The organism is Paenibacillus azoreducens (assembly GCF_021654775.1).
Classification (GTDB): Bacteria; Bacillota; Bacilli; order Paenibacillales; family Paenibacillaceae; genus Paenibacillus_AQ; species Paenibacillus_AQ azoreducens.
Window position 1 is genome coordinate 288,357 of record NZ_AP025343.1, and the last position, 230,686, is coordinate 519,042.

Sequence of the window (230,686 nt, forward strand, 5' to 3'; positions counted from 1 at the left end):
ATTTATGTCATTCTGAGTATCGTGCTGGTGCCATTCGTGGTTATGAAATTGAATTACATGTTCCAGATGAGCCTGGTGTTCGGCATTCTTATGTTTATGGTTACAACCTCCCTGATTTCCGATTTTTCATCGGTTATGCTGGATATTCGGGACCGTAATATTTTATTCTCAAGACCGATTCATCGCAAAACGATCAATATGGCGAAGCTGCTGCATGTGATCATATATTTGCTGCTGTTAACGGGGGCATTAACGGTAATTCCGCTCGTGGTCTCATTGTTTCGGCAAGGGGTTTTGTTTTTTCTGTTATTTTTGGTAGAGATCATTCTGATGGACATCTTTATCGTCGCATTGACGGCGGCGCTGTATTGGCTGGTGTTGCGGTTTTTCGACGGGGAGAAGCTGAAGGATATTATCAACTATGTACAGATCGCGCTTACGATCGCCATCACAGTAGGTTACCAGTTTATCTCCAGGTTGTTTCAATTAGCGGATTTGGACATCGGTTTTACGGCGAAATGGTGGCAGATCTTTATTTTTCCAACCTGGTTTGCGTCTCCGTTTGAATGGCTGATGGGCGGAAGCGGAAATACGTACGTGGTTATCTTCTCTATCTTGTCCTTTTTAGGGCCACTTTTGGCTTTATGGATCTATTTCCTGCTGATGCCTTCCTTCGAACGTAATTTGCAAAAGCTGGCTTCCCATCAGGCCCGGGGCAAAACCGGCCGGTTTCGGCTTCAGGATAAGCTGGCTGCCATTTTGTGCCGCGAAAACACGGAGAAGTTGTTCTTCCGTTTTGGCTGGGACATGATGGGGCGCGAACGTGATTTTAAACTGAAAGTGTATCCACAGCTCGGGTTTTCAATCATTTTCCCGTTTATCTTCATGTTTAATATGCTGGGTTCAAAAGGCGGGTTCGCGGAGATGCGGACAGGCAATGGCTTCTTATTTCTCTATTTTTGCGCATTGATGATTCCGACCATGATCATGATGCTCAAGTTTTCCGGCAACCATAAAGGGGCATGGATTTATCAAACCGTTCCGCTGAAGGATGCGGCTCCGGTCTATAAGGGCACGCTTAAGGCGATGTTGGCCAGGTTGTTTGCTCCGATATTTGTTTTGCAGAGCATTATTTTCACGGTTATTTTCGGTGTGCGGATCATCCCCGGCTTGATCGCAATTCTGCTCAGCGTTTTGCTGTACACGGTTTTGAGCTTTATGGTTTTGGAGAAAGGACTGCCGTTTTCGCAGCCTTTTCAGAATACGCAATCCGGCAACGGATTTGTTATTTTGGGATTGATGCTGCTGCTTGGAGTGTTTGCGGGAGCCCATTTCGGCTTTACATTATTGCCTTACGGAGAGTACCTATGGATGCTGCTGTTGCTCGTCCTCAACTTCTTCGGATGGGAGCTGGCTTTCCGTTAAATATATGTACCACCGAGGCATCCTCGGCTATAAGTGTAAAACAAAGAATCCCTTTTTACAGGGGTTCTTTGTTTTCTGATATAGGTTTGGAATCTCTCCCCCCATACAGGGAAGCTAAACGGGAGGCGGTCTGGCTCCATGTAAAACGCTCAAGAACGATGCTGCGGCCGGCCTTGCCCAATGCGCTTCGAAGCACGCTGTTTTTGCCTAACCGGACAAGATATTCGGCAAAGGATTCAGGGCGATGGTAACGGTCAACCAGATAACCGCTTTCGCCATGCTTTACGATCTCAGGTATCCCTCCGGTTTTCGAGGCAATAACGGGCAATCCAGAGGCCATGGCTTCCACATTGACAAGGCCAAAAGCTTCATGTCTTTGAGAAGGACACACAAAGCAATCCGCCAATTGGTACAGGCGGTGTATTTCCGCATGGCTGACTTTTCCGGCCCAAATCACGGAAACTCCCAGCTTTGCCGCCTGTTTTCGCAGCTGCTTCATATAAGCGGGGTTTCCCTTTCCGGCGATAACCAGTTTCACGGGCAATTGTCTGCTGGCCAGCTGTACGGCTTTCAGAAGAACGTGGACTCCTTTTTGGGGAATGATACGCCCTATGAAAAGGACGGTAAAGGTAAAATCCCCTTTCATTCGGTACTTTAATTTGGCTTGAGTCCGTTCGGCATCGCTTGGAGGATGAAAGCGCCCAGTATCCACCCCTAGCTCTACCGTGCGGATTTTTTGCGACACAGCGGGGAAACGGCTTGAGATCTTTTGGTTCAGGGAGCTGCTGTTAGCGATAATGAGATCGGCATGTTTGATACTGGATGCAACATGGCTCGTTTGCGGGACAAAAGTGAGCGAATGGAGAAACAGAGTGACCTTCGTCTTCGGAGTAACAGCCTTTCGGATCACAGCCATGTAGTGAGGACGGTTGTCCACTTGAATACAATCGAATATTTTTCCGCGAAGATAGCGGAGAACGGACGCCAAATATATTTTGGGGCTTCCCGCACGAACCCGAACGATTTCGACGCCCCCTTCTTTGCTTTCCGCAGGCAGTCCAGCCGCAGCCCTGCTCACCACGGTCACGCTGTGCCGTTTTGCAAGCAGTCTTGCGATGGAGAGGATGCAAATTTCGACCGAGCCGTTACCGGGAACGGGAAATTGTTCAGGCGCAACGATTAACAGGTTCAAGTCTCTCTTCCTCCTGTCTGGCAGATAGCCGCCGAATAAGGCCATACATAATTTGTATGCAGACTGGTTAACGTGAGTACGCTCTTTTGTCCGGTATAGTTTACCTAATATGTCTTGGAAGGGAGCAAGGGCCTGTGCAAAGGCAAAGGCAGCAGCATAATCTATATTATAAAAATATTTATTTTTGCCTTATCTATGCCTATGCCTATGAGAACGTTTGACAGGAGAGATCAAGAGATGATCGCGAAAAAAAAGCAGCGTAGAACCTTGATGAGCAAGTGGACAAAAACGAAATTGTTGGAGAAGCACCATGACGTTAAATCAGTCATACCGGACACGAGAAAGTTCAGTAAACCGGCTTTGAAGTCCATGCTGGATCACTATGAAATGGTTTATGTCAAACCGGATGTGGGGACTTTTGGAAAAGGCGTGACCCGGGTGGAGAAGCTGGATGGCAAGGGGTATTCCTATCAGCTGGGAACGAAAGAAAAAATGAATAAAGACTTTAATTCGCTGTATGAATCCCTTCACCGGTTAACGGGAAAAAAAATGTACCTTATCCAAAAAGGAATCCATCTCGTCAAATACAACCGCCGTTATTTTGATGTCCGCGTTATGGTTCAGCTCAGCCCGAAAGGAAACTGGGAAACGACTGGGGTGATCGGCCGCGTGGCGCATCCGGGGAAAATCGTGACGAATTACCATAGCGGAGGCAAACCGATGGATATTAAGCGTCTGCTTGGAGCGCATATGTCCTCGGACCGTGCCCTGAAAACGATGGGGGTGCTGAAAAAATTGGGTGTGAAGGTTGCACGCCATATGCATGCCCAATATCCCGGATTCAGGCAAATCGGGCTTGACATTGGGTTTGACAAAACGTGGACGCCTTGGATACTGGAGGTCAATACCAATCCGGATCCGTATATTTTCAACCAGCTATCCGATAAGAGCATGTACCGCAAAGTCATGAGATATAGACGGGCATATCTTTAGGTTTGGGATATAGGTTTAAAAACACCTCGGCAAGGGGTGTTTTTTAGCAGTATAGAATTTATAAGTTTTTTTGGGGGTCCCCGCAAAGTATTTGGAATAAGCATCGAAGTATAGGCTCCACTTTGTGGGGTTATTTTACGTATCAGATAGTATAAACTTCAAGAAAAAGCATCCTGGGACCGCACAGAAGGACATCCTTAAAACACGGTCTGTTCACCTATGGAATTTCACTGATAATTATGTTGAAAAGTACAAATGTCGATCATTATAGACTTTCACCCGGCGATCATATGATTTATAGTCGATTGCCTATATTTCTCACTTTGATTATGGTCCGAAGAAGTAGTACATTAATATATGAAATCATAAGGAGGTTTCTGAATTAATGTTCTATGAAGACAATGAGAATTTAACCATCATGACCTACACCTTGAATAGTGGCATTAAAGGAACTGTACCTTTATCGAATAAGCAAATTCAGGAATGGATCGAGTGCTATCGTACCGATGCAAAGTTCATCACAGCTATTGGCAAAGAGTTTTTTGGCCTCAATCCAGAGCTGGTTGCGGATTTCAAAGTGCATAACCGTTTCTCTAATTACGCCGAAGTGCTTAAGCCTGTGGGCAACCCTCCTGCCGAAGCAAACACCGATCAGCTGTCCAAGGCGTATGAAGAGAACCGCGTGTACTTTAAAGTCGACTGCAAATGCGGGACGACCTACACGACCTTTTCCCAATACTACACGACGAAATGGTATTGTTCCAAATGCAACGAGATCGTGTTTTTGGACAAGAAGAAGGGCAAAGTGCCTACGGAAAAAGGCGACGCCTGGTACATGACCAACAAGTATTATGTATCCAGGGACTAACAGGGATTTGCAAAAAGCATCAATTACAGGATGAAGATATAAAGGATCAGCAGAACTTGCTATTAGTGCGTGTTCAAAAAGGTCGGTTTTCAGCACAGATCAAAAACGGACTTTTTGAATGACCTCTATTAAGGGACTGATTTCGGCCGGGCTCCGGTTGGAAACAGTCCTTTTTATTTGGCGTATGCTGATATCGGCCGTCTCGGCGCTTTTTTGCTTATGTTCATTAAATACCGTTCACAAGAAGCGGATCGCAGCAAGCAGGCAATAGACGCCGGATACGGCCGAATGAATTGGATATGTATGTAAATTCATATGACCTGATTAAAGGGATGCCTAAAATTTTAATATTTTGTGACATAATTCACATTAGCTCATTTTCGGGCTTGAGAATGTGACATTTATCACATTGAAGCCTTCTTTTGTCTGCCAGAATACATGAAGGAAAGGATTTTGCAAAGGTTCAAGGATATAAAAACTTGTGTTAGCGAATCCGAAGTTAAGGGGTTTGGCAGAATAATTTTGAGAAAGAGGGAAGAGAAATGGATGTAGTTATGCTGTCTCGGATCCAATTCGCAGCGACAACGATTTTTCACTTTTTCTTCGTGCCGTTGTCCATTGGTCTTGCATTCCTGATTGCAATCATGGAAACGATGTACGTCGTTAAGGGCAAGGAAGAGTATAAAAACATGGCGAAGTTCTGGGGCAAGCTGTTCCTCATCAACTTTGCGATCGGCGTCGTAACCGGTATTCTTCAGGAATTCCAGTTCGGCATGAACTGGTCGGCATATTCGCGTTTTGTCGGCGACGTATTTGGAGCGCCGCTGGCGGTCGAGGCGCTGCTGGCGTTTTTCCTGGAATCGACATTTCTCGGTCTGTGGATTTTCGGATGGGAACGTCTTTCGAAAAAGGTTCACTTGCTTTGTATCTGGTTGGTCTCCATCGGAACGGTCTTTTCCGCGTTCTGGATTTTGGTGGCGAACTCCTTCATGCAGCGGCCTGTCGGTTTTACGATGAACAACGGCCGGGCCGAAATGAACGACTTTTTGGCGCTGATCACCAACGGTCAGTTGCTGCTTGAATTCCCGCATACGATTTTGGCGGCATTTATGACAGGCGCGTTCCTGGTTACAGGCGTGAGTGCGTATAAGCTGCTGAAAAAGCAAGATGTTCAATTCTTCAAAAAATCATTTATCATCGCGATTATCATCGGCATGGTGTCCTCGATTGGCGTTGCGCTCGTCGGTCACCAGCAGGCACAATATTTGGTGAAAACACAGCCTATGAAAATGGCTGCGACCGAAGCGCTGTGGGAAAACAGTGGCGATCCCGCAGCTTGGACGGTAACGGCATTCATCGACACCAAAAACCAAAAAAATACCGGGGAGTTCCAGATCCCTTATATGCTCAGCTTCCTTTCGTACAGTAAATTTTCCGGCGAAGTAAAAGGCATGAAAGAACTCCAAGCTCAATATGAACAAGAATACGGCCCCGGTAACTATATTCCGCCGGTTCGTACGACTTTCTGGAGCTTCCGGGTCATGGTAGCCAGCGGCTCCCTACTGATTCTGTTCAGCTTGTACGGTGTATATCTTGCAGCACGCAAAAAGCTGGAGAACCGCAACAAATGGTTTATGCGGCTGATGGTGTTTTCAATTGCACTGCCGGAGATCGCGAATGCTTCGGGCTGGATCATGACGGAAATCGGACGCCAACCATGGACGGTATTCGGACTGATGACAACAGCGGACGGAGTTTCGCCTAGCGTCACCGCAGGCCAAGTGTTGTTCTCGATTATCGCTTTTGTGAGCATTTATGCTATTCTGGCGGTAGTTATGGTTTATCTGTTCATCCGCGTGATCAAAAAAGGTCCGTTTGAGGTTGTGAAGGAAGAAGTATCTAGTGATCCATTTGATAAGGAGGGATACCGTCATGCTATCTCTTAATGAGCTTTGGTTTGTGCTCGTTGCCGTTTTGTTTGTCGGATTTTTCTTCCTGGAAGGATTCGATTTCGGCGTCGGGATGTCTACGGGTATCTTGGCGAAAACCGATATGGAGCGCCGGGTGCTGATTAACTCCATCGGTCCTTTCTGGGACGGAAACGAAGTTTGGCTGCTGACGGCCGGCGGCGCGATGTTCGCCGCTTTCCCGAACTGGTACGCGACGTTGTTCAGCGGTTTCTATACCCCGCTTGTTCTGCTGCTGCTTGCCTTGATCGGCCGAGGTGTTGCCTTTGAATATCGCGGCAAAGTCGAAAAAGAGGCCTGGAGAAAGACATGGGATGTCGTCATTTTCATCGGCAGTTTGATTCCGCCGCTTCTGCTCGGCGTTGTGTTTGCCGATTTGATTAAAGGTTTGCCGATTGACCAAGCGATGGAAATGAAAGCTTCGTTCTTCGGCGATATCGTGAATTTTTACTCCGTAGTGGGCGGCTTGACGATGGTTGTGCTTTGCCTCGTGCATGGACTTCTGTTTACCACGCTGCGGGTAACGGGCGACCTTCAGGAACGCGCTCGCCGGATGGCACGCATGCTGATGGTGCCGCTGGCCGTACTGGTTGTGGCTTTCTTCGTTCTGACTTATTTCAATACTGAAATTTTCAACGTTCGCGGCGGTATTTTGACAGCTGTCATAGCGCTGCTGGTTATCGCATTTGCTCTGGCAGCCGTATTTTCCGGCAAGAAAAGAGACGGCTGGGCGTTTGGTATGACGGGTGCGGTGATCGTATTGACCATTGCTTCGTTTTTCATCGGATTGTTCCCGAACGTGATGATCAGTTCCATCGACACCGCGTTCAACCTGACGGTAACCAACGCGGCTTCCGGTCATTACTCGCTGAAGGTCATGACGATCGTGGCTTTATCCCTGCTGCCTTTCGTGCTCGGCTATCAAATTTGGAGTTACTTTGTGTTCCATAAACGTGTTCATGAGAAGGGACATTTGGAATATTAATGGATCGGAATTTACTCGGCTACAAAGGGATAAAGCCAATACTTGCCTTCATACTGCTGTTAACGCTTGTGCAGAGCGTATCGATCATCCTGCTGGCAAGATGGCTGGCGGAGGTTCTCTCCGCCCTCTTTGCCGGTGAATCGCTACATTCGCAATACCCTAAAATCATGATGTTTCTCGGCGCGTTTCTGACCCGGCACATCATAAACTTTATTCAGCAAAAAATCAGCTATGCTTTCGCTGAACGGACCGGAGCCAGCCTGCGGCAACAGGTGATGGATAAGCTTTTCCAATTGGGCCCGCGGTTCGCGAAGCAGGAAGGAACGGGAAATCTGGTTACGCTGGTGCTGGAGGGCGCGTCGAAGTTCCGGAACTATCTGGACTTGATCGTGCCGCGGATGGCGGGAATGTCGATCATTCCATGGGTCATCCTGGTTTATGTTTTCATGCAGGATATTACATCAGGGATCATCTTGATCCTGACGATGCCGATCCTGATTGCGTTTTTGATTCTCGTCGGGCTGGCTGCCCGCAAGCATACAGAGAAGCAGCTGGACACGTACCGCACGCTGTCGAACCATTTTGTGGATTCGCTGCGCGGGCTGGAGACGCTCAAGCTGCTGGGACAGAGCCGCTCGCATAGCGATACGATCGCCCGGGTGAGCGACCGTTACAGATCAGCGACCATGCGCACTTTGCGCGTGGCCTTTCTGTCTTCTTTTGCCTTGGATTTCTTTACGACGCTGTCGGTGGCTGTTGTGGCTGTAGGTTTGGGTCTGCGGCTGATAGGCGGCAATTTGGATCTGCTCACCGGGCTGACGGTCCTGATTTTGGCTCCGGAATACTTTTTGCCGGTACGTATGGTTGGTGCGGATTTCCACGCCACCTTGGATGGGAAAGAAGCTGGGGCTGCCATGCAGCTTATTATTGATGAGCCCTTGAATCAGGAAGGCGAAGAGTCCGCCGGTCAGGATAAGAAAGAACTGAACTGGACAAAGGACAGCCGAATAAGCCTGTCCCAGGTAGGTGTGCGGCATCAGGAGGATGGTCCGCATTCATTGCGCGAAGTGTCGCTTGATATTTGTGGTACGGGGAAAATCGGAATTATCGGCGCCAGCGGCGCCGGCAAATCCACTTTGATCGATGTGCTTGGCGGATTTTTGAAGCCGACCGAAGGGCATTTCTCCTTGGATGGATTGCAAATGGGTTCGCTTGCGACAGATAAGTGGAGAAAACTGACGACGTATATTCCGCAGCATCCTTATGTTTTTAGCAGCACGCTGGCTGATAATATCCGCTTCTACGTACCGGATGCGGAGGATGCGGACGTGGAACGTGCGGTGGCTGCAGCCGGGCTGTCGGAGCTGGTGCAGAACCTGCCCCTTGGCATCCGGGAAATGATCGGGAACGGCGGCCGCCAGCTGAGCGGCGGACAAGAGCAGCGAGTGGCGCTGGCCCGGGCGTTCTTAAGCGACCGTCCTGTTATTTTACTGGATGAGCCGACGGCGCATCTGGACATTGAAACGGAATATGAGCTGAAGCAGACGATGCTGCCGCTGTTTGAGAACAAGCTGGTGCTTTTGGCGACGCACCGTTTGCACTGGATGCCGGAGATGGATCTGATTATCGTGCTGGAGCACGGACGGGTCGCGGAAACCGGCACACATGAGGAACTGCTTGCCCGTAAGGGAGCCTATTATGAGCTGATTCGATCGCAACTGGAGGGAGTAGAGTGAGGGAAGAGAGCTGGCTTCGTCCTTATGTCCGGACGTACTGGGGACGTTTTCTGATCATCATTGCGCTGGGCTGCCTGACGCTCCTGACCGCATCGATGCTCATGTTCACTTCGGGTTTTCTGATTTCCAAGGCGGCGCTGCGGCCGGAAAATATTCTGATGGTGTATGTGCCGATCGTGCTGGTGCGCACCTTCGGTATCAGCCGGGCGGTCGTGCATTACGTGGAGCGGCTGGTCAGCCACGATGCCGTGCTGCGGATCGTGTCGCTTATGCGCACGCGACTGTATCGGATCTTAGAGCCGCAGGCTTTGTTCATATCCTCCCGGTTCCGTACCGGAGATATGCTTGGCGTGCTGTCGGATGATATTCAATATTTGCAGGATGTTTACCTGAGAACAGTATTCCCGAGCATCGTGGCGCTGGTGATGTACATCGCTTCGATCGCTGCCTTGGGCTGGTTTGATGTCCGGTTTGCGCTGTTTATGGCTTTGTATATTTTCATTCTCGTTGCCGTACTGCCATGGGTGTCGCTGCTGATCACCAAGGCCAAAAGCCGCCTGGCGAAGCAGCAGCGCAGCAACCTTTACACCAAACTCACCGACGCAGTGCTAGGCATGAGCGATTGGGTCATCAGCGGCAGGCAATCCGCTTTTCTTGCCGCTTATGAAGCGGAAGAGAGGGAGGCGGCCCGCGTGAACAGCCAGCTCAAAAGCTGGGCGCGCTGGCGGCAGCTGATCGGGCAGACGGTTGTAGGCCTCAGCGTCGTGTCGATGGTTGTTTGGGCGGCCCGTGAATATGCCGGCGGGCATATTGCGCCAACGCTCATAGCGGCATTTGCTTTAGTGATGTTTCCGCTGATGGATGCATTTATGCCGGTTTCGGACGCAATCGAAAAGATACCGAATTACCAGAGTTCGCTGCAGCGGCTCTCGGAAATCGGCCGAATCCCCGGAGACGGGAATTCCCATGGCACGGCTGGTCAGACTGGAATGAAGGAGGATTCTTACGTTTCGGCTGAAGATGTCAGGCGTTTGGCTGGATCGGACGTCCACCTTACAGTACAGAACGTCAGCTACCGTTATGATGATGCTTCTCCGTGGTCATTGGAAAATGTATCGCTTGATCTGCCGCAGGGTAAACGGATCGCCATCATTGGGCGCAGCGGCGCAGGCAAATCGACGCTGCTGAAGCTGATCGAAGGGGCGCTGGCTCCCTCGAAAGGGACCGTCTCCCTGAACGGAACGGAGGCATATGCCATTGGCGAACAGATGCCGCAGGTCGTGTCCGTGCTGAACCAAAGCCCGCATCTGTTCGATACGACGGTAGAGAACAATATCCGCCTGGGTGACCGCAGCGCGGAGGATGAAGACGTTCGGCGGGCGGCCGCCCAGGTGAAGCTGGACCGGCTGATTGCATCGCTTCCGCTTGGCTACAAAACGCCGATGCATGAGACAGGGCAGCGTTTCTCCGGCGGGGAACGCCAGCGGATTGCTTTGGCGCGGGTGCTGCTTCAGAATAATCCTGTGGTCATCCTGGATGAGCCGACCGTCGGACTTGATCCGCGTACGGAAAACGATCTGATCGCAACCATACTGGAAACCATGAAGGGCAAATCCCTGGTTTGGGTCACGCATCATTTGGTTGGCGCCGAGCAGATGGATGAGATCATTTTTATGGAGAACGGACGTGTCGAAATGAGAGGCTCTCACGCGGAGCTGTTGGCCACATCGGAGCGGTACCGTAATTTATACCGGCTCGATCGCCCCGAGGCATTTATGGCGAAGTAGAGTATTGGAGCAGGGCTGTATCGCTTGATAGCGGTATGGCTCTGTTTTTTTGGATTTTATGCTGTATTGCGGCCACATAAAGAATGTACTTTGCATGGCCTGTCGTACAGTGAACGGTTGGAAGCTTCTTCGTATCGGATTGAGCATGCATGGAATGGACGCGTCTGAATTCGTCCGAATGAGTCTGAATGAGTCTTAATGCGCCTGAATGCGCCTAACGAAACTGAGGAGCGTTATATTCACGAAAAGAGTGTTTTTTCAAATCTAACGAAACTCCAAAGCGTTATTTGGCGAAAATCCAGCTTCTTTACCGTCTATTTTAATCAATAACGTTTCCCGGTTTCGTTAGAGCATTTAGATGCGCTATTTTGACTAAATAACGATTGTGAGTTTCGTTAGAGTAATTTAGAAGCGCTGTCTACGATTGTGGGTTCCGTAAGCAATTGCAGAATGCTTGGTCCCGATGAGGTTTGGCGTAACTCGTGATCAAATTCGCTACATCGAAGCCAAGGCGCTTCTCAAGCTCCGTCATCCAGCTGAACTGCCAACATCTAGGGCGCCACACCGCGCGCTGGAAGCCGCATGCGATACAGAATTGTTATAAATGAATAAAATGATCTATTTTGCATCATCCTATATATAGGTGAATTGGTAAGCTGAAGGGGGTGCGCAAGCAATCATGGAAAACAACAATTCCCAGGAAGCAAGCAAATATGAGGTGCAAAGAACGGAACTGAACAAGATGCCGGTGCCGGACAAGCAAAGAGAGGAATTCGCGAAGGAAATGGTAAATGACGCCAAGGAGGCGTTCGGCCAGCAGCAGTCCGAGGATAAAGAGTAGTACGGTTCATTGGAGCACTTTCGTAAATTACATTTGGATGAAGGAGGGTGTATCTCCGTAGTCAAAAATGGAGGCACCCTTTTTGCTGATAAGACAAATACACGTAACGGATTCCAAAATAGACTGTATCTATTTGTTTCCAGTTGTGATATAATAAAGTTATTGGAATAGTGACCTAACGAATTCACATAACGTAGAGGGTTATTCTATTTTTAATAACCTTGTCCATTATGTGATTTTTTATTTTCAAATAGATGTCATGTAAAATTAAGAAAAAGGTGGGAATCCAGTTGGAAACAGGAACAGTAAAATGGTTTAACTCAGAAAAAGGCTTCGGTTTTATCGAAGTTGAAGGCGGTAGCGACGTATTCGTACACTTCAGCGCAATCGTTGGAGACGGCTACAAATCTTTGGACGAAGGCCAACGCGTAGAATTCAACATCGTGCAAGGCAACCGCGGACCACAAGCTGAAAACGTAGTAAAGCTCTAATATAGAGGCTGACGCCCCAAACAAACTTTGTTTGGGGCGTTTTTGCATCTGCCGATTGCATAATTCGTAGTAATTCAATATACTCTTATACATAGTAATTCGATGCATAGATAAACTAGGTAATAAAAATGTTTCTAGGTTAGTAAAAAACTTCTGAAGGAGAACATTATGGCGGTCAATAAGGAGTTATTAAAAGGAAGTACGGCTATTTTGCTGCTTACGGTACTGAATAGAAAAGAAATGTATGGCTACGAATTGATCAAGGAAATCGAGCGGAGTTCGGAAGGTGTATTTTTGATGAAGGAAGGCACGTTATATCCCATTTTACATACGCTGGAGGCTGAAGGTTGGCTGGATGCTTACTGGAGTACGTATGATGGGAGAAAGCGCAAGTACTACCGGATAACCGATCAGGGTAGAAACCAGCTTCGGGAGAAAAAGGAAGAGTGGATACAATTCCGAACAGCGGTGGACCGCGTTATTGGGGAGGGGATGTCATGAGTCGGCCTGAAGAAAACGGGGCTGTAGCGATTTTTTTGAATCAGGTATGCAGTCATGTTCGAGCCAAGGAATTGCATCCCGAAATACGCGAAGAGCTATCCTCCCATATTGTTGAGCAGATGGAAATGCTGCAGGAGAATGGGATGAGCGTGGAAGCCGCCGCTGCCGAAGCAATCTGTCAGATGGGGGACCCTGCTCTTATCGGCAGGAATTTTCATCAGGCACATAAGCCGGTCATGGAATGGAAATTGGTTGTTATTTTGGCGTTGATGGCGTTGATCGGCATTTTTGGGGTGTTTACCGCCCAGGAATCGGGGATGTATCCTCAGTTTGGTACTTCGCTCATCGAAAGGAAAGTGTTGTTTACTCTTCTTGGTCTTGCCTTCTTGGTTGGATTCTATTTTGTGGATTATTGTAAATTACAGAAATATTCTGGCGTATTGTTTTTCGGTGCCCTCGTGCTTATGGCATACGCGTATTTTGCGGAAATAGACATAAATGGAAGAAGAGTGTTTCTCGTTTTTGGTCCATTTAGTATTAATGCAATGGCCGCATCGCTCCCGGTGCTTCTCTTTGCTTTGGCAGGAATGAAACCGGCAAAAGAGTGGCGAGGAGGCTGGGAATACCTTATCCAACTCGTATACCGGGGTATATTACCTATTATGCTTTTTGTTCAGTCATCTTCCTGGTTTTATGGCCTTATCTATCTGATTGGCTTTTTGCTGCTGACATGGGTCACCAAGAAGAATACACCACAATTTCTCGTACTGATCCTACCGCTGCTGTCTCTCTACATACTTGTGCTTACCCGGGTTGGACAATTGCAGCATCGGCTGCAAGCTTTCCTTTATCCGACCAGTGATGACAGCTACCAAATCATCCAAACCAAAGCGGCGATTGTCTCCGCAGGATGGTTTGGGCATGGATTTGCGGCACAGCTTGATACGCTTCCCTATGTTTACAGTGATTCGCTATTCCCGTATCTGATTTATTGTTTTGGCTGGGGCTCTGGAATACTTATCACCGGGCTTGTAATCTGTTTTATCATTCGTTTTTGGAAAATGAATGTTCTCATTCAGGATGTGTATGCGAAGAGAATCATGCTTGGATGGATGGCAGTATATGCCATCAGGATGTTATGGCCGATCCTTATGGCCTTTGGTATTGTTCCTATAGTCGGGGAGGTATTGCCATTCATCGGATACAGCGGGATGATGCAGGTTGTTGACTTTGCCGCTGCCGGGCTGCTGCTGTCTTTATTCAGACGGAAGAATATGATTCCTGGAGAAATTGAAAATCCATCCCTACATCCAAATTAAGCTGGGCGACTTAACTATTTTCTATAATGACAATGATCCAGTGCAGACGAAACAGCTGTTTGAACAACTGCAAAAACAAACAGGGGAATAGGGGGAAACCATCGTGAACATACATCATATTTCGATTCAAGGCGCCGGAGAGTGGAATGAAGATGCCGTTATTTTGCGTTCGGACGGGGGATTCTATGGTGTAATTGACGGGGCGACTTCGCTTGTTCCTTTTCGGAGTGTCCATGGAGAAACAGGCGGAAGGTTGGCATCACAGATCATTAAGGATTATTTCAAACAGATTCCAGGCGATGATCGGCGGGATTTGGAGACCTTGGCGAAAGAAGCCAACAAGCGGCTGGGAGAAGCCATGCGGGCGGAAGGCATTCGGATGGATCGCAAAAGCGAGCTGTGGACGGCTGCCATGGCGGTAGTCCGAGTCAAGGAGCATCATATCGAATACGTGCAGGCCGGCGACTGCATGATCATGGCATTGTACCAAGATGGTTCCATACGGACGATCACACGCGATCATGTCGCTCATATCGGCGAAGAGTCGATGGCGGTCTGGAAAAAAGGAATCGATTCCGGAATTCGCAGCAAAGAGGCGCTGCGGGGGATGGTGCTACCTCACTTGCTGGAAAACAGGGAGAAGATGAACACCAGAGGCGGATATTCCGTATTGAATGGTTTGCCGGATGCGGATCGATACCTGGAGTACGGAAAAATCAACCGGATACGGCTTTCGGGTCTGCTGCTGGTGACGGATGGGCTTTTTTATCCGGAGGCATGGCCGCAGCCAGAAGCGGAGAACGACAACCTAAGGCCGGATGAGGAGCTCCTGCGCCGCGTCGCTTCGGAAGGACTAGAGCGTTATGCCAAGCGGCTGCTGGCTTTGGAAGAGGACGATCCCGAGTGCATCCGCTACCCTCGCTTGAAAATGTCGGATGATAAAACAGGCATTTGGATCACGTTCTAGCGCGTCGTTTTGTTAAAGATGTCCTACTAACTAAAGGAAGGGTCTGCGATTTTGCGGTTTTAACCGATAAGAGCAGATCCATTCTTTTTTTTTGGCGTCAGATCGGAGAGAACAAAAAAGATGGAAAGAATAGGCCTGTTCCGAAATTTTCCGCACCGATATAATAAAGACAAAAAAGAATCGGAATCTGCGGAGGAAATTATGGAGCGAGAAACATACCGGATAGCACAGGAAGCCGACCGCTTTGTCGGAAGGGTGGAGGAACGGTCGCAGTTATCGAAGTGGCTTCAGGATGAAACGGCAAGGAGCCGGATATTTTCGATCACCGGCATGGGAGGGATCGGAAAATCCTCCTTAATGTCACAGCTGTCCCGGCTCGGCAAAAATGCGGGTTGTGTATGCCTGTGGTTGGATGGCCGGTCATTTACGCCTACGCCGGCGTCCTTTTTGGAGAGTTTATCGGCTGCCGCCTCACTGGAACAGCTGGAGCAAGCCGAACCGGGTTCGCTGCGCATTTTGACGAAAGCCGGACCGCTGAAGCGGGTTATGCTGTTCATAGATAATTTCGAGGAGCTGTCCCTGCTTGAGGGCTGGCTGCTGGATGCGTTTTTGCCCAAGCTGTCTTCCGCAGGCGTCGCGGTTCTGCTTGCTTCGCGGCCGCGCCTGCCTATAACATGGATTACCCATCCAGTATGGGGGCTCAGAATGACGGAGTTTCGGCTGGCGCATTTTACGAATCAAGAAATGGTCGACTATATCCAATCCTTCGGGACTTTCCCGGACGAAACGGTTGGACGGCTGGCGAGGTTGAGCGATGGCCATCCGCTGGCTTTGGCTTTGTCCGTCGAAACGGCCATCAAAGACAAGGCTTGCGGGCCGGACAAACAGATTATTTCGCAGTCCATCAGCGCCCGCGTGCTTCGCGAACTGGCCTCGGAGAAGCTGCAGCCGATGGTGGATGTTCTAACGGTCCTACCCGAAGCCAATCAGGAGATGCTGTCCCGTTTGACCGGCAGGACGGTCACTACGCAGCAGTTTCGCGAGCTGGCCGGACTATCCTTCGTTCGTTCCGGAACTGGGGGGCTGGCGCTGCATGACGTTGCCAGAATGCATCTGCTGAAGGACTTCCGGCAGCGGGAACCGAAGCGGCTTCTTGAGCTGCAGTGCTCCTCGGCACAGCTGCTGTATGGGAAGTTCCAGCGTGCGGACCGCAAGCAGCGCCGCGGAATCGCGTCGCAAATGCTGATGCTGAGCAAGGAGCTCCTATCTCCCCACAGAGGGTATGCGGATTTTTCGGGCGATTCGATCCCTCCTCTTGAGCAGCCTAACGCTGCGGACCTGCCCAATCTGCACCAGATGCTGGAAGAATGGTGCGTTTACAGCGTCGATCCTCATATGAACCGGTCCTACCATGATTTTCTGGATGAGCTTGCCGACCGCTTTCCCGAAAGCATCGCGATTGTACGCGATAGCCAAGGACGGCCCGCCGGCATGTTTATCATTGTACTGGTCTATTATGAAACGGGTTTGCTCCTTCAGCGTTATTTTCCGAATGAATTGTCGGAATGCTTCACGGAAGAGGAATGGAAATGCGAGCCTGACAAGGCAGATACATACTTCCCGGTATTGACCGCCGCTACGAATTCGATGTCGGGTTATTCGAAGGAAGAGATCATCGGGCTCTTAATGCTGGATCATTTGTCCCTGCTTGGGGATGGAAGCCGGGCCATTCTCGTTGCTACCAACGATGTCCTAAAGCAGCAGCTGCGCGGTATCGGTTTCCGCATCCGGCCGACGGCCACCCGAAATTGCGACGTATCATGGGCGGAAGCCCATATATTGGAACTCGACCTCCGCGAGGGGAATTTTGGAGATTGGGTGCTTTCGTTTTTTAAAGGAAGCGGGGAGATGGAGAGCGTTATGATGGATGTCTTCCACGCGTTGAGCCCAGGCGATCAAGAACGGCAATTAAGAAAAATACTTCTGTCGCTGCATGATCCGGTGGAACTGGAGAAATATGCGGGTGCATTTCCTGGCGTGGGCAGCGGCATCGATTTACAGCGGTTCATGCTCCGGTTAATGAAAATATCCGGGGAAGCCGGGCTGACGGAAGAATACGGTTCCCTTTTATACGCCGCTTATTGGCAGCACGCCGGTAATTCGGATGCCGCAGCGTTGGAGTGCAGCATGAGCAGGGCGACCTTCTATCGCTATCTGAAAAAAGCGATTGCCAATTTTGCCCGGGTGCTGGCGGCACAGCTTCAAAATAGCGCCATGGAACCTGAACATTAGGATATCTTGAGAGTACAGGAAAAATGAGACTGATTTGAGACGGGAACGGAAGAAGATCATGCTAAAATGAATGAGTCGATGCTGATCTTCATGATTACATATTCGATGCCTGGAAGTTAGACTTGCTCGGGGTGCCTAATGATGGAAGCAAAAGGGGGACCGAAAAAGTTTTTTTATTGGTGCGTATTTTGGTGATTGACAACGCATTTTGATTGGTTTATATTGATCGACAGTTCCTATATACTAACTTTTGGTAGATCCATGGACAGGGATTAAGATTACGCACATCTGCAATAACGACAATTTTATATTTTGGCACACTAATCGAAAGGTTAGCTCGCAAAGCCTTGGAGTCTAACAGTCTTTATGACTTATGATCGTCCGGTTGCAATTAATATCGTTAATGCAGCCGGGCTTTTTTGTGTTCCGGGGAACTTAAACCAAAAAATCAAGGAGGAAGAGATGAAGCGGGGTTTAAAACTTGTAGTATCATGGCTGTTCATATTGACGGTGTTCACAGGATTCATTCCAGGCAATCTATTCTTAAGCCGGGTATCCGCAGCATCAAACGAGCTTATCTGGCCGAATCCCGGAGCAGTCAATCTGACCAAGACGGCCGATCCTGCAGGGAAAGGTCAATGGAATATCACGTTGACTGTTGAAGGAAAGAACATTAAAACGACCTCGGATGTCGTGCTGGTCATCGACCGGTCCGGAAGTATGGACAAATCGGGCCGGATGACCAATGCCAAGTCAGCGGCGAACAAGTTTATCGATAATCTGCTGATCAAAGATTCGACGACGAGAATCGCAGTCGTGACTTTCGATAAGACGGCGAGTGAAAAATCCTCCTTTGTTGAATTCGGACAGAAGGACAGGTTAAAGAACGTAATCAAAGAAATCACTGTCAGCGGAGAAGGCACCAACATTCAGGCGGGATTGAATAAAGCACGCATGATGCTGGCGGGAAGCCAGGCGCAAAATAAGGTTATCGTGTTATTAAGCGACGGCGCGCCGACTTACAGTTACAAGGCGTCGCATGCAGCGGCCTTTGGCTGGCCGGACAAAAAGTTTGACTTTACCTTGTACGATTTCGATTATAATGACAATCAGATTCTCGGTAACGGCAAGGATTACAAACTGGATGAAGGATTTTTTGGAATAGGCCGCCAGGTATATACCGTTAACGGCAAAAACGTAACAAACAATGGTATTGCATCCTTATCGGAAGCCAAACTTGCCTGGGACGGGGGCATAGGCATTTACTCGATCGGTCTTGAAGTCGGAAAAGACGCCGACGCCAAATACGTGCTGAACAGCGCCCAGAACAAAGGTTATTATTCATCCAGCAGCGCGGATTTGAGCAAGGTATTCTCCGAGCTGTCAGGTCAGATTTCCTACGCTGCCCAGAAAGCTGTCGTCACCGATCCCATGGGCGAGATGTTCAACAAGGTCGGCGAACCGAAGGTTTCGCAAGGAACCATTGCTTGGGACGACAAAACGGAAACCTTCACATGGAACGTCGGCAGCATTATGGAGGGTTCTCCGGCTACTTTGACCTACAAGGTCGAAATGGATCCGAAGAAACATCCTGATCCGGATACGTTGTATCCGACCAATGGAACCACAACCATAAACTATACTGACATTAATAAGGATAATGTTACGAAGAACTTCGAAGTACCGAAGGTGAACTTTGGTAAAGGGTCCATTACCATAAAAGGCTATCGAGTGAATGCAGATGGTCAGCCGGTCAATGCCGAAGGCGTGGTTGTCGAAAAAGCCGAGCTTGCGCAGCAATTGTACAATCAGCCGTTCAAGCAGGACGGGAAGGAATCGCTGGATATCAATAAAACGTATTCCGTGGCGGCTCCTAACGTCGAAGGTTATCAGCTCGAAGTAGGCGACAATCCTACCAAAGTGAACTTGACTATAGATAAACCGACCCCAACGGTCTGGTTCGGGTTCATGGAGGCTGCCGAGCAGCATGTAGCGGTCAAGTATTTAGAAAAAGGAACGAATAAAGTACTGGCTGAACCGTCGGAAGCAAAGGGCATTAAGGGACAGCAAATTCTGCTTGAAGCGAAGAAAATCAATGGGTTTACCGCCGAAAAGGAAAGCGACAAGTATACCTTTACGGGCAAAGAAGGCCAGGAGTATGCATTCTACTATACTGCCGACAAGCAAACGGTGACCGTCAAATACCTGGAGAAGAGTACCGGGAAGCCGCTTAAAGATCCTGTCACTGTAGATGGCTTTACAGGCAAGGCCGTCATGATCGATGCTCCTGCCATTTCGGGTTACGCGCCTGAGGAGTCAAGCATAAACTACACGTTTATCGCAAAAGATGGCCAGGAATTGATCATCTATTATCAAGCCGTCGGGCAGCAGGTAAGGGTGCAGCATTTGCTGGAAGGCACAGAGAAAGAATTGGCTGAGCCAACGATCCAAAAAGGCCATGCCGGCGATAAAGTAAATGTGGCGCTGCCGCTTCCGGGTTACACTCCGGTCAAGGATACCGGGACGTATACGTTCACAGCGGATGAAAAGCAGACCCATACCGTGTACTACACGGCAGATAAACAAACGGTATCCATCCGTTATGTGGACCAAGCCACAAATGAAGAAATTCAGGATCGAGCGACCAAGGAAGGCGTGACGGGTCAAGTCATAACGCTGATTGCTCCTCCGATTGCAGGTTATACGCCAGTAGAAGCCGAGGGCAAGTACACGTTCACTGCAGAACAAGAAGGCCAACAGTATACATTCTACTACACAGCTGAAAAGCCGGGAGAGGAAATCCGGACGATTAACGTCAGATACCTGGAAGAGGGAACGAATCAGGAACTTCAAGAACCTACGACCCGTCAAGGCGAGGTAGGCAAAAAAATCCTGCTTGAAGCTCCGCACTTCGAAGGTTATGTCACTGATCAATACGTCGTCGAATATCCGGTAACGTCTGAAGAGAAACAGGAATACATCTTCTATTACAAGAAAGAAGCCCCTGAAGCTGAGCAGCGAACGGTACAAATTCATCATGTTGATCAAGAAACGGAGCAGCCCATTGCAGATCCAACGCCGCTTACCGGCAAGGTAGGCGAAAAACTACAGTGGCAGGCTGAGCCGATTACTGTTGCGGATGAAGTATATACGCCGGTGGAATTTAACCATGAATATCTCATTACAGAAGCCCCGGAACAGGAATACACCGTTTACTACAAAAAGGGCAAGGATGAGACGATTCAGCAGCTTCTGGTCAAATTTCTGGATAAAGTAACGAATGCGGAATTGGGACAAAAGACGTATTCAGGAAGAGCGGAAGATGCAATCACGATCAAGCCGGACCCGATCACTGTCGGCGGGGCAGTATACAAACCGGAGCAAGCGGAGTACTCCTACCGATTTACGGGAGAGCCGCATCAGGAACTGATCATTTATTTCATCAAAGACGAGATTCCGGTTGAGAAGGATCAAGAAGTAACCGTGAAGTACCTTGAACAGGGAACAGGAGCCGTATTGGCAGCTCCGACCGTTGAGAAAGGCAAGGCCGGCAGCACCGTTACCTTAAAGGCTGCTTCTATATCCGGTTATACGCCTGTAAAGTCTTCCACCGTATATCAGTTTGAGAATAAAGCAGGTCAGGAGTTTATTTTCTACTATACAAAAAATAGTCCGGTAACGCCGCCTACCGATCCGACCCCAAGTACCCCTGGTTCTTCCTCGGGTAATTCGGGAAGCGTAACGCCGCTGCCTCCGGCACCGCCGGTTGTTAAGCCATCACCTCCAGCGCCGCCAGCCGTTACGCCGCTGCCTCCGGCACCTCCGAAGCTTGAGACGGCAACCCATTACAACTATATCAATGGGTATCCCGACGGTATGATCAAACCGGAGAACAACATCAGCCGCGAAGAAGTGGCAGCCATTTTCTACCGGTTGATGGATGATGCAACGCGCAGTGACTATTTGAAGAGCACCAGCTCCTATAAAGATGTTGAAGCTTCGCGTTGGTCCAGCAAAAACATTGCTACCATGGAAAACGCGAAAGTTATTACCGGCTATCCGGATGGAACCTTTAAACCGGGCCGCCCTATCACCAGAGCGGAGTTTGCGGCAATCGCTTCGAGATTTGACGATCTGGATGAGCAGAAGAACACGTTGTTCTCTGATATCAAGGGCCACTGGGCTGAGAAGTACATTGTTTCCGCAGCCAACAAAGGCTGGATCAAAGGTTACCCTGAGGGACAGTTTAAACCGGATCAGTACATTACGCGTGCGGAAGCCATGGCTTTCATCAACAGCGTATTAAATCGTAAAGTCAAGGTTGAGGGTATTCATAAGGATGCGAAGACATGGCCGGATAATACGCCGAATAAATGGTATTACACCGATGTGCTCGAAGCGACCAACTACCATGAATACAGCAGAAACAACGATCAAACGGAAGCTTGGCAGCAAGTGAAGCCGGATCGGGTGTATCCTTAAACCAATACAAGCAGAAAGCCCCCTCACCTGAGGGGGCTTTCTGTTATTTATTCGGCATTATTAAAAAGCTTGTCCACATATTGATAAGTCAACGGCGCGTTTGCCTTCAATTCGCCGCGTGTCGTGTCGTTGTATACATACATGCTGGCGGCTTCGGCAAAATACTCTTCAGGATAGGTTGAAAAGTAGCCATCGTTGCCATATTCAACACTGGCTTCTTTATCGAAGATACTTTTAAATTCAGGGCTCGCGCTTGCATTCCCGAAAACGAACCGATCTACCGCATGCATGGTTTCATGGATTTCGAGATTAAATGAATTGTGGTTGTCGCCTTTTTTACTGTAACCGATCCGGACAACGACGTTTTTTTCGCTGACGCCGGGCACATCATCCCAGGTCAACCCCGTTCCTTCCCAGCCTCTTGGGGTCTTCCCTTTCAAGTAGCTGAGCTCAGGCACGTTCGTAATCTTATCGTTAGTCAAAATGACTTTGACCCCTTTATCATACAAAGTTTTAAGGATTGGCGCAGGAATTCTCTCCAGACGGCCCATCATGGCCTTGGCTTCCTTCGCGTTATAATTGCCTGACGGCAGGACAACTAACTGATTGATGACCGGATCTTGTGCATGAACCTCAGATTTAGGAAACACGCCAACCAGTGCAAAAATAATAAGTACGGCAAGTATTTGTTTTGTCCACTTCATCCCGAACATTCCTCCAAAGCCTGCGATCCGAAAAGAAGGTCAGGCTTCAATATTGGCAGCTGGCTAGCATGGCGACAATAGATCGCGGTAGCTCCTATAGCTTTGCGCCCCCATTTTTCAATGAGTTTGCCTTTGTCAACCGGAATTGACATATGTAATTTGCCGGGCATTCATAAAGCGCCAAAAAACCCTTCTCACCGAAATAAGAAGGGGTAAATAACAATGAATAACATTGCATCTTATATCGGTAACTGGCTGGCATGGCGAATGCTCGCGTTAGCCCCTGTAGTTTTGCGTCCCCATTTTTCAATGGGTTTGCCTTTATCATTTTTTAGGGTGCGAATAAATCTATAATCTACCATTATATTAAATCCGCCTGATTTAATAGTCAAGAAAAAGTATAATGCGTAAGAACTAGGATTAATGATGGGATTAGCTCCTTTTTCCTAGGTTTTGCATGGCGAAATCTGACGAAGCGTCGATAAAACAGGCATTTGGAACGCGTTTGATACTGGAATACGAACGGAACAAAGTATCGAAGATAAAAAAGAGGCCTCGGAGGAGGTCTCTTTTTACGTAAGATGAATAGCGGATTCAAGGGTTTCGGTTGATGCTCGCAAGCTCTTGAAACTCTTCGGGATTTTGCAGCGGACGGGAAATTTCATTTATGGGAGCAATCGTGATAGCGTCAGCGTATGCTTTGGCGGTCAAGTTCTTCCATTCTATGAATATATCGCAGCAGTTGTTCCTTTTGAGCCTCAAGCTCTTGAATATGGACGGCTGCTTTTTGCAGGAAGGACTCCATTTGTTGAGATAATTTCTCCGCAGAAGCTCCCTTCCAATCATGAAGGCGGTTATAAATGGATTTGATTTGCTGCTCCTGAGTCTGCAGCTTTTGGCGCAGCAGCTGGCATTGCTGTACCGCCCTTTTAAGATCTTCCAATTCTAAAGAGATTTTGCTCATATTTTGTGCCCCCTGTTTTGTCCTAGGCAATCTATTTCTGTTTATTTTAGGATTGATCCGCGATGATAAAGTCCTTTGCCTTGCGGTCGATATAGTTGGCAATTTCGGTAATCGATTCCTGATACCAACGATTGATCCCGGACAGTTTTGCGGAAGCATTTTCTGCGATTGGCCTTAAAGAACGGCTCTCGCTAGTACGTATGTTGGTTTCGAATAATTGAATCAGCCTTCGGGTTTCGCTCGCAAACGCCTGTAGTCCGGATTTCATTTGACTCGCTGCCTTTTGAAGTTCCTCCGGTGTTAGCTGAATCTGTTTGCCGGATTTATTTCCAATATAGGTATTTGCGGCGCCTGCTCCAAGTATTGTCCCGAATATGCCCATTTGAGGTCCGTATTTTTCTATAAACTCCGTCAACGTTTCATTCAGTTTTTCCCGTGCTGCCAGCATTTCTTCGTAAGCCTGCACTCGCGGCAGCCCTTGAACCTCATTACCGTCCATTGTAAACAGCTTATTGGCGATATTGCCGGTTTTTTCATCGAAGGTAAAGTAATCAAGGCTATGATTTCCTTCTCCCAAGAATGAATTATATAATTTTTGCAGTATCCCTTGCTGACCCATGGGAAGCGTGATCGGAACGAATTGAATGGGTGTCCACTTGGGCCCGAGCAGAAACTGGGAAAAAGCGTTATCCCTTTTGATAGGCATCGAAAAGGGAATCTCGAGCTTCAACTCGGTCTTATTGGCGTCCGTGTAATTGGAATTAATATGATAGGTTTCGCCCACATGCCGATCGGAGCTGCTGATTCCAGACCCAACGCTATCCTTTGGATTAACATAGGCGATATTGGTCTTGCGGAATTCCCCGCTTTTCGATTTGTCCTGCAAATCATCGGGCAGTAAATGAACGATATTGGGCGCATTAAAACTTACCGAATTCAGGCCGTTCATCACGGCAACATATTCGGCTTCAGCCCCGCCCAGCGAATGGCCGGTTGTTGATATTTCCGCAGTGGGATACTCTTTTTTAACTGCATCATAAAGATTTTGCGCTTGGGTAAATTGATTGTTCTGGTATCTTGCCTCGGCATTGTAAAAAGACATCTGGTGCTGAATAGGCAATTTTGCAATTTCGTCCTTGTTTTTTACAAAAAATTCGTGAGTTGCCTCTATGTTCTTTTTCCTGCCGATCATGACATCGCTAAAATCGGTTTCATAGTCCATTAGTTTACTCCAAAACGGACGATCCGGGGGTTCAGTGCCTCTATACCCGATAATGATCTGATTGGTTTTCTCGTTATAGAAGACATTGGCATCAAAACCGGAACCATCGGTGTCATGGAGTAAGGCTCCTTTGGGCTCGATGATTTTCCAGTCGGGAATATCCTCATTTTGATAAGTATCAACTGAGATATCTCTCTTATATACTTGTCCAGATACAACCCAATAGGTTTTGTCATTAATATATGTCAAAATAGCTCTCCCCTTGTCCATAATTAATGGTACTATTATAATATAACAAAAAAGAAAAAAATGGGAAGGATGAGAACAAGTTGCAAAAAATTATAGGATTTCTTCTCGTCATCGTCCTGTTTTCCATGCTATTAGGAGGATGTATGTCACGGACTGAAAAAAATGAGATGGTTGATACGGCTACCGACCTAGCGAAAGAATATATAAAAAAATACTATAATGCTGAATTTGTTGTTAGGGATTACGAAATCACAGATCGTTCTGTACATTCAGTACTTGATCTTTATGGTTATGTAGAAGGACATGAAGATGAAACCATTGTGGTTGAATACAACTACAAGAAAAAGGAGATTACAAGCGCTACAGGCCCGAAATGGTTTATCCAATCTCGAAATCCTAAGAAAACAGGGAACTAGCATATACAATTGGGGGGAGAAGAAATGAAATAATGAAAATATCATTTAGATTTGTAGTCATGTCTTTTATACTTCTAATTAATTTAGTTCTAGAAGGTTGTTCAGGGATGTCAAAAGCTGAGAAGAAGGAGCTTGTACAAACGGCTGCGTCAGCAGGAGAACAATTTATTAAGAAGCACTATAACGCTGAATTCATTTTGAAGGACTATGAAATTATTGATCCTTCCGTTCAATCGACTGTCTATCTTTACGGGTATGTGAAAGGCCATGAAAAAGATGAAATTACCGTTGTGTACAGTTATCATACACATGAAGTAAGGACCGTAATTGGACCTGACTGGTTTATTGATAGTGAAATTAAAATAAAGTAATTATATTCCTTTTTATACACTTGGAGTATTATTAGTTATTATATATCATTAAGAGGCGGCCCGTGAAGTTGTTTTGGAGCTTGTTCTGGGGATGTGCTAAATTGAAAAGATTATTTGGATTTTGTTTGGTCATCTTAACAGTATGTATAAGTCTAGGAAGTTGCATGCCCCATGCAGAAAAGAAAGAGATGGTGGAAACAGCCACAAGGCTTGGGCAGGAGTATATCAAAAAACATTATAATGCGGATTTTGTAGTTAAGGACTATCAATTCATAGATCCATACATAGATTCAACGGTTTATCTTCATGGGTATATTAAAGGCTATGAAGATATTGATATTTCGGTGGCATATAATTATAAAAGAAAAGAAATTAACGATGTATCTGGCCCTGACTGGTTTATTGACAGCAGAAAGCCATAAAGATTTCCCCCAAGAAAACAGGGAATGAATAAACCACATGAGAGATTTCGGTCTCCATGTGTTTTTTTGCTCTCTATAACTCCCTCTCTTTATCTTTTCTTTAACTTTCCTTTACCAAGTTTTATTTTTCGTTCCAATTTGTTTAAAGTCTGCTCCCTATAATGAAAACATCTTGATGCTGGTCCGGGCCAAACGCTAAGGATCGGCACAAACGAACTGGGGAGATAAATCTATGCAAAATATACAGAAAAAATCGGTTGCAGTGTTGTTCGGAGGCTGCTCAACGGAATATGGGGTTTCGCTGCAATCGGCAGCTTCGGTAATAGATCATTTGGACAGGGATAAATACGATTTGGTTCTTATCGGAATTACGCGACAGGGCGTTTGGTTCAGGTATGGCGGCAGCACGGAAGATATCCGTAAAGACCGCTGGCAGGTTCATCCGAGCTGCATACCTGCATGGATATCGCCGAGCCGGGATGCGGCGGGAATCGTGGAGCTGGTCGGCACGGAATACCGCGTGACGCCGGTGGACGTCGTGTTTCCGGTGCTGCATGGCAAAAACGGCGAAGACGGCACGGTGCAAGGGCTGCTGGAGCTGGCTGGAATCCCTTTTGTCGGCTGCGATACGTTGTCCTCGGCGGTATGTATGGACAAGGGGGTTGCAAGCTGTCTTGTGCGGGCGGCCGGGATTGATACAGCCGAATCCATAACCATATATGCCGGTGACGATTTGCATACCTCGGCTGAAGAAGCCGAACGGCTTGGATTTCCGCTTTACGTCAAGCCGGTCCGTTCCGGCTCATCCTTTGGCATTACGAAGGCATACGACAAATTCGAACTCATGGAAGGCATCCGGCTGGCATTCGCACATGATCAAAAAGTGATCATCGAGCAGAATATCTCCGGATTCGAGATCGGTTGCGCTGTATTGGGCCAGGGGGAGCCGCTGGTGGCGAAAATCGACGAAATCGAGCTGCAGGGCGAATTTTTTGATTATGACGAAAAATATTCCCTCGCTTCTTCGAAAATCCATCTGCCCGCAAGAATTTCCGAAGAGACGGCGGTAAAGGCCAAAGAAAAGGCCAAGCTGATATACCGCATTTTGGGATGTACCGGCTTGGCCCGCGTGGATATGTTCGTCAGCGAAGACGGGCGTATTATCTTTAACGAAGTGAACACCATGCCGGGTTTTACGGCCGCCAGCCGTTACCCGAATATGATGAACGCCAGCCATATTTCATATCCGGAACTCATGGACCGTCTGATCCAGCTGGCTTTGGCAAAGGAGGAGAATCAATGATTACGACCGCCAAAAACGTGATCCGCATCCAGCCGCACATGATCCATCGCGGGACGCTGATACTTGTCAATTCGGAGCATCCGCTCAAGCAGCCCATTCATTCAAGGAACTTGGCTCCGGTCGAGAATATAAGGCATGCCAGCACAAAAGAACAAAATATGCGCCTTGAACGGACATGCTTGCAGCAGCTCGAGTCTTTGCTTATGGCCTGCCGGGGCAAAGAGCAAATCGGCATCGTCAGCGGCTATCGCACGCGCCTGGAGCAGAAGCGCATTTATGACCAGTCTTATGAGGAAAACGGTCCGATTTTTACGGCGAGTTATGTCGCTCGTCCGGGCGAAAGCGAACATCAGACGGGACTGGCGGTGGATGTCGGCGAGCTGAAAGAAGGCGTGGATTATCTTTGTCCGTCCCTCCCTGATCATGGCGTTTATGCGGCTTTCCGCCGGATGGCGGCGGAATATGGCTTTATTCAGCGGTACCGGGAGGGAAAAGAGCATTTGACCCATATCGCCTGCGAGCCTTGGCATTTTCGGTACGTCGGTGTACCACATGCCATCATCATGGAGCAGTACGGCCTTTGCCTTGAAGAGTATATCGAATACATGCAGCAGTTCACGCAGAATGGGGCGCATCTGTTCAAAAAACATAAAAATGATTTGGTCGAAATGTATTTCATAGAGATGGGCAAGGAAGAGAAGGAAGTCGCCATCGACATGAAGCCGGGCTCTAGGGTGGAAGTTTCGGGCAATAACGTGAATGGATGCATCGTGACGATCTTTCATGATCAAGGGCAGGCGAACCGATGATGCTGATACTTATGCTGCTATTGGCGCTGCTGCTGTGTCCGGCTTTGCTGCTTCTGCCCGCGGCCGGAACGCATAACGGAAGGACGGAATCTTACCGTTCTTTCAAGAGATTGATAGTACGGGCTTTTAGCCGGCCTTCCAAGTTGGTTATGCTTTATTCCGGAACTCATTCACTTCCAGCGGGTGTGATCGCACCTTTTCGTTCGACCTACAAAAAGTTCCCGCTTGCTCTAATGTATCCTTCGGACCAAAAAAAGACATCCGCGCCGCAGCAGGCTCGGGCTTGGGCTGAAATCAATCTGGAGCGTTTACGCCATAATATGGAGGAGTTGAATTGGCTTTTGCCTTCCGGAACCGGCATTATGGCCGTCCTCAAAGCAGACGCATACGGGCACGGGGATGTAGAAGTTGCGAAGGAGCTGAACCGGGCGGGGATCAACCATTTTGCCGTCGCGGAAATCGGCGAGGGGATCAGGCTGCGGAAAAGCGGGATTCGCGGCGAGATCTTGATTTTGGGATATACCGCCCCCGAGCTTGCACCCAAACTTGCCCGATATCGGTTGACCCAGACAATCCTAAGCAGGGAATACGGCGAGGCGTTGGAGTCCTATGGAGTTACACTGAACGTTCATGTCAAAATCGATACAGGCATGAACCGTTTGGGAACGCCTTATCGGGATATGGAGGACATTTTGGCTTGCTATCGTTTTCCGCATTTGCAGGTTACGGGGACATTCAGCCATTTGTCGATGTCCGATGGCTTGGCACCTGCAGAGACAGGGTTTACCAAGGAACAGCTTAAGAGATTTGACCATGTCGTTCAGCAATTGAAGGCAGCCGGCTTGCATCCGGGACAGGTCCATATTCAAAGCAGCTATGGCATTCTGAATTATCCTGAGCTCAAATACGACTTAGTCCGGCCTGGGATCGCATTATACGGACTGCTCAGTCATGAAGGGGATGAAGTAAGAAGCGCCGCTGATTTACGTCCGGTTCTTTCGCTGAAGGCGACGGTCACCCAAGTGAAAGAAGTAGAAGCATGTCATCCAGTCGGATACGGGCATCGTTATATGCCTGCCCGCAATATCCGGATCGCGACCGTATCCATCGGTTATGCGGACGGCATTCCAAGATCCCTCGCCGATCATGGCGGTTATGTACTGATCCGCGGCCGGCGCGCAAACATCATCGGCAGCATCTGCATGGACCAGTTAACGGTCGATGTGACTTCCATCGGCGGCGTCCGGCAGGGGGACACGGTTACGCTGATCGGACAAGACGGCGCGAAAACGATCACGGCCAGCCAGATGGCCGAGCGCTGCGGTACGGTGACCAACGAGATTTTAAGCCGGTTGGGCAGCCGGGTGGAACGGATATATAGATATGAATGAAATGAACTGTTTTTGCTTAAATTTAGGGTTCAATAGGAAAATAAAAACGGATCTTTCCCTGTGGCATGCGACTTTGGGAAAGGTCCGTTTTGTTTGTAAGTCACTTGCGGCCTTCGTGGCAGGTATACTGTTATATAGGCGCGTCATTGATAACTGTAAACCGGAAATGAATGTTATGTTAGAGGTTTTGCTGAACTAAAGACAGAAGTAATTAACAATGACTTAAATACCAGGGGTCATCTCATTTTAATTTCTGAAAGAAAAGGCCAGTGAAGTAGGCGACCTAAGAAAGGAGTGGGCTTGATTTTTAAGATCGGTACATTTTCTAAATTAAGCGGGGTTTCTGTCAAAACATTACGTTATTACGATCAACGGGGATTGTTGCAACCGGACACGATCGATAAATTTTCCGGCTATCGATATTATTCAGCGGAACAACTGCTCATCATACAACGAATCATCGATTTAAAGAACCGGGGTTTTACTCTGGAAGAGATTAAGTCATTATTGGCTGAAGATGTATCGCCGGCGGATGTAAAAAAATCTTTGACTGCCAAACAACTGGAACTCCAGCAATTCATTAAGGAAGCACAAAGCCAGTTGAAGGAGATCAATTCGGGGTTGGAGCGTATTAAAGATTTAGACGACCAATCATCGACAGTCCCAACTGCAATTCGAAATGTAAAATCCCAGCTTGTCGCATCAATTCGTGATATCATCCCGCGCTCACACTTATGTCTCATATTGGATGAAATTAAACAATATGTACGCGAACATCATGAGGATGAAAATCGCTCTTTAAACGTTCAATGGCATAACAACGACTTCGAAGACGATTTGATTGATGTAGAGGTCGCTTTACCCATTACAAAGAAAATCCCGGGCAGTGACAGAGTGAACATCCACTTTTGGCCGGAATTAATACAAGCTGCCTCGTTGGTCCATTGGTGTGATCCATATCATTCTTCCTGTTCGGCTTTAGCTGAGCTTGCGACCTGGATATCGTCAAACGGATATCGACCAAGCGAAGCGGAGCCGATCCGGGAGATTTATTTGACAGCAGATCAAGATCTGTATGGAAAGCTCCGGAGGGCTGAATTGCTCATCCCGATTGAAAATAGTTAAAAAGCTGCGTCTTTCATTGTTCCGTACGAAAGGAATGATGAAAGGCTTTTTTTTGAGCACATGTTGACTCTCCCGTATGGTGGAGGGTGTAGAATGTCATTAATCAAACAATAAGGAGTGGTAAAAATGAAACGTTTGGAAGGAAAAGTCGCATTAGTAACTGGAGGAAGTCGAGGCATTGGCAGGGGAATCGCACTGCGGCTGGCAGAAGAAGGGGCTTTGGTTGCGGTCCATTACGGCAATCGTTTTGATGCAGCGGAGGAAGTGGTTAGCACCATTGAAGCAAACGGGGGGCAAGCATTTGCTGTAGGCGCAAATCTGAACTCCGCTCTAGGTGTTGAAGAATTGATTCAATCGTCAGACGAGCAGCTTGTAGGGCGAACAGGCAGTCATCGTTTTGATATTTTGGTCAACAATGCTGGGATCGGCACTTCAAAAAAACTTGAAGAAACGACAGAAGAATCTTTTGACGAGATATTTGCCGTTAATGTCAAAGCTCCATTTTTTCTCGTACAGAAATCGTTGTCCCGTCTGCGTGATGAAGGGCGGATTATTAATATATCCTCAGGAGTGACTCGTATTGCTATGCCGGAATTGATGGCTTACAACCTTACCAAAGGAGCAATCAACACGTTCACACTTCATCTTGCAAAGCTGCTTGGTCCACGAGGGATTACAGCAAATGCGGTTCTTCCCGGTATCGTCGACACAGATGTTAACGCTTCATGGTTGTATACTCCCCAAGGACAACAGCATGCAACGGAAATATCTGCATTGGGGCGAGTTGGGGAACCTTCAGATATTGCTGACATCGTTGCGTTCCTCGCATCTTTCGACGGGCGATGGGTTACGGGGCAAATGATCGATGCTACGGGCGGATCCCATTTATGATCTATCTTTTGTCTGGAGTCCATAAGGAATCCTGCATAAGTTTCATACCCCAAGCAGCAAGTTTTATGTTTAGTCGGCAATGACGAGGTTCGTCCCCGTTTTTTTGAATTTGGACAGGAAGCCGCGGTCCACATGCACATCCGTCACAATCGTGTCGATCCGCTCCATGGGCGCGATGGCAACCGTAACGTCTTTGCCGAATTTGGTGCTGTCGGCCGCGACGATGACCTCTTGGGACAACTCGATCATTTTTTTGCGCGTGACGGCTTCCTCCAGATTATAATCCGAAATACCTCTTTCGATCGTGATGCCGCTGCAGCAGATAAAGGCTTTCCGGACGTTCAGCTCGTGAAAATTAAAAATATAATCGAAGGCTACGACCGATTGCTCCTCTTTTCTGATTTTCCCCCCGATGATGATTAACTCGATTTCGCTATTCATGAGCTCTAGGATAACTGGAACGGAACCCGTTATCACTGTGAGCTGTTTTTTATGTTTGATGTATTTGGCAATCTGGTAGGTTGTTGATCCGCTGTCAATATAGATGCAGTCGCCATCCTGGATGAACTCGCTGCATTTGCGGGCGATCTGCTCTTTTTCTTCCAAATGGTTGACCATCCGATCCTCCATCGAGGATTCGCCGAACCGGTCCGCCAGCTTGATGCCGCCGTATATTTTTTCGATTTTCCCCTGACCGGCGAGCAGATGGATATCTCTGCGGAGCGTGTCGACGGAAATATCCAGCTCTTTGGCAAGCTCGTTCATTTTGAGTACCTTTTTGACGGTTAACAGATCAAGCATTTTCTTTTGTCTCTCCAGTGGCAGCATCTCTCTCACCCACTAAATACGAATTTTTTCTAAACCAAAGCAACTTCAGTGTATCGGGTAGCTCCCAAGGATTCAATAGATTTTACAAAGATCGGCATGTTCAGTCATTAAACACAGGAAAAATTTAGTCAAAAGTTATGAATAAGTTATGAAGAAGTTATGCAATATTTACGCAAAATTTACATAGTCGGACATTCCGGATGACATACGGTTTTTATACTGGGGGTGTGTTTAAGGAGGTGGGCGGCTTGCTGAAGCTGCAGAATATTAGCAAACAATTTGACGGCAAAACGGTTCTTGACGACATCAGCTTTGAGATCGGCTCAGGGGAAATCATGTCGCTCCTTGGTCCAAGCGGAAGCGGGAAAACGACGCTGCTTCATTTGATTCTTGGCTTGACCGGAGCGGACCAGGGAAGCATTGTTTTCGGCGATGAGAACCTGACCCGTGTTCCGATGAAAAAGCGCGGCTTCAACATCGTGTTTCAGGATTACGCCCTGTTTCCGAATCTAAATGCTTATGACAACATCGTTTATGGCTTACGCAACCAAAAGGGCGCGGCAAGCGACAAAGAGGTCCAGGAATATATCGATTTTCTGGAACTAACCCCGCATCTGAACAAAAGAATCGGCGAGCTGTCCGGCGGGCAAAAGCAGAGAGTAGCGCTTGCGAGAACGCTGGTGACGAAACCGAAAATTCTTTTGCTCGATGAACCGCTAAGCGCGCTGGACGGAGTGATCAAGGAGTCCATTAAACAGCGGATTCAATCGATCGCAAGAGAATTCAAGCTGACAACCATTATTGTGACGCATGATCCCGAGGAGGCTTTAACGCTGTCTGACCAAATATTGATCATCAACCAAGGCAAAATCGCTCAATTCGGCTCGCCGCAAGAGATCATCAACCAGCCGGAAAACGAGTTTGTGGAGCAGTTTATTATCAAACAACTACAGATCAAACGGCAGAACATTTATAACTTGTTTGGTGAGATGTATGCATAGGATCAAACCTGAAATGCGTGTGGTCTTTATCCTGCTTCTGCTGCTGTTTGCCGGTTTCCTGTTCCTGCCGCTTATCGTTTTGTTTATTCGTTCTTTTGAGACCGATCAAGGCTTTTCGTTTTCAAACTATGCAGCCGTTTGGAAAGAGCAGGACATCATCGGAGCGGCTTGGAACAGCGTCAAAGTATCGGCTGCCGCGGCTGTCATCGCAACGGTGCTTGGATTTATCTTAGCTTACTCCATTCATTGCACCAAAATATATCGCCCCATCAAGGGTGTTCTGAAAACCGCCATCATCATGCCCATGCTGCTGCCTACGATCACATACGGTTTCGCCATCATGTATTCGTTTGGCAACCAAGGCCTGATCACGAAGTTATTCGGACGGAATCTGTTTGAAATATACGGCTTTAACGGCCTGCTGACGGGTTATGTCATCTATACGCTGCCGCCGGCATTTCTGCTGATCCATAACGCTTTCGGCTATATCGACAAAAAATTCATCATCGTCTCCAGGCTTATGGGCGACGGAACGGCGAGAAGCTTTACCAATACGATTTTGCGGCCGTTAGCGGGAGCGCTGGGCGGGGCGTTCGTTCTTTCTTTTATCCTGAGTTTTACGGATTTCGGCATTCCTGCTTCAGTGGGCGGAACTTATCCGGTCATTGCCGCGCAGCTGTACCAGGTTATGCTCGGCTCCATTCCGGATTTCAATCAGGGAGCGGTTATCGCCGTGCTGATGCTGGTTCCGGCGGTGTTCGGGATTTGGCTGCTGCATTACTTGGAAAAGCTTAATTTCCATTATGACAAAATAACGGGCATTGAATTGCCGGAACATCGCATCCGGGATGCAGCGTTTGGAATCATTTCCTTCGCGATTGTTCTGGGGCTGCTGTCCATCTTTGCGGTCATGTTTATTGCTCCTTTTCTGAACAGCTTTCCTTATGATCTTCGTTTTACGTTCAAGCATATCAGCGACGTGTTTACATCCGGCGATCTGACGGGAGTGTATAAAAATTCGCTTTGGGTTGCGTTATTAACTTCCCTGTTCGGGACGCTCATCGCCTATGGTTCAGCGCTGCTGAATGTACGCACGAAGCTTAAGGCGCGGGGGACAACCGATATCGTATCGATGATCACCAATACGGTGCCGGGGATGGTGCTTGGGATATCGTACCTGCTCCTGTTTAATGACAGCAGCCTGAAGGGCACGTTTGCCATCATTGTGTTGTGTAATATCGTGCATCTGTTTACGACGCCATACCTGATGGCCAAAAACTCCTTGTCCAAAATGAATCCATCCTGGGAAACAACGGGAGAGCTGCTTGGAGACAGTTGGTTCAAGACGGTGTACCGTGTTGTTTTGCCGAATTCTGTGTCAACGGTGCTTGAAATGTTCAGCTACTACTTCATCAATTCGATGGTGACGATCAGCGGAATCATCTTTCTGGTCTCGGCCCAAACGTCGGTCGTGGCCAGCAAAATCAAGGAACTGCAGCATTTCGCCAAGTTTAACGAGATTTTCGTGCTGTCGCTGCTGATCTTCTGCACCAATTTGGTGGTGAAGGCGGCATGCGATTGGATGCAGAGAAGAAGGGCGGTGCGTTGAAGGGTGGTTGTGAGAGCACATCAAGGTTGAATTTTGCTAGAAGGCGTTGCGGAAGTCTCTGGCCCTTGGCCGAACAAATTAGTGTCGCAATGGGCCAATGCAGTTGGAGGGGATACAGAAGCGGTGAAGAAGCGGTACTTGTTCGCGAAAGACTGTCTAAGGAAAGTGAGTATCAATAGATACAAGTTTTTGCCCGAGATATTCGTAAGTAACGGAGAGACAATAGCATTCTCGTCTTAGTTCTTGATTCAAAATTGATTATCGGCAATGGGCAAAAGTAGCGGAGGGGACGGAATCGATCTGAAGAAGCGGCAGCGTTCGCCTTTGTCTTTGGATTTCAACAATTTAAATTTCAATAAAAGAAATCCAAAGACAACAGCGATCGGAAGAACGATCCGTAACCGCAGCGGTCTCATTGCACAGAAGTTATGGTCTCATTGCACAGAAGTTATGGTCTCATTGCACAGAAGTAATGGTCTCATTGCACAGAAGTAATGGTCTCATTGCACAGAAGTAATGGTCTCACTGCACAGAAGTAATGGTCTCACTGCACAGAAGTAATGGTCTCATTACACAGAAGTTATGGTCAATTGCACAGAAGTAATGGTCTCACTGCACAGAAGTTATGGTCTCATTGCACCAAAGCAACGCTTCTACTTACAAACGATCTCGCACCAAGCAAAATATGATTACGTAGCAATTCCGTTAGGGTATCTGCACTCAAACCAACAAAAAAATCCATTAAAGCGAGGGATTCACGCCATGTCCAAAACAATGAAAAGCCTGCTGCTTACGCTGCTGGCTATCAGCCTGATCCTCACCATGGCCGGCTGCGGCAGCGGCAAAGCCGAGGAAGCGAAGAAAGTAGTCATTTACACGAACGCGGACGAAGAAGCGGTTGCCTCCATGGAAACCGCGCTGAAAAATGCAGGCTATGACGGCAAATACGTGCTGCAATCATTCGGCACTTCGGAGCTCGGCGGCAAGCTGATGGCAGAGGGCGGCAAAATCGAAGCGGATCTAATCACCATGAGCTCCTATTTCATTGAAAGCTCGCAAAGCCAGCACTCCATGTACAAAAACCTTTCATTTACAACCGATGCCTTGGAGAAATACCCGCCGTACTACACGCCGATTTTGGCCAACACCGGCTCCATTTTCGTGAATATCGAAGTGCTGAAGCAAAAAGGGCTGCCGATGCCGACATCCATCAAGGACCTGACCAAACCGGAGTTTAAAGGCATGGTTTCGATCCCGAACATTATGGATTCCTCCACGGCTTGGCTGCTTATTCAGGCAATTATTAGCCAATACGGCCAAGACGACGGCAAAACGATTCTGCATGATCTGATCGCAAACGTCGGTCCGCATCTGGAAAGCTCCGGCTCGGGTCCAATCAAGAAGGTTCAAGCGGGAGAAGTCGCGGCAGGTTTCGGCTTGCGCCATCAGGCGGTTAAAGCCAAAGCATCCGGCGCGCCGATCGATTATGTGGACCCAACCGAGGGGAACTTCTCGCTGACGGAATCCGTGGCTGTCGTAGACAAGAAAAACGCTACAACGGATCTGGCAATGAAAATGGCCGAAACGATTATCAAAGATGCACGCAAAGACCTGATTGCCAACTATCCAGTGGCCTTGTATAAAGGCGAAACCGTGGAAGATATCAACAAGCCGGCGAAATCCATGAAATTTGCGCAGCCATTGACTGTTGAACTGCTGAAGGAACATCAGGAATTTTTCAAAAACGCTCAAAAGTAGATCACAAGCAAGCAAATCATTTTAGTTCGCAGAATCAAAAGAACACCATAAACGGCCCGCTTTCTGAGCTGCAACGATAGATCTATTTCTGCAAAGCTCAAATCCATCAAACAAGGGAGTAAGGCAAAATGAACTCATACAAGCTGTTAACCCCAGGACCACTGACCACGACCAGCGCAGTCAAGAAAGAGATGCTTTCTGACCGCTGCACATGGGATGATGATTATAAATCGATCACGCAAAAAATCAGATCGCAGCTGTTGGCATTCGCTGGGGCTGATCCGCAGGAATATACGGCCGTGCTGATGCAGGGCAGCGGAACATTTGCGGTGGAGTCGGTGATGACCTCGGCCGTTTCGGACGAAGATAAGCTGCTGATTGTTACCAATGGTGCGTACGGCGAACGGATCGTTCAGATGGCGGATTATATCGGACTGAACTATATTGAGTATCGTGTGAGCTATGATGAGCAGCCGGAAGAAACCGAGCTTAGAGCCTTGCTGGCGGCAGACGGGGACATAACGCATATTGCCATGGTTCACTGCGAGACGACTACAGGAATTTTGAATCCCATTGATATGGTTGCCGGCCTGTCCAGGGAATACGAAAAAACGCTGATCATCGATGCCATGAGCAGTTTTGGCGGCATCGAGATCGATGTGGCGGGGCTTGGAATCGATTATTTGATCAGCAGCGCGAATAAATGCATTCAAGGTGTACCCGGATTCGGATTTGTCATTGCCAAGCTGAAAAAACTGAAAGCCTGCCAGGGCGTCGCGCGCAGCTTATCGCTGGATTTGTACGACCAATGGAAGGGGATGGACAAGGACGGCAAATGGCGGTTTACATCTCCGACGCATGTCGTGGCAGCATTCTCCAAAGCGATCGACGAGCTGATCGAGGAAGGCGGGGTATCCGCACGTCATGAGCGTTACAGCCAAAATAACCGTCTGCTCCGGCACAGGCTCGCGGATATTGGCATTCAGGCCTATGTTTCGGAAGAGAAGCAGTCGCCGATTATCACGACCTTTTTGTACCCGGATGACCGCTTTAACTTCGGCGAATTTTACACTTATGTCAAGCAGCGGGGATACGTCATTTATCCTGGCAAACTCACGGACGTCGACACTTTCCGAATCGGAAATATCGGTGAGATTTATCAGGAAGACATCGAGCAATTATGCGATATCATCAGCGATTACATGGGAGGAATGAGACAATGAACCAAATCGAAGGCGTTATTTTGGATTGGGCCGGAACGGCGGTAGACTTTGGATGTTTTGCGCCAGTGAACGTATTTGTGGATATTTTCAAGCATGCCGGCATCGAGGTCACGATGGAAGAAGCCAGAGGCCCGATGGGGATGCTGAAAATCGATCATATCCGTGCCATGCTGTCCTTGCCGAGAGTGTCCTCATTATGGGAAGAGAAGTACGGAAGAGCTTTTAACGAGGAAGACGTGAAGAAGCTGTATGCCGAATTTGAGCCGGCGCTTATGGCCTCTTTATCCGAATATACGAACCCGATTCCGGGCGTGATCGACACGGTGGAAGTGCTGCGGTCCAAAGGTCTGAAAATTGGCTCCACGACGGGTTATACCCGTTCTATGATGGAGGTTGTCATTTCGGGCGCCAAAGCCAAAGGCTATGGGCCGGATCATGTCGTAACGCCGGATGACACGGACTCCTACGGAAGACCGTACCCTTACATGATTTACCGCAACATGGAACAGCTCAAGCTGTCTGCCGCATGGAAGGTCGTTAAGGTGGGGGACACCACTTCGGATATCAAAGAAGGCGTACAGGCTGGCGTATGGTCTGTCGGCGTAGCCGTCGGCAGCTCCGAAATGGGACTGAACGAGGAAGAATACCAAGCCCTGTCCAAGTCAGAAAAAGAAGCGGCTATTGCTAAAACAAAACAGGTATTTATGCAGCATGGGGCCGATTTTACGATCGAAACGATGACCGAACTCCCGTCGCTTATTGAACGTATTAATAGGCTGTTGGCTGAAGGCAGAAGACCCGGCTGCGTAAAATAATGGGCCTTGCGCTGACCTGTCCAAGTTATCTCAAAACTCACCGGAATAAAAGGAAAATCCACAACCGCGGTTGTGGATTTTTGCGTCTTGCGCTTACTTCTGCTTCGATTTCGTATATAACCCCATATATCTTCCCAGGTTATATTTCTTTGGTTTCATATCAAGCGTGGCGTATAGCTTTTCCATCGCCTGATCCAATTCTTCCTTGTTCCAATACACAAACGGGCTTTTCCAATCTCCTTCCACAGTTAGGAGGTTGGTTGCGTCAGGCTTCATTTTGTTGAAGTTCAGCAGCCATCGCTTTAATCTTTTTTCGGGAATATCCGTTTTGACGTTATCGCCGACGATATCCAGGATATTACCCCATTGGCCGATCCCATTCAATGAGGTAAGTTTGTCCAGCATCTGGTTCAAGACCTCCTGCTGCCGCTTGTTGCGGTCAAAGTCCGACGAAGGGGATGATCCGTCATTCGATTTGCGGTACCGGACAAAATCCAGCGTTTTTTGGCCGTCAAGATGCTGAAAACCTTTGTTCAGATCGATATGCGTGCCGTCTGCGGTATCGATATAGTGCATCTCCATATCTACGTTCACGTCAACTCCGCCGACCGCGTCTATGGCTTGCCGGAAACCGTCAAAGTTGATCAATACCATATAGTCGATTGGAATATGGAACAGGTCGCTGAAAAATTTCTTCGTTTCGGTCATCGCTGTAGCTCTGTCTTGAATGTAGTTGTGAGCGTAAAAATAATTCGCTTTATGGCTCGACCCGCCAGGCGGCGTAATTTTCAGGTCGCGCGGAATGGATAACAGGCTGGCCGATTTGGTTGCGGGGTTCAGCGTTACGAGCATCATGACATCCGTATTCATCGTTCCGCCGCTGCCATCGCGGTTATCGGTCCCGGCAAGCAGAAACGTCATCGGTTTCATATCGTCTTCGGTGACGTCTTCAGGTTCGGCCTCCGGTACCGTTTCAGCCGCTTCTCGCTGCTGCGGGGAATAGTATTCGGAAGCTGCAATTTTATGTACGGCTGACATGGCTTTATGGTGTAAAAATCCTGCATAGGATCCGGCGATCAATATAAATAGTCCTAAAATACTGGCTAAGCTAACTGTTATTTTACGGTAGATAGACCACTTTTTCTTTTTCTTGGAACGGGACATAAAAACCTCCAATTTCCTGTTGATTGATTCTGCCTTGGATATCGCAAAAATACAATACGAGTTATTCGACTAGCAGCGCTCTTAGAACGTCTACCCGGTCACCGCTTTTTTTTGCGATTTCCCAATAGCACCGTTCTATTCACTCCTTTTCAAAAAAATAGACTATCTTATGTATACTATAAAATAGTATTTCTATCAAATTTCGACTCAGATCCTTTAAGTGCGTGTTCAAAAAGGCTGGTTTTCAGCACCAAAGGATAAGCTTTCGATGTGTGTTTTTTTGAACAACCTCTTTAAAAATCGGAAAAATGAACCTTTTCTCTTTTGGAGTTGTTAACTACATATAGTAGAGCACAAGAAAGGTGGAGAGCCTGCTTGACGGACAGGGAGTTTTTTGAACGGTACAACAAAGACGTGTACAGGACCTGTTACTATATGCTGCGCAATGCGTCGGATGCCGAGGATGTGTGCCAGGAAGTTTTTATGAAGGCGCTCAACTCCGGGTGGCAGCAGGTAGAGTATCTCAAGACATGGCTGATGCGCATTACCGTCAATCATTGTTTGAACCATCTACGGGCGAGCAAGACGAGACGAATGAAAGAGGCAATGCTCACTTTATTCCAGCGCGATAAGGCGTCACCGTCTTCGTTAACCCTTGTAGAGCAGCAGGAGACGAAAGATGAGTGGAAGCGTCGTATAGACCGGCTGCCGGATAAAATCAAAGTTGTCGTCATGCTTCGATTCACCAATGATTTGCCCTTGGCGGATATCGCCGAGGTGCTGGATATCCCGCTTGGCACGGTGAAGTCCCGTCTGAATAGAGGGCTAAAACTGATGAAGACCATGATGCACGAGCTCGATGAGGAAGAACTTCCGCAAGGGCAGACAGCCAAAAAGCAAACAATCAGAGGAAAGGATGGTGCGGAATATGAGCAAGCAGGCACGCGAGGAGAAGGTTCTTGCACAGCAACTGGGCGGTGAAGGCAGCCACACCTACCCGGACTTTGATGCGATGTGGCTTAGAATAGAGGCTGACAGAGAACAGGAACAAGCACCTATAGCGGTTGAACGGACGAAGCGCACTGGATTTTTGCATGGACGCCGCCTAGCTTTTTTGTCGTCGATTGCTTTTGTTATTATTGCGACCCCAGTGCTCGCATCGATGTCCGGAAGGTGGGATTTTACATCTCGGCCGGGATTGGAAGCGGCACTTCATCAAGGTTTTGGACAAACCCTCAACAAGAGCGTCACCGAAAACGGCGTCACCTTTACGGTTGATTCCGCGATGTCCGATGACAATGGCACCACGCTGCTGTACAGTTTTGATCCAAAAGACAAACAGGCGCGGAAGTGGGGATTTTCCGAAGTGGAGCTGCGCGGGGCGGACGGTGAGAAAATAGCGCAAGTCGAGGGCGGCCGGGCGATGAAGATGAACTGGGACAAAGGATATTACTCGCATACCTGGGATTCGGAAAATAAACAATATAACGGTTTTTTCGAAACGCCTTGGACATTTTCCAGCCTGAAAACGGATGTGCAATTTATTGTGCGGGGGCTGCAGGAGTACCGTGACAAGCGTGTCCCGCTTAACCTGGACCTTTCGCGAAACGGCATCCATACCTTCCCGATTAAAAAAGACGGGATCGACGCCTTGAACATTGAGGTGGTGGATCAGGGAGCGGAGGGGGTCCTGATCAAATCATCTCTTCGGTATATGAATAAGCAAGCGGTGGATATAGCCTCGCCGCGAATCCAGGTAATGAAAGACGGTAAACTGATGAAATCGGAGAGCCTGGTTAGAGTTTGGCCGGATGCGGATGGAGTTTATGAATCGAGGGATGATTATCGTTGGAAGGACATCAACCAGAAAGGCATCACTTTCGAGTTGGATTACCTTGTGGAGGGGCAAAAAATAGACGGCGAGTGGAATGTCGGCACTTTAAACCTGAATAAAGAGAAAGCCCTGAATGCTTCGGCTACGCGGGAACTGAATATTCCTTTTGAAACGTCGTTTGGAACTTCCACGATTCGCAAGCTGATTATTAGGCCGACAGGTATCCGGATAGAAGTCGAGACCCCGAACGCGTATGATGACCCAATCTACAAAAATACCTTTTTGTCCATCAACGGCCGGAAGCTTAAAGGATATATGGGATTAGGGGACGGCAATAAACTTAAACCTTACACGAAGACGAAGACGTTTCTGTTTGATGTTCCGCCGGATCTTCGCATTACTCCTGATACGCCGATGGAACTGATGCTGCAAAATGAGTATGAGTCGAAGTCGGATTATGCGCAGCCGGTTATGCTGAAGAATATATCTGGTGAAAAACAAACTGTCATCACCGACATTGAAGGTTATCCCGTTAAGTGGACGTATTACAAGGCAAACGGAAAACTCTATGTAGAAACGGACAGCATGGATGAACAATTCGTAGGCGTTGATCAAACATATTATGAACAGGAGGGTGAACAAATCCTCTCCAGTATTATTTATTTTAATGGAAGCACTCCAACCAACAAGCTTAATGTCTTCTCAAATTTTGAAGGAACCGAGCTTGAACTGTATATTAAAATTTATCATGTTTGGCACCCAGACCGAAATCTTACATTAAAACTGCAGTAACTTGGCAAGCTGGCTTCGATCCTGTATCGGAGTCAGCTTGTTTGCCGTTTTACCCACATTCAAACGAATAAATGTTGCCAATGATCTGCCGGTCATTCAAGCAGCCATCCTCTAAGCCAATTGTTGCGAAAGTGCATCCTTTTCAGGCCTTTTATAGCGTGAAATGCAAAATTGTTGCGAAAGTACATCTATTTGACCATGGATCATCTGTTTATGCCTAAAAGCCCGGGAAAAGATGCACTTTTGCAAGCTTTCTAGCCATAGTTGCCTGGGACGTTAAAATAGATGCGCTTTTGCAACTTTACAGATGGAACAGCCAGTTATTTTTGTGTGTAAGATTTTGCTAAATCCAAAAAGCGAATTCAAGAATCCATTTCATAATGCCACTGTGCAAACACCCGTAATTGTTCATTATGAAATTGACTCCATTTGCAAATTCCTTGATATGGAAGGGGAGCCAGGGGAAAAGATGCAGAATTGCATTTTTTAAAATCAGTATTTTTGCAAAAAACCAAATTAGTGAACCAAATTTTTCCGAGCTGTGTTTATATCATAGAAGCCGGCAGGGGAGAAGTTCTAATGATGGTTGCCGGCCTGGTCCTATGACCTTTTAATAAAACATGCGCAAGGGTAAAGAGAGGAGAAATATCCATGAAAAAAGCAATGAAAGCGGCGGTTGTCGCAGCAGGAATCGCGATGCTGTTTGGATCAGTGAATATGACGGAAGCAGCCCAAAGCAAGGCGGCCAATAAATCGACACAGGCGGCGGCAAAGACTTCGGCTGCTGATAAAAAGGCTTTTGAAGCCGCCAAAGCGGAACTTTCCAAGAAACTCGCACCGGGAGATTTATATATCCTGTACGTACGGGATAAGGCGCTGAATGGCGGCGAAGAGTTTATGAATTACATGAACATGTTCCAGTTCAAAACATATGAGGATTATCTGAACCAAGCAGCCAAACTAACAGGACCAACGCTAACGAAGCCGGAAGGCCTGCCGGATGGATATAAATTTGTGAAAGGAAACATCCAACCTCCACTTATAAAGTATCGCACGCAGTATCAAAAAGAAGTCAAAGCTGAGGCTGCAGCCAAAGGAAAAGGCGTTTATTATAAAAAGTTCGATTGGAAGGAGGTGGGTGAAATCAACCTGGAATTTGCAAACGGAAAAGACAATTTGCAAATGCAGATATCCTACTCTTTGACCAAAGATAAGAGCAACGGTGGATATAGTTACCGCACTGCGGATGAATTCGATGCCGAGACAGCCAAGAAGCATCCCGAATGGGTTAGAAATATGTTGAGTTGGTCAGATGGGGATCATGTCTATAACATCACAACCAATCCGGGTAACCCGCTTTCTAAAGAGGAATTGATCAAACTCGCAGAAACAGCGGTAAAGAATTAAAAATGACTTAGACTTGGTTTGCCGCGAGGAGCAAGCAAGAGGTTAGCGAACCAAGATTACACAGCGGTGTATAGCAAGGGCATGCAGGGGAGAGGCTGGCCGGATTCAATTATGAGTCCGGCTGGCTTTTTTTGATTCTATATAAGTTGAATTAAAGAAAATGAAAAGGGAAAGGCAAGAGGGGGAAAGATTTACGGAGAAGCGGAGCGTTCGCCTAAAAGCTTTCCAAAGGAAAGCTAACATCGTAAGCATATGCTTTGTGAGCGGATTTCTACCTAAGATAGGTTCCAATCATAGAAATCTGGGAGCAACAGCGATCGAAAGAACATTTCACCCGGCTGCCTCCTTCCGTTCATAATCATTGGTTCAACTTATATAGAATAAATAAGCTTTAAGCGAAGCTTAACCAATTCTATAATCGCAAGAAAAACATTCGCAAAACGTGGTCTGTCTTCTTAGAAAGTATGTCGATAGCCTTGCACTCCCATCGGTCTGTTTCCTTCCTTGGTCTGTTTCCAGGACATACTGATGAAGCGATAACGGAATCTGCGCATCCAGCTCACTTATAGGAGTTTCAAAATTTATTGATATTTTTCTGGAATTGCCCAAAAAGAGTGAACCTATTTTTCCCGGGTTGTGTTTATATCATAGAAGCTGGCACAAAGGGATCCCAAATGATAAGCCTAGGCTTCACACATCACTTAAGGATAAGAAAAGAGAGGAGAAATATACACATGAAATTCCCAATTAAGGCGGCGGTTGTCGCAAGTAGTATCGCGATGCTGTTAGGCACCGCAAATATGACGGAGGCAGCTACAGTCAATAATTCCGCACAGGCGGTCACAGCGAAAGCTCCGGCTGCTGATCAGAAGGCTGTTGAAGCAGCAAAGAAAGAACTCAGCCAAAAACTGCAGCAAAAAAATACGGGAGATATGTACCTCTTGTACGTAGCAGATAAAAACCTCAATGGCGGCTCTGAATTCTTGTATTACCTGGATATGTTCCAATCCACAAACTATGAGGATTACCTGAACCAGGCAGCCAAACTGCAAGGTCCTGTGCTTCAAAAGCCGGAAGCTCTGCCTGAAGGATATAAATTTGTAAAAGGAAACATTCAGCCTCCGATTGCCAAGAATCTTGCGGAGTATCAAAAAGAAGTGAAAGCTGAAGCTGAAGCCCAAGGGAAAGGCGTTTATTACAAAAAGTTAGACTGGAAGGAAATGGGCGAAATCAATCTGGAGTTTGCAAACGGAAAAGACAATTTGCAAATGCAAGTATCCCACAAGATTAACAAGGATAAGGCGAGCGGCGAATACCGGTACCACACAGCGGACGAGTTTGATGCCGAGACAGCCAAGAAGCATCCTGAATGGGTTAGAAATATACTGAGTTGGTCAGATGAGGATCATGTATATAACATCACAACCAATCCGGGTAACCCGCTCACCAAAGAGGACTTGATCAAGTTTGCAGAGACGGCTGTCAAGAAGTAAGAAGGATTGATTAAGCCTTATCTGCGATGATCAGATGTAGAAAGCCGACGATGCGAGGATAATGCAGACATACTTAGCAAGGGTTCTAAAGAAGCCGGTCAGATCAAATCATGGATCTGGCTGGCTTTTTTCGTGTGAGCTGATCCCGAGTACAGTTGGCAGTGTTGTTCTCTTGAACAAAATGGAAACTAAAACCCATACAGCGTTTGTGAAATCACCCATATTTCTGTTGAAATATACAGCGTAACTTTTTTACGGATTTTGACCGCGAGGAACGATGGCTGAACGAGATGGCACGGGCAGGATACGTGTTAGTGGGCAAAACATTTGCTTATGAGTTCGCAGAAGTTCAGCCGCAGGAAGCCAATTACCGTATGGACTATCGGAACTTCAAAACCGCTCAGGATTTTGAGGATTACCGGACGCTGTTTGAGGATAGCGGCTGGAAACATATTGCCGGGACGAAAAGATCGGGTTATCAATATTTCAAGCAGATCAGTGGGCAGGCCGATGGGGATATTTTTTCGGACGCCGATTCCAAAGCGGGGCGGTACAGGCGGATTGCCGATATGTGGTCTAGTCTCGCATGCTGCTACATTCCGTTGTTTATGGTTTTTATACTTAACGGAACGGTGAATATGACGGCTGTTATGAATCCTAAAGTGCTTTATTACACGCCGGGATTGTGGGAGAGAAGCGGGGTGGATTTTTGGAAAGCGTTCCTCTTCGAAACGCCTTTTGCCTTGCTCAGAGGGTTCAGCTGGATGGTTATTCCGCTCATGATTTTGGTTTACTTCGTTTTCTGGGCCAAAGCGAAAAGACATTACTTAGAAACAAAACAGAACCACTAGGGCGTTTTTTGCCTAAGGATTTTGCAAAGTCGAAGAAGCGACTTCCAAAAGTCAATGTAACTGTTCAAGTGCACGTATTTAATCATTATGAGATTGACTCAATTAAGTATTATATAGATCGAAACGGTTTAAAACGACGACTGCAAAACTCTAACGGACACAGTGGCCGCTATTGAGGGTAATTTCGAGCATTTTGATTTTTAACGGACACAGATGCAGCTATTTCGCGAAAAAAACCTATTATCAGTTGTTTTGGAGCAATTAAGCGCTGTGGTGACCGTTACGTTTTAAAAGCCGTCATATTTAGCGAATTAACCTCCGTGGCGTCCGTTAGAAATCGCGCACAGCTCTCAACGTGTGGTGTGGCGCTGCATGACGGAAGTTTACCACGTTTCATTCCCTGCCTTATTCAGCTTGTTCAAATTACCCGAGGATTTTGCAAAAATCCTGACTCAAAACCATTTTCGGGAACGTCAATATCCCCCTTCAGCAGACAGGTCTAATCATAAAATTGCGGCTGCGGGGGCCTTTTTGTGCAATGCGAAGCTATTTGATAAAAAAGAAACATGTCGAGAACGCGAGTATCCATATCAGCGGCAGATTCGCCGTGACATAGGCCCATTTAAAGGAGAAGCGGTTGTAAAACAGCCAGCAAAGATATGACAGAAGCGGACCCAGCGGATAACTAATCAGGATCAGCGTATAAGCATATACGAGCAAATTTTTGGATGCGGCGGGATCGTCAAATGAAAAGGCGACGATGATGAGCATAAAAGGATACAGCAGCAGGGTCAGGCCATAGAGAATGTTTAAAATAAGCAAAATCGTAAACGCGGTTGGGTTTTTCAATAAGAGTCCTCCCCCGGCCGATAACAGTTCAAATCAATTCTACATGCTATTATAGGGTCATTTCCCAAAAATACCAATAGGATGATACAGGACTTTTTTTTGATTGACTAGAAAGCGTTTTCATAATAATATGGTGACAGTTTCAGTCTAAGAAATGCAAAGGGGGAATACTCTTATTTATGCAAACGTTTGCTCAAATCTGAAAAACATCATTTTTATTCATTAAGGAGGTTCAGTATGAAATTCCTGAGTAGAAAACGAATTCGGGCATATTCCTTGCTCACAGCCATGTTCATGGCGGTGCAGCTTATCGTCGGTTCGTTCAGCCCGATATTTGCGGATGCCGCCAAAACGGCACCAAAGGGTACGTATGCGGATCGAGGAAAAATTCATTTTCAGCTGCCTCGTTCCCAAATTCATGTCACGGCTGCCGGCTCATCGGCAGGGTGGAATGATACCGTGCAATTATCCGATGCGGACAATGATGGTACATACACGGCGGATATTTCCGCATTAAATGCCGGGGAGGAGTATGCCTACGCCATTGCGGTCAATGGCATGCAGCAAAGCGGTCCGCCCCTGACGGCGTCCGCCGATGATCAAGGAAGCTTGCATCTTTCTTATTCACCCAAGTTTGCGGTGACAGGCCTTTTCAATGCTTCTGCCAAGCCGGATCAATATCCGCTTGTGCTGGAAGAGGATACTTACAAATACACAACGGAGACGCTCCCAGGCGGGGAGTATCAATATTCATTTATCGCTTCTGCGGAAGGAACGGGAGGTATCCGTTTTCCCGATCCGGCTCAATTACCTGCTGACGGCCCGGACAGCATGATTGCGGTTGCAGCTGCAGCACCGGCTGAACCTGCGCAGAAACCGGCAGCCAAAGCGGCTGCTTCCGGGCTTGAGCCCGACACGCTTGCCGATCAGCCCGGGGGTTCGTCCAAATGGGTGATTGCAGGCAGCTTCCAGGGCTGGGATAACGGCTCCGAAAAGACAAGAATGAAGCATCTGACAGGGGACTTTTATCAATATTCCACGGTTTTGGATGCAGGCCATCACGAATTTAAAATCGTAAAAAGCGGCACCTGGGACGGATTTTCAAATGGCGGCAACAATTTTGGATTCGATCTGGATGCTCCGGCAAAAGTGAATTTTTACGTCAACGAGAAGCTTGGTCAAGCGCGCATCAATTTGCCGAACGTGCAGGGCTTGCCGCAGTATCAGCCCAAGCTGACCGCGGCCGAATGGCCAAGGCTGGTAGGCAATATTCAAAAGCTGTTTGGCGAAAAAGAGTGGGCCCCCGGAGAAGCGAAGCAAATGTTTGTCGACACCCGCTTTGACGGCTCCGTATATGAGCTGCAGCGCTCGGTGCCTGCAGGTAAATATGAGATGAAGGTTGTTCTGGGGAACGACTGGGAAGGAACCCGAAATTACGGGAATGAGGACGGGGAAAACTTTAAGTTGAATGTTCTTGATCCGTCAGACGTTATTTTCTCCATCGATTTAAGTCAGGCGAAACCGGTGTTGACCACCAATTACAAACCGGCGGATGCCGCCTATGACGGGAAGATCAACAAAAGCAAGCTTTATTTCGATTCGCGCCAGATCACCTATAAAAAACCTTTCGGCGCCATCAAGGAACAGATGGAGGATCTCACGCTGCGTATCGCCGCAGAGGCAGGCGACGTACAGGCTGCGCGTGTGGAATTAACGAGCCCCGAGGGGATGGCTTCCGCCTATAACATGCATGTGGCGACTTCTTTTGGCGGCTTGGACTATTGGGAGACCACGATCCCGAAAACGGCTTTTCAAGGCATCGGCGTATGGAATTACAAGTTTATTCTCATCGATGGGTTAACCAAGGTGGAATACGGCGATGACAACAACCGCGGCGGGGTAGGCACAACGGCTGATGACGGGGTGCTTCCATATGAGCTGACCGTGTACAAACAGGATTTTGCGACTCCGGACTGGATGAAAAACGCTGTCGTGTACCAGATCTTCCCGGACCGTTTCCTTGACGGCAATCCGGCCAACAACCGGGCCAAAATCGTTGATGGTTACCGCGGAGGCGCCATGCCGGGGGAAAAGATGACGGCGAAAAACGGGCATAAGCTTCAATTTTTCGATGGCGGCGTTGACAATGATCCCGTACCGGAGGATGTGGCAGGAACATGGAGCGACGTTCCGGAAAATCCGGACCGCGTGCTCCCGCAAAACAAGCCCTATTTCCCGGATGCCAAATCGGACGGTATTTGGACGAACGAATTTTACGGCGGCGATATCCAGGGGGGGGGCAAGAAGCTGGACTATTTAAAATCGCTGGGCGTTACCGTCATTTATTTCAATCCGGTTGCTTGGGCGGCCTCCAATCATAAATATGACGCAACCGACTACAAGCATCTGGACCCGATGTTCGGCGAGCCGGTATACAACAAACCGGGCGATCCGGCTTCCGGCTTGGATTACGAAAAGACACGGGTTTCTTCTGACCGCGTATTCGTCGAATTCGCCAAGCAGGCCCGTGCCAAAGGCATCCGCCTGATCGTGGACGGCGTGTTCAACCATGTCGGCGACGACTCCATTTATTTCGACCGGTACGAGAAGTACCCGGAAATCGGCGCATATGAATTCTGGTCGAAGGTATACGACAAAATGAATGCGGATTCAAGCCTGACGCAGGCGAAGGCGGAGCAGCAGGTAATCGATTCTTTTACATCCCAAATTAATCCTGCGACGGGCAAGCACTACGCATATCCGGAAGATTTTGACTTTACAAAATGGTTTAAGATATCGAATGAAAAGGTTGATGGACATTACAAATATGAAGGCTGGTGGGGATTCGACTCGCTTCCTGTCATCGATGCTCCGGAACCGGCTGCGGGCGACGCAGAAGGCCTGCCCGGCAACCATGAATGGAATGTTCAAGGGTACCGGGATCAAGTGATCGGCCATGACCTGACAGGTTTGTCCGATGATCAGGCCTCGAAGCGGATGCAGGAGGCGAATTCCCAACGTTGGGAATGGCTTGGCGCCCGCGGCTGGCGGCTGGATGTCGCTCCTGACGTGTCCGCGGGAACCTGGCAGAAGTTCCGGAAAGCGGTCAAATCAACGGCGGGACGGCTGGATGCCAACGGCGAAACGATTGACGACCCGATCATATTGGGCGAAGAGTGGGGCGTGGCTACGAAGTTTCTGCTTGGCGACCAATTCGATTCGGTGATGAACTATCGCTTTCGCAGCGCAATGCAAACGTTTGTCCTAAATGGAAACGCCAATCAGTTTCATGAAGCGCTTGAATCGATCCGCGAGGATTATCCGAAGGAAGCTTGGGAGGTCATGCTGAATTTGGTGGATTCGCATGATACGATCCGCTCGGTGACCAAATATGATCGGCCTTCCTGGGAAGAAGAGCATCTGCAGATCGCACCGCGCCCATCCGACCGCGCGCTCAGCATGCAGGCGCTGACAGCTATTTTCCAGATGGGATATCCGGGAGCGCCTACCATCTACTATGGGGATGAGGTTGGTCTGGAGGGAACGAAGGATCCGGATTCCCGCCGCACCTTCCCGTGGGAACGGGTAAACGAGACGGGAGGCAAATATACAGGGGCCGGGAAATATGCGGATCTGTTTGCGACTTACCAAAAGGCGGCTGAAATCCGAAATGATCATGAGGTATTCCGTACAGGGGACTTGAAAGTGGCCTACGATAAAGGCGACGTAATCGCATACGCCCGTAAAACCGATACTCAAGCAGGTCTTGTGATTGTGAATCGCGGCAGCAGCGACGCTAACGTCAGCCTTGATACCGCAGGTTTCCTGCCTGCCAATATCCGTCTGCAGGATCAATTGGGGAGCGGAGCTGCGGTTCAGTTCAAAGACGGAAAAGCGAGTCTTACAATCAAAGCAATGAGCGGTATGATGATGACCTCGGATTCAGGCCTCAAGGTCGTACCGAAAGTCGACGGTTTGCGGGCGTTAGGAAACAATGGTTCCGTCACGCTAACGTGGAATGCCGTTCCGGGAGCAACCGTCTATCACATCTACCGTGCGCCAATTGAAGGCGGGACGCTGGAGCAAGCGGGAACGGCCAATGAGCCGACGTGGACGGACTCGAACGTGCAAAACGGAACGAAATATTATTACGCCGTTACAGCCGTCATCGATGAAGGTGAAAGCAGCTTAAGCGACTATGTGTCCGCAACGCCTTTTTATCCGGTGAAGTCGGTCACCATTACGCAGCCATCAACGCCTGTGATTTTGGGGGCCGGGCATACCACTTCGCAAATTCAAGCCGCCATCGAGATTCCGGGCTTATCCGACAACCAGGCTTACGCCGGCAAAGATATGCCAGGGGTGACCGCCAAGCTGGCATATTATAAAGAAGGCGCAAGCAAGGACGATGCCGCCGAAGTGAAGCTGCGTTATCTGGAAGATACGCCGGACGGCAGGAAAGTGTACTGGGCGGTGTTTGAACCGACGGAAGCCGGAAGTTATGATTACTTCGCCAAGGTGTCCACCGACAACGGACAGACATATGCGGATTCGTCGACAGCTTCTGTGGCAGTTACCGTTGATCCGGAGAATACGGTCCAATTGGAACCCCCGGTCCTGGCTCCGATCAACACGGAATCGAGCCGCGCCCAGCTGGATTGGACTCATTCAGGGGCAGAGGTGTACAAATTCGAGATCTACCGCAAACAGGATGGCAGAGATTTCAAAAAAATTGCCGTTGTTGATGCCTCGGCCAAGTCATACACGGATTTCACGGTGACCAACGATACAACGTACACTTACCGGGTGGCCGCCATTGACAAGTTTTATAATCGGGCGGCATCCAATGAGCAGATCGTTACGCCGAAGCTCGTCATGGTCGACGTGAAGCTTCGTTTGCATCTGCCGGGTTACACGCCGGTACAGGACGATATTTACATTGCCGGAACGATCAATGGCTGGAACCAGGCCGGCGGCAAGCTGAACGTGCCGAGCGGGGCGACGACCCGGGATGTTGTGGAATACAGCTTTAAAATGATGGCCGGAAAACAGGTTGAATACAAATATACGCGGGGAACCTGGGATACGGAAGCGCTCACTTCCCATTCCCGCATGGCGGATGATCCATCCGACATGAGCAATTACGCGTATTCATCCGAAAATACGAACATGAAGCTGACCATCCAAAACCAGGGCGGCAACCGGATGACTATCGATGATTATGTCCTGCGCTGGGCGGATATGCCGATGATCGTGATGCTCCCGAGAACCTCTTACGGTGAAGCGATCGCATACGAAACGACCGATGACCGGTTTACCTTAAAAGCCAATGTCCCATATGGTTCCAGCGTCACCATCAACGGACAGCCGATTCCGGCGGGCGCGATGGACGCCAAAGGGAACGTGGAGGTGAAGGACATTCCTTTATCAAGGAGGGGTGTAAACCGCTTCTCTGTGCATACTGAGCCAAGTGCCGAAACGCTGAATTTGCCTTGGTATGAGGATAAGGGACGTGCCGCCAAGGCGACCAAGACGATCGAAATGATGATTACCCGCAAGGGAAGCCAAGGGCCTGTACGCGTTACCGGTGTCACGCTAACTCCTGGCCGTCTGAACTTGACCGCAGGCGGGGCTGCCGGAACATTGACCGCACAAGTGCTGCCGAATGATGCGGATGACAAAGCCGTGGCTTATGCATCGAGCGACGAATCCGTCGCCAAGGTGAATGCAAGCGGCAGCGTAACGCCGTTGAAAGCAGGTACCGCTACGATTACCGTGACGACCCATGAGGGCGGCTATCAGGCGAAAAGCACCGTCGTCGTCACGGCGTCTAACGGAGGTACAGGCAGCGGCGGACAAGAAAGCAGCGGCGGCAGTACGGGCGGAGGAAGCGGCAGTTCGCCCGGGAATACAGGCGGCGGCAAGCCCAACCCGAACCACGGTTCAAACGGCGTGAATGCGAAGACAGCCGTCTTTACCGCCGAGCAGATCAAAGCAGCCGTGAACAGCCAGGATGGCAGCCGTGCCGTGGTAGATGCGGGGGGCGCCGACCGCGTGCTGCTTCCGGTTCAAACGGGAAGCTTGCTGCCAGGCAAGGCGCTGCAGGTGAAGCGTGGAGCGGATACGTTCACCATTCCGGCAGCGGTTTTGGAGCAGCTCAAAGCTTCCGAAGGAACCCCGGCATCCGGCATGCAAATCTCCCTGCAGCTAATCGCAGCGGACGGGGCGTCGCTGCAGCAGCTGTTAGCGCAAGCAGGCGGGAAGATGCATGCACGGCTTGCAAAAGCATCCGAATACTATGATCTGAAGTTGTCTTTGATCGATGGTAACGGAAAAACGGTAAACGAGCTGAAAACGTTCAACCCGGCTTTGCAGTTGAGCGTGAAGGTGGGAGCCCAGGCAAACCGGAACAAAATAGCCTTTTGCCGACTGGCAGATGATGGTGCTATCACATGGATCGGGGGTACATGGAATGCCGAAGGGATGATGACGGCCGACATTTCGCAGCCTGGGAAATATGCAGCCCTGGAATTTACTAAGTCTTTTTCCGATTTGCCCGCAAACCATTGGGCTGCAGATGCGGTTTCATACCTTTCCATGCGCAATATCGTTACCGGAACGACCGCTGATCTGTTTGAGCCGAAGCGCAGCGTGACCCGGTCCGAATTTGCCGCCTTCGCCGCCCGTGCTTTGGGACTGACGGCGAAGCAGCCTGCCAAATTTGCAGACGTGCCTAAGGATGCGTGGTATGCGGCGCCCATTGCGGCCGCGCATGAAGCTGGAATCGTGCAGGGGCGTTCCGAAGCCGTTTTTGAACCTGACTCGCCGATTACCCGCGAGGAAATGGCCGTCATGCTCATCAGAGCGTATGAGGTCAAGCGCCAAGAGCTTTTCGAGTCTGCCGGCGCAGACGGAATATTTGAAGATGCGGATCAGATCAGCGCATGGGCGCGGGATGCCGTTCAAACGGCTGCCAAGCTGGGGCTGCTGACGGGGAACGAAAATCATCGGTTTGTTCCGAAAGGCCAAGCAACCCGCGCGGAAAGCGCTCAGGCGATTTACAGACTGTTAACGGAGCAATAGGAAAGCGAAAGGCAAAAGGATGGCCCTTATACATTCGGGGGCCATCTTTTTTCAAGATATAAGAAAGTATAAACTTCGGAGATCTCGCATCCTTATATCGCAAGAAAAATTACCGCTAAACGCGGTCTGTCTTCTATGAGAGTACGTCGATAGACGTTTTTCTTATAGGGGGAATGATTCTGGCTTATGATAGACTTATTCTATCCACAGCGAGGTATAGATGAACGAAACATAAATCATGATCGGAAAGCTAAGGCCCGCAAGCAAGGATACATAAAACCACGGAGATTTGAATACGGCCGTCAAGCTCCCAAACAAATCCCTTCTTTGTACTTTAATGACTTGCTGAAGCCTGACTTGATTCGTGAAACTGATCAATAATTTCATGGCTTGATCCGTCTGCAATGCAGACAGTTCGTCCCACAACTCGGCATGTTTCTTTTGAAGCAGGTCCGGCTCTTTCCCGCTGCTTATGTTTTTTTCCTCCATTAGCTCATCACCTCGTATTGAAACGCTTTTTATTTATATAACATGGTTTATTGCCTAAAGTTACGATAAAATCCCTCAATTTTCAGAAAGTACCCCAAGTAAAGATTTTGGTGTGAAAAACTGTTGATGTAACAATTGCGCAGACTTTTCCATCTAAGAGATTAGAGGGCCCTCAGAAGGAGTGATTCGTAATCGTGATGGATGAAACGGATATTCGAAAAGCGCAGCAAGGGGATCGTGAGGCGTTTATCCGGTTGTTCCGGCAGCTTGAACCCGAAATGTACGGTCTGTCCAAGTCGATTCTAAAGCAGGATGCGGATTGTGCGGACGCCATACAGGAAGCTACGCTCAAAGCGTTCAAATCCATAGCCGGATTAAAGCAGCCGCAATATTTCAAGACCTGGGTGCTGCGGATCGTGATCAATGAATGCAACCAAATACTCCGAAACCGGAAACGTATGGTCATTATGGCCGATGTGCCCGAGCCGGATCAGCTTTCCTGTTCTGCCGGCGACGACATCGGAAGCGATATAAGGGAAATGGTGAGCCGTTTGGATGATAAGCTGCGGATCGTAACGGAGTTGTTTTACTTTCATGATCTGTCTGTAAAGCAAATTGCGCAGGTGCTGGATATTTCGGAAACGGCCGTACGGACAAGGCTGCATCGGGCCAGAAACCGATTAATGAAGTCGTATGCCAACTCGCAGGAGGGAGATCTCAACTATGGATCGATTTGAATTGGAACAGAAACTGAAAAAATGGAATAAAGAACATCCCGTAATCGTGCCTCGGATCGTGCGGGACCGTCAGGAGGCCGTGTATGCCTCGCTCGGGAGTATAGGCGCTGAACCGGAACAAAATATGAGGCGAGGACAAAAAAGTAACCGCAGGCCTTTACGCCGGGCCTGGATTGCGGGATCGGTGGCGGCAGCGGTACTTGGGTTCATAGGTAGCGGTTTTATTTCGCCGGTAATGGCGGAGTCTTTGCGGGAAATTCCGCTAGTCGGCAGCTTATATCAATTTACCGATGATTTAGGATTTAAGACCGCTGAAAAACGCGGACTGACATCCATCGTAGGCGCACAGCAAACACATGATGGAATACGTCTCAGCATTCCTGGCGTTGTTTATGACGGGACCCGTCTTTCTTTCGAGCTGAAACGGGATGGCGAAGGATTGCAGAGCGGATTATCGGGATTTTCTCGGGATGGTAAGGTTTATATAGGAGAGGAAAAAGGGGTCCTGCAAGGCGTTGATATCTCGGTAAACGGTCAGTCTTTGATTCAGAAAGAAGGGAAAAGCTCTTACCACGTGATGTCCATGCAGCAAGAAGATCCGGATACCGTGTTGTATACAATCACCGACGGAACCTTTTTGGATGAAAACGCGCCGGTGCTGCCCGAGCAGTTTGACATGCATGCACAATTTTCGCTGGAAGGCGTGAATTCGCCGTATAAGCTGGATATTCCCGTCCGCAAAAGCAAAGAGAATCCGCGAGTTCTAACCCCTAATCTGAATAAACAGGCGGATGGAATCGACATCGCTTTGAAAAAGGCACAGCTGACGTCGCTTTCGACGCGGCTGCAGTTCATCATAAAAGGAACGGGCGAGGATCAGCAGCTGTTAAGTTATGATATCGTGGACGATAAGGGTAAAAATCTGGACCTCATCATGGGAACGTCGGAAAGCAGGGACGGAAATACGATAGTGGATTATGTGGTCGACCCGGCCGATACAGATGCGTCTTCCATTATTATCAAGCCTTATTTCCCGGTCTTTAAGAACGAAGCCGCCAAGACAGGGGAATTCCGGACCGACAAGGAAGGAAATACGGTCAAACGATACGTTGCCGATTTGGAGATGACGTGTCCTATCAACCGTTAACGTATACTTTGATGGATTCTATAGCTTTAATGCATGTTGTAAATTTTCTAAACTTCTAAGCAATATAATCATGGAGTGCTCCGCCTTTGGCGGGTGCGCTCCATTTTGCGTTTTTGGGACCGGGCCTTTGTTATTGGACGTAAAAACAGGTATAAACAGGAAAGTACATAAGTTTGAAACTTTTTGCCTTCCCTCTCTGTCTAAAGGGCACAAAAGCAAGCAAAGCTTGTAACAAAGTTTGGATCTTGCAATCCATGGGGGTGAACCAACTGAATCAGTCAGCAGCAAAATTAACCGAACAGCAATTCAGTGAGCGGATGGAGATCTGCAAAGAAAAGCTTTATCGCTTCGCATATTGTTACGTGAAAAACGAACAGGAAGCTTTGGAGATTGTCTCCGAAGCGGCATACAAAGCTTATCTTTCTTTCGAGAAATTAAAGAATCCGGAATATTTTGAAACCTGGGTGAGCCGGATCGTGATCAATTGCGCGATGGACCATATCAAAAGAAAACAAAAATACACGTATATGGAAGACAGCGCAATCGAATATGCCTCCAAAGAAGATTCGGTGTCACTGGAGGAAAAAATGGATCTTTACGAGGCGCTGGATCGGCTAATGCCGGAAGACAAATCTTTTATTATATTGAAATATTTCGAGGACCAGCGGTTTAAGGATATGGCGGAGGTGCTGTCTTTACCGGAGAACACCGTCAAAACCAGGCTCTACCGGATTCTGGACAAACTGAAAAAACATTTAATCAAAGAAGAGGTGGACGCCCAATGACAGGCAAAGAACGTTATGAACATATCGAGATTCCCGACCGTCTTTCGGGAGTGATTCAGGAGGCCGTACAACGGGGGCGGATTCAAAAACGAAAAATGAAATGGCTTCGCGGCTCGTCCACCCTTGTTGCTGCTTGTGCAGCGGTTATGATTACCGTGAACGTGCCGAGCGTTGCCATGGCTTTATCCGATGTGCCGGTGATCGGGTCGATTGTTAAAGTGCTGCAGGTTGGCAGCGGAGGCGAACGGACCGACGGCGTATCCGTCACGACGACGGTTCAGGAAAATACGCTGAACATCCATTTCACCATCGATGGGGAGCAAACGGAGAGTGCGCCGGCTTATACGGTTGATCATAAGGAAGCGCCAAACCGCCTGATCTTTACCTTTAACGGCGTCCGGAATTTGGATGTTGATAAGCTGAAGAAGGACATCGCTTCACTCTCGAACGTAAAGGATATCTATAACAACGTTATTTTGGATGATTCCGCGGTTCAATTTGTCGTCGAGCTCAAAGACAACATCGATTATTCCGTATCGGAATACCAACAGCCGGGGTATATCCAGTTGAAGCTGTTTGGCGCCGCGAAAAAAGACAAGGCGCATGAGGTCTTCTTCGTTCGCAGCCAGGAGATGGAGCTTGGCGAATCGCTTGCGATCATCGACGAACAGTATGCCGGGGACGGCAGCAGCGTCATTAAAACGAAAAACGGCAAGTACATCGTGGCTATGGGAGGGTTTGCTTCCCGCAGCGAGGCGGAGGAACTGCTTCATAAATTATCCGCCAGAGAGGATTACAGCGAGCCGCTTCAGGTTGACAGTTGGATGAGCAATGAAAATCCGGAGTGAGATTTTGTGCGAGGTGGCCGCTGCGGTTACGGATCGTTCTTCCAACCGCTAACGCTTCGTAAGAATCGATTCCGTCCCCTTCGCTTCTCTCGCTTATATTTAAGGGTTCCGCGCCGTGTGAACGGTTGCGGAACCCTTTTTTGGCAGTATAGAATTTATAAGTTTTTTTGGGGGTCCCCGCAAAGTATTTGGAATAAGCATCGAAGCATAGGCTCCACTTTGTGGGGTTATTTTAATTTGTTTACTTGCTGCTCATCTTTTTATGATAAGCTTCGGTCATTTCATCCGCTACCTTCTGCAGATTCGGATCATTGCGCAGCTGCTCGATCAATTTGTCATAGTTTTCGATGGTATCTTTGCCGATGATCACTTTGGTGCGCATGTCGCTTACTTTCTTTTGGATTTCCGGGTAGTATTTGTTATAAGCTTCCGAGTACAGTTCTCTGCCCGGCTCAGGGGTTTTGATCTTTTTGCGTTCGTTTACGATATCGACGTTGCGGTTATATACATCATCCGGCATGCCGACCGCGCCGATTGCCATATCATCGCTGATGAGGTGGATCAGGTTGTTCATGTTGCCATCGCCCAGATGGTCTTTTTCGCTTTGAGGAGTCGGAATTTTGCGGCCGTTCTCGACCTTGTAGTGCACGCCTTCAAGACCGTAGGTAGCCAGTTCATTGCCTTCTTTGCCGTAGGCATAATCAAAAAACTCCAGAATTTTCTTCACTTTAGCTTCAGGGACTTTTTTAGGAATCAGATAAACTCCATAATACGGCGCGCCCGATGGCGTGTATTTTTCACCCTGGGCATTTTCCAGATAGGTAATCGGCATGTAATCGGCTGTCGGAACAACCTCGCGGATCTTTTCCCCCGTCACCCAGGCATGGTTCATGGATTGAGAAGTGCCCCCTGCGCTACCTCCCCGGATCAGATCGACCGTTTGCGAATATTTCATGATGGCAAAATCTTTCGGGAATAGTCCTGCGTCATAAGCTTTTTTAATCCAAAGCACGGCATCGCGGGATTCGTCTTGGGTGATAACGGGGACAAGTTTGTCGTCTTTGAGCTTCCACTGGCCCTGAGTGCCGTTGAATACACCATACACGAAGCCCATAGTATCGGGATTGGCCGCGTATGGAATCTCATCCGCCTGTCCATTGCCGTTCGGGTCTTTTTCTTTAAATGCCTTCAGCACATCGAATAACTGATCCATCGTGGTCGGTGTTTGCAGCCCCAGTTTGTCCATCCAGTCTTTGCGCAGAATCGGAAAAGCTCCGCCGCCATAACTCGGGTAATACCGCGGGATGACATAGTTTTTGCCATTGACTTTGGATACGGACCACATTTCGGCAAGATTCGGTGCGGTAAGGTTCGGATAATCTTTGAGATATGGTGTCAAATCCCAGAAAACGCCCTGCTCTATCATCTTTTGCAGCTGCGGATTCAGCAAAGTCTCGACAAACGTGACCTCCGGCAGATCGCCTGAAGCCAGCATAACGTTGATCTTTTCGTCCGACGTGGACGGGGACAGCCAAGTAATATCCAGTTTGGTGTTGGTCCGCTTCTCGAATTCTTTCCAGATCACGTTCGTATTGTCGATAAATTCGGTGGCATAATTCAGCGTCTGCATTTGAATTTTTGTCGGTTCGGACGAGTCTGAAGCCGCGCCTTTCGAACCGCCGCCGCAGGCAGTAAGCAGCACGCTTGCGCCCAGAACGACCAGCATCGATTTCATCAGCATGGATTTTTTTGTCTGAATCATTTTCGGATAACCTCCTTTTTATTTAAAAAACGGGCTCGACATTATAATTAGTTTTTGAGCCCTATATATCTTCATTCCTTCACAGAACCGACCATGGCGCCTGTCGCAAAATGTTTCTGGAGGAACGGATATACGAGCATGATGGGAATGGTGGCAATCACGACCGCAGCCATTTTCAAGGTTTCCGTCGGCAGCTGCCGGTTCATTTGCATGGATACGCTTTGCGTGCCGCCGCCCATGGTGGTCGGATCAACGAGCATGTTTTGCAAAAGCACCTGAAGCGGCCACTTCGACTGTTGGTTGATAAACATAATGCCGCTGAAATAGGTGTTCCAGTAGCCTACCGCGAAGAACAGGCCAAAGGCAACGATTGCCGGCAGCGATAACGGAATAATTATCCGCCAAAACACGCTGATTTCGGTGCAACCGTCGATGCGTGCGGCTTCGTCCAAACTGTCAGGAATGCTGTCGAAAAAGCCTTTCATAAGCAGCACATACCATCCGCTCGTCAGTGAGGGCAAAATCAAGGACCATATGCTGTCGATCAGGCCCAGGTTGCGGACGACCATGTATAAGGGCACCAGACCTGGCGTAAAAAGAAAGGTCAGTAGTATCATAAACATCATCGATTTGCGGAACCTGAGACGGCGGCAGGAAATTGCATATGACAATCCTCCCGTCACAAGTAAACTTAAGGCAGTTCCGACCGTTGCCAGAAATACGCTGACCGACAAGGAATTCACGAACGACCCGGTGCCCAGCAAATATTTATAGGCATCCAGCGACCAGTGATGCGGCCATAAAATCAAATCCCTGGTGTAATATTCGGTCGAATCGGTGAATGAAAGCACGATGGTGTAATAAATCGGAAAGACCATTGCCAAGCTGAGCAAAATGAGAAGCCCGAGGTTAGCGACGTTGAATAAGCGGTCCTTCCAGGACGTATTGAGCTGCATGATCATCCGGGTGACTCTCCTTTCCGTGTAGTGCTTCTTAGTACAGGCTTTCCTCTCCAAATCGCTTAGCGGCTTTATTGGCGCTGACGACCAGAATGACGCCCACGATGGATTTGAATAAGCCGATGGCAGTGCTGTAGCTGAATTCGCCTTGCCTGATTCCAACGCGGTAGACGTAGGTGTCAAAGACTTCGGCTACCTCGGTCACGGCGGCGTTCATCATCAGGTACACTTGTTCAAAACCTGTATCCATAATGGTGCCGAGGCGGAGAATGAACAGGATGATAATAACGTTTCGCATCGCCGGCAGCGTGATATGCCACATCCTCCGAAAACGTCCGGCCCCGTCGATCAAGGCCGCCTCGTACTGCTGGGGATCGACGCCCGCAATGGCCGCAAGGAAAATAATCGTACCCCAGCCGACTTCCTTCCAAATGGACTGCACCGTCAGGAGGCCCCAAAAGAGCTTCGGATTGGATAAAATATCAATCGTATCTTTATTCATCGCGGTCAGCAGCTTATTAAACAAACCTTCCGATTGGGAAAACATCAGGTAAGTGAGCCCGTAAATCAGCACCCAGGACAAAAAATGAGGGATATAAATCAAGGACTGTACCGTACGCTTCGCGATCTGATTGCGGACCTCGTTCATCATAAGCGCGAGGATGATCGGCGCCGGAAAAAAGAAAATCAGGTTCAATATGCTGATGCCCATTGTATTGCGCAGCAGCATCCAGAAATCCGGATTCGAGAAAAAACGGGTGAAATGTTCAAATCCGACCCACGGGCTGCCGGTGATTCCCAAATAAGGAGAGTAGTCCTGAAATCCGATGATCAAGTTAGTGATCGGAATATATTTGAAAATAACGAAAAATAAAATGCCTGGCAGAGCGAGTAAATACAGGTACCTATCCCGTTTTAAATCCGGCCATAACGGCCGCTTGGGATGTTGCGACTTAGCCTTTGACCCCGATCTTGACATCTGCTTGCCTCCCTTTCTTTGACTGAGAAGTTAACGCCTAAACAAAATGTAAGGGCTTACAAAATTTTCGGCAATTTGATTTTATTTCACTCGCTCACAGATGCTTTCATACCAGCTGTTAGAAGCATTTTTCGAACTTTCATTTCAGGAGATTGCACTTTTTTGACAGAGGGGGTTTAAAGAAGAAAAAGCCGATAAATCACTATTTTCCCCGTTTGGAAGCCTTTCCATTTGGGCTCTGTTTCGCTATGATGTATGGTAAAACATCACTTGCGGTCGTCAGTATTTTCCGAACAGATAAAATCAAGGAGTGAGGGGTCTTGGTGAGTCAAGGATGGACGAGGAAGTTGGCTTCAAAAGGCATCATGTATTGGAAAACCATTGCGATTGCCATATTGCTCACATGCGTCCCCATTACCATTGTGAGCTTCATTAACTGGCATGTTGGTAATCAATATTTGATCAGGCAGCATCAACAGAACAACGAGGAACTCGTAAACGATACCGCGAGGCAGATCGACGAGCAGTTTTCCCAGCTTGTCCAGTATGCGGTGCACATGATCTCCAACCCCATACTTAAGCCATCGCTTGCCGATATGAATTTCGTGGATCAATTTGAAAAGACGCAGGAATTAAGCGATACGCTGTATTTTATCGAAAACGGAGATCCCTTGATCGATCAGGCCTATCTATACGTGGCGAAGCAGAACAAAATCATGCAGCCTATGCTTGGTTTGCGCACGCTGGATCTTCCTGCCGACACGATCGCCTGGAAAAACATCATGCAGTCCGAACAGAACATCTTTTGGACCAATCAGCTGCCAAGGCCCTTTCATAAAGGGGGATCAACCCATGCCATCGTGATGAAATTGCCCTTTAACAGCAGGCAGTCTTACGGTGCGCTTGTTCTGTACGTCAACCCCGATAAGATTCAACTGAACGCGGGTTCCGAGCAGATTGCGTTTGTGCTTGACGGGGAAGATACGCTGGTCGGGCAGTCCGATGCAAGCAAGCAACATCCCGAAGTTCTTTCGAACATCCAGGAGATGTTGAGTGCCACCAAACGTTCGTACGATACCCAGTCGCATTTTCAGCTGCCGATAAAAGATGATAATCTGCTGGTCAGTACTATATCTTTTGAGAAAATGGGCGGGATATGGACCTTCGTTTCGGGCACGCCTTCTTCCGCGATTACGGCCCCAACCGGCCCCTATAAGCATGTCGTCATCATTTACTGGATCGGCTCCTTGTGTCTGGCGCTTGCTTTGAGCTGGTTTGCTTCCAACCGGATGTATAAACCGATCCGCAGGATCGTCGATTTATTCCGAGAGGGCAAAGCGGAAACGACGCCGGAAAATAATGAGCTCAAATACATTGAGGAGAAATGGAGATTACATCGGTCAGTTAACGAAACGCTGCAAAGCAATCTCAACCAATCCATTCCCAAGGTGCGGGAAGCGCTGATCAATCAATTTGTGCTCGGGCAGGCCGCCCATTTGTCGGAAACGGAAATCGTCGAGAAACTGCAAACATTGCAGTTGGATCTGTCGGGGCAGCATTTTTTCGTTATGGTATGCCGGCTTCATTCTCTCGGCAAGAAACGGGGCCAGCTGACGGCCAAAGATATTCAGCTATTAACCTATGCGGCCGTCAATTTGCTGCAGGAAATGGCTGAGCGGACCGCTTCGTATGTGCATATCGTTGATTTTATGGATGGCTCTTTTGCCGTCATCGCGTTTATGCCTTCAACCTTGCCTGCAGAAGAACGGAAGCGGCCGTTGATGCAATTAAGCGCTGAAATGCTGGATACGCTGCGGAAGGTGCTGAATATGCCGGCGACCATCGTGGTGAATGGCCCGACGGAAGCTTGGACGGATGTTCCCTACTTGCTTGAGCAGGCGAGACGGGCGCTAAGTTACCGCAGTTTCACGTCGGACAGTCAGCTGCTCGACGCTGATGTGGTGCTTGAACAGGCTAATTTGAAGGTGGAATTTCCGTTTGAGCTGGAACAGGAGTTTACGCATACGCTAAACCTCGGGCTTGAAGAAGAAGCAATGGAGATTTTGATCCGATTCGTTGAGGCGCTGCAAAACGACGGTGCGCCGGAATGGGTTGTCCATCAAGGGTTAACACGCCTGAGAAATAACTTATTCCGCTCCATGATCCAGTCCAATCATAATCCTTACGCGATATACGACGGGATGAAATTGCAGGAAGAACTGGAGGAGCTCCGTGATGCCAATGCCTGCATTGAGTGGTTCCATGCCAAAATCATCAAGCCTTACATGGATGCGCTGAACCGGAGCTATCATCAATCGATGAAACATCTCGTGGATCAAATCATTGTGGCGATGAACGAGAACTACATGAGCGATTTGTCGCTTGAAACCTTCGCCATGGAAGCGGGAGTCAGCGTGTCGCAGTTAAGCAAGGCATTCCGGCAGATGACCGGCATCAACTACATCGATTATTTGACCTCGATCAAAATGAGCCATTGCAAAAAGCTGCTTGTAACCACCGATATGAAGATCAGCGATATTGCGAAGGCGGTTGGCTACCAGCCTCCTTATTTCAACCGGATGTTTAAGAAACTGGAGGGCATGACCCCCGGTCAGTATCGGGAGCAGTTTAATCCCGTCCATGTGAATAAAAAGCAGGCTTAATTTGCCATAGTGATCAGGAGGTAATGTATGCGAGTCGGAATTATAGGCGGAGGATTTGGACTGAGTGTTCAAGCCCCGCTTATCAATACCCATCCTAAAATGCAGGTAACTGCCGTCAGTACAATGATGCGTCATCAACTTCCCGAAGCCCTGCTGCACTGGGATGATTCTCCTGCGCATTATATAAACTGGACCGAGATGCTGGATCAAGAGAATATTGAGCTTGTCTTTGTCAGTTCCATGCCAGTCTATCATTATGAAATGGTGAAGTATGCGATTAAAAAAGGAATCCATGTGGTATGCGAAAAACCTTTTACAATGAACTGCCGCGAGTCCGAAGAGCTGATGCAGCTTGCCCAAAAGCATCAAGTGAAGGTGATCGTTGATTTTGAATGGAGGTATTTGCCCGTCAGGCAAAAAGTAAAAAACCTGATTGCTGATGGCGGGATCGGGGAGCTTCTTCATTTCGAATATCATATTTCAAGCCCGCAGTATCAACGCCTGAGGTCATCCCGAAGAGGGTGGATGGGGGAGAAACGTAAATTCGGAGGAATGTTAGGCGCATTAGGAACCCATATGATTGATTGTCTGCGATGGTTAGGACATGATGAAATGGAGTTGGTCCAAGGGATGGTTCATACGCATGTTCCCGAAGGAGCAGGGGAGCGCAGAGATGCGGATGATGCTTTTTTTATTCATGGAAAAATGAAAAGCGGATTCACGTTTTCCATTCAATTGTTGTCAGGGATCAACCATGGATTTGGTTCGGAGTTGAAGATATTCGGGAGCTCGGGGACTGTCACTTTAACCGATGATGAACGGTTATGCTTTGGGAAAGCGAATGAACAACTGACCGGAATTGAAGTGGAGAAACCAGAAGTGCCGCTGCATTTAACGAACGAAGCAGGGGCATATTATCCCGCATTCTATCCATTTCTGGATAAGGTGTACGAATATATTGTTTATGATCGGATGGATAGCGACCTGCCGACCGTTCTTGACGGTCATGAGAATCAACGAGCTATCGATAAGATTTTAGAAGTCATTACATAAGAGGCATAAAAACAGGCCCCCGACGGATAAATTTCGCTCGGGGGCCTTGCTTTTATGCCGATCTTCGGCTCGCCGCATTCATGCAGCCGTCGTTTAAAGATCGGACCAATCCCGGTCGCCCGACAGGAATTTTTCCGTCAGGATCGACAGGAGCTGGATGCCGACCTCGTTTTCTCCGCCTTCGGGGATGATCAGGTCGGCGTATTTTTTGGAGGGTTCAATAAATGCCTCATGCATCGGTTTGACCGTGCTCAGGTACTGCTGGTGAACCGATTGGATGGAACGGCCGCGCTCTTCGATATCGCGCACGACCCGGCGCAGAATGCGGACATCGGGATCCGTGTCGACGAACACTTTGATATCCAGCATTTCGCGCAGCTTTTCGTCGGAGAGGACATGCAGTCCTTCGATGATAATGATGTTGTTGGGTTTCAGCTCGATCGATTCCGCCTTGGAACGGGCGTGAACCGTGAAGTCATATACCGGAGCATAGGCTGTATTTCCTGCCCGCAGCTCTGCGATATGCTCAATCAACAGTTCATTATCGAAGGCGAAGGGGTGATCGTAATTGATCAGAGCCCGTTCTTCCATCGTAAGTTCGCTATGATCTTTATAGTAATTGTCCTGGGATATAAAAGTAACTTTGCCCTTACCAAGACGGTCAATTACGGAGCGGGCTACAGTCGTTTTGCCGGAGCCTGTCCCACCGGCGATACCAATAATGAGCATGGTTTGTATATAAACCTCCCTGATCGATTTACCACATACAATTTCAGTATTTTAGCATAGCCTCCGTTTTTTTTCACTATGGATTCGCACATGTCGATCCGGCAGTTAATTCCTGCTTACGTTTTTTCTTTCCTGACCAGATGTGGGGAACGAAGAAGCTGTTCCGCAAATTTGTTGAAAGCGCTGGTGCGGAACAGGTCGCGCCGGTATATGAAACTGACAACGGAATAACGGAATCTTTCCGGGACACGGAAGCAGCGGATTTTTCCGGCCTCCTCCCAAGTTTTTACGGAGGCATGCGTCAGCAGCGATACGCCGAGTCCGGCCGATACGCCGCCAAGAATCGCTTCCAGCGTGCCGAACTCCATGACGTTCAGCGGCTCCTGATGTTCTTCATGCAGCCACTGCTCAAGCTTTTGACGGTGGGAGCAGCCTTTGCCGAAGAAGAGTTGGGGTTTGGAAAGCGCTCCTTCGAGCGAGATTTCGTTCGGCTCCGCGATGAGCACGAGCTCTTCTTCGAAGGAAAGTAGCACCTCAAGGTCCGGATGATCCACCGACCCGCCGACAAAAGCGGCGTCCAGCTCGTAATCAAGCACATTTTGGATAAGCTCGCTGGTTTGGGCCGTATGCAGGGACAGCTTCACTTCGGGATAATTCCGGTGATATTCCAGCATGATGCCTGGCAAATAAACCGCAGCGTTCGTTTCCAACGAACCGATGCGGAGCGGGCCGCTTGGCGTCTCGGAATTGCGGGTGGATTTCACCGCTTCCTCCAGCAGATGCACGATTTTGTCCGCATATATCAGCAAGTTTTGCCCGGCGGGCGTTAGCAACACGCCGCGGCTCTGCCGGTACAAAAGCGGCGCATTCAATTCGGCTTCCAGCTGCCGGATGCGGGCCGTCACATTGGACTGCACATATCCGAGACGGGAGGCGGCTTTTGTGATGCTGCCTTCCTGCGCCACAGCCCGGAATATTTTCAAATCACCGCTTTCCATATGCAACGTTCCTTTCCTTCTGAAATCATGGCATCAATTTAAATGATGAGTAACATCTATTCTAATCATTTTACATGATACTATAACGAGCATAAACTGTACATATTCCCAGTATGAAAGAGGGTGGAATGAACGGATGTGCTCATCCCGTATCGTTCTGTTAACTTTGTTTACGATGCTGGTATCCGATCTGAATTATAAAACTGAATGAAAAAGGTGAATAACGTGAACATGACCAAATTAACAGCTCTATTTTTCCTCATCATGTTTGTTATCGGTACGGATACATTTTTGATTTCTCCGCTCATCCCTACTCTTCAGAGTTTGTTTCATATCCCGACCGAATACTCCGGTTGGATGGTAGGGGCCTACGCTCTTGGTTATGCCATTTTTGCGCTGATTGCCGGACCGCTTTCCGATGGATGGGACCGCAAAAAAGTAATGTTTTTCGGCATGGTTAGCTTCTCGGTTTCAACCGCTTTATGCGGCTTTGCCACAGGTTTTTGGTCGATGTTTTTATTCCGCTTTTTAGCCGGAGTCAGCGCGGCATTCACAGCGCCTCAAGTTTGGGCCTCCATCCCGGCTCTGTTCCCTGCCCCAAAGATCGCCAAAGTTTCAGGAATCGTAATGGCGGGTTTGGCTGCTTCCCAAGCGTTCGGCATACCCATTGGAAGCCTGCTTGCTTCAACTCATTGGTCTTATCCTTTTTTTACAATCGGTGCATGTTCGTTTTTGGTGGCGATATTCATCTTCTATGCTTTGCCCGAAATGAAACCGAATAAAGACCCAGGATTAAAGGTTCCATTATTTAGAAGATATGTCCCGCTATTGACAAGCGGGATGGCGAGAGGAGCTTTTCTGGCTCACTTCTTATTTCAATGCGGATTCTTTGCAGCCTTTTCTTTCATTGGAAAGTGGGTGACGGACCGCTTTCACCTTTCAATTGACCAGGCGGGGTACGTGATGTTTTTTCTTGGTCTTGGGAATATCGTTGGGAGCGTTAGCGGCGCTTTTGTGATTAAAAAGTTGAACCGTTTCAATACGTTGGTTGCGGGCTTTCTTGTATCTATCGCATGTTTTATCTTTTTGCCTCACCTGCCATCCATTGCGGCTTTCGAAGGTGTTTACTTTTTTATATTCGTTAACATGGGAATCTCATTTCCGCTGATTTTGGGAATGTTGAATTCGTTAAATCCGACGATCCGCGGTACCATCTCAAGTTTGGCCAATTCAATCATGTACGGTGCGACAACGCTTGGCTCTTGGTTTGCAGGCTTCATTTATGCGAATTTTAACGGTTTTTCCGCCGTAGCAATATTTGCGGCTATTTGCTTTGCCGGTTCGTTGTTATCTTTTATACTCAGCGGTATTTTGACTAGTCACGCGAAAACTCAAAAGGAAGTTGCGTCATAAATAATATAGAATGTTCAGCCTTATCCATCATTAACCGCACCGCTTTCTCCTAACTTGCTTCGCTGCTTGTGCGGTTGTTCTTTTGCTGGCCGGGTCCATCTTTGAGATAATGGAAGAATGACAAGGTTGAAAGGATGGATTGGGATGCAAAATAAAGTGGTTTTTCTGACAACCGACAGCTTGGGCAACGGGGAAAGAGAGCTTGGTCAGCAAATTTTGGAGACCTTTTTCACTTTGCTGAAGCAGCGCGAGCAGCTGCCTGCGGCCATTTTTTGCGCCAACCGGGGCGTCCTCGCCCTGACGAACGAGTCGCTGGTTTCCATGCATTTGAAGGAGCTCGCGGATCAGGGCGTGCCGGTGCTGGCCTGCGCGACATGCGCAGACTATTATGGCGTCCGGGATCAGCTTGAAGCAGGGGAGATATCCAGCATGGGCCACTTCATGGAATTAGCCGCAAAATATGAGGTGATGACGCTGGCTTAATACCTTGGACTGGTTAAGGCCTGCTAAAGGTTCTGCATCTTATACGGTGCAGGCCTTTTTTTGCGTATTAATCATAGGCACGAATGTATAACTGTTGCATAAGAACAAGAGACGTCGCCGTTTTGTGGCAAAACCCCGTCAACACCATTTTTCGGCCCATTCCTCCACTGCCCGCAGCGCTCTGCCAAGCTCCGTTCCTTTGCGGGTCAAGGAATATTCGATGCGAACCGGCCTGTCGGCAATCACATTCCGCACTACAATGCCGTTGTCCTCCAGTTCCTTCATTCTTTCATTCAACACGCGTTTGCTTAGATCGGGAATATAAGCATGGATTTCGCTAAACCGCTTAGGTTCCTCCATCAGCGTATGAACAATCAGGTTAACCCACTTTTTGCCTGTAATTTGGTACGCCAATTCCACCTTCTCACATAATAAGCTGCCCCGTTTTTCATCGTTCATGATTGCTCACTCCTTCATCCCTTGGTTACAAAATATAAACTGGTTACTCCATATGTAAAATTATTCACAATCAGCCTTTCTCTCTGACAATTATAACTCTAAAATCACAGAAAGCGCTACCACTAATTGAAAAAAGTCGTAGTTCATAATTTGGACAAAAAATGTTTGACAGGTTGTAAAAATGGGTTTAATATGAGCCGTGTTAAGTTAACGGGTTATTTAAAGTAACCAAATGCGCATAAATAGCTCTCTGATGCTTATGCAATATGGTGGAATGGAGGATGTAATATGGAGAATATGTCATTTATTTTGTATGGCGGAACCGGAGATTTGGCCAAAAGAAAAATCTATCCCGCTTTGTTTAATTTGTATATAGATCACAAAATGCCTGAATCGTTTTCGATTATCGCGATGGGCAGAAAAGAACAGTCGCATGCCGACTTTCAACAGATTGTAGCGAACTCGCTGCAAACTTTTTCGAGAAGAAAGGTAAATGATCCGGCTGCGGTCAATGGTTTTCTGGAATCGATCCGTTACTGCTCTCTCAACGTGAATCATCCGGAAGATTATCATAAGCTGCGGGGGATGGTGGAATCCCGGGAGAAAGAACTTAATATTTCGGGAAACCGCATTTTTTATCTCTCGGTAGCGCCTGAATTTTTTGAAACCATTGCTTCTAACCTCAAGGACAGCGGCCTGACTGCAACAACCGGCTGGAAACGGCTGATTATCGAAAAACCGTTTGGACGCGACCTTGAGTCAGCACGCCATCTGAACCGGGAGCTCAGCAAAGTGTTTGACGAAGAAGAAATTTACCGGATCGACCACTACCTTGGCAAACCGATGGTGCAAAATCTTGAAATCCTCGAATCATCCAATCCGATCCTCAAGGCGCTGTGGTCCAACCACCATATCGCCAATGTGCAAATCACCGCAAGCGAAACGGTCGGGGTTGAAGAAAGAGCCGGATATTACGACAATTCCGGAGCTATCCGCGATATGGTACAGAACCATATGCTTCAACTGCTCATGATGATTAGTATGCGGCTTCCGCGCAAAAGCGATGCAACCGAAGTCCGCATGAAGAAAAGAAACGTCATGGAATCGCTGCGTCCCCTGGATAAAGAAACCATCGCAAGTAACGTCATTCGCGGGCAATACACGGAGGGCGAAATCCAAGGAAAACCTGTTCCGGGTTATACCGTGGAGCCTGGCGTTCCGGCCAATTCCAAAAATGATACATTCATCGCGCTCCGTCTTTGGATCGACAATTACTTCTGGAGCGACGTTCCGTTCTATATCCGTACAGGCAAAAGAATGAAGGAAAAATCTACGCGCATCGTCATTGAATTCAAAGAGCCTTTAAAAGGACAAACTACCACTAATGATCCTAATCTGCTCGTCATCGAAATCAATCCGAACGAAGGCATTTTCATTCAATTGAACAAAAAAGACCCAATGAACAATGAAAAACTGGAACCGATGCGGGTCAACTGCTTCTCGAGTGGGGAGGAACTGCCGGAAGCATACGAAAACTTGATTTTTGATGCGATCCGCGGCGACTCGACGTTTTTTGCCCATTGGGATGAGGTGGAGCTTTCCTGGGAATATGTGCAGCCGATCTTGGATGCATTCGAGCAGGATTCGATTCCTCTGTCTTATTATCCGGCTGGATCCAACGGTCCGGAAGCTTCGGACAAGCTAGTTCAGGCGGATGGATTCAAATGGTGGCTGGATAAACCTGATCATGCGGGACAAGCTGAACAAAAAGAAGAAGCGGTTCCGGCTCAGGTGTAACAGGACAAGCAACCTTACTGTAAAGTTTAAACATTAGGAACATAGAGAAAAAAACATGGGCGTGGAGGGAATAATCATATGCAAGTAGGATTAATCGGACTAGGAAAAATGGGATTGAATTTGGGTCAAAATCTGATGGATCATAAACATGAGGTCGTGGCTTTCGACCTGAACACCGCCGCGGTGGAAGACATGAAAAGCAAAGGAGCCAAAGGCGCTGCAACCTTGAAAGAGCTGGTCGCTTCCTTGGAAACTCCAAGAATCGTGTGGATCATGGTTCCGCATGCAGTCGTGGATTCGGTCATCGATGAGCTGGCACCGCTTCTGTCCCAAGGGGATATCGTCATCGAAGCAGGAAATTCCCATTATAAAGAATCGATCGCCAGATACAACCGGCTGAAGGAAATCGGCGTAAGCTTCCTTGATGTGGGCACCTCCGGCGGCATGGAAGGCGCACGTAACGGCGCATGCTACATGATCGGCGGGGATGAAGAAGCCTGGAACATCGTAGAGCCAATCTTCAAAGATACTGCGGTAGAAAATGGTTACTTGTATGCAGGCAAAGCCGGCAGCGGCCACTTCCTCAAGATGGTTCATAATGGCGTCGAATACGGAATGATGGCGGCTATTGGCGAAGGATTTGAAGTGTTGGAGAAAAGCGAATATGATTATGATTATGAGAAGGTTGCGCGCGTATGGAATAACGGCTCCGTTATTCGTTCGTGGCTGATGGAGCTGACCGAGCAGGCATTCTCCAAAGATGCGAAGCTTGACGGCATCAAAGGCGTTATGCAATCTTCCGGCGAAGGCAAATGGACCGTGGAAACCGCTTTGGATCTGCAAACGGCAACTCCGGTTATTGCATTGTCCCTGCTGATGCGCTACCGTTCCCTGGAGAACGATACGTTTACCGGCAAGGTGGTAGCCGCGCTTCGCAATGAATTCGGCGGTCATGCCGTAGTCAAAAACTAATGAATACCGCGATGATTTTGCCAAATCTTTAAAATTTTAAAAAACGGAGGTAGAGAATCATGAAATTTTTTATCGATACTGCGAATCTTGAGGACATCAAAAAGGCATACAAAATCGGCGTGCTTTCCGGCGTTACCACCAACCCGTCCCTTGTTGCCAAAGAAGGCGTGAAATTCGAAGACCGTATTGCCGAAATTTTGCAGGCTGTTCCTGAAGTCGAATCGGTATCCGCCGAAGTTACTCCGGATGCGTTGACGGCGGCAGAAATGATCGCGCAAGCGGAAGAACTGATCAAGATCAACGGTGGCGACAAAAATATCACGATTAAACTTCCGATGACGCTTGACGGTCTGGAAGCATGCCGCTACCTCACCAAAAAAGGCGTCAAAACTAACGTAACCCTTATTTTCACCGTGAACCAGGCGCTTCTGGCCGCGCGTGCCGGTGCTACGTATGTTTCTCCGTTCCTGGGACGTTTGGATGATATTTCGGAAGACGGCGTTCTGCTGGTAACCAAAATTGCCGAGTTGTTCCGTATTCATAAACTGGAATCGCAAATCATTGCCGCTTCGGTCCGCCATCCGGATCATGTGACCCGCGTAGCCATGGCCGGGGCCCATATCGCGACGGTTCCATTCAGCGTTATTGCGCAGCTCGTTAAACATCCTTTGACCGATCAAGGGATCGAAAAATTCGCGGCAGACTGGAAAAACGCAACCAAATAGTTTCCCCTCCATTTATATATCGAAAGGCTTCTCTCAGTTGTTCTGAGGGGGGCCTTTTTAGTTGTCGCGGAAAGGGCTTCGACTCTGCTGTAAAAATGGGACATGCCAGTGGCTTAAAGGCAGTTTAGTTTTAAGAATTTTTTCCCTTTCTTGGAAGCCGCAAAAAGTGTATGATATTCCGTACATGATTCAACTACAAAATTAAAAATTTGGAGGAAACATGGAGAAACTTCCAAATGAAATCATGCATGTTTTGGAGCAGCACATAACCTCGGCAGATCAAGTGTTGACCTGGATGCTGTGCGACCGCTCTTTGGATGAGGGTTTTACAGATACGTACATAGTGCTCACCTATGAGGATGTACTAATCATGACAAGCGATCTGGCAGTTCATGAAAAGACGTACAGCGGGTATATCGCAAAGGCTAAAACGAAAGGGCTTTCAAATGCTGCTCCTGTAGAGTGGTGTATGGAGAAGATCCCGATCAAGGATATGGAGTCCCTGACGATCGTGAATCTGGTTGGCTCCGGTCTAGTCGTCATCAGGGCGCCGGAAGAACGGGCCATCGCGGCGTTTACGAATGGGGGCATGAAGCAGGCGGCGAAGCTGGCAGGTATTTTTAATAAGTTGAAAAACAATGAAGCGTTTGAAGAAGATGAGCTGAATGACAGCCATGAACGCGCCGCTTGCCCGAAGTGCGGGATGATGTATCCGGAAGAAGGGAGGATGGTTTGTCCCAAGTGCATGAAGAAACATGCCGTTTTCGGCAGGCTTCTGTCTTTTGCGGGCAAATACAAGGTTTCTATATTTTGGATCGTGCTGTTTATGCTGCTGAACTCGGCCGCAAGCCTTGTGATTCCTTATTTGCAGGGGACGCTGCTATTTGATCAGGCGTTAGGCGGTGAAGGCGCGTTTGCGGGAAGGATCGGGCTCGTCATTATGTTGATGATCGTATTCCGGACGCTGGCGCTTTTGTTTGGGGTGATCTATGGAGTCATCAACGCGAAAATGGCCGCAAACATCGCTTTCGATCTGAAAGCCAGCGTATTTCAAGCGATGCAGCGTCTGTCCTTGAGTTTTTTTGAGAAAAAGCAAACCGGACAGCTGATGACGCGGGTCAATAACGATGCGGTCGAACTGCAGTATTTCTTTGTCGACGGCATTTCTTATTTCGTGGTGAACGCCATGAATATTATCGGAATTGTCGCGGTTCTGCTTATTATGGATTGGCGGTTGACGATTCTGTGCCTGCTACCGCTTCCGCTCGTATTTTTCCTGGTGCGCAAGGTGTTCCCGAAATTATGGCGTCTGTCCATCCGGAGGCATAAAAGGATTAGCGCCATGAATGCCATCATCAGCGATACGATCCGCGGGACGCGAGTGGTAAAGGCTTTTGGGAAGGAACAGATGGAAAATGACCGCTTCCAGAGGGCCAGCGTCGCTTTTTCCGATGCGGAACAATCATTCAACAAAATGGGCGCGACTGTATTTCCCATCCTCAATATATTGACCCAGACCGGCGGCATTTTGATTTGGGCTTTTGGCGGCTGGAAGGTCATGCAGGGGGATTTCACCTTCGGTAAAGTGATGACTTTCATCAATTACATGCTTCTGCTGTATGGCCCGATCCAGTTTATGAACAACATTTCGAACTGGTGGTCTTATTGCATGTCCGCAGCCCAGCGGATTTTTGAAATTCATGATGCGGTGCCTGATGTGGTCGATAAGCCGGATGCCGTTCAGATTACGGATATTCGGGGCGAAATCGAGATCGATAAAGTGACTTTTGGTTATGAACCCAACAAAACGATCTTAAAAGAAGTATCGCTGCATGCCAGACCAGGTCAAATGATCGGCGTCGTCGGCCATTCGGGAGCGGGCAAATCGACCCTGGTTAATCTGATTCCAAGGCTGTACGACGTAAACGAAGGGGAAATCCGGATCGATGGGCTCCAGGTCAAGGATTTGGCTTCGCCTTCCTTGCGCAAACATATCGGAATCGTCTCCCAGGATGTGTATGTCATGTCCGGAAGCATTGCCGAAAATATCGCCTATGCCGATCCCGATTGTACCCTCGCCGATTTGGTTCATGCGGCCAAGGTCGCAGGTGCGCATGATTTTATCGAAAAGCTTCCCGATGGGTATGACACCATCGTTGGCACTGGCGGCCATAACCTGTCCGGAGGCGAGAAGCAGAGACTAAGCATTGCGAGGGCGATCCTGCATAATCCGAAAATATTGATTCTGGATGAAGCCACCGCGTCGCTGGATACGAAGACAGAGCTGCAAATCCAGGAGGCGCTTGACACCCTGACCCGGGGAAGGACGACGATTGCGATTGCGCATCGCCTGTCCACATTAAGAAATGCCGATTACCTGATCGTGCTGGAACAAGGGAGAATCGTGGAAGAAGGGTCGCATGATGAGCTGATGGAAAAGGAAGGAGCTTATCATAGTCTGGTAAGGAAGCATGATGAAGCGCTGAAGATGAAAGAGGCGATTATAGCATGAACAATCATGAAACAAGCGTTGCCACAGGTTCGCGGGATGGCGGCGACAGCGCCGGTTTGGCTGAAGCGGCCCGTATCCGGTATCTTTCCCCTGCTGATGCGATTTTTACCCGGACGAAAGGCCATATGCTGAACGTTAGAATCGGGGATGAAGAATATCCGGGAGTGTACATCCATTGCTCTTTTCCCCACACCAACAACCGTATTTATTTATCGGTTCGAACCGTAGACAATGAGGAGATCGGCATGATCCGTTCCCTGGACGATTTCCCGGCGGAGTCGCAGCAGCTTTTGGAGGAAGAAGTCCGGCTGCGGTATTTCGCCCCGGAAATTACGAAGGTGCTGTTGGTTAAAGAGGAATTTGGTTACTTCTATTGGGAAGCGGAAACCACATCCGGGCTTTGCCGGTTTACGGTCCGGGGAGGCGCGGGGAATGTGAAGCTCATGAACGCAAGCAGGCTGCTGATCGTAGACGTCGACGGCAACCGTTTTGTCATTCCCTGCCTGGACCGTTTAAGCGACAAGGAATACAAGATGGTTGAAGTATGTATGTAGACTTGCATCACGGCATCTGCCGAGGGGATGGAGGTATTCATGAATCTTAACTTTACATTGCCCGAACATGATCTCCCTGCAGCCAAGCAGGCTGTCGGAGAGCTGATCCGCTACTGTGTTCCGGCAGATCTTTCGCTTGGCGGGAAGCGGGTGGAGCGCTATTTCGTCATTGGCGAGCGGAAATGGGCCTTGGTGGAGAAAGGGGCTGTAATCGAAAGCCGATACATTGCGGACGCCGGGGAGTACAAGGTCGTTCCGCTGATCGGCAGCGCCGTACTCGAAGGGGAGGAAGGCGGGGCCAAATTTATTCTGACCAGAATGTCCTTGAGGCATGCTGCAAGGTATGGATATATCGCGCAGATCCTGAATGATATATCAAGGCAGCGGAAAATCCGGATCTATAACGATGAAGAAGAACCGGTTTGCGCAAGCTGCGGCGGTCTGCTCGTTCACGGTACCAGGGTGTGTCCGAATTGCATGAATAAAGCGGCTGCTTTTAAGCGGCTGTTGTCGGTTTCCCGTGCCCATGCCAAAACCTTTGCCGCAGGTCTGGCAGTCATTCTGGCGGCGGCCGCGGTTTCCATGCTCGGTCCTTACTTGCAGAAGCTGCTTGTGAATTCTTCCCTGCAGCCGCCGGCTGGACTTGAACCCGATATGCAGGTGTTTATTTGGGCCATTGCAGGTTTGCTGCTGGTGTTGATAGGCGGGGAAGGGCTCGGCATTTTGAAAGGCAGAATCATGGCCAAAGCAAGCTCGGAGATTGCGGCGGACCTGCGCAAGCTGGTATACGAGCGGATCCAAGGTTTGTCGCTTGGTTTCTTGACGTCGCAGCGGGCCGGGGACATCATGAACCGGATCACATCGGACACGGACCGCATCCGGAATCTGCTGCAGGAGTTGTTCACGACGGCGGTATATCAGCTGATCATTTTGGTATCCGCAAGCGTGCTGCTTTTTGCGGCAGATTGGCGGCTGGCGTTTGTCGTTCTGCTGCCGGCTCCGCTTGTTGCCTGTCTGCAGAGATACGTATGGAAGGGTGTCGTGTGGAAGCTGGTTCAGAAGCAGATAAGAATCTATGACAAGGCTAATTCCTACCTGCATGATGTGCTGAGCGGCATCCGTGTTGTCAAAGCTTTTGGCAAGGAGGAGCGGGAGGTCCGGCGGTTCAGGCAGTATAACAGCGAGTTCGCGGCCGCGACGTATCGGACTGAGAAAATGTTCAGCATGCTGTTTCCTATTTCCAACTATCTGATCCAGTTGGGGCAATACTTGGTGCTTCTCATCGGCTGCTACATGATAATCGGCCAGCAGATGACTCTGGGTGAACTGGTCCAATTCACCGGGTACGCTTCGATGATCTACGGGCCGATCGCCTGGCTGATGTTTATGCCGAGATGGGTGGCTGACGCGGTAATTTCCATCGACCGGATATTCTCGGTCATCGACGAGCAGCCGGAGGTTATGGATGCGGATGGCTCCGTCAAGCATTCCATAGAAGGAAGGATTACCTTCCGCGATGTGATCTTTGGATATAAGTCTTACGAGCCTGTGCTCAAACAAATCAACTTTGAAATCAAGCCGGGAGAAATGATCGGTTTAGTCGGCCACTCGGGAGCCGGCAAATCGACGCTGATTAATCTAGTCTCCCGTTTTTATGACGTGAACGAAGGGGAGATTTTGATCGATGGGGTAGACATCCGCCGGATCGAACAGGCTCATTTGCGCTCCCAAATCGGTGTTGTGCTGCAGGAAACCTTTCTGTTCGGCGGAACGATTCTGGATAATATCCGCTATTCCAAACCGGATGCTGCCTATGAGGAAGTGCTTGAGGCGGCGAGAATCGCTAATGCGCATGATTTTATTCTCCGGCTGCCGGACGGATACGATACAAGGCTTGATGAGAACGGAAGCAATCTATCCGGGGGTGAGCGGCAGCGGATCGCGATTGCCCGGGCTGTGCTGAACGATCCGCGGATTTTGATTCTGGATGAGGCGACTGCTTCGCTGGATATCGATACGGAGACGGCGATTCAGGAAGCGTTACGCCGGGTGACACGGAACCGGACGACCTTGGCGATTGCGCACAGGCTCTCGACGCTGCGGCATGCCGACAGGCTGATCGTTCTCGACAAAGGGGAGATCGCCGAAATAGGCACCCATGCCGAGCTGATTGAGAAAAAAGGGATCTATTACAATCTGATTACGGCTCAGCGCGAGATGGCGAAGCCGAAAACGGAGGAGCCCGCAGGATCTGCCGTATAGTATGATGGAACGTTTTCGTAAATACGCCGCAAATCCGGAAAATTAGGCCTTGAAGGAAATTCTGCATAGAGTAAACTGGGAGTCATAAGAATATGGAGGGAGGAGATTTTGTAATGACGCAAACATTTGAAACCCGCATCGTCCATTCATTGGTAAAGGTATTTCCTGACGAAGAACTGCAGGGGGCAGGACCGGCGAAGGGGTCGGCGCTGCTCAATGAAGTATTTTCCTATCAAGTCGCTTATCGTGCGCAGCAGCTGACGCCGGTGGTCAAGGTGAAAATTGAGTCGGAGCTGGAGGAATGGATGACCGTCCGCAGCATCGGACTGGTTCCTTCCGAATTGCCGAACCATTACAACCACGACGAGAATGTACTGCGTACTGCTCCAGGCTTATATCCCGATCCTTTGTTACCGCTTACAGATGATGCTGTGCGCGGATTTCCCGGACAATGGCGTTCGTTATGGATTACGGTGAACCCGCAAAATCAGGTGAAACCGGGGCTTTATCCGATTGTGGTCCGTTTCGAAACGGAGTCGGGCGAGAAGCTGGCGGAGGAACGTTACGAACTGGAAATCATCGGCGCGCAGCTGCCGCCGCAGCAGCTTTTGCATACAGAGTGGTTCCATACGGATTGTATAGCAACACAGTATCAAATGGAAGTGTTCAGCGAACGACATTGGGAGCTGCTTGAACAATACATACAAACGGCTGCCGATCATGGCGTAAATATGCTGCTGACGCCCATATTTACGCCGCCGCTGGATACCGAGGTTGGCGGTGAACGGCCGACCGTACAGCTGGTGGACGTGGAGGTGACGGGGCAAGACGAGTACAACTTTGGCTTTGATCGTCTGAAGCGTTGGGTGGACTTATGCCACAAATGCGGTATCGAGTACTTTGAGTTTTCGCATTTGTTTACACAGTGGGGCGCGAAACATGCGCCAAAGATTGTGGCTAAGGTTGATGGTGGGCTGCAGCGTATTTTCGGCTGGGAGACGGATGCTTCCGGCGAAGCGTATCATGCGTTTTTGACACAATTCCTGCCGCAGCTGGTGGCCTGGATCCGGGAGAATGGAATCGAAGATCGTAGTTATTTCCACATATCCGACGAGCCGACGCTGGAGCATCTCGAATCTTATGCCAGCGCCCAGCGGATGGTGAAGGATTTGCTGGCGGGCTTCCCGGTGATCGACGCGCTATCGGATTTTGATTTCTATGAAAAAGGTTTGGTGCAAACGCCGATCCCGGCAAACAACCATATCGAGCCTTTTCTGGAAAACGGAGTTACTCCGCTTTGGACATATTACTGCACCTCCCAATTCCAAAAAGTATCCAATCGGTTTTTCTGCATGCCGTCCGCACGCAACCGGATCCTTGGATATCAGCTGTATAAATATGATGCGGCCGGATTTTTGCATTGGGGATATAACTTCTGGTATACGCAGTACTCCAAACGGGTCATCGATCCTTTCCGCGTAACGGATGCGGGTGGTGCCTTCCCATCAGGCGATCCGTTTCTGGTTTATCCGGGTGACCAAGGGCCGATAGAATCCATCCGTATGGAAGTGCTGCGGGAAGCGCTGCAGGATCTGCGGGCACTCCGTTTGCTTGAGGAATGGATTGGCCGGGATGCGGTGCTTGCGGCGCTGGACGATGGATTGGACGAGGCGATCACGTTCAGCAGCTATCCGAAAGATGCGGATTGGCTTCTGTCCAAGCGGGATTGGATAAACGGCAGGATTAAGGAGCATGTCGGCAAAAGCGCAGTTTCATCCTAGGTTTTCAAATATAGATGTTTGCATTCAAAAGCTTCATTCAAGGCGGGTTCGAGTCGGTTTCAATGGTCCGGCTGTCTTGGATGAAGTTTTTTTGTGTTTGATGAAGGGTTTTGCTTTTCAGTGAAATTAATTTGGCGCGTGGAAATCTGAACCATTCCCTTATGCAAAACCGTATTACTCTGTATATCCGACAAAAGGAGGGTTATTTTTTATGAAAAAAAGATTGCTGTGGGTGCTGGCTGCCGCGCTCGTGCTGACGCCGGTATTACCTGCAGGGGCGAGTGCCGCGGAGGCTAACAAGAAACCGGTTGCAAGTCAGGCCGGGCAAAAGATCGATTTAGACCAAATCGCTAAGGAAAAGGCTGCTTTACTTACGCAAAAATACGGTACGACCAGCGTTCAATACGCATTGATCGACAATGGCAAAGTGGTGGTATCAGGGCAAACGGGGAAAAATGATGCGCAAGGCAAAATTCCCCTCACCAAAGAAACGATGTACGGCATCGGATCGACAAGCAAAATGTTTACGACTGCGGCTGTGATGAAATTGGTGGAGGAAGGGAAAATAGATCTGGACGATCCTGTAGTCAAGTACATACCTGACTTTAAGATGAAGGATGAACGTTACAAGCAAATCACCGTACGGATGCTGCTGAACCATTCCTCCGGTCTGCAGGGATCAAGCCTGGGGAATTCTTTTTTGTTTAACGACAGCGATTCGTACGCCCATGACAACCTGCTGAAACATTTGGAGACCCAAAGTCTAAAAGCAGACCCGGGTGCCTTCTCCGTTTATTGCAATGACGGATTTACACTGGCCGAGATTCTTGTGGAAAGGGTGAGTGGGCTTGATTTTACCGCATTGATTCATCAGTATTTTACCAAGCCGCTAAATATGGATCATACCAAAACATCGCAGGAAACGTTCGATCCGGGCAAAATGGCGGGGCTTTATACGCCGACTTATCCGGGGCAGCTTCCGAATCTGACGGCCAACCTCATCGGCACGAGCGGCATCTATTCGACGGCCGAAGACATGGTGCGGCTATCGCAAGTATTTACCGGGCAAAAACAGGGCATCCTGGCGGATTCATCGCTGCGGGCGATGGAGCAGGAGGAATACAAAAAGGGCTTGTGGCCGAAGGATGCCGATAACTCCGGCGATTTTGGCCTTGGCTGGGACAGCGTGAAATTATTCCCCTTTAACCAATATGGAATGAAGGCCCTGGCCAAAGGCGGAGATATAATATATTATCATTCCTCCTTGGTAGTGCTGCCTGAGCAAAACATGGCTGCGGCCGTACTTTCCTCCGGCGGCTCCAGTATGACCAACCAGATGCTTGCCAGCGAGTTGCTGTTGCAGGCGCTGAAGAAAAAGGGCGCAATTCAGGAATTCAAACCGGAAAAATCGTTTGGCAAACCTGTCAAAGCAAAAATGCCAGACGAAATGAAGAAGTATGCAGGGTATTATGGCGCCTTCGGCCAACAAATGAAAATAGCGGTTCAAGATGGCGTGCTTACGGCGACGGTACCTTTGGTTCCTGGATATCCGGGGCAGAAATTCGTTTATACGCAGGACGGAACCTTTATGAATGAAGAAGGTACATCGAAGATCAGCTTTGTGACTGAGAAGAACGGACGCACTTATTTGTGGGAAAGGGATTATGTAAGTATCCCGGGCTTGGGACAGCTGGCTATGTCTAATTATGCGTCAGAAAAGCTGGATGATCAGCCTGTATCCAAAGAGACAGCCGATGCTTGGACGAAACGGAACGGAAAGGCATTTTATACGGTCAGTGAAAAATACAGTTCTGCGGCCTATTATATGAATACAATTGCGATGAAAATTGCCCTTAACAAGGATTTGCCGGGTTATTTATTGGATAAAGCTTTGACAGGGCCGGATACGGCTGCTGCCCTCTATCAGATTCCTGCTAATGGAGGCCGGGATACCGGGGAATTACATTTTTATATGAAGGATGGCATAGAATACTGTGAAATTGGCGGATATGTGTTAATTAGCGAAGACGGCGTGAAACCTATGCACATCGGCAAAGACGCAGTTGTAACGGTGGGTGAAAACGGGGAGGCCAAATGGTACAGCGTACCTGCAGCTGCCGCCGGCAAGACGATGAAAGTGACTATGCCCGCGAAGGCTTCATTTGCTGTTTATGATGAAGAAGGCAACTGCGTGAATTATTCAATCATAAGCGGCAGCAATGAGTGCGTACTCCCTAAAAACGGCAAAATTGCGTTTGTCGGTGACGCAGGCTCGACATTCCAAATCACAGTGAAACAGACAAAGTAAACTAGCGGAATCCCACCGATCAGGCGACAGTCTAAGGTGGGATTTTTTTAAGATATAAGAAAGTATAAACTTCGGAGATCTCGCATCCTTATATCGCAAGAAAAATTACCGCTAAACGCGGTCTGTCTTCTATGAGAGTACGTCGATAGACGTTTTTCTTAAGATATAAGAAAGTATAAACTTCGGAGATCTCGCATCCTTATATCGCAAGAAAAATTACCGCTAAATGCGGTCTGTCTTCTATGAGAGTACGTCGATAGACGTTTTTCTTACATTTCAGAAAGATAAACTTCAGAGGTCCCCGCAAAGTATTTGGAATAAGCATCGAAGCATAGGCTCCACTCAGTACTTTTGCTCCGTAAAAGCGCCCCTCTTTGAAGGGCGCCCTTACTTCTTTCCGATACTCTTTGTGGGGTTACTTTGCAATCAACCTTCCCATCTCAAGCACTAGGGACGACGAACATACATAAGAAGGACAAGTCTTATTAGCTATTTTAACGATGGGAAAATGGAGTGAAAATTTTCAAATAATTATTTTCAAAACTGTTGACAATCCATCCATTTGCGTTATAATAGTCAAAGAAAGTCAAAGTCAAAACAATTGATCAAACATCAAAACTGTTAAATCGGGTTTTTCAAAATAAGGTCGGTATTCGATCTCGGTCCTCCATCTCTTGAAGCGGCCTAGATTAAAGATTTTCTTGTCAAAAGCGGACCTTGAGAACAACCTTTTAAACGCTGCAGTGGAGATGTTCTTTTGCATAGTTACACGAAGTGAAAAAATGAGTTTCCGATGAATTATGAAGAAAGGGGCAATGAAACATGCGTTGTCAACAATGTAAATCTAACGAAGCAACGGTAGGACTTAGCTTAACGATAAATAACAAATCCGAACAAATGTATTTATGCCAGGAATGCTACGCGAAAATCAATAACGGAATTCCATTCCACGCCGGTTTCGGCACATCGGGAATGTCGCCGATTGATGAGTTCTTCCATGGATTGATGCAGCCGCCGCAAGCTTTTCATGAAGCATCGGGCATAAACGCCGATGCCAAGCGGGCTCAGGGCGGCCGAGGCAATGGCGGCGGCATTTTGGATCAGCTCGGCCGCAACCTGAATGATGCGGCCAAAGCAGGCCGCATTGATACCGTCATCGGCCGCGAGGAAGAAATCGAGCGGGTGATTGAGATTTTGAACCGCCGCAGCAAAAACAATCCGGTGTTGATCGGCGAGCCGGGGGTTGGTAAAACGGCCATCACCGAAGGCCTCGCTCTTCGCATTGTCGAAGGCAAAGTGCCGTCCAAGCTGCTGAACAAAGAAGTTTATTCGCTGGACGTAGCTTCGCTGGTTGCGGGTACAGGCATCCGCGGGCAGTTTGAAGAAAAGGTCAAACAATTGATCGCCGAACTGCAGCAGCGCGAGAACATCCTGTTGTTCATTGACGAAATCCATCTGCTGGTCGGCGCAGGTTCCGCCGAAGGTTCCATGGATGCCGGCAATATATTGAAACCGGTGCTGGCACGCGGAGAGCTGCAGGTTATCGGCGCGACTACCCTGAAAGAATACCGCCAGATCGAGAAGGATGCCGCCCTGGAACGTCGGTTCCAGCCGGTAATGGTCGATGAACCAACGCCTGAGGAAACGATCGAGATTCTGAAAGGACTGCGTCCGAAATACGAGGAATTCCACGGCGTCCGTTATCCGGACGATACCATAGCGGCTTGCGTGCAATTGTCACACCGTTATATTCAAGACCGTTTCCTGCCCGACAAAGCGATCGATCTGCTGGATGAAGCGGGAGCCAAGCTGAACCTGCGCGTATCCGAAGGCGGCCACGGCCAGCTTCAAGCGCGCCTGGAGAAGGTCAAAGCGGAGAAGGACCAGGCAACGCGCATGGAAAACTATGAACGCGCCGCCCAACTGCGCGACGAGGAGGCCGATCTTGTGGCGCGGCTCAATGAGGCCGAAACAGGCAGCAGCCGGGCAGAAGTCCATGTGGAAGATATCCAGCAAATCATTGAACGCAAAACAGGAATTCCGGTTGGTAAATTGCAGCAGGATGAACAGGACAAGATGAGAAATCTGGCAGACCGCCTGAAAACGAAAGTCATCGGCCAATCCGAAGCCGTTGAAAAAGTGGCCAAAGCGGTACGCCGCAGCCGCGCCGGGCTCAAACCGAAAAATAAACCGATTGCGTCGTTTTTATTCGTCGGACCAACCGGCGTCGGCAAAACGGAACTGTCCAAGTCGCTGGCCGCTGAGCTGTTTGGTCAGGCAGATGCCATGATCCGGCTCGATATGAGCGAATATATGGAGAAACACTCCGTCTCCAAGCTGATCGGTTCGCCGCCGGGATATGTCGGCCATGAAGAAGCCGGGCAGCTTACCGAACGCGTGCGCCGCAACCCGTACAGCATCATTTTGCTGGATGAAATCGAGAAGGCGCATCCGGACGTGCAGAACATGTTCCTGCAGGTGCTTGATGACGGCCGCCTGACCGACAGCCAGGGCCGCACCGTAAGCTTCAAGGATACGGTCATCATTATGACCTCGAACGCCGGTACTGCGGACAAGAAAATCACCGTCGGCTTCTCGGCTGAGCACTCGGATCGAACCGGATCGGTTGTGGATTCGCTTGGAGCTTATTTCCGGCCCGAGTTTCTGAACCGGGTGGATGCGATCATCCCGTTTGCTTCCCTGAAGGAAGAAGATCTTGTGCAGATCGTCGATCATATGCTCAGCGACATTGTAAGCGCACTTGACGAGCAGGGGATCACGCTCAGCGTTTCCGGAGAAGCGAAGAAAAAATTGTCCGAGCTTGGCTACAATCCGGCATTCGGAGCCCGTCCGCTGCGCCGCGTCATCCAGCAGTATGTAGAGGATGGCATCACGGACCTCGTGCTGGACGACGAAAATGTGCACCATATCAGAGTGGATGTTCAAGAAGGCATGATTCAGGTTGCCAAAGCCTGATGCCGTACCTTAAATAAATCATTTCTTTAAATCACGCCTCATGGAATGGATGAGGGAAGAACCTTCCGGTTCGGACCGTATGCGTTCATTCCCTGAGGTGTTTTTTGTGCATGGAAAAAATACATACTCCATTTTCTCTTGTGAAAAATTGAACAAATTTTGAAATTACACATCAAACCACTTGAAATGTGAAAAAAATCACAGTATATTATAGATGTGAAATAAATCACAAGAAAAACGTGATGTAGAGATGAGTTTTATATGGCCGTTAGCTAACACCAGAATTCTATAATCTAAAAAACCAGTCCCCAGGGAGGAACCTAACATGAAAATCGCAGTTATCGGTTGTACACACGCAGGCACCGCAGCGGTAGTCAATGCCGCGAAGTTTTACCCTGATGCACAAATTAACGTTTATGAACGCAATGATAATATATCCTTTTTATCCTGCGGCATCGCTTTGTATGTAGGCGGCGTGGTCAAAGATCCGCAAGGGCTATTTTATTCCTCACCGGAGCAGCTGGCTGAGCTTGGTGTCGTGACTCATATGCGCCATGAAGTGTTATCGGTCGATACCGACGCCAAAACGCTGCGGGTCCGCAATTTGAAGACCGAGGAAGTGTTTGAGGATACCTTTGACAAACTGATTGTTACCACGGGTTCTTGGCCGATTATTCCAAAGCTTGCCGGGATGGACCTTGGCAATATCCTGCTCTGCAAAAACTATGATCATTCCAATACCATTATTGCAAAAGCGAAAAATGCCAGCAGAATTACGGTCGTCGGCGCGGGGTATATCGGCGTGGAGCTGGTGGAGGCATTCCAGGAAAGCGGTAAACAAGTAACGCTGATCGACAGCGAGGAGCGGATTTTGAACCGGTATCTGGATGCGGAATTCAGCAGTCAAATTGAAGACGCGTTCCGCGCGAGAGGCGTCGAGCTGGCATTGGGACAAACGGTGCAGGCTTTTGAAGGCCAAGACGGAAAGGTTAGCCGCGTTATTACAAGCAAGGGTAAAATCGAAACGGATTTGGTTATCATGTGCATCGGCTTCCGTCCGAATACGGAGCTGCTGAAAGGCCAAGTGGATATGCTGCCAAACGGGGCCATCATCGTCGATGAATATATGCGCACCAGCAAGCCGGATGTATTCGCCGCGGGTGACAGCTGTGCGGTGCATTATAACCCTACGGGCAAAAAAGCCTACATTCCGCTCGCTACCAATGCGGTACGCATGGGGATGCTTGTTGCTCACAATCTGGTGCGTCCAACCACCAAATATATGGGTACGCAAGGAACATCGGGCCTCAAAATATATGATTTGAACCTGGCTTCGACAGGTCTGACCGAGGGTGCTTGCGATGATGAAGAGCTGGATGCCCAAGCGGTTACGATAACGGATGCCTACCGTCCGGAATTTATGCCTACGGCGGAAACCGTGACGCTAAAGATCGTCTTCGAAAAAGACAGCCGCCGCCTGCTCGGCGCCCAGATCATGTCCAGGGTGGACTTGACCCAAGCGATGAACACTTTGTCGGTATGCATTCAAAACGGGATGAGCGTTGACGAGCTGGCTTTTGTCGACTTCTTCTTCCAGCCTCATTTCAATAAGCCATGGAATTTCTTAAATACGGCCGGGATCGCCGCACTGCCCAAGATTGGGATCGAGGAACTGCAGCATGTTTAAAAGGGAGCGTACGGCGCATGCCAGATTTTCAGGCTTATGATGGAATATTTCCCCTGAGGAATTGGCAAGTTTGGGAAAAGCATGCGAAAATGCATCTTTTTTTCGGGAGGTAGATCTGCAAGGTGGGAAAAGATGCGAAAGTGCAGGAATTATTGGCTGATTGGAAGCATAATCATTTTTTGGTCCCCAAAGCCTGCACTTTTGCAATAATTAAACCTATATAGCACCAAAAGTGATAAAAAGGTTGTACAAATGCATCTTTCGATTCGATGAAGGTCAATAAAGCGGCAGATCGACTACTGAATGAAAAAGCGACACGTCCAAGATCATCAACATGTTGTGTTTGGCGTTTGTCATCCGATCCATTTTATCCGGCAACGACGCAACTGTTTATACGAAAAGGGCAGCCTCTTGTAGTTGAACTACTTTGAGGTCTGCCTTTTTTGTTCGCGATTTATACTTACGATTCCAGTTAAGCTGCCATGCCTAAAATGAGCGGGATCAGAGCATTAAACATCCTTTTCCTTTTCTTTTTTCTCCTTGCCCCCGAGGTTAATGCCCACCTGTCCGTCATGGCTGCCGACATTTCCGCCGAGTGTGAGGCTTAAGCCTTGACCGCCGCCGACTTGCGCACCCGCGTGAGCGCCTAGGCCGTGGTCACCGAGGATTTGCGCTCCTGTACTGAATGCGGCTCCCTGGCCTCCGCCCAGCTGGCTCTTCATATGAGCGCCAATGCCATACTCACCGCCCACCTGGGCTTCGGTGCTGAGGCCGATTCCCTGCTTCAGGCCGGCATGGCCTTCCACATGGGCCTGAACGCCGTATTTGCCGCCCAACTGGCCTTCGGTGTCAAATTGAAAGCCTTTGGTGTTGTTATCCAGATTGGCTGCGCTCTGCACATTCAGGCCGTATTCTTCCGCACCGACATGGCTGCTGAGATGATTCGTGACACCATGTTTGTCTACCTGCGTGTCGGTGTGGAAGCCGGCACCATGTTTGCCGCCAATTTCGATGCCGGTGTCCACTTTGACTGGAGGGCTTTCCGCCTTCGCATGCTCAACTTTCGCATGTTCAGCCTTTGCATTTTCTGCTTTTACATTTTCTGCTTTTACATTTTCAGCTTGCACATTTTCAGCTTTCGCATGCTCAACTTTTACATTTTCAGTTTTCACATTTTCCACTTTCACATGCTCGGCTTTCACATTTTCGAACTGCATATGTTCAAGCGAGTTTTCCTGCTGGGGAGAAAGTTTGACTTGAAAACCTTTGGAGGTTGGCTCAACCCGGTTCGGAACGGGCGGCGGATAGGGAGCGTCGAACGGGTTGCCGGAAAATGGGGAGAAGAAATATGTCGGATATGCCGGCAAAACCGGATATCCCGGATACGTCCCCGCAAAAGGATAAGATCGGTCAGGCATGGGCCAGAAATAGGGATCCGGCTGGAGCGGAGCGCGGAATGTATACGCAAACGGATGATAAGCGACAGGAACCGGATAAATGTACTGGAAGCCGGGTCCGAAGGGATAATTGCTTGTCGTCATGCGATTGAACCTCCAGATCAATTTTGATGATATAGCCTATTCACGGGAACGAGAAATGACACATTTATTCTGACGGTTTCCCTTTTCAAGAACAGAAATTGCTACAAAATGATATAAAAAGATTCAGTCCCATCCGATATATAATGGTAGCCATGGCTTTTGATGGAATTCCATTTTATTATGTGGAGGAATGGTAATATGAGGTATGAAGTTCGTTTGGAAGGTTTTGAAGGACAGCTTGTTGAAGTGGAGCCGCGATTGGGCGGTTTATGGGGCGGTCCACGGTTGTTCGTCAATGATCAGCAGGTTCCTGGAAACAAGAAAATGCAGCTGCGCCGGAATGATGGCAGGGAAGTGACTGTCAGGTGGAAAAATGATCTTTGGGGAGTTGATGTGCCGAATTTGGACGTGGATGGTACGATCATTCAAGTTGCCAAGCCCATGCCGATAGGTTATAAAATATGGTGTCTACTTCCGATTCTACTTGTTTTTATCGGCGGTGCGCTTGGCGGGATCATCGGGGCAGTCGGCGTTTTGGTTAATGGGGCCATTTTCCGTAAACGGTCGATTCAACCAGCTGTGAAAGTGATGATTGCGATTGCGGTTGCCATTGCAGCATTTGTCGTTTATTTCCTAATCGCTTCATCGATTTATTCGCTTCTCTAAAGGTACCGCAGGCTAATAGAAGCTTCGAAGCTTGAAATAGATACATAACATCTATCAAACAAAAGACATGCATCATCCCTCTCAGGGAAAATGTGCATGTTTTATATTTTTCATGAGTATTCGCAGGTCCAATGAATGGTGCAAACTGGTATAATAGGGAAGCTGCTAGAAACAGTTATTCACGGAAATTCGATTTGTCCAATCTGAAGAAAAAGGTGATGACGATGCCGCTAATCGATATGCCCCTGTCAGAGCTGAAGCAGTACCAGGGGATCAATCCGAGACCTCATGATTTTGATGCGTATTGGGAAAAGGCGCTTGAAGAAATGCGCAGCGTGGATCCCCAAGTCGAACTTGTTCCCGCCGAATTCCAGCTTCCTTTTGCGGAGTGCTTTCACTTGTATTTTACAGGTGTAAGCGGTGCCAGAGTGCACGCGAAATATGTCAGACCCAAAGGTGATGCGGGACCGCATCCCGCTGTGCTGCAATTTCACGGATACCGCGGCAGCAGCGGCGACTGGATGGATAAAATGGCGTACCCTGCGCTTGGCTTCTCCATTGCTTCGATGGATGTGCGCGGACAAGGAGGATTGTCCGAGGATACCGGAGGCGTGATGGGTAACACGAACAACGGCCACATTATCCGCGGTCTGCAAAATGAGGATCCTCACCGGCTGCTGTTCCGTGACATTTTCCTCGATACGGCGCAGCTGGCAGCGATTGTGATGAATCTGCCGGAGGTGGACGCGGATCGCGTCGGCGCTACGGGCTGGTCGCAGGGAGGTGCGCTTACGATCGCGTGCGCAGCTTTGGAGCCCCGGATCAAAAAAGCGGCACCGGTATATCCGTTCCTGAGCGACTACCGGAGAACCTGGGAGATGGATTTGTGCAAAAACGCTTATGAGGAGCTTGGCACTTATTTCCGTCTTTTCGATCCGCAGCATCAACGCGAAGACGAGATTTTTACCAAGCTTGGTTACATAGACATCCAAAATCTTGCGCCGCGCATTAAGGCCGATATGCTGATTGGAGTTGGACTGATGGATACCATCTGTCCGCCGTCCACGCAGTTTGCGGCTATCAATAAAATAACCGCGCCTGTGCAGTTGGAGATTTTCCCGGATTTCGGACATGAGGGCTTGCCTGGACTTAGCGATAAAATCATTCAATTTCTGAAGGAATTGTAAGATCAATAAAATGGATTAAGACCTCATCTGTACTCATAGGTGCATAAATAAAATGGGCTGTCCCCGTCATTGAACTGTAACTCCGATTGTCAGTTGATTATCTGACAATCGGGGTCGGTTCGGACTTGGGGGCAGCCCCTTCACATTATTTTGCCTCAACCATGTTAATCAGATCCTCCATCGGCCGCAGATCGCGCGTGGCATCGTACGGATAACGATTTAGGACTTGCAGCAGCAACTTGTGCAGTTTTCCATTATTGTTGATCTGATTCAGCAGCTCATCCATTTTCGCAATCAGCTGCTTATATTCCTGAATATGGTCGGAGCCGTACACCTCGAATTCAAAAAAGGAATTTCCGAATACGGTGGCCCGTTTTACACCCTGGAACTTGACATAACGTGCTTGCTGCGGATCGAATGTGATGATATCCAGATTGCCTTTGGAATTGATGATCCCATCCCCACCGGACACATTGGTCCAGTTTGTCTTGTCCGTAGACACCAGCAGCTGGTATTTCTCCGCATAGGCGCCTTGCCATTTGATAATGACCTTGCTGACGTCTTTAGGCGCCCCGAGGTCGACGATGAACCAGGCGTCATCCACATAAGCGCTGGACCATCTGGAATTTGGGGATACGTCCCCGTCGACGGCCTTATCGGACGAGTAATAAGGGAATTCGGTTTCGGATGATTCCGTCGCTTGGTGCAGGGCCAGGTTGTCGCTGCTGAGCAGCTCGATGGCTTTGTTATAAATCATGACGTTGTCCAGTACGCCCTTAAAGGCATTGGTCTCGCTGCCGATCCGGAGCGTTGGCAGGACAAGGGTATTCATTTTGGGATATTTTTCTTCCATCCGTTCCACATATTCATCCAAATTGACGAACAACGTCACGCCCTTATTGTCGCCCTTGAGTGTGAGATGCGTCCACTTGCCTTCCGGAACGACGTAATCAAAAGTACTGTCATAATGTTCTTTCGTAAATCCAAGCTTGCCGGTTTTGCCTTGCTTCAGCTTCAGCGTTCCGACCGGGGATTCCATCAAAACGGCGTCATCCGGGTTGCCCGGATCCGGTTTGATCCACATCGAGATGGTCCAGTCAAATCCGATGGCCTCCACCGGCGTTTCGATGTAGCTTTTTCCGCCATTCAGCCGGACGCCATTATCATATTTCCCTTGCGTGATATTGACGTTAACGTCCTTGCCGTCGAAACGGTTCCCGGAACCGTCTTTGAATCCGTTTTCAAATGTATACTGAATAACGCTGTTTTCGTCGTTGTTGACAGTGATTTTATGGGACAGATCGGCGTTTGGCGCATCACCAATATTTTTCTTCCGCTGCTCAAAGCGCCCGATCGATCTGTCATCTCTCGTGCCGGTCCACATTTTCTCCGATACGACCTGAATTCCAGGCAGCAATCGGTCATGCGAATCATCCATCGACAGTCCGTTGGCTTCGGATACATCGTTCCACAAGCAGAACATGCCGCCTTTGACGCGCGGATGGCCGAATGGAAGTGTCGTTGTCTCCCATTTGACAGGCTCCCATTCATCGTAAAGGAACTGGGTATTCAGGTAGTTCCCGTACAGGGTAGGAACGATATACATGAATACGTTTTGGGCATTAATGACGTCATAGCCGAGATCCACTGCCTGCTGCGGAGCGCCGTAAGGTTCATACCATATTTCCATCGTGGCGTCCGTGCTGATAGGAGTCGTACCGTTGTATTGCGTAAGCCCGCCCCATAAATGAGGGTGTTTGCCCTTGCTGTTAATATGTTTGATGAGGGTATCCATATATCCGCGGAATACTTCTACATCTCCGGCGTATTCATCCGTGCCGATGTTTACATCCGGTCCGATGAAAGTCGGATCAGTCCCGTCCATATATTCATCGAACAAGGATTTGACGAATTGCACCGTTTCCGGTTTGGAAATATCAAGCGCCCGTTCGTTCCCTAACGCGGGGTTGTAGGAAGTAAATGCGCGGGAATGCCCTGGCGTATCGATTTCCGGGATGACGTTTACGCCGTACTCCATGCCCAGTAGCTGAAGGTCTTTGAATTCCTGTTTCGTATAGTAACCGTTTGGACTTGCCAGCCCTGGATAAGTGGTGCTTTCCAGCCGGAAAGCCGCTGTCGTTCCGTCTGCGAATGGCGTGCCGACATCATCGTTCAAATGAATCTGGAACGTGTTCATTTTATACCAGGACAGCAGTTTCACATAACTCCGCAGAAAATCGATGGTGTAGAATTTGCGGGCAACGTCAATCATGAGTCCTCGCTGCTCGTATTTCGGATAATCTCTTGCTTCGCCTTTTGGAATGGTCCGGTCCGGATGCTGTTTAATAATCTGCAGCGCGGTTCGGGTGCCGAAAAATACGCCTTTGGCGGAAGCGGAGGTAATGGAGACGTACTGATCGACCTTGAACAGGTTCCCCTCATCGCCAATCCATGCCAGGGAAGGATCTATCGATAAGAACAAATCGCCTTTTTTCGGTTTCCCGTTTACAATCTTGAGGTCGAAACCGGTGATATCTTGCAGATCCTGGCGGGTCAGTTCGGCAGCGTTTTGCAAAACGGCTTGGTCTTTCGAATCCACAACGATCCGCGAAGACTTCGACAGCGCATAATTGCCGGTCTCCCCATACCATTCCCGCAAGGATGGAATGACATCCGGTTCGGCATTCCGGTCCGGCGTCTGTTTATGCTGCCCCGGCACAATGACCGTAATATTTCCGGACAGCAGTTTGCGGCTCGGATCCTTTTTATCTTCGACTTGGACAATCAGATTTACCTTGGCGTCCACCAGCGGTTCCCGGATATTTCCGTCCATGTCGATCACCTGAACACGGTCGCTTCCATACAGGCTGACTTGATAGCCTTCAGGGATTTGTGCCGCGGACCAATCAAGCTTTGTTTGTCCAGGATTTACTGTGATTGCTGCGGTTACGTTGTCCACGATCGTCTGCAAGTCATGTAATTGGTATACCTCAAATTCATAAAACGAGTAGCCGTAGTAGGTTCCTTCGACAGGCGCCCGCTTGATCCCTTGGAACTTCACGTATCTCGCCTGGAGCAGCGGGAAATCTACAGTTTCGACGCCGCCCTTGCACATAATCACGCCGTCATTTTCCTTCACATTCTTCCAATGCTCGGCGTCATCGGATACGAGAATTTTGTAGCTTTCCGCCGGAGTTTGCCAGCGGATCACGACGCGGTCGATATCCATTTTCTCGCCAAGATCGACATAAAACCATTGATCATCTTGGAGGGCGGAGGACCATCTGGTGTTGCCCTTTCCATCGACCGCCAGCTCCGGATTCAAATAATCCACTTCATTGCCGGAGGCGAAGACGGGTTTGTGCAGAGCCAGATTCGTTCCGCCGAACGAAGAATCTGATAGCATTTCGACTGCCTCATCATCGGCTTTGTCTTTTTTCGCGTTATCCTTCGCGTTGTCTTTCGGGTTGTCCTTTGCATTGTCTTGCGGATTATCCTGTGGATTGTATTTCGTGTTTTTTTGCGAGTTGTCTCTCGTATTGTTTTGTGCATCGTCCTGCGAATTGTCCGGCGGCGGGTTGTCATCCTTGTCAAGTACCGGATCGTTTCCCTTTTGCGGCGTTCCATCCGCATCATCGGGATTGGAGTTTGCTGCAGGCGGATCTTCTTCACCTGGCGGAGGCGCCTCTTTCATGACTTCCTTGAAGGCAGTCTGGGCATGTACGGTTGCCGGCTGAACGACGGGTGTCAACATCATGGCGAGCGCAAGCATTGTTGAAACGGCTTTCAAAATTGTCTTCTTCATAGTCCCTCCATATTGTTTTGATTTGGTGGAAAAGCCTTACTGAGCAAATATGCAGGAAAATTGCATTTTATTACGAAAAACTGGATGATTAATCCACCTATATCATATAACGAGGTTTTTTTTAGCGGCAATATACATTTCTTTACATCAACGCGATAAAAGGCTAATATGGCTATCCAATCTGCGCAGTCAAGCCCATGCATATATGGGCGGGTTCAAAAAGGCCGGTTTGAACAACCTCTATAAATAACTTTTGGAGGTGGAGGTAAAATCACCCATGCGTTGAATACTATAGATCAAGCTATATCACGGATATGGGGGAATGCGTATGCAGCGTAAGTGGGTGAATTCACCGTATATTTTTGCGTTTGGCATGTTTGCCATGATGGTTCCAAGCCAGGCGTTCAGTTCGTATTACAGCTTTTTTTATGTAGAGAAACTGGGACTTGGCATTGGGCTGGCAACGTTGGCGCGCACGATTTTTTTGATCTGGGATGCCGTGAACAACCCGTTGTTCGGCCATTGGTCGGATCGGACCCATACCCGGCTTGGGCGGCGCAGGCCTTGGGTGTTTGGCGCCATGCCGCTGTTTATGCTGACGTTTATCATGGTGTTCTCTCCCCCGGGGGGATTATCGCAAAATGGATTATTTGCCTGGTTTTTGACGGCATTGATTTTGTTCGAAGCGGTCGCGACGGTGCTGTGGGTCAATTATGGGGCTTTATTTCCCGAGCTGTATCACGGTGACCGCCTGCGGGCCAAAGCATCGGCGATCCAGCAGAGTTATCAAGTGGTTGCGCTGCTGATCGGCTCGGCGCTCACGCCGACAATCTTTAATGCCGCGGGCTTTTCCAATATGTCGATCATATATGCATTCGTTTTCGGGATCGCGATGCTGATCTGTATGCTGGGGGTACGTGAGCGCGAGGAATACAGTGCAGGCGAGCCGCTAAAGCTTGGTAAAGCGTTTAAGGAAACGCTGAAAAATAAAAACTTCTGGCTGTTCAATATTTCGAATTCTTTCGCCCAGACGGTCAATGGCTTGGTCAGCTCGATCATTCCTTTTTATGCAAAATATGTGCTTAAGATCAGCGACAATCAGGTCACAATACTGATGGCCTCCGTGTTCATATCGGTAATTCCGCTTGTGTTCGTATGGTACTGGATTTGCCGCAAAATGGACGGGGTCAAGGTCTGGAGGTTATCGCTGGCCGTGTATGCCGTTTCGGTACTGCCGCTTTGGTTCGGCTTTAATCTGATCAGCGGCGTAGCGGCGGGCGTTGCCGTCGGTTTCGGGCTTGCCGGCTTTCTGGTCACCCCGGCGATGGTCAGCGGCCGGATTATCGATGAAGATGCGGAGAAGACGGGCCTGCGCAGGGAAGGGATTTATACTGCCGTAGCCGGCTTTATTACCCGTTCCAGCGGGCTGATCTCGGCGCTTGCCTTTTTGGTTGTCGGCGTTATGTTCGGTTATGAAAGCGGCGATAAGCCGGGACCGAATCCGGAAATGACTTTCCGGGTGCTGATCAGCATCGTGCCGTTTTGTTTGCTGCTGATGTCAATCATTATATCGCTGCTGACCCGTTTTGATTTTGCAGCATATCGGAAAGGGGATGTCACGCATGGGGAAGAAACTCATCATCAACTGTGACGACTTTGGGCAAAGCCCGGCTTTAAATCAGGCGATCATGGCTCTTTTGGAGGAGGAGAAGGTATCTTCCGCGACGATCATGACGGTTGCCCCCGGCTTTGAGGAGGCGGCCGCCTGGACCGCAAAGCGGCGTCAGCCCAATGTCGGGCTGCATCTGACGATGACAAGCGAATTTGATGCGCTCCGCTGGCGCAGCCTGACGGGCGATCCGTCGCTGCATGACGACGACGGCTTTCAATACCGGACTGTGAAGGAGTTTGAGCTGGGAGCGGCAACGAAAGCCGTCATGAAGGAAATCGATGCGCAGTATGAGCGGGCGCGGAAGTCAGGCATCGTTATCAGCCATGTCGATAATCATATGGGCAGTTTAATGGGAATGGAAACCGGCAGGAGCTTTCTCCCGCAGACGATTTGGAAGGTATCGCGCTGGAAGCTGCCGATGCGTTTTTTCCGGTATATTTACAAGGAGGACCCGCTGCTAAGCTCGCTGAAAGACATTGAGCGTCCGGTAGCCCAAGTCGTGGGGTTGGCCGATGCATTCGGCGTGCCCATCCCCGATTACCTGCTGTCCCATCCCTTCGGCTTAGAAGAAGGGGAGACCTACGACAGCTTTAAGGCTTCCATCATTGCCAAGCTGTACCGTCTGCCTGAAGGCGTATGCGAAACGTACATTCACCCTGGCGTACCGGATCCATGGATGCAGGAACATATCCCCGACTATACCAAGCGGGTATGGGAATACCGGCTTCTCTTCGACGATGACTTCGCATATGCGCTGCGCGATGCCGATGTCGAATTAATCAACTACCGTTATGTCCAGGAACATTTGAAACGCCCGCGGCTGCGTTCCGGGCTGAAGCTGGTGCGGCTGCTGCGATAAGTTCGGGACGAATCGGCAGGATGTTATCTGTGATATGGGAATCGGGATTACAGTTATAAAAGGGAAACGCAAACCCCGGTCGGGCAGGAAATCTCCGCTCGCCGGGTTTTTGATGAATAGGAAAGTTTGATTTCAGCAAGTCGAGATCATATGATTATTGCATTAGCGCATCGCCTCTGCAAGCAATTCATAAGAACGTAATCGGGCTTGGTGGTCGTAGACTGGAGCAGCGATAATCAATTCGTCGGCTCCTGTCTCTTTGAGAATGACCGACAGCTTGTTTCGTACCGTATCAACGCTGCCTCTGGCACCATATCGGAGCATTTTGCCGCCAACGATCGCCTTCTCCTCTGCGCTCCATAACCGATCCATATTATCCACAGGAGGTTTTAATTTCCCTCCCTCTCCGCGTAATACACTCAGAAATTGTTGTTCTTGGCTTGTAGCTAACCAATTAGCTTCTTCGTCAGTTTCAGCTACAATGACATTAACCCCGATCATGACGTGCGGCTTATCCAGCGATACAGGCTGGAAATGACGACGGTATAGCTCAAGTGCAGACAACAGATTGTCTGGAGCAAAATGACTGGCAAACGCAAACGGTAAGCCGAGCTGACCCGCAAGCTGCGCACTAAACCCACCGGAGCCTAGAAGCCATATCGGGAGATTCAAACCTTCACCAGGCACTGCCCTAACCCCCGGCAATGATCCGCCGAGCGCTGGATTGAGGTAGGAACGCAACTCTAACAACTGTTCGGGAAAATCATTGTCGTTGTGTAAATTGCGGCGAAGCGCCCAGGCCGTAGACTGGTCCGTTCCTGATGAACGTCCGATGCCCAGATCAATTCGACCCGGAAATAACGATTCCAGTGTGCCGAACTGTTCCGCTATAGCAAGCGGCACGTAATTGGACAGCAAGAGCGCTCCCGATCCGACACGAATCGAATGAGTATGGGCTGCAACGTGTCCGATAACAACGGACGTAGCTGATATTGCAGTTCCTGGCAGATTATGATGTTCCGCCAGCCAGTATCGGTGATACCCCCATTGCTCGGCGTGTTGTGCTAAATCAACCATATTGCGGAATGATTCGGTGGAAGTTCCGTCCTCCAATACCGGTGCCAGATCCAAAATCGATAATTTTGCTTTCATACGTTCCATTTTTCGAAATGCCTCCCATTCAATTTAATTGACGTTGGAATACGTGATCTTATGCTGCCGCGTTCAAGTCGGGTAATCTTGACAACTTCAGCTGGCTAATCTCGTAACCGGTGTACAATTTTACTTTTAGGCATTAGTTCATCGTTTCTGCAAGCAATTCATAAGAACGCAACCGGGCTTGATGGTCGTACACTGGAGCAGCGACAATCAATTCGTCGGCTCCCGTCTCCTTGAGAATGGCCGACAGCTTGTTTCGAACCGTATCAGCGCTGCCTCTGGCCCCATATCGGAGCATTTTGCTGCGAATGATCGCTTTCTCCTCAGCACTCCATAGCCGATCTATATGGTCCACAGGAGGTTTTAATTTCCCTCCCTCTCCTCGCAAGATACTCAGAAATTGTTGTTCTTGGCTCGTAGCTAACCAATTGGCTTCTTCATCGGTTTCAGCTACAATGACGTTAACCCCGATCATGACGTGCGGCTTATCCAGCGATACAGGCTGGAAATGACGACGGTATAGCTCAAGCGCAGGCAACAGATTATCCGGAGCAAATTGACTGGCAAACGCAAACGGCAAGCCGAGCTGACCCGCAAGCTGTGCACTAAACCCACTGGAACCTAACAACCAAATCGGAATGTTTAACCCTTCACCAGGCACGGCCCTAACCCCCGGCAATGATCCGCCGAGCCCTGGATTGAGGTAGGAACGCAATTCTAACAACTGTTCAGGAAAATCATTGTCGTTGTGCAGATTGCGGCGAAACGCCCGGATCGTAGACTGGTCCGTTCCCGACGCACGTCCGATGCCCAGATCAATTCGACCCGGAAATAACGATTCCAGTGTGCCGAACTGCTCCGCTATCGCAAGCGGCGCGTGATTGGGCAGCATAACCCCGCCCGATCCAACACGAATCGAATGAGTATGGGCTGCAACGTGTCCGATAATGACGGACGTAGCCGAACTTGCAGTTCCTGGCAGATTATGATGTTCCGCCAGCCAGTACCGGTGATACCCCCATTGCTCGGCGTGTTTTGCTAAATCAACCATATTTCGAAATGCTTCGGCGGGAGTGCCGTCCTCCAAAACCGGAACCAGATCCAAAATCGACAAGTCTGCTTTCAGATTTTCCATTGTTGCCAACGCCTCCTTAATTGTTCTTTAAATTTGTTAGTTGTTCAGACATGCGATCCAAATAGCTATGCAAGACAGACACCTCTGTATCTGAGAAATCGATTGTCAACAGCTCCAAAAAGTTCTTCTTTTTCCCTGTCAAATCATGTAGCTTCGTTATTCCCGCAGCAGTCAGGGACACCAGCGTAATTCGCTTATCCTGTTCGGGCTTCCGACTGGTAATAAACTGTTCTTCCTTTAGTTGCTTGAGATGCCTAGTAATGGCTGCTGCATCCAAGCCGAGCAACTTTTGCAACTCCAACTGGCTAAGCTCGGTGTGCTCATCCAAGTACTGCAAAATTTCCAACTTCGTGCAAGTCCTGCTGACAGCGGCAGTGAATGCCTGATCCATTTCTTTAGCCAGCGCACGAAGACGATAAAATAATTGTTCTCTATCCGAACATGACTGTCCCACTCCTTATTCCCCCTCAATACTTGACTTATCAATTGATATATCAAGTATTATAAAGGATGCAGTGAAAATATGCAATTACGTAAAAGATTGTTGTCATTGTGCTGTGATATTGTCACTATGTAACTGTTCTGTGAAAATCACCATGGGACAGGAGACAGTTACATTGACTAGTGCAGAACTGAAGAAGGGATTTGTAATGCAAAATATCCTTGATGGGCAGATGACCAATAAGGAAGGAGCAGCGGTTTTTGGGATAACCTAGCGGCAGATCATTCAACGAAGAAGAACTATCGAGAAGGAGGCGTACAAGCACATCGGAATCGAGGAGACGAAAGCTCATCAAGACTTTTTGGCAGCCACTCCCGCGAATGGCTGCCGTGATCTGTTCAATTAACGAGAAGATTAAACTTAGGCATGCTTTTAAAAAGCTGGAAACGTAAAGCTTTCGGGATAGCATGGGTTTTGATTTAGACTTAGCTTATGTTCGATTATACCCAAGTAGTAGTGGTTTCAACTGGAAGGCGGTAAGAAGGATAACCTTCTTTGGCTGCTTTTCCGATTGAGATCAACATGACCGGTTTGAACCTGTCTTTATTAAGATTAAAAACTTCAGCAATCCGTTCCTTATCATATCCTGCCATCGGGTTAGTGTCATATCCATGGGCGCGTGCAACAAGCATGAGCTGCATGGATACAATACCCGAATCAATCAAGTTCATGTCTCGCAGGTCGGATTCGGATAGGTTTGCATAGTAGGATTTCGCTTGTTGTACCTGCATGTCCATAACGTCCTGTGGCATGTATCCATGTTCTACAGCTTTGCCAAAAATCTCGTCAATATATTCAATGTTATTAGCATCGTAAAATACCGCGATGACAGCCGAGGAAGTCAGAACTTGCATCTGGTTGAAGGATGCTAGCGGGGCAAGTTTTTCTTTGCCTTCAGCGCTGTCTATGACAAGGAAACGCCAGGGCTGCATGTTAATAGCAGAAGGGGCGCGGGAAGCTTCCGTTAATATCTCTGCCATTTCCTCCCGGCTAATTTTCACTTCTGGATCGTAGACTTTCACCGAACGGCGCTCCAAAACAATTTCATTGAAATTGTTAGTTTTGTGGAATTTTCCAGTGATTGTGTTCATGTAGTGTTCTCTCCCTCATCTATATTAGATGTGAGATTCCGGCCGGCTTAACCTCACTATTGGGATTCTAAACTATGAAGTATACTTTATAGCAAGAGAAGGCAATGGGGTGATTAATATGAAAATTAGTGAAGTTGCAAAAATGGTTAACCTTCCCATATCAACTATCCGTTACTATGAGAAAATAGGAATTATCACTAATGATTATATTAGGAGAGATCAGAATAATTACCGGGATTATGCTTCAGAAATTATTGCTTATCTAGAAGTCGTAAAAAAATGTTTATCCATGGGATTTTCAATTAACGATATAAAAGCCATAATCTCGAGAAATGGAATGTCCAAAGATGATCAAACACATATCATTAAGGAGAAAATATCTGAAATCGAGAAGGCTCAAAAAAAGTTAGAGGATTCAAAAAGAAACCTTTACGACGTACTTGAATCGGATATTATATGCGAAGATGGGTTTGGAAAATATTAATTCAAATATGTAAGAATTGAACTCTAGCGGAGAACTATAGCATGAGGATGTTTAAGGCAACCGGCTTTTTGGTCGGCTGCCTTCCATAATGTTAAGAACAATCTTACCTATTCGCTCAAACGACTCAATCTTGACTATATAGAAGCAGAAGCGTGACAGACACCGCCATCATTGAGGAAGGCAAGCTTGCCGTCGGATGCGGCCGGGGTTTGATCCTGAACGCGGCAGCGCGCAGATTGACGACGGGAAAAGCTTACGGCATCGAATATTTCAGTAGAAGCGGCTTATTTATCTTTGCGTCCGATTTTGTATTGATACGGAGAGCCAACGATGATGCCAAGTGCCAGGCCAAGCGGCATATTATGCGAGAGAAGGCCCAGGACGGCCCCGAAGGCGATGCCTGCCCCGAGTAGAATTCCTGCTTGTTTTTTGTTTTCGATAAGTTTGAATGCTGTCATTTGAAACCCCTCCGAATGTATTTTATGTAAGTAGGTTATACGTTTTCGATTTACAAAGTTCTTATGTGGTGGCTACGTATATTATATTAAGAGAGCTAGGTTAAAAAATGAGTAATTGCTACCTTAGAATTCGTTTAAATTTTATCCGGCTGCTAGAGAGGCGGCATGAAATGGGGGGGATTTCACTCACAGGACGGGGAAAAGGGAAGGGCACCAAGGGCAGTTATGCCTCTTAGTGCCCTTTCCGGGTTCGTGGTATATGGGGAAGATCGTTTCCGGCTACGTTATTCCCGGGAATTGCAGCGAAATGACCGCCCCGCCACCACTTCCGTTGCCAGCCTGAATCAGGCCGCCGCAGCGCTCGATGATCGCACGGGAGATGGCCAGGCCTAGGCCGGACTCGCCGTCTTTACCTTTGACAAAACGATGGAACAAATACGGCAGCAAATCCTCCGGTATGCCCGGCCCGTCATCGCTGACGCGGATCACGGCTTGCCCCTCACGTATTTCGGAATGGATGTAAATATGGTGCCTTGCATAACGCACCGCATTGGAGACGACATTCAGCATCGCCTGCAGCAGCTTGTCGCGATCTGCGCACAGCATGACCGTCGGCATATCCCCGTACTCCGCATGAAGAGTAATGCCTTTTTTGACAAGCAGGGGATTGAGCCGTTCCACCGTTTCCGTCAGCAGATCCTGCAAACACACCTCTTCGCTCTTAAAAACATCCTCTTCGCTGTCAAGCTTGGCCAAGAGCGTCATTTCGGTCACCAGCTTCTTGAGGCGGGCACTTTCGTTCATGATGATATCCAGCCCTTTTCGCACGCTCTCTCCTTCAAAAACGCCGTCGCGGATGCCCTCCGCATAACCAGAGATGGACATCAGCGGCGTTTTTAATTCATGGGACGCGTTTTGGAAAAACTGCTTTTGCACATGGTTGAAGCGGTTCAATTCCCCGGCCATGTCGTACACCGATTTGGCGACCGAGCCGATTTCGCCCCCGGCTTTAATAAAGGTGACATCCGCAAAGCGGCGTTCTTTCACCTTGGTCAGCTCATCGCGCAGCCGGATTAGCGGCTTGATCAGCTTTTTCGTAATAAACAGGCTGAAGAGAAGCATGGCGAGTCCCGCAGTGCCGAAAATGATAAGCAGCTGCTTCAACAACGCCTGCTCGATGGTACGGACTTTACTCATCGGCGTGTATAAAGTCAGTTTTCCTTGGGGCGTCACTTTTTCTACCGTAATATAGTTTTTATCGTCTCCATCCCGGATCTTCTGCACGCTGGCAGCTTCCGTGCTGGTTACCGCTATCGCCCCTTTTTTAACTTCATAGGATGATGGGGCCACCGTTATGATGCTCCCCGTATTGTCGGTCAGAATGGCGCTGATCCCGGAATACGAAGGCGTGACCGGCACTGCAAGGGATATTTCATTCGCAGGGATGCCGCTCATAGGGATAAGTTCCTTCTTCAAGGATGCCGTCATTTCGGAGCTCATGGCTTTCAAGTCCTCTTTTTGCGCGCCGATCAGGTGATCGAGCAATACATAGTGAATGACGATTCCGGTAACCGCAAGCACCAGTACCAGCGCAATGCCAAAAGCAAGGTTAATTTGATGAACGAGCTTCATCAGTTTTTCCACCTCCATCGCTTCTCATCCGGTAGCCATGCCCCCATACCGCCTCAATGGGAAGCTGCCCGATTTTTTTGCGCATCCGTTTGATTAAATGGTCGACCGCGCGGTCGCTGCCAAAATAATCATCCCCCCATACATAGGTCAGCAGTTCATCTCTTGTAAAAGCGCGGTTCGGGTTTTCGGCGAAAACCTGCAGCATAGCAAACTCTTTGCTGGTCAGGTCCACTTCTTCGCCATGCCAAAACACGCGCCGTTCTTCCGGCAGCAGCTCGAGATGGCCGCTTGCAATCCTTGCCGAGAGCGAAGCACCGGCTTGCCCCTCCGGGCCGTTCAGTTTATACCAGCGATGGAGCTGCCTCTTGATGCGGGCGACCAGCTCGCGCGGACTGAACGGTTTGACCATATAATCGTCGCTGCCGAGCTCCAGCCCCAGGATTTTATCGACTTCATTATCCCTTGCGGAAATCATGATGATCGGCACTTCCGCTTCGCTGCGGATGCGCCTGCAAAATTCATACCCGTCCATCCCGGGAAGCATGATATCGAGTACCCACAGATCGGGCGGACTTGTCCGCCACAGCTCCCACGCCTCTTCCGCGCTGCCCAGACCGATGGTGCGGTAATTTTCCTTTTGCAGGAAAGCTTCTACCAACAAGCGTATATTCGTATCGTCATCCACGACGGCGATTGTATATTGGTTATTCATATTCGTACCCTCCTGTTTCTCTTTTTAAGTATACCAACGCAAAGACCGCCAAGGGGAAATGCCATCGTTTTTCCACAAATCCACCAATAGCCTGCCATATCCGTTTACTACACTGGGACTTGCAAGTGCTTTTGTGAATAGGGAATGCCGGTGCAAGAGGGTTCAGCCGATGCGAAAGGAGGAAAAAACGATGGCCAAGGAGATATGGAATCTAACCCGGAATCCGTACGCCGTCTTTAAGTGCTGTTCAAAAAGGCCGGTTTTCAGCACCGAGAAGGTTGAATGAAGATAGGGACTGAGGAGCGGAGCGTACGTAGTAGGTACGTGAGCACCGGAAGGCCCGGCTGAATTCAAGATTCGACGCCGAGTCCGCTTATTGACTTACTTCGTGATCAAAAGCGGACTTTTTGAACAACCTCTTTAAGAAGGTATGCCGGATTACGGGGCTGATGCTGCTGTGCTGGTGTGTTCTTTTCGTCTGCTCGGAGGCCGCTGTGCTGGTATTTGATGCGATTGTAAAGCGGCTGGCCGAATAATGCTTAAGAGTAGTGGAGGTGCTTCCTGGTGCAGCCCGGCTTCCGCCTGCCTCGTTTTATCGCAAATCGGCCCAAGTTGTGCCGCAGGCTTCTTATGCACACGGGAACTTGCAAGACTAAATCCAAGGAGTGTTGAACGATGAATATGCAAAACTTACTTAAAAAAACGGCCTTGTCAGCGCTGATGTTTTCCGCTGTAGCCGCCCCGGCCGTAACCAACGCTGACAGCAGTAATTCCGGGGAGCAAGCCGCAAAGACTCAGCCGACGATCGCGGTTTCCGCAAAAGGAAGCGGCAAAACGGAAAATATTATGTTTGCGAAAATCATGGATCCGCTTGAGCTTGCCAAAAAGTATGCGCCCGAAACGGTAGAAGAATGGCAGAAAACGTTGGAAAAACTCAGGGGACCCTTCGTCACGGGAATGGCAGAGGTTGTCCCGGCAGAGAAGCTGATTTCTGCTATGAAAACTGCAGAGGGCAATACGGGGGAAGAATCAACGCCCATCCCATCGACTCCGGCGGAGAAGTTGTCCCCTGCTTCGGTAACGATGAAGGATATCGCAGAAGGGAAAGTATCTCAAATTTTGGCCGTTTCAGCGGCAGACCTGAGCGAATCTTCGGCAGATCATGACGGAAAAGCGGCTGCGATCACAGTGTCCATTTCCAGTACGGAGGCCAAAGAAGCGGACAGTTCCTTCTTGAAAGCCTGGGACGCTTTGGCCAAAGCCGAGGAATCCAAAGATGCGGCCGCAATCAAGGAGGCGCTCGCCGAGCTGCTGAAACAGTACAAGCAACTCATCGCTGAGCAGGAGCCGGCCGCTAAGTAAGGAGATTGCAAAGATCCCAGCTCAACATCATAATTGGTACATGACAAAAAGCGAAAGTAGCGAAGGGGACGGAATCGATCGGAAGAACGATCCGTAACCGCAGCGGCCTCCTCGTACAATGTCAAACCACTAACTTATAAATTGAACAAAGATTTCAAGAGAGAAATCGTGCTGTAACATACTCAAGGAAATCGCAAGTGCCCCCTGACTTTGCCGTTAAACGGCGAGCGGGGGTTTTTGCTTGACATATCAGAAAGTATGAGTTTCCGGGGTCCCCGCAAAGTAATCGGAATAGGCTTCGAAGGTCACGCGTCACTTTGTGGGGTTGAGTTTCCGGGGTCCCCGCAAAGTAATCGGAATAAGCATCGAAGGTCATGCGTCACTTTGTGGGGTTGAATTTCCGGGGTCCCCGCAAAGTAATCGGAATAGGCTTCGAAGGTCACGCGTCACTTTGTGGGGTTGAATTTCCGGGGTCCCCGCAAAGTAATCGGAATAAGCTTCAAAGGTTACATGTCACTCAGTACTTTTGCTTCGCAAAAGCGCCCCTCTGCGAGAGGCGTCGGACTTCTTTCCGATACTCTTTGTGGGGTTATTTTGAGGATCAACCGCCATAAATATGGTTTTTCATTACGCTCCGCATTTAGTATGATTAAAGAAATAAAGCTCGGCAAAAGGGGGATTTTTCATGAGCGGCAGCCAAACATTATCTGAGGCATTTAAGCAGGCGGCTTATCCGGTAGGCGGACATGGGGCAAGGGATATTCAAGTGTTGAAGCAGGCGATTGCGGAAGCCCCGGGAAACACGGCAAGCGATATGTACGGCCAAGGCAAGGTGATCGAAGATTTCCAGAGCAAAATGGCTGCCTATTTGGGCAAGGAATCAGCGGTTTTTTTTCCAAGCGGGACGATGGCGCAGCAGATTGCGCTTCGGATATGGTGCGACGAAAAAGGTCTGAAGCGAGTCGCTTATCATCCGCTTTGCCATTTGGAAATCCATGAACAGGATGCGGTGAAGGAGCTGCACCAGATTGAACCCATTTTACTTGCAAACAAGGACCGCCTTATTACTCTGAAGGATGTACAGGTGCTTGAGGGGGAAATTTCTTGCCTGCTTCTGGAGCTGCCGCAGCGCGAAATCGGCGGCCAGCTGCCGCCATACGAGGAACTTGAAGCGATATCCGCATACTGCCGGGACCAAGGCGTCCGACTGCATCTGGACGGAGCCCGATTATTTGAAATAACGCCGTATTACGGCAAGTCGGCTGCGGCAATCTGCGCACTTTTCGACAGTGTGTACGTATCTTTTTATAAAGGGATCGGCGGTATCGCAGGGGCGATTCTGGCGGGAGACAGCGGCTTCACAGAGCAATCGAAGGTGTGGAAAAAGCGACATGGCGGCGATTTAATCAGCCTTTATCCGTATATTATCAGCTCGGACTATTACTTCGATCAGCGGATCGGCAAAATGGAGCAATACTACGAGGAAGCCAAAGAGCTTGCGGCTTATTTTGACGGACTTGAAGGCGTATCGGTCCTGCCGGAGATTCCCGTGTCGAACATGTTCCATGTTCATTTCAAGCTGCCGGAGGAGCAGGTTGTTCCGATTCTCGTTCAAGTTGCCGAAGCCACAGGGGTTGGCTTGACCAACTGGCTGCGTGAACGCGAAACGGGTACATGCTACACTGAAATCAGCATCGGGGACCGTTACGCGGGCGTGCCGAAAGAGAAAATCCGCGCAGCTGTCCGCCTGCTGGATGAAAAAATGAAAGAAGCAATGAAATAATTTTATGTCATAGTTTTTGCAGCCTTGGACTAGGAAGCCCAAGGCTTTTTTGCATATAAATTAAAGACGCGGGGACTGAAACGAACGGAACCCAACCAGCAGTTCGGCACTATAAGAAGCAGGTTATCGCTGCTTTATATTTTTTGTCTAAACCAATTGACAGCGTTTACAGCTTATAAAATGTCAAGTAATATAGCAAACAAATGCCGGTATATTCCATTTTCCTGCGATAGAAAATTAAAACGCTTAAAGCGGGGTGATAATGTGAAAAATTGGGTGGGAAAGTCGCTCAAGCATAAGCTTTCGCTCCTGATCATCGTGACAACTCTGGTTCCGCTCCTGTTCCTTGGTTTGTTTTCATATACCACAGCTGAGGGCTTAGCCGAAGAAAAGGCCAAAAGCGCCGGCATGAACACGCTCAGGCAGGTGGAGGTTTACTTAAGCACGATGGTCAAGGACGTGGAAAACATGTCTTTGTTCCTGATCGGCCATAACGGCGTGCAGAATTACCTGAAGTCGCCGGAAAGCGACCTCATCCAGCAGACGACGATCATCAATTTTCTCACGAATCTGGCGTTTTCCAAAGATTATATCGCCAACATCATTGTCGAACCGCTTGGCAGCAAACCGCCCATTTCGCATAAGTCCATTACCGGTTCCGATTTTATGGATATCGCGGCTGCTGTCCCCGATTATTACGAGCTGCATCCCAAATGGTGGTCGGATGTGCACAGGCAGTGGACCTTTGAAGGGGCACGCAAAGTCATTACGCTGGCGAGGCCCATCCGCAGCACGGATAAGTACAAGCTTATCGGAAAGGTGCAAATCAACCTGGACCAGGCGGTCATCGCCCGGCAAATCCGACAGGCGGCGCTCGAAAAAGGCGGGTTTGTCATGCTCCTTGACGAAAAGGACCGAATTATAGCGGGACCTGACAATTTGGAGACGAATCTGCCGCTCTCCGTCTATTACCCGGATATCGGACCCTTTAACGGGGAAAGCGGATTTCTGGATTACGGATCGGGAGCAGACAAGAAAACGGTACTCTACAAAACCATGTCCAGCGCGAATTGGAAGCTGGTGGGCATCATTCCGACCGAGGCATACCGGTCGCAAAACCATTATTTTCTCGTTCTGACCGCCGTCGCCGTCAGTGTGGCCATGTTGTTTGTCATCATTTTCGTGGTATTTCTGATTCAAAAGATTACGAAACCGCTGTCTGCCTTAACCAGCTTTCTGAAAAACGCAAGCCCGGACGAGCCGCTGCCGGCCATCCCGGTGAAATCGATCGATGAAGTAGGACAACTGATCGTGAGTTATAACCGCCTCAGTTCCCGGATCGTGAAGCTGACCGACGAGGTTAAACACAATGAATCGTTGAAAAAAGAGGCGGATATGCAGGCGCTGCAGCTTCAGATCAATCCGCACTTTTTGTATAATACCCTTTCTTCCATCCAGTGGCTGGCCCTGATGAACCGTGACGATAAAATTGCCGGAATGGTCGGTTCATTGAGCGATTTTCTTAGATTCAGCCTGAATAACGGCCAGGAGTACTGCCACGTCGGACAGGAAATGATGCATGTGCAAAACTACGTCAGCATCCAGTCCATCCGCTATCCGGAGAAATTCCGCTTTCATGTTCAGATGGACGCGGAAGCGCAGGACCAGCTTATGTTGAAGCTGCTCTTGCAGCCGTTGGTAGAAAACGCAATGCTGCATGGCATCTTGAAACGTGAAGGTCCTGGGGAGATCGCCGTTACGATCGCCTGCAGCGGACAGGGAATGCATTTTTCCGTTGCCGACAACGGGATTGGCATTCCGGATGAACGATTGGAATGGCTGCGCCAGCAGCTGACGGATGCGCCCGAGAAGAATCCACAGCCTGCAGGTAAAGGCGGTTATGGGCTGCGGAACGTGCACAGCAGGCTTGTGCTGCATTATGGGCGCGAGGCAGGGCTGCAGATCGAAAGCGCTGAGGGCCAGGGAACGAAAATTTCGTTCCGTATTCCGTTTACCGGGGTTGCCGCCGGTTCTATTCCCGCCAAGGCTGATGAGTCTGCTTAATCTAATGACAAGGAGGAGAGCCCCTATGAAAGTGCTGATTGTGGACGATGAAGTGATTATCCGCACCGGCCTTAGCACGGTGATCGATTGGGAGCAAAACGGATTCACGATTCTGGAACCGGCGTCATCGGCGGAGGAAGCCCTTCAGCGCATCCCGGCCGAACATCCGGACATTATCTTTACGGACATTCGCATGACCGGCAAAACCGGTCTTGATTTGATCCGCGAGGTCAAAAAGAATTGCCCGGACACGGAATGGATCATTATTTCCGGTTATGACGAATTTGCGTATGCGCAGCAGGCGATCCGGGAAGGCGTCAGCGAGTATTTGCTGAAAACGAGCCGCCCGGATGAAATTATTCTTGCCGCTTTGCGGGCCAAGGATAGGCTGGAGAAGCGAAAACAAAAGGATCAGCTGGGCTGGGAAAAGGACCGGATGCTGAACCGTAGCTTTTTGCGCAGCCTGCTTTCCGCCGCCTCCGGACCGGATGAAGAGGCCGCATGCGAGCTGTGGGAGCGGTATCCCGAGCTTCGTCCCGAGCAGAACGGTCTAATGCAAATCTGGCTCGTCTCCGCCGAAGACGATGGCAGCAAAGGCCGGAACCAAGATGCGCTGTATGCATCCGTCGGTTCACTGCTTCAGGAAACGCTCACATGCGAGTGGCTGCCATGGCATGAGTCGCTGCTGCTGCTCGTTCATGTCCAAGCTGCCGCCGCAGGATGGAATGCCGTGGAACAAGCGCTAAGGAAAGCCGGCGATAAGCTGGAGTGCCGTCTATTTGCGGCGAGCGGGCGCGGGGTGAATGACGCGCTGCTGCTGCGGGACGCTGTAGAGACGGCAGCTGCGGCGAAGTCGTATGCGTGGCTGCTGGGTAATCCCGGGATCATCCGGTACGAGGATATCGAGGGGCGCAAAGGCTGCCGGGCCATCTGCTCCCATGCGGAGGAAACCGCCTTTTCGGCCCTGCTCAAGGCGGGGGATGAAGAGAGTTTGCGCTCGTGGATCAGCGATGTTGCTGTGCGGCTTCAAAAGGACGAACATGCCACTCCCGCCACCGCATCGGCATATTTGCATTCCCTGCTGCTGGCAGGGCACCGCTGGCTGGAGCGGGCTGCCGCTTCAATCGGCCTATCCCGTCCGCTGCCTGATACAGAAGAGGCAGGGCGGCTGCATCTTGCCGCCGATCCGCGTCCTGAGCTTTACCGCCGTTTCAAATCCATGATGAATCAATACCGGATGATGGTTGCGGACAGAACTCCGGTCGAACGGGCAATCAGCTATATCCATGAACATCTGGAGCAAAGCCTTTCCCTTGGGGAGGTGGCAAGGCATGTTCATATGCATCCGAATTATTTCAGCGAGGTGTTCAAACGGGAAACCGGCCAGAATTATATCGAGTTCGTCACGCAGGCCAGGCTCCGCCAAGCCATGGTTCTTTTGAGCGAAACCCCGGCCAAAATCAGCGAGGTGGCCAAACGGATCGGCTATGAGGATATCAAGTATTTTAACCGCCTATTCAAAGGATTTACGGGTAATACCCCTTCCGAGTATAGGAAAAAAGCTGAAAATAATCCCCCTACCGGCTGAATTCCGTCCCCTATGTTCGGCTGGGCATCCTCTTTTATACTGAGCTTATCAACGTATCCGGAAGCAGGGGCCAGGGACTATATTGAAAGCCCTTTCCGGCTTGCTTCCGCATCATCCAAGGAGGATCGACGATGAAACCGATTCGGAAATTAGGCGTTTTATTGCTGCTTATGACGTTTATTCTGGCGGCATGCGGGGATGGCGGCAGCCAGACGGCCGGAGAGCCCGGAGGAAAAAGCTCAGGCGGAAAAGTGAAGCTGAGCATTTGGCATAATTTTGCCGGCGACGACCTGCGTGCGAAAACGGTGAGAGGCCTCATCGACCAGTTTGCCAAAGATAACCCGAATATTGAACTGGATGCCCAGGCCATTCCGCCGGACGGCTACCGTCAGCGTTTAAGCACCGTGGCCGCAGGCAATGAGCTGCCGGATATTTTCTTCGTTTATGCAGGCAGCCAATCCGCAGAACTGCATAAAGCCGGACTTTTGCAACCGGTTACAGAAATCGCGGAGCAGCACAAGGACTGGAGAGATAAGTTTCTGCCCGGGGCTTTTAAGCCGTATGAGTTTGAACAGAACGAGATTTATGCTGCCCCGCTCAGCATGTCGGCGACTTCAATTTTGTACTACAATACCGCACTGTTTCAAAAATATAAAGTAAAGGTGCCGGAAACCTGGGACGAGCTGATGGCCGCGGTCAAAGTGTTCAACGAAAACAAGATCACGCCGATCGCGCTCGGCAATAAAGCGCCATGGGTGGCGCAATCGACGATTTTGGGCACCTTGGCGGACCATGTGACAGGCACGGAATGGTTCAAAAATGCGGCTGCTCAAAAAGGCGCCAAGTTTACGGATCCGGAATTCGCCCGGGCGCTTGGCTACTTCAAGCAGTTGGTAGACAACAAAGCATTCCAGGACGGAGCCAACAGCATCGACAATACGCAAGCGGAGCAATATTTCATCCAGGGCCATGCGGCGATGATGATCAGCGGCGCATGGACACTAACCAACCTTGCGGCTTCCGCCAGCGAGGAGCAGCTGAAGGACATTGACGTGACCGTTATGCCGGCGATTCCGGGCGGCAAAGGGGAAGCGAAGACCATTTCCGGCGGCGCGGGCGGCGGCATGGCGCTGAGCAAACGGACGGAGGGAGCGGCGAAAGAGGCGGCATTGAAGCTCATTTACGCTATCTGCGGCCCCGAGGCTCAAAAAGCCATCGCGGAGAGCAACTCCATGGTCATGTATGATACGGAGATCGATCAGTCCAAGGTCAGCTCTCTGTATTACAAGGCGTTTAATCTGGTAAAGAAGACGGCAATCACGCCGGTTTATGACGCATATCTGTCCGCGGATGCCGCCGAAGTGATCAATAACGGGCTGCAGGAGATCATGACCGGAGCTTCGCCGGAAAGCATCGCCAAAAAACTTCAGGAAGCGCAGGCCAGATCGGTAACTCCATAAAACCGCAGCATAAGGAGGGAGATATATGTCAACCGCGCTCAAAAGCAAAGGATTTATCGCCCTTGCCCTGCTGCCCGCCCTGATTTTGTTTCTTGTATTCGTGATCATTCCGGTTTTTTGGTCGGCTTATTATGGCCTGTTTGAATGGAAAGGTCTTGGAACGGCGAAATTCATCGGTTTTGGCAACTACAACGAGATCCTGCATGACCGGATTTTCTGGAACGCCCTTTTGAACAACCTGCTGCTTGTCGCATCCGCAATCATCGGTCAAATTCCGGTAGCGCTGCTGCTCGCGCTGGTTCTGCTCCGCAACACGCTGTTTTCGAAATTTATCCGTTCGGCAGTGTTTTTGCCGATGGTACTGTCTACCGTGGTGGTCGGCCTGATTTGGGGGTATATTTACCATCCGCAGTTCGGGCTCGCCAACTTTGTCCTGAAGGCGGTCGGGCTGGGTTCCTGGACCCGGGCCTGGCTGTCCGAACCGCATATCAACATGCTGGCAATTACCGTACCGATCAATTGGAGCAATATCGGACCATACATGGTTATCTATATTGCCGCGCTGCAGAACATTCCTTCCGAAATCGGCGATGCCGCCGAGATGGATGGGGCCAGAGGCTGGCGGAAGCTTATTTTCGTCACGCTGCCCATGATTTGGAGCACCATCGTGGTTACGCTTGTATTATGCATTTCCGGCAGTCTGAAGGCCTTTGACCATGTCATCGTTATGACCAATGGCGGTCCGGCCCACAGCACGGAACTGCTTGCCACCTATATGTACAATAATACGTTTCATGTGTACAGGTACGGGTACGGCTCGGCGGTATCCACGGTCATTATGCTTGTCAGCGCGGTTCTCATCGCCATCAATTATGCCGTGACCAGGCGCAGATCCGCGTAGGGAAAGGAGTGAGGGAGATGATGGAACTTGCATCGCCCGAAGCGCAGAGGACAGCTCGGCGTAAAGGGTTCCGGAAAGGGCTGTCCGGGTTCGGCAAGTTGGTTTTGACCGCTTATGCGGTGTTAACCCTGTACCCCTTGTACTGGCTGTTTATCAGCGCCTTCAAGACAAATGAGGATTTTTTCAGGCATCCGTACGCCCTGCCCCAGGTCTGGATGAAGGAGAATATTTTCCGGGCCTGGGAGCTGGGGAAGATGGGACGAGCGATGATGAATTCAACGCTTGTAACGATGATTGCCGTGGTTTTGACGCTGGTGCTTGGCGTTCTTGCGGGGTATGTGCTGTCCCGATTCGAATTCCGGTTCAAGAAACTCGTCATGGGATTATTTCTTGTCGGGATGCTGATTCCGATTCACAGCACTTTGGTTCCCTTGTTCCTGATGATGAAAAAGATCGGCTTGCTGGATACCTACGGAGCGCTCATTTTACCGTATACGGCTTTCGAACTGCCGATCACGATTTTTTTGGCGATCGGGTTTATGGCATCCATCCCGCGCGAGATCGAGGAGGCAGCGATGATGGACGGCAGCGGGTGGTGGCGGATCTTCGGCAAAATTATATTTCCGATTTGCACACCGATCGTAGCTACCATCACGATCCTGGCTTTTCTAAGATTTTGGAATGACTTTTCCTTTGCGCTCGTGTTTATTAATTCGCAGTCCCTCAAGACGCTGCCGCTGAGTTTGTCTCTTTTCTCTGACGGCTTCGGGACGGACTACAGCCTGACGATGGGCGCGATGGCCATCGCGGTCATCCCCACGATCGTCATCTATTTGATTTTGCAGGAGCAGATCATGAAAGGAATGGTGGCCGGTTCGATCAAGGGGTGAGGGATTGGATAAAATTTTTTATCCGGCGGAAGAGAAACACCAAAAATATTATCTCAAACGCCATCCGGATGCGGTAGGGAAGCTGCTGGGGCTGTATTCCTCCATCTCCGACATGGACCGCTCCACGCTGGCGGCAAGACTGAACGGTTTGGCGAAAGGTTACACCAACAGATCGGGGATTGTAGAGGAAGTGAAGCGTTGGCCTTTGCCGGAACGGGAACGGGAGCGCATTATCGGAAGGGTGAAGGAAATCCGCTGGTAAATTAGTTAATTCAGCTTTGACCCCGCTAGCGGGTGATTGCAAGATGCAACAAATGCCATCCCGAAATAGGATGGCATTGTTCACTCCAACACTAGAGCAGCTATTTCAATTCAGATGTTCTACTCCGCCGCTTGCGTCGATTCGGCAGCCGGAGCAGCAGCTTGACGCGCAAGCCTTTTAGGCAGCTGCCAAGCTGTCGCGACAGCCAGCGCTATAAATACGATATCCATCACATCAAATAGACTCGAAAAGTTCTCTTGGAATACCGTCATCACTTCACTTTCAAAGATGCCGGAAAAACTCTCCGTATAAAGATAGCCAACGGTAAAATATTTGCCGAGCAGAATGCCGATCAAGCTCGCAACTACCGCGATTACTTGATGTGCCGCGCTTACTTGTCTGTTCGCAAGCTTGGCTACGGCATATCCAGCCAGACCGCCGACGGCCCACGCGACAATCCCTAGTTCATAGTTCGTCAATGCCACTATGACTGCCCATGCAGCTCCCCCAATAACGGCTGCGAGCAATGCACCCAGAATAGGCAAAACGATTTTGTTACCTTCCAACGTAATCTTCCCCCTACTATGTATGTAATAATTTTCCGTGTTGTATTTTACAGGAATTCCTACGAAACCACAATCACTTCCTTTCCCGTTATATCTTCTCAGCGCTCTACAGCACATCCAGCAGGAGTTTTTTTAAACCGCGTTCGATCTCCGATTCCGTTAAACCAGCAAAACCGAGCAGCAGCTGCACGGAACCATCGTTTTTGGGAGTTTCATAGAACAGTGAAGTTTTGTATACCTTCAGGCGGCGGCGGGCCGCTTTTTCAATCAGCGCATCTTCCGTCTGGTCCGTTTGAATGGTCAGGATGATATGCATCCCCATGGTGGTGTCGTTCACTTGGACGTTAGCGGGAGCGTATTGCCGGACGATATCCCTGATTTTTGCCATTTTGCTTTTGTAGATGCTGCGCATTTTCTTGATATGAGCTCCCCAGACGCCTTCCTCCATAAAATAATGCAGCGTTCTCTGATGAATCCCTGATGCGCATGGTTCGAACATGTTTTTTTTCTTCGCATAACGCGGCAAAAGGGAATTCGGCAAGATCAGGTATCCGATTCGGACCGATGGCAGCAGCGCTTTGGAAAAAGTCCCCACATAAATCACCCGATCGTTGTTGTTCAAGCTGAACATGGCCGGGATCGGCTTTTGTTTATAGCGAAATTCACTGTCGTAGTCGTCTTCGATAATATATCCGTCCTTTTCTTCCGCCCAGTTCAGCAGCGCCAGACGATGGTGTATGGGCATGATCATCCCGAGCGGGAACTGGTGGGAAGGCGTGACATAGAGCAGCCTGCTCTTGATTTGCCCCAGGCTCGGAAGATGAAGGCCATGATGGTCCACAGGGACCGGTTCGATGGTGTAAGACAGCGCCCGGAAAACATCTTTGGCCCCGGCATATCCCGGTTCTTCGAAACCGATAGAGTGGAAAGGCTTGTCCAATATCGAAGCAAGCAAATACATCAGCTGCTGCGTACTGCTTCCCACGATAATTTGCTCGGCAGCCGCCTGCACGCCGCGGGACCGAAACAAATAGTCGGCGATCGATTGCCTTAACAGAGGATCCCCCTGGTGGTCGCCGTAGGTATAGATGGAGGGATCTTTTAGCGCGCGATTCGATAGGAGACGCCATTTGTCGAGGGGGAAATGATTTTTGTCGACGGCTCCCAAGCGAAAATCGATCATGTCTTCCGGGTCCTCTCCTACCGCTTGCTGACGGACCTCGCGAGGCCCGGATGGAAGGGCATGATTTAAAGGGAGCGGCTCCACATAGTATCCTTTTTTATTTTCGCTGCGGATGAATCCCTCGGCCAGCAATTGTTCATAGGCGAGCTGCGTCGTGTTCCGGCTGAGATTGAGCGAAGCGGCCAGATTCCGGATCGAAGGCAGTTTGGAATCGGGGAGAATGCGTCCCTGCAGGATCGCGATTTTCAGATGCCGATAAACCTGTACATATCTGGGGACCGAAATACTTGGATCAATATGAAATAATAACTCTCGCATATATGAGAACTTCCCATCTGTCATTTTTGAAAATTATAAACTATACCTTTTTGAAATGACAAATTTCAAGTATGGTATGGATTATCGATAAAATGCATGGAGATGGGGTGTATTGCACTGCTATTTTTAAGTAGCGTTATTTTAGGCCTGTCGGTGGCGATTCCCATCGGGCCTATTTCGGTTGAAATGATTCGGCAAGGATTAAAAAGAGGCTTTTTCCATGGCTGGATCGTCGGGCTGGGGGGGATGACGGTCGATGTGATCATGATGGTTCTCCTTTATTTTGGCGCTTCGGCCATCATGATGACACCGGTTATTCAGCAGACCATGTGGGTCATCGGGGCGATTTTCCTATTTTATGTAGGATATGGAAGCATTAAGGAAGCGTCTGGCATACATGCCGGCGAAGATGGATATGAGAAAAAAACATGGCTTTCTTCCTACAAGAATGGGTTTTTGGTGGCCGTTTCACCGGGAAACGTCATTTTTTGGCTGAGCGTTTTCGGGACGCTGCTGGCGGACAAGCTGGGAAATCCGGATAAGCATCATTTTGCCATGATGGCTTTCGGCGTGATCTGCGGCATTCTGATTCATGACATTGCATTGATGCTGCTGGTCACGTACGCGAGAAAACTGCTGAACGGGCAATGGATCAAGAGGGTTTCGGTTTGTGCCGGCCTGGCTTTGATGGGGTTCGGGGGCATGTTTGTTTGGAAGTTTATCCATTCCTTGTAAATGAAGCCGGCCAAAGAGGCCTCCAATCCAACAGGTGAAAGGAGCCTCTTTTATTTTTGCTAAAAGCGGGTCTGTTTTCTTTGAGAGTGCGTCTTTAGACAATTTTTGTTCCTACGTATACAGCAGCGTAATAACCAGCAATTCATAAAGCACAAGCGGCAGAATGGCGTTGCTGTAATACAGCCCTCTGGATTGCCTATGGTGGGAAGGCGGATACGTGACGCTGATGTACAGCATTCCTTTTTCGCAATGCGTCAGCACGCCTTCATAAACGCTGCCGTCCAGCATTTGAACCCGAACCGACTGATTGCGGTATTTCTTGCATATCTGGCTCACCCGGTCGCGGATGTTATGAAGCGTTTGCGCAACATGAGGTTCGGCCTGATATAACACGGGTTGCGCCGGCATGCCGGATGAATATGGGGAAAGGCTCATGGATATGACCTCCGTCTTTGAATGGATTGCAATAGTGTATGCGCCTGCCCGGAAGGAAGTGACATTAGCCCATATAGCCATATCTTAAAAATCGTTGATTTGTATTATTTAAATTGCAACTATTGATCTATAGCAGAGTTTGTTTCATTTAATTACAATAAAAACAAGTTTATGGATATCTCAAAGTCCAAGTCTCAATAAAAAACGCTTTGTTTGATTCGAGTGAAAACCCGATTGTCCCGCTTATTTTGTTCCTCCCCTTCTTTATGCAAGCGTTATCCATTCCAGAAATATGTCCTCATGAATCCGGCGGATATGCCCGGAAGGACATGCTCTTCCCAGTACATTTTCCAGCATGAGTTCATTCAAACCTTAACTCCTTATCTTCGTGCTCTTGAATTTCTCTGTATCTTCACGTCTTCACGTTTTCATGTCTTCACGTCTTCACGTTTTCACGTCTTCACGTTTTCATGTCTTCACGTCTTCACATCTTCACATCTTCACATCTTCATGTCTTTGTTGTCTCCATGCGCTTTCCGCATATCAACCATACATGTTTTGCAGTCGTTTTATTGGAGTCTGTTTGGCGTCTGTTTGGCGTCTTTAGGGTTTTGCCCAAATCCGGCGATGCCTGCGCCCAGACATTTACAGATCGGAGCGGGTTTGTTTCGGGCTGCATATGTTTACGGGCGGTTGAAGCCGGACCCGCGCAAAATCCTGACCCAAACAAAGGAGGTGGCTGGATAGCACTAGAAGCAGGCAGAAGTAACGGAAGCTTTTAATAATCGATTAGGAGGCGATGATATGGGAAAAGTTTTATCTCCAAAAAGTAAAATGGTTAGAAGATTTCTGCCCTTATTCGTTATTCTGGCATTGTTCGTCGGGCTGCTGCCGTCGATGGCATCCGCCGCGGACCGCGGGGCATGGGCTCCCAACGTGGCTTATGCGCTGAATGATACGGCGACCTACGGCGGCAGCACGTATAAAGCCATTCAACCGCATACGTCATTGGCGGGCTGGGAGCCGCCGAATGTACCTGCATTGTGGCAGCTTGTCAGCGGCGGCGGAGGCGGCGATCAACAGGCCCCGACCGCTCCGGCCAATTTAAGATCGACAGCTGTGACCGCATCCAGCATTTCACTGGCTTGGGACGCTTCTACCGATAACGTTGGCGTCACCGGTTATGACATATACGAAGGCAGCGGCATTGTCGGCAGCGTGTCCGGCACCACTTTGGCGTTTACGCATAATGGACTGGCGCCTGATACGACCTATTTGTATACGGTCAAAGCCAAAGACGCAGCCGGCAATGTGTCTGCCGCAAGCAATGCGTTAACGGTGAAGACCAGCGGCAGCGGCGGAACGGATACAGAGGCGCCCACGATGCCGACGAATCTTGCGGTAACAGGCGTAACAACCTCCAGCGTTTCTCTCTCCTGGACGGCCTCCACCGACAATGTCGGCGTCACAGGTTATAACGTTTATCAGGGAACGACGCAGGTGATGTCCGTTACGGGTACAACGGCGACGGTTACCGGACTGGCGGCAGGCACCTCATATACGTTCAGGGTTGCAGCCAAGGATGCGGCCGGCAATGTTTCTCCGCAAAGCGCCGCCGTAACGGCAACGACCCAAAGCTCCGGCGGCGGAGGCGGCCAGCTTCCGAAGCATGTGCTTACCGGATACTGGCATAATTTCATTAACGGCTCCTCGAATTTGAAGCTGAGCGACGTACCGGATCAATACGATATCATCGTGCTGGCTTTTGCCGATATGGATCTTTCCAAGCCGGGCGGAGTGACGTTTAACGTGGATTCCTCACTATCGAACGCTCTCGGCGGATATACCAATGCCAACTTGATCAGCGACATTCAGGCCAAACATGCGAAAGGCAAAAAAGTCATCATCTCTGTCGGCGGTGAAAAGGGGAACATTAATCTCGGCAGCGCATCTCCAAACATCGCGAACTTCGTCGACAGCATGTACAACATCATGACGACTTACGGCCTTGACGGGATTGATATCGATCTGGAGAATGGCATGAACGTAGCGAACCTGACCACCGCAGTCAAGCAGCTGCAGCAGCGTGTAGGCTCCGGATTTATTTTGACGATGGCGCCGCAAACGATTGATATGCAGAGCGCAAACACGTCTTATATGCAGCTGTATAATAACCTGAAGGGTATTACGACCGTCATTAACGTCCAGTATTACAACTCCGGCTGCATGCTGGGGCGGGACGGCAAATGCTATTCCCAAGGGACCATCGATTTCCTGACGGCATTGTCCGACCTGTCCTTGCAGTGGGTATCCCCGTCGCAGCTGGGCATTGGCGTACCCGCCGTATCCGCTGCCGCAGGCGGAGGTTATGTATCGCCGTCCGTCGTGAATAACGCCCTTAGCTGCCTTGCTAACGGAACCGGCTGCGGAAGTTATAAGCCTGTCGCCAAATACCCTGACTTCCGCGGCGCCATGACATGGTCCATCAACTGGGATAAGACGAGCAATTACAATTTTGCCAATACGGTCAAACCGTTCCTTGTTTCATTGCCGTAGCATTCCTTAGCCGGGTAGGGCTGTCTCCAAAGGCCAATTGGCCGTGATATGCTCCCCTTACGGTAGACAGGTGAAATAATAAAACCTGCTACTGTAAGGGGGCTTTTTTATGCCTAATAAAAAATATGATGCGTCAGAGAAACTCGTTATTATTGGTGAAATCGAAAGCGGGGAAATTGGCGTTAAAGCTGCAGCCGAGAAATACGGTATCACCAAAACGACTTTGGCGAAATGGCGGCGTCGTTACAAGGTGTATGGTTATGAAGGGTTAGAGAAACGCACTCATAATCGAAATTATAGCGCTGAGCTTAAGCTCCAAGCGGTGAAGGATTACATAGAGGGAGGATTGTCTCAATATCAGATCATCGATAAATACAAGATTGCAAGCAGAACGCAGCTTTCCAACTGGATTAAGGAGTATAATCGTCATAGCAGCTTAAAAGCTTACTCAGGAGGAGCGAAAGCAATGACGAAGGGGCGTTCGACGACTTGGCAGGAACGGATCGATATTGTGCAATACTGTCTTGCTCATCAGTATGACTACCGTAAGACAGCGGACCATTTTCAGGTCTCCTACCAGCAAGTCTACCAATGGGTGAAGAAGTTTGAGAATGGCGGTCAGGATGCGTTAAAGGATGGCCGGGGGAGAAAGAAAGCGCCGGAGGAACTAACAGAGGCCGATCGCCAAAAACTCGAGATGAAAAAGATGGAGTATGAAATCGAGCGGCTTCGGGCGGAGAATGCATTTCTAAAAAAGTTACGGGAATTCCAAAGGAGGCGAAGCTAAGCCAATACCGTCATGAGAACGTCTATCTTACTATTCAAGCGCTTCAGGAAGAAGCGTTGTTCAGCGTTCAGCTGCTGTGTGACATTGCAGACATTTCACGTTCAAGCTATTACAAGTGGCTAAATCGCAAGCCCAGTTCCCATGAGCAGGAGAATGCAGAGTTAACGCATGTCATGATGTCCATTTATGAGAAAGTCGAGCGTACCTTTGGATACCGTCAATTAACGTTGCACATGCGCCGCCAAACGGGAAAAACGATTAACCAAAAGCGCGTGTACCGGCTGATGAAGATACAAGGAATTCAATCTGTCATCCGGAGGAAGAAAAAGAGATATGCGAGATCCACCCCACAGCAGGTGGCAGAGAACGTGCTGAACCGCAAATTCACTGCAGATGCGCCAAATGAAAAGTGGGTTACGGATGTGACGGAATTCAAGTACGGCAATGGCCAAAAAGCGTATCTAAGCGCTATTCTCGACCTTTATGATAAATCCATCGTTTCCTATGTATTCGGGCATTCCAATAACAAACCTCTTGTATTTCAGACGTTGAAACGGGCCTTGCAAGAAGTACCAGGAAGCAAGCCCATGCTTCATAGCGACCGGGGTTTCCAATATACCTCTCTGGATTTCAAGAAGCTCTTGGACGATGACGAAATGACTCAGAGTATGTCACGTGTTGGACGATGCATCGATAACGGTCCAATGGAATCTTTCTGGGGAACCCTAAAATGCGAGAAGTATTATTTACACACCTACCATACCTTTGAGGAGCTCGAAAAAGACCTCCAGGCCTATATCCACTTTTACAATTACGAACGATTACAAGCAAAACTAAACGGCCTCAGTCCGATGGAATTCAGGACAAAGGCCGCTTAATTGATTTTTATTTTTTGTACTGTCTACTTGACGGGGTGCAGTTCACCGCGGAGGCAGCCTTTTTTTAACATATCAAGAAAGTATAAACTTCCGGGGTCCCCGCAAAGTAATCGGAATAAGGTTCAAAGGTTACACGTCACTTTGTGGGGTGAATTTCCGGGGTCCCCGCAAAGTAATCGGAATAAGCTTCAAAGGCTACACGTCACTCCGTACTTTTGTTCCGCAAAAGCGCCCCTCTTTGAGAGGCGCCCTTACTTCTTTCCGATACTCTTTGTGGGGTTATTTTAGGATTGGATAAGCAATGACCGCTAATCGCGGCTCTTGCTTCTTGGAAAGTATGTCGTTAGACGTTTTTCGTGTCTGATGCGCGCAGGTAACGTTAGGTAGGCCGGAAAAGGGAGGGTAGTGCACCGTTATCAGGATATAGCGGCAAACATAATAGCGGCAAACATAATGATTAGGAAGAAGCAGCCTGCGAACACAGCGGGCAAGCAGGCAGTGCGATGGATGCTCGACTGAGTTACTGCGATAAAAAGGAAAAGGCTGCGGAGCTGCATTTTTTAAGAGAAAATAATCTTTCTAGGGGGGAAACATGCGAAATTGCATGTCTTTATCAGACAGCCGAGTCATGTAAAATACAGAAATGTTGCGAAAGTACATCCTTTTCAGGCCTTTGATGGCGTGGAACGCGAAATTGTTGCGAAAGTGCACCAATTTAATCATGAATCGTCTATTTATGCTCAAAAGGTGGAAAAAAGATGCACTTTTGCAAGCTTCTTAGCCATGATTGCTGGAACAATAAAAATAGCTGCACTTTTGCAACTTACCAGATGGAAGATGGAGCAGGCATGATGAAATTGATTCGAAATGCATGTTTTGGCTGTTTCAATGTACTTCTCTCATCTTGGGATTTTTTTACTTTAAGTGCGTGTTCAAAAAGGTCGGTTTCAGCACCAAGGCTTATGCTTCCGATGTGCGTTTTTTCAAAACGTCAGTTGAATGAAGATAGGGACGCAGGGAGCGGAGCCAAACGTTTTCGTAGAAAACGACATCGTAAGCATCTGCTTGTAGTGGGTACGTGAGCACCTGAAATGTTTCCGGAGGAAACATACTTCGTAAGCATTCGCTTAGGCCGCCCACCCGCGTTCTTTTCCAACCCAAATAAGGTTTTTCTCGCAAATGTATCATTTTTGGGAATGCGGCTGAATCTTCGATTAGATAAATATATCCCCGCATAATAGAAAAAAGCCCCTGAAAACGCCTAGTGTATCGAATATAATATTGCTTACCGAAGATAACTCAACCCTACCTATCCCCTATGTTTTAATATTCTCTTCTATGTTTTCACATCAATGAAATCTAGCCTTATGTAGACGAAAACTCCTTAGTCCATGGCATATCTGCCTGATCAGTCAGAATTTTCGAAAAGTCATTAAGTCTGGTCCATCGCGGCCGGGTTTAATAGCAATGCACTGCCGATAAACTCCGGGATTGGAGGTGAATCGCCCGTTTGCTATTGGACGGCGCATTGCATCAAATCTGATAGATTGGGGTGTGTTATGAAAGCGCTTCATAGAAGGATGGGATGGAAGTATTTCGTATGTTTCGTTTGCACAGCTCTTATTGCTTCTTCATTCGCTTTTACCGGAAAGGCGGCCAGCACTTCCGACACTCGGGGGCATTGGGCGGAGGAACTCCTCGCCGGCTGGCAGGAACATGGGCTTCTTAAGGGTTATTCCGACGGCTCTTTGAAACCCAATCAAGCCCTGACCCGGGCCGAATGGATGGCATTGGTCAACCGGTACTTCCAGTTTACTGCCGAAAAGGATGCGACCTTTACGGATCTGAAAGCCGGTCAGTGGCAATATGCCGAAGCCGTAAAGGCGCTGCAGGCAGGCTATGCCTCGGGTTATCCCGATGGCTCGATCCATCCGGATCAGCCGGTCACAAGAGAAGAGGCTGCAATGATGCTGGCCAAAATTCTGAAAGCCGGGCCGGTCAATGATACCGAACTGCTGCAGCCATACAAAGATTCTGCCGCCATTTCGTCCTGGAGCCGGCAGGCGTTGGCTTACCTGGTGCAGCAGGGGAAATTGGGCGGATACGCGGATGGCACGCTAAGGCCCAAATCGACCTTAACCCGGGCCGAGGGCGCTGTCCTGCTCAGTCGTTTTCCGGTGGCGCCGTCCCCCACTGTAACTGCAACTGTTTACAATAAGGCCGGGACGTATGGTCCTGCCGTCGGAAGCGAAACCGTTCCCGGCGATGCCGTTATATCCGCGCCGGGTGTTACGCTGCAAAATTTGGTGGTTCGCGGCAACCTGATCCTGGATCAGGGAATCGGTTCAGGCAAGGTGACCTTAAACAATGTGAAGGTGGAAGGAAAGCTTATCGTGAAAGCTGCAGGCATCAACCTGGAGATCAACGGAAGCGCTGTCAATTCCGTTGTTATGGATGGACAAGGCAATACGCTGCAGTTGGGCAGCGATGCAAGCATCGCAAGCTTGGTGCTGAATGGACAAACGAAGGTTCTGGGCAGCGGAAAAATCCAGAAGGCGACCATCAATGAAGGAGCCAAAGGATCGTCGTTCCAGACGACGCCGGTGAGCGTGGATGGACCGCTGGCAGGTACGATCGGCTCAGGCTCATCCGGCAGCTCCGGATCAGGTTACACATCCGGAGGAGGCGGTTCAAGCGGCTCCGGCGGCTCGGGCGGATCCGGTGGGGGAACCGGCCCGGGAGATGGAGGCGGAGACGGCGATACCACTGTTCCGCAGGCTCCGGTCATTACCGGCGTTGCCAATGACAAGGTATATACCTCCGGCGTGCTCCCGAATTGGCAGGATGCCGCGGATACAACCAGCACCGCAACGCTGAACGGGGCGGCTTATACCAAAGGCAGCGGCATCATCGATGCCGGCGAATACACGCTTGTCGTCACCGCGGTTCATAAGAAAAGCGGCAAGAAAGCGAGCACAACCGTCAAATTTTCGATGAAGCCGGAAACCAAGCTGATCGGTTATGTCGCAGGTTGGGAGGATTGGTCGCAAAAACGGCCGGTGGATGCCTCCAAGCTCACTCATATCAATTATGCGTTCACCCATATCAAGGACAACAAAATCCTTCCGATTGAAGATCAAAATGATGATGCAAACTACGCATACCTCCAAAGCCTGAAAGCCCAAAACCCGAAGCTGAAAATATTGAATTCGGTTGGCGGTTGGGGAGCGGACGGCTTCTCGGATGCTGCGTTGACGGCCGAATCCCGCAATGTTTTTGCCGATAGCATCATCGAATACGTGAAGAAATACAATCTTGACGGCATTGATCTCGACTGGGAGTATCCGACCCAGGATGCCGGCGGCATTGTAACGGGAAGACCGGTCGACAAAGAAAATTTCACCTTGCTGCTGAAGCTGGTCCGGGAGAAGCTGAACGCGCTCGGACTGCAGCAGAACAAATATTATGAGTTGACCATCGCGGCCGGAGCCGGGTGGGGATACCTGAACGGCGTGGAGATCGAAAAGATTACTCCGCTGCTGGATAACATCAATATCATGACCTATGACTTCGCGGGAGCCTGGGTGCAAAATACCGCCCATCATACCCATTTGTACGGGCCGAATATCAGCGCCGATCTTTGCGTCGAAGTATTGCTGAAAAGTGGTGTGCCTGCTCATAAAGTCGTGCTTGGCGCAGCCTTCTATAGCCATAAATGGACTGATGTGAACGGGGAAGGTCCGATCGTGGGACGGAAGGCCAAGGGCAGCGGCGATACGCCGTCTTACAGCGCAACCATTGCCGCGTATAACGAAGAAACAGGATTTACGCGTTATTGGGATGAGGATGCCAAAGCGCCTTACCTGTTCGACGGACATACATTCCTGTCCTATGATGATCCTGAATCGCTGTCGGAAAAAGCAAAATATGTGCTTGACCACAAGCTTGGCGGGGCTATGTTCTGGGAGTACAGCCAAGATACGACGGGCGTTCTGCTGACGGCATTGTACGACAGTCTGCATGGCAAACCGTTTGAAAAGGATACAACCTCGGTTCCCGATGCGCCGGTCATTGCGAATGTAACAGAGGGCACTGAATATGCGCCGGGACTGGTTCCAAGCTGGACCGATGCACCGCAAACGGCAAGCGCTTCCTTCTTGAATGACGCCGTATATGAGAAAGGAACTCCGATTACGCAGGCCGGAAGTTATACGTTAACCGTTATAGCGGCGCATGGCAAAAGCTTCAAAACATCCAAAACGACGGTTCATTTCACGGTCAAGGAAAAGGAGCAGCCGGCTTCGGGCCCGAAAGTGATCGCTTATGTTCCGGGCTGGGTGGCCTGGTCCGATGCCCGTCCAATTGATGCAAGCAAATTAACGCATATCAATTATGCTTTCACCCACATCGAGGACAATCGGATCCTTCCGATCGAAAGCCAGTACGATGAAGCGAATTATGCCTATCTGCGGCAGCTTAGAGACCAAAACCCGCATCTGAAAATACTGAACGCGATCGGCGGTTGGGGGGCCGACGGTTTTTCGGATGCCGCACTGACGGCGGATAGCAGGGAAACCTTCGCTTCAAGCATTATCGAATACGTCAAAAAATACGATCTGGACGGCATCGATCTGGACTGGGAATATCCAACCCAGAACGCCGGGGACACAAAGGGAAGGGCGGAAGATAAGGAAAACTTCACTCTGCTGCTCAAATTGCTGCGGGAGAAGCTGGATGCATTGGGTGCGGAGAGCGGCAGAAATTATGAACTCGCAATCGCTGCCGGAGCAACGCAAAGATATCTGGAAGGCGTTGAAATCGGGGAAATCGTTAAATATGTGGACAACATAAACTTGATGACCTATGACTTTGCCGGCGGTTGGAGCAGCAAGACGGAGCATCATACGAATTTGTATGACGGAAGCATCAGCTTGGATTCCACGGTCAAACTATATCTAAACAACGGTGTTCCGGCGAACAAACTGGTCATTGGAGCGGCGTTCTATGGACATAAGTGGATCAATGTCAAAGGGGAGGAAGGTAATGGCTTGGGCCAGGGAGCTGAGGGAACGCCGGAAACTCCGACTTATAATGACATTCTCGCCGAATATAACGAAGAGAAAGGTTATGTCCGGTATTGGGATGAGAAAGCACAGGCGCCATACTTGTTTGACGGAAGCACCTTTATTTCTTACGACGATCCTCAGTCTGTAGCGGCCAAAGCCCGTTACGTCCTTGACAATGGGCTCGGCGGAGCGATGTTTTGGGAGTACAGCCAAGATGCGTCGGGGACTTTGCTTGGCGCCTTGGCTAACATCTTGAAAAAATAACGCAAAAGCTAATTCAGAGCTTGCCTAAGCTCCATACACGGATAGATCAATCCGGCCGTTTAGGCCGAATTCGACCCCTTCATCTTCAAGCAGGGATCGCTGCCGAAACCGGGATTCGTCATCAAGCAGGGCGATTTCGCCCTTGGCGTTGACGACCCGGTGCCAGGGCAGATCGTATTTGCCGCTCATGGAATGCAGAATTCTGACGACTTGCCTGGCGGCGCGCGGGCTTCCGGCTGCGGCTGCAATACCGCCGTAAGTCATGACCTTTCCTGCGGGGATGGATTTGATCTGTTCAATAACGGCCTGCGTAAATGGCTGCATCATATCTCCTTTGGTGCCCGGGACAGAGATGTCCCGGCACATTCCCTTTTTGGTTGAACACAGTGTAACATACATTAGCCCCTTAGCGTCTAATAAGATATATAAAACGTTTTAGTGATGGATTTCGCTTGTAATGGTATGATAAAAGGAACATTCGCAAGTATATAAACGCTTGAAGTTTTGAGATGATTCGGACCATAACCGAAAGAAACAAAGTACAGTAAAAAAGAGGTATTCAGCATGGGAAGACCATTATGTGAAGCCAATGATGCACATGCCATCGCGGCATCCAAACAATATTGCAAACAGACCGGAGTCAATCCGGATGAGCCTCCCATATTTAACCGGAGATACAGCCATGCCGAGCTGGCGGGCAAACGGGCGCAATACGGGGAGTATATTGAGGTCATCCATTTTTTCATTCATAAATTTTTATCCTCGATTTCAGGCAGTCCCATCATGATCGCGATATCGGATGATCAGGGGTATATTCTGGAATTTACAGGCGATCCCGCCATTATTCATATGATCCGTCGCATAGGCATTGAAGAGGGGATCCAGTTCAACAATGATGCGGGCACGAATTCCATTGATTTATGCTTGACCCACCAACGTCCCTTCCAGCTTGTGGGCCAGGATCACTACCACAAGATGCTGCATCGGATGGCTTGTTATACTGCTGGTTTTCACAGCGATAACGGCATGATTTTGGGGACGATTTCGCTCATGATGGATATTGATTTTGCCCATCCTCATTTGCTGGCGCTGCTGTGCACGATAGCGGATTCCGTGGAGCGGGAGCTTTTGCTGCGCAGACAAAATACACAGCTGCAAATATTGAACCAGTTCCTGCTGAATACGAATTTCTACGGGGTTATCGTTACGAACGGGACCGGCACCATTCTGGAGATAAATGAACGCTGCCGTTCGATGCTGCAGCTAAGCAATCAGGATACATATGAGGGCACCTCCGTTTTTAATATAAATCTGATCAGCTGCTATTTTCAGCGCGCCATCAAACGCCACGAGGAATGTATCGGTGTTGAGCTGTGCATGACGCTGAAGGATGGCGAGCGCCATTATATGCTGGACGTGCTTCCCGTCTACGACTCCGGACGTTCCGTGGTTCGCGTGGTGGGAAGCATTCGCGATATCACGGAAATGAAAAAGACCGAGGAATTGCTGAATAATACGGAAAAGCTTGTTTTTGCCGGTCAAATTGCGGTCGGTATCGCCCATGAAATCCGAAATCCATTAACTACGGTTAAGGGGATGCTGCAGCTATCGGGGAAGGACAACCGGCTTCGGCATTATGACTTGATCATGTCGGAACTTGAGCGGATGAATCTGATCGTTGGCGAATTTCTTGTTTTGGGCAAGCAGCAGGCTGTCCAGTTCAGGCAGGAATGCTGTTATCAAATTCTTCGGGAAGTGCTGCATCTGTTTGAAATTCAAGCCGCTCTTAACAGTATTACCATTGAATGTACCGTCCACGAAGATCATATGATCTATTGCGATCGCAACCAAATTAAGCAGGTATTCATGAATATTTTGCGAAACGCGGTGGAAGCTTTGCCTTATGGCGGGCATGTCCGGATTTCTCTTGATCGGGAGGATGTCTTTCAAAGAATCAGGTTTACGGATGACGGCATGGGGATGAGTGCCGAAATGCTGCAGCGGGTCGGGGAACCTTTTCAGACGACCAAGGTGGAAGGCAACGGCCTGGGTATCATGATCGTCAAAAAAATCATCGAAGCCCATAAAGGGCGAGTGGCGATTAACAGTGAAATGAATAAAGGGACACAGGTGGATATTGATCTGCCGATCGCTAAAGTATGATCAAACAAATAAGGGCTTCCAAAGGTTAAGGCAGAGATCTTTGGAGGCCCTTTGTTTTATGGATGCATTTGTTAAAATATAAATATATTTCATATTCCGCATGAGAGGAGCGGTTGTTCTTGAACCATGTCGTACAGGCCCGACGGTACAGCATGTGGAGCTGGCTTGCCTTGGGTATGGGGATTATTTGTTTTATATGTGTATTCGGCGGCCCCTTACGGATCGTCCTTGGCAATATTTATGCGGCCCTGATATTGGGGCTGGTCTCGCTCGCCGGATTTGTCATCTCCGCGGTCGGACTTACTCTCAGATCGGAAAAGAAGGCGCTGCTGTGGATTTCGCTTGGCTTATCATTTTCCCCGTTTATTTACAAAGCGCTCCTTTTTGTCGGATTATTGACCGGATGGATTTCTTTTGCTCCTTAACAGTGAATTTCAAACCATCAACCAAGGCTTCCTCGGGACAAAGCGGTATCTTAGCCTCCCAGTACCATCCGCCGGTATTCATCGGGGGTACAGCCTACAACGGCTTTGAAATCTTTAATAAAATGCGGCTGGTCATGATAGCCTAATTCCATCGACAGACGAGAGAGATCTACGGGCAGGCGCTGCTCCATCGTTTCCGCCGCGTTTTGCAGACGGTACAGCCGGATCACCCATTTCGGATTAATGCCGACGTATTGATCAAACAAACGCTGAAGCTTGCGGATGTGGATCCCAAAATGAGCGCAAACCTGCTCCACCTTCGAAATGTCATGTTCGCTTGCGATATGGTCAATGATCCGGTTTACGAATACGATCTGCTCATCCTGCGGCGGCAGCTTCGACAGCAGCAGCTCATCCATCGCCGCGACCATGTCCTGCTCGGCTGAGAGGGGCAGTATCCTTTTCTCAAGTTCCGGGCCGTCCACATCCAAAATGTTCTGTACTTCAAGCGGATGATCCACCAGGGTGGAAACGGGCTGCTTCAGGAATGGATAAAAGCCGCCAGGTTTGAATTTTACGCCGAAAACCATCCCTTTTCCATGGATCGGATAGGAGAATTTCCGAGGGGACGGGCCGAAAAAGAGTGTTTTTTCCGGTTCCACGACCAGATTGACGCAAGGGTTGGGCACGACATGCTGGAAATAAGGGACTTCGTCCGTACAATTCCAACTGACAATCCAATAATGTTTGATAAAAAAACTTAACGCATCCGATGCGGCATGACGAGTTAGATTGAATTTTCCCTCACCGCCCGCAAGATTCAGAACACCCATACTCGGCAATTTGGCATGCATGAGAGAGTCACGGCTCCTTTCTCCTTTTTTTTTCGGAACAGACGTTCTTGTCGTGTTTTTACAATACAAAAAAATGTCTTTCGAGATAGGATTAGTTTAGCACAAAACCATAAGCACAGAAGACAAGCCGATACCAAATGAAGCGACAGAAAAGGAGCGTGCAAAATTGGAAAACAAGAAGCTGAAATATGAATTTTATATCGGGGCGGAGCCAAACAGAGTATGGGACCTGCTGGTTACGCCGGAAGGTACGAAGAAAACCTTTTTTAACTGCGTGCTTCAATCCAGCTTTAAGGCTGGTGAGCCGTTTGCCTATGTGGGGCCGGGTAATGCCGGCGATGAAACGGTGCATGTGTACGGCGACATTTTGACATATGAACCACGGAAGGTGCTCAGCTACCTTGAGCATCCGGGACCTTCCTATCGTGCCAATCATCAGGAACACACATCTCGGGTTACATTTACGCTGGATACGGTAGGCAAATGCACCAAATTAACGCTCGTGAATGATGAATGGACGGAAAATCATCCTTCCTTCCAAAATGCAGAAAGTTCTTGGTGGATGATTTTGAGCAATATCAAAACCGTGGCGGAAACCGGAAATACGCTGGATTTTGGCTGGTAAAATCAATACGTGATGTTTCGATAAGAGCGGCTGCTAAGGCAGTCGTTCTTTTTTTGACAGTATAGAATTTATAAGTTTTTTTGGGGGTCCCCGCAAAGTATTTGGAATAAGCATCGAAGCATAGGCTCCACTTTGTGGGGTTATTTTGACATGGGGTCCCCGCAAAGTAATCGGAATAAGCTTCAAAGGCTACACGTCACTTTGTGGGGTAATTTTGGCGGAGTGCTCTCTTCAGGATCTGAGGGGGTTTTTTAATAGGACATTTATACCAAAAATTGGCTAATGACTAAAATATTTGCAAGTTGGCGCAAAAGCGAGCATACAATAGCAACACTAAGAACCTTCTGAATATGTCAGTAACTTTTTTTACTTCCTGAAATCACCAATTCATTTTAAACTACATATTAGAAGGTATATGGGGGAATCCAATCATGCATTGGACTGATTTTGTAGTGATCATATCGTCAGGTTCATTTGGCGGTCTTTTGTCGAGCTTGTATATACATGACGGTGCCCTTATATTGCCGAAAAGAATTGAACTTGAACTCAGCGACGGAACCAAAAGGAGAAATTATCACATCGGATTTCTTTCAGACATTATCCTTGGTGCCGGCGCCGGGCTCATTGGAGCGCTTCCCCTCGGATTGGAGTTTCCGAAATACATCTATCTGGCCATTATCGCAGGGTTCGGAGGCGGAAGTTTTATTGCCAAGCAAGCGAAGCTGACTGCGGAAGAAAAGGTTTCTTCCCAGGATAAACTGCCGACCATTATTGCGTCCAGCGCGCAAGGGATGGATGGTCCCGAGGAGGTGACATTTGAACTCGCCATTTCAGACAGTAAAGGAGAGAAGTAAATGACCCTTGGTAAGATCACGTTAACAAATGATGAAATCAATGAATATAACAGGTTGAAGCAAAAGATCAGAAATGCCAGAACGAGGCTGGAGATAGCGTTGTACACAAAGCAGGCCGAGGAGATCCTGGAAAACGGGCGGCTCCGGTACATCAATAAATTGGAGAACAACAATAAACCGCAAATCAAAAGCATTCAGGACAGAAACAAACTGAAACCGGGGAAAGTGAAGCTTTCGGGTTATGCAGCCGCAAACCACAGCTACAACCTTCCCCACCATATCAAACGTCCTGGAATTATAACCAAATTAGTAAAATCCAACTCGGGCCGGTAAGGCTCTTTTTTGAAGATTATAGAATGTATAAGTTTTAAGCAGAGCTTAAGTCATTCTATAATCGCAAGAAAAACATCCGCTAATAGCGGTCTGTCTTCTGTGAAAGTACGTCGATAGACGTTTTTTTTATATATAGGCGGCAGACTTCCTAAACAAGCAAAAGCCCAAGATTCCTCTTCCTTCCGGCTACCGTATGATCTTGGAAGCAATCATGCTCTCCCGGTATTGCCGCGGCGAGGAGCCGACCGCCTTTTTGAACATTTTCGAAAACAGAAACGGATCGTTATATCCAACGGAACGCGAAACATCGCTGACTGTAAGCTCCGGATTTCCCAGCAGCTCGGCCGCCCGGCTCATCCGGTATTCGAGCAAAAAGGTTTGCAGCGATATCCCGAATTGATCCTTGAACAGGCTGGACAGGTAAGTGCGGTCCAAACCGACTGACCGGGCGATGTCCAGCACTGTCATCTTTTGGCTGTAGCTGCCTTCAATATATTCGATAGCTTTGCGGATGTAGGCCTCCCGGGAGTGCTGGGGCTTGTGGCTGTCGCTTTTCTCCGGAGAACAGCGGATCAGATCGGCAAGAATACGGTACAGAATGCTCTGGCTAAGCACGTCGCTGGCGCGGTCTTCCCCCGCTGACTTCAGATCCTCATAAAAGCATGCGAACCGGTTTTCGCCATATGCCGTATAGATCGGATCATCGCTGCTGATTTGTGCCCGCTGCAGCAGTGACTTGGCGCTTAGTCCTTTAAAGGCGATCCACGCATACGTCCATGGGTCTTCCAGATCGGCGCTGTAATGGACAAGCGTATCCGGGACAAGGACAAAACCTTGTCCGGCCCGAAGCTCATACACCGTCTCGCTTGTTCGAAACACGCCTCGTCCGCTAAGAATGTAGTGCAGGACATACGAGTCGCGCAGTCCCGGACCCCATGTATGGCCTGGTATACATTCCTCCATGCCGAAAAACAGCAAATTCAGATCCATCTGTCCCTGCACCGCAGGCGTGACGTGGTTTTCGTTGAAACGCGCCATGGCCGCAAAGCCCCCTTCAATATCCGTAAGTTTTAATCATATTATAACAGGTAAAATCACATATTTATGTTATGTAAACGAATCCACAACTTGGATTATGACATGTAATGCTGGATTTCCTCCATGTTCCTGCGTTGGTCCTAAAGGGTATATTTAGATCAAGTTCAAGCCAATCCGAAGGGGAGGTATTCTTCAATGTCCAAAATAACGTTTATCGGTGCGGGAAGCACGGTATTTGTCAAAAATGTGCTCGGCGACGTGATGACCACGCCTGCTTTGCAGGGTTTTGAGCTCGCCTTATTCGATATTGACGCAGAGCGTCTGCAGGATTCCGAGCGGCTCTTGAACAGCATCAAAAATACGCTTGGCAGCACTTGTTCCATCAAAGCCTACAGCGACCGCAAAGAGGCGCTTAGTGGCGCCAAATATGTTATCAATGCCATTCAGGTCGGAGGGTATGATCCATGTACCATTACAGACTTTGAAATTCCGAAGAAATACGGTTTGCGCCAAACGATTGCCGACACGCTCGGAATCGGCGGCATTTTCCGGAATCTGCGCACGATTCCCGTGATGCTCGATTTTGCCAAAGACATGCAGGAAGTGTGCCCGGATGCTTTGTTCCTTAACTACACCAACCCGATGGCGGTGCTCACCAATGTGATGAATACGGTAGGGGGCATCAACACTGTCGGCCTTTGCCACAGCGTGCAGGTCTGCGTGCCTCATTTGTTCGAATCGCTGGGGATGGACCCGACCGGAGTCGAATCCAAAATCGCCGGCATCAACCATATGGCGTGGCTGCTGGAAGTGAAGAAGGATGGAGTTGACTTGTATCCGGAAATCAAACGCCGCGCCGCCGAAAAGCAAAAAGAAAAACATCATGACATGGTTCGCTTCGAGTTGATGCTGCGCTTCGGATATTATGTGACGGAGTCCTCCGAGCACAACGCCGAATATCATCCGTATTTCATCAAGAAAAACTATCCTGATTTGATCGAAAAATACAATATTCCGCTGGACGAGTATCCGCGCCGCTGCATTAACCAAATCAACGGCTGGAAGGAAATGCGCGAGAAGATTTTTGCCAGCGAAAACATCGAACATCAGCGTTCCAAAGAATATGCGTCTTACATCATGGAAGCCATCGAAACGAATGTACCGTACAAAATCGGCGGCAACGTGATGAATACCGGCCTGATCACCAACCTGCCGAAGGAAGCCTGCGTCGAAGTGCCTTGCCTTGTGGACCGTTCCGGCATTTCCCCGACTTATGTAGGCGATCTGCCGCCGCAGCTGGCTGCGCTCAACCGGACGAACATCAACACGCAGCTGCTGACTATCGAAGCGGCCGTAACCGGCAAAAAGGAGCATATATATCATGCAGCGATGCTCGATCCGCATACGGCCGCGGAGCTGTCCTTGGACGACATCGTGGCGCTGTGCGACGATTTGATCGAGGCTCACGGCGGTTGGCTGCCTGAATTTAAATAAAGGCGCTTTTGCTTTGCATCCGCTGCGGTTACGGATTATTCCGGCGATCGCTAAGCTTCTTCGGAACTATTCCGTTATCTTCAAGTCAATTATTGCTGTTTGATTCAATATCAAGGTTCGAACCCTCGAATTAAATCCATTATGAAATTGACTTCTCTGCAGCTGCATTATAGCTCTATGCGGTCTGACATCCTAAATCCCCTGCCTTCGCATTTAGAAGAAGGCGGGGGATTTTCAATTGTATGAGCTTTTGCTGTTTTTGCGGCACCACGGGTATGGTGGGCTGTTCATGTTCGAGGCCCTGTGCCTGCATGAGCTAACGTAAGATACTGGGAAAGCGGCTCCCATGGTAGTTACAGTTTATGCTTTTTTATATATTCCGACGGATAACAGCCTGCATATTCCTTGAACAGATTGGTGAAGTGGCGCGTGCTGTAATATCCGACCTGCTCGGCAGCTTCATTGACCTTTGCACCGGGCATGGCCAGCAGCTCCTTCGCCCGCAGCATCCGCAGACGGGTGACATATTGGCTGAAGGTGACGCCCATCTTTTTATGAAAAAAAGCGCTTAGATGGTTGGGGGATACTTGGAACCGTTCCGCCACCCCGGCGACGGTAATGTCGCCGCAGAAGTTCGCCTCCAGGTAGCGGACGACCGCATCCAGCCAATCTTCTTTCTCCGGCGTTTCGGCGGCTCTTTTTCTCAAAATCCAAGCGCCTGCAGTTTCCGGCAGCCGTTCCAGCCATTTTGGATCATGCAGCTCCCAATCCTGTGCCGGTAGGGGGTGCATCATGCATCGGAGATATGAAACAAGCCGGTCCTTCATGACTGCAAGGCTGGAAGGCATGTTTGCCAACTGGCCTTGAAGCTTCTCGCAGCCGCTGACTAATTGGACATAATCGCCGTCCTGGCAGGCCCGGGCCACATTGGCGGCGATTTTGGCCGTTTTGGCGTATGCCTGATTAGCTGCGATTGCCTCCAATTCCGGCAGACTTAAGGGTGCGGAACCTCCGGCGACGCTGCGCAGATAGGATAATCCTCTCAACCGGGTGACTTCATCCCGCAAGGATTGCAGCGAAAAATGCATTTTGGTCTTCAGCCGTGTTAACATGCTAATGCTAGCCGGGGCCTGCCGCGTAAGCTCCGCGATTTGCTCGGACAGTCGGAGAAGATGGCGCCTTTCCTGCCTGCAAGCAGCTTTGCCGATAAGAATATGCTCTTCCCCCGATGTTACCAGCGCAAGCAGCAGCTCCCTTGAGCAGTATTCCCGGATCATGCCACGCAGAAGCCGGGGAATAGAAGCTTCTGCGTCCGAAACCGCCACCGGTTTGTCTTCATAAATGATGACGGCCAGCCAGCTTTCATCCGCTTCGGCAGGGCTGGATCTGAGCGGTTCCGCCGAATGCTGGTTATGGAAAACGGGCACCATCCGTGCTTCGAATTCCCGGCAAAGGGAGAGGCAGTCCTGGCCTGTTTTTTCCTTCGCTTCCCTGATCGTTTTCTCCACCAGCTCCGGATCAACCGGTTTGAGCAGATAATCGACAGCGCCAAGCTGCAGGGCTTTCCGGGCATATTCAAACTCCGCGTAACCAGTAAGCATCACCCACTGGGTTGAGGGTGCAAAAAGCAAGCACTCCTTGATGGCTTCCAGCCCGCTTTTACCCGGCATCCGAATATCGACAAATGCGATATCCGGCTGTTTCTGCCTGACCAAATCGATCAGTTCCTGTCCGCTGCGGGCTTCCCGGATTTCATGCTCCGGTCCGGCATCTTCCAGAATGCCGATGAGCGTTTCCCTTGCCAGCATTTCGTCGTCAGCCACAATGATGTTCATTGGGCAGTCCCTCCTCATGCAAGTCAATAGTGATCGTAATTGCGGTTCCCTTACCCGGAGCGCTTTGGATATTGAAATCGGATATTCCTTTGCAAAAGAGGGCCAGCCGTTCATCCACATTGCGCATGCCTACGCGATCGCTGTTTTTTATAGCCGTCGGTTCAAATCCGACGCCGTTATCCTTGACAACGATGACGGCCCGAAGGGATCCATCCAATCTCTGCACGGAAGCAACGACCTCGATCAGGCACGGATGCTCACAGGGTTCAAAACCGTGAACGACCGAGTTTTCGACCAGCGGCTGCAGCAGAAGCTTGGGTATTCGCAAGCCTTCCAAAGCATTGTCCAGCTCAAAATGAAAGGAAAGGCGGTCTTGGAACCGCATCGACTGCAGGTCCGCATACTTGCGGATGATCTCGAATTCTTCCGCGAGAGTAATACAGGTATCCGATGACAATATATAACGAAGGAGCCCGCTTAAAGAACGGATCGCCCGGTCCAGCGTGTCATGGTCGCGCCTGCGGTTCAGCCCGATAAAGCCGCTCAGCGTATTGTACAGAAAATGAGGTTTGATTTGCGATTGCAGCGCCTGCATTTCCGCATCCTGCTGTTTCAGCTTGGCGCGGTATTCATTGATCACCATATCATCCAGCCTCCGGATCATCCGGTTCAACGCGCTGCCGAGCTCCGCAACTTCATCCTTGCCGTGAATCGCCACCCGTTTCGTCATATCCCCCCGCTGGACATGGCGCATAACCTGAATCATCTCGCGGAATGGAGTCAAAAGCTTGCGCGAGTAAGCCAGGAACAGGAACAGGGTCAGAATCAAGCCGCCCGAAGCAAAAATCAGCCCCGTCGTATGCATCCACCGTACCTTATCGGTAAAGCGGCTTTGCGGGATGAGGGAGGTCACTTTCCAGGAGCTGGAGGGCACCGTTTTGGACACCTGAACATAAGGCTCCCCGCGATAGTTTACAGCGCTTGATGACGCAGACAGCTCCTTCAGCGTTTCGGAGGGAACGTCGCTGCTGGTATAGACGAGCTGCCCGTTGATATCCGTAATCACGACCACGGAGTCATTGCTGATCAGCTGGCGGACGATCCGGTCGATCACGACCGTGTCGGCATCCGACAAGATCACGGCAATCGGCTTCCGGGAATCCATATCGCGGATGAGGCGCGCAACCGAGAACACGCTCTGCACCGGGTCAATATCGAGATAGTCCTGCGGATGGACCCCGACGAAGGTGGCTTTGCCATTGGCCTTGACCGCCTCTTGGTACCAATCCTGCTCTTGGTAAGGATAATCGGTGCGGGCTTTATATAGCGTGGAACGGCTGTCTTTATAAAAAATCGAGCCATCGAGCGGCAGCAGCAGCGTGCCCAAAATTTCTTTGTGCATGTTTTCGAGCACACCCGGCAGCGTGTTATAGAGCGCATAATCGGCCTTATACTTGGTATAGCTATCGGATTGTTTATAAATGCCTGCGGAGCGGATTTTCAGGGCATACATCACTTCATTGTAATTGTAAGGGATCGTGGTCACGCGCTCGAGCTCATCCAGATAGTACTGGATATTGCTGGTTAAGCCGACGAGCGTGGATTCGGTCAGCTTTTCGGTCTCTGTGGTAATCAGCTTCGTATAATATGCGGGCAGCACATAGGCGATAATCAGAACGGGGAACAGAATCGTTAATGAAAAGAGTATCATCAGCTTGGCGCGGATGGACAAAGCTCTGTTTTTCAAGCGAGAACGACCTCCGTTTGCTTGACCTTTGAAGAGGTAACGGTTCTCATTTTACTTGAAGGACAAGGCTTAGGCAATAGATAGAAAACAGCGCTTTCATCGTAGGAATGAGTCATATGTAAGCGTTTTTACGTGTGATAAGCTGAATCTGCACAACAAATCGACGAATCATTAAAAAGACGAAGAGGTGGGTATATGAAAAAAAGCGCATTTTGGTTCATGACATTGGCCATGCTTCTGGTGATATTCAGCGGCTGCTCGTCGCGTCCCGATGGCGGAAGCAGCAGCGCAAGCGGCGGCGACAACGCCGAAACGGGCTCCGGCAAAATTGGCTCGGGGAAGGCCAAAACAACGCTGTCGATGATGATAAACATTTCGGATGAATCGCTGACCAAGGCCTACCGCGAAATCGTGGATGGGTTCACGAAGGAAAATCCCGATATCAGCGTCAATCTGCAGTTTGACAGTAACGGCTATGAGAATACGATGAAGGTTAAAATGGCTGCGAACGACCTGCCTGATATTTTCGATACCCACGGCTGGGCGAAGATTCGTTATGGAGAATACCTCGCTGATCTGCGTGACGAGCCTTGGGCTTCCCAACTGACCGATACGATCCGTAATGTCGTGACTGACGAGAAGGGCAAGGTCTATGCGCTCGTACTGACCGAAGCGAAGGACGGCATGTTGTATAACGTGGATATGCTGGAGAAGTACGGCATTGAGGTGCCGCGCACATTTGATGAGCTGGTGGCCGCAGGGGAGAAGATCAAGAAGGAAAGCGGAGGTAAAACCATTCCGTTCTACCTGTCCGGTATTGATGACAGTACGATCGGCCAGTATCTGGACCAATTCGCCAATCCGCTCCTGATTACGGCGAAGAATAATGAAGCAGACGCGCTGCTGAAGGGAACTTTCGATTGGTCCCATATCACGCCGCTAGCTCAAAGTCTCCTCACCCTCAAGGAAAAGGGACTGATCAATGAAGACGTGCTGACCGCCAAGCGCAGCGACCTTCCAGCTGCTTTTGCCGCAGAAAAGGTCACATTTGCTTTAGTCGGTCCGGCATTTATGGATTCCGTGCATGAAATCGCTCCGAATATGAAAATTGGCCTTATGCCGTTACCATCGATGGTGGCGGGCGACGAACCGACCTTTGCTGGCGGGGAGCGCAACACGCTCGCAGTATGGAAGGACTCGAAGCATCTAGATGAAGCGAAGAAGCTTCTCCAATATTTTGCAAAGCCTGAAAATATGGCGAAGCTCTCGAACGTATCCAAGAATCCTCCGGGACTGAAGGATATCAAAACCAATCATGAATTGACGCCTTATTATGAAAAATATGCCCAGGTCCGCGTGTTCCCTTACTTTGACCGCGTGTATCTGCCGAACGGCATGTGGGATGTACTCTGTAAAAACGGCACCGAGCTTCTGGCTGGCCGCATGACGCCGGAGCAGTTCAGCGAATCAATGAAGACCGAAGTCGAGCGTTTGTCCAAAAAATAAACTTCAGGGGCGGCGGGGCATGAGGTCATGCCCCCGCTGTTTGCCGCCTTGACATATCAAAAAGTATGAATTTCCAGGGTCCCCGCAAAGTAATCGGAGTAGGCTTCGAAGGTTACGCGTCACTTTGTGGGGTTGAATTTCCGGGGTCCCCGCAAAGTAATCGGAATAGGCATCGAAGGTTACGCGTCACTTTGTGGGGTTATTTAGCGAGGAGTGAGGGCGAGATGAGACCAAACATTGTTGTCACCAAGGCAGGGCCGCGCAAAACGACCCGAATGAGGCGCCTGGCCAAATCGCCGGTGATGCTGAACTGGATGTACCTGCCTGCATTGCTGCTGTTCGCGGTTTTTATCTATTATCCTTTTTTCCGGGGGCTGCTGATCTCCTTTACTGATTGGGACGGCTACTCCCAGATGTTTCATTATATCGGCATCGACAATTACAAAAGAATGCTGTCCGACAGCCGCGTCCACACCGTCATTATCAATACGCTTATCTACGGCCTCGGCAGTACGCTTTTTCAAAATATCATCGGGCTTCTGTATGCCCTGCTGCTGAACAAACACGGAAAGGGCAGAACGTTCGTCCGGGTTATCGTGTACATTCCGGCCATCGTCAGCCCAATCATCATGGGTTATATCTGGTATTTCCTGCTTCAATATAATGGCGGCGCCATTAATGACATCATTACGGCTTTTGCGGGTCATCCTGTCAATCTGCTGGGAGATCCCAAGGTGAATGTCTGGATTATTATGGTCGTCAACACCTATCAGTTCCTGGGGGTCGCGATGATGATATTCCTCTCGGGTCTGCAGGGCATTTCCAAGGACTATTATGAAGCGGCCGAAATAGACGGTGCTTCGACTATGAACCGCTTTTTCAACATCACCTTCCCGCTGCTGGCTCCTGCGCTGACGACAAGCATCATTCTGAACCTGATCGGCGGCCTGAAGCTGTTTGACGTGATTGCGGCCCTGACGAACGGCGGCCCTGGATACGCCTCGGCGTCATTGTCGACGATGATGTACCAGCTGTATTTCGCCAGACAGGATGCAGGGCTTGCGGCCTCGCTCGGCAATCTGATGTTCCTGCTTATTACTGTCATCAGCCTCACATCCCTGTACTTCCTGCGCAGAAAGGAGCTGTCGCAATGAAGCAGCGAAAACGCACGATTATTTATACGGTTATCGGCCTTTTCGTAGCCTTGGTGCATATCATTCCGTTTTACATTCTGCTGACCGTATCCTTCAAGGATATGCGGGATATGAGCTCCAAGTGGGCATTTCCCGGCTATTGGTTTACGGGCAATTTTATTAGCGCCTGGCAAAATGCCCATCTGGACCGAGCCTTCTTGAATACAGGGGTCATCACCGTTTTGTCCGTCGCATTGATTCTGATCTTCGGCTCTCTGGCAGCTTTTCCGCTGGCACGGTACCAATCGAAGCTGAACAAGTGGGTATACGGCATCTTCGTCAGTGCGCTGATCGTGCCGCCGCTGACCATTCTGGTGCCCTTGTATAAGTTTTTCGTGGATATCGGCTTTATGAATACCTACTTCGGAATCGTGCTGCTGCATGTGACCTTTCAGCTGTCGATGGCCATTTTCCTGTACACAAGCTTTATCGGCACGATCCCGCGGGAACTGGATGAGGCGGCGATGATTGACGGGGCGACCAAAACGGGCATGTTTTTCCGCATTATTATGCCGCTTCTCAAGCCCGTTACGGCTACGATCGTGATCATGAATGCGAACTCGATTTGGAATGACTACCAGTTCTCGCTCTTTTTTCTGCAAAAGCCTGACTCGCGTACCATTACGGTCGCCTTGTCCAGCTTCTTCGGGGAGAACAGCGCGCAGATCGGCTGGATTGCCGCCGGCTCGCTTCTGGCCGCGATTCCGAGCATACTCGTATACATTTTATTGCAAAAGTACTTCGTGGACGGTATTGCCGCAGGTGCGGTTAAAGGATGATCCCGGCGTAAATTTGGGGACAGGGAATGAGAGAGCAACATTGCGATATACCCTCCGTGATATAACAAAACTGTACTCAAGCAGACAAGGAGATGGAGAGATGAGCAAGTTGACAGGTAAAATCGCTTTAGTAACCGGTGCAAGCCGGGGGATTGGCCGCGGCATAGCGCTGCGATTGGCGCGGGACGGCGCATTGGTCGCGGTGCATTATGGAAGAAGACAAAATGAAGCCGAAGAAGTCGTTCGGCAAATTGAGCAAAATGGAGGTTCTGCGTTTTCGATCGGCGCCGATTTTAGCACACTTAACGGGATTCGCGATTTATATGCGGCATTGGACGAAGAGCTTCGGAAACGAACAGGCAATAACCGTTTTGACATTCTTGTGAATAATGCCGGAATCGGGCAAATTCTAACGCTTGAAGAGGCAACGGAAGAGTCCTTTGACGAGGTGATGAATACGAACGTTAAGGCGCCATTTTTCGTGATCCAGCAGGCTTTGCCGCGTCTGGCGGATGGGGGGCGCATTATCAATCTTTCATCATTTGTCACACGGGCAGCCTCACCAAGTGTGTTTGCATATAGCATATCGAAAGGGGCAATCAACACGCTTACGCTTGCTTTGGCCCAGCAGCTTGGAAACCGCCATATTACGGTGAACGCGATCCTTCCTGGCATCATCAATACGGAGATGAACGCCGGAACGCTGCAAAATCCCGCTGGACGCAATTCTGCCGCCGGACTTTCAACCTTCAACAGATGGGGAGAGCCTGAAGATGTGGCGGATGTTGCCGCTTTTCTTGCCGCATCGGATAGCCGCTGGGTGACCGGTCAATTGATCGATGCAAGCGGCGGATCTCATCTGTAAATAAACAAAGCCGGAGACCTAGCTGAAGAGCTGGGTTTTTTCGGGTTGACGGGGGAACGATGTCGAGCCGGAAAACGTCCGCTTTACTTCCTGGAGCCTTGGCAAGCTGCTCCCCGAATCGACAGCCATGCGCATGCTGAAAGGCTTGTCCCGCCTGATTCCTTGCGAGAGCGGGACGGTGCGCCTGGCGGGCAGGGAACTGCGCATGATGCCAAACAAGCAAATTTCGCAGCTGATGTGCATCCTCTCCCAATCGAACCAGACCCCTATGTTCGTAACGCGCCTTATCCACGCATTCATCCGCTTCGGCGGGCGCAGACCGCCTCTTTTTGAACAAATGATCATCGCCAAACCCGGGCGGTTTGAACCATACCAGGAAATCTATTGATGGAATTTGACCAGGAGGGGACCAGACATGAAAACGATCGATATTGAAGCAACAAAAAGCCGATATACAGCGTTTACGGACAGCTGCAATACGCTGATCATCAGCACGCTGGATGAAAACGGATTTCCTTTTGCCGGCTATGCCCCATTCGTGAAACTGGACGGAAAGCTGTACATCTATATCAGCCGCATTTCCGACCATTACCGTTATGTAGGGAACAATAAGCAAATTCTCGTGATGATGATTGCCGACGAATCGCAGACCCCGAATGCTTTTGCGCGTGAGCGGGCACGATGGGCTTGCACCACGGAGAATCTCGGAAGCGAGGGACATGAAAATATTTTTGAACAGTTCAATCGGAAGTTCGGCGAAAAAATGATGAATATGCTGCGCGGTTTAGATTTTTCGCTGTTTGAGCTGACTCCGTCTGCGGGCCGGTATGTGATCGGTTTCGGTCAGGCGTTTGATGTGGACCTGGCGGGCGACCGTTTTGAGCATGTGGTTGTCGATAAAGGACAGGGGAAGTGACCTTCTACACGACTAGAGTTATAGGATTCTTCGGTCAGGGTTTCGTAAAATTCGATTCGATTCCAGACACGCTCGGGAACAATATATAACGAACGAACTATTTCGATCTATATATTGTTTGATTGAATCCATTTTATAAAGAATAAATACGGGTGTTCGAGAACAGTAACAATATGAAAAATGTTTCTTGGAAGTCGCTTCTTGGATTTTTGCAAAATCATCGTGTGTTTGGATACGCCGAATAAGACAGGGAAATAAAACACGGTGGATTTCCGTCATGCAGTGCCACACCGCTCGCTGAGAGCTATGCGCGAACTCTAACTATGATGAACGTACGAAAAGCGACAGCCCTCCGTATTTGCTACACATCGTAGGTTAAAATGGTGCGCGAACTCTAACGGACACCACGGCCGCTAAATGGCCCAAAACAGCCACTTTATAAATGTAACGGACACCACAGCGCTTAATTGTTCCCAAAACAACGATAAAAGGGGCTTTTTCACAAAATAGCTGCATCTGTGTCCGTTAAAAATCATAATGCACGAAATTGACTACTATAGCGGCCGCTGTGTCCCTTAGAGTTTTGCAGTCGTTTTAAACCGTTTCGATTTATTCTCGTCTTAAATTGTAAGAGAATCTAAAGAATGGAGGAGGGCTCATGTCCTTTGAAACTATGCTGCCGGTGTGGAGAGCTGTGCGGGACCGGTTTCAGAAGTTGGCGGCAGGTCTGCGTGAGGAGGAACTTCTTCTTACGGCTCCGGGGCAAGGGCCTACCATCGGCTGGATGCTGCGTCACAATGCCGAGGTGGAGTATATGTTTGCGGAATGGTTTTTTCAGGCGGAGAAACCTCAAGGCATTAAGTATATAACCGGCGGCGGCCCGGAAGATCATCCGGATTATGCCAATCTTAAGGGGCTCCTTCATTTTCTTGAGGAATCCGACAGGCATTTTACGATGGCGATGCGCCTGCTTCCGGACGATGCTTGGGACACTCCGGTTGCTTCGCAAATGGGCATGTCCACACCGCGCGAGGCGATGGGCAGGGTGCTGTACCATAATGGACTGCATGCCGGCCAGATTTCGTTGATTCGAAAGTTGAATGCTTAAAAGAGTTAACGACGTGATGGGGAGGTACCCGAAAACGGTTGGAATTGAGTAGACAGTACCTGATCTGCAGTAAAGAGAATGGAGAATGCATGTATGGCTTGGGATATCGGATTAGGGCAATCTGATATTCGTTGACGGGCCATCTTGCATCAGTTGCGAACATTTCAGTGGGATAAGGGACAGATCCGACATGATCGGATCCAGAAAACCGGGGCTTTTTGGCCCCGGTTTTCTGATGTTTTGGAAATCTCTGTTTTAAGCAAGAGCGGTTCCTAGTCTCATTAGGTTTTCCAGAGGCCCTTTTTTGCTTAAATAACGATTGAAGATTTCGTTAGAAATCGCGGTTGGCTCCACTAATCTTCACTTAGATCCCACAGGACTACTACCGTATTGCCCATAGGTTCCCATAGAAAAATGTCGATTCAGGACTTTAGATTCAATCTTTTTTGGATCTATTTACAAATTTTAGCACTCGATCTAAAATAAATACAAGCGCTTTCAATTAAAGCGCTTTAACTAAAGGGAGGTGTTAAATCAAAGCTTGTTTATTTAACCGCTATTATTTTCATCGAGATGCTGCATTTCGCAATCCGGCTTAAAGGTTATGTCATGACCAAAAAAATTGACGTTAAAGGAGCGTAAGAAAATGGGAAAAAACAGAAAGTTTTTGCTTAGCGGCAAAGCTGTGATGTTGAGTTGTCTCGCTTTCCTTCTGATTCCGGCAGGTTTCGCATTCGCCTCTCCTAACAAGCCGTTTCCGCAGCATACGACATATACGAGCGGTACGATCAAACCAAACAATGTCTCGCAAAGCACGATGGACAGCGCGGTACAATCCAAATGGGATAGCTGGAAATCGGCTTATTTGAAGCCGGCCGGCACCGGAAAGTATTATGTGAAATACCAGTCCAACGGCGATACGGTGTCCGAAGCCCACGGTTACGGCATGCTGGCTACTGTTCTGATGGCCGGGTATGACAGCAACGCGCAAGTCTATTTTGACGGACTTTATAAATATTACAAGGAACATCCAAGCGACAACAATCCTTATTTGATGGCATGGAAACAAAACAGCAGCTTCCAGAACATTGAAGGCGCCGATTCGGCAACCGATGGAGATATGGACATCGCATACTCTCTCCTGCTGGCGGACAAGCAGTGGGGCAGCAGCGGCAGCATCAATTATCTCCAGGCAGCCAAAGACATGATCAATGCCATTATGCAAAGCGATGTGAACCAGACTCAATGGACGCTGCGCCTTGGCGATTGGGCGACGGACAGCAAGTATAAGGATGCGACCCGTCCTTCGGATTTTATGTTGAATCATATGAAGGGTTTCCAGGCTGCCACCGGAGATTCGCGATGGAACAACGTCATCGACAAAACTTACACCATCATTAATTCGATTTACAATAACTACAGCTCGTCGACGGGTCTGCTTCCGGATTTCGTAGTCTTGTCGGGCGGGGCGTACAAGCCTGCTCCAGCCGATTTCCTGGAAGGCGCCAATGACGGAAACTACGAATACAATTCCTGCCGCACGCCTTGGCGGATCACGACCGATTACCTGATAACAGGGGATAACCGCGCGTTGAATCAGCTGAACCAAATGAACACCTGGATCAAAGGGAAAGTAAGCAGCAACCCAAGCAGCGTGAAAGACGGCTATAAGCTGAACGGCAGCGTCGTCGGCTCCTATAACAGCGGCGCATTTTATGCTCCGTTCGGCGTCAGCGCCATGACATCTTCGGCCAACCAAAGCTGGCTGAACTCCGTGTGGTCCAAAACGGCAGGCAGTTCCAATGAAGGTTACTATGAAGACAGCATCAAGCTGTTTTCGATGATCATGATGTCCGGAAACTGGTGGGCGTACTAAGTACTGATCATTTGAAGACGAGAGCATAGCTGAAGGCCCGATTGGCTTGTTTTTAGAGCTAGTCGGGCCTTCATGATGCTGAGCATGTTTGGGGGGGAGTCGGCTGGGTTTTATATAAACGGAAGCCAACGGTGGCTCAATCAGATAATTTTTGACATTAACCCAAACAAAAAGACGGCAGAGAGATGATCTCCCAACCGCCTTTTTTCACCGTTTTTGTGATATGCATTTTCAACCGGGTATGCCTGTTGTTGAAAAATCCTTATGTATAAACCCGATTGTTGCTTTGCCAAAAATCGCACCCTAGTGCATGAGATATTTCCAGATCAGCCAGCAGACGAGCACGGATATCCATGAAATGAAACCGAAGATCATGACGATTTTGTTTTCGCTCCATCCGTATTTCAGGCTGAAATGGAAATGGATCGGAGTCATCCGAAACAACCGCAGCTTTGTCCGTTTATAGTACCACACCTGCAAGATGACCGACAGTTGTTCCGCCAAATAGATGAAAAACAAAATCGGAATCAAAATCTCAACCTTCTCAATGACGGCCAATACGGAAAGGGAACCTCCGATCGCCAGCGACCCCGTATCCCCCATAAACGCTCTTGCCGGATAAATGTTGTAAAGAAAAAGTCCGAGCAGACAGCCGATCATAACGAGCGAAAATGTCTGCACTTCAGGTTTGTCCGAAATCATGAAAAAGAAGAAATACGTTGGAACGGACACATTGATCAGCAGCCCATCCAGTCCGTCCGTAAAATTGATGGCATTTGCGGAGCCGACTATAAACAGCAGCATGACCGCCACATACACGTATACCGGCAAGTGCAGAGTGTACCCTTGAAATAACGCGATGTCGCTTGTCAGGCCGAACGAATGGAGCAGCACATACAAAACGGCTCCCGTAAAAAGGAATTGAAGCACCAGCTTCGTGCGGCCTGAGATGCCGGACGGATTTTGCCAGAAGGCTTTTTTGAAATCATCCAGAAAGCCGATCGAGCTGAACAACAGAAACGTAACGCAAAGCAGCAGCATGAGCGGCACGGGATGGAACTGCAGCGAAGTCGCTACCCCAACAAGCAGGATGAGCCCCGCCATAAGCGGCGTGCCGCGTTTGGCCTGATGGTCCGCCGGAAGCTCGGCGCGAATCGGCTGCGTAAGCCTCAGCCTGCGCAGCGTCCAGATCAGCAGCGGCATCAGTACCGCCACCAGCAGGAAAGACAGGCCGGAAATAGCCATAATTGCGTACATAAATAAGCTCCCTCATTTGAAAAATATGGTACCCCTATATTATAAATAATTCGGACATGGAGACAAACATTCCTTCCACATGAGGATCTTGAAAAAATATTGCTGTCCTTTATACCGTCAGGGAAACCTGACGGAAACCCAAAAAAGCTGACACCGATTTGAAAATCGATGCCAGTTTATGCATGGTATAATATTCGGATTGCGATCTTAAAAATCATACCTCCACAACGGTAAACAGGCTGGAGATTCCTTTTTTCACATAGTCCGGATTGGCGAGCGGCTCCTGCACGACAGGCTGCCAAATTTTTGGCGAGTCGGTTAGGGAAGGAAGCTTTTTGCCATACCAGTTTTCAAGTTCGCTGCGCTTGGCCGTATATGTCCGATCTTCGAATTTGAAGCGGATTTGCTCCAGATTTTCGATCAATGCAAAGGCGGCGGTAGCATTGTAAATTAACGAACGTTCAAGCTTTTCGGAGTTTAAATCTGCGGTATCCGCATGATAAACGATATCCGCAGTCAGCGTATCCGGGTGCAGCTCGAACGTACTCCGAACCTCGTTTAAGGGAAGGCTGTGCATCAGATTGGATAAGTTGCTTGCGTTGCCCATGTATTTGTTTTGATACTTCGCGATGCTTTGCAGATCATGGGTCTGCGGGTTTTGCTGCGCGGCTTCGTATGCCTGCCGGTCCCACTCCTGCTTTGGCAGCACAATGCCTTGAACCGCCGCGAACAGTAGAATGCCTGCCGCCGCCAAAAGCATGATGATTTTATTTTTAGCCGACATGGTTTTCACCTGCCTCGTATTTAAGTTTCAGCCGGATCGATGCGTTAAAGAGCAGCGGTATAACGATGGAAACCAATGGCCGGACGTAGCTGGCCGCCAAAACGCCAAATTGATAGGGACCGGAAATATGCAGCGGTCTGCCAAACCAGATATTGCTGCCCATATGAAGCGCTGTGGTGGATGCCGTCATGGCCAGCATGAAAATACTCCAAAGGATCCATGCCAGCTTGCGATTGCGCGCGGCGGCGGCATGGTCGAATGGTTCGATCCTGCGGTTATCGCCGGCAGCGGGCTTGCGAACCGCAAAATAGATGATACCCAAAATGACTGCGATCGCCGGCAGCAGCAGGCTAAGCTGCCCGGCGATGCCGACGAGTCGCATCGGAATGGTGACGATCCATGCGGCCAGACAATACAGCAAAGCGGTTTGCACAAGCTCTGCACGATACCTTGAAACGTCGTAAAAAACTTGGCCCTCGATCAAGCCCTCAATGCTTGCGATGCCGGCTTTGGCTTGCTCGACAGCCTGGCTGTATTCCATCCCGTCTGCCGCAAGATCCGCTACCTTGGCTTCCAAATTGCTCAAAATTTCGTCCTTCAATTCCCGTACCTGGCGGGTCGGCTTATATCCGGCAAATAATTCCTCCACATGTTTCTGTAATGGATTCAATCTTATCCCTCCCCGGATTCGATCAGCTGATCAATCATTTTTTTTGCCATCTTCCATGCGTCCACGTTACGGCGGTATGTCTCATGACCCTGCGGCGTAACGGTGTAGTATTTGCGACGCCCGCCTTGGCTTTCGTCTCCCCAATATGATGTAATGTTCCCCTGGGCTTCCAGCCTCTTCAAACTGGTGTAAAGCGACGGCTCTTTAAGTTCATATTGGCCATCGCTGTATTTGGATATGGATTTGATGATTTCATAACCGTAATTGTCGCCTTCGTATAATACGCGCAGAATAATCGTATCAATGCTGCCGCGGATCAAATCGCTGCTGATGCTGCTCTCGCCCATTCACATTCACCTCGCGAATATAATGTATCACATATTACTATGTTTGACAATGTAGTTGATTAAACTTGGGTTGTAGCATAAAATGCAGGTGGAATGCCCTGCAAGCCATTTGGGGAAATCGAGCTAAAGATAAAGATGCCAGCTTAGGGATAAGCGGGAGGGGTGTCATGATGAACATTTTAATTATTGAGGACGATAGCAGTATACAGATGTTATTGAAGCTGAGTCTTGAAGTGGAGGGCTATCGGACCGAGACGGCTGGAAGCGTGTCCGAAGGTTTGAAAGTGCTTACAAACCGGCGGACGGATTTGATTCTGCTGGATTTGATGCTGCCGGATCGTTCGGGTTTTGAATTGCTGCAAATTTTGCAGCGTGAGTACCGGAGCGTGCCTGTCATCGTGCTGACGGCTAAAAATGAAATGAATGACAAAATCCTCGGTTTCCAGCTTGGCGCCGACGATTATTTGACCAAGCCGTTTGAAACCCGGGAGCTGGTGGAGCGGATCAAGGCCGTCATGCGAAGAACAAAGGCAGCGGCGCCCGCATCCGAAACCGTCCAGGTTGGCTGCATAGAGATTGACCGCAGGGAGCGGTCCTGTCAAATTGCGGGCAAGCCGCTAAAGACAACAAGCAAGGAATTCGATTTTTTGTGGCTGCTCTGCACGAATCCGAAAACGGTATTTACGAGAGAACAGCTCCTGGATCAGGTCTGGGGTTATGAATATTACGGCCAAACGCGTTCCGTCGATATGATGGTCAACCGCCTAAGAGAGAAGATGAAACCGCATGATCACTTGGTCGCCACCGTTCATGGCACCGGTTACAAGCTGGAGGTATAAAGGATGGGGCTGCGCAATAAGATGTTTCTTCAGCATGCGGTCACGATTATCATGCTGCTCGCGGCGATGTACATCGTTGCCAATTACACGCTGAACAAAAGCATGATCGAACGGGACACCCAGACGCTCAGCCAATATTTTACGCTGCACCGGATCGAGACGCTGAAAATTGTCAGCGACAAAAAAATAAGCATGGAACAGCTTTTTTCCGGGACTTACGCGCCTTTTATCGCGTCGCATTTGGCGGCCAACAGCAACTTCCAGGTGCAGCTGTTCGCTCTGGATGAAACCATTGTCGGCAGCAGCAGCGATAAGGATAATCTGTTGAAGCGGGATGATATCAGGGCGGCACTGCAAGGAGAAAGCGCGAGCGTCATCACGGAAAGGGAAGGCGTGCAGACGATGGTTTTCTCCGCACCGTTTTGGTATGAAGGCAAAATCGTCGGCGGTTTCCGGTATTTGCTGGACTTGAGCCAGAACGTGGAAACCCTAAGACGCATGCGGGTTTGGTTCGTTGGCGCTGCAGCCGGATGCCTTGTATTGTCCCTGCTTGCCAGCTATTCGTTCGCATCGTTTCTGATGCAGCCTTTGCATGCTTTGCAGCGTGCGCTGAAACGCGTATCGGTAGGGGATTTCAACCATAAAATCGAGGTAAACACCAAAGATGAAATCGGGGAGCTTGCGGAAAATTTTAACCAAATGTCCCATGCGCTCCAGCATCACATCGAACTGCTCCATTACGAGCAGGGCAAGCAGAAAGCTTTTTACGACAATATCACCCATGAATTCAAAACACCGCTCACATCCATTATCGGCTTCTCCGAGTTGATCTCCAAAATGGAGCGCATCGAAGACATTCAGGAATGCAACCATTACATCCGCAAGGAAAGCTCGCGGCTGCTGAATATGGTTGAGGAGCTTTTGCAAACGTCGCTGAAAGGGGATGAAGCCTGGCGCATCCGGCCTGAAAAGGTTGATTTGGGCGTCCTCCTAACGGACTGTTTGCGGATTATGAAGCCGACGCTGGAGAAATCGATGATTTCGACGACGGTAAACGGTTCGCATTTCGAAGTATGCCTGGATCCGAAACGAACGCAGCAGGTATTGTTTAACATGATCGACAATGCGGTCAGGCATAGTGATTGCACGCATTTGCATTTTGAAGTCAAAGAGCAGGAAAACAGCGGCACCGTCCGTATTATCGATAACGGAGTAGGAATAGCGGAGCAGGATTTGCCCAAGCTATTTCTTCCTCCGGAAGAAAAGCAGGACCGCGCCATTTCCAAGGAGACCCATGGCCTCGGGCTGCCGCTTTGCAAGCAGTTGATGGAGCTCCAGGGCGGGGAGCTCATATTGTCCAGCCGCCCCGGCAAAGGGACGGAAGTGAAGCTTGTGTTCAGCAAAGAGATGCCTATGAAAGCGCTGTTACAAAACTGATACAAAGCTGCTATTCTTTTGAGACAAAAGGAGGATAAAGTGAATGCCAGAGGATAAGAAAGGGCTTTCATGGTTTCGCCTCATCGTGCTGCAAGTCATCATCGGCTGCGTGCTGATCGGCATTTGCTCCTATACCTTCCGGATTCCGGTGGACGAAGTGATTACGGCTTCATCCCAGCAGGATCAAGCGGAACGGTTTGCAGGGATTCCGATGCGGATCGATCTGGTCTATCCCGGCTTGGGAAAAGTCATTTTGGATGATCCGAAGGAACTGCTGAGCTTGAAATCTTCGTTCTCCACCCTGCTCACAGCAGGCAAGGCAGATCAGGATGTCAAAGAGCCGCGTTTGCTGCTGACCGGCAGCATCGCGTATCTGGATCAGGAGGATGTCCCGTTCCAGGTGCAGACCAATGCTTTTCAATTCGGCAGTGTCTCGGTGAATTCGCTGAACGTAAGCGCAAGTATTCGCAAGCTGCAAAGCACGCTGATCGACAAGGTGTTTACGGCATCCATGATCGGAGCGGCGGTGCAGAACTCGGCCAATAAGGTATATTCCCTGGAACAGGGCGTTTTGACGCCGCTGTCCGAGGCCGAACGAAAGGCGCTAATGAAGCAGGTTCATACTGCGGCCCGCGTTATCGATTTCAGCCATTTCGAGGATCTGGAAAGACAACCGGACAGACATTTTGTCGTATCCCTGCCGGATACCCAGGAGGGGAAAAAGCATTGGCTTCACATTGACCGGTTTAACAGCGCTTACATGGTCGTGTACGACTTGCTGGATGAAACGAACCAAAGGGCCTATTTCAAACTTAACGCTTCCTCATGATTACAATGAAGGGATGGTTTGAAGTATGGCGGCGAGGAAAAAAAGCAACAGCTCGGTCATCATTTTGGCCGTGGTTATCGTCGTGTTGGTGGGCGGATTTTTCTTATACAAATCAGGGGTGTTCGGCGGTAAAGGTAAAGAGAAAATAACGGTTTATTCTATTTTTCAGGAGGAAGAGGCACGTAAAATTCTGGATAAATTCAAAGAAGAGACAGGAATCGACTACGACATTTTGCGTCTGCCAAGCGGCGAGGCCGTATCCCGCGTGCAGAATGAAATGCTGAATCCGCAAGCGGATTTCCTGATGGGCGGCCCTGCCGATTCGCATGAAGTCCTGAGAAAAGCGGGAGCGCTTCAAGCATATGCTTCTTCAAACGCTTCCGATGTTCCGGACAACATGAAAGATAAGGATGGATTCTGGACCGGGTTTTATCTGAATCCAATCGCCATTGGCGTCAACGAGGAACGTTGGAAAGAAAAGTACGGCAGCGATCCGTATCCGGAAACATTCAAAGATTTGCTTGATCCGAAATTCAAGGGCGAGATCGGTATGTCCGACCCGGCAACTTCAGGTACAGCTTATACGGCATTCGCTTCCCTCGCGCAAGTTTGGGGCGAGCAGGAAATGCTGGACTACATGAGACAGCTTCTGCCTAACTTGAAGGAAAGGCCAAAATCCGGCATCGAACCGATCCAGAAAGCGGCAAAAGGCGAATATACGATCGGCGTGACCTTCCTTGGCGACCAGCTCAAGATCAAAAACCAAGGCAATCCGATCCACAGCATCGTTCCCGAAGCAGCCGGGTATGAAATTGGGGCTCTGTCGATCGTAAAAGGCGGACCGAATGAAAAAGCTGCAAAAAAACTGATGGATTTCATGCTGACAAATACACCGGGTGAAATTTATACGCAATCCGCATATGCGGTTTCAACCAAACCTTCTGTACCTATTCCGCCAGGCGGCATCGATATCAAATCGACAAAATACAATCAAGATTACGATCTTTGGAAAGCAGCCGACCAGCGCAAGGATCTGCAGGATGCTTTGAAAAGTCTGAGATAATCGAAAGCCGGCTGGGGCTATTTACGGCGGTGGGATCTCGATCCGCACCGCCCTTTTATGGATAGACAGAAGAAAGGTGGGTGTGACGCCCGGATGAAAGAGAAAAAAGGCATCGGGGAGTCGCTTGGCAGACTCCTGAAAGATCCGTCATCATTGGCACTCGTTCTGACCAGCTTTATCGTATTGATTTTGTTCGTGATCTATCCGCTGATTGTTGTCGTGTTCACCTCCGGTTTTGACAACTGGGGGACCTTTTTCAGCAAACCCCGCTATGGGCGGGCGCTTCTGAATACGATTGTCAGCTCTTCGCTGTCGGCCGTAACGGCCACAATCATCGGTTTTATTTACGCTTACGCGATTCACTACAGCAATATTAAAGGCAAGAAATTTTTCCGCGTGATCGCCTTTATCCCGCTGCTGGCTCCTTCGGTCATGAGCGGTCTGGCGTTTTTGCTGCTGTTTGGACGCGGCGGCATGATTTCGCATTGGCTGAATTCCGTGTTTCATATCGAACTGGACTTGTACGGCCTGCCGGGGCTGTGGATCGTGCAGACGATCTCCTATTTCCCGCTGGCATACATGACGATTACCGGGGTGCTGCGCTCCATTTCGCCGAACCTCGAAATTGCGGCGCAAAATTTGGGCGCGCGGGGCTTTTACCTGTTCCGGACGATTACGTTTAAACTTGCGCTTCCAGGCGTGATCAACGCATTTTTGCTGGTGGCGATCAACTGCTTTGCCGACTTCGGGAATCCGAAGCTGATCGGCGGCAACTATTCGCTTCTCGCGGTGGAAATTTACGGTGAGATCATTAACAATGAGCCGGGTCTGGCTTCGGTCATGGGGATTATTCTCGTCATTCCGGCCCTGTTGGTCTTCTGGCTGCAAAACAAGGTTTTGTCCAAAGGTTCATATTCGACCGTGACCGGCAAGCCGGTGTCCGGCCTGAACCGGGTCACGACATCCCGAAAAACGGATGTGCTGCTGTTTACGTTTAATACGATCATATCCATTTTCATCATATCCATGTTTGCGATTACGATTTTGTTTGCTTTTACGAAAAACTTCGGGCGGGACAACACGTTTACGCTTGATCATTTGATGAAGGTCGTGTTCAGTTCTTCCAGTCCGGCGGTGCTGAACAGCTTGGTGCTTTCGCTTGTGAGTGCGATTCTGGCGGTTGCGTTTGCGCTGGTTTTGGCTTATATCGTCATCCGCAAACCGTTCCCGGGCAAAAAATTGCTGGATTTCAGCGCAGTTCTGCCGATCGCTCTTCCGGGTACTTTTGTCGGTCTGGCTCTGATCGTCACCTTCAGCAAGGGCCCGGTTGTTCTGCAAGGAACGGCGGCGTTGATTGTCATCGCGATGCTGCTGAAACAGATGCCTGTCGGATACCGCGGTTTGACCGCATCCTTCAAGCAAGTGGACAAATCGATTGAAGAGGCGGCCACAAATCTCGGGGCAAACAGCCGCAAGACACTGACGACCATCGTATTTCCGATGCTGCAAAAAACCGTCGTAGCCAACTTTGTCTATGCGTTTATGAAAAATATGAATACCTTGAGCACTATCATTTTCCTGATTACTCCGAAATGGGTCGTTGCAGCCGTATCAATCTTCAACTACGCGGAAACGGGAACCTATTACTGGGCGGCGGCCGTTGCGGTGGGCCTGATGGGGGCGACGCTTGGCACGCTTGGCGTCATCAAGCTGATCTTCCGCTCCAAGGTCAAAATATTCGACTTTTAGAGGTTGTTCAAAAAGTCCGCTTTTGATAAGAAAACCTGATCGAGGCAACTCAAGGTTGAGCGACCGCGATGAATAGGTAGGTTTTCTTGCGATATAGAATTTCATCAGCTCAGCTGATAACTTATAAATTCTATATCTAACACGAAGTGAATCAGGAAGCGGATCCGGCATCGAATCTTGAATTCAGCCGGGCCTTCCGGTGCTCACGTACCTTTTACGTACGCTCCGCTCCTCAGTCCCTAGCTTCATTCAACCTTCTCGGTGCTGAAAACCGGCCTTTTTGAACATGCACTTTTAGAGGTTATTCAAAAAGTCCGCTTTTGATAAGAACGGCTTTTTTGAACATGCGTCTTTAGCAATAGGTTTCCACGGCAAAATTGAAGAATACAGGGAGTGTAGATTATGGAATCCAAGGTACTGCTTGATTTGAAAAATGTAAACAAAGTATTCGGGCAAAACCATGTCCTTAAAGATATCAATCTGCAAATCGAACGGGGCAAGTTCATTACATTTCTGGGTCCGAGCGGCTGCGGCAAAACGACGCTTCTTCGCTCCATAGCGGGTTTTTATACGGTGGACCAGGGGGAAGTGTGGATCGACGGGAAAATCGTAAACGATCTGCCGCCGTACAAAAGAGGAACGCCGATGGTGTTTCAGGAGTATGCCCTTTTCCCGCATATGACCGTGTTTGATAATGTGGCATATGGGCTGGACATTAAAAAGGTGCCGGAGGCAGAGGTGCAGCAACGGGTGCAGGCGGCGTTGACCCAGGTTAAACTGACCGGACTTGAGGAGCGTTATCCGCATCAAATGTCCGGCGGGCAGCAGCAGCGTGTGGCGATGGCCCGGGCGCTGGTGATGAATTCGCCGATCATTTTGCTTGACGAGCCTTTGAGCAACCTTGACGCCAAGCTGCGCGAGGAGGTTCGCGTCGAGCTGCGAAATATCCAGCAGGATCTCGGCCTCACCGTCATTTATGTAACGCATGATCAACTCGAAGCGCTGTCGATGTCGGATTACATCGTTGTGTTCAATCGGGGCAGAATTGACCAATACGGCACGCCGCATGACATTTATTATAAGCCGCGTACCCGCTATGTAGCCGATTTTATCGGAACGACCAATTTCATCGAAGGCGTGGTTGAACGTCAGGACGGAAATACCGCAAACGTGGTCTATGGAAAAGGACAAAAGGTGGCGATTCCGACCGAAGGTTCCTGGTCCCCGGGGGAAAAGGTCATTCTCAGCGTAAGGCCGGAATCTTTGCGGCTCAATCCTGCGGAAACACTGGACTTTCATATGAAGGGCAAAGTTCAAGCTTCCATGTTCCTTGGCGAAAAGGAAAGGTATTATATTATGGACGATGAAGGCAAGGAATGGATCATCGACGCTTATGATATCGGCCAAACTTCATTTGACGGCGAGGTTACTTTTGCGGCGAAGGCGGACAAATTGCATATCATTCAATACGATGAAGGTGAAGAATAAAGTATATAAAAAAGGACTCAACTTCATAATTTGTGTTGCAAAAAGCGAAAGTAGCGAAGGGGACGGAATCGATCTGAAGAACGGTCCGTAACCGTAGTGATTACCTCGCACAATGTCAAACACTAATTTATAGATTGAGCCTGAAAAGGAAAACGAATTTGTTTTCCTTTTTGGCTTTTGTAGGCTTGCTTGCAGAACCTCACTTCAAATAGAACGCTCATGCAGGAGGGGGAAAGTCAACATGATAAGAAAAGGGAGTTTGATCCTGGTGCTGGCCGCGGTCTTGGTGCTGTGTTTGATTTTGATCTGGATCTACCCGCCGGGCAAGGCTGCGAACCCGCCGCTGAAGGTGTATGTCATTTTTCAGGAGGATGAAGCCCGCATGCTGCTTGAAAAATTCAAAAAGGAAACCGGTCAGGCGTATCAAGTGATCCGGATGTCCAGCGGAGAAGCCAGCTATCACCTGCTGGATACGGACAAGACCGGTGTCGATGTGGTGCTTGGCGGAACCGCGGACTTGCATGAACAATTGAAAAATAGTGGCAAACTGCTGCGTTATTCACCGCGTATGAGCGACAAAATCCCGGAAGCCTATAAGGATAAGGATGGGTATTGGACAGGCATGTACATGGGGGCGCTTTCCATAGGCGTCAATGAAAGGGTATGGAAGGGGGATCCCGAGCTTGCCTCAGTTCCTTATCCCACGCGTTATGAAGATTTGCTCAGTCCCGAGCTAAAGGGCAAGATTGAGATTCCCGATCCCGAAACTTCCGGAACCGGCTATACGCTTCTGGCCTCGTTAGCGCAGGAACGCGGTCCGGAAAAAGCAATAGAGCTGATGCATGCGCTAAAGCAGCAAAGCTCAACCACCACCTTCTCCGGCATTACCTCGGCCCAGCGTCTGGCTGTCGGAGATGTCGCCGCGGTTGTCTGTTTTCTTGGCGATCAGCTGCGATTTGCGAATTCCGGTTATGCCATTCATTCCTCGATTCCGCCTAAAGCCGGGTGGGAAATCGGGGGTGTGTCCATTCTTAAAAACGGGGACAATCGGAAGGCGGCGAAAAAGCTGATTGATTTCGTATTGTCCAAAAACGCGCAAACGGCTTATATGAATGCGGCTTTCTCCCTCCCGGTCATCCCCGGTATCGAGCCTAATCCGCTTCTGGCCGACGTTCATATCGATAAATTGCTCACAAGCTATCGCGCGGATGAGGCGGCTGCAGCCCGGGCGGAGCTGATGAAGCGATGGAGAGATGCAAGTAAATGATACAAAGCAGGCAGACGTGTTGCCGTCAACCGTCCTTGTGGACAAAACGAAAGCAGCTCAACGCGGAGCTGCCTTTGTTTGTCCTGCTTCAATTAGGAGTGGAATCTTCCATGAAACCCAGTTCGGAAAGAAGCCCTGCACCCAGAAGGGGGATCTGCCATCATATCAGACAGTATAGACTTCCGGGGTCCCCGCAAAGTAATCGGAATAAGCTTCAAAGGCTACACGTCACTTTGTGGGGTTATTTAATCATGCATTGCGGATTGACTAGGGCCGAATATCACTTGATATGGCCTCATCATAGAATTGTCTTCATGTTCGATAAGATGACAATGCCATACATAACCAGGACCGAAGGCTGGGTCGAAGGGAAATAGATTTTCCCCAGGAACAACTCCGTTTACCGGTACGTCCTGCGGTGCAAAACGCACTCTGATCGTTGTTACTTCGCCAGGATTCATTCGAACGGTATCTTTCCATCCGCTTTCATTAGGATCCGGTCCAACAGGATCGCCTTGAAGATAAGGACCAACCGGCAGTGCTATCGTAGGGTGATCTAAAGGCAACGTTCCGTTAAGCGCTGTCCAGTCGGCTAAATATCTGGCAGTATCAAAGCTTTGGCGACTTATCAGCAGAAACTCTACCAAGTGCAAATGGATGGGATGTGTATCAGGCGTCAGGTTAGCTATTTGCCAATCTTCGGTTGATCCGACTACGGGAAACTCGGAAGTAGGCGCCATAAATATTTGTCCATTTAAGAGCTGTTGTTTGGAATCATTGGTTGCCTGGACTCTATTGAGAGTTAATATTCTGGTAGGCGCATTCGGCGTCAATGCCGGAATGATATTTAAAGTTGCCGGCAGAGCAGGTGGAGGAACGGGCAGCGTATCGAGCACTGTAAATTGCATAACTTGACCGACCGTATTGATATCCGGAGCATCACCGCCAGGGAAAGGTGTATTCGCATCGTTTAACAACAGGATTTTCGTGCCAGGGACTAGAGACGAAAAATCAACGAGAATATCGGCACGTTCACCTGGAGCTATTAGAAGCGATGAAAGTTCCACCGCCTTTGGCAGGTATCCCCCATCTGAACCGATTTGGATGAAGGATTGGTTATTTGAGAGCTTCAGGTTATAAAAACGGGCATTCGATTCGTTGACAATGCGGAAACGGTATTGATGACGTTCCACATCCAAATTAGGCCAGACTTTGCCATTCACCACAATCGTGTTGCCAAAAAATTCAGGAACCCAGTAGGGGTGGATATCTGGATTATTCCCCACATTTGGATACAGCAAGGAACCATCATCATTGAATGAACGATCCAAAATAGATAATGGAATTTCGAATTTCCCACTGGGAAGGAATGGGGCCACCGGGTCATTTGGATCCCGTAACAAATAGAATCCCGCAAGTCCTGCATACAAATTTAAACGGGTTATGCCATCCGTATGATCATGATAAAAAAGAGTAGTTGGTTGCTGGGTATTTAGATACGTGTACAGAGATTTGAAAAAGCCCGGACCTGTCTTCATCTCACCGGCTGTAAACCAAGATGTGGGATTACCGTCAGAGTCAGATTGTGTTTCTCCGCCATGCAGATGCGTAACGATGGGAACGGGACTTTGCGCTTCAGGAAATCCTGGAGGAAATGGCGGGAAAGGCGGTACCGGCGTCGGTATGTCGTTAGGGTTCGCCCAACCAAAAGTGGGATCGACAGGAAAGGGTTGCGGACTAGTAATATCGTTGATCCACTGTACATGAATAGGTATTCCTCTGATAGCCTCAAAGGTTGGCCCCGGAATCCCGCGAAAGAAAACCGGATTTCCGGTGCCAGGATCTGTAACGATCCCTCCATAACCGAAGGCGTTTGTCATCGGGAAGCCTGGCGGCAGAATTTGTTGTTGAAACACTGCTGCACTCACTTCATAATCGTGACTTTCTACAGCTCCCGTGTCTGGATTTGTTATGACAGCGGGCATAAGTACAGGTGGTTTGGATAATTGGTTGACGTATTTAGGGATAGTCGTTGGATCTAATGGTTTTGGCGTAGGTGCTGGCGATGGCGTAGGTACCGGTGCAGGTGTAGGTGCGGATGTCGGTGTAGGTGGTGGTGCAGATGTCGGTGTAGGTGCTGGCGTCGGGGTAGGTGCTGGCGTCGGGGTAGGTGTTGGTATTAGCGTAGGTGTAGGTACAGGCGTTGGCGTAGGTGCTAGTGTAGGTGCTGGCGTAGGCGTTCGTGTAGGTGTTGTTAATGTTGATGTTGGTGGTAGCGAAGTTGTAAGTGTAGTTATAGGCATCGGCGTTGGTGGGGGCGTCGTTGGTACTTTCTGTTTTTTAAAACGAATTCCCATATAGTGAAATCCTCCTCTTATATTCGATCATTCGTCCCTCATATTTGTCCAGAATTCGACGGACAGTAATTCGAAAACACTTCTTCCGATACAACAGATTTCTTCACCACAGCTCCACATTTGTTGAAGACTAATGTACCTACAAGGTACACATGGCCAAGTCAGAATGATTGGACTAACACCCTTGGTCATCAGCACAAACTGGAGCCGGACGGGGAAACGGCAATTGTTCGCTTGGACTGTCGTATATAAACTGATGTTCTCTTTACATATTTTCTTACGAAACGTGATATCGCTATTTGTGCCCAAATAAGCATTGTGGGTTTCTAACGAAACTGGATATCGCTATTAAGCAAAATAAGTGGCTTTTGGCCTGAAATTATCTCAAATAACGCTTTGCAGTTTCGTTAGATTCGATTGGCTCTTGTATTTGAGGTAATAACGCTCTGTAGTTTCGTTAGAGATTTAAAAACATCGGTTTTCAAAGGTTGCAGCTTGGGACGGACAGCGATAAACGATCCGTAACCGTAGCATCCAGCCCGCGAACCCAATGATCCGGCAGCTGTTCGATCAAAGAACAGTTGCCTTATTACGCAGTTCCATCTAACATGCAAATGCGGAAAATGAGAAAAAACCAAACCATTTTTATAGCATTTTCCACCACTTTAGCTTTTTCCACATCGAGAAAAACCTTGATACATAAGGGCTTTTCGGATATTGCTTTGTCATGAAGGCCGATAAAACACAGTAAATGAAAACGCTTTATTTACGAAAAAATGCCATCCGTCTACAATGTGAATTGTCCGAAGCGTTCTTTCGGAAACAACAACAAATCTTACCTTATCGAAGACCAAGGGGGGTATAAAATGTCAAAAAGGCTTCTTAGCATGACGCTCGTCCTGATGTTAGCAAGCACGCTGCTTTCAGCATGCGGCGGTTCAGGGTCGGGCAGTAAAGACGAGAAAGCATCAGGCGGAGCGGCCGAAACTCCGACCACCAAGGTGGAAGAGACCACCAACCAATATGGTGATACCGGCGGGTTAAAACTTCCGCTCGTGGATAAGCCGACAACGATCACCTGGATGGTCGTCAGCGATACTCCGCTTAACGACAAGCTGGTAGCCAAGGAAATCGAGAAACGTACGGGAATTACGGTCGATTTCCAAAACTATTCCTCGGCGACATTCCAAGACAAGCTTCGGTTGGTGGTATCATCCGGCAAACTCCCGGATATTTTCCACGGGCTTAGACCGGAAGAACTGAAGAAAATCGGCCAGCAAAAAGCGGTCGTGGCCATTAACGACTATGTCGACATACTGCCAAACTTCAAAAAACTGTATGTCGATGAAAATCCATGGGTGGCCAGTTCATTCGGCGATGAGAACAACAACATTTATACATGGCCGATTTACAACATGAACCGGGACGTTAACCACGGCATGATGTACAGAAAAGATATCTTCGATAAGAACAATATTCCGGAGTGGACCAACACGGAAGAGTTCTATCAGGCGCTGAAAAAATTGAAAGAAATTTATCCGGATTCCTATCCGATGGCTTCCAAGACAAAAGAAAATATCTTTAGCGATCTTTCCTACGGCTGGGGCATCGGCGGCGCGAGCTACCCCGCTTATTATTCCGAATCCGATAAAACATGGAAATTCGCCGGCGTGCAGCCCGAGCATAAAGAGATGCTTGATTTCCTGAAAAAGCTGTACAACGAAGGTTTGCTGGATCAAGAATTCCTGACCGATACGATGGAATCCTGGAGCGCCAAGATGACAACGGATAAATCATTTGTCACATGGGATTGGATCGGCCGAATGGACCTGTTCTACAACCAAGTAAGTTCGAAAAATCCGGAATTTAACCTGCGTTACGGCAATCCGGTCGGACCTACTGGCCATGTCCGTACCTTGCCGAAAATCGATGCCGATTTCGGAATCGCTGTAGCCAATAACAAAAATAAAGAAGCCGCGCTCAAACTGCTGGATTACCTGACCAGTCCATCGGGCTCCGAGCTGATTACGCTTGGCGTCGAAGGCGTAAACTTTAACTTTGACGCAAACGGCAAACCGGTATACCCGGAACTGGCAAATCTTCCTGCGGTAGAAATCAAAGCATTGGAAGAGAATTACGGCATGTGGGTAGAAGGTATGTATCTGAATCCGGATCACCGATCTGTGTACTATAACTATACGGAAAAGGAAAAAGAGGCTCAGGACAAGATCGTATCTGCTAACAAATTTGAACCGCTGGATCCGGTGCTTAATTTGACGGAAGAGGAAAGCGCGACGATTTCGGAATTGCAAACCGCGATTATAAAATCGATGAATGAATTCAATGCAAAATATATTCTTAACAAAAAGTATGGGGACAAGGAATGGAATGACTGGCTGGTAACGGCGGAGAAGATGGGCGCAAGCAAATACGCCGAAGTGTATAACGAAGCTCAAAAGCGTTTTGAAGCCAATAACAAGTAAGTAAAAACTATATAAGTTGGACTAAATAAATGGAACAATTCACCCGGCTGGCTCAACACCTTGATTAGTACCTGATAAAAAAGCGAAAGTAGCGGAGGGGACGGAATCGATTCTTACGAAGCGGCAGCGTTCGCCTATAAGCTTTCCGTAGGAAAGCTATATAAGTGGAACTAAAGAAAAATGAAAAGGGATAGGCAAGAGGGGGGAATGATTCTGGAGAAGCAGAGCGTTCGCCTTTGTGAGCGGATTTCTACCATAGATTAGGTTCAAATCATAGAAATCTGGGAGCAACAGCGATCGAAAGAACATTACACCCGGCTGCCTCTTTCCGTTCATAATTATTGGTTCAACTTATATAGCATCGAAAGCATACGCTGTCTCCGAATTACTATCTTTTAAAGAACTAATTTCAGTAATGAGCCCAACTTATAACATAGAAAGATCAGGATGATGAATGGCACGAAGAACACTTTTGTTCCAAGTGCCATTTATAATCATTCAGGAGGAGAAGAGACGTGCCAAACCCTAACACGGAGAAGATCCTTACAGTGAACAAAACCACGCTATCGTCACGGATATCCGCGTCACTTATGGGAACGCTCAAACATATCAAGCGTGATAGACAGCTATTGCTCCTCTTTCTGCCTTGCCTCGTATTTTATATTATTTTTCGTTACGGGCCGTTGTACGGCTTGATTATCGCATTCAAAGACTACAACGTGTTCGAAGGAATCATGGGCAGTAAATGGGTAGGTCTTAAGCATTTTATCAAGTTTTTCTCAAGCAACGATTTCGTCCTGCTGTTCAAAAACACGCTGGCGCTCGGTTTCTTCACTTTGATCTTCGGGTTTCCGGTTCCGATTTTGCTTGCGATATCGCTGAATGAACTGCGGGTGAAGTGGCTGAAAAAATCCATTCAGACACTTACTTATTTGCCGGCGTTTTTGTCCGTCGTCATTATTTGCAGCATGGTCATTGACTTTTTGTCTCCAAGCACCGGCTTGATTAACAAGCTGATTGCCGCGCTCGGATTCGAGAAAATTTATTTTCTGATTATGCCTGAATGGTTTCGCACCATTTATGTCTCATCGGATATTTGGGCCACCATGGGTTATGAAGCCATCATTTATCTAGCCGCGATCGCCGGCATTAATCCGACGTTGTATGAAGCGGCCAGAGTGGATGGATGCAGCAGATTAAAAAGCCTGTGGCATATTACGATTCCAAGCCTGATGCCGACGATCCTTGTCATGTTCATTCTGAAAACAGGCAGCATGATCCGGATTGGATACGAGAAGGTATTGCTGCTTTATACTCCGACGACGTATGAAGTGGCGGATGTATTCTCCACCTATGTGTACAGAAAAGGATTGATTGAATCGAACTATAGCTATGCTGCCGCTGTCGGCATGTTTGAAGCCTTGGTTGCGATGACCATGCTGCTGACAGCAAACTTCATAAGCAGAAAGGCTGGGGGTAAAGGGCTATGGTAGGAGAATCAAAAGTCAACCTGTTCGGCATCATCAACGGTCTGCTCCTATGCTGCATTGCATTAATGACGGTCTATCCGATTATTTATATTTTTTCGATATCCATCAGCGACACGGCTTCCGTGGTGCAGGGGAAAGTGACCTTGTTTCCCAAGGGCATTAACTTTGACGCCTACATGGAGGTGTTGAAGGACGAACGGATACCCAGAGCTTATCTGAATACGATTTTCTATACGGGATTCGGAACCTTCATCAATTTGTTGTTAACTTCGATCGCAGCTTATCCATTGTCCCGCCCTGACTTCATTTGGCGCAAATATTGGATGTTTGGCATCGTATTAACGATGTTCCTCAATCCAGGCATCATTCCAAACTATCTGATCGTGCAGGGGCTTGGACTGACGGATACGGTATGGGCGCTGGTCATTCCGAATGCGATTTGGACGATGGAACTCATCATTTTGAAGAGCTTTTATGAGAATATGTCCTCGCAGGTTCGTGAAGCGGCGGTGATTGACGGTGCTTCGGAATACCGGATCCTGTTCCAGATTTTGATTCCGCTATCCAAACCGGCGCTGGCGTCGATCGGGCTCTTTTATTTCATGGGACACTGGAACAGCTTTTTCCTCCCGATGATTTATTTGAACGATTCCAGCATGTATCCGCTGCAGGTCGTACTCAGGGATATGCTCATATTTGATGAAGGCGGCGGCAAAAGTTTGGTCGATGCGGCGGCGCTTGCTCCACAGGCGAAGAAAAATGCGACGATCGTACTGTCGATGATACCGGTTCTGATGATCTATCCCTTTGTCCAAAAATACTTCGCTAAAGGCGTTATGTTAGGTTCTGAGAAGGGTTAAACGTTTTTTCCTGTATAATGAATTGGATTAACGACACTGAGAAAGGATGACTACCGCTTGAAGCGCTTCTTTACGAATTTGGGTATCGTGCAAATCTTTTGTTCGCTGCTCTTAGTCATCGGCATCATGTATGTATCCAATTATTTTGTATACCGGAACTCCATCTCGGGAATTTACGACAAGGTCGCGCAAAACAACAATCTTGCAGTCAAAACGATGATTCAATCTTTTGACGACAGCTTTCGGTCGATCAATAACATGATCCATTCCATTCACGGGCTTCCATACGACAGTTTGGAGTCGGAAGAAGACGGGCGTATTGATATGGTGAAGGTGTACACGATGCAGGACAGCATCGCCGCGCTCGTCTCTTCGGTGGATTTTATCGAGGAAGCGATCGTGTTTTACGATGACTATGATCTTGCCATTACCTCGCTGGGCACAAGCAGTCTGAGCGATCTGTTTCAAAGGAAATACAAACATGATTTGTATAACGAGACTTATTGGCGCACGTACATGAAAGGAAAAAATGCTTTTAAAGTACTGCCCGGACAGGATTTCAAAGTTGCGACGGCTTCCTCCTGGCAAAGGAAAAAGCTGATGGTGGCCGTTGACGGCAACAAGATCCGCATCTCGAACAAACATATCATCATCCTGATCGATGAGGCGGCTTTGCTAAAGCACGTGAACCAGAAGGCAATGATTCCTGGAGCATCGTTCATCGTGCTTGATCAGGACCGCAGCGTTGTGCTAAGCACGGACGCAAATTCCGATTTATCCGGGGTGCTCGACGAGGTATATTTCAATCCGGCCAGCGAGGCTTCTTTAACCAAAGAAGATTACCAATATCATTTTTATAAGTCGGATTTTAACGATTTTGTTTATATCAATAAAGTGCCGTACCAATTCCAGAATATCGATTCCGTGATCAAAGCCAACGAAATGATTATGTTAACGGCCATTATCTGTGCGATTCTCTTATCCGTGCTGCTCAGCATTTATTTGAACAGGCCGGTCAAAAAAATCATTCGTCAGCTTGGCGGCACCAGCCGCGGCAATGATTTCCGCAAAATTTTAAGCGGCGTCGTGAAAATGCAAATGGAGATTGAATCAACCAGGCGGCAGCTGAAAGACGCGGAGTCGGAAGCGCGGAGAAGCGTTTTTTTGCAGGCCGTAGATGAATACGCTTTCGATTCCCAGCATGGATTGCAGCTGCAAAGCAGCTACAGCGATCTGGTGAGAGGGAAATATTTTGTCCTGATGATGGTTCATTTGGATCTGAGGGATAAGGGGCAGACGCCTTTGCCGATAGAGGGAATCGCCGCGGTTTTGCATACGGCTTTGCAGAAGGAGCATGATGACGTCCAGGTGTTCTATGACAAAAACCTGCATTTTGTCGCGCTTATTGGCATGGGGCAGCCCGGGGATCGCGCTATTTTGCTAAAAGACTTGAAAAGACTGTTTGCCGGTCTTGGGCAGGAAAGTTTGTCGGCTTATTCGGTATGGGCGAGCGTAAGCGAGCTATATGCTGCCGAACTGAAAAATTATAAGCTGGCCTACCGCAGCGCCATGAATGGCTTGTTATACAGAGCCGTGAATGAAACGTCCCATGTGCTGGATGCAGAGAAAATTCATTACGGATGGAGCATGTATTTCCCTTTTGACAAAATCGAGAAGCTTTCCAACTATCTATCAAACGGCAAGCTGCATGAAGGCAGGGAGATTATTTCGGAGACGTTTCGGGAAAACGCAAGCCGCAATGTCCATCAACACCAAATGGCGCATATCGCGAAAACCATGTTCCTGTACATACTGAGGCATGTCCATCCTAACGCCAATCAAGATGATGAGATGTATAAGCTGGAGCAGCGGTTTTTGCAAAAGATCGATTGCGCCCATGATTATCTGGAGATCGAGCAAGCCCTGATCGAAGCAGCCAAACATATTGCGAAGCACAGCAAACCGGAGGAGACGAACAAGTTGAATCCCGGATTTATTTCGCAGTACATCGAGCTGCATTATATGGAAAATTTATATTTGGATCATATCGCGGAGATCGTGGAAACTTCGCCGAAATATTTTTCGAGTTATTTTAAAAAGACGTTTGGCATCAATTATGTCGAGTATCTCAACAAGGTGAGGTTGTCGCATGCCAAGGAACTGTTGAAGGACAGCACCTTATCAATCGGCGAGATCGGGGAAAAAACGGGGTATTTGAACTCCTCGACCTTCACGACGACCTTCAAAAAATATTACGGCATTTCTCCAAGCGAATTTCGGAAACAGCATGCAAATGAATAATTTGGAGTGAACGACAAGATGAAGACGATTACGACACAAAAAGGAAGCATTATCATCGCGGAGCGGGAAAAACCGGAGCTGCTAAGAGGTCATGTGCTCGTTCGGACAACGTATTCAGCCATCAGTCCCGGCACGGAAATGATTTTTGTCAGGCAGGCATCCGATGAACCCGTTACGCTTGGCTACAATGCAGTAGGGATCGTAGAACAAGTAGGTGAAGGGGTCACACATATTAAGGTAGGCCAGCTTGTGGCTTGTTATGGCGCGCCGTATGTGCATCATGCGGAATGGCTGGCGGTTCCGGCCAATTTGGTTGCTGCCGTTCCCGATCATGTCGATCCCATGGAGGCTGCTTTTGCCGGTCTCGGGGCGATTGCCATTCATGCGCTTCGAGTGGCGGATTTGCGGTTTGGGGAATCGGTGATCGTTGTCGGGCTTGGCATCCTCGGCAACCTTATCGCGCAGATCGCCCAAGCGGCCGCATACAGAACCATGGGACTGGATGTAAGGGTTGACCGGGTTGCCATGCTGCAGGAGCGTGGACTAACTCATGTATATCAAAGCCAGGCAGAAATGGAAGAACGGCTTCCGGATGCTGTCGGACGTTTCGGAGCGGATGCGGTTCTGCATTGCGCGAGCGGTCCGGGAGAGCAGCTTATCAACAGTTCGCTAAGTTGGATTCGCGATCGCGGGAAAATTGTCATTGTCGGCGATTTGACGGCCCGGTTTTCCAGAGAATTGATGTTCGGAAAAGAAGCGCAGGTGCTTATATCGCGCGCAGGCGGTCCGGGCCGGTATGATGTTGGGTATGAGCGGGACAACCGGGATTATCCGGTTGGTTATGTACGCTGGACGGAAGGGCGAAACGTGGAGGAATATATCCGTTTATTGGCAGAGGGGCGCATCTCCATCAAGAAATTGATCACGAACGTCTATTCATTCGATGAGGCTGTGGAAGCCTATGAGAATTATAGAAGGCCAACGGAAACGATTGGGACCGTTTTTAAATACTAAGCAACTATATAAGTTGAACTAAAGAAATGGATAAGGACAGGGCAAGAGGGTTCAATAATCTAAAGTAGGACTATTTTAGATTATTGAACCTAGGAGAAATGATTCTAGAGAAGCGGAGCGTTCGCCTAAAAGCTTTCCGAAGGAAAGCTAGCATCGTAAGCATATGCTTTGTGAGCGGATTTCTTCCATAGATTAGGTTCAAATCTTAGAAATCTGGGAGCAACAGCGATCGAAAGAACATTTCACCCGGCTGCCTCCATCCGTGCAAATCATTGGTTCAATTTATATAAAAAACCATTCCATACGACCGGAGGGCTGCTTTCATGACAAGCCATCAGCCAGAAATTCGCCATATCGCAAACCGTGCGGAACTGGAGGCCGTTTACGATATTTTGGGAGATGTATTTCCAGATGGAAGGGATTTTTTTCAAAAGCGTTTGGATCATGATTCAGCTTACGATTTAACTACCACTTGGATCGCTATGCAGCAGGGAGATATCGCTTCAACGGTACAAGTTTTCCCTTTTGCCAGCCGCATTGGGGATGCAGCGGTGAAAATCGGGGGGATCGGGAGTGTGGCTACGGTTCCCGCGTACCGCGGGCAAGGGCACTGCAGGCAAATACTGCGCAATCTCAGTGCATGGATGGAACAGCAGGAATATGACCTATCCTTGTTGTTTGCCGTCATCAATCCATTTTATGAGAAGGCGGGTTGGCATACCGTACCGGAAACGATGTATGAAATGCGCAGGGCAGATATCACGTCCGAAACCAGCCGGGAGTATGGAATTATTCCATTTGATCCGTCCTATACGGAAGTCATTTCCGGCATTTACGAACAGTTTAATGCTGGTAATGCCGGTACGGTGATCCGGCCGCGGGGTCATTGGCACGACCGTTTGAACTGGCCGAAATGGCAGGCTTCTTCCTGCCTGCTGGCTGTGCGAAACGGAGTTGTTGTCGCATACGGGCATATTTCCGAAACAGCGGCGGACGGTGCGGCTTTTTTGGATGAATTATGTTATGCCAAGGGCGAGGACCAGGCGGCAATCCCTTTATTTCATGCACTAACCAAACAGCGTCCGGAAGCGGAGCGCATTTGGGTCAATCTTCCGGGCGATCATGCTTTGATCGAAAGCCTCTCCTCATGGGGAGCAGCGAAGAAGACATTGCCTTATATGATGTGGAAAATCATCAGATTCCAGCCCCTGTTGGCCAAACTGGCTCCCGTTTTCCGGAGAAGGCTGCAAAGCAGCGGCGTGTTTGCGGATGTATCCCTTGAGATCGAATGGGAATGTGACGGGAAAAAGGCTTATTTTCATTATTTAAACGGGGAAGCTGCAGTCGAGCCGAATCCACGTAAAGGGGCTGAATACTTGCATATCGGCTTAACCCAAAAGCAGTTCATAAGTTTGCTGCTGCACGGGTATGGCGGCACAGATGTGGAAACGCGGGGTTATCCCGTGCTCGAGGTTCTTTTTCCCAAGCAAAATTTCGTGTTTTATCTTACGGATCGATTCTAAAGTTGAACTAAAGGAAAATGATAAGGGACCACCAGGCTGCCTTCATTCAAACAATCATTGGTTCAAACTATACAAGACGAAGGATTTAACCCAAATGAGGTGAATGCATATCCGGTTTATTTAAATCTGTTTCCAACCCCAAAGTTTGATCCGAAGATAGGAGAGATCAGAATGAAAAAAATGATGTTCGCCCTTTGTCTGATCCTGTTCAGCGGGACGTTTTTCACCTTCGGAAGTATGGACGCCAAAGCGGCTGAGGGGCCTCGAGTTACCCTCGGCAGCCCTGCAAACAGCGTTCAAGTCGGTGACACGTTCAAGGTGCCGGTGAGCGGGGAAAATTTCAATGATTTATTTGGCGTTGAGGTTTCGTTAACGTATGATTCCCAGGCATTGCGGGTGCTGGATGTAAAGGGCGGTGAAGGGTACGATACTTTTGGCGCTTACGAGGATGATGCCAATAAGGGAAAGCTTTATATTCCCGTGCTAAGAAAACAGCTGCAAGGAAGTCCGCAGGCCTCTGTTCGCCTGGCTGAAATTACGTTTAAGGCGTTGCAGGAGAAACAGGCCGCAGTCGAGATTCGGCATGTGAAAGCCGTGAACAGCGAAAGATTTGTCAATGAGCAGGGATACAAAGATTTGAAAGTGCTTACATCGGATGTGGGCGAAGCGATAACGTTTAAAATCTCGAAGCAGGACGACCGAATCCCGTCTCCGGGCCAGGGGTCAGGTTCGGGATCAGGCAGCACAAGCGGGCAGACCGGAACCAATGCTTCGCCGGGCTCCAGCAAGGAACCGGTTTTGAATATGGATGCCATTTTGAAGGAAAAGGATCCGGTACGTGCCGCAGAGATGCTGCAAGCCTTGCTGAATGGGTTGAAATCGGAACCGGCTGCAGCGGACAAGGAGGTTGTGAAGAAGGCTGCATTATCCATCCTGGAAAAGCTATCGTCTGTCCCTGTAAACAAAGAGGTCGCAGATACCTATGTGATAGCTCCAGAGGATGTGAGCAAACGGAAAACGCTTTTGGCGGGTCTGAAAGCATCCTTGGCTCAGTGGAAGATGAATACGGCGGAAATCAACAAGATCGAACTCAATGCAGTGATGGAATATACGCTGGGCGGACGCGATGCCAATAAACTGGGCGTATATCGTTACAACGCGGATACGGCTGCTTGGGAATATGTCAGGGAAGCCGTCCATCAGGTGCAGGCCGGGAAATTCATGCTGGTTGTAAAGCAGGCCGGGACTTACCGTGTAATGGAGTATGCCAAGTCGTATGAGGATATCTCCGGCATTTATGCGGAAGCCCGATATGCGATTGAGGTCTTGACTGCGAAGCATATCGTGAAAGGGACGTCGGAGACGATATTTTCGCCTGGCAAACCGGTGACCCGCGCCGAATTTTCTTCCATGATCGTGAGAGCGCTTTCCTTGGGCCCGCTTGTGACGGATCCTAAGGGAGAGACTGTCTATTCGGACGTTAGGAAAGGCGATTGGTATTACGAAGACGTGAAAACTCTGCAGCAGCTCCAAATGATTAAAGGTTTCGACGATGGTACGTTCAGGCCGAATGATCCAGTGACCCGCGAGCAGATGGTCGTCATGATGATGAATGCACTGCAAGCCTTGGGTCAGGTTCCGACTGGCAATATGCAAGCTTCAGGCGAGCCGTTTGCGGATCAACAGGCGATTAGCTCTTGGGCTAAATCGTCGGTAAACAAGGCAAAAGAAATGAAGATCATCTCGGGTACGGGCCAGAACATGTTTATGCCGAAACAGTCTTCGAATCGTGCCGATACGGCCGTGTTGGTTTGGAAAATGCTTCAGCATTCGAAATAGGGGGGGAAGTCGCTTATGTTGAACTCCGGATTGAAAAAAACATGGAGAATGGGGAGAATCGCCGCGTTGGCGCTTCTGATCGCCTTGCAGCCGATTATGTTTGTTTCCGGGACCGTCGAGGCTTCCTGGGCAAGCGCACATGCGATATCAGCCGGACAGGGCGGTGATCCAGCTGATCAGCCAAGTGGCGAACCCGCTGAAGGGCCGTCTGACGGATCCGGTAATGTTGGCGAACCTGGTAACGGCTCAGTTGATGTGCCGTCGGATGGGAGAGACGGTGATCCGGCTGACGGTCAGATCGACAAACCGCAGGAAGATCCCGTGGATGGCTCTTTGATCCCGGAAGGAAAAGAAAAGGATCCGCTCGATGATCCCGCAGGAACGGGCGACCCGTCCGTACAAGAAGTTCATCATATGAAACCACTGTTGAATAACGGGTTTGAAGAGCCGCTGAATGCGGATGGGAGCATCCCGGGCTGGAGCATGTTTTTTGCTCCGAATGAAGGGACTTCCCATGAAATAACGCAGGATATGCGCTATTACGGCAATTCAAGCCTGAAGCTGGTAGACAAATCGAATACGCTGCCGATTTATTTGCAAAGCGATCCGCGCCCTGTAACGCCAGGATATACGTATAATGGGTCGGCCATGATGTATATTGCCCCGAATGCGGGGAATGCGGCCGGAGCGAGCCTGGTGCTTCGTTTCTATGATGCAGCCGGGAAACAGGTCAACACGGATAAGGATGGCGAGAACATCGTTCATTTAAGAACCGTCGGGTCATGGACACGGGTTATGGTTACGGGTACTGCGCCAGCCAATGCCGTAAATGCCAGAATGGCAGCCTCTATTTCGAACTACTTTACGGCTGAGTCGGGTGCTTTTTACGATGACTTCACCTTAACCTCACCGCAAGAAGAGAAAGCGCCGGGAAGCTTGCATCTGCAAATGCCGACAGGCTTTTCGGGAAGCCGGCTTCTTGAAGCCAAGGTTATGCTGAGCCGCGGTCAGGACGTGCAGAAGGCATTTGGCAGCTTGCGTTATGATCCGGCGGTGCTGGAGGTTGCAGATGCAGCCGCAGCAAGTGATTTTAATGCAGGCGGGGCAGCAAAACTGGATTGGAGTCATGAGTCGGGGATTCTTAAATTCGAGGCGCTCAAACCGGCGGGTTCCACCGTTAGTGATGACAAACAGGTATTAACTGTCACCTTTAAAGTTTTGGGTGAGCCGGAGCGGGTGGACGTTACGCTGCTGGAGGGTTCCGGCGTACAGGATTCAGAGGGTGTCCAGAACAACAAGATTTATATTAGTACATCCGATGAACGGACCAGCACCCAGATCCGCAGAGCATCGCTGGATGTGAACGGTGACGGGAAAACGGATCTGTTTGACGTAATGGCTGTAGCCAAAATGGTCGGTCAAATGGCGACGGGAGACAACTGGAAATATGATATCAACAATGACGGCAGAATTGATCAAGCGGATGTCGAAGCGCTGACCAACGCAATCCTGTCGAAGCTGCTGGATTAGGACGAAGGAGGGCATGCTCTATGATACCACGCGGTATGAGAAACCGTTCAATCACTTTGGCGCTTGTCTTGGCGCTGGGGCTGAGTTTGCTATTGCCGATGGGGGCGCAGGCAGCCTCGCAGAAGGAGAGCAAATTGTCGAAATTAAAGTTTGGAACGCCCATAAATCTTGGGTATCCGATCCGTTCCGTGTCGATCAACGACGGCGTGATGGGAAAGGAAGACGGGAGGGATGTGCTGTACACGACGGCATCGACTACCCCGGCCGTATTTAACGTGATTGATGTCAAAAATAATGGGTATATCCGTACTTTTGAGCTTGAAGGAGTCGCCCAATCGTGGAGACATGTCATTGCTCCTGACGGCACCGTTTATATTGGCGCCATTACTTCATCAGGTACGGGAGAGCTGTGGAGCTACTCGCCGGTTTCCAAAACCGTCCAGAAGCTCAAGGTCATCGGAAGCGAGAAATCGGTATGGTCCATGACGACCGATCCGGCAGGCAATGTCTATATCGGCACCTATGATCATGGCAAGCTGTTCCAATACAACCCGAAGACCAAAGAATTAAGGGATTACGGGAGCTTGCTCGCTAACCACAACTATATACGCTCCATGGCTTACGTTGATGGATACATTTATGCCGGCATGGCGCTTCCGTTCGAAGTCGTGAAGGTAAACGTGGAGACGGGGGCTTCGGAATTGATCTCCGACGAAGTACCGGGCATTCTTGGCATAGAACATGAAAAGCTGGAATTCGCCTATGATATGGCTGTAGTGGATAAATATCTGTTCGTCAAAGCAAGCGGAGAAGCAGGTTTGATGATGGTCTACTACAATCTGCAGGAACAGAAGTGGGAGGATAAATATATAGGCGTTGACCCGGTTAGCGGTAAAGGAGTAATGAGCTATAACCAGATCCCTGTCGCGGACGGCAAAGCTTATGTGCCTGCTCACGGAGGCATCGTTGAGGTCGATTTGGCGACACTGGCAACGAGAAATACCGGAATCAGCTTTGCCACTTCCTTGCGGGGGGCGGCCTGGATCAATATGGAGGATCCTGAACTAACCCCTGACCGCACGATCGTGACGATCCAGGCCAATGGCAAATTGTCGGCACTGGACGTGAAGAAAGGGGTACGCAAAGATTTGCCTGGCGTTGCTGCGAAAGGCGGACCGATTCCGATTCATAATATGGAGCGGGGAACGGACGGACGCCTGTATATGTCCGCTTATCCCGGCGGGGTCGGCGGTGTGTTTAATCCGGCAACCCTTGAATCATCCAACTTCTTGATGGGGCAAGCGGAAGGGATCGTATCTGCCGGAAACAAGGTATATTACGGGATATACCCTGGCGGGTACATATATGAAGCTGATATTTCCGGTGGCAAAATGAGCGAGCCCAAGCTGCTGTTCCAGATTGGATCGGGTCAAGATAGACCCTATAAGATGGAGTATGCCGACGGCAAGCTGTTGATCGGTACGATTCCGGATTATGGGCAATTGGGCGGAGCATTAACGATTTACGATTTGGCGAGCGGGGAAAAGCAGGTTTACCGCAATATCATCAAGGATCACAGCATCGTAGGCCTTGCCTATAAGGACGGCAAAATTTATGGTTCAACCACCAAATCCGGCGGGTTAAACACAACGATGCCTGCGAATAACCCGGAAGTGTTTGTTTGGGATATGGCGAAAAAGGAAATGACGATGCATACGCAGCTTACATCGTTGACAGGGCTTGGAAATCACCGGATGATCAGCGGCCTTGCTTTTGGTCCGGATGGTTTGTTGTGGGGCGGCGTTGACGGTATTCTTTTTGCTCTAGATCCGGATGACCTTTCAGTCGTCAAGCAGAAAAACATCTATCCTGATGTGAAGGATTACGGAATGTGGCGTCCGTATTATTCCCGTTGGGGCGAGGATGGCCTTCTCTATATCGGGCTGGCGAACCGGATGACGGTTGTGGATCCGGCCACGATGGAGCATCGTACGCTAACCCCAAGCAACTTTGCAATGAGCTTCATGACGCTCGCCAAGGACGCGAACGGGCATGAACAAATCTATTATACCGATGGCACGAAATTGATGATGATCCCGATTTCCAAGTCTGACAGCGTAAAGACGGCGGTTAGAAATGGCTGCTTCGAGGAACCGCTAAATGCGGACGGAAGCATCCCGGGCTGGAGCAACGCGGAATCTGGAACGGAAGTTGAGTTTAGTCTTTCGAAGGAGCAGAGCTATTGCGGAGAACCGGGGCAAAGTTTGAAAATTATTGACAAGTCGCAAAGCGATAAAGGCGTAGGCAGCTATCTTAGCGATCCGATTCCGGTCGTCCGCGGCGGTGAATATACGGCAGCGGCGAAGCTTTATATCGAGCAGGGACTGATTGAAGGTTCGAGAACGGATGATTCCGGCATCGTTTTATATTTTTATGATAAATCCGGCGCACAGATCAGCACGGTACCTGGCACGTTAATTAAAGGCATGCCGCAGAAGGAATGGATCGACATCTCTGCGACCGGCGCAGCTCCGGAGCGGGCGGCATTCGCACGAATTGCCTTGTATTCTTCGAAGTGGAACATGATGATCGGATATTATGATCAGGTAACATTTGAAGGTCAGTCTCCGGGCGGGCTGCAATTGAAGGCTGCGGGCGAAGTGTCCGTGGGAGATACGTTTGACGTGATCCTGCAGGCCAAGGACGTTACCGACCTGTATGCGGTGCAGGCAGCATTGGCATTTGACCCTGCGCTGTTCGAAGTGGTGGATGTTCGGATGGCAGACGAGTTCGGTTCCGCAGCTACCGCTCACCTGGGGTGGAACCAAGACGGCGTGAAGGGCAAAATCAACATCATCGCCACCCAGTTAGGAGATCGGGCGCTTGGCGGCAACGTGGATATTGCGCATATAACCGTGAAGGCGAAGCAAATTGGCGATCCCGCGGAAGTAGTGCTTGCCAGACAGTCCTTTTTTACCGACAAAAATGGAGATCTGACCAAGCTGTCCTACATGCTTTCGGAAGACGTGAAGCTTGGCATCCAGTTTGGATACGATGTGGAGGATTTCAACAAAGACCATAAAGTTGACGCTCAGGATGTCGCGCTCATCGCCAAGCAATTGGGCAAGAAGCTTGACGACAGCAACCGAATGATGGACTTGAACGGAGATGGAGTTATTGATATCAGCGATATTGCGCTGGTTGTGTTGAAAACGTTGGAGTCCATGAAATAGGGGCTAAGCGTCTCCTAAATGAGACCGTATTAAGCGGGTTGACCGCTGCGGCCCTTGAAAACCAATGGATATAGTCTCTAACGAAACTACAGAGCGCTATTACCTCAAAAACAAGGACAAATTAAATCTAACGAAACTACCAAGCGCTATTTAAGACAATTCCAGGTATATAGCCACTTATTTAGCTTGATAGTGATATCCAGTTTCGTTAAAATTTTCAAATGTCTTTTTTGGCACAAATAGCGATACCAGGTTTCGTTAAAAGCCCGCATGACCTCACGGTCGCCACCAACGATGAAAATGTTATGGGTTTTGTCTCAAAACGCAAAAGCACATTTTCGTATAAATTCGAAGCCGAAAGTATATGCTTTCTATGCTAGTTTTCCTTCGAAAAGCTTTTAGGCGACCGGAGTATATGCTGCCAAAGCAGTTTTTTTAATAGCTTTTAGCTTCGTAAGGATCCATTCCGTCTCCTCCGCTACAGTTGCCTCCGGTCAAATACTAATTATGATCGTTGGTGGAGACGAATGGCTGCATCAATGCGATTCTGCAAATAAAACAAGGCGCCCCTTCTTCGGTTGAACACTGGAAAAGGGGCGTCGTTTTGCTACGGATATGTTTATAATTCCTTGTTATGACCAGTTTTAGCGAGTCTGTTTTATTCTTCACCCAGCCACTCTGCAAGATGCGCGGATACAAAGGCATCATCGTTCAGGTGCGGATATTCCCGATATACACGATCGATTTCTTCCATTTGTCCCGGAGACAAGGTTTCATTCGGATTCAGGCACCATATGCCCTGCAGCAAGCCTTGGCGGCGAAGCACTTCATGAATGCCCGGGATGCAGCCTGCGAAATGATGCGCCGGATCAAAAAATGCGGCATTCGAATCCGTTACCTGCACGTTTTTCGTCAGCCATTCTGTTGATATTTCACCGTTTGTGCGGACGCGCTTAATCTCCTCCAGCAGTTCAACGGCTTTTTGCGTCCAAACCGCCCAATGCCCCAGCAGCCCTCCGACTATTTGCTTCTCCACCGTTTCGCCGCCCACCTCAAAACGATATGTCGTCAGCAGGTCGTTGATGATATTATCATCATTTCCCGTATACAGCGCAATTTCGTCGCGTCTGCTTGAATAACACACCGCACGGGCGACATCGATCGTCTGATAACGGTTGAAAGGCGCCATTTTAATCGCGACAACGTTGGGTATTTCCGCAAATTTGAGCCAGAAGTCAAAACTGAAAATCCGGCCGCCTACTGATGGCTGTAAGTAGAAGCCGATCACGGGCATAATGGCCGCGACTTGCTTCGTTCTTTCCAAAATGTCATGTTCGCTCCAGTCGGCAAGGCCCCCCATACTCAACAGGGCAGCATCATAACCAAGAGATTGGGCGAATTCTGTTTCGCGAATGGCCTGGTCCGTTGGCCCGCAAATGCCGGCTACCTTGATAAATGGGCGATTTATATTGGCATTTGCAATCTCTTCAGCCGCCATGCGGAGCACAGGTTCATATAAATTGTAAGGTTCATCACGGATCTCGAATTGCGTAGAATGAACGCCAATCGCGATGCCGCCTGCTCCCGATGCTGCATAATATCGGGTTAACGCCCGTTGATGCCGTTCATCCAATTGGCGGTTCCCATCCAATGCAAGCGGATGCGCCGGTATGACCAGCCCTTCATGCAGCGCTTGAAACAGTTCAGGCGAAAGCGTTGTAGCAGCCACTAGAATTTCCCCTTTCTTTCCTGAAAATGAGTCGGTTTATTCCACGTTGTTCCGCCGGCTTGAATCCATTCCGCCAGCCAATCGATCATTTGCAGCAAAGAGACCGAAGGATAGCCGAAGCGCTGATGTGATTTTGATGCGTTATTCAACAGCGCTATCTCCGATTCCGTGCCTTCGAACAATGCTTCTTTGTTAAGCCGCTTGGCGAATTCTTCGGCAGCCCAGCGAATCGACATCGTTTCAGGACCCGTGATATTCATGATGCTGGGCGGACTTGTGCATTCCGTCAGACAACGCAGCGCCATCTGATTGGCATCACCCTGCCAAATCACGTTGGCATGGCCCATCGTCAAGTCAATCGCCCGCCCTTCATTGACGGCTTTGGCGATTTCGAGCAGTACGCCATAACGCATGTCAATCGCGTAATTCAAACGGTAAAACAGCATCGGCGTCCCGTTTTTATGGGAGTGGTATTCAAAGATGCGCTCGCGCCCCAAGGTTGATTGCGCATATTCCCCGATCGGCTCAGGCGTTACCGACTCGCTGGCTCCACCGCTGCCGACAGGCATAAAAGGGTAAATGTTGCCTGAAGAAAATACGACAATCCGGGAGTCCTTATATTTCTCCGACACTCTGCCAGGCAAATAGGTATTCATGCCCCAAGTGAAATACTCGCGGCCTGTAGTCCCGAATTTATTGCCTGCCATATAAATAATGTTGTCGGCATGGGGCAATTGCTTCAGTTCGTCATCATTTAACAGATCGCATGAAATCGTCTCGATCCCTGCGTCCTCCAGCTCGCGTCTTGCTTCATTATTCGAGAATCTCGATACGCCAATCACGCGCTTGTTTAATCCGCCCTCGCGGATGGCGTTTTGAGCCAGCCGGGCCAAGCTCGGCCCCATTTTTCCGCCTACTCCAAGAATCAGAATATCACCGTCTACTGAAGATAAATCTTCGACTAACGTCTGAGAAGGTTCCGCCAATTTCGCTTCTAATTCCTCCAGTGTTTTCAAAGCGATTTGCCCCTTTCTTGGTATGGATTCATCTCCATCATAACGACATCGCATATAAAAAGACAAATCTTTTAATTGTCTTTAAATCGGCGAATAAATGCTGTTATGTTTTATCCTTCAAAAAAGTAAACCGGAAAATTTGGCGAGGTCTTCCCTTTGGGACTTTCTGCATGCCGGCGATGTCAGCGAGCCCGTTATCGATCCAAAGCAACAATAGCCGATGGGCGCTTCTTACCGTCACGTCAAGCAAAGCGGCAAGCTCATGAACCGTATATTCATATGTATCGTATTTCGCCGTATGGGACAGCAGCTTGCTTAAATAAGCGCTTGTCATGCCGGCGTTCTCGGCTTTTTTGATCAATGCCTTATGAGTTGCCGATAGCACGGTATGCAAGGGATCCGCCATCTCGAGCGGACCGATCAAGGTTTGATCCTCGCGAATAATAAAGCAGGTATTGCCCCCGGCTTCCTTCGATTTGCGGAGCGCGGCCCGTGCGTTGGTTCCCGCTTCATTGGCCGATGTTCCAAACCCCACCCCCAGGCTTAAGGAAATCCCAAAAGATTGGTTTGCGTCTTTGGCAAGCGGAATCGTTTTGTAACCTCCGGTCTCCCGTTCAAAGATGCCCCGCGTTGTGAAAAATAAATATTCATCCCCGCTGAGCGATGTTAGATAGCCGTCCAGCGATTCGACATAGTCCAGTACCATGCGATGAATATCCAGCTTAAGCTTTTGCACCTCATGTTCATTGCTTCGTTTCATGACCAGCTTGCCGAAATCATCGACCTTAATCATACCGACGACGATTTGCGATTCTTTGATGCGGCGGGACTCCGTGGAGAGGAGCGCGCGTTCCAGTGTTACGCTCATATCCTGGTCCGAGGGGATGAGCCACTCATTGGCGGCTTGAACCCCAGACAGCCTGCGGGCAACCGATTCCACACCGGTAATGGCCAAGGAACAATCCCCGGAGTCCGAAAGGTTACGATGAAATTCAAAGAGCTTGTCAGGCGAGGCATGTGCGGGACCGTTAAAGACAACTGCCTTTGTATGCTCGATCCCAAGGTCTTTGAGGGTGTTCATCACCATGGATTTCGTAAGCGAATCGATTGAAATGCCGCCGCTTAGGCGATTGGTCTGCAGTGCTTGAAATAATGTTTTATATAACCCGGTTCCCGTTAACGGCACATAATGCACCGGAATCGTGATGCTCACATTATCTTTAACCTTGCGATGGGAGTTCGCGCCAAATAAAAGCAGCACCTCGACTTCCATCATCAACGCCGCGGCTGTGGCGGGGATTTCATCCTCATCCTTTACAATCCGTACAATCGGCATAAATGTCGGGAATGCCTTAATCACTTTTAACAGCCTGTTTACAACCTGCTGCAATCCGATGATGCCTATCTTGATTTGCATGTAACCGAGCACTTCCTTTCTACAGTCGATTGGAACATGGCTTGCCGGTGCTGAAAACCGACCTTTTTAAACACGTACTCCTACTATTTCATGTATGAGTTGTTTTTTCAAGCATCATGAACGGCTCCGTGGCGTAATGATTGAACTCTATTTTTCAAAACTGCGGCATAACGCATCTTGGCAACCGCCGGTACCTTCTTTTTTCCATAATAACTTCATAACTTCTGCGGCATAAGAAAAACGTCTAACGACGTACTTTCATAAGAAGACAGACGGCGGTTAGCGGGAGTTTTTCCTGCGATGATAGAATCTATAAGTTTTTTGGGGTCCCCGCAAAGTATTTAGAATAAGCATCGAAGCATAGGCTCCACTTTGTGGGGTTATTTAGCGATATAAGGAAGCGGAGACTCCGGAACTTTTACTTTCGTATATCTAAGAAAAATCCCCTTCCAGCCCACAGTGTTTCGTCTATGGTTCATAGACTTTACACTGTTTGCCGAAAAGGGATAATTGTTGGTTATTTGGATGTGACGAGGTTTTCATCCGTATCTTCCGCTGCCGAGGCTTCACCCTGCCACAGCAGCTGCATTTCTGTGTTTGTTGCCAGCAGATCGGACAGGATTCCCTCCGCTTCGATCCGGCCGTCCTTCATCACGATGATATGGTCGGCTTGCGCCAAGGCCGCCTTGCGATGGGATACGGCAATGCAGGTCACGTCCCGCTCCTCAAAAAGCCGCTCCCACAGCTGTTTTTCCGTTTCTACATCCAGAGCGCTCGACAGGTCGTCAAAAATGAACAGATCGGAGTCCGTCATCATCATCCGCGCGGTTGCTGCGCGCTGAATCTGGCCGCCGGACAACATGACCCCTCTGGGGCCTACAAAAGTTTCGAGTCCTTTCTCCAGATCTTCGACATCCTTTTCCATGACGGCCAGATGGATGGCATGTGCAAGCTGATCCTCGCTGGAAGGACTTCCTTGGATGATATTTTCCCGGAGCGTATCGCTGAACAGCCGAGGCACCTGCGGCGTATAGGCAGCTCTTGGAGGAACCAGGAACGAGGCCGGGTCAATCTCTTGGCCGTTCCAATATACGGAGCCGCCGGATTTCGGCAGCAGCCCGAGCAGGGCGCGCACCAGCGTGGATTTGCCGGAACCGATCCGCCCGGTAATCACCAGGAACTTTCCGCGTTCCAGTTTGAAGCTCACATTGTTAATCCCGTTTTCCGAATTCGGATAAAAGTAGGTGAGTCCTTTAAGTTCCAGCGTCTGCAGCCGCTCTTTAGGATCCTTATGGATCGCGGGCGGCTCAGGGGGGTCGCCGTACAGATAAGTTTCACTGAAATCCATCAGCCGCTCTTGTTCCCCGGGACGAAAAAGAATGCTCATCCGATCCAGGGATACTTTTAGGCGTTTATGTTGAAAGACCATATATCCAAACAGCGAAATGCTGAATGCGATATTCGTTAAATACGAAGTGAACAGCGCGAAATCGCCTACTGTAAACCGTCCTGCTTTCATCTCCGCCGCGCACATCAGCAAAATGATGCCGGTACAAATGCTTAACACATGTTGGTTGAGCGAGCGCATCCACTGCTTAAACAGATTATCTTTCAGCGCGGCCTGCCGGCGCGTTTCGTTCAGTTCGGCAAACCGGCGGTGAACATGCTCTTCCGCTTGGCCCAACTTAACCGCCTGTACCGCCCCGAATGTTTCCGCAATAAAGCTCGTAATCCGTCCGGTAGCTTCGCGGTTTTGCTGTCCGTACCGTCTGGCCCGGTTGCCCGAAAGGTTGTTGAGGAAAGTTACCGCCAGCAGCGGCAAAATGGCAACCAGCGTAATTTGCCAATTGATTCGGGCCATAATGACGAGGGAGACAACGGCAAAAGCGAACCGTCCCCAGAAGTCAACCCATGATTCGACATATTCGACGACCTCATCCACATCTTCGCGGAATCGGCTTACCGCTTCCCCAGGCGAGGCGGGGAGGTTGCGGCCGGGCCAGCGCATGATGCCCTTGAGCATATTGGTGCGGAGAATGGCTTGAATGTCGTAGATATAGGTTACCCATTTGAAGAACGCCCCGAAAAAGACGCCTACCCGGGTGATCCTTACGAGTGCGATAAAAATTAATGGAACGGCGAGCCACAGGTAATCATGCGACTGGCTTGTGGCCCTGTCGAAAAACCACTGCATTCCAAGCCCGAGGAGCAAGGGAATGGAGTGAAAGAGGCCCCAAAGGAGGCCGTTAACGATAAACAACGATATGTTATAGGTAAACAGGCGTTGTATAAATCGGGATACAGTCATGCTAAATCCTCCTCTTTGCCTGTAATCAGCAGCTGCGCGTAATGCGAGGAAGGGTCTTTGGCCAATGCCTCCCTCTCGCCAAATTCAAGAATCCGGCCGTCGCCCAGCACCATAATATGATCTACCTGCTCCAGCGTAGACAGGCGGTGTGCGATCACAATGCCGGTGTATTTCATCATCAGCTGGTCTACGGCGGTTTGCAGCATGGCTTCGGTAGCCGCATCCAGACGCGATGACGGTTCATCCAGAATGACCAGGCTCGGTTGGGTCAGGAATACCCGTGTCAGGGCAAACAGCTGTGCTTCGCCGGCGGAAAGGGAAGTCCCGCCTGCTTTTACATGTGTATTTAAGCCTTCGGACAGCGAATCGATCCACTGCTTCAGTCCAAGTCTTGCGGTCGTCTCCAGGATGTATTCGTCTGAGATGCTGCTGTCAAACAAAGTCAAGTTATCGCGGAGCGTTCCGTCAAACAGCTGCACATCCTGCGTGACCATGCCGACCCGGCGATACAAAGACTCGAGCTTCAGATCCCGGATGTCCTGGCCTCCCACGCGGATCACGCCGCTGTTGATGTTGTATAATCGCAGCAGCACGCGGCTGAGACTCGACTTGCCGCTGCCCGTACGCCCAACAATGCCTAAACGTTCACCCGGGCGAACCGAAAACGTAATGTCATGCAGCACCGGCTTATCCGGGTTGTAACTAAAGTTGACGCGGTCAAATTCCAAGCCGAGGGCACCTTCAGGTAACGTCGTTTGGCTGCCTTCGATAATTTCGCTGCGGTACGAAAGGAGCTCCTGGGAACGCATCATGCCGGATTTGGCTTTTTGGAACTCCTGCACCTGATCGCCCAGCTGCTCAATGGGGTCATTCAGCATTTGCGTGTACTGATAGATCAGAAAAAGCGTACCCAAAGAGATTTGCTTGGTCAGATAAAAATGAACGCCTAGCAGCAGCACGACCGTAACCGCGACCGCGAAGAGGACAACGGTGGTGTTCCAAGGGATCACCCGCAGCATCCAGGCTTTGCGCCCTTTCAAAAATACGGTGCGCATGGCACGGTAGAAACGGTTCATGACATACGGCACATTGCCGCCTGTCTGAACATCTTCGATCCCCGCAATCCGTTCCTCGATAAAACCGAACAGGGCCGCGCTTGCTCCCCGCTCATCCTTGGATGACTTCACACCCATATTACGGATGAAGACCATAGCGCCGATTGAAGCCAGCGTAAACAGAGTCATAACCGCCGCGATCGGCCAGCTTATCGTATACATAAAGCCTAGAATACCGGCGAGCAGCACGAAGCTGCCGATAACCTTGATGATAAACATCGAGAAAAAATTCGACATATGGGTAACGTCGCCGTCAATGCGTTCGATCATTTCGCCGGGTGTTTTCAAATTGTGAAAACGCATATCCAGACGGAGGCAGTGCTTCAGCAGATCGCCGCGCAGCTGATTGGTGGCGCGCCAGGAGACGTCGTTTCCGAGATAGCTGATAGCCACCGTCAGGATCTGATTGAGGACGGCGAACACAAGATAGACGCCCGCGAGCACAAGCAGGCTGGATACGATGCCGTTTGCTGCGGCCGTATCGATAAACCGCTGCACAATCTGCGGATTGATGAGCTGCGCTGCGGTGGAAGCAAGCAGCAGAAGTAACAAGACCAGCAGCCGGCCCGCAACCGGGCGCAGATACTTCAGCAGCCACGACATCGATTGTTGTTTAGGTTGTTGCATGCGAAAAACCCCCAATTCCAAGAAGCAAACATAATGTTCTTTCAGGTTTAAATTTGCTCTCTCCGGCCCCTCGCCCGTTCCATTGGCCGGATGCAAATAATATCCATCATACAATAATTTGGAAACGATTCAAGATAAAGATTGATTATAAGAAAAACTTTATCGAAGAAAACACACAGTAGCCAGACCGCGTTTAGAGGAAGTTTTTCTTGCGATATAAGAAGATGAATCATCGAAGCGAAAGCGCTTTATATCTAAAGAAAATTTTTATCGATGCACCTTCAAAGAAGCCAGACCGCGTTTAGAGGAAGTTTTTCTTGTGATATAAGAAGATGAATCATCGAAGCGAAAGCGCTTTATATCTAAAGAAAATTTTTATCGATGCACCTTCAAAGAAGCCAGACCGCGTTTAGAGGAAAATTTTCTTGCGATATAAGAAGAGGTAACTTCGAAGCAAAAGCACTTTATATCTAAAGAAAAACTTTATCGATGCACCTTCAAAGAAGCCAGACCGCGTTTAGAGGAAAATTTTCTTGCGATATAAGAAGAGGTATCTTCGAAGTAAAAGCACTTTATATCTAAAGAAAAACTTTATCGAAGAAAACACACAGTAGCCAGACCGCTTTTAGAGGAAGTTTTTCTTGCGATTCCCTCCACTGTTCATATTCAGTTCATAAACTTGATGTAATCTAGGTCCGTCGCAAGGAACTTGCTATGAAGCGAGCAGAAGGAGGAAGCTGTGGGAGAGGGAGTTTTTTTGATAATCAGATGTGAAGCTTTTTTTTAGGCGTGCTGTGTGGTATGCGTTTTCTAGCTTGTAATTCTCTCTTTTACGTAGGCATTTGTGGAAACCAACCCACGGATAGCAGCGCGCAACCGTCGCCCGCTATATTTGCTCTCGTGCCCATGCTCAGGCTGTGAAAAACGTAGGGCTTAGCATAAACGTTCATAGCAACGGACACCACGGACGCTATTTCGCTAAAAATAGCTGTTTTGTAATTCTAACGGTCACCACAGCGCTTATATGCTGCGAAACACAGGTGAATGCAGATTTTCCACGAAATAGCTGCATCTATGTCCGTTAAAAATCATATTGGCCGGAATTGCCCTCAATAGCGGCCGCTGTGTCCGTTAAGCGAAGGATTCGTCGAGGGCGGCGTTTTGGCGAGAGGCGTTTTGCCTGGGCGGGATTGATGTACAGCAGAGATGTGCCATATCGCCCGATGATGGATCTTACGGTTATGGCAGGTTTTCCTTGTATTCACCATTGTCGGTACGCTAATGTTTACGATATCGGAGTGGAGCCGCTAGAGAAGGGCTTATAATCGGAGCATCCTATAGTAGGCTGTTTGCATACGAAGAAGGTTATTATAATGAAAATAGATGGCGGCCGAGGCTAAAGACTTTGCAACCGGACTGTAGATGGCGGCCGAGGCTAAAGACTTTGCAACCGGACTGTAGATGGCGGTAGAGACTAAAGACTCTGCAACCGGACCGTTCTGGTACCTCATAGCGAGGTGCATATGTTTGTGTATGATGAAATTCTTCAGAGATTTCAAAGAAAGGAGCCGGTAAGATGCCACTCATTCTTGTAGTTGATGATGACCCGCATATCCGCGAGCTGGTCAGCCATTTGCTCAAAAGCGAAGGATTCCAAACTGCGGAAGCAGCCAATGGCCATGAAGCGCTAAAGGTTCTGGAAACGGCGCGGGCGGATTTGGTCATTTTGGATATTATGATGCCCGGTATGGACGGATGGGAGTTGTGCAAGGAACTGACTGCAGATTACGAGGATCTTCCTTTACTGATGCTGACCGCCAAAGGCGAAACCGTGCATAAAGTGAAAGGGTTTGAGCTTGGGACGGATGATTACCTGGTCAAACCCTTCGATCCGCCGGAACTTATCGTACGGGTAAAAGCTTTGCTGAAACGCTACCGCATCGCGGCTTCGCAGCAGATTCAAATAGGTTCATTGCGGCTGAACCGCAAAACCTATGAATGTTATATCGGCGAGGAGGCGGTCACACTGCCGCTGAAGGAATTTGAACTGCTGTTTCTGCTGGCGAGCTACCCTGGCAAAACCTTCTCCCGCGACCAACTGATCGAGCACATTTGGGGATTTGATTACGAAGGGGACGAGCGGACGGTGGATGTGCATATCAAACGCCTTCGTGAACGTTTCCCGGCGGAAGGACATTCGTTTCAAATCCGGACGATCCGCGGCCTTGGCTATAGGCTGGAGATGATGGCATGAGGAAGCATGATGGGATCAGGGTCAAGCTGAAGGTTGCGTTTTTTATGCTGTTGATTCTGGCGGCATTATGCATTTGTTGGACGGCGGCGTATTATTTGACTCATTTGTTTGGCTGGCGCATAAGCGGATTGGTTAGGCAGTTGGCAAATTCTGTACTTGGATTTATTATCTTCGGCATATGCATTTCGATCATCTCAAGGTTTGGCCGGGATCGGCAGTTGGAGTTTTACCAGTCGATTATCGATGCGCTGAAGCGGATTTCGAGAGGGGACTTTTCTGTAACGCTGCCGGTTGAAGGGATGGAAGATGGACGTTTTACCGCGATTATTCAAAGCATCAATGACATGGCTGCCGATTTGAATAAGCTTGAATCCATGCGTCAGGAATTTATTTCGGACGTTTCCCATGAGATTCAATCTCCGCTTACGTCGATCAGCGGGTTTGCAAGAGTGCTGAAGGAGAAGCAGCTTAGCGTGGAGGAACGGGAGCATTATCTGGATATCATAGAACAGGAAAGCGTAAGGCTGTCGCGTCTATCGGAAAATATGCTGCGTCTTGCTTCTCTCGATTCCGAGCAGCACCCGTTCCATCCCGTCCCCATCCGGCTGGATAAACAGCTGCAGAAACTGATTTTGGCCTGTGAGCCGCAATGGCAGGAAAAGGAACTGGATATGACCGCAGAGATGGAGCCGGTGACGATTGAAGCCGATCCCGATCTGCTGAGCCAGGTGTGGGTCAATTTGCTGCATAATGCCATTAAGTTTACCCCGGCCGGAGGCAGCATTCAGGTTCGTCTGGCAGCCGGGGAACGGCAGGTCGCCGTTATAGTAGAGGACTCGGGAATCGGAATTTCGGAGGAGGATCAGACCCATATTTTCGAAAGATTTTATAAGGCCGATAAATCGCGGACCCACTCAGGCGGAGGGAGCGGACTTGGCCTTTCCATTATTCAAAAAATCGTGGAGATGCATCAGGGTAGCGTCCAGGTGTCCAGCCGCCTCGGGGAAGGTACGGCGATAACGGTATGTATGCCTCTTCATGCCGCAAAGCCGTCGACTGCACAGCCTGCACAACTCGTTCAGCCAGTGAAGAGAAGAAATTACGGCAGGCAGAAGAAAAACAACTATTGATGTACTCCGATAGATGGACAGACCACGCTTAGCGGATGTTTTTCTTGCGATATCAGGATGTGCCCCTTGGGAATTATGCTATCTAAAGAAAACATTATCGATGTAGCCGCTCAAAAGTCCGGGTTAAGCGGAGGTTCTTCTTGGGGAATTGATCCAAGTTAGATATTGGGACTTTCAATGGATGCGAAGCGCCTTATTTAGCAACACGATTCCGGAGTTAAGCGGGGTTGTATATGACGTGGTGATGCAACCGCAACTGTATGCGAGTCGGCGGATATTATTTTTTGCTTGATAAAAGACGTTTGGTGCTGTTTATTAGCTAAGCGATGGGAAAGCCTGCAAAAGTGCATCTTTTTTTCGTGATTTAGCTGCTTTAGCGATAAAAGCTTGCGAAAGTGCAGTTTTTTTAGGTGATTGAGGCCTGATTTCAGGATTTTTGTAGAAAAGGATGCATAATTGCATCAATTTTCCAATTCGGAACCCAAATCGACGAAATACATGCACAAACGCAGGAATTTACTGTATCACGCAGGCCTTTCAATGTCAGAAAGTTGTGCGTAACCGCATCACGTCTAAAATTATTGCTGCAACAGCATTTCCCACACACTATAGTTTCCACTATACAGGGCTTGATGCCACGCCTGCAGTTTTCATCTCGATAGTTGATGCCCCACCTGCGGTTTTCACCTTGATTGTATATGCTTGTTGATGCCACGCCTGCGGTTTTCACCTTGATTGTATATGCTTGTTGATGCCCCACCTGAGGTTTTCACCTTGATTGATGTGCTTGTTGATGCCACGCCCGCATTTTTCGCCTCGTTTGTTGTTTCTCCAGCATATAGCTCCTACCTTACAGAACAATACTCCATCATTTTCAGCCCTTTCACAAGGCGTTAGGTGGCCGCTTCACCTATGCGCTTCAGATTCACAAGCGAGTGTCAGCACACTCCTCCAAAAAAGGCGACTGCCGCAATAAAATGCGACAGTCGCTTTATGCGTTTTCTAGCGTCTTTCGAAATGACGCACCGACCATGGTACAGGCCCATCACCGACATGTACAGCGGTTGAGGCGCGTTTTTGGCTGCTGGTAGGATTTCGGGTGCGGCAGGTCTGCAGCTTCTAAGAAATAATAGATACTACATGATTTTTTGATATAAATGCCCAAGATAACGCCAGCGTGTCGCGAAAAAGTAGATGACTTGAATCCCGAGAAACGTCGCGAAGATAGTCAGCGTATGGGAGACGACAGAAAATTCGACAAGCCCTTGAAGCGCTGTAAAAGCGACACTGCTGTGAATGAAAGCCACCAGAAGCGGCAGGAAAAACATGAGTATAAGCTGGCGCGTTACGGTTGTAGCAAGCTCCTTGCGGCTGAGCCCCACTTTGGCAATCATCCGATACTGTTCTTCGTCCCGGGATAAATCGGCATAAAGCCTGAAATAGATAAAGCTTGCGGCAAAGGTGAAAAAGACGATCCCGATCAGTCCGCTAACGATGAGCAGCATGCCGTTCAGCTGCTTGGAATGCAGCCAATCCAAGACCAGCGCATTAAAGTTAAAGGGGGAGTTTTGCCCGCCCGACGCCTCTGAATCGAGGGCTTTGGATATTTCCTCGGCAACCGCGCGTGAGTGACGCCACTCCTTCACCGCGAATGCGGTAGTTTTCGGCATGTATCCCTCATCTTTTGTCAACGTCCCGTAATCCGAATCCGCAATGATCAATGAACCGCCATATGACGCATCAGGAATCACAATATGTGGCAGCGCCTTGACCGTATGCAGGGTTAACGTGTTCGCTGCTTTTGTTATCGTAACCTGGTCGGTCTGAAGTCCTTCCAGTTTGTACTTATTGTTTTGAGTAACCGACGACGGGGATACCATCGTTTCTCCGCTGCGAAGTGTCTCCTTGGGATAGCCAAGAGCAGCGGCAAGTTGGTTATAGTCGCTCAGCCGGATCAATGTTGTTCCGTCATCCGCGTAGGTTGGAGTGTACGAGGCCATCCGATAGGCAAATCCCTCTCTTTTTAGGGTCTGCTCGATCAGACGGACATGTTTCTCTCCGTATAAAGGATTGGCATCAGGCCCGGGAAAGAAGGTATACGTAAAAGCATAAGGGTTTTTCATCGCCGCAAGCCCGGGATCACCGATGGCGAGGGCCGTCCCGATGCCGGTAAAAGCGATCGCCGAAATGATCGCCACCATAAAAAACATGACCGCATTGTCTTTCATCCGGTAGACCAGTTCGGAAATAGTCAGCAGATTCGTTCGTTTGAACAAGACACGGGGTCTGTTTTTTAAGGTCCGCATGACGTATACGCTGAGCTGTGTGAAGAGGAAATAGGTCCCGATAATGACCAGAATCACGCCCCCAAACAGCAAGGCAAACGAGAAGATGCGGCGCAGCGCGAACAGGAAGACACAGGCATAACCCAAACCAATCAGCAGAACAGCCAGGATGGAAAGGCTCACGGACGCCTTCGGTTCCGGCTTTGGTTTGTCCTCAGCTTTGATCAGCTCAACAAGCATGCCTTTTTTGGTTATGAGCGACGTAAACGCGGCAACGACCATAAACAGCGCCAGATAGCTGCCAGCGGTCAGCAAAATCGCTTTTACCGGCAGATAGAACGGCAGTCCGTTTTCAACAGCCAGCATAGAGGCGCAGATCAGCAGGATCAACTTGGAAAATACGACGCCAACGATGATGCCCGTGATAATGGCTGCAGCGCCGATCGCGATATTTTCAATAAAAAGCATCCGGTTGAGCTGTTTGCGCGACATGCCGAGCATAAGCAGGATGCCGAATTCCTTTTTGCGGAGCTTGACGAAAGAGCTGGCGGAATAGAGCAGGAACAGGAAGGAAAACACGAAGACGATATACTGCGAAATGTTCATTCCCATCGTGCCGAGCACGCTCAGCGTGATGCTGTCCGCTATGATCTGCCCTTTGAGATCGGGATGAAACGCCAGCATGGCATAAGTGAAAAAAATCATGACCGAGAAGGCGCTGCTCAGGAAGTGGGCGACGTAGGTCCGCTTGTTCCGGAAGACGTTGTTAAACGCGAACTGACGGAAATTCATGCCCATTCCCTCCCAGCAGCGACAAGACATTAATGATCTTTTGGTAGAATGCGGCCTGGCTGTCGCCGCGGTATATTTCGTTATACAGCTGTCCGTCCTTGATGAAAATGACGCGGCTGCAGTAGCTTGCGGCGACTGCGTCATGCGTTACGAGCAGCATCGTCACCTGGTCTTCGCGGTTGCGCTTCTCCAACATTTCCATCACTTCACGCGCTGATTTGGAATCCAGATTGCCTGTCGGCTCATCCGCAAGCAGCAGCTTGGGCTCATGGATCATTGCCCTTGCAATCGCCGTCCGCTGCGCTTGTCCCCCGGAGATTTCATACGTCCGCTTGTCCAGGATGGAGGCGATGCCGAGTTTTTCTGCCAGAACCGCCACCTTCTCGTTCATTTCCTTGAGAGCGGCCCCGTCCAGCGTAAGCGGCAGCATGATATTTTCTTTGACGGTGAGCGTGTTCAGCAAATTAAAGGCTTGGAACACGAATCCGAGTTCCCGCCGCCGGAACATGGCCAGTTTATCCTGCGACAGCCTGTGAGGGTCCTCGCCTCCGATGCGGATCTCGCCCGAGGTTGGTTTGTCGATCGTGGAGATCATGTTGAGCAGGGTTGTTTTGCCGCTGCCGGAAGGCCCCATAATCCCTACGAATTCACCGCGGTTAATGGATAGATCGATATTGGAGAGCGCCTCATAGGAGACCATGCCCTTATATATTTTGCCGAGATTTTGGGCAGACAGAATTTCCATGGCTTTGAATGCCTCCTTACATTTTCATTCTTAACGCTCTTCAGTCTACGCTATAGGCGGGGATTCTCCTATCGAATCAGCTTTCATCTGCCTTACAACATTGAAAGATAAACATCCATGCCGTGGTTTCGTAAAGACATCACCCGCGCTACTTGGGAAAATGGATGCGAACCAGCGTCCCTTCTCCTTCTGTGGAATCCAGCTCGATCTGATGGTTCAGCTTGCCGATGACCTCTTTTACGATGTATAACCCCATCCCGGTGGATTCTTTAAAATGTCGGCCGTTTTCACCGGTATAAAAGGGACGAAACACGCGGGGAAGATCGGCTTTCGGAATGCCAACGCCGCGGTCCTGTATATCCAAAATCACCTCATGGCCGTCGGCTTTGGCGGAGATCGTTACCTTTTGCCCGCTGCCTGCCGAGTATTTAATCGCGTTGTTCAGCAGCTGTCCGAGAATAAAATGCATCCATTTGCCATCGGTTCTCACGTATAGACCATCTTCGATCCGCACTTCAGGATACACATGGCTCCGGATGAAATAGCGTTTATATTCATGCACGGTTTCATTCACCAGCTGTTTCAGTGCGATATTTTCAACGCTGAAGTCCTGCTCAAAGGTATCGAGCCGGGCGACGTACAGCACCATCTCCAGCCCCCTTCGCATCCGTTCGGCTTCCTCCGCAATGCTCCGCGTCCGTTCATCCTCCTCTTCCTGGGCGATCATCTCGATCACCGAAAGGGGAGTTTTCATCTGATGGACCCACTGGTTCATAAAGGTCAGATGGTTTTCATGCTTGCGTTCCCAGCCTTGGAGCATCGTTTGGTACTGCTTGTACTGGGTCTCCATAAGCTCGCTCAAAGCAGACGGAAGCGGAGACGGCTCATGCCGCTGCTCGAATTCGCCGAGGGAAACGACCGGATGGGAAAGACGCTTATAAAAGCCGCGGTGAGTGGCGTAACGAAAAATAAGATATCCGGCAAAAACAAACAGCCCCAGGCCAAGGGCGTATAAGGCGGTGAGCGGGTGATCGTAACCATCGAACCAGAAAACGGCCAGCACGGTTAGCAGTTCAATCAGAGTAAACGCCAGCAGAGGAAGATGCTCACGGATAAATAACTTCATCCCTGCTTTCGATCCTTCCAATTCATATTCAGCCGGTAACCAAGGCCTCTTACTGTCTCCAAAGCTTGCTCCATGCCAAGTTCGGCAAGTCTTTTCCGCACGCGGGTAATATTGACGCTGAGGGTATTGTCGTCTACGAAGGCATCATCCCATAATTTTTCCAAAATCACTTCGCGGCTGACAACCCGGGGACTTCGTTCCATCAGCGTTTCCATTAAAATAGCTTCCTTTTTGCTCAGGGTTACCGTTTGATCTCCGAGCTGCAGCTCCATTCGTTCGGGGTATAAGGTCAGGCCGTTCCGTTCCACGGTGCGCTCTTGGCCTTTTGCGGCGTAATCCCCGTAAACCCGGCGAAGCTGACTGCGGATTTTGGCTATGACGATTTCAAAATAAAACGGTTTGGTAATGAAATCATCCGCTCCGTTTTCCAGCGCCATGACCTGATCCATTTTGTCGCTGCGCGCCGATATGAAAATGATCGGACATGTCGAAATTTGCCGAATTTGTCGACACCAATAATACCCGTCAAAGCTGGGCAGGTTGATATCCAGCAAAACGATATGGGGCGCATGTTTCTCAAACTGCTCCAGCACGTGATCGAAATCATCAATGACGATGCCGGTATCTCCGTATTTTTCAATATGGGAGCGCAGCAGCTCCGCGATTTTTGGGTCGTCTTCAATGATTAGAATTTTATACATAAGGATAGCTCCTCCGTCGATCCATAAGTGGAAAGTCATTTTGTGAACATTATACACGCTGCTTGCTTCCTAAAAACATGATGTGCTCTCTCAAAAGATTTAGCTATCAATCCATGTAAAATGCTTAACTTCAAAAATGTAAACCATCCTTCTCAAAAACGAAAGATAAGCGGCGTATTTTTTAAGATATAAGAAAGTATAAACTTCGGAGATCTCGCATCCTTATATCGCAAGAAAAATTACCGCTAAACGCGGTCTGTCTTCTATGAGAGTACGGCGATAGACGTTTTTCTTACATCCTGGAAACTTACTTTTTACATTCTGTTTAATATTTCCATATTATTTCCGATAATCAAGGAATGGACACTTTTTCGGAAACACCCAAGAGATGGAAGACAAAAAATTTCAGTCTTGAGAGGAATGATTACGGTTGACGGAAGACAGGAGAATTCAAGAAGCGAGCTTGGAAAGCTTGCAGCAGCGGGTTAAAGTCCTGTTTGATCTGAAAAAATACGATCTGTTAATTGATATAGCGAAGATGGCGCTTGGAATGGACTTAAACGATCCCTTTACACTCTATTATCTGGGCCGGACTCATCATAGGTTGGAAAGGTATCCGGAGGCACTGGAGATATCCGGCAGGCTTTTGGCTATGGATCCGAACGATCCGAATTACCACAGTTTGCGAGCTGGCGTCCTTGAATCTCTCGAAAAGTATGAAGAAGCCATTGCCCACTATGAAAAGGCGATTGAACTGAATCCGCAAAACGAGAGATATTACAGCGGTATCGCTCATAACGCAAGCTTGCTCGCAGAACCCAAGTTTCAGGAAAAGGTTGTGCCGATGATGCGTAAAGCCATAGAACTGGGGCCTAACGATGCGCTTAACCACGGCTTTTTTGCCATTTTACTCATGAATCGGGGATTGTACACGGAAGCGCGGAAAGAATTTGAAATTGCCATAGAACTTGCGCCTAATGATTCGATCAATCATTCATCATACGGTAATTTTCTTTACTATGCGGGGGAACTGGAAGAAGCAAAAACATATACGATGCAGGCGTTAGAGATCAACCCCATGGATCCGACCGCAGAAACGAACCTTTCTTTATTGAAGCAAGCGGAGAGAGATCCGCAGCATTATGTCGCCCATCGAATGGAGACATACAGCGGGATCATCCAATTCCATCCGCGGCATGACGAACCTTACCGCCAGCTTGTGAAGCTGCAGCTTGAAATAAATGAGAAAGCACAGGCCCGTAAAGTTCTGAGAGCTTTTGCAAAGGCGCGACCCGATGCTGTAGATGAGGAATTCCGGCAGTTGATGGCTAAGGCAGGTGTTGCAATTCCTTCAAAAACGCGGCGAATTCAAATGTGGGCGGCCTTGATGCTCCTGATCGTTGCAGCGGTTTTTTATTTTGTGTTCAAGCGATAAGCATGGCGGGGAATGATAACTTTTCACTCATAACTTTGTGGAGAAATAAATATCCTCAAATAAATTAGAATTATTATAATTTAATATTGATTTTCAATTATGAGTGGGTTACAATGAATCACATCAGATTATTTAGAATAATTCTAATTTAAATATATGAGGAGGAAAAGAGCATGGCAAAACTTACGACGAATCAGGGTGCTCCAATCTGGGATAATCAGAATTCAAAAACAGCAGGGCAAAACGGACCTACACTGCTTGAAGATTACCAGCTGCTAGAGAAACTCGCCCATTTTGACAGGGAACGCGTGCCGGAACGTGTCGTTCATGCCCGGGGGGCCGGAGCGCATGGCGTGTTCAAGGTGAAGAACAGCATGAAGCGTTATACGAAAGCGGCGTTTTTGCAAAATGAGGGCCAGGAAACGCCGGTGTTTGCCCGCTTTTCCACCGTTATCCACGGACAGCATTCCCCGGAAACGCTGCGGGACCCGCGCGGTTTTGCAGTGAAATTTTATACGGAAGAAGGCAATTATGATTTTGTCGGCAATAACCTGCCTATATTCTTTATCCGCGATGCGATGAAGTTTCCGGATATGGTGCATTCGCTCAAGCCCGATCCGCGCACAAACATTCAGGATCCAGACCGTTATTGGGATTTTATGACTTTGACTCCCGAATCGACGAATATGTTGGTTCACCTGTTTACGGATGAGGGCATTCCTGCGGATTACCGCCATATGCGCGGCTCCAGCGTTCATGCATTCAAATGGATCAACGAATACGGCAATACGGTATATGTGAAGCTGCGCTGGGTACCGAAGCAGGGGATAAAAAACTTAAGCCGTGAAGAAGCGGCACAAATTCAAGCGGATGATTTCAACCATGCGAGCCGGGATCTGTTTGAAGCGATTGAGCGCGGAGAGCATCCGGAATGGGATCTGTATGTGCAGGTGCTCGATCCGGCGGATCTGGACAGCTTTGATTTTAACCCTCTTGATGCGACTAAAGATTGGCTTGAGGAGGATATTCCGTATCAGCTGGTGGGAACGATGACGCTCAACCGGAATCCCGACAATGTGTTTGCGGAAACGGAGTCCGTCGGTTTTAATCCGGGCGTGCTCGTCCCCGGCATCGAACCTTCGGAAGATAAGATGCTGCAAGGGAGATTGTTTTCATACTCCGACACCCAGCGTTACCGGATCGGACCAAACTACCTGCAGCTTCCGATCAACTGCCCGTTTGCCCAGGTAAGCAATAACCAACGCGACGGGGCCATGCCGTTCAAGCAGCAGACGGACCGGATCAACTATGAGCCAAACCGTTATGAGCATACGCCAAAAGAGGATCCAACCTACCGGGACGTACCGCAGCCTGTGAAAGGCATGATCTCCCGTGAAAAAATCGATAAACCCAATGATTTCGGCCAGGCGGGTCAAGTATTTCGCAGCTACGCCCCTGAAGTCCAGGAAACTTTGATCAGCAATCTGGCAGCGGACCTGAAGGGTGTAGCCAAGCCAACGAAACTTCTTGCCATCTGCAATTTCTTTCGGGCGGACGAAGATCTTGGCAAACGTCTTGCGGCTGCGCTGCGAGTGGATTTGGCGCCGTTTTTGTCCCGGATGCAGTAACTTTGGGATTATCTTCACATAGATGACGCTGCCAACATTTGCAGCCCAAAAAACCGTTCCTTGCGGATTCGCGAGGAGCGGTTTTTAGCTATCAGACGAATTCGCTTTATCATAAAAGCTGCTGCAGACCGGTAAACCAAATGGAGATGTACTGCTGGGCGGCTTGAACGATCTGGTCTTCATCGCTGTAAAGCCGGATGATTTCAAAATAACCTTCCATAAACGCAATCGCGATCGGACGCGCGGCATCGGAATGAAGCTGCTGCGCCGGAGCATGCCTGCGATTGTAATCCGCAAAATGCATCTCGACATGCCGGGAAAAACGGTCGAAAAAGGCGTTTTTGACATTCTCCTGCCGGGTGCCTTTGCTTTCATACAATAAAATCAGCAAGCTTTGCCGGTACTCCCGCAGAAATTCCGCGAGCAGTCCTTCCAGCCGGTTCAGGATGACAGGCATGCTGCTTTCGGAAATCTCCTCGCTGCTCTCCACCATCTCAAGCAAACGTTCATAGGCAGGCATCGTAACGGCCTCGAATATCGCTTCTTTATTGGGAAAGTAACGATATAGATTGCCGACCGAGACGCCCACGCTTGCAGCAATGTCCTTCATGGAAGTTTTTTCGTAACCGGGATCAAGGAACATATTCCGGGCGGTTTGCAGCATGGCTTGCCGCAGCTCTTCTTTTAATACCTGCATAAGATGAACCTCCATTCGCTTTTAAATATAGGCTTGTCGGAATTGCATTGTCAACACGCTCTAAATAGCCGGAAGAATTTGCTTGACTTCATGTGCGGATCGGCGTATTTTAAAAGTGAATTATAATTCGCTATTGAATGAAAATTTGAAAAATCGCGCGAAAAACAGGCTTTTTACAAGCCTGGTGGAAGGAGTGGGAGAAAGCATGATTGAAGTTCGGAATTTAAGATATAGATATCCGGGAAGTACCGAATGGGCTCTGCACGGACTCAACTTTTCGATTCCAAGAGGAGAAATATTCGGTTTTCTGGGGCCATCGGGAGCAGGTAAAAGCACAGCACAGAAAATTTTGATCGGCATCTTGAAACAATATGAAGGAAAAGTGACTGTCTTAGGGAGGGATGTTTGCGAGGCAAAATCGGATTATTACGAAAAAATTGGCGTAGCTTTTGAGTTTCCCAACTTTTACAGCCGGTTTACCGCTTTGGAAAATTTACGCCTTTTTCGTTCCTTATATCAAGGACCTACGAGCAAACCCGAGGAACTTCTGGCAATGGTGGGACTTACAAAATATGCCGATACGAAGGTAGGAAACTTCTCCAAGGGCATGAAGATGAGGCTCAACCTATGCCGGGCGCTGCTGAATCAGCCGGATATTTTATTCTTGGATGAACCTACTTCGGGTCTGGATCCGGTGAATGCCCGGCTCATCAAAGAGATTATTTTGGAAATGAAATCGGCCGGAAAAACGGTGCTGATCACGACTCACAATATGCAGGCTGCAGATGATATTTGCGATCGGATCGCCTTTATTGTAGATGGAAAAATCGTTTTGATCGATTCTCCGCGCGAATTGAAGGTACAGCATGGGAAAAGACGCGTCCGGGTGGAGTACAGGCATGATGGGCAAGTGAAGCAGGAGCATTTTGAGCTGAAGGGACTCGGCGAGAGCAAGGAATTTATCGACCTGCTGCTTCAGGAAGAAATTGAAACGATTCATACGGAGGAAGCGACGCTGGAGGATATTTTTATCAAAGCGACGGGGAGGAGCCTGGGATGAGATTGGCGGGTGCCATTGCCTATGATATCAAACTGCAGTACAGGCATGGGTTTTATTATGCATATCTGGTGATCAGCGCATTTTACGTTGTTTTATTGCGGTTTCTTCCTGCCTCTGTACGCGAGACGGCGGATATTTTGCTGACATTTACCGATCCGAGCATGCTTGGTTTTTTCTTTATCGGCGGTTTGGTGCTGCTGGAGAAAGGACAGGACATTCACAATACGTTGTTTGTTACGCCTTACAAGCCGGAGGAATATATTCTGTCCAAAACGCTGTCTCTCACCATTTTATCGGCAATCAGCAGTTATTTGATTCATATCAGCGAGTTCGGATTTACGACAAATCCGCTGCTGTTTATGCTTGGCGTGGTTCTGACATCCGTATTTTTCACCTTTGCCGGAATGGGGGTGGCTTTTCGCTGCCGCTCTTTAAACGGATTCTTTTTTCTGTCTACAATGGTCACGTTCGTGTTTTTGCTGCCGATTTCCGGTTTTCTCGACATCTGGTCTACGCCGCTTTATTACGTTCTGCCGACTCAAGGTTCGTTTATACTTCTCCGTTCGGCTTTTGAACAGATTCCGGCTTCGCAAATTTTATATGCCGTTCTGCTGCTTGCAGGCTGGGGCGGTCTGGCTTTTCTTTGGACGCGGGTATCTTTTCGGAAATTTATTATGCTGCGGATGGGAGGCGATGGTCCATGATTTCCGCGCTGCGTTTGCTTCAGAGCGATATGAGGCTCGTCCGCCGGGACGCCATGTTGTTTTTCTATCTCATCGCTCCGCTGCTGCTTATGTCTGCTTTATGGTTCGGGGTACCGGCTGCTAATGATGTTCTGATCGCCTATTTTGCTTTTGACTTATCCGAATATTATGGTTTGATCACGGGTGTCTCGCTTTTACTGGTTAGTCTGATTCTGGGCTGTATGTGCGGGTTTATGATGCTGGATGAACGGGACGATCACCTCATCGAGTATTTTGCCGTAACGCCTTTGTCACGCAAAGGTTATCTGGTTTGCCGCCTTGCGACGGCTGTGATCCTGTCGGTCTTTTATGATGCAGTGCTGCTCTTGTTTGCGGCCCCGGAACCGGTTCCCATAACCCATATATTGTACCTGCTGCCGATGGCTGCGCTTGAGGCGCCATTGATCGCCTTATTCCTGATTGCTTTTGCGTCCAATAAAGTGGAGGGGCTGGCTTTGTCCAAGGGGGCGAGTCTCATGGTTGCCGTTCCGGTTGCAGCTTGGTTTATCGGCCCGCCAATAAAGTATGGGTTCGGCATTTTTCCTGCGTTTTGGATTTATGAGATTCTTCGGGGAGATAGCGGACAATGGCAGGCTTTGCTGCTCATGCTGGCAGGCACGGGAGTTCATCTGCTGGCTGTTTATGTAATGCTGCAAAAATTTTTGCGGAGGCAGGATTAACCCTCTTCATGACACAAAAACCGTCCCCTTATTTAAATTGGGAAACGGTTTTTTATTTTAAGATTATAGAATTTATAAATTTTAAGCGGAGCTTAAGAAATCCTATAATCGCAAGAAAAACATCCGCTAAATGCGGTCTGTCTTCCTAGAAAGTACGTCGATAGACGTTTTTCTTAAGATATCAGAAAGTATAACTTCGAGGGAAACGCATCCTGATATCGCAAGAAAAACTACAGCTAAAGGTGGTCTGTCTGCTGTGATAGTACGTCAATAGACGTTTTTCTTATAAGGCGATAGACAATAAATACCATGTAAGGTATATTGAAACATATAAACGCGTAAGCGCACTGCGCATGATAGGGAGGCCCATCTTCATTGGAGAAAAAAGTTACCATTATTATCAGCTTTATTATCGGATTTATGTTGATGCAGCTTTCTGCAGAGGAACCGCTTTCACTCTTTAAGTCATTTTTCGGGACGGTCTCGAGAATAGAGCCGTACCTCATTTATTTACTGCAATTTATCGGTTTCATCCTGGTGATCTGGTCGATTATTCTGACATTTAAAGAGCTGATTAAGCTTCAAACAAACAAATCTTGACATGAAGGATTCCTGCCTTATTGGGCGGGGATTTTTTTGTGTGACATGGAATAAAAAAAATTTTTTCAAAATGGAAAACATTTCTGCGCTCTGTATCGTCAAATATAAGGAAGCATTTTTTCATTTTACGAAAGATAGAGGAGGAGAACCGTGAAAAAACTTTGGGTTACGCTTGTGGCGGTGCTGATGGTTGTAACATTGTCCCTGCAGCCGGCACAGGTAGAGGGGGCCGCTGCATCCAAGAGAATCAGCGTGTTTGTCGATGGAGTCAAATTGAATCCGGTGCAGGCGCCCACGATGATAAAAGGCAGAACGATGCTGCCGATGCGAGTCATTTTTGAGGCGCTTGGCGCCACGGTGCAATGGAGTGCACAAACCAAAACCGTCACTGCATACAGCAATGACACTACAGTTGTTCTGAAAGTCGGGTCCAAAACAGCGAGTGTCAACAATCGGAATGTATCGCTGGATGCACCTGCACAAATTTTAAATGGGGCTACGATGGTTCCCGTTCGTTTCGTAAGCGAAACGCTTGGAGCGCAGGTGGATTGGAATGGTTTAAGCCAAGTAGTAACCATTACAACTTCCAACCGCAATCCGAATCCGAATCCAAATCCCAACCCGTATCCGCCTTCATCAGGGAACGTAAGCGCGGTTTCTTACGTGAATGCACAAATCGTTGGCAGAAACGGGGATGGACGCGATGTACAGATCAACTTCCCGAAAGCATACAATGAATCGGATGTAAGGGAATATCGCGTTCTGATCGTCAAGTCTTCCAGCTATGGATTTACGACATCTCAGGCGCTTTCGAATGCTTACTACACATCGGCATGGCCGACCGGTAGAGATCAAAACGTGAATTTGACGTCGCAATCCAAAGACGTGAATGGCGACTTGCTCAGAACCAATCAGTCTTATAATGCTTATGTATTAACCCTGGGCAAAAATGGATCCAACGCTTTGTCCAACATGTCGTCATCCTTTACGCTTTCGACTTCGGTATCTGCTAATGCACCATCGAACGTAAAAGCAAACGACATTAATGACTACGGCGATGGACGCGACCTGCAGGTCAGCTTCGATCAGCCGGTGAATACAAACAATGTTCAGAATTACCGCATCTTTGTCGTGAAAAACAGAGATGTTGGCAGCTTTAATCTCAATACCGCGAATTCGGTATCAAGCTCAAATTATACAACCGTAAGCAAAGCCAGCTACAAAACGATTACAACAACGTTAAGCTCGACGGCAAGAGACACTTCCGGAGAGTACATCAAAAACGGAATCGCCTATAATGTCTTTGTGCTTGCCGTTGGCAACAGCTACAGCGCATCCGAGCTTTCCGCTCCGTCTTCGACGATTACGCTGTCTTCCGGCGCGATTTCGGCTCCGGTCATTACCCGAGTGGAAGATGTCAACAACTATGGAGACGGCCGCGACTTGATGGTGCGTTTCGACAGATCATCCGATGAGTCCCGGATCGGCTCATACCGCATTTTCGTTGTAAAAGACTACAAAGCGAGCAGCTTTGATTTGTCTACAGCGAAAAACGTATCGAGTTCGTATTATACTTCTGTCAGCAAAACGGGCTACAACATTAATCAAACCCTGTCCTACGGGGCAAGAGATGTAGACGGCGACTTGATTCGCAACGGCGTCAGCTACCGCGTGTTCGTGATGGCTGTAGGCACAGGCAGCTACTCGGGCAGCTATGCGCTTTCCGGATCGTCATCTTCGATCGTTCTTTATAATGGAGTCGGAAATGGTAATGGCAACGGTAACGGTAACGGAAGTTACGTATATGCCGCTACGAACGTATCCGCCAGCGATGTTTCCGATTACGGAGACGGCCGCGACATGAAAGTTTCATTCACGCGTGCTTCTGACGAAAGCAATCTGTACAGCTACCGTATCATGGTCGTAAAATCCAGGGACGCTAACTATTTCACTTTATCCAAAGCGAATTCTCTGTCCAGCTATTACTACACCGAAGTTTATAAAACGGGTTACAACATTAGCCAACCGCTCTCTTCGAACGCAAGAGACGTGGACGGCGACTTGATCCGTAACGATGTCAGCTACCGCGTATTTGTCCTTTCGGTAGGGGCATACGGCAATAATACGTTGTCTTCGTATTCACCAGCGATTACTTTGTCGAATAATTCTAGTGTGGATAAGGCGTCGGGTGTGAGTGTTAGACAAGTTGCTTATAACGGGGATTACAGTGACCTGGAGGTATCGTTCAATCGAGCGGCTAATGAAAGTAATTTAAGCGGATATCGTATTTTTGTTGTGAAGGAAAATGAGGCTGGTTATTTCACTGTATCCAAAGCAGAAGACCTGTCCAGCACTTACTACACATCTATTAGCAAATCAAGTTCTACCACTGGTCTTAAACTTACTTCGGGAACAAAAGTTGTCGGTGGTGATTCGATTAAGCCTGGAGAACCTTATCGTGTATTTGTGATGTCAGTGGGTTCATACGGTAGAAATAACCTAGCTTCGACTCCTTCACCGATTACGTTGACTAAGAAGGATGTAGCTCCGGCAACAGGTGTGACAGTAAAAAATGTCGCGGATAACGGAAATGGAAGCGATCTAGAGGTTTCATTTAGAGTTGCTGATGAAAGCAAATTGAGCGGTTATCGAATTTTTATCGTGAAAGAGACTTCTGCAGTTTCTTTTAAGGTGCAAACTGCTACTGATATAACCGATCTAAAAAAATACACACCAGTTGACAAAGGAAAAAATACTAGGCAGCTTTCCCAAGATGCACGGGATACAGATGGTGATAAGATTCGCGAAGGGGTCAAGTATAAGGCATTTGTTTTATCCTTAGCCACGGATGGTAATGAATATAATAAATTGTCTGAACCATCTGAAGTCTTCAGTTTGTCTAAAGTAGGAGCAGCTACAATAAGAAAGGTGGAGGTTATTGGTAACAACAATAACGCCAGTGATCTGAAGGTTACCTTTAGCCCTGCAGAAAACGACGACAATATTGGACAGTATCGAATCATGGTGGTTAAATTAGGAAGTGTAGACCAATTTACTACGGGTATTGCATCAAACTTGAAGGATGAACGACGTTATGAAGTCGTTGAAAAAGGAAAAAAAGAAAGTTATGAAGTCACCTTGAATAGCAGGGTCTTAGATACAGACGGAGGCAGTATTGATAATAACAACACCTACAAGATTTTTGTTCTTTCCGTTGGAAATAAAAAAACCAATGTACTTTCGCTTGCTTCTGAAAAGGTTCAACTGAATAAATCAGCTGCTCCTGAAGTTAAACCTGTAAACATTACAAAAGCTTCTTTTGCTGATATGCAAATCTCTTTTGAGCGTGCAACTAGCGAACAAGGTGAAGGCAAATATCGTATTTTCATCGTTGATGCAAAAAATAATCAGTCCTTTACTATAAGAGATGCCCTTAATAAAACGGAAGACAAATATACCAAGGTTGATCTCAAAGCTAATGACAGGGTATATAATCAGTCTTTGAAGGATGTAAAGGATACGGACGGAAACCCTGTATCTAAAAATAAATCTTACAAGGTTTATGTCCTGACAGTAGGCAAAGATGCATTAGAAAAGAACAATGCTTTGTCGGAAGCAGTAAATCTGATCGATACGACTGCTCCCCAAAATATTGTAGCAAGCTGGAACAGTGATAAGCTTGTGGTGAAATTTGAAAAGGCTCAAGATGAGAATAACATCAAAAAATATGTTGTATTGGCTGCTCCGGTAAACATGGGCGACGCTGAAGTGAAAAATAACTTTGGTAAACTTGATGATTCTATTAAAAAGACAATGACACTGGAAATAGGAAAACAACCATACGAATTCAAGTTTGAAGAGCCTAATAACAAAGATGTTAAAAATGATTCGTTGCAATCTAACGGTCAATACAATGTCTACATTATTAGTATGGGCGACACGAATGTATCATGGTCAGATCCAGTTGCTCTTAATCCAGTTGGAGCTAAAACTCTAAAAGCAAATAAATAACCAACAAAAGCCTTTATAATCATTACTACGACGCCGGACCTTAGGTCCGGCATTTTTTCTGCCTGCATCCTAATGGAACCATCACATGAAAAATTTTAGGGTTCTTTTTCAAGGGAGAAATGAGATACAATAGAATGAAAACCAATTTGAAAAGGAGGCATTCCATCCCATGAGGCAGACGTTACGCAGTGAATTATCCGGGGAACTGTACGAGCTGCTGAACGGAAGGGACCTCGAAACCAAGCAACATGAAGCCATGATGTTGTTAACCGTTACGGAGGAAGGTTGGCCTCATACGGCCATGATCAGTGTCGGCGAAGTGATCGCTGTGGATGCGAAACGCTTGAGGCTGGCGATTTGGCCGGATACAACGACCACGAATAATATGATCCGCACGGAGAAGGCGACTTTGGCGCTGGTTTATGGCGGAGCCGCTCATTATATCAAGTTGGCTTTGCGGAGATTGCCAGAGCTGTCTGGTGCGAAATATCCCCGGGAGCGGTTTGAAGCAGAAATTATTTCGGCCCGGTCGGATGTAGCGGTGTATGCCGATCTCACAACGGGGATTCAGATTGATCTGAAGGACAAATCATCCGTACTTGAGCGGTGGCGGGAAACGTTGACTGAGCTTATGCTGTAAAGTGGATAAGGGGGAGCACATACAAACATTATGAATAAACCAACACAAACGCTCCGAAACGAAGGAGTAACGAAAGAAAAACCTGCCCGGCCCAGTACCAGCAGGCTGTGGATGATCATTATATTAGGGGCATTATCGGCCTTTGGCCCGTTTTCATTGGATATGTATCTGCCTTCGCTGCCAAGTCTGGCGGAAACGATGCATACAACGACCTCGCTGACACAGCTTAGTTTGACCTCATGCCTGATCGGACTGTCGGTGGGGCAATTGTTTGCGGGACCGTTCAGTGACGTGCGCGGACGGCGTATTCCGCTCATTATCGGCATGGTCGTCTACGGCGTTTCATCTTTATTATGCGCATTCAGCACCTCGATTGAAATGCTGATCGCGCTGCGTTTTATTCAAGGGATTGCCGGCTCTGCCGGTATCGTGATCTCGCGTGCCATCGTCAGAGATATGTATTCCGGGTCTGAGTTGACCAAATTCTTTTCGATGCTGATGCTGGTGAATGGCGCGGCGCCGATTTTGTCCCCGATTGTGGGCGGCCAGCTGCTTCAGTTCACGTCCTGGCGCGGGGTCTTTATCGTACTTGCGCTGATCGGCGTAGCGATGCTGTTGTCCGTGCTTTTTGGATTGCCGGAGACGCTCGTTCCTGAAAAACGCTCCAGCGGCGGAACGATGAATACGCTTAGAACATTCGGCGTACTTCTGAAAGACCGCAAATTCATGGGCCTTGCGTTAAGTTCGGGTTTTATAACGGCTGCAATGTTTGCTTATATTTCCGGTTCCCCGTTTGTGCTGCAAAATATTTACGGAGTCAGCCCGCAGATGTTTAGTTTCATTTTTGCCATGAATGGGGTGGGCATTATTATCGCCGGGCAGATTACAGGCCGATTGGCTGGACGGGTCAGCGAGAAAAAACTGTTGGTATCCGGGATCGCCTTGGCTACGATTGGCGGCATGTCGCTCCTGGTTCTGCTGATAGCCAAAGCTCCGCTTGCTGCCATTCTTCCGCCGCTTTTTGTGGTCGTTTCCTGCGTCGGCATTGTAGGCACTGCAGGTTCCTCCCTGGCGCTTCAGGATTACGGCCATGCGGCAGGCAGCGCGTCGGCGCTGCTCGGACTGCTATCTTATATCTTTGGCGGCATCGTCAGCCCTCTGGTCGGGATTGGCGACGGCACGTCAGGCGTACCGATGGGCCTGGTGATTGCGGGCGCAGATATCTGTTCCGTATTATGCTATCTACTGCTCGTCCGCAGTACCGGAAGCAAAAAGCTCGTGGCTAAAGTATCAAACGCACAAAATAAGGGAATGTAAACATCGGGCTGAACGATCCGTAACCGCAGCGGTCACCTTGCACAATGTCAAGAACTAATTTCAGTATTGAGCCATATTAGGAGCCAAATGAATACGGGACGATCATGAAAAAACAACAGCCCTGCCGCGGGATAAATCCGGGCAGGGCTGTTCTGTTAGCAGTATGCATCACTTCTAATTAAGCGTTAGCGGCAGACTTTTTGAAGAACTGCGGCAAATATTCCTTATTGGCCTCCAGCATTTCATCCAGCATCTTGATCGCGACTTCAACCGAAGGCACCAACGGATGATGCGCCATCGCTTGGATGGCCAGGCCGCGGTCGCCGGTGACGGCGGCGTCAATGGCAAGGCGTTCATACGTTTTTACCGCATGAATCAATCCGACAGCCATCGGCGGAACCTTCGTCAAAGGCAGCGGCAGCGGGCCGTTTTTCGTCACGACGCAGTTTACTTCGATGCTGGCATCGTCAGGCAGGAAGTCGATGATGCCTTTGTTCGCGACGTTTAATGTCTGAATGTCATTCGTTCCGTTATACAGCGAACACATCAGGTTGACGGCAGCTTCGGAATAAAAGGCGCCGCCGCGTTGTTCGAGCTGTTTTGGTTTTTCATTCAAGTCAGGATTATTGTACAACTGGAACAGCTCTTCTTCCACGCGTTTCACGACCTCGGCGCGGTTGCCGCCTTTTTCGAAGGATTCCAGCTGCTCTTCAAGCATCGCATCGGTCATGTAGAAGTATTTCAAATAATATGAAGGCAAGGCGCGCAGAGATTGCAGGAATTCCGGATTCCACTCTCTGGCGGGCACGTTTTTCGCGCTGTAGCCGGCAGTGTCGGTCAGCATTTCATCCAGCTTGTCTTCGCCGTTCACATCGATCCGCGTGATCCAATGCAGGTGATTCAAACCAACGAACTCGGCGTAAATGCGATCCGCTGCCACGTTGTATTTGGAGGATACTTGCTTGATCAGCCCGATCGGGGCATTACACAAACCGATGCTTCGCACTTTGGTATATTTCAGGATGGCTTCGGTAACCATGCCTGCGGGATTCGTGAAGTTCAGCAGCCAGGCATTAGGAGCCAGCTCCTCAATATCGCGGCAAATGTCGAGCAGGACCGGAATCGTCCGCAGCGCCTTCATCATGCCTCCAGGCCCCGTCGTTTCCTGGCCGATAACGCCGTATTTCAAAGGAATGGATTCATCGCGGCCGCGGGCATCCAGCATGCCGACACGCATTTGGGTGCTGACGAAGTCCGCGCCTTTGATCGCTTCGCGGCGGTCCAAGGTCAGATGAACCTGGATCGGCAATCCGGATTTCTCGACCATCCGTTTGGCTAAATTGCCGACAATGTTCAGTTTGCGTTGTCCGGGCTCGATATCCACCAGCCACAATTCACGTACAGGAAATTTGTCGTAGTTGAGAATGAATCCCTCAACAAGCTCCGGAGTATAAGAAGACCCGCCGCCAATTACCGCTACTTTCAATCCTTGTTCATTTGCCATTTTTCGCACACACTCCTTATCTGGATCGTATTGAAATCATATTTCAAGCTCCGTGAAAAATCTGGAAATAGATTCGGAGCCAACTACCCTATTGCAGTAGAACTAAATCTTTTTTTGAACGTCTTAAGCCTTGAAAAATGAAATTCCGATAACGCCAGGAGAACTTTCCTTCATTTGATTAATCTGCATCAGCCGCTGTCTTTCCGACCATCGGCTGAATATGCTCAAAATCGCGGAAGGTCTGCATTTCCTTATATACTTCCGGGCTAATTTCAAGGCCGTCCGCTTCCATGGCCGACCATACGGCACCGACAACCGGCTCTGTCGACAATGTTACGATGGTTGCATTCGGAGCGACAGGAGCCACCGCTTCTTCAATTTTGCCGCGGATCCAGCCGCGATCTCCCCTTGTTAGCAGACTTCCGGCCAAAACAACGTCAAACGTCTCCTTCTCCATGCCGAGCTTGCGAATAACGGCAACAGCCGATTTTCCCAGCTCGATGCCTTGGTGGCTTAAAATTTCCAAAGCTACGGCATCGTTTTGTACAGCGGCTTCGAACAGAAGTTTTACCGCATGCACAGGCACGCGTTTGTTATGGTCCTGAAAGTCGTTGAACATATCGCTTACGCTGTCGTATCCCAGAAATTCAAGCAGCAGCGGCGTCAGAAGCGTTGCCTGTTCACGGCCGTCCCAAGAGCGGATAACGGAACGGAACACTTCGATATTAAGGGAGCCGCCACCGCCAAAATCACCGTACATATAATCGAATCCGCCAACCTGGATATGTTCGCCCTGCGGGTTGCGTCCCGCGGAATTGGTTCCCGTACCGCAGATCAAAGCCACGCCGTATGGGCGGTTGGTGCCTGCCCGCAGGCCAATCATGGTATCGCAATTAATCGAATAATTCCGCGTAAACCCGATTTCCTGAATCAAAGGATGCAGGATGCGATAATCCACTTCGCGATCAGCTCCGGCCAATCCAAAGTAAGCATGCGAAATGTCATGAATCTGAAGATCCGCTTCCGCTAGCGCGCCTTCCGCCGCCGCACGGATGCTTTGCGCGGCAGTCTCACGGTCAATCTGGTGGTTCCCGTTGCCGCCTACGCCTTTGCCCAGCACCCTGCCGCGGTCATCGGTCAGCAGAGCGTAAGTTTTGGTTCCTCCCCCATCGATCCCCAAATAGTAACTCAATGGTCGTCACTCCTATAAAGGATATATTTTTGTGTGTAGATTATAAAATTCGAACTTTCAGCGGAGCGCAGGCTGAATCATTCTATAATCGTCAGGTCAAACCACCCCGCCTGGAGTGGTCTGCCTGCTAGAAATTTAACCCGACGTTTCCTCCGCTGGCGTCACAGTGGATTCCCTCACGATGAGTTCGGGATCGAGCCGTACGCTGGCCCCGCGTTTCATCGTGCCGTCCATCCGTTTCAGCAGCATATCCGCAGCAGCAAGTCCAATCCGGTCCGCAGGCTGGCGCACCGTCGTCAGGTACGGATGCAGCTTCGAGGATATATCCTGATCGTCATAACCTACGATGGCAACCGAATCAGGTACATGGATGCCTGCTTCCATAAGCGCATTGGCGACACCGAGCGCGATGTTATCGTCGCCGGCAAATACGGCGGAAGGGAGGCGGCCCTCACGGAGCCATCTGCGGCAGGTGTCATAACCAAATGCGATTTCAAACTCGCCGGTGAGCAGCTCGAATGGCGCCAAGCCTTGCTCCTCCAGTGCTTTCAGAAAGCCGCTGCGGCGTTCCTTCGTACTGCGGAACATGTTATGCCCGCTTAGATGGGCGATCGAGGTATGGCCCAGATCAAGCAAATGCTTTGTCGCGGCATACCCCCCTTTGAAGTTGTCGACCGTGACCGAAAACGCGTCATTCTCCGGTTTCTGGTTGTCGATCAGGACATACGGGATATTGCGGCGCTTCAGTTCCACGATATAATTGTCTTCTTCCATCGGCGAGAGCAGGATCAGGCCGTCTACGCGGTCTTCCTGAATCAGATAATGGGCTTCATCGGACCCGATGCCGGTAGAGACCGAAACGGCGAGAAAATAACCGTGCAGCGCGAGCACCTCGTTCAGCTCCTTGACGACGGCGTCGAAGAAGGAATCCTGCAGGGTGGTGACAATCAAACCGACGATCCCCGTTTTCCCGCGGGCCAAACTGCGGGCGGCGGCATTCGGGCGGTAATCGAGCTCCTTGATGGCTTCCAGCACTTTTTGCCTGTTTTTTTCGCGCACGGTTTCAGCGCCGTTTAATACGCGGGATACGGTCACAACGGAAAGTCCTGATTTTTTTGCTACATCAAATATGCTAACTTTCATGATTTATTCTCCTTGCGGCAGATTTTCCGTACATTTTTACATGAGCTTAACAATAGTATACATGTACGAGCCCTGGCCGCGAAGCTAATTTAACAGATGCACCGCCCCTTTCGGGACGGTACATGCTAAAGCCGTTAACGTTTGATAATTTCCGTAACCTTTTTCTGAATGATCGGCATGACTTCTTCGACGGTTTTATGTCCGGTTTCGATCGGCTGCATCTCGTTGATGAACATGTCATTGATTTGCGAATAGTTGGTGACCAGATGGTTATAGGACTCAAATCCGTATTTTACCGCGCCTTCATAAACCTTTTTTACGTCAGCAGGATCGATGCCGTCGAAATGCTTGTAATAGGCTTCTGCGGCTTTCGTATTTACAGGCGGGTTGCCGCCGCTCAGATCGATGGATTTTTCCTGAACTTCGTCGCCGACCAAATATTTGATCCACTCGAAGGCTTCCTTCGGATGTTTGGAGCCTTTCAGGATCATCAGCGGATCGACGAACAGCACGCTGCGCACTTTGTCGTTGCCGCCGGCCGGCACGGCTGCCACGCCGACTTTGAACGGGAAGTCGTTGGAGCCGGCAAGGCTCCAAGAGCCGCTGACGGTCATTCCGACTTTTCCGGTGACGAAGGCATCGCCGTTTTGGCCGGCTACGCTTTTGCTCCATTCGGTTGTCGGGGAGACCTTGTCTTTCAAAATCAAATTAAACAGTTTGTTATAGGCAGCGATCACGTCCGGAGAATCAAAATGAGTTTCGGACGGCACGCCGCCGTTCGTCCAGGTATCCTCAGAGTAAGGCTGAACGCCAAAATACAGTGGACGCATATCGCGCTCAGACCAGGTAAAGTCCACGCCATATTGCGTTTTGGTGATGTCGTCGGACACATGCGTCAGTTTTTTCGCATCTTCCACCATTTTGTCGAATGTCCAGCTCTTATCTTCGTAATCGCTTGGAGGATAAGGCAAGTTAGCGGCGTCAAACATGTCTTTGTTATACAGCATCAACGTGACGTACATATTGACCGGAATACCGTACGCATGGTCTTTTACCGTGTAGATTTTCATCAGATCTTCCGGGATGTTGTAATCGGATGCTTTAAAGCCGTCTTCTTTGATGATGTCGTTCAAGTCGAGCAGCATATCTTTGTTGTAATATTCCGCGAAACCGCCGTAGCCGTAATGGCTTGTGACGTCAGGCGATTTGCCGCCCGCGATCAAGGTTTGCAGCTTGCTGTCGAACTGCTCGTAAGGCGCCTTTTCCAGCTTGACCTTGATGTTCGGATGTTTGGCTTCAAAATCAGGAATCAGCTTTTCGATAAAGGTGCGGTCTTCCGAATCGATCGTGTAGTGCGTAATCGTAACCTGTTCGCCGGAAGCTTCCTTTTTGCCGTTATCGCCTTCAGCCCCAGGAGCCACATCGCCGGCCGATTTGCCGCCGCTGCAGCCGGATAAAGCCAGCGCCAGAAGCATGACCGACGAAAGCAAAAGCGTAAAAGATTTTTTCATCCCTTTCTTTTTCATGAACGTTAACCCCCATATTTCAAGTTTATTTGCCGCCACTCGCGACGGGGTCTTTACTTGATGCCTGTTAGTACAATACCTTCCACAAAACGTTTCTGCGCGATTGCAAACAGGGTGACGATCGGCAGCATGGCGAGCACGGAGGCAACCATGAGCAGATGCCACGGCGGAATGCGGAACCGCGATGAAGTGAAGGAAGACATGCCGACCGGAAGCGTGAATTTATCCGACGAGCTTAAGTAGAGCACAGGTGTCAGAAGGTCGTTCCAGCTGTAGATGAAGGCAAAGATGGCAACGGTTGCAAGTGCAGGCCCCGAAAGCGGCAATGCGATTTGGCGCCACATCCGCAGCTCGGTGCAGCCGTCGATGCGCCCTGCGTCAAACAATTCTTCAGGTAAAGTGGCAAAAAACTGGCGAAGCAAAAAGATGTTGTAAGCCGATCCGAAAAATGAAGGCACGATCAGCGGCAGGAAGGTGTCGAGCCAGTTCAGCTTGGAAAACAGAATGAACTGCGGAATCATGATGGCCGGATAAGGAAGCATCATGGTGCTGAGCATCAGCATGAACCACATATTGCTGCCTTTGCCGCGGTACCTGGCGAACCCGTATGCCGCAAGCGATGACGAGATCAGCGTGCCGACCACAGTCAAAACTCCGATAAGCAAGCTGTTGCCGTACATTTGGCCGAAGTTGAGCGTCTCGAAAATCTCTTTATAGTTGCTCCACTGCCAGGATTCCGGCAGGAATGTCGGAGGAAACTTCAAAAGTTCCTTTTTCGACTTGAGCGAAGTCGAGACCATGAAAAACAATGGCAGCAGCATCAGAAAGGTGGTGACGATCAAAGTAATGAAGCTGACAATGCTGACGGCATCGAGTTTGCGCCGGGGTTTCTTTAAAGAAGGCGAAGCGGTAGGACCGGCAGCGGGAATCGTACTCATTTGCGTCCACCTCCTTCATAGTGAACATAACGATTCGAGAATTTCATGATGAGCCCCGTAAACAGCATGACCACGATCAGCAGCACCCACGCGAGCGCGGAAGAGTATCCTGCCCGGTATTCCTTGAAGGCGCTGGTGTACAAGTTGTAAACATAGAACCAGGTCGAGTAGTTCGGTCCGCCTTGGGTCATGACATAGGCTTGGGTAAATACCTGGAACGAGTCGATGATCCCCATAATCAGCTGGAACAAAAGCACCGGCGAAATCATCGGAATCGTGACGTTCAGGAAAATCCGGAATCGTCCCGCGCCATCGAGCTTGGCGGCTTCCACCAGGCTGGCAGGGACCCCCTGCAGCCCCGCGAGGAACAGGATCATGCCTGTACCCGCCGTCCATAAGGACATAATGATCAGCGCGTGAAGCGCATATTCCGGGCTCATGAGCCATGATGGACCTTTTATGCCGAACCAGGACAGCACGTAGTTGAAAAGGCCGATGGACGGGTTAAAAATCCAATACCATAAGAGGGACATCGCTACCCCGGAAACCATGCTCGGAAAATACATCGCGGTGCGGAAAAATCCGCGGAACGGTATCTTCTGGTTGAGCAGGAGCGCAAATCCGAGCGCCAGAAGCAGCTGGACCGGCACGCTGATAAACGTATACCGCAAGGTGACCCCGACGGATTTCCAAAACAGGTCATTGTGAAACATCTCGGTGTAATTCGCGAGTCCGACAAATTTCGGCGGGTGGATAATGTCATAATCCGTGAAGCTGTAATAAAGCGATGACAGAATCGGATATAAGGCAAATACCAGGAACCCGATCAGCCATGGGGAGATGAAGAGATACATATAAAATGTCTGCCGCCGGCTTTCGCGATGGGTCACGGAAACACCAACCTTTCTAATTGTTCTAAAAATTATAACGCTTTAACTTTTAGAGATATGTACCCCTTTATATAAAAGGTTTCATGAGATGTTAGCGTTTTAAAGTTAAAGTGCTTTAATTTTCGAATCCGGCCTGATGACATAATCATAGAGGATGATTTCGCAAGAATCAACTCTTTTTTTGCTCGAATGTAAGCGTTCACCTAAGCCGGTTAAAACGGAAGTGGACCAGACATGCGTCAAAGGCTTGCGCAGAGCGGTTTTTGGCTGATTTTCAAACCCGGTATTTTTTAATAAAAATCTTTAAAAGAATTTTCGGAAAACGACTGTAATTTACAGAAAAGTGTGCTAACATACCTTTGTTTTTAAATAATTGAAAGGGCTTAGGTCCGTCGATATGATGGATCGAAAGACCCCGATTGAATATGACAAATCCTGAAGGAAGAAAGGTGATTTCTGACTTATGACTACACATGCCGCTGATGCTTCGGAACGGTCAGAATCAAAACGCCTCAGTCTAGTACATTTAACCTGGCCGATCTTTCTTGAATTGTTCCTGTTCATGTTAATGGGCAGCGTGGATACATTCATGATCAGCTCGGTTTCGGATAATGCCGTGTCCGGGGTGGGCGCAGCCAATCAGATCATATCCATAGCCATTCTTTTGCTGGAAGTGATCGGGAGCGGAGCCGCGATCGTTGTAGCGCAGTATTTGGGTTCCAAGAAAAAACTGGAGGCCGCCAAGGTAACGGGAAACGCTTTGACGCTGAACCTGGCCGTGGGGATTCTTCTAAGTATCATCTTCCTGGTGTTTGGGGGACATATGCTGCGGCTGCTGAACGTACATGGAGATATTTTCGTTTATGCGCAGTCGTATATGCAAATCGTCGGGGGCGGGATTTTCCTGCAGGCGCTCATCAACGCGCTGGCCGCGACGATCCGGACCCACGGATTTACCAAGGAAACGATGGTTGTCTCCCTTCTTATGAATATACTGCATGTGGCTGGCAATTATCTGCTGATTTTCGGCCATCTCGGATTCCCCGCCATGGGCGTTGAGGGAGCGGCCATCTCGACAGTGTTCAGCCGTCTGGCATGCCTGTTGATATTCTTCTGGCTGATGTATCGCGTAATGGAGGTCCGAGTGGAGTGGAGGTACTATATCCAACTTTCCAAAGAGTATGTTCGAAAAATACTAAGCATCGGCATTCCGTCGGCTTTTGAAAATATTGTATATCAGGTGTGCCAGCTGATTTTTACGCTTTATGTGACTTACCTGGGTGCCGAAGCCATGGCTACGCGGCAGTATGCCAACAATATTTCGATGTACATTTATTTGTTCAGCATGGCGATCGGGATGGGCACGGCGATTATCGTCGGCCACTATGTCGGCTCGCGCCGGAATCAGGACGCCTATACGCGCGTGTTTCAAAGCGTCAAATGGGCTTTGGCCGCTACAGTCGCCATCGATTTGATCATTATAGCGTTCCGGGTTCCGCTGATGAGCCTGTTTACCGATAATATGGCGATTATCCGCATGGGGGCGCAGGTGCTCCTGCTCAGTATCCTGCTCGAAACGGGGCGGACGGTCAACATCGTTATCATCAACTCGCTCCGCGCTTCGGGCGATGCCCGTTTTCCGGTTTATATGGGATTGATTTCGATGGTGTGCATGTCGCTGCCGCTGGGCTATTTTCTTGTGTTCCGCCTTCATCTCGGCCTGGCCGGGATATGGCTCGCCATCGCCGCCGATGAATGGACCCGTGCCGTTATTATGTATTTCCGGTGGAGGAGCCGGGCTTGGGAGCGCCATGCGCTTGTTGAGCCAGTAGAGCCGGATCCGGTTCCGGCGACCGCAACGACTGCGGGCTAAATGAAGCCTGGAATAATTCAGTCATTTAATCCATTTCATAATACCCATTCAGGGTACAATCTTTTTCAGACAGCTGGTCATGTGAAATAGAGTAAAGCCTGCGAAAGTACATCCTTTTCAGGTCTTTGATGGTGTGGGACGCGAAATTGTTGCGAAAGTGCACCAATTTAATTATGAATCCTCCGTTTATGCTCAAAAGGTGGAAAAAAGATGCACTTTTGCAAGCTTCTTAGCCATCATTGCCTGGAACGCTAAAAATAGCTGCACTTTTGCAACTTTCCGGATGGAGATGGAGCAGGCCGTTCATTTTTGTTATATAAATCTTCATAAATCAAAAAAGCGACTTCAAGTGCGTGTTCAAAAAGGTCGGTTTTCAGCACCGAAGCTTATGCTTTCGATGTGCGTTTTTTCAAAACGCTTCAGTTGAATGAAGATAGGGACTAAGGAGCGGAGCTAAACGTTTTCGTAGAAAAACGACATCGTAAGCATCTGCTTGTAGTAGGTACGTGAGCACCGGAAGGCATTCCATAAGGCCACTGTTCTAATACCCGTAATTATTCATTATGAAATTGATTGATTTATTGGATAGGATTTTTCAAGCTTGCGAAAAACAAACACTCAATATATAATGTATATAAAATAGTTACAGTTAGCAGGTAGGAGATTCCTGCCTTTCTTTTTAGTTTATACTGTGTATAAAAAAGTATCAGTTAGCAATAATCTATATTTACATCATCCCAAGGAGGAGTACGAATGAAAATTGAGGTTTGGTCTGACTTTGCATGTCCGTTCTGTTATATCGGCAAGCGGCGGTTTGAGGGAGCTCTGGAACATTTTGAACATAAAGATGAGGTTGAGGTGGTTTTCCGCAGCTTCGAGCTCGATCCGAATGCGCCGCGCAAGACGGAAGAAAACATGCACAGTATTTTGGCTTCCAAGTATGGCATGAGTTATGAAAAAGCAAAAGAGATGAACGATAACTTGACCGAACAGGCCAAGGCAGTGGGTCTAGATTATTATTTTGATACGATGCGGCCTACCAATACGTTTGATGCTCATCGTTTAACGCATTGGGCCGGCGAATTCGGCAAACGTTACGAAATGACCGAGCGTCTGTTCAAAGCTTATTTTACAGAATCGGAACTTCTGGGCGACCATGCGGTTCTGGCGCGTTTGGCGGGCGAAATCGGACTTGATGAAAAGGCAGCCGCTAAAATGCTCGAAAGCGATGCATATAAAGAGGATGTCCGCGAGGATGAAGGCCAATCTTCCAGACTGGGGATCTCGGGCGTGCCGTTTTTTGTGGTCAACCAGAAGTACGGCATTTCCGGCGCCCAGCCGGAGGATGTGTTCGTGAATGCGCTCGATAAAATCTGGAAGGAAGAGCATCCGCTCACGATGGTGGACGGCTCGGATGATCTGGCATGCAAAGACGGTTCCTGCGCGCTGCCAAACGATAAGGAATAACATACGCAACAGCCGTAAGGAAGCAGAATTCCGTGGTTATAGAAACCGTGGGAAATCTGCTTCCTTTTTGTGATTTGTTGTGTGTGTTTCCGACGACAAGACAATCAAAGCCTTCAACCGGGGCGGACTCTTGCAGATCGAGTGCTTTACCCCGGTGTATCCCCTTAGCGATATCATACAGAACTACATCGCCAAGCGCCTTTAGTAAAGTCAAATGAGCCGTTGTTGCCCCGACATTTCCACTGCTCACATTCGTCATTTTCGGTTTCTTCATCATTGATGGCCGTCGTTTATATTCAACGAGTCCTGTTTAACCACGAGAACGGGAATACGGGACTCCTTCACCAAACTTTCGGCGAAGCTGCCGAGCAGAAGATGCCTGATGCCGGTCAGCCCGGTATTGCCCGTGACGATCAGATCGGCGCGTTCTTTGTCTGCCAGCGAGAGAATGGATCTGGTCAGGCTGCCGCGCATAAAAACGCCTTTGAACGGCACATTCCGTTCTCCGGCCATGAAACGCGCCGCGTCTATGCCTGCCAGGCCGTACATGACTTCTTCCTCCAATTCGGCATAACGGTGCCAGCGATCTTCGGAGATGATTTCATCTTCTCCGTCATAGTCTACGAAAACCGCCGTAAGTCGGGCGTCCGTCAGACTGGCGAGCTGCACTGCGTGACGCGTCGCCTGAATGGACGGGGCCGATCCGTCTACCGCTACCAATATCGAGCTGTACTGGATTGGAGGGAAGTGCAGATGCCCTTCCTCCAGCCATCTTTTGGCGATTGGACTGATCATTGGGACCACGCTCCTTATAAGTTGGTATTATGCGGAATTTCAGGGTATAAATTTGCAGGTGTTTACGCAAGATGCAACAGGTGAACCAGTGCGAATCCAAGGCAGGATAGCAGTACCGATCCGATGAGTCCGGCGGCAAACGACTTCATGCCCAGTCTTCTGAACGTAACCAGATCGACATTCAGGCCAAGTCCCGCCATCGCCATCGCAATCAGCATATAAGCGCATGTAACGATAAAATTCGCTGCCGCGCCAGGAATAATGCCAAGCGAATTGATGCCGCTTACGGCAAGGAAGCCAAGAATGAACCAAGGGAGCGGAACGGATTTCCATGAGGATTTCGAGCTTCCTCCTTGCGCCTTGCGTTCCGCCCGGCCTGCCCAAATGCCGACCAGAATGGCGACGGGAACCAGCAGGGCAACCCGCGTCAATTTCACGATGACCGCCATATCGACCGCATTGCTGCCGCCCGGCGCCGCCGCTGCGATCACGTGGGCGATTTCATGCAGCGTCGCTCCCGAGAAAATGCCGTATCCTAATGGAGAGAAACCCAGTATGGGATACAAAAAGGTGTACAGCAGCGTGAAAATGGTCCCCAGAATAGCAACCATCGCCGCTCCAATGGCGGTTTCATCATCTCTGGCCTTGATTTGGGGAGCGATTGCAACGACGGCGGCGGCGCCGCAAATGGCAGTTCCGCAGGCCGTCAGGATGCTGAGCCGCTTCTCCACTTTGAACAAACGGGCCAATCCGTAAACGACCGAAAGCGTAAATGCAATGACGATCACGGCGATCAGGAATACTTTGGGTCCCGCATGAACGATATCCATGAGATTAAGCCTCATCCCGAGCAGGATAATCCCGAGGCGGAGCAGCTTTTTGCTGGAAAAATTCGTTCCGGCCGCCAGGACTTCCGGTACACCGACAATAGCTCTCCAGACGATTCCGATCAGAATGGCGATCACCAGCTGCCCCATAATGCTCAGGAACGGAATGCCTGCCAGAAATTTAGCGATAACGGCAATGATCAGGGTCAATCCGATTCCAAGCAAAAAGCCACCTAAATTTTTTTGTTCTCCCTGCGGTGAGCGAAGCTCTTGTGATTGGCCCATATTTTTAACCCACTCCTTCATCTTTTCGCCTCCCGGATTTGTTCCAAACCCGGCTGGTAAGGCATCTATATCGGATTTTGCAAAATCCTGAAAATAACATGCATGTTTACAACACCAACTATAGGATGCGGCGTCTCTAAAGTGAAATACGAATATGCAATCCTTAGCATTACGAAAAGTTATAGCTTGCGGTTTGCGCCGGGATTGTTCATGATTTGCGTAAGGACAATCGTGATTTCAGTCATGAGTTGTCGATGATTTGAAAACAGGAATATGTGGTTGGTATCCAATTTTGAAGTTCGTTCGGATGGCGGAGGTGTCTGAAAATGATGGTAGATACGTTAAAGGTGTTTGTGATGGTAGCGGAAATGAGCAATTTCTCCAGGGCGGCGGAAATGCTGTGCATTTCACAGCCTGGAGTAAGCCAAACCATACGAAATTTAGAACATGAATTCGATGTCAAGCTGATGCACCGCTCTTCCAAGCACGTTAAGCTGACGGAAGCGGGCGAAATTCTATACAGCAAAGCGAAACAAATTCTGGAGATGTACGATGCCGCCAAAGAGGAGATACATCTGCTTCGGAATGAAATTACGGGATCGCTCAAAATAGGGGCGAGTTTTACGATCGGCGAATATATTTTGCCGCGGCTACTGGCCGAATTCATTGATGAGTACCCCCAAATCGAAATTCAGACCGTGATCGGGAATACGGAAGAAATCGAGAGGGGAATTCGCTTAAATGAGCTCGGCATCGGGCTGGTTGAAGGCGAGGTGAACCATCCGGACCTTCTGGTTAACCCGCCGTTTATGGAGGATGAAATGGTATTGGTGGCCCCTCTTGATCATCCGCTCTGCTCACGGAATGCCATTCGGCCGGAAATGCTGCAGGATCAGTACTGGGTCTTCCGGGAAAACGGATCAGGCACCCGGGCGTTCACCGACCGGTTCATTCAGGATTCGAAGCTAAGGGTACGGCGATCTTTGGTATTCAACAGCAGCCAGGGAGTAAAGGAAGCGGTGGCAGCAGGCCTGGGGATGACGCTGCTTTCGCGCTGGGTTATCCGCAAGGAACTGGAGGCAGGGGAATTATGCTGTATTCCGATGAAGGGAAAACGGTTTGCGCGGGACTTCTTTATTTTACAGGACACCCGTTCCATTAAGGGAACGATGGCGCTTAAGATGTTCATGCAAAAGCTGAGACAATTTAAAATATAGCCCGAAACAACAGGAGGAGGGTCTATTCCCTCCTCCTCAGATTGCAGAGCAACCCTGTCCTTGTTAAAGGAACAGGGTTGCTTGCATTCCAAATCTTTATGAAATTCTGGAATGCAGGGATTATCCCTATTTCTCAAGGCCCTGCTCGCGCTTCTCAGCTTATCTGAATGCGCCTGACGAAACTGGGGAGCGTTAAAGGTGCAAATACGCTGCCGATCCAAGTCTAACGAAACTACAAATCGTTATTTGCATGAAATACGGTGAAATGAACCCCGATTGAGCTAAATAGCGTGTCCCAGTTTCGTTAGTAGTGTTAGAGGCTCTGTTTTGCCCGAATAGCGATTATGAGTTTAGTTTCGTTAGCTTGTTGGTCAAGTCTAGTCAAGTCTAGTTTCAGCCGTTAACACGGTAGGATACAACCCTTGGTTTGTCCGAGGGGCATAAGAGTTAATCGATCGTTTTGGTCAGGGCGCGAAGCAGCTCGAAACCGATTTCATCCACATGGTTTTTCTGGGGGCGAAGCCGGGAAAATAGCTTCAGCGCAAAGTCGCTATTATTCGCGAGGACAACGACCGCCATATTTTTTTCGCGGTGGAAGCCGATAAAGCTGTTCGACCCGAAGGTTCCCCCGTTATGCCAATGAATCTTGTCATGATAGACCCCGGTCCGGATGATCCAGCCCAAGCCAACCTCCTCATTGCGGCGGATACGGCAATTTGGCTGTTGGGTTTCCTTCATGGCGGCAGTCACTGCCGCGGCTCCCAAGCCGACATTGGCTTTGGCGAACTGCAGCAAATCCCTTGCCGTGGTGCGAAGCCCTCCGGCTCCCGCCAGAATGCCTAAGTCCCAGTGCGGAACTTCCTTTCCGTTGGCGGTATACACGGGGAGGAATCTCTGCTGCTGGTCCGGATTCAATTCGAATGCAGTGTCTTCCATGAATAGCGGGCGGCAAATTTCATCCCGTACCAGTTCCTCCAGACTTCGGCCGGTGCAGCGGGTAAGGATATAGCCGAGCAGACCTCCTCCAAAATTGGAGTATGCAAACCGCCCGGGCGCTTCGGGCCGGCATTGGAGCAAATCCTTGAGCAGATATTCCTCCGAGTAGTGCTCGTAGGGATTCAATTTGTTGGTAACGACGGATCTCAGACTGGCCGGAAGGCGGGGGAGACCGGAAGTATGTGAACCAAGCTGTTCAAGGGTGATTGCGCTGACTTGATGGTTTGATGAGCATTCAGGTATGTATCGGCTGATCGGATCCGTCCGTTTCAGCTTGCCCTGCTGTTCCAGCAAGGTTAGCAGCGTATTTGTAAAAACCTTGGTGATGGATGCGCCTTCATAAATTGCCGAAGCATAATCGAAGCCTTGCGGCTGGCCATATCCCCAGCAGTACTGGTTGCCATGCTCCAGGATGCCGACGGTCAGGGTCAATGGTGATTTCCGGCCATAATGCTCACGCACCAGCGCTTCGGCCTGTTTTATGATTGGGGGCTCGGTTGTGATCATAGAATGGACACCTCCAATATATTAGACGTGCATGATTTGGAATAGTTGTTCTCGCAAAGGGATTTTTTCAGTCAAAAATATATCGCGTAAAAGAAGCAGGGAAATCGAGGCAATAATCCCCACATTTTCGAAAAAAAACTCAAAAAACATCGAAAAAAGCTAAAAATCATCACCCGCTTGACCGATATGTGATTTATGATGGGTTTATCAAAAAAAGGAATTGGAGGGAATTTACATTGAAGAAGCTTCAAAAGATGCTGGTCATGTCGCTGGTTATGGCGTTATGCATGGCGTACTCCGGAGTCACTTGGGCGGCTAATCTGGCCGATTTGACCAAGCTTGTTCTTTCGAAGTCCCAGGTCACGCTGGAGATCGGCGATACGGCATCTGTGACAGCGACAGCCGTTTACAAGGATAATTCAACTGAAAATGTGACGATAAAATCAACCTGGACGAGCAAAAACAATGCGGTGGCTACCGTATACAACGGTACGATTACCGCGGTGGGAGAAGGTACCTCGACCATTTCGGTCGTGTACGGCAGCGAATCCCAGTCGGTGCAGGTCACCGTAACGAAGAAAGTCAAAGCCCTTACGAAAGATGTGCAGAAGCTCGATCTGAAAATGAGCGACAGCCCAACGATCCAATTGACCGCAACCTATACGGACAACTCGACAGACACAGATGCTTCGAACAAAGCGGAGTGGACGGTTGATGACAACAACGTGGTTTCGGTCGTTAACGGTAAAGTAAAACCGGTCGGTTCCGGTGCAGCGACCATCACGGCAACTTACGGAAAGCAATCGGTTACGATCCCTGTTACCGTGGAAATGGTTAAGCGATTGGACCCAAGCAAGACGCAAGTATCGATGCTGGCCAACGAGAACAAGACCGTTAAGATCACCCTGAAAGCCACCTATCCCGACGGGGACGTGAAGGAGGATGTGGCGGCGCAAGCCGAATGGAGCTCTAGCAGTCCGACGGTAGCGGACGTGATCAAAGGGGAAATCACTGCTTACGGTCCTGGATCGGCGACGATTACAGCCAAATACGGAACCAAGACGGCAACGATTCAAGTGGAAGTCGACAAGGCGATCCGTTTGCAGGCAAGCGAGCAAAATATTTTTCTGCATGCCCATGAGTCGCTGACAACGCCGATTAAGCTGGAGGCTGTTTATCCGGATAAAGGCGCCGTAGATATTACGAAAGATGCGGTATGGACATCCAGCAACGAGAAAGTAGCCTTTGTAAAGCAAGGGGCGGTTACGGCTAATGAGCCGGGTACGGCTGTCATTACGGCCAAATATGGCGATAAAAGCGTAAGCATCAACGTGGACGTCGATGTGCCGCGCCACCTGGATATGGTAGACAAAGTGGCTCTCAGCCTGAGCGGAACGAAAACGCAGCAGCTGGAACTCACCGCAACCTATGCCAATGGCCAAACGGAAAAAGTGCAAAGCAAGGCTGAATGGAAATCCAGCAAGGAGGATGTCGTATACGTTTCAAACGGCATGCTGACAGCCTACAAGAAAGGCGAAGCGGAAGTTAGCGCCACATATGGCGGCGTAACCGTCACCACCCGTGTTGCGGTGGACATGCCGCTTAAAATCGATATTGCTGCGAAAAAGATCTCTTTGAAGATTGAAGGAACCTATACGGCAAGCCTTGTGCTTGATTACGGCGAAGGCAAACCTGCGGAGCAGCTGACGGATAAAGTGGAATGGAGCTCCAGCAAGGAAGCTGTGGCCAAAGTGGATGAAAAAGGCGTCATTACGGGCGTCAGCTCAGGTACAGCCACGATTACCGGGAAATATGAAGGCAAAACATACACGATGACCGTTGAGGTAGGCCTGGTCACCGATTTAACTTCACCGCAAAGCCTGATCATCATGTCTACCGGCGATAAAAAGAAAATTGAATTGAATGCCGTAAACGATCCCGATTCTTCGGATGGCCTCAATAAAAGAGCTACCTGGAAATCCAGCAGCCCTTCCATTGCAAGCGTGGACAGCGAAGGTGTCGTTACGGGGATGAAAAACGGCAAAGCGACGATTACGGCGGAATACGGCGGCAAAAAGGTGACCATACAGGTCGAAGTCGATGTCATCTCGAAAATTAATGCTAGCGTGGATTTTGTTTCCTTGAAGACTGTCGGCGACGCCAAAGACAAAACAGCTACGGTCACCATCACTGTATCCTTCAGTGACGGATCCACCAAAGATGTTAGCTCCCAAGCGACTTGGAGCACCTCCAATTACAAGGTTGCTTCCGTATCCGGGGGCAAAATCACAGCTGTTGGCAGCGGCAAAACAACGGTTACGGCCAAATACGGCAGCAAATCCATCCGGATTCCGGTACAAGTGGATACGATGAAATATTTGCAAACCAATGAAGTTAGCCTGAATATGACCGTGGGCCAAACGTATAATTTGGTTGCAACCGCCACGTACGGCGACGGAAGCGAAGTGGATGTATCGAAGCCGGCCATGTGGAAGTCCTCGCGTATTTTGACCGCGACCGTCAAAGACGGCGTAGTTAAAGCAACAGGCAAAGGCAAAGCGACGATCACCGTTTCGTTCGGAGGCAAATCCACCAAAGTGGTCGTCAATGTTAAATAAATTAAGGATTAATGTTATGAAATAAAACACGGGCAGCTCAAGAAATGTTCTTGGGACTGCCCGTTTTTGTATCCGGATCATTCACGAGAAAATGGTGTTTCCATTCCAACATGAGTCGGTTCCTATTCCATCATTTCCACCTCAAAAACAGGTACTGTGACGAGTTCAGCGGATGGATCCCCGCCAGGATAAACATCTTCAAATTGGCTGAAACGGCCGATGACCGTTACGTTCATCCCTGCAAAGAAATTGTAGTTGCCGTGCAGCTTTACATAAGAGTTGCCCATTTGCGCCAAAGCTTCTCCTTCCCCGCCATATACGATTAAGCTGGTGAAGCGTACCTTTTCATTGGAGTGCGCAAGCAAGTCGTCTACGGAGATATCCGTGTAATCTCTCATAAAGCTTGAAAATTGGTATCTGCCGCCCTGGTACGTGTAGATGGCATCCTGCGACTGGCTTCCTTCCCCATCCACGCTTTCCGGATTCGTAACAAGCAGCGATTGATCGGATTGTACCGTATACCCATCAGCTGCAAAATAGAAGAGCTGGGACATGCTGCCGTCACGGACCTCATAAGCCGCATATAGCGCCTTTCTGGTGGCGGATTCCCCTTCTACGAGAATCACCGGCACTGTTTTTGTGCTAAGCGATTTTTCGATGGAAATCCCCCGGATCGGGATATTGGAAGGGAATTCCTGAGTAAACGCCATTTGTACGGACTCGTCAGCATTCATTTTGGCAAAATAAAGGGTATTGCGATCATCCGAACCGATGGCATAAGCACTTCCTCCAAACCGGTCGCCGCCGCCGCTCACATGATAGAAGTTTTTGGTCGGGTCTGCTTGCTGCAGCAGCCGCAGCGGATCATGCGCCGTCCATGCGAGTTTCGTTTTTTTCACTTCATCGCTTGTATCCATGTAGACGGAAAGCGCCTGATAGATGGCGATGGCCCCTTCATAGTCGTTATTTTTGGCCTTCCGCTGTGCGGATGCAATCCATTTTCGGATTTGCCGGTCGATTTCTTTCAGCAAATTCGATTTGATTCCTGCGCTCTTTGCATATGCTTCATATGTTTTGGCATGGAGGGCGTAGTTTGCGATTTGATCGCCGCGGGCATCCTTGCTTAAAATGATGCGGGCAAGCTCCTCCGTTTTGTTTTTGACCCATGGAGCTTTCCAATCCCTCGCTTGATACTGGCTTAACAGGGTCTCCGACAGGTTCAGAAATTCTGAAAATTGGCCGTTTCCGGCCAGCTTGGACATCAGTCTTTCGTCAAACTCCTTGAATTTAGCGGTAAGATGCTTTGTTTTTTCTTTTTCTCCCCCGTAAAAGGCGTACGGAATCGCCAGCAAATTCCACTTGGACGAGGCTTCATCCGTCGCTCCGCGGTTTAGCTGATCCTCTAACTGTCGTTCGAACATAACTTTAAACGCTTGGAAATAAAGCGTAATATCATCCGAAAGCCCATAACTTGCCGAAATCTTCGGATAATAATCCGCAAACCGGCCGCCATTGCCCATGTATTCTTTTTTCGCGTTTTGGAGCTCGCCGTACACCTGGAGGAAGCCGGTGAAATCCTGGCTTGAACCTGTCTCTTTCACGCGTTGAGCCAAACGATCGAGCGCCTGTTTCATAAGGGTAATGGGTGTCAGCTCTTTTAAACGCTTTGCGATAAGATCTTCTTTATAATGAATGGCGTTATTGCCTGCGGCCTTCTGATACCATTCCTCCGCTTGAAGCAGGTCGTTTTCTTGATAATAACGTTCAGCTTCTTTGACCCAAGTCATTTTGCGGTTGATATCGATTCCCTTCATTCCGATCAGGACCAGGATGGCGATACAGAACAAAATGAGAAAATTACGCAGGGTCAGCGTATTTTTTATCGTCATATATTCATGGCCTCTTTAATAAAATTTGGACACATGCCTATTCCCAATTTTGAAATTCGGGATCCCAACGGTATTTTTCATTATAAATGGCGGAAACTTCGTCGCGCAGTCCGTTCCACGACTGGTTCGGATTGCGGCGCACCAGCCGATACAGCCGGAGGTAGCGGTCTTTGGGAAGTTTGCGGGCATACCGGAGGATAAACTCGGGATATGCGTCAACATAGGTTTTCATGCGTACGGTAGCGCCCGCGACGGCTGTCATGATGTTTTCGCCGTTTTTCATGTGCAAAATTTCATGCTCGTACGCCAGCACGTACCGGATCGCTTGGTGCTTAATCAGCTCGCGCTTGATTTTGGCCAGCTCTCCGATGTATTCCGCCAGGGCCGGCTCGAAGTTCTCCAGCATCAGCGGTTCGAGCACAAGTTCCATGTCTTTGCGGAGCATAAACGACTGGAGCAGCATGATTTGCTGCAGCCGGATCCGGTCATTGTGTACGATCGTGGCGATTTCCCGCAAAATTTCGTACCCGAGCTGCTCATCATCCCGAATGGCGGCGGAGGCTGTCGTAAGATTCAGATAGATGCCTTCGATAATGCGGCGTTCGCTGCTCCGCAGCAGCCTGTTCAGTTGGCGTCTCGTTTCGGGCTCAAGCATTTTGCGCTGGAAGCGCCAAAGCAGCACTGTCAAGGCAATGCCGCCGAGCAGGCATGAAACGATCTGCAGAAAGGTCTGGCTGAACAATACGGCTATAAGCGTCATCGCTAGAGCGATCAGCCGCTCGTTTTGCATGGAACGTTTGGCGTTGATGCGGGCTTGGTTCATGACAGGAATCAGGGCCAGCCTGCCGCAGTTTGCGCACTTATCTTCCCACAGCACCGTGTACGCGCCGCAATGTTTGCAAACTCTTAACTTTTCATAGGCATATCTTGTCTTATAATAGGGGCGCAGGCGCACCGGTTTTTTCTTCGTCATGATGTCTGATCACCCCTGGGGTTCGAAATCGTCAACAATGTTTCATCAAGATCCTCGGACGTGGGCGCCTTTTTCTGTCTATTAAAATAGATAGCGATTTTTATCACAATAAAGAGAAACAAAATGCCGAGGCATCCGTATGCAATCATAATTCGGGTTCCTTTCTGGGGGGGAATAAATTAAAAAAATATGATTAGGACTATTCTCCTAAATTCCGTATGAAAGGCGCAGTGATTGAACTTTGCCAGCATTAATTATATCATAATATAAAAGTATTGGCAGTTTTTAGTCGCCTTGCCTGCGGCTGCGCCAGTTCGTAGGAAAATGAAGCAAACTTATCGTTGTCGTCATTTTACCGTGTCACTGGAGTCATAGTTTTTAAGATTTCCGCTTTCATAGAACGGCTTGAGCTGGACAATGATTTGTCCGTTGGGAAAGTGCATCTTTTGGAGAATTTAGTCGAATTATGGTTTTCTTAAGGATTTTTTAAGACTTTTTTCCTAGAGTATAAACGAAGATTAAAAAAATAGTTGAATTTACTTGAGAAGGAGTAACGAAAATCTATGTTTCGAAAAAATAAAATAGCACTCAGTCTGCTGCTAGTCGTCCTGCTGCTTCTGCCTGAAGGATTGCAGCCAGCGGCGGCAGCGGCGGCACAGCAGTCGTCCCATATCGACGCCGTGCTGGTCATGGATGCGAGCAACTCCATGAAAACCAGCGACCCGCACCATCTCAGTGGCGAAGCGATGAAAATGTTCATCGATATGCTGTCGGCTCAAGGCGACAAGGTCGGCATCGTCTCTTATACCGATAAGATCCAGCGTGAAAAAGCGCTGCTGGAAATTCAGTCCGACGCGGACAAAGCCGATCTTAAACAATTTATCGATCAGATTGACCGGGGAGCGTATACGGATATTTCCGTCGGCATGAAGGAAGCGGTCAAGGTGCTCAAGCAAGGGACGGAAAAAGGGCATGAGCCGATGATCGTGGTCCTCGCGGACGGCAACAACCAGCTTGATCCGAAGTCCGGCAGAACCGAAGCGCAGGCCGATCGGGAGCTGAGCCAGGCGGTTAAGGAAGCGGGCGCCGAAGGCATTCCGATTTATACGATTGGACTGAACGCAGATGGCAAGCTGAACAAAAAGGCTCTGGCCGATTTGTCGGATCAGACCGGAGGCAAGTCGTTTTCGACAAGCTCCGCTGATGATCTGCCGCATATTTTGAGCGAAATTTTCGCCAGCCACCAGAAGCTGAAAATCCTGCCGGTCACTGCGATTACGGCCAACGGCAGCTATCAGGAAGTCACGGTGAATGTTCCGAATGCGAATGTGCTCGAAGCCAATATTTCGCTGATGTCGAGCAAACCGGTGGATGTGAAGTTAACCGATCCATCGGGCAACAATCAACCGATTCCGTCCGCAAACGTGCTGCGCTCCAAGTCGAAAACTTATTCCCTGATCAAGCTGCTAAAGCCGGAGCAGGGCGACTGGAAGCTGCAGGTGAAGGGCGTTCCGAAGGATAAAATCGATATCAACCTGATCTTCAACTACGATCTTGAACTGGACATGGCGCCCCTTGCGTCGAAGTCCGTCAAGAAAGGCGATACGATTGACATCAATGCCTATTTGGTCAGCAATGGCCAGAAGCTGAAAGATAACGGGCTTTATCAACATATGAACGGAAAGCTGATCGTCAAGGATCTCGATTCCGGAGATGCGAAAGAAGTGGAACTCGCCAACAAAGGGGACCATTTCGAAGGTACTTATACCGTCGAGGCAAAGCATCAATATGAACTCAAGGTACGCGCCGAGGATAAAAGCTTTTACCGCGAATCGAAGCCGGTAACCATCAGCGCAAAAGCTGGCGGCGCGGGAAGTGCGCCCGCAGCGGGTCAGGAGGAAAAGAAACCTTTTCCAGTATGGCCCGTAGTGATTGGTGCCATTGTTCTGGCCGCTTTGGCTGCGGCAGCCTACTTCGTTTTGGGAGCGGTCCGCAAAGCGAATAAAGGTTTTGTGGGCCAGATGGTTGTGGAGATCCGCGACGAGAACACGGGCGAAAAAACATATCCGCAGTACAAGAAGCTGACCGGCTTCAAGGGCAAGTTCAATCTGCATCAGCTGCTTCAGCTGGCGCCGGAACTCAAAGAAACGGATAAGGTGATTTTTACGCCGGGCAAAAACGACCGCTTGATGATCCAAAACAATTCGGCGTGCCTGATCGAAAAATCGGGCCGGGCGGTGGATGCCTCCCGCGGAGCGGAACTTAAAAGCGGCGACCGCCTTAGCGTATCGCTGCCGCAAGTGGATAAGACGATTTTGATTGAATATTTGGTTTAAGTGCGAGTATTCGGACATAAAAAACCTAGAGGCATTCTCAGGAGGGGAAACTATGAAACCGGTAGTAAGAGAACATATACAGCAGCTCGATGTATCGCTGGGCGGAGGGATCGTCAGCGAGAAAATCCGGGTCGATACGATCGACAATCCGATTCTCATCATTGGCCTTGGAGGTACGGGAATCG

The 230,686-nt window shown here is 49.1% G+C and carries 176 protein-coding genes and 3 riboswitches (2 of these 179 only partly in view); of the genes, 119 read left to right on the plus strand and 57 right to left on the minus strand.

What is annotated here, in order from left to right; translation table 11 throughout:
• Nucleotides 1–1,425, plus strand: partial view of a hypothetical protein gene (locus L6442_RS01360; protein WP_212979141.1) — the 3' portion only. The gene continues 201 nt to the left of window position 1, outside the view; the window shows 1,425 of its 1,626 coding nt (coding positions 202–1,626); the start codon falls outside the window, past its left edge; its stop codon occupies nt 1,423–1,425.
• A gap of 55 nt (nt 1,426–1,480) precedes the next feature.
• Here L6442_RS01360 and L6442_RS01365 read toward each other — a convergent pair whose 3' ends face one another.
• Nucleotides 1,481–2,617 (minus strand): glycosyltransferase family 4 protein, encoded by a 1,137-nt coding sequence (locus tag L6442_RS01365; RefSeq protein ID WP_212979142.1) that lies wholly within the window; start codon nt 2,615–2,617, stop codon nt 1,481–1,483.
• Nucleotides 2,618–2,854: 237 nt separating this feature from the next.
• Here L6442_RS01365 and L6442_RS01370 point away from each other — a divergent pair, with 237 nt between their 5' ends.
• From L6442_RS01370 to L6442_RS01430, 13 genes are all read left to right on the plus strand, one after another.
• Nucleotides 2,855–3,610 carry a YheC/YheD family protein gene (locus L6442_RS01370; protein WP_237100171.1) on the plus strand — a complete coding sequence of 252 codons (756 nt, stop codon included), beginning with the start codon at nt 2,855–2,857 and terminating at the stop codon, nt 3,608–3,610.
• Nucleotides 3,611–3,995: 385 nt separating this feature from the next.
• Nucleotides 3,996–4,478 carry a hypothetical protein gene (locus L6442_RS01375; RefSeq protein WP_194234093.1) on the plus strand — a complete coding sequence of 161 codons (483 nt, stop codon included), beginning with the start codon at nt 3,996–3,998 and terminating at the stop codon, nt 4,476–4,478.
• A gap of 542 nt (nt 4,479–5,020) precedes the next feature.
• A complete protein-coding gene (locus tag L6442_RS01380; protein ID WP_194234094.1) occupies nt 5,021–6,424 on the plus strand; it encodes a cytochrome ubiquinol oxidase subunit I in 1,404 nt (467 codons plus the stop codon).
• The gene (gene cydB / locus L6442_RS01385; protein WP_212979143.1) at nt 6,411–7,430 is read left to right on the plus strand and encodes a cytochrome d ubiquinol oxidase subunit II; all 1,020 of its coding nucleotides are present in this window, start codon (nt 6,411–6,413) and stop codon (nt 7,428–7,430) included. The genes L6442_RS01380 and cydB overlap by 14 nt, the downstream gene beginning before the upstream one ends.
• Nucleotides 7,430–9,166: a thiol reductant ABC exporter subunit CydD gene (gene cydD / locus L6442_RS01390; RefSeq protein ID WP_212979144.1), complete on the plus strand. Its 1,737-nt coding sequence runs from the start codon at nt 7,430–7,432 to the stop codon at nt 9,164–9,166. The genes cydB and cydD overlap by 1 nt, the downstream gene beginning before the upstream one ends.
• Entirely contained in the window at nt 9,163–10,953 is a 1,791-nt protein-coding gene (gene cydC / locus L6442_RS01395; protein ID WP_212979145.1) for a thiol reductant ABC exporter subunit CydC, read from the plus strand. The genes cydD and cydC overlap by 4 nt, the downstream gene beginning before the upstream one ends.
• A gap of 679 nt (nt 10,954–11,632) precedes the next feature.
• On the plus strand, nt 11,633–11,794 hold the full coding sequence (locus L6442_RS01400; RefSeq protein WP_212979146.1) for a hypothetical protein: 162 nt from the start codon (nt 11,633–11,635) through the stop codon (nt 11,792–11,794).
• 290 nt (nt 11,795–12,084) lie between these two features.
• Nucleotides 12,085–12,285, plus strand: a complete 201-nt coding sequence (gene cspD / locus L6442_RS01405) for a cold-shock protein CspD (protein ID WP_194234099.1) — start codon at nt 12,085–12,087, stop codon at nt 12,283–12,285.
• Nucleotides 12,286–12,453: 168 nt separating this feature from the next.
• Entirely contained in the window at nt 12,454–12,786 is a 333-nt protein-coding gene (locus L6442_RS01410) for a PadR family transcriptional regulator (protein WP_212979147.1), read from the plus strand.
• Entirely contained in the window at nt 12,783–14,105 is a 1,323-nt protein-coding gene (locus L6442_RS01415) for an FtsW/RodA/SpoVE family cell cycle protein (protein WP_212979148.1), read from the plus strand. The genes L6442_RS01410 and L6442_RS01415 overlap by 4 nt, the downstream gene beginning before the upstream one ends.
• A gap of 103 nt (nt 14,106–14,208) precedes the next feature.
• Nucleotides 14,209–15,072, plus strand: coding sequence for a PP2C family serine/threonine-protein phosphatase (locus L6442_RS01420; protein WP_212979149.1), 864 nt, complete (start codon nt 14,209–14,211; stop codon nt 15,070–15,072).
• Between the two features lie 201 nt (nt 15,073–15,273).
• Nucleotides 15,274–17,364: an nSTAND1 domain-containing NTPase gene (locus tag L6442_RS01425; protein ID WP_212979150.1), complete on the plus strand. Its 2,091-nt coding sequence runs from the start codon at nt 15,274–15,276 to the stop codon at nt 17,362–17,364.
• A gap of 304 nt (nt 17,365–17,668) precedes the next feature.
• A riboswitch (cyclic di-GMP riboswitch) is annotated at nt 17,669–17,757 on the plus strand.
• Nucleotides 17,758–17,826: 69 nt separating this feature from the next.
• On the plus strand, nt 17,827–21,846 hold the full coding sequence (locus L6442_RS01430) for an S-layer homology domain-containing protein (RefSeq protein WP_212979151.1): 4,020 nt from the start codon (nt 17,827–17,829) through the stop codon (nt 21,844–21,846).
• Between the two features lie 47 nt (nt 21,847–21,893).
• Here L6442_RS01430 and L6442_RS01435 read toward each other — a convergent pair whose 3' ends face one another.
• The 3 genes from L6442_RS01435 to L6442_RS01445 form a co-directional block, all read right to left on the minus strand.
• A complete protein-coding gene (locus L6442_RS01435) occupies nt 21,894–22,550 on the minus strand; it encodes an anthrax toxin lethal factor-related metalloendopeptidase (RefSeq protein ID WP_212979152.1) in 657 nt (218 codons plus the stop codon).
• A gap of 51 nt (nt 22,551–22,601) precedes the next feature.
• Nucleotides 22,602–22,691: riboswitch (cyclic di-GMP riboswitch) on the minus strand.
• Nucleotides 22,692–22,793: 102 nt separating this feature from the next.
• Nucleotides 22,794–22,880: riboswitch (cyclic di-GMP riboswitch) on the minus strand.
• A 358-nt stretch (nt 22,881–23,238) separates the two neighbouring features.
• Complete coding sequence (locus tag L6442_RS01440) at nt 23,239–23,514, minus strand: hypothetical protein (protein ID WP_212979153.1); 276 nt, start codon at nt 23,512–23,514, stop codon at nt 23,239–23,241.
• 46 nt (nt 23,515–23,560) lie between these two features.
• On the minus strand, nt 23,561–24,985 hold the full coding sequence (locus tag L6442_RS01445; RefSeq protein ID WP_212979154.1) for a hypothetical protein: 1,425 nt from the start codon (nt 24,983–24,985) through the stop codon (nt 23,561–23,563).
• Between the two features lie 143 nt (nt 24,986–25,128).
• Here L6442_RS01445 and L6442_RS01450 point away from each other — a divergent pair, with 143 nt between their 5' ends.
• The 8 genes from L6442_RS01450 to L6442_RS01485 all read left to right on the plus strand — a co-directional run bounded on the left by L6442_RS01450 (nt 25,129) and on the right by L6442_RS01485 (nt 31,713).
• Nucleotides 25,129–25,401: a hypothetical protein gene (locus tag L6442_RS01450; RefSeq protein ID WP_212979155.1), complete on the plus strand. Its 273-nt coding sequence runs from the start codon at nt 25,129–25,131 to the stop codon at nt 25,399–25,401.
• A 107-nt stretch (nt 25,402–25,508) separates the two neighbouring features.
• Nucleotides 25,509–25,772, plus strand: coding sequence for a hypothetical protein (locus tag L6442_RS01455; RefSeq protein ID WP_237100172.1), 264 nt, complete (start codon nt 25,509–25,511; stop codon nt 25,770–25,772).
• A gap of 164 nt (nt 25,773–25,936) precedes the next feature.
• Nucleotides 25,937–26,194, plus strand: coding sequence for a hypothetical protein (locus L6442_RS01460; RefSeq protein WP_212979156.1), 258 nt, complete (start codon nt 25,937–25,939; stop codon nt 26,192–26,194).
• A 241-nt stretch (nt 26,195–26,435) separates the two neighbouring features.
• Entirely contained in the window at nt 26,436–27,497 is a 1,062-nt protein-coding gene (gene vanG, locus L6442_RS01465; RefSeq protein WP_212979217.1) for a D-alanine--D-serine ligase VanG, read from the plus strand.
• Nucleotides 27,494–28,306: a D-alanyl-D-alanine carboxypeptidase family protein gene (locus L6442_RS01470; RefSeq protein ID WP_212979157.1), complete on the plus strand. Its 813-nt coding sequence runs from the start codon at nt 27,494–27,496 to the stop codon at nt 28,304–28,306. The genes vanG and L6442_RS01470 overlap by 4 nt, the downstream gene beginning before the upstream one ends.
• A complete protein-coding gene (gene vanT / locus L6442_RS01475; RefSeq protein ID WP_212979158.1) occupies nt 28,303–29,697 on the plus strand; it encodes a serine racemase VanT catalytic subunit in 1,395 nt (464 codons plus the stop codon). Before L6442_RS01470 ends, vanT begins: the two co-directional genes overlap by 4 nt.
• Before the next feature lie 300 nt (nt 29,698–29,997).
• Nucleotides 29,998–30,822 carry a MerR family transcriptional regulator gene (locus L6442_RS01480; protein ID WP_237100173.1) on the plus strand — a complete coding sequence of 275 codons (825 nt, stop codon included), beginning with the start codon at nt 29,998–30,000 and terminating at the stop codon, nt 30,820–30,822.
• A gap of 126 nt (nt 30,823–30,948) precedes the next feature.
• Entirely contained in the window at nt 30,949–31,713 is a 765-nt protein-coding gene (locus tag L6442_RS01485; protein ID WP_212979159.1) for an SDR family oxidoreductase, read from the plus strand.
• Between the two features lie 69 nt (nt 31,714–31,782).
• Here L6442_RS01485 and L6442_RS01490 read toward each other — a convergent pair whose 3' ends face one another.
• Nucleotides 31,783–32,541, minus strand: coding sequence for a DeoR/GlpR family DNA-binding transcription regulator (locus tag L6442_RS01490; protein WP_212979160.1), 759 nt, complete (start codon nt 32,539–32,541; stop codon nt 31,783–31,785).
• A 248-nt stretch (nt 32,542–32,789) separates the two neighbouring features.
• Here L6442_RS01490 and L6442_RS01495 point away from each other — a divergent pair, with 248 nt between their 5' ends.
• The 5 genes from L6442_RS01495 (at nt 32,790) to phnX (ending at nt 38,947) form a co-directional block, all read left to right on the plus strand.
• Nucleotides 32,790–33,542: an ABC transporter ATP-binding protein gene (locus tag L6442_RS01495; RefSeq protein ID WP_194234107.1), complete on the plus strand. Its 753-nt coding sequence runs from the start codon at nt 32,790–32,792 to the stop codon at nt 33,540–33,542.
• Nucleotides 33,535–35,151 carry an ABC transporter permease subunit gene (locus L6442_RS01500; protein WP_212979161.1) on the plus strand — a complete coding sequence of 539 codons (1,617 nt, stop codon included), beginning with the start codon at nt 33,535–33,537 and terminating at the stop codon, nt 35,149–35,151. Before L6442_RS01495 ends, L6442_RS01500 begins: the two co-directional genes overlap by 8 nt.
• 762 nt (nt 35,152–35,913) lie before the next feature.
• A complete protein-coding gene (locus tag L6442_RS01505) occupies nt 35,914–36,909 on the plus strand; it encodes an extracellular solute-binding protein (protein ID WP_212979162.1) in 996 nt (331 codons plus the stop codon).
• A gap of 128 nt (nt 36,910–37,037) precedes the next feature.
• Nucleotides 37,038–38,132, plus strand: a complete 1,095-nt coding sequence (gene phnW, locus L6442_RS01510; RefSeq protein WP_212979163.1) for a 2-aminoethylphosphonate--pyruvate transaminase — start codon at nt 37,038–37,040, stop codon at nt 38,130–38,132.
• Nucleotides 38,129–38,947 (plus strand): phosphonoacetaldehyde hydrolase, encoded by an 819-nt coding sequence (gene phnX, locus L6442_RS01515; protein ID WP_212979164.1) that lies wholly within the window; start codon nt 38,129–38,131, stop codon nt 38,945–38,947. Before phnW ends, phnX begins: the two co-directional genes overlap by 4 nt.
• A gap of 93 nt (nt 38,948–39,040) precedes the next feature.
• On the opposite strand, the gene L6442_RS01520 is transcribed toward phnX, so the two are convergent.
• On the minus strand, nt 39,041–40,111 hold the full coding sequence (locus L6442_RS01520) for an LCP family protein (protein ID WP_212979165.1): 1,071 nt from the start codon (nt 40,109–40,111) through the stop codon (nt 39,041–39,043).
• A 375-nt stretch (nt 40,112–40,486) separates the two neighbouring features.
• Between L6442_RS01520 and L6442_RS01525 the strand changes: the two genes are divergently transcribed.
• The 5 genes from L6442_RS01525 to L6442_RS01545 all read left to right on the plus strand — a co-directional run bounded on the left by L6442_RS01525 (nt 40,487) and on the right by L6442_RS01545 (nt 46,488).
• On the plus strand, nt 40,487–41,092 hold the full coding sequence (locus tag L6442_RS01525; RefSeq protein WP_212979166.1) for an RNA polymerase sigma factor: 606 nt from the start codon (nt 40,487–40,489) through the stop codon (nt 41,090–41,092).
• Nucleotides 41,040–42,737, plus strand: coding sequence for a DUF4179 domain-containing protein (locus tag L6442_RS01530; RefSeq protein ID WP_212979167.1), 1,698 nt, complete (start codon nt 41,040–41,042; stop codon nt 42,735–42,737). The genes L6442_RS01525 and L6442_RS01530 overlap by 53 nt, the downstream gene beginning before the upstream one ends.
• 651 nt (nt 42,738–43,388) lie before the next feature.
• A complete protein-coding gene (locus L6442_RS01535; RefSeq protein ID WP_237100174.1) occupies nt 43,389–44,144 on the plus strand; it encodes a DUF4367 domain-containing protein in 756 nt (251 codons plus the stop codon).
• Between the two features lie 734 nt (nt 44,145–44,878).
• Nucleotides 44,879–45,637 carry a DUF4367 domain-containing protein gene (locus L6442_RS01540; protein ID WP_237100175.1) on the plus strand — a complete coding sequence of 253 codons (759 nt, stop codon included), beginning with the start codon at nt 44,879–44,881 and terminating at the stop codon, nt 45,635–45,637.
• A 236-nt stretch (nt 45,638–45,873) separates the two neighbouring features.
• A complete protein-coding gene (locus tag L6442_RS01545) occupies nt 45,874–46,488 on the plus strand; it encodes a DUF2812 domain-containing protein (RefSeq protein WP_212979221.1) in 615 nt (204 codons plus the stop codon).
• A gap of 546 nt (nt 46,489–47,034) precedes the next feature.
• On the opposite strand, the gene L6442_RS01550 is transcribed toward L6442_RS01545, so the two are convergent.
• Nucleotides 47,035–47,337 carry a hypothetical protein gene (locus L6442_RS01550; RefSeq protein ID WP_194231928.1) on the minus strand — a complete coding sequence of 101 codons (303 nt, stop codon included), beginning with the start codon at nt 47,335–47,337 and terminating at the stop codon, nt 47,035–47,037.
• 237 nt (nt 47,338–47,574) lie between these two features.
• Here L6442_RS01550 and L6442_RS01555 point away from each other — a divergent pair, with 237 nt between their 5' ends.
• Complete coding sequence (locus L6442_RS01555) at nt 47,575–54,420, plus strand: alpha-amylase family glycosyl hydrolase (protein ID WP_212979168.1); 6,846 nt, start codon at nt 47,575–47,577, stop codon at nt 54,418–54,420.
• 195 nt (nt 54,421–54,615) lie between these two features.
• On the opposite strand, the gene L6442_RS01560 is transcribed toward L6442_RS01555, so the two are convergent.
• Nucleotides 54,616–54,909: a hypothetical protein gene (locus L6442_RS01560; protein ID WP_212979169.1), complete on the minus strand. Its 294-nt coding sequence runs from the start codon at nt 54,907–54,909 to the stop codon at nt 54,616–54,618.
• Between the two features lie 197 nt (nt 54,910–55,106).
• Between L6442_RS01560 and L6442_RS01565 the strand changes: the two genes are divergently transcribed.
• From L6442_RS01565 to L6442_RS01580, 4 genes are all read left to right on the plus strand, one after another.
• Nucleotides 55,107–55,646 carry a sigma-70 family RNA polymerase sigma factor gene (locus L6442_RS01565; RefSeq protein ID WP_212979222.1) on the plus strand — a complete coding sequence of 180 codons (540 nt, stop codon included), beginning with the start codon at nt 55,107–55,109 and terminating at the stop codon, nt 55,644–55,646.
• Nucleotides 55,633–56,793, plus strand: a complete 1,161-nt coding sequence (locus L6442_RS01570) for a DUF4179 domain-containing protein (RefSeq protein ID WP_212979170.1) — start codon at nt 55,633–55,635, stop codon at nt 56,791–56,793. Before L6442_RS01565 ends, L6442_RS01570 begins: the two co-directional genes overlap by 14 nt.
• A 254-nt stretch (nt 56,794–57,047) precedes the next feature.
• Nucleotides 57,048–57,578, plus strand: coding sequence for a sigma-70 family RNA polymerase sigma factor (locus L6442_RS01575; protein ID WP_212979171.1), 531 nt, complete (start codon nt 57,048–57,050; stop codon nt 57,576–57,578).
• On the plus strand, nt 57,575–58,426 hold the full coding sequence (locus L6442_RS01580; RefSeq protein ID WP_212979172.1) for an SPOR domain-containing protein: 852 nt from the start codon (nt 57,575–57,577) through the stop codon (nt 58,424–58,426). Before L6442_RS01575 ends, L6442_RS01580 begins: the two co-directional genes overlap by 4 nt.
• Before the next feature lie 241 nt (nt 58,427–58,667).
• Here the strand turns inward: L6442_RS01580 and L6442_RS01585 are convergent, their stop codons facing one another.
• From L6442_RS01585 to L6442_RS01595, 3 genes are all read right to left on the minus strand, one after another.
• Nucleotides 58,668–60,188 carry an extracellular solute-binding protein gene (locus L6442_RS01585; protein ID WP_212979173.1) on the minus strand — a complete coding sequence of 507 codons (1,521 nt, stop codon included), beginning with the start codon at nt 60,186–60,188 and terminating at the stop codon, nt 58,668–58,670.
• 71 nt (nt 60,189–60,259) lie between these two features.
• A complete protein-coding gene (locus L6442_RS01590) occupies nt 60,260–61,150 on the minus strand; it encodes a carbohydrate ABC transporter permease (protein ID WP_373871822.1) in 891 nt (296 codons plus the stop codon).
• A gap of 31 nt (nt 61,151–61,181) precedes the next feature.
• Nucleotides 61,182–62,126 carry an ABC transporter permease gene (locus L6442_RS01595; protein WP_212979174.1) on the minus strand — a complete coding sequence of 315 codons (945 nt, stop codon included), beginning with the start codon at nt 62,124–62,126 and terminating at the stop codon, nt 61,182–61,184.
• Between the two features lie 323 nt (nt 62,127–62,449).
• On the opposite strand from L6442_RS01595, the gene L6442_RS01600 reads away from it, so the two are divergent.
• On the plus strand, nt 62,450–64,789 hold the full coding sequence (locus tag L6442_RS01600) for a helix-turn-helix domain-containing protein (protein WP_237100177.1): 2,340 nt from the start codon (nt 62,450–62,452) through the stop codon (nt 64,787–64,789).
• Nucleotides 64,790–64,816: 27 nt separating this feature from the next.
• The gene (locus L6442_RS01605; protein WP_212979175.1) at nt 64,817–65,842 is read left to right on the plus strand and encodes a Gfo/Idh/MocA family protein; all 1,026 of its coding nucleotides are present in this window, start codon (nt 64,817–64,819) and stop codon (nt 65,840–65,842) included.
• 93 nt (nt 65,843–65,935) lie between these two features.
• Here L6442_RS01605 and udk read toward each other — a convergent pair whose 3' ends face one another.
• Together udk and L6442_RS01615 are read right to left on the minus strand one after the other, a co-directional pair.
• The gene (gene udk / locus L6442_RS01610; RefSeq protein ID WP_212979176.1) at nt 65,936–66,571 is read right to left on the minus strand and encodes a uridine kinase; all 636 of its coding nucleotides are present in this window, start codon (nt 66,569–66,571) and stop codon (nt 65,936–65,938) included.
• 116 nt (nt 66,572–66,687) lie between these two features.
• Nucleotides 66,688–67,569 carry a LysR family transcriptional regulator gene (locus L6442_RS01615; protein ID WP_212979177.1) on the minus strand — a complete coding sequence of 294 codons (882 nt, stop codon included), beginning with the start codon at nt 67,567–67,569 and terminating at the stop codon, nt 66,688–66,690.
• Nucleotides 67,570–67,800: 231 nt separating this feature from the next.
• Here L6442_RS01615 and L6442_RS01620 point away from each other — a divergent pair, with 231 nt between their 5' ends.
• Nucleotides 67,801–68,982 carry an MFS transporter gene (locus L6442_RS01620; protein WP_212979178.1) on the plus strand — a complete coding sequence of 394 codons (1,182 nt, stop codon included), beginning with the start codon at nt 67,801–67,803 and terminating at the stop codon, nt 68,980–68,982.
• 144 nt (nt 68,983–69,126) lie between these two features.
• Nucleotides 69,127–69,465 (plus strand): DsrE family protein, encoded by a 339-nt coding sequence (locus tag L6442_RS01625; protein ID WP_212979179.1) that lies wholly within the window; start codon nt 69,127–69,129, stop codon nt 69,463–69,465.
• A 138-nt stretch (nt 69,466–69,603) separates the two neighbouring features.
• Here L6442_RS01625 and L6442_RS01630 read toward each other — a convergent pair whose 3' ends face one another.
• A complete protein-coding gene (locus L6442_RS01630; protein WP_212979180.1) occupies nt 69,604–69,924 on the minus strand; it encodes a winged helix-turn-helix transcriptional regulator in 321 nt (106 codons plus the stop codon).
• A gap of 288 nt (nt 69,925–70,212) precedes the next feature.
• Between L6442_RS01630 and zwf the strand changes: the two genes are divergently transcribed.
• The 10 genes from zwf (at nt 70,213) to L6442_RS01680 (ending at nt 87,498) form a co-directional block, all read left to right on the plus strand.
• A complete protein-coding gene (gene zwf / locus L6442_RS01635; protein ID WP_212979181.1) occupies nt 70,213–71,721 on the plus strand; it encodes a glucose-6-phosphate dehydrogenase in 1,509 nt (502 codons plus the stop codon).
• A 78-nt stretch (nt 71,722–71,799) separates the two neighbouring features.
• Nucleotides 71,800–72,693, plus strand: coding sequence for a phosphogluconate dehydrogenase (NAD(+)-dependent, decarboxylating) (gene gnd, locus L6442_RS01640; RefSeq protein WP_194231913.1), 894 nt, complete (start codon nt 71,800–71,802; stop codon nt 72,691–72,693).
• Between the two features lie 59 nt (nt 72,694–72,752).
• A complete protein-coding gene (fsa, locus tag L6442_RS01645) occupies nt 72,753–73,418 on the plus strand; it encodes a fructose-6-phosphate aldolase (RefSeq protein ID WP_212979182.1) in 666 nt (221 codons plus the stop codon).
• 220 nt (nt 73,419–73,638) lie between these two features.
• Nucleotides 73,639–75,930, plus strand: coding sequence for an ABC transporter ATP-binding protein (locus tag L6442_RS01650; protein WP_212979183.1), 2,292 nt, complete (start codon nt 73,639–73,641; stop codon nt 75,928–75,930).
• Nucleotides 75,927–76,484, plus strand: a complete 558-nt coding sequence (locus L6442_RS01655) for a DUF1854 domain-containing protein (RefSeq protein WP_212979184.1) — start codon at nt 75,927–75,929, stop codon at nt 76,482–76,484. Before L6442_RS01650 ends, L6442_RS01655 begins: the two co-directional genes overlap by 4 nt.
• A gap of 39 nt (nt 76,485–76,523) precedes the next feature.
• On the plus strand, nt 76,524–78,746 hold the full coding sequence (locus L6442_RS01660) for an ABC transporter ATP-binding protein (protein ID WP_212979185.1): 2,223 nt from the start codon (nt 76,524–76,526) through the stop codon (nt 78,744–78,746).
• Nucleotides 78,747–78,859: 113 nt separating this feature from the next.
• The gene (locus tag L6442_RS01665; protein WP_212979186.1) at nt 78,860–80,527 is read left to right on the plus strand and encodes a DUF4091 domain-containing protein; all 1,668 of its coding nucleotides are present in this window, start codon (nt 78,860–78,862) and stop codon (nt 80,525–80,527) included.
• 211 nt (nt 80,528–80,738) lie between these two features.
• Nucleotides 80,739–82,835 carry a serine hydrolase domain-containing protein gene (locus tag L6442_RS01670; RefSeq protein WP_212979187.1) on the plus strand — a complete coding sequence of 699 codons (2,097 nt, stop codon included), beginning with the start codon at nt 80,739–80,741 and terminating at the stop codon, nt 82,833–82,835.
• 822 nt (nt 82,836–83,657) lie between these two features.
• The gene (locus L6442_RS01675; protein WP_212979188.1) at nt 83,658–85,811 is read left to right on the plus strand and encodes an ATP-dependent Clp protease ATP-binding subunit; all 2,154 of its coding nucleotides are present in this window, start codon (nt 83,658–83,660) and stop codon (nt 85,809–85,811) included.
• Between the two features lie 325 nt (nt 85,812–86,136).
• Nucleotides 86,137–87,498: an FAD-dependent oxidoreductase gene (locus L6442_RS01680; protein WP_212979189.1), complete on the plus strand. Its 1,362-nt coding sequence runs from the start codon at nt 86,137–86,139 to the stop codon at nt 87,496–87,498.
• 509 nt (nt 87,499–88,007) lie between these two features.
• On the opposite strand, the gene L6442_RS01685 is transcribed toward L6442_RS01680, so the two are convergent.
• Nucleotides 88,008–89,039: a hypothetical protein gene (locus L6442_RS01685; protein WP_212979190.1), complete on the minus strand. Its 1,032-nt coding sequence runs from the start codon at nt 89,037–89,039 to the stop codon at nt 88,008–88,010.
• Between the two features lie 198 nt (nt 89,040–89,237).
• Between L6442_RS01685 and L6442_RS01690 the strand changes: the two genes are divergently transcribed.
• Both L6442_RS01690 and L6442_RS01695 read left to right on the plus strand, forming a co-directional pair.
• Entirely contained in the window at nt 89,238–89,705 is a 468-nt protein-coding gene (locus tag L6442_RS01690; RefSeq protein ID WP_212979191.1) for a hypothetical protein, read from the plus strand.
• A 224-nt stretch (nt 89,706–89,929) separates the two neighbouring features.
• Nucleotides 89,930–90,892: an acetylxylan esterase gene (locus L6442_RS01695; RefSeq protein WP_194231941.1), complete on the plus strand. Its 963-nt coding sequence runs from the start codon at nt 89,930–89,932 to the stop codon at nt 90,890–90,892.
• 145 nt (nt 90,893–91,037) lie between these two features.
• On the opposite strand, the gene L6442_RS01700 is transcribed toward L6442_RS01695, so the two are convergent.
• Nucleotides 91,038–94,697: a discoidin domain-containing protein gene (locus tag L6442_RS01700; protein WP_237100178.1), complete on the minus strand. Its 3,660-nt coding sequence runs from the start codon at nt 94,695–94,697 to the stop codon at nt 91,038–91,040.
• A 328-nt stretch (nt 94,698–95,025) separates the two neighbouring features.
• Between L6442_RS01700 and L6442_RS01705 the strand changes: the two genes are divergently transcribed.
• Both L6442_RS01705 and L6442_RS01710 read left to right on the plus strand, forming a co-directional pair.
• A complete protein-coding gene (locus tag L6442_RS01705; RefSeq protein ID WP_194231902.1) occupies nt 95,026–96,348 on the plus strand; it encodes an MFS transporter in 1,323 nt (440 codons plus the stop codon).
• Nucleotides 96,320–97,228, plus strand: coding sequence for a polysaccharide deacetylase family protein (locus L6442_RS01710; RefSeq protein WP_212979192.1), 909 nt, complete (start codon nt 96,320–96,322; stop codon nt 97,226–97,228). Before L6442_RS01705 ends, L6442_RS01710 begins: the two co-directional genes overlap by 29 nt.
• Before the next feature lie 162 nt (nt 97,229–97,390).
• Here L6442_RS01710 and L6442_RS01715 read toward each other — a convergent pair whose 3' ends face one another.
• From L6442_RS01715 to L6442_RS01730, 4 genes are all read right to left on the minus strand, one after another.
• Entirely contained in the window at nt 97,391–98,389 is a 999-nt protein-coding gene (locus tag L6442_RS01715; protein ID WP_212979193.1) for an LLM class flavin-dependent oxidoreductase, read from the minus strand.
• 133 nt (nt 98,390–98,522) lie between these two features.
• Entirely contained in the window at nt 98,523–99,521 is a 999-nt protein-coding gene (locus tag L6442_RS01720; protein ID WP_212979194.1) for an LLM class flavin-dependent oxidoreductase, read from the minus strand.
• Nucleotides 99,522–99,537: 16 nt separating this feature from the next.
• Nucleotides 99,538–99,975 (minus strand): MarR family winged helix-turn-helix transcriptional regulator, encoded by a 438-nt coding sequence (locus L6442_RS01725; RefSeq protein WP_237100179.1) that lies wholly within the window; start codon nt 99,973–99,975, stop codon nt 99,538–99,540.
• A gap of 488 nt (nt 99,976–100,463) precedes the next feature.
• Entirely contained in the window at nt 100,464–101,114 is a 651-nt protein-coding gene (locus L6442_RS01730; RefSeq protein WP_237100180.1) for a nitroreductase family protein, read from the minus strand.
• Between the two features lie 118 nt (nt 101,115–101,232).
• Here L6442_RS01730 and L6442_RS01735 point away from each other — a divergent pair, with 118 nt between their 5' ends.
• The gene (locus L6442_RS01735) at nt 101,233–101,598 is read left to right on the plus strand and encodes a MerR family transcriptional regulator (protein ID WP_212979196.1); all 366 of its coding nucleotides are present in this window, start codon (nt 101,233–101,235) and stop codon (nt 101,596–101,598) included.
• 284 nt (nt 101,599–101,882) lie between these two features.
• Here L6442_RS01735 and L6442_RS01740 read toward each other — a convergent pair whose 3' ends face one another.
• The 3 genes from L6442_RS01740 to L6442_RS01750 all read right to left on the minus strand — a co-directional run bounded on the left by L6442_RS01740 (nt 101,883) and on the right by L6442_RS01750 (nt 104,400).
• Entirely contained in the window at nt 101,883–102,056 is a 174-nt protein-coding gene (locus L6442_RS01740; RefSeq protein ID WP_212979197.1) for a glycine zipper domain-containing protein, read from the minus strand.
• 279 nt (nt 102,057–102,335) lie between these two features.
• A complete protein-coding gene (locus L6442_RS01745) occupies nt 102,336–103,688 on the minus strand; it encodes a sensor histidine kinase (RefSeq protein WP_212979198.1) in 1,353 nt (450 codons plus the stop codon).
• Entirely contained in the window at nt 103,666–104,400 is a 735-nt protein-coding gene (locus tag L6442_RS01750; RefSeq protein WP_212979199.1) for a response regulator transcription factor, read from the minus strand. Before L6442_RS01750 ends, L6442_RS01745 begins: the two co-directional genes overlap by 23 nt.
• A gap of 407 nt (nt 104,401–104,807) precedes the next feature.
• Between L6442_RS01750 and L6442_RS32785 the strand changes: the two genes are divergently transcribed.
• The 9 genes from L6442_RS32785 (at nt 104,808) to L6442_RS01790 (ending at nt 114,710) form a co-directional block, all read left to right on the plus strand.
• Nucleotides 104,808–104,936: a hypothetical protein gene (locus L6442_RS32785; protein ID WP_272880315.1), complete on the plus strand. Its 129-nt coding sequence runs from the start codon at nt 104,808–104,810 to the stop codon at nt 104,934–104,936.
• A gap of 139 nt (nt 104,937–105,075) precedes the next feature.
• Nucleotides 105,076–105,762: a hypothetical protein gene (locus L6442_RS01755; RefSeq protein WP_212979200.1), complete on the plus strand. Its 687-nt coding sequence runs from the start codon at nt 105,076–105,078 to the stop codon at nt 105,760–105,762.
• Nucleotides 105,763–106,447: 685 nt separating this feature from the next.
• Entirely contained in the window at nt 106,448–107,545 is a 1,098-nt protein-coding gene (locus L6442_RS01760; protein WP_212979201.1) for a threonine aldolase family protein, read from the plus strand.
• Nucleotides 107,546–107,809: 264 nt separating this feature from the next.
• Nucleotides 107,810–109,609, plus strand: a complete 1,800-nt coding sequence (locus L6442_RS01765; RefSeq protein WP_212979202.1) for a sensor histidine kinase — start codon at nt 107,810–107,812, stop codon at nt 109,607–109,609.
• A gap of 25 nt (nt 109,610–109,634) precedes the next feature.
• Complete coding sequence (locus L6442_RS01770; RefSeq protein ID WP_212979203.1) at nt 109,635–111,197, plus strand: response regulator transcription factor; 1,563 nt, start codon at nt 109,635–109,637, stop codon at nt 111,195–111,197.
• A gap of 131 nt (nt 111,198–111,328) precedes the next feature.
• Nucleotides 111,329–112,657, plus strand: coding sequence for an extracellular solute-binding protein (locus tag L6442_RS01775; RefSeq protein WP_212979204.1), 1,329 nt, complete (start codon nt 111,329–111,331; stop codon nt 112,655–112,657).
• 25 nt (nt 112,658–112,682) lie between these two features.
• Nucleotides 112,683–113,558 (plus strand): carbohydrate ABC transporter permease, encoded by an 876-nt coding sequence (locus L6442_RS01780; protein WP_212979205.1) that lies wholly within the window; start codon nt 112,683–112,685, stop codon nt 113,556–113,558.
• Nucleotides 113,559–113,578: 20 nt separating this feature from the next.
• Nucleotides 113,579–114,448: a carbohydrate ABC transporter permease gene (locus L6442_RS01785; RefSeq protein WP_212979225.1), complete on the plus strand. Its 870-nt coding sequence runs from the start codon at nt 113,579–113,581 to the stop codon at nt 114,446–114,448.
• A gap of 4 nt (nt 114,449–114,452) precedes the next feature.
• Nucleotides 114,453–114,710 (plus strand): hypothetical protein, encoded by a 258-nt coding sequence (locus L6442_RS01790; RefSeq protein WP_212979206.1) that lies wholly within the window; start codon nt 114,453–114,455, stop codon nt 114,708–114,710.
• A 119-nt stretch (nt 114,711–114,829) separates the two neighbouring features.
• Here L6442_RS01790 and L6442_RS01795 read toward each other — a convergent pair whose 3' ends face one another.
• Both L6442_RS01795 and pdxR read right to left on the minus strand, forming a co-directional pair.
• Entirely contained in the window at nt 114,830–115,276 is a 447-nt protein-coding gene (locus tag L6442_RS01795; RefSeq protein ID WP_212979207.1) for a hypothetical protein, read from the minus strand.
• A 106-nt stretch (nt 115,277–115,382) separates the two neighbouring features.
• Nucleotides 115,383–116,777, minus strand: a complete 1,395-nt coding sequence (pdxR, locus tag L6442_RS01800) for a MocR-like pyridoxine biosynthesis transcription factor PdxR (RefSeq protein ID WP_212979208.1) — start codon at nt 116,775–116,777, stop codon at nt 115,383–115,385.
• Between the two features lie 102 nt (nt 116,778–116,879).
• Here pdxR and L6442_RS01805 point away from each other — a divergent pair, with 102 nt between their 5' ends.
• The gene (locus L6442_RS01805) at nt 116,880–117,512 is read left to right on the plus strand and encodes a LysE family translocator (RefSeq protein ID WP_212979209.1); all 633 of its coding nucleotides are present in this window, start codon (nt 116,880–116,882) and stop codon (nt 117,510–117,512) included.
• A 111-nt stretch (nt 117,513–117,623) separates the two neighbouring features.
• Here L6442_RS01805 and L6442_RS01810 read toward each other — a convergent pair whose 3' ends face one another.
• Nucleotides 117,624–117,947, minus strand: coding sequence for a hypothetical protein (locus L6442_RS01810; protein ID WP_237100181.1), 324 nt, complete (start codon nt 117,945–117,947; stop codon nt 117,624–117,626).
• A gap of 834 nt (nt 117,948–118,781) precedes the next feature.
• Here L6442_RS01810 and L6442_RS01815 point away from each other — a divergent pair.
• The 5 genes from L6442_RS01815 to L6442_RS01835 all read left to right on the plus strand — a co-directional run bounded on the left by L6442_RS01815 (nt 118,782) and on the right by L6442_RS01835 (nt 127,498).
• The gene (locus L6442_RS01815; RefSeq protein ID WP_373871823.1) at nt 118,782–120,503 is read left to right on the plus strand and encodes a fibronectin type III domain-containing protein; all 1,722 of its coding nucleotides are present in this window, start codon (nt 118,782–118,784) and stop codon (nt 120,501–120,503) included.
• A gap of 109 nt (nt 120,504–120,612) precedes the next feature.
• Nucleotides 120,613–121,290: a helix-turn-helix domain-containing protein gene (locus L6442_RS01820; protein ID WP_212981627.1), complete on the plus strand. Its 678-nt coding sequence runs from the start codon at nt 120,613–120,615 to the stop codon at nt 121,288–121,290.
• On the plus strand, nt 121,269–122,168 hold the full coding sequence (locus L6442_RS01825) for an IS3 family transposase (protein WP_272880345.1): 900 nt from the start codon (nt 121,269–121,271) through the stop codon (nt 122,166–122,168). Before L6442_RS01820 ends, L6442_RS01825 begins: the two co-directional genes overlap by 22 nt.
• Before the next feature lie 600 nt (nt 122,169–122,768).
• Nucleotides 122,769–123,020, plus strand: coding sequence for a hypothetical protein (locus L6442_RS01830; protein WP_212978419.1), 252 nt, complete (start codon nt 122,769–122,771; stop codon nt 123,018–123,020).
• Nucleotides 123,021–123,727: 707 nt separating this feature from the next.
• Nucleotides 123,728–127,498, plus strand: a complete 3,771-nt coding sequence (locus L6442_RS01835) for a glycosyl hydrolase family 18 protein (protein WP_212978418.1) — start codon at nt 123,728–123,730, stop codon at nt 127,496–127,498.
• A 24-nt stretch (nt 127,499–127,522) separates the two neighbouring features.
• Here the strand turns inward: L6442_RS01835 and L6442_RS01840 are convergent, their stop codons facing one another.
• Nucleotides 127,523–127,822, minus strand: a complete 300-nt coding sequence (locus L6442_RS01840) for an MGMT family protein (RefSeq protein ID WP_212978433.1) — start codon at nt 127,820–127,822, stop codon at nt 127,523–127,525.
• A 240-nt stretch (nt 127,823–128,062) separates the two neighbouring features.
• On the opposite strand from L6442_RS01840, the gene L6442_RS01845 reads away from it, so the two are divergent.
• Nucleotides 128,063–129,661 carry an ATP-binding protein gene (locus tag L6442_RS01845; protein ID WP_212978417.1) on the plus strand — a complete coding sequence of 533 codons (1,599 nt, stop codon included), beginning with the start codon at nt 128,063–128,065 and terminating at the stop codon, nt 129,659–129,661.
• 119 nt (nt 129,662–129,780) lie between these two features.
• Complete coding sequence (locus tag L6442_RS01850; RefSeq protein ID WP_194231883.1) at nt 129,781–130,086, plus strand: hypothetical protein; 306 nt, start codon at nt 129,781–129,783, stop codon at nt 130,084–130,086.
• A gap of 50 nt (nt 130,087–130,136) precedes the next feature.
• Here L6442_RS01850 and L6442_RS01855 read toward each other — a convergent pair whose 3' ends face one another.
• On the minus strand, nt 130,137–130,940 hold the full coding sequence (locus tag L6442_RS01855) for an AraC family transcriptional regulator (RefSeq protein ID WP_212978416.1): 804 nt from the start codon (nt 130,938–130,940) through the stop codon (nt 130,137–130,139).
• Nucleotides 130,941–131,106: 166 nt separating this feature from the next.
• Here L6442_RS01855 and L6442_RS01860 point away from each other — a divergent pair, with 166 nt between their 5' ends.
• The 3 genes from L6442_RS01860 to L6442_RS01870 all read left to right on the plus strand — a co-directional run bounded on the left by L6442_RS01860 (nt 131,107) and on the right by L6442_RS01870 (nt 132,752).
• Entirely contained in the window at nt 131,107–131,565 is a 459-nt protein-coding gene (locus L6442_RS01860) for an SRPBCC domain-containing protein (RefSeq protein WP_212978415.1), read from the plus strand.
• A gap of 431 nt (nt 131,566–131,996) precedes the next feature.
• Nucleotides 131,997–132,419, plus strand: coding sequence for a hypothetical protein (locus L6442_RS01865; RefSeq protein WP_212978414.1), 423 nt, complete (start codon nt 131,997–131,999; stop codon nt 132,417–132,419).
• Nucleotides 132,420–132,752, plus strand: coding sequence for a hypothetical protein (locus L6442_RS01870; RefSeq protein ID WP_212978413.1), 333 nt, complete (start codon nt 132,420–132,422; stop codon nt 132,750–132,752).
• A 186-nt stretch (nt 132,753–132,938) separates the two neighbouring features.
• Here the strand turns inward: L6442_RS01870 and L6442_RS01875 are convergent, their stop codons facing one another.
• Nucleotides 132,939–133,790: an AraC family transcriptional regulator gene (locus L6442_RS01875; protein ID WP_212978412.1), complete on the minus strand. Its 852-nt coding sequence runs from the start codon at nt 133,788–133,790 to the stop codon at nt 132,939–132,941.
• A gap of 195 nt (nt 133,791–133,985) precedes the next feature.
• Here L6442_RS01875 and melA point away from each other — a divergent pair, with 195 nt between their 5' ends.
• Complete coding sequence (gene melA, locus L6442_RS01880; protein WP_194231877.1) at nt 133,986–135,284, plus strand: alpha-glucosidase/alpha-galactosidase; 1,299 nt, start codon at nt 133,986–133,988, stop codon at nt 135,282–135,284.
• 353 nt (nt 135,285–135,637) lie between these two features.
• Here the strand turns inward: melA and L6442_RS01885 are convergent, their stop codons facing one another.
• Together L6442_RS01885 and L6442_RS01890 are read right to left on the minus strand one after the other, a co-directional pair.
• Nucleotides 135,638–137,119, minus strand: a complete 1,482-nt coding sequence (locus L6442_RS01885; protein WP_212978411.1) for a response regulator transcription factor — start codon at nt 137,117–137,119, stop codon at nt 135,638–135,640.
• Nucleotides 137,100–138,866 carry a cache domain-containing sensor histidine kinase gene (locus L6442_RS01890; protein WP_212978410.1) on the minus strand — a complete coding sequence of 589 codons (1,767 nt, stop codon included), beginning with the start codon at nt 138,864–138,866 and terminating at the stop codon, nt 137,100–137,102. Before L6442_RS01890 ends, L6442_RS01885 begins: the two co-directional genes overlap by 20 nt.
• Nucleotides 138,867–139,061: 195 nt before the next feature.
• Here L6442_RS01890 and L6442_RS01895 point away from each other — a divergent pair, with 195 nt between their 5' ends.
• The 8 genes from L6442_RS01895 (at nt 139,062) to L6442_RS01930 (ending at nt 147,109) form a co-directional block, all read left to right on the plus strand.
• Nucleotides 139,062–140,372 (plus strand): ABC transporter substrate-binding protein, encoded by a 1,311-nt coding sequence (locus tag L6442_RS01895; protein WP_212978409.1) that lies wholly within the window; start codon nt 139,062–139,064, stop codon nt 140,370–140,372.
• 224 nt (nt 140,373–140,596) lie between these two features.
• Nucleotides 140,597–141,526: a carbohydrate ABC transporter permease gene (locus L6442_RS01900; RefSeq protein ID WP_212978408.1), complete on the plus strand. Its 930-nt coding sequence runs from the start codon at nt 140,597–140,599 to the stop codon at nt 141,524–141,526.
• Complete coding sequence (locus L6442_RS01905; RefSeq protein ID WP_212978407.1) at nt 141,523–142,344, plus strand: carbohydrate ABC transporter permease; 822 nt, start codon at nt 141,523–141,525, stop codon at nt 142,342–142,344. Before L6442_RS01900 ends, L6442_RS01905 begins: the two co-directional genes overlap by 4 nt.
• A 100-nt stretch (nt 142,345–142,444) precedes the next feature.
• Complete coding sequence (locus tag L6442_RS01910) at nt 142,445–143,209, plus strand: SDR family oxidoreductase (protein WP_212978406.1); 765 nt, start codon at nt 142,445–142,447, stop codon at nt 143,207–143,209.
• Between the two features lie 127 nt (nt 143,210–143,336).
• Nucleotides 143,337–143,597, plus strand: coding sequence for a hypothetical protein (locus tag L6442_RS01915; RefSeq protein WP_212978405.1), 261 nt, complete (start codon nt 143,337–143,339; stop codon nt 143,595–143,597).
• 27 nt (nt 143,598–143,624) lie between these two features.
• The gene (locus L6442_RS01920; protein WP_212978404.1) at nt 143,625–144,125 is read left to right on the plus strand and encodes a HugZ family pyridoxamine 5'-phosphate oxidase; all 501 of its coding nucleotides are present in this window, start codon (nt 143,625–143,627) and stop codon (nt 144,123–144,125) included.
• Nucleotides 144,126–144,783: 658 nt separating this feature from the next.
• The gene (locus tag L6442_RS01925; protein WP_212978403.1) at nt 144,784–145,233 is read left to right on the plus strand and encodes a DinB family protein; all 450 of its coding nucleotides are present in this window, start codon (nt 144,784–144,786) and stop codon (nt 145,231–145,233) included.
• A gap of 646 nt (nt 145,234–145,879) precedes the next feature.
• Nucleotides 145,880–147,109, plus strand: a complete 1,230-nt coding sequence (locus L6442_RS01930; RefSeq protein WP_212978402.1) for a family 8 glycosyl hydrolase — start codon at nt 145,880–145,882, stop codon at nt 147,107–147,109.
• Nucleotides 147,110–147,412: 303 nt separating this feature from the next.
• Here L6442_RS01930 and mraY read toward each other — a convergent pair whose 3' ends face one another.
• The 4 genes from mraY to L6442_RS01950 form a co-directional block, all read right to left on the minus strand.
• On the minus strand, nt 147,413–148,366 hold the full coding sequence (mraY, locus tag L6442_RS01935) for a phospho-N-acetylmuramoyl-pentapeptide-transferase (RefSeq protein WP_212978401.1): 954 nt from the start codon (nt 148,364–148,366) through the stop codon (nt 147,413–147,415).
• A gap of 214 nt (nt 148,367–148,580) precedes the next feature.
• Nucleotides 148,581–149,150: a DUF4825 domain-containing protein gene (locus L6442_RS01940; protein ID WP_212978400.1), complete on the minus strand. Its 570-nt coding sequence runs from the start codon at nt 149,148–149,150 to the stop codon at nt 148,581–148,583.
• Nucleotides 149,140–149,820 (minus strand): permease prefix domain 1-containing protein, encoded by a 681-nt coding sequence (locus L6442_RS01945; protein WP_212978399.1) that lies wholly within the window; start codon nt 149,818–149,820, stop codon nt 149,140–149,142. Before L6442_RS01945 ends, L6442_RS01940 begins: the two co-directional genes overlap by 11 nt.
• Nucleotides 149,821–149,822: 2 nt before the next feature.
• Entirely contained in the window at nt 149,823–150,167 is a 345-nt protein-coding gene (locus tag L6442_RS01950) for a PadR family transcriptional regulator (protein ID WP_194231860.1), read from the minus strand.
• Nucleotides 150,168–150,334: 167 nt separating this feature from the next.
• Between L6442_RS01950 and L6442_RS01955 the strand changes: the two genes are divergently transcribed.
• The 7 genes from L6442_RS01955 (at nt 150,335) to L6442_RS01985 (ending at nt 158,839) form a co-directional block, all read left to right on the plus strand.
• Nucleotides 150,335–151,006 (plus strand): response regulator transcription factor, encoded by a 672-nt coding sequence (locus L6442_RS01955; RefSeq protein WP_212978398.1) that lies wholly within the window; start codon nt 150,335–150,337, stop codon nt 151,004–151,006.
• Between the two features lie 3 nt (nt 151,007–151,009).
• Nucleotides 151,010–152,443: a HAMP domain-containing sensor histidine kinase gene (locus tag L6442_RS01960; RefSeq protein ID WP_212978397.1), complete on the plus strand. Its 1,434-nt coding sequence runs from the start codon at nt 151,010–151,012 to the stop codon at nt 152,441–152,443.
• Between the two features lie 43 nt (nt 152,444–152,486).
• Nucleotides 152,487–153,272, plus strand: a complete 786-nt coding sequence (locus L6442_RS01965) for a DUF3919 family protein (protein WP_212978396.1) — start codon at nt 152,487–152,489, stop codon at nt 153,270–153,272.
• 25 nt (nt 153,273–153,297) lie between these two features.
• Complete coding sequence (locus tag L6442_RS01970) at nt 153,298–154,335, plus strand: ABC transporter substrate-binding protein (RefSeq protein WP_212978395.1); 1,038 nt, start codon at nt 153,298–153,300, stop codon at nt 154,333–154,335.
• 93 nt (nt 154,336–154,428) lie between these two features.
• Nucleotides 154,429–156,084 carry an ABC transporter permease gene (locus L6442_RS01975; protein ID WP_212978394.1) on the plus strand — a complete coding sequence of 552 codons (1,656 nt, stop codon included), beginning with the start codon at nt 154,429–154,431 and terminating at the stop codon, nt 156,082–156,084.
• Between the two features lie 402 nt (nt 156,085–156,486).
• Nucleotides 156,487–157,572, plus strand: a complete 1,086-nt coding sequence (locus tag L6442_RS01980; RefSeq protein ID WP_212978393.1) for an ABC transporter ATP-binding protein — start codon at nt 156,487–156,489, stop codon at nt 157,570–157,572.
• Between the two features lie 241 nt (nt 157,573–157,813).
• Nucleotides 157,814–158,839: an extracellular solute-binding protein gene (locus L6442_RS01985; protein WP_212978392.1), complete on the plus strand. Its 1,026-nt coding sequence runs from the start codon at nt 157,814–157,816 to the stop codon at nt 158,837–158,839.
• 245 nt (nt 158,840–159,084) lie between these two features.
• Here L6442_RS01985 and L6442_RS01990 read toward each other — a convergent pair whose 3' ends face one another.
• On the minus strand, nt 159,085–160,755 hold the full coding sequence (locus L6442_RS01990; protein ID WP_212978391.1) for a multicopper oxidase family protein: 1,671 nt from the start codon (nt 160,753–160,755) through the stop codon (nt 159,085–159,087).
• An 82-nt stretch (nt 160,756–160,837) separates the two neighbouring features.
• On the opposite strand from L6442_RS01990, the gene L6442_RS01995 reads away from it, so the two are divergent.
• From L6442_RS01995 to L6442_RS02040, 10 genes are all read left to right on the plus strand, one after another.
• Nucleotides 160,838–161,200: a hypothetical protein gene (locus tag L6442_RS01995; protein ID WP_212978390.1), complete on the plus strand. Its 363-nt coding sequence runs from the start codon at nt 160,838–160,840 to the stop codon at nt 161,198–161,200.
• A gap of 862 nt (nt 161,201–162,062) precedes the next feature.
• The gene (locus L6442_RS02000) at nt 162,063–163,679 is read left to right on the plus strand and encodes an extracellular solute-binding protein (protein ID WP_212978389.1); all 1,617 of its coding nucleotides are present in this window, start codon (nt 162,063–162,065) and stop codon (nt 163,677–163,679) included.
• Nucleotides 163,680–164,269: 590 nt separating this feature from the next.
• Nucleotides 164,270–165,172 (plus strand): ABC transporter permease, encoded by a 903-nt coding sequence (locus L6442_RS02005; RefSeq protein ID WP_212978432.1) that lies wholly within the window; start codon nt 164,270–164,272, stop codon nt 165,170–165,172.
• The gene (locus L6442_RS02010; protein ID WP_194231849.1) at nt 165,166–166,029 is read left to right on the plus strand and encodes a carbohydrate ABC transporter permease; all 864 of its coding nucleotides are present in this window, start codon (nt 165,166–165,168) and stop codon (nt 166,027–166,029) included. The genes L6442_RS02005 and L6442_RS02010 overlap by 7 nt, the downstream gene beginning before the upstream one ends.
• A 57-nt stretch (nt 166,030–166,086) precedes the next feature.
• Nucleotides 166,087–168,330, plus strand: a complete 2,244-nt coding sequence (locus tag L6442_RS02015; RefSeq protein WP_212978388.1) for a helix-turn-helix transcriptional regulator — start codon at nt 166,087–166,089, stop codon at nt 168,328–168,330.
• Nucleotides 168,331–168,348: 18 nt separating this feature from the next.
• The gene (locus L6442_RS02020) at nt 168,349–169,344 is read left to right on the plus strand and encodes a zinc-dependent alcohol dehydrogenase (protein ID WP_212978387.1); all 996 of its coding nucleotides are present in this window, start codon (nt 168,349–168,351) and stop codon (nt 169,342–169,344) included.
• A 323-nt stretch (nt 169,345–169,667) separates the two neighbouring features.
• A complete protein-coding gene (locus L6442_RS02025; protein WP_212978386.1) occupies nt 169,668–170,867 on the plus strand; it encodes a GNAT family N-acetyltransferase in 1,200 nt (399 codons plus the stop codon).
• Nucleotides 170,868–171,038: 171 nt separating this feature from the next.
• On the plus strand, nt 171,039–172,706 hold the full coding sequence (locus tag L6442_RS02030) for an S-layer homology domain-containing protein (RefSeq protein WP_212978385.1): 1,668 nt from the start codon (nt 171,039–171,041) through the stop codon (nt 172,704–172,706).
• Between the two features lie 15 nt (nt 172,707–172,721).
• Nucleotides 172,722–174,236: a dockerin type I domain-containing protein gene (locus L6442_RS02035; RefSeq protein WP_212978384.1), complete on the plus strand. Its 1,515-nt coding sequence runs from the start codon at nt 172,722–172,724 to the stop codon at nt 174,234–174,236.
• A gap of 20 nt (nt 174,237–174,256) precedes the next feature.
• The gene (locus tag L6442_RS02040) at nt 174,257–177,469 is read left to right on the plus strand and encodes a cohesin domain-containing protein (protein WP_212978383.1); all 3,213 of its coding nucleotides are present in this window, start codon (nt 174,257–174,259) and stop codon (nt 177,467–177,469) included.
• 658 nt (nt 177,470–178,127) lie between these two features.
• On the opposite strand, the gene L6442_RS02045 is transcribed toward L6442_RS02040, so the two are convergent.
• The 5 genes from L6442_RS02045 to L6442_RS02065 form a co-directional block, all read right to left on the minus strand.
• Nucleotides 178,128–179,198 carry a dihydrodipicolinate synthase family protein gene (locus tag L6442_RS02045; protein ID WP_373871804.1) on the minus strand — a complete coding sequence of 357 codons (1,071 nt, stop codon included), beginning with the start codon at nt 179,196–179,198 and terminating at the stop codon, nt 178,128–178,130.
• The gene (locus L6442_RS02050; protein WP_212978382.1) at nt 179,198–180,214 is read right to left on the minus strand and encodes an NAD-dependent epimerase/dehydratase family protein; all 1,017 of its coding nucleotides are present in this window, start codon (nt 180,212–180,214) and stop codon (nt 179,198–179,200) included. Before L6442_RS02050 ends, L6442_RS02045 begins: the two co-directional genes overlap by 1 nt.
• 103 nt (nt 180,215–180,317) lie before the next feature.
• Entirely contained in the window at nt 180,318–181,631 is a 1,314-nt protein-coding gene (locus L6442_RS02055; protein ID WP_212978381.1) for a GGDEF domain-containing protein, read from the minus strand.
• A gap of 517 nt (nt 181,632–182,148) precedes the next feature.
• Nucleotides 182,149–183,939, minus strand: a complete 1,791-nt coding sequence (locus L6442_RS02060; RefSeq protein ID WP_212978380.1) for an ABC transporter ATP-binding protein — start codon at nt 183,937–183,939, stop codon at nt 182,149–182,151.
• A complete protein-coding gene (locus L6442_RS02065; protein WP_212978379.1) occupies nt 183,936–185,681 on the minus strand; it encodes an ABC transporter ATP-binding protein in 1,746 nt (581 codons plus the stop codon). The genes L6442_RS02060 and L6442_RS02065 overlap by 4 nt, the downstream gene beginning before the upstream one ends.
• A gap of 1,576 nt (nt 185,682–187,257) precedes the next feature.
• On the opposite strand from L6442_RS02065, the gene L6442_RS02070 reads away from it, so the two are divergent.
• Both L6442_RS02070 and L6442_RS02075 read left to right on the plus strand, forming a co-directional pair.
• Nucleotides 187,258–187,935: a response regulator transcription factor gene (locus tag L6442_RS02070; RefSeq protein WP_194233527.1), complete on the plus strand. Its 678-nt coding sequence runs from the start codon at nt 187,258–187,260 to the stop codon at nt 187,933–187,935.
• Nucleotides 187,932–189,065 carry a sensor histidine kinase gene (locus tag L6442_RS02075; protein WP_212978378.1) on the plus strand — a complete coding sequence of 378 codons (1,134 nt, stop codon included), beginning with the start codon at nt 187,932–187,934 and terminating at the stop codon, nt 189,063–189,065. Before L6442_RS02070 ends, L6442_RS02075 begins: the two co-directional genes overlap by 4 nt.
• A gap of 1,136 nt (nt 189,066–190,201) precedes the next feature.
• Here L6442_RS02075 and L6442_RS02080 read toward each other — a convergent pair.
• The 4 genes from L6442_RS02080 to L6442_RS02095 all read right to left on the minus strand — a co-directional run bounded on the left by L6442_RS02080 (nt 190,202) and on the right by L6442_RS02095 (nt 194,714).
• Nucleotides 190,202–192,142 carry an ABC transporter permease gene (locus L6442_RS02080; protein ID WP_212978377.1) on the minus strand — a complete coding sequence of 647 codons (1,941 nt, stop codon included), beginning with the start codon at nt 192,140–192,142 and terminating at the stop codon, nt 190,202–190,204.
• Nucleotides 192,117–192,887 (minus strand): ABC transporter ATP-binding protein, encoded by a 771-nt coding sequence (locus L6442_RS02085; protein ID WP_212978376.1) that lies wholly within the window; start codon nt 192,885–192,887, stop codon nt 192,117–192,119. The genes L6442_RS02080 and L6442_RS02085 overlap by 26 nt, the downstream gene beginning before the upstream one ends.
• A 148-nt stretch (nt 192,888–193,035) precedes the next feature.
• Entirely contained in the window at nt 193,036–194,013 is a 978-nt protein-coding gene (locus L6442_RS02090) for a sensor histidine kinase (protein ID WP_212978375.1), read from the minus strand.
• Nucleotides 194,010–194,714, minus strand: a complete 705-nt coding sequence (locus tag L6442_RS02095; protein ID WP_212978374.1) for a response regulator transcription factor — start codon at nt 194,712–194,714, stop codon at nt 194,010–194,012. Before L6442_RS02095 ends, L6442_RS02090 begins: the two co-directional genes overlap by 4 nt.
• A gap of 430 nt (nt 194,715–195,144) precedes the next feature.
• On the opposite strand from L6442_RS02095, the gene L6442_RS02100 reads away from it, so the two are divergent.
• Both L6442_RS02100 and L6442_RS02105 read left to right on the plus strand, forming a co-directional pair.
• Entirely contained in the window at nt 195,145–196,149 is a 1,005-nt protein-coding gene (locus tag L6442_RS02100) for a tetratricopeptide repeat protein (RefSeq protein WP_212978373.1), read from the plus strand.
• A gap of 173 nt (nt 196,150–196,322) precedes the next feature.
• A complete protein-coding gene (locus tag L6442_RS02105) occupies nt 196,323–197,777 on the plus strand; it encodes a catalase (protein WP_212978372.1) in 1,455 nt (484 codons plus the stop codon).
• A 109-nt stretch (nt 197,778–197,886) separates the two neighbouring features.
• On the opposite strand, the gene L6442_RS02110 is transcribed toward L6442_RS02105, so the two are convergent.
• On the minus strand, nt 197,887–198,474 hold the full coding sequence (locus tag L6442_RS02110; RefSeq protein WP_212978371.1) for a TetR/AcrR family transcriptional regulator: 588 nt from the start codon (nt 198,472–198,474) through the stop codon (nt 197,887–197,889).
• 205 nt (nt 198,475–198,679) lie between these two features.
• On the opposite strand from L6442_RS02110, the gene L6442_RS02115 reads away from it, so the two are divergent.
• The 7 genes from L6442_RS02115 to L6442_RS02145 all read left to right on the plus strand — a co-directional run bounded on the left by L6442_RS02115 (nt 198,680) and on the right by L6442_RS02145 (nt 207,525).
• Nucleotides 198,680–199,534: an ABC transporter ATP-binding protein gene (locus L6442_RS02115; protein WP_212978370.1), complete on the plus strand. Its 855-nt coding sequence runs from the start codon at nt 198,680–198,682 to the stop codon at nt 199,532–199,534.
• Complete coding sequence (locus L6442_RS02120; RefSeq protein ID WP_212978369.1) at nt 199,531–200,238, plus strand: fluoroquinolone export ABC transporter permease subunit; 708 nt, start codon at nt 199,531–199,533, stop codon at nt 200,236–200,238. The genes L6442_RS02115 and L6442_RS02120 overlap by 4 nt, the downstream gene beginning before the upstream one ends.
• Nucleotides 200,235–200,957 carry a hypothetical protein gene (locus L6442_RS02125; RefSeq protein WP_212978368.1) on the plus strand — a complete coding sequence of 241 codons (723 nt, stop codon included), beginning with the start codon at nt 200,235–200,237 and terminating at the stop codon, nt 200,955–200,957. The genes L6442_RS02120 and L6442_RS02125 overlap by 4 nt, the downstream gene beginning before the upstream one ends.
• A gap of 375 nt (nt 200,958–201,332) precedes the next feature.
• On the plus strand, nt 201,333–201,557 hold the full coding sequence (locus L6442_RS02130; protein ID WP_194233511.1) for a hypothetical protein: 225 nt from the start codon (nt 201,333–201,335) through the stop codon (nt 201,555–201,557).
• Between the two features lie 150 nt (nt 201,558–201,707).
• The gene (locus L6442_RS02135; RefSeq protein WP_212978367.1) at nt 201,708–205,568 is read left to right on the plus strand and encodes a copper amine oxidase N-terminal domain-containing protein; all 3,861 of its coding nucleotides are present in this window, start codon (nt 201,708–201,710) and stop codon (nt 205,566–205,568) included.
• A gap of 169 nt (nt 205,569–205,737) precedes the next feature.
• Nucleotides 205,738–206,208, plus strand: coding sequence for a pyridoxamine 5'-phosphate oxidase family protein (locus tag L6442_RS02140; protein WP_212978366.1), 471 nt, complete (start codon nt 205,738–205,740; stop codon nt 206,206–206,208).
• A 30-nt stretch (nt 206,209–206,238) separates the two neighbouring features.
• The gene (locus L6442_RS02145; RefSeq protein WP_212978365.1) at nt 206,239–207,525 is read left to right on the plus strand and encodes a multidrug effflux MFS transporter; all 1,287 of its coding nucleotides are present in this window, start codon (nt 206,239–206,241) and stop codon (nt 207,523–207,525) included.
• Between the two features lie 178 nt (nt 207,526–207,703).
• Here the strand turns inward: L6442_RS02145 and L6442_RS02150 are convergent, their stop codons facing one another.
• From L6442_RS02150 to L6442_RS02175, 6 genes are all read right to left on the minus strand, one after another.
• Complete coding sequence (locus tag L6442_RS02150) at nt 207,704–209,029, minus strand: 6-phospho-beta-glucosidase (protein WP_212978364.1); 1,326 nt, start codon at nt 209,027–209,029, stop codon at nt 207,704–207,706.
• Between the two features lie 178 nt (nt 209,030–209,207).
• Nucleotides 209,208–210,221 carry an N-acetylglucosamine kinase gene (locus L6442_RS02155; protein WP_212978363.1) on the minus strand — a complete coding sequence of 338 codons (1,014 nt, stop codon included), beginning with the start codon at nt 210,219–210,221 and terminating at the stop codon, nt 209,208–209,210.
• Between the two features lie 135 nt (nt 210,222–210,356).
• A complete protein-coding gene (locus L6442_RS02160; protein WP_212978362.1) occupies nt 210,357–211,364 on the minus strand; it encodes a LacI family DNA-binding transcriptional regulator in 1,008 nt (335 codons plus the stop codon).
• 134 nt (nt 211,365–211,498) lie between these two features.
• Entirely contained in the window at nt 211,499–212,890 is a 1,392-nt protein-coding gene (locus L6442_RS02165) for an ABC transporter substrate-binding protein (RefSeq protein WP_228101329.1), read from the minus strand.
• A 53-nt stretch (nt 212,891–212,943) separates the two neighbouring features.
• The gene (locus L6442_RS02170; protein ID WP_194233504.1) at nt 212,944–213,828 is read right to left on the minus strand and encodes a carbohydrate ABC transporter permease; all 885 of its coding nucleotides are present in this window, start codon (nt 213,826–213,828) and stop codon (nt 212,944–212,946) included.
• A complete protein-coding gene (locus tag L6442_RS02175; protein WP_194233536.1) occupies nt 213,825–214,682 on the minus strand; it encodes a carbohydrate ABC transporter permease in 858 nt (285 codons plus the stop codon). Before L6442_RS02175 ends, L6442_RS02170 begins: the two co-directional genes overlap by 4 nt.
• A gap of 499 nt (nt 214,683–215,181) precedes the next feature.
• On the opposite strand from L6442_RS02175, the gene L6442_RS02180 reads away from it, so the two are divergent.
• The gene (locus L6442_RS02180; RefSeq protein WP_212978361.1) at nt 215,182–216,591 is read left to right on the plus strand and encodes an MATE family efflux transporter; all 1,410 of its coding nucleotides are present in this window, start codon (nt 215,182–215,184) and stop codon (nt 216,589–216,591) included.
• 753 nt (nt 216,592–217,344) lie between these two features.
• Nucleotides 217,345–218,058 carry a DsbA family oxidoreductase gene (locus L6442_RS02185; RefSeq protein ID WP_212978360.1) on the plus strand — a complete coding sequence of 238 codons (714 nt, stop codon included), beginning with the start codon at nt 217,345–217,347 and terminating at the stop codon, nt 218,056–218,058.
• A gap of 273 nt (nt 218,059–218,331) precedes the next feature.
• On the opposite strand, the gene L6442_RS02195 is transcribed toward L6442_RS02185, so the two are convergent.
• Nucleotides 218,332–218,853 carry a universal stress protein gene (locus L6442_RS02195; protein WP_212978359.1) on the minus strand — a complete coding sequence of 174 codons (522 nt, stop codon included), beginning with the start codon at nt 218,851–218,853 and terminating at the stop codon, nt 218,332–218,334.
• A gap of 62 nt (nt 218,854–218,915) precedes the next feature.
• Complete coding sequence (locus L6442_RS02200; protein WP_212978429.1) at nt 218,916–219,965, minus strand: YeiH family protein; 1,050 nt, start codon at nt 219,963–219,965, stop codon at nt 218,916–218,918.
• Nucleotides 219,966–220,291: 326 nt separating this feature from the next.
• Here L6442_RS02200 and L6442_RS02205 point away from each other — a divergent pair, with 326 nt between their 5' ends.
• Nucleotides 220,292–221,182 carry a LysR family transcriptional regulator gene (locus tag L6442_RS02205; protein ID WP_212978358.1) on the plus strand — a complete coding sequence of 297 codons (891 nt, stop codon included), beginning with the start codon at nt 220,292–220,294 and terminating at the stop codon, nt 221,180–221,182.
• A 447-nt stretch (nt 221,183–221,629) separates the two neighbouring features.
• Here the strand turns inward: L6442_RS02205 and L6442_RS02210 are convergent, their stop codons facing one another.
• Nucleotides 221,630–222,685 carry a serine hydrolase domain-containing protein gene (locus tag L6442_RS02210; protein ID WP_212978357.1) on the minus strand — a complete coding sequence of 352 codons (1,056 nt, stop codon included), beginning with the start codon at nt 222,683–222,685 and terminating at the stop codon, nt 221,630–221,632.
• 236 nt (nt 222,686–222,921) lie between these two features.
• Between L6442_RS02210 and L6442_RS02215 the strand changes: the two genes are divergently transcribed.
• Nucleotides 222,922–225,303 (plus strand): Ig-like domain-containing protein, encoded by a 2,382-nt coding sequence (locus tag L6442_RS02215; protein WP_237100183.1) that lies wholly within the window; start codon nt 222,922–222,924, stop codon nt 225,301–225,303.
• A gap of 122 nt (nt 225,304–225,425) precedes the next feature.
• Here L6442_RS02215 and L6442_RS02220 read toward each other — a convergent pair whose 3' ends face one another.
• Together L6442_RS02220 and L6442_RS02225 are read right to left on the minus strand one after the other, a co-directional pair.
• A complete protein-coding gene (locus L6442_RS02220; RefSeq protein WP_212978356.1) occupies nt 225,426–227,192 on the minus strand; it encodes a hypothetical protein in 1,767 nt (588 codons plus the stop codon).
• A gap of 37 nt (nt 227,193–227,229) precedes the next feature.
• On the minus strand, nt 227,230–228,165 hold the full coding sequence (locus L6442_RS02225; protein ID WP_212978355.1) for a hypothetical protein: 936 nt from the start codon (nt 228,163–228,165) through the stop codon (nt 227,230–227,232).
• 563 nt (nt 228,166–228,728) lie between these two features.
• Here L6442_RS02225 and L6442_RS02230 point away from each other — a divergent pair.
• Both L6442_RS02230 and L6442_RS02235 read left to right on the plus strand, forming a co-directional pair.
• Nucleotides 228,729–230,501, plus strand: a complete 1,773-nt coding sequence (locus L6442_RS02230) for a vWA domain-containing protein (protein WP_212978354.1) — start codon at nt 228,729–228,731, stop codon at nt 230,499–230,501.
• Between the two features lie 52 nt (nt 230,502–230,553).
• Nucleotides 230,554–230,686, plus strand: partial view of a tubulin-like doman-containing protein gene (locus L6442_RS02235; RefSeq protein WP_194233492.1) — the 5' end (the start) only. 3,257 nt of this gene lie beyond the right edge of the window; only the first 133 of its 3,390 coding nucleotides appear in the window; it begins with the start codon at nt 230,554–230,556; its stop codon lies off the right edge, out of view.

What these genes read in the sequence shown, in the direction of transcription:
- L6442_RS01470 (WP_212979157.1), top strand. Translation starts at nt 27,494, where the DNA reads ATGATTACGACCGCCAAAAACGTGATCCGCATCCAGCCGCACATGATC.
- L6442_RS01815 (WP_373871823.1), top strand. Translation starts at nt 118,782, where the DNA reads ATGGTTAGAAGATTTCTGCCCTTATTCGTTATTCTGGCATTGTTCGTC.
- melA (WP_194231877.1), top strand. Translation starts at nt 133,986, where the DNA reads ATGTCCAAAATAACGTTTATCGGTGCGGGAAGCACGGTATTTGTCAAA.
- L6442_RS01865 (WP_212978414.1), top strand. Translation starts at nt 131,997, where the DNA reads ATGCATTGGACTGATTTTGTAGTGATCATATCGTCAGGTTCATTTGGC.
- L6442_RS01415 (WP_212979148.1), top strand. Translation starts at nt 12,783, where the DNA reads ATGAGTCGGCCTGAAGAAAACGGGGCTGTAGCGATTTTTTTGAATCAG.
- L6442_RS01375 (WP_194234093.1), top strand. Translation starts at nt 3,996, where the DNA reads ATGTTCTATGAAGACAATGAGAATTTAACCATCATGACCTACACCTTG.
- L6442_RS01425 (WP_212979150.1), top strand. Translation starts at nt 15,274, where the DNA reads ATGGAGCGAGAAACATACCGGATAGCACAGGAAGCCGACCGCTTTGTC.
- L6442_RS01770 (WP_212979203.1), top strand. Translation starts at nt 109,635, where the DNA reads ATGAAAGTGCTGATTGTGGACGATGAAGTGATTATCCGCACCGGCCTT.
- L6442_RS01660 (WP_212979185.1), top strand. Translation starts at nt 76,524, where the DNA reads ATGAATCTTAACTTTACATTGCCCGAACATGATCTCCCTGCAGCCAAG.
- L6442_RS02060 (WP_212978380.1), bottom strand. Translation starts at nt 183,939, where the DNA reads ATGACTGTATCCCGATTTATACAACGCCTGTTTACCTATAACATATCG.
- L6442_RS01380 (WP_194234094.1), top strand. Translation starts at nt 5,021, where the DNA reads ATGGATGTAGTTATGCTGTCTCGGATCCAATTCGCAGCGACAACGATT.
- L6442_RS01530 (WP_212979167.1), top strand. Translation starts at nt 41,040, where the DNA reads ATGAGCAAGCAGGCACGCGAGGAGAAGGTTCTTGCACAGCAACTGGGC.
- L6442_RS01730 (WP_237100180.1), bottom strand. Translation starts at nt 101,114, where the DNA reads ATGAACACAATCACTGGAAAATTCCACAAAACTAACAATTTCAATGAA.
- L6442_RS01595 (WP_212979174.1), bottom strand. Translation starts at nt 62,126, where the DNA reads ATGTCAAGATCGGGGTCAAAGGCTAAGTCGCAACATCCCAAGCGGCCG.
- mraY (WP_212978401.1), bottom strand. Translation starts at nt 148,366, where the DNA reads ATGTACGCAATTATGGCTATTTCCGGCCTGTCTTTCCTGCTGGTGGCG.
- vanT (WP_212979158.1), top strand. Translation starts at nt 28,303, where the DNA reads ATGATGCTGATACTTATGCTGCTATTGGCGCTGCTGCTGTGTCCGGCT.
- L6442_RS01565 (WP_212979222.1), top strand. Translation starts at nt 55,107, where the DNA reads ATGGATGAAACGGATATTCGAAAAGCGCAGCAAGGGGATCGTGAGGCG.
- L6442_RS01695 (WP_194231941.1), top strand. Translation starts at nt 89,930, where the DNA reads ATGCCGCTAATCGATATGCCCCTGTCAGAGCTGAAGCAGTACCAGGGG.
- L6442_RS01925 (WP_212978403.1), top strand. Translation starts at nt 144,784, where the DNA reads ATGTCCTTTGAAACTATGCTGCCGGTGTGGAGAGCTGTGCGGGACCGG.
- L6442_RS01690 (WP_212979191.1), top strand. Translation starts at nt 89,238, where the DNA reads ATGAGGTATGAAGTTCGTTTGGAAGGTTTTGAAGGACAGCTTGTTGAA.
- L6442_RS01455 (WP_237100172.1), top strand. Translation starts at nt 25,509, where the DNA reads ATGTCAAAAGCTGAGAAGAAGGAGCTTGTACAAACGGCTGCGTCAGCA.
- L6442_RS01745 (WP_212979198.1), bottom strand. Translation starts at nt 103,688, where the DNA reads ATGAAGCTCGTTCATCAAATTAACCTTGCTTTTGGCATTGCGCTGGTA.
- L6442_RS02105 (WP_212978372.1), top strand. Translation starts at nt 196,323, where the DNA reads ATGGCAAAACTTACGACGAATCAGGGTGCTCCAATCTGGGATAATCAG.
- L6442_RS01910 (WP_212978406.1), top strand. Translation starts at nt 142,445, where the DNA reads ATGAGCAAGTTGACAGGTAAAATCGCTTTAGTAACCGGTGCAAGCCGG.
- L6442_RS02095 (WP_212978374.1), bottom strand. Translation starts at nt 194,714, where the DNA reads ATGTATAAAATTCTAATCATTGAAGACGACCCAAAAATCGCGGAGCTG.
- L6442_RS01555 (WP_212979168.1), top strand. Translation starts at nt 47,575, where the DNA reads ATGAAATTCCTGAGTAGAAAACGAATTCGGGCATATTCCTTGCTCACA.
- L6442_RS02115 (WP_212978370.1), top strand. Translation starts at nt 198,680, where the DNA reads ATGATTGAAGTTCGGAATTTAAGATATAGATATCCGGGAAGTACCGAA.
- L6442_RS01955 (WP_212978398.1), top strand. Translation starts at nt 150,335, where the DNA reads ATGATGAACATTTTAATTATTGAGGACGATAGCAGTATACAGATGTTA.
- L6442_RS01680 (WP_212979189.1), top strand. Translation starts at nt 86,137, where the DNA reads ATGAAAATCGCAGTTATCGGTTGTACACACGCAGGCACCGCAGCGGTA.
- L6442_RS01845 (WP_212978417.1), top strand. Translation starts at nt 128,063, where the DNA reads ATGGGAAGACCATTATGTGAAGCCAATGATGCACATGCCATCGCGGCA.
- L6442_RS02120 (WP_212978369.1), top strand. Translation starts at nt 199,531, where the DNA reads ATGAGATTGGCGGGTGCCATTGCCTATGATATCAAACTGCAGTACAGG.
- L6442_RS01775 (WP_212979204.1), top strand. Translation starts at nt 111,329, where the DNA reads ATGAAACCGATTCGGAAATTAGGCGTTTTATTGCTGCTTATGACGTTT.
- L6442_RS02020 (WP_212978387.1), top strand. Translation starts at nt 168,349, where the DNA reads ATGAAGACGATTACGACACAAAAAGGAAGCATTATCATCGCGGAGCGG.
- L6442_RS01960 (WP_212978397.1), top strand. Translation starts at nt 151,010, where the DNA reads ATGGGGCTGCGCAATAAGATGTTTCTTCAGCATGCGGTCACGATTATC.
- L6442_RS01570 (WP_212979170.1), top strand. Translation starts at nt 55,633, where the DNA reads ATGGATCGATTTGAATTGGAACAGAAACTGAAAAAATGGAATAAAGAA.
- L6442_RS01540 (WP_237100175.1), top strand. Translation starts at nt 44,879, where the DNA reads ATGAAATTCCCAATTAAGGCGGCGGTTGTCGCAAGTAGTATCGCGATG.
- L6442_RS02110 (WP_212978371.1), bottom strand. Translation starts at nt 198,474, where the DNA reads ATGCAGGTATTAAAAGAAGAGCTGCGGCAAGCCATGCTGCAAACCGCC.
- udk (WP_212979176.1), bottom strand. Translation starts at nt 66,571, where the DNA reads ATGCTCATTATTGGTATCGCCGGTGGGACAGGCTCCGGCAAAACGACT.
- L6442_RS02220 (WP_212978356.1), bottom strand. Translation starts at nt 227,192, where the DNA reads ATGACGATAAAAAATACGCTGACCCTGCGTAATTTTCTCATTTTGTTC.
- L6442_RS02185 (WP_212978360.1), top strand. Translation starts at nt 217,345, where the DNA reads ATGAAAATTGAGGTTTGGTCTGACTTTGCATGTCCGTTCTGTTATATC.
- L6442_RS01615 (WP_212979177.1), bottom strand. Translation starts at nt 67,569, where the DNA reads ATGGAAAGCGGTGATTTGAAAATATTCCGGGCTGTGGCGCAGGAAGGC.
- L6442_RS01835 (WP_212978418.1), top strand. Translation starts at nt 123,728, where the DNA reads ATGAAAGCGCTTCATAGAAGGATGGGATGGAAGTATTTCGTATGTTTC.
- L6442_RS01370 (WP_237100171.1), top strand. Translation starts at nt 2,855, where the DNA reads ATGATCGCGAAAAAAAAGCAGCGTAGAACCTTGATGAGCAAGTGGACA.
- phnW (WP_212979163.1), top strand. Translation starts at nt 37,038, where the DNA reads ATGAACTCATACAAGCTGTTAACCCCAGGACCACTGACCACGACCAGC.
- L6442_RS01585 (WP_212979173.1), bottom strand. Translation starts at nt 60,188, where the DNA reads ATGATTCAGACAAAAAAATCCATGCTGATGAAATCGATGCTGGTCGTT.
- L6442_RS02180 (WP_212978361.1), top strand. Translation starts at nt 215,182, where the DNA reads ATGACTACACATGCCGCTGATGCTTCGGAACGGTCAGAATCAAAACGC.
- L6442_RS02200 (WP_212978429.1), bottom strand. Translation starts at nt 219,965, where the DNA reads ATGGGCCAATCACAAGAGCTTCGCTCACCGCAGGGAGAACAAAAAAAT.
- cydD (WP_212979144.1), top strand. Translation starts at nt 7,430, where the DNA reads ATGGATCGGAATTTACTCGGCTACAAAGGGATAAAGCCAATACTTGCC.
- L6442_RS01870 (WP_212978413.1), top strand. Translation starts at nt 132,420, where the DNA reads ATGACCCTTGGTAAGATCACGTTAACAAATGATGAAATCAATGAATAT.
- L6442_RS01940 (WP_212978400.1), bottom strand. Translation starts at nt 149,150, where the DNA reads ATGTCGGCTAAAAATAAAATCATCATGCTTTTGGCGGCGGCAGGCATT.
- L6442_RS01520 (WP_212979165.1), bottom strand. Translation starts at nt 40,111, where the DNA reads ATGTCCCGTTCCAAGAAAAAGAAAAAGTGGTCTATCTACCGTAAAATA.
- L6442_RS02070 (WP_194233527.1), top strand. Translation starts at nt 187,258, where the DNA reads ATGCCACTCATTCTTGTAGTTGATGATGACCCGCATATCCGCGAGCTG.
- L6442_RS01535 (WP_237100174.1), top strand. Translation starts at nt 43,389, where the DNA reads ATGAAAAAAGCAATGAAAGCGGCGGTTGTCGCAGCAGGAATCGCGATG.
- L6442_RS01435 (WP_212979152.1), bottom strand. Translation starts at nt 22,550, where the DNA reads ATGAAGTGGACAAAACAAATACTTGCCGTACTTATTATTTTTGCACTG.
- L6442_RS01630 (WP_212979180.1), bottom strand. Translation starts at nt 69,924, where the DNA reads ATGAACGATGAAAAACGGGGCAGCTTATTATGTGAGAAGGTGGAATTG.
- L6442_RS01560 (WP_212979169.1), bottom strand. Translation starts at nt 54,909, where the DNA reads ATGGAGGAAAAAAACATAAGCAGCGGGAAAGAGCCGGACCTGCTTCAA.
- L6442_RS02080 (WP_212978377.1), bottom strand. Translation starts at nt 192,142, where the DNA reads ATGAATTTCCGTCAGTTCGCGTTTAACAACGTCTTCCGGAACAAGCGG.
- L6442_RS01580 (WP_212979172.1), top strand. Translation starts at nt 57,575, where the DNA reads ATGACAGGCAAAGAACGTTATGAACATATCGAGATTCCCGACCGTCTT.
- L6442_RS02125 (WP_212978368.1), top strand. Translation starts at nt 200,235, where the DNA reads ATGATTTCCGCGCTGCGTTTGCTTCAGAGCGATATGAGGCTCGTCCGC.
- L6442_RS02170 (WP_194233504.1), bottom strand. Translation starts at nt 213,828, where the DNA reads ATGAGTACGATTCCCGCTGCCGGTCCTACCGCTTCGCCTTCTTTAAAG.
- L6442_RS02005 (WP_212978432.1), top strand. Translation starts at nt 164,270, where the DNA reads ATGGGAACGCTCAAACATATCAAGCGTGATAGACAGCTATTGCTCCTC.
- L6442_RS01780 (WP_212979205.1), top strand. Translation starts at nt 112,683, where the DNA reads ATGTCAACCGCGCTCAAAAGCAAAGGATTTATCGCCCTTGCCCTGCTG.
- L6442_RS01675 (WP_212979188.1), top strand. Translation starts at nt 83,658, where the DNA reads ATGCGTTGTCAACAATGTAAATCTAACGAAGCAACGGTAGGACTTAGC.
- L6442_RS01875 (WP_212978412.1), bottom strand. Translation starts at nt 133,790, where the DNA reads ATGGCGCGTTTCAACGAAAACCACGTCACGCCTGCGGTGCAGGGACAG.
- L6442_RS01685 (WP_212979190.1), bottom strand. Translation starts at nt 89,039, where the DNA reads ATGACGACAAGCAATTATCCCTTCGGACCCGGCTTCCAGTACATTTAT.
- L6442_RS01620 (WP_212979178.1), top strand. Translation starts at nt 67,801, where the DNA reads ATGACCAAATTAACAGCTCTATTTTTCCTCATCATGTTTGTTATCGGT.
- L6442_RS02225 (WP_212978355.1), bottom strand. Translation starts at nt 228,165, where the DNA reads ATGACGAAGAAAAAACCGGTGCGCCTGCGCCCCTATTATAAGACAAGA.
- L6442_RS01650 (WP_212979183.1), top strand. Translation starts at nt 73,639, where the DNA reads ATGGAGAAACTTCCAAATGAAATCATGCATGTTTTGGAGCAGCACATA.
- L6442_RS02055 (WP_212978381.1), bottom strand. Translation starts at nt 181,631, where the DNA reads ATGCAAATCAAGATAGGCATCATCGGATTGCAGCAGGTTGTAAACAGG.
- cydB (WP_212979143.1), top strand. Translation starts at nt 6,411, where the DNA reads ATGCTATCTCTTAATGAGCTTTGGTTTGTGCTCGTTGCCGTTTTGTTT.
- gnd (WP_194231913.1), top strand. Translation starts at nt 71,800, where the DNA reads ATGCAAGTAGGATTAATCGGACTAGGAAAAATGGGATTGAATTTGGGT.
- L6442_RS01975 (WP_212978394.1), top strand. Translation starts at nt 154,429, where the DNA reads ATGAAAGAGAAAAAAGGCATCGGGGAGTCGCTTGGCAGACTCCTGAAA.
- L6442_RS02145 (WP_212978365.1), top strand. Translation starts at nt 206,239, where the DNA reads ATGAATAAACCAACACAAACGCTCCGAAACGAAGGAGTAACGAAAGAA.
- L6442_RS01625 (WP_212979179.1), top strand. Translation starts at nt 69,127, where the DNA reads ATGCAAAATAAAGTGGTTTTTCTGACAACCGACAGCTTGGGCAACGGG.
- L6442_RS02000 (WP_212978389.1), top strand. Translation starts at nt 162,063, where the DNA reads ATGTCAAAAAGGCTTCTTAGCATGACGCTCGTCCTGATGTTAGCAAGC.
- L6442_RS01715 (WP_212979193.1), bottom strand. Translation starts at nt 98,389, where the DNA reads ATGGAACGTATGAAAGCAAAATTATCGATTTTGGATCTGGCACCGGTA.
- L6442_RS01700 (WP_237100178.1), bottom strand. Translation starts at nt 94,697, where the DNA reads ATGAAGAAGACAATTTTGAAAGCCGTTTCAACAATGCTTGCGCTCGCC.
- L6442_RS01430 (WP_212979151.1), top strand. Translation starts at nt 17,827, where the DNA reads ATGAAGCGGGGTTTAAAACTTGTAGTATCATGGCTGTTCATATTGACG.
- L6442_RS01735 (WP_212979196.1), top strand. Translation starts at nt 101,233, where the DNA reads ATGAAAATTAGTGAAGTTGCAAAAATGGTTAACCTTCCCATATCAACT.
- L6442_RS01400 (WP_212979146.1), top strand. Translation starts at nt 11,633, where the DNA reads ATGGAAAACAACAATTCCCAGGAAGCAAGCAAATATGAGGTGCAAAGA.
- L6442_RS02040 (WP_212978383.1), top strand. Translation starts at nt 174,257, where the DNA reads ATGATACCACGCGGTATGAGAAACCGTTCAATCACTTTGGCGCTTGTC.
- L6442_RS01720 (WP_212979194.1), bottom strand. Translation starts at nt 99,521, where the DNA reads ATGGAAAATCTGAAAGCAGACTTGTCGATTTTGGATCTGGTTCCGGTT.
- L6442_RS02160 (WP_212978362.1), bottom strand. Translation starts at nt 211,364, where the DNA reads ATGAAAGTTAGCATATTTGATGTAGCAAAAAAATCAGGACTTTCCGTT.
- L6442_RS01755 (WP_212979200.1), top strand. Translation starts at nt 105,076, where the DNA reads ATGAATATGCAAAACTTACTTAAAAAAACGGCCTTGTCAGCGCTGATG.
- L6442_RS01930 (WP_212978402.1), top strand. Translation starts at nt 145,880, where the DNA reads ATGGGAAAAAACAGAAAGTTTTTGCTTAGCGGCAAAGCTGTGATGTTG.
- zwf (WP_212979181.1), top strand. Translation starts at nt 70,213, where the DNA reads ATGGAGAATATGTCATTTATTTTGTATGGCGGAACCGGAGATTTGGCC.
- L6442_RS01760 (WP_212979201.1), top strand. Translation starts at nt 106,448, where the DNA reads ATGAGCGGCAGCCAAACATTATCTGAGGCATTTAAGCAGGCGGCTTAT.
- L6442_RS01750 (WP_212979199.1), bottom strand. Translation starts at nt 104,400, where the DNA reads ATGAATAACCAATATACAATCGCCGTCGTGGATGACGATACGAATATA.
- L6442_RS01820 (WP_212981627.1), top strand. Translation starts at nt 120,613, where the DNA reads ATGCCTAATAAAAAATATGATGCGTCAGAGAAACTCGTTATTATTGGT.
- L6442_RS01665 (WP_212979186.1), top strand. Translation starts at nt 78,860, where the DNA reads ATGACGCAAACATTTGAAACCCGCATCGTCCATTCATTGGTAAAGGTA.
- L6442_RS01920 (WP_212978404.1), top strand. Translation starts at nt 143,625, where the DNA reads ATGAAAACGATCGATATTGAAGCAACAAAAAGCCGATATACAGCGTTT.
- L6442_RS01740 (WP_212979197.1), bottom strand. Translation starts at nt 102,056, where the DNA reads ATGACAGCATTCAAACTTATCGAAAACAAAAAACAAGCAGGAATTCTA.
- L6442_RS02210 (WP_212978357.1), bottom strand. Translation starts at nt 222,685, where the DNA reads ATGATCACAACCGAGCCCCCAATCATAAAACAGGCCGAAGCGCTGGTG.
- L6442_RS02030 (WP_212978385.1), top strand. Translation starts at nt 171,039, where the DNA reads ATGAAAAAAATGATGTTCGCCCTTTGTCTGATCCTGTTCAGCGGGACG.
- fsa (WP_212979182.1), top strand. Translation starts at nt 72,753, where the DNA reads ATGAAATTTTTTATCGATACTGCGAATCTTGAGGACATCAAAAAGGCA.
- L6442_RS01905 (WP_212978407.1), top strand. Translation starts at nt 141,523, where the DNA reads ATGAAGCAGCGAAAACGCACGATTATTTATACGGTTATCGGCCTTTTC.
- L6442_RS01655 (WP_212979184.1), top strand. Translation starts at nt 75,927, where the DNA reads ATGAACAATCATGAAACAAGCGTTGCCACAGGTTCGCGGGATGGCGGC.
- L6442_RS02150 (WP_212978364.1), bottom strand. Translation starts at nt 209,029, where the DNA reads ATGGCAAATGAACAAGGATTGAAAGTAGCGGTAATTGGCGGCGGGTCT.
- L6442_RS02230 (WP_212978354.1), top strand. Translation starts at nt 228,729, where the DNA reads ATGTTTCGAAAAAATAAAATAGCACTCAGTCTGCTGCTAGTCGTCCTG.
- L6442_RS02140 (WP_212978366.1), top strand. Translation starts at nt 205,738, where the DNA reads ATGAGGCAGACGTTACGCAGTGAATTATCCGGGGAACTGTACGAGCTG.
- L6442_RS01605 (WP_212979175.1), top strand. Translation starts at nt 64,817, where the DNA reads ATGCGAGTCGGAATTATAGGCGGAGGATTTGGACTGAGTGTTCAAGCC.
- L6442_RS01885 (WP_212978411.1), bottom strand. Translation starts at nt 137,119, where the DNA reads ATGAACATCATTGTGGCTGACGACGAAATGCTGGCAAGGGAAACGCTC.
- L6442_RS02085 (WP_212978376.1), bottom strand. Translation starts at nt 192,887, where the DNA reads ATGGAAATTCTGTCTGCCCAAAATCTCGGCAAAATATATAAGGGCATG.
- L6442_RS01970 (WP_212978395.1), top strand. Translation starts at nt 153,298, where the DNA reads ATGGCGGCGAGGAAAAAAAGCAACAGCTCGGTCATCATTTTGGCCGTG.
- L6442_RS01670 (WP_212979187.1), top strand. Translation starts at nt 80,739, where the DNA reads ATGAAAAAAAGATTGCTGTGGGTGCTGGCTGCCGCGCTCGTGCTGACG.
- L6442_RS01710 (WP_212979192.1), top strand. Translation starts at nt 96,320, where the DNA reads ATGGGGAAGAAACTCATCATCAACTGTGACGACTTTGGGCAAAGCCCG.
- L6442_RS02205 (WP_212978358.1), top strand. Translation starts at nt 220,292, where the DNA reads ATGATGGTAGATACGTTAAAGGTGTTTGTGATGGTAGCGGAAATGAGC.
- L6442_RS01575 (WP_212979171.1), top strand. Translation starts at nt 57,048, where the DNA reads ATGGGGGTGAACCAACTGAATCAGTCAGCAGCAAAATTAACCGAACAG.
- L6442_RS01895 (WP_212978409.1), top strand. Translation starts at nt 139,062, where the DNA reads ATGAAAAAAAGCGCATTTTGGTTCATGACATTGGCCATGCTTCTGGTG.
- L6442_RS01950 (WP_194231860.1), bottom strand. Translation starts at nt 150,167, where the DNA reads ATGGGCGAGAGCAGCATCAGCAGCGATTTGATCCGCGGCAGCATTGAT.
- L6442_RS01805 (WP_212979209.1), top strand. Translation starts at nt 116,880, where the DNA reads ATGGGGTGTATTGCACTGCTATTTTTAAGTAGCGTTATTTTAGGCCTG.
- L6442_RS02025 (WP_212978386.1), top strand. Translation starts at nt 169,668, where the DNA reads ATGACAAGCCATCAGCCAGAAATTCGCCATATCGCAAACCGTGCGGAA.
- L6442_RS02010 (WP_194231849.1), top strand. Translation starts at nt 165,166, where the DNA reads ATGGTAGGAGAATCAAAAGTCAACCTGTTCGGCATCATCAACGGTCTG.
- L6442_RS01785 (WP_212979225.1), top strand. Translation starts at nt 113,579, where the DNA reads ATGGAACTTGCATCGCCCGAAGCGCAGAGGACAGCTCGGCGTAAAGGG.
- L6442_RS01855 (WP_212978416.1), bottom strand. Translation starts at nt 130,940, where the DNA reads ATGCATGCCAAATTGCCGAGTATGGGTGTTCTGAATCTTGCGGGCGGT.
- L6442_RS02195 (WP_212978359.1), bottom strand. Translation starts at nt 218,853, where the DNA reads ATGATCAGTCCAATCGCCAAAAGATGGCTGGAGGAAGGGCATCTGCAC.
- L6442_RS01900 (WP_212978408.1), top strand. Translation starts at nt 140,597, where the DNA reads ATGAGACCAAACATTGTTGTCACCAAGGCAGGGCCGCGCAAAACGACC.
- L6442_RS01505 (WP_212979162.1), top strand. Translation starts at nt 35,914, where the DNA reads ATGTCCAAAACAATGAAAAGCCTGCTGCTTACGCTGCTGGCTATCAGC.
- L6442_RS01705 (WP_194231902.1), top strand. Translation starts at nt 95,026, where the DNA reads ATGCAGCGTAAGTGGGTGAATTCACCGTATATTTTTGCGTTTGGCATG.
- L6442_RS01410 (WP_212979147.1), top strand. Translation starts at nt 12,454, where the DNA reads ATGGCGGTCAATAAGGAGTTATTAAAAGGAAGTACGGCTATTTTGCTG.
- L6442_RS01460 (WP_212979156.1), top strand. Translation starts at nt 25,937, where the DNA reads ATGCCCCATGCAGAAAAGAAAGAGATGGTGGAAACAGCCACAAGGCTT.
- L6442_RS01440 (WP_212979153.1), bottom strand. Translation starts at nt 23,514, where the DNA reads ATGAGCAAAATCTCTTTAGAATTGGAAGATCTTAAAAGGGCGGTACAG.
- L6442_RS02065 (WP_212978379.1), bottom strand. Translation starts at nt 185,681, where the DNA reads ATGCAACAACCTAAACAACAATCGATGTCGTGGCTGCTGAAGTATCTG.
- L6442_RS02035 (WP_212978384.1), top strand. Translation starts at nt 172,722, where the DNA reads ATGTTGAACTCCGGATTGAAAAAAACATGGAGAATGGGGAGAATCGCC.
- L6442_RS01490 (WP_212979160.1), bottom strand. Translation starts at nt 32,541, where the DNA reads ATGCTGCCACTGGAGAGACAAAAGAAAATGCTTGATCTGTTAACCGTC.
- L6442_RS02075 (WP_212978378.1), top strand. Translation starts at nt 187,932, where the DNA reads ATGAGGAAGCATGATGGGATCAGGGTCAAGCTGAAGGTTGCGTTTTTT.
- L6442_RS01590 (WP_373871822.1), bottom strand. Translation starts at nt 61,150, where the DNA reads ATGATCATGCAGCTCAATACGTCCTGGAAGGACCGCTTATTCAACGTC.
- pdxR (WP_212979208.1), bottom strand. Translation starts at nt 116,777, where the DNA reads ATGCGAGAGTTATTATTTCATATTGATCCAAGTATTTCGGTCCCCAGA.
- L6442_RS01840 (WP_212978433.1), bottom strand. Translation starts at nt 127,822, where the DNA reads ATGCAGCCATTTACGCAGGCCGTTATTGAACAGATCAAATCCATCCCC.
- phnX (WP_212979164.1), top strand. Translation starts at nt 38,129, where the DNA reads ATGAACCAAATCGAAGGCGTTATTTTGGATTGGGCCGGAACGGCGGTA.
- L6442_RS01915 (WP_212978405.1), top strand. Translation starts at nt 143,337, where the DNA reads ATGCGCATGCTGAAAGGCTTGTCCCGCCTGATTCCTTGCGAGAGCGGG.
- L6442_RS01500 (WP_212979161.1), top strand. Translation starts at nt 33,535, where the DNA reads ATGCATAGGATCAAACCTGAAATGCGTGTGGTCTTTATCCTGCTTCTG.
- L6442_RS02090 (WP_212978375.1), bottom strand. Translation starts at nt 194,013, where the DNA reads ATGAAGTTATTTATCCGTGAGCATCTTCCTCTGCTGGCGTTTACTCTG.
- L6442_RS01980 (WP_212978393.1), top strand. Translation starts at nt 156,487, where the DNA reads ATGGAATCCAAGGTACTGCTTGATTTGAAAAATGTAAACAAAGTATTC.
- L6442_RS01965 (WP_212978396.1), top strand. Translation starts at nt 152,487, where the DNA reads ATGCCAGAGGATAAGAAAGGGCTTTCATGGTTTCGCCTCATCGTGCTG.
- L6442_RS01810 (WP_237100181.1), bottom strand. Translation starts at nt 117,947, where the DNA reads ATGAGCCTTTCCCCATATTCATCCGGCATGCCGGCGCAACCCGTGTTA.
- L6442_RS01985 (WP_212978392.1), top strand. Translation starts at nt 157,814, where the DNA reads ATGATAAGAAAAGGGAGTTTGATCCTGGTGCTGGCCGCGGTCTTGGTG.
- L6442_RS01450 (WP_212979155.1), top strand. Translation starts at nt 25,129, where the DNA reads ATGTCACGGACTGAAAAAAATGAGATGGTTGATACGGCTACCGACCTA.
- L6442_RS02165 (WP_228101329.1), bottom strand. Translation starts at nt 212,890, where the DNA reads ATGAAAAAGAAAGGGATGAAAAAATCTTTTACGCTTTTGCTTTCGTCG.
- L6442_RS01485 (WP_212979159.1), top strand. Translation starts at nt 30,949, where the DNA reads ATGAAACGTTTGGAAGGAAAAGTCGCATTAGTAACTGGAGGAAGTCGA.
- L6442_RS02175 (WP_194233536.1), bottom strand. Translation starts at nt 214,682, where the DNA reads ATGTATCTCTTCATCTCCCCATGGCTGATCGGGTTCCTGGTATTTGCC.